This window comes from Azospirillum oleiclasticum (assembly GCF_013423485.1).
Lineage (GTDB): Bacteria > Pseudomonadota > Alphaproteobacteria > Azospirillales > Azospirillaceae > Azospirillum > Azospirillum oleiclasticum.
On record NZ_JABFFR010000027.1, the window covers coordinates 1 to 220,817 of the forward strand.

General features: G+C 69.1%; 226 protein-coding genes, 1 tRNA gene, 1 other RNA gene and 3 pseudogenes (1 of these 231 running past the window's edge). 142 read left to right on the plus strand and 89 right to left on the minus strand.

Annotated elements, in window-relative coordinates; all coding sequences use genetic code 11:
- From HL658_RS37315 to HL658_RS24075, 6 genes and pseudogenes are all read right to left on the minus strand, one after another.
- A pseudogene (locus HL658_RS37315) lies at positions 1-102 on the minus strand (electron transfer flavoprotein subunit beta/FixA family protein); the annotation flags it as partial.
- 169 nt (positions 103-271) lie between these two features.
- Positions 272-994, minus strand: a complete 723-nt coding sequence (locus tag HL658_RS24055; protein WP_180283674.1) for an aspartate/glutamate racemase family protein — start codon at positions 992-994, stop codon at positions 272-274.
- Positions 995-1,001: 7 nt separating this feature from the next.
- Positions 1,002-1,847 carry an ABC transporter permease gene (locus tag HL658_RS24060; protein ID WP_180283675.1) on the minus strand — a complete coding sequence of 282 codons (846 nt, stop codon included), beginning with the start codon at positions 1,845-1,847 and terminating at the stop codon, positions 1,002-1,004.
- A gap of 4 nt (positions 1,848-1,851) precedes the next feature.
- Positions 1,852-2,766 carry an ABC transporter permease gene (locus HL658_RS24065; protein WP_180283676.1) on the minus strand — a complete coding sequence of 305 codons (915 nt, stop codon included), beginning with the start codon at positions 2,764-2,766 and terminating at the stop codon, positions 1,852-1,854.
- A gap of 56 nt (positions 2,767-2,822) precedes the next feature.
- Entirely contained in the window at positions 2,823-4,127 is a 1,305-nt protein-coding gene (locus HL658_RS24070; protein WP_180283677.1) for an ABC transporter substrate-binding protein, read from the minus strand.
- A gap of 59 nt (positions 4,128-4,186) precedes the next feature.
- The gene (locus tag HL658_RS24075; RefSeq protein ID WP_180283678.1) at positions 4,187-5,209 is read right to left on the minus strand and encodes an ABC transporter ATP-binding protein; all 1,023 of its coding nucleotides are present in this window, start codon (positions 5,207-5,209) and stop codon (positions 4,187-4,189) included.
- A gap of 258 nt (positions 5,210-5,467) precedes the next feature.
- Between HL658_RS24075 and HL658_RS24080 the strand changes: the two genes are divergently transcribed.
- Positions 5,468-6,223, plus strand: a complete 756-nt coding sequence (locus HL658_RS24080) for a GntR family transcriptional regulator (RefSeq protein WP_180283679.1) — start codon at positions 5,468-5,470, stop codon at positions 6,221-6,223.
- Between the two features lie 25 nt (positions 6,224-6,248).
- On the opposite strand, the gene HL658_RS24085 is transcribed toward HL658_RS24080, so the two are convergent.
- Entirely contained in the window at positions 6,249-8,324 is a 2,076-nt protein-coding gene (locus HL658_RS24085) for a methyl-accepting chemotaxis protein (protein ID WP_180287672.1), read from the minus strand.
- A gap of 334 nt (positions 8,325-8,658) precedes the next feature.
- Positions 8,659-10,101 carry a GH1 family beta-glucosidase gene (locus tag HL658_RS24090; protein ID WP_180283681.1) on the minus strand — a complete coding sequence of 481 codons (1,443 nt, stop codon included), beginning with the start codon at positions 10,099-10,101 and terminating at the stop codon, positions 8,659-8,661.
- 147 nt (positions 10,102-10,248) lie between these two features.
- Here HL658_RS24090 and HL658_RS24095 point away from each other — a divergent pair, with 147 nt between their 5' ends.
- Positions 10,249-10,443 (plus strand): twin transmembrane helix small protein, encoded by a 195-nt coding sequence (locus tag HL658_RS24095; protein WP_180283682.1) that lies wholly within the window; start codon positions 10,249-10,251, stop codon positions 10,441-10,443.
- An 11-nt stretch (positions 10,444-10,454) separates the two neighbouring features.
- Positions 10,455-11,024, plus strand: a complete 570-nt coding sequence (locus HL658_RS24100; protein WP_180283683.1) for a cob(I)yrinic acid a,c-diamide adenosyltransferase — start codon at positions 10,455-10,457, stop codon at positions 11,022-11,024.
- 15 nt (positions 11,025-11,039) lie between these two features.
- Here HL658_RS24100 and HL658_RS24105 read toward each other — a convergent pair whose 3' ends face one another.
- Entirely contained in the window at positions 11,040-11,663 is a 624-nt protein-coding gene (locus tag HL658_RS24105) for an FMN-binding negative transcriptional regulator (protein WP_180283684.1), read from the minus strand.
- A gap of 31 nt (positions 11,664-11,694) precedes the next feature.
- Positions 11,695-12,306, minus strand: a complete 612-nt coding sequence (locus HL658_RS24110) for a LysE/ArgO family amino acid transporter (RefSeq protein ID WP_246337835.1) — start codon at positions 12,304-12,306, stop codon at positions 11,695-11,697.
- Between the two features lie 97 nt (positions 12,307-12,403).
- Between HL658_RS24110 and HL658_RS24115 the strand changes: the two genes are divergently transcribed.
- Complete coding sequence (locus HL658_RS24115; RefSeq protein ID WP_180283685.1) at positions 12,404-13,288, plus strand: LysR family transcriptional regulator ArgP; 885 nt, start codon at positions 12,404-12,406, stop codon at positions 13,286-13,288.
- 117 nt (positions 13,289-13,405) lie between these two features.
- Here the strand turns inward: HL658_RS24115 and HL658_RS24120 are convergent, their stop codons facing one another.
- Together HL658_RS24120 and HL658_RS24125 are read right to left on the minus strand one after the other, a co-directional pair.
- Complete coding sequence (locus tag HL658_RS24120) at positions 13,406-14,125, minus strand: FadR/GntR family transcriptional regulator (RefSeq protein ID WP_180283686.1); 720 nt, start codon at positions 14,123-14,125, stop codon at positions 13,406-13,408.
- A gap of 302 nt (positions 14,126-14,427) precedes the next feature.
- A complete protein-coding gene (locus tag HL658_RS24125) occupies positions 14,428-15,126 on the minus strand; it encodes a GntR family transcriptional regulator (RefSeq protein WP_180283687.1) in 699 nt (232 codons plus the stop codon).
- Positions 15,127-15,260: 134 nt separating this feature from the next.
- Between HL658_RS24125 and HL658_RS24130 the strand changes: the two genes are divergently transcribed.
- Positions 15,261-15,509, plus strand: coding sequence for a hypothetical protein (locus HL658_RS24130; RefSeq protein ID WP_180283879.1), 249 nt, complete (start codon positions 15,261-15,263; stop codon positions 15,507-15,509).
- Between the two features lie 3 nt (positions 15,510-15,512).
- On the opposite strand, the gene HL658_RS24135 is transcribed toward HL658_RS24130, so the two are convergent.
- From HL658_RS24135 to purC, 4 genes are all read right to left on the minus strand, one after another.
- A complete protein-coding gene (locus HL658_RS24135) occupies positions 15,513-15,926 on the minus strand; it encodes a bacteriohemerythrin (protein ID WP_180283688.1) in 414 nt (137 codons plus the stop codon).
- An 84-nt stretch (positions 15,927-16,010) separates the two neighbouring features.
- Complete coding sequence (locus tag HL658_RS24140; protein WP_180283689.1) at positions 16,011-16,652, minus strand: DNA glycosylase family protein; 642 nt, start codon at positions 16,650-16,652, stop codon at positions 16,011-16,013.
- A complete protein-coding gene (gene purS / locus HL658_RS24145; RefSeq protein ID WP_180283690.1) occupies positions 16,649-16,891 on the minus strand; it encodes a phosphoribosylformylglycinamidine synthase subunit PurS in 243 nt (80 codons plus the stop codon). Before purS ends, HL658_RS24140 begins: the two co-directional genes overlap by 4 nt.
- Before the next feature lie 38 nt (positions 16,892-16,929).
- A complete protein-coding gene (gene purC, locus HL658_RS24150; protein ID WP_180283691.1) occupies positions 16,930-17,694 on the minus strand; it encodes a phosphoribosylaminoimidazolesuccinocarboxamide synthase in 765 nt (254 codons plus the stop codon).
- Between the two features lie 231 nt (positions 17,695-17,925).
- On the opposite strand from purC, the gene HL658_RS24155 reads away from it, so the two are divergent.
- Complete coding sequence (locus tag HL658_RS24155; RefSeq protein ID WP_180283692.1) at positions 17,926-19,386, plus strand: ATP-binding protein; 1,461 nt, start codon at positions 17,926-17,928, stop codon at positions 19,384-19,386.
- Between the two features lie 20 nt (positions 19,387-19,406).
- Here the strand turns inward: HL658_RS24155 and HL658_RS24160 are convergent, their stop codons facing one another.
- Complete coding sequence (locus HL658_RS24160; RefSeq protein ID WP_180283693.1) at positions 19,407-20,168, minus strand: NRDE family protein; 762 nt, start codon at positions 20,166-20,168, stop codon at positions 19,407-19,409.
- 172 nt (positions 20,169-20,340) lie between these two features.
- On the opposite strand from HL658_RS24160, the gene HL658_RS24165 reads away from it, so the two are divergent.
- The 4 genes from HL658_RS24165 (at position 20,341) to HL658_RS24180 (ending at position 23,124) form a co-directional block, all read left to right on the plus strand.
- Complete coding sequence (locus tag HL658_RS24165) at positions 20,341-20,661, plus strand: DUF1476 domain-containing protein (protein WP_180283694.1); 321 nt, start codon at positions 20,341-20,343, stop codon at positions 20,659-20,661.
- 115 nt (positions 20,662-20,776) lie between these two features.
- Positions 20,777-21,877, plus strand: coding sequence for an AAA family ATPase (locus HL658_RS24170; protein ID WP_180283695.1), 1,101 nt, complete (start codon positions 20,777-20,779; stop codon positions 21,875-21,877).
- On the plus strand, positions 21,874-22,482 hold the full coding sequence (locus tag HL658_RS24175; RefSeq protein WP_180283696.1) for a DUF4276 family protein: 609 nt from the start codon (positions 21,874-21,876) through the stop codon (positions 22,480-22,482). Before HL658_RS24170 ends, HL658_RS24175 begins: the two co-directional genes overlap by 4 nt.
- Positions 22,483-22,632: 150 nt before the next feature.
- Positions 22,633-23,124 carry an Hsp20/alpha crystallin family protein gene (locus HL658_RS24180; RefSeq protein WP_211109834.1) on the plus strand — a complete coding sequence of 164 codons (492 nt, stop codon included), beginning with the start codon at positions 22,633-22,635 and terminating at the stop codon, positions 23,122-23,124.
- Between the two features lie 823 nt (positions 23,125-23,947).
- Here HL658_RS24180 and purB read toward each other — a convergent pair.
- The 8 genes from purB to HL658_RS24220 form a co-directional block, all read right to left on the minus strand.
- Complete coding sequence (gene purB, locus HL658_RS24185; protein WP_180283697.1) at positions 23,948-25,246, minus strand: adenylosuccinate lyase; 1,299 nt, start codon at positions 25,244-25,246, stop codon at positions 23,948-23,950.
- An 87-nt stretch (positions 25,247-25,333) separates the two neighbouring features.
- The gene (locus HL658_RS24190) at positions 25,334-26,401 is read right to left on the minus strand and encodes a zinc-binding metallopeptidase family protein (protein WP_180283698.1); all 1,068 of its coding nucleotides are present in this window, start codon (positions 26,399-26,401) and stop codon (positions 25,334-25,336) included.
- A 103-nt stretch (positions 26,402-26,504) separates the two neighbouring features.
- Positions 26,505-27,206: an ABC transporter ATP-binding protein gene (locus HL658_RS24195; RefSeq protein WP_180283699.1), complete on the minus strand. Its 702-nt coding sequence runs from the start codon at positions 27,204-27,206 to the stop codon at positions 26,505-26,507.
- Positions 27,206-27,982 carry an ABC transporter ATP-binding protein gene (locus HL658_RS24200; RefSeq protein WP_246337836.1) on the minus strand — a complete coding sequence of 259 codons (777 nt, stop codon included), beginning with the start codon at positions 27,980-27,982 and terminating at the stop codon, positions 27,206-27,208. The genes HL658_RS24195 and HL658_RS24200 overlap by 1 nt, the downstream gene beginning before the upstream one ends.
- Positions 27,958-28,947: a branched-chain amino acid ABC transporter permease gene (locus HL658_RS24205; RefSeq protein ID WP_180283701.1), complete on the minus strand. Its 990-nt coding sequence runs from the start codon at positions 28,945-28,947 to the stop codon at positions 27,958-27,960. Before HL658_RS24205 ends, HL658_RS24200 begins: the two co-directional genes overlap by 25 nt.
- Before the next feature lie 6 nt (positions 28,948-28,953).
- Complete coding sequence (locus HL658_RS24210; protein ID WP_180283702.1) at positions 28,954-29,868, minus strand: branched-chain amino acid ABC transporter permease; 915 nt, start codon at positions 29,866-29,868, stop codon at positions 28,954-28,956.
- Between the two features lie 24 nt (positions 29,869-29,892).
- Entirely contained in the window at positions 29,893-31,071 is a 1,179-nt protein-coding gene (locus HL658_RS24215; RefSeq protein ID WP_180283703.1) for an ABC transporter substrate-binding protein, read from the minus strand.
- Positions 31,072-31,119: 48 nt separating this feature from the next.
- Positions 31,120-31,899, minus strand: a complete 780-nt coding sequence (locus tag HL658_RS24220) for a hypothetical protein (protein WP_246337837.1) — start codon at positions 31,897-31,899, stop codon at positions 31,120-31,122.
- Between the two features lie 281 nt (positions 31,900-32,180).
- Between HL658_RS24220 and HL658_RS24225 the strand changes: the two genes are divergently transcribed.
- Both HL658_RS24225 and HL658_RS24230 read left to right on the plus strand, forming a co-directional pair.
- The gene (locus HL658_RS24225) at positions 32,181-33,236 is read left to right on the plus strand and encodes a glycosyltransferase family 2 protein (protein ID WP_180283704.1); all 1,056 of its coding nucleotides are present in this window, start codon (positions 32,181-32,183) and stop codon (positions 33,234-33,236) included.
- An 86-nt stretch (positions 33,237-33,322) separates the two neighbouring features.
- On the plus strand, positions 33,323-34,702 hold the full coding sequence (locus HL658_RS24230) for a hypothetical protein (RefSeq protein WP_180283705.1): 1,380 nt from the start codon (positions 33,323-33,325) through the stop codon (positions 34,700-34,702).
- A gap of 13 nt (positions 34,703-34,715) precedes the next feature.
- Here the strand turns inward: HL658_RS24230 and HL658_RS24235 are convergent, their stop codons facing one another.
- Positions 34,716-35,114: a nuclear transport factor 2 family protein gene (locus tag HL658_RS24235; RefSeq protein ID WP_180283706.1), complete on the minus strand. Its 399-nt coding sequence runs from the start codon at positions 35,112-35,114 to the stop codon at positions 34,716-34,718.
- 267 nt (positions 35,115-35,381) lie between these two features.
- Between HL658_RS24235 and HL658_RS24240 the strand changes: the two genes are divergently transcribed.
- Positions 35,382-36,704 carry a nitrilase-related carbon-nitrogen hydrolase gene (locus tag HL658_RS24240; RefSeq protein WP_180283707.1) on the plus strand — a complete coding sequence of 441 codons (1,323 nt, stop codon included), beginning with the start codon at positions 35,382-35,384 and terminating at the stop codon, positions 36,702-36,704.
- Between the two features lie 393 nt (positions 36,705-37,097).
- Here HL658_RS24240 and ipdC read toward each other — a convergent pair whose 3' ends face one another.
- Together ipdC and HL658_RS24250 are read right to left on the minus strand one after the other, a co-directional pair.
- Positions 37,098-38,729, minus strand: a complete 1,632-nt coding sequence (ipdC, locus tag HL658_RS24245) for an indolepyruvate/phenylpyruvate decarboxylase (protein ID WP_180283708.1) — start codon at positions 38,727-38,729, stop codon at positions 37,098-37,100.
- A 118-nt stretch (positions 38,730-38,847) separates the two neighbouring features.
- Positions 38,848-40,188, minus strand: coding sequence for a ferredoxin reductase family protein (locus tag HL658_RS24250; protein ID WP_180283709.1), 1,341 nt, complete (start codon positions 40,186-40,188; stop codon positions 38,848-38,850).
- Positions 40,189-40,446: 258 nt separating this feature from the next.
- On the opposite strand from HL658_RS24250, the gene HL658_RS24255 reads away from it, so the two are divergent.
- The 4 genes from HL658_RS24255 to cysS all read left to right on the plus strand — a co-directional run bounded on the left by HL658_RS24255 (position 40,447) and on the right by cysS (position 45,028).
- A complete protein-coding gene (locus HL658_RS24255; RefSeq protein ID WP_180283710.1) occupies positions 40,447-40,875 on the plus strand; it encodes a YciI family protein in 429 nt (142 codons plus the stop codon).
- 63 nt (positions 40,876-40,938) lie between these two features.
- A complete protein-coding gene (locus HL658_RS24260; protein WP_180283711.1) occupies positions 40,939-42,225 on the plus strand; it encodes a DUF6596 domain-containing protein in 1,287 nt (428 codons plus the stop codon).
- Between the two features lie 72 nt (positions 42,226-42,297).
- Positions 42,298-43,641 (plus strand): glutamate--tRNA ligase, encoded by a 1,344-nt coding sequence (gene gltX / locus HL658_RS24265; protein ID WP_180283712.1) that lies wholly within the window; start codon positions 42,298-42,300, stop codon positions 43,639-43,641.
- 16 nt (positions 43,642-43,657) lie between these two features.
- Positions 43,658-45,028, plus strand: coding sequence for a cysteine--tRNA ligase (gene cysS / locus HL658_RS24270; RefSeq protein ID WP_180283713.1), 1,371 nt, complete (start codon positions 43,658-43,660; stop codon positions 45,026-45,028).
- Positions 45,029-45,037: 9 nt separating this feature from the next.
- Here the strand turns inward: cysS and HL658_RS24275 are convergent, their stop codons facing one another.
- Positions 45,038-45,439 carry a hypothetical protein gene (locus HL658_RS24275; RefSeq protein WP_180283714.1) on the minus strand — a complete coding sequence of 134 codons (402 nt, stop codon included), beginning with the start codon at positions 45,437-45,439 and terminating at the stop codon, positions 45,038-45,040.
- 151 nt (positions 45,440-45,590) lie between these two features.
- On the opposite strand from HL658_RS24275, the gene cimA reads away from it, so the two are divergent.
- On the plus strand, positions 45,591-47,198 hold the full coding sequence (cimA, locus tag HL658_RS24280) for a citramalate synthase (protein WP_180283715.1): 1,608 nt from the start codon (positions 45,591-45,593) through the stop codon (positions 47,196-47,198).
- Positions 47,199-47,232: 34 nt separating this feature from the next.
- Positions 47,233-48,003 (plus strand): RNA methyltransferase, encoded by a 771-nt coding sequence (locus HL658_RS24285; RefSeq protein ID WP_180283716.1) that lies wholly within the window; start codon positions 47,233-47,235, stop codon positions 48,001-48,003.
- 143 nt (positions 48,004-48,146) lie between these two features.
- Here the strand turns inward: HL658_RS24285 and HL658_RS24290 are convergent, their stop codons facing one another.
- Positions 48,147-48,362, minus strand: coding sequence for a hypothetical protein (locus HL658_RS24290; protein ID WP_180283717.1), 216 nt, complete (start codon positions 48,360-48,362; stop codon positions 48,147-48,149).
- A 283-nt stretch (positions 48,363-48,645) separates the two neighbouring features.
- On the opposite strand from HL658_RS24290, the gene HL658_RS24295 reads away from it, so the two are divergent.
- Both HL658_RS24295 and HL658_RS24300 read left to right on the plus strand, forming a co-directional pair.
- Positions 48,646-50,292 carry a methyl-accepting chemotaxis protein gene (locus HL658_RS24295; RefSeq protein ID WP_211109843.1) on the plus strand — a complete coding sequence of 549 codons (1,647 nt, stop codon included), beginning with the start codon at positions 48,646-48,648 and terminating at the stop codon, positions 50,290-50,292.
- A 135-nt stretch (positions 50,293-50,427) separates the two neighbouring features.
- The gene (locus HL658_RS24300; protein ID WP_180283719.1) at positions 50,428-51,597 is read left to right on the plus strand and encodes a zinc-dependent alcohol dehydrogenase; all 1,170 of its coding nucleotides are present in this window, start codon (positions 50,428-50,430) and stop codon (positions 51,595-51,597) included.
- A 10-nt stretch (positions 51,598-51,607) separates the two neighbouring features.
- On the opposite strand, the gene HL658_RS24305 is transcribed toward HL658_RS24300, so the two are convergent.
- Together HL658_RS24305 and arsC are read right to left on the minus strand one after the other, a co-directional pair.
- Complete coding sequence (locus tag HL658_RS24305) at positions 51,608-51,997, minus strand: hypothetical protein (RefSeq protein WP_180283720.1); 390 nt, start codon at positions 51,995-51,997, stop codon at positions 51,608-51,610.
- 173 nt (positions 51,998-52,170) lie between these two features.
- Positions 52,171-52,515, minus strand: a complete 345-nt coding sequence (arsC, locus tag HL658_RS24310) for an arsenate reductase (glutaredoxin) (protein ID WP_180283721.1) — start codon at positions 52,513-52,515, stop codon at positions 52,171-52,173.
- 121 nt (positions 52,516-52,636) lie between these two features.
- On the opposite strand from arsC, the gene serA reads away from it, so the two are divergent.
- Complete coding sequence (gene serA, locus HL658_RS24315) at positions 52,637-53,875, plus strand: phosphoglycerate dehydrogenase (RefSeq protein WP_180283722.1); 1,239 nt, start codon at positions 52,637-52,639, stop codon at positions 53,873-53,875.
- 81 nt (positions 53,876-53,956) lie between these two features.
- Positions 53,957-54,682, plus strand: a complete 726-nt coding sequence (locus HL658_RS24320; protein ID WP_180283723.1) for a hypothetical protein — start codon at positions 53,957-53,959, stop codon at positions 54,680-54,682.
- 48 nt (positions 54,683-54,730) lie between these two features.
- On the opposite strand, the gene HL658_RS24325 is transcribed toward HL658_RS24320, so the two are convergent.
- Positions 54,731-56,092 (minus strand): globin-coupled sensor protein, encoded by a 1,362-nt coding sequence (locus HL658_RS24325; protein ID WP_180283724.1) that lies wholly within the window; start codon positions 56,090-56,092, stop codon positions 54,731-54,733.
- 309 nt (positions 56,093-56,401) lie between these two features.
- Here HL658_RS24325 and mobA point away from each other — a divergent pair, with 309 nt between their 5' ends.
- Both mobA and HL658_RS24335 read left to right on the plus strand, forming a co-directional pair.
- Complete coding sequence (gene mobA / locus HL658_RS24330) at positions 56,402-57,025, plus strand: molybdenum cofactor guanylyltransferase MobA (protein WP_425485365.1); 624 nt, start codon at positions 56,402-56,404, stop codon at positions 57,023-57,025.
- 81 nt (positions 57,026-57,106) lie between these two features.
- Positions 57,107-57,487, plus strand: coding sequence for a hypothetical protein (locus HL658_RS24335; RefSeq protein ID WP_180283726.1), 381 nt, complete (start codon positions 57,107-57,109; stop codon positions 57,485-57,487).
- Here the strand turns inward: HL658_RS24335 and HL658_RS24340 are convergent.
- Complete coding sequence (locus HL658_RS24340; RefSeq protein ID WP_180283727.1) at positions 57,484-57,762, minus strand: hypothetical protein; 279 nt, start codon at positions 57,760-57,762, stop codon at positions 57,484-57,486. The two genes, HL658_RS24335 and HL658_RS24340, sit on opposite strands and share 4 nt — an antisense overlap.
- Positions 57,763-57,850: 88 nt before the next feature.
- Between HL658_RS24340 and HL658_RS24345 the strand changes: the two genes are divergently transcribed.
- Entirely contained in the window at positions 57,851-58,513 is a 663-nt protein-coding gene (locus HL658_RS24345) for a class II aldolase/adducin family protein (RefSeq protein WP_180283728.1), read from the plus strand.
- A 2-nt stretch (positions 58,514-58,515) separates the two neighbouring features.
- On the opposite strand, the gene HL658_RS24350 is transcribed toward HL658_RS24345, so the two are convergent.
- From HL658_RS24350 to HL658_RS24390, 9 genes are all read right to left on the minus strand, one after another.
- The gene (locus tag HL658_RS24350) at positions 58,516-59,160 is read right to left on the minus strand and encodes a DUF6134 family protein (RefSeq protein ID WP_180283729.1); all 645 of its coding nucleotides are present in this window, start codon (positions 59,158-59,160) and stop codon (positions 58,516-58,518) included.
- Positions 59,161-59,287: 127 nt separating this feature from the next.
- The gene (locus HL658_RS37320) at positions 59,288-61,351 is read right to left on the minus strand and encodes an ATP-binding protein (protein WP_180283730.1); all 2,064 of its coding nucleotides are present in this window, start codon (positions 61,349-61,351) and stop codon (positions 59,288-59,290) included.
- A gap of 221 nt (positions 61,352-61,572) precedes the next feature.
- Positions 61,573-62,055: a F0F1 ATP synthase subunit B family protein gene (locus HL658_RS24360; protein WP_180283731.1), complete on the minus strand. Its 483-nt coding sequence runs from the start codon at positions 62,053-62,055 to the stop codon at positions 61,573-61,575.
- Positions 62,055-62,690, minus strand: coding sequence for a F0F1 ATP synthase subunit B family protein (locus tag HL658_RS24365; protein ID WP_180283732.1), 636 nt, complete (start codon positions 62,688-62,690; stop codon positions 62,055-62,057). The genes HL658_RS24360 and HL658_RS24365 overlap by 1 nt, the downstream gene beginning before the upstream one ends.
- Before the next feature lie 150 nt (positions 62,691-62,840).
- Positions 62,841-63,065 carry an ATP synthase subunit C family protein gene (locus tag HL658_RS24370; protein ID WP_180283733.1) on the minus strand — a complete coding sequence of 75 codons (225 nt, stop codon included), beginning with the start codon at positions 63,063-63,065 and terminating at the stop codon, positions 62,841-62,843.
- 67 nt (positions 63,066-63,132) lie between these two features.
- Positions 63,133-63,876, minus strand: coding sequence for a F0F1 ATP synthase subunit A (locus tag HL658_RS24375; protein ID WP_180283734.1), 744 nt, complete (start codon positions 63,874-63,876; stop codon positions 63,133-63,135).
- 13 nt (positions 63,877-63,889) lie between these two features.
- Entirely contained in the window at positions 63,890-64,261 is a 372-nt protein-coding gene (locus HL658_RS24380; RefSeq protein ID WP_180283735.1) for an AtpZ/AtpI family protein, read from the minus strand.
- A 184-nt stretch (positions 64,262-64,445) separates the two neighbouring features.
- A complete protein-coding gene (locus tag HL658_RS24385) occupies positions 64,446-65,051 on the minus strand; it encodes an SCO family protein (RefSeq protein ID WP_180283736.1) in 606 nt (201 codons plus the stop codon).
- 90 nt (positions 65,052-65,141) lie between these two features.
- Entirely contained in the window at positions 65,142-65,894 is a 753-nt protein-coding gene (locus HL658_RS24390; protein ID WP_180283737.1) for a PhoH family protein, read from the minus strand.
- Positions 65,895-66,255: 361 nt separating this feature from the next.
- On the opposite strand from HL658_RS24390, the gene HL658_RS24395 reads away from it, so the two are divergent.
- From HL658_RS24395 to HL658_RS24420, 6 genes are all read left to right on the plus strand, one after another.
- Positions 66,256-66,498 carry an SHOCT domain-containing protein gene (locus HL658_RS24395; RefSeq protein WP_180283738.1) on the plus strand — a complete coding sequence of 81 codons (243 nt, stop codon included), beginning with the start codon at positions 66,256-66,258 and terminating at the stop codon, positions 66,496-66,498.
- Positions 66,499-66,798: 300 nt separating this feature from the next.
- Positions 66,799-67,542: a septum site-determining protein MinC gene (minC, locus tag HL658_RS24400; RefSeq protein ID WP_180283739.1), complete on the plus strand. Its 744-nt coding sequence runs from the start codon at positions 66,799-66,801 to the stop codon at positions 67,540-67,542.
- 62 nt (positions 67,543-67,604) lie between these two features.
- Positions 67,605-68,420 carry a septum site-determining protein MinD gene (gene minD / locus HL658_RS24405; protein WP_180283740.1) on the plus strand — a complete coding sequence of 272 codons (816 nt, stop codon included), beginning with the start codon at positions 67,605-67,607 and terminating at the stop codon, positions 68,418-68,420.
- Positions 68,417-68,779, plus strand: coding sequence for a cell division topological specificity factor MinE (gene minE, locus HL658_RS24410; RefSeq protein ID WP_180283741.1), 363 nt, complete (start codon positions 68,417-68,419; stop codon positions 68,777-68,779). Before minD ends, minE begins: the two co-directional genes overlap by 4 nt.
- A 136-nt stretch (positions 68,780-68,915) precedes the next feature.
- Positions 68,916-70,280 carry a CRTAC1 family protein gene (locus HL658_RS24415; RefSeq protein ID WP_180283742.1) on the plus strand — a complete coding sequence of 455 codons (1,365 nt, stop codon included), beginning with the start codon at positions 68,916-68,918 and terminating at the stop codon, positions 70,278-70,280.
- Between the two features lie 264 nt (positions 70,281-70,544).
- Positions 70,545-71,573, plus strand: coding sequence for a methyl-accepting chemotaxis protein (locus tag HL658_RS24420; protein ID WP_180283743.1), 1,029 nt, complete (start codon positions 70,545-70,547; stop codon positions 71,571-71,573).
- Between the two features lie 46 nt (positions 71,574-71,619).
- Here the strand turns inward: HL658_RS24420 and HL658_RS24425 are convergent, their stop codons facing one another.
- From HL658_RS24425 to petA, 4 genes are all read right to left on the minus strand, one after another.
- Entirely contained in the window at positions 71,620-72,177 is a 558-nt protein-coding gene (locus tag HL658_RS24425; protein ID WP_180283744.1) for a DUF924 family protein, read from the minus strand.
- 141 nt (positions 72,178-72,318) lie between these two features.
- Positions 72,319-73,083 (minus strand): cytochrome c1, encoded by a 765-nt coding sequence (locus HL658_RS24430; RefSeq protein WP_180283745.1) that lies wholly within the window; start codon positions 73,081-73,083, stop codon positions 72,319-72,321.
- Entirely contained in the window at positions 73,083-74,351 is a 1,269-nt protein-coding gene (locus tag HL658_RS24435; RefSeq protein WP_180283746.1) for a cytochrome b, read from the minus strand. The genes HL658_RS24430 and HL658_RS24435 overlap by 1 nt, the downstream gene beginning before the upstream one ends.
- Positions 74,352-74,378: 27 nt before the next feature.
- Positions 74,379-74,948, minus strand: a complete 570-nt coding sequence (gene petA, locus HL658_RS24440) for a ubiquinol-cytochrome c reductase iron-sulfur subunit (protein WP_180283747.1) — start codon at positions 74,946-74,948, stop codon at positions 74,379-74,381.
- Between the two features lie 244 nt (positions 74,949-75,192).
- On the opposite strand from petA, the gene HL658_RS24445 reads away from it, so the two are divergent.
- The 3 genes from HL658_RS24445 to HL658_RS24455 are packed head-to-tail and all read left to right on the plus strand — an operon-like array spanning position 75,193 to position 77,113.
- Positions 75,193-75,717 carry a tRNA (cytidine(34)-2'-O)-methyltransferase gene (locus HL658_RS24445; RefSeq protein ID WP_246337838.1) on the plus strand — a complete coding sequence of 175 codons (525 nt, stop codon included), beginning with the start codon at positions 75,193-75,195 and terminating at the stop codon, positions 75,715-75,717.
- Complete coding sequence (hemF, locus tag HL658_RS24450; protein WP_180283748.1) at positions 75,714-76,586, plus strand: oxygen-dependent coproporphyrinogen oxidase; 873 nt, start codon at positions 75,714-75,716, stop codon at positions 76,584-76,586. The genes HL658_RS24445 and hemF overlap by 4 nt, the downstream gene beginning before the upstream one ends.
- Positions 76,583-77,113, plus strand: a complete 531-nt coding sequence (locus tag HL658_RS24455) for a hypothetical protein (protein ID WP_180283749.1) — start codon at positions 76,583-76,585, stop codon at positions 77,111-77,113. The genes hemF and HL658_RS24455 overlap by 4 nt, the downstream gene beginning before the upstream one ends.
- A gap of 15 nt (positions 77,114-77,128) precedes the next feature.
- Here HL658_RS24455 and HL658_RS24460 read toward each other — a convergent pair whose 3' ends face one another.
- Positions 77,129-77,707: a YqaA family protein gene (locus HL658_RS24460; protein WP_180283750.1), complete on the minus strand. Its 579-nt coding sequence runs from the start codon at positions 77,705-77,707 to the stop codon at positions 77,129-77,131.
- A 200-nt stretch (positions 77,708-77,907) separates the two neighbouring features.
- On the opposite strand from HL658_RS24460, the gene rnpB reads away from it, so the two are divergent.
- From rnpB to ftsZ, 18 genes are all read left to right on the plus strand, one after another.
- An RNA gene (gene rnpB, locus HL658_RS24465) (RNase P RNA component class A) lies at positions 77,908-78,332 on the plus strand.
- A 524-nt stretch (positions 78,333-78,856) separates the two neighbouring features.
- Positions 78,857-79,348, plus strand: a complete 492-nt coding sequence (locus tag HL658_RS24470; RefSeq protein ID WP_180283751.1) for a division/cell wall cluster transcriptional repressor MraZ — start codon at positions 78,857-78,859, stop codon at positions 79,346-79,348.
- Complete coding sequence (gene rsmH, locus HL658_RS24475) at positions 79,345-80,313, plus strand: 16S rRNA (cytosine(1402)-N(4))-methyltransferase RsmH (RefSeq protein ID WP_180283752.1); 969 nt, start codon at positions 79,345-79,347, stop codon at positions 80,311-80,313. Before HL658_RS24470 ends, rsmH begins: the two co-directional genes overlap by 4 nt.
- Positions 80,313-80,984, plus strand: a complete 672-nt coding sequence (ftsL, locus tag HL658_RS24480; RefSeq protein WP_180283753.1) for a cell division protein FtsL — start codon at positions 80,313-80,315, stop codon at positions 80,982-80,984. Before rsmH ends, ftsL begins: the two co-directional genes overlap by 1 nt.
- Complete coding sequence (locus tag HL658_RS24485; RefSeq protein WP_180283754.1) at positions 80,981-82,777, plus strand: peptidoglycan D,D-transpeptidase FtsI family protein; 1,797 nt, start codon at positions 80,981-80,983, stop codon at positions 82,775-82,777. Before ftsL ends, HL658_RS24485 begins: the two co-directional genes overlap by 4 nt.
- A complete protein-coding gene (locus tag HL658_RS24490) occupies positions 82,746-84,197 on the plus strand; it encodes a UDP-N-acetylmuramoyl-L-alanyl-D-glutamate--2,6-diaminopimelate ligase (protein ID WP_180283755.1) in 1,452 nt (483 codons plus the stop codon). The genes HL658_RS24485 and HL658_RS24490 overlap by 32 nt, the downstream gene beginning before the upstream one ends.
- A complete protein-coding gene (locus tag HL658_RS24495; RefSeq protein ID WP_180283756.1) occupies positions 84,194-85,696 on the plus strand; it encodes a UDP-N-acetylmuramoylalanyl-D-glutamyl-2,6-diaminopimelate--D-alanyl-D-alanine ligase in 1,503 nt (500 codons plus the stop codon). The genes HL658_RS24490 and HL658_RS24495 overlap by 4 nt, the downstream gene beginning before the upstream one ends.
- 10 nt (positions 85,697-85,706) lie before the next feature.
- Positions 85,707-86,792, plus strand: coding sequence for a phospho-N-acetylmuramoyl-pentapeptide-transferase (mraY, locus tag HL658_RS24500; protein ID WP_180283757.1), 1,086 nt, complete (start codon positions 85,707-85,709; stop codon positions 86,790-86,792).
- Between the two features lie 7 nt (positions 86,793-86,799).
- Complete coding sequence (gene murD, locus HL658_RS24505) at positions 86,800-88,194, plus strand: UDP-N-acetylmuramoyl-L-alanine--D-glutamate ligase (RefSeq protein WP_180283758.1); 1,395 nt, start codon at positions 86,800-86,802, stop codon at positions 88,192-88,194.
- A complete protein-coding gene (ftsW, locus tag HL658_RS24510; protein WP_180283759.1) occupies positions 88,191-89,312 on the plus strand; it encodes a putative lipid II flippase FtsW in 1,122 nt (373 codons plus the stop codon). Before murD ends, ftsW begins: the two co-directional genes overlap by 4 nt.
- Before the next feature lie 5 nt (positions 89,313-89,317).
- Entirely contained in the window at positions 89,318-90,460 is a 1,143-nt protein-coding gene (gene murG / locus HL658_RS24515; RefSeq protein ID WP_180283760.1) for an undecaprenyldiphospho-muramoylpentapeptide beta-N-acetylglucosaminyltransferase, read from the plus strand.
- Positions 90,457-90,711 carry a hypothetical protein gene (locus tag HL658_RS24520; RefSeq protein ID WP_180283761.1) on the plus strand — a complete coding sequence of 85 codons (255 nt, stop codon included), beginning with the start codon at positions 90,457-90,459 and terminating at the stop codon, positions 90,709-90,711. Before murG ends, HL658_RS24520 begins: the two co-directional genes overlap by 4 nt.
- Positions 90,712-90,716: 5 nt before the next feature.
- Complete coding sequence (gene murC / locus HL658_RS24525; protein WP_180283762.1) at positions 90,717-92,150, plus strand: UDP-N-acetylmuramate--L-alanine ligase; 1,434 nt, start codon at positions 90,717-90,719, stop codon at positions 92,148-92,150.
- Positions 92,147-93,082, plus strand: coding sequence for a UDP-N-acetylmuramate dehydrogenase (murB, locus tag HL658_RS24530; RefSeq protein WP_180283763.1), 936 nt, complete (start codon positions 92,147-92,149; stop codon positions 93,080-93,082). Before murC ends, murB begins: the two co-directional genes overlap by 4 nt.
- Entirely contained in the window at positions 93,079-93,999 is a 921-nt protein-coding gene (locus HL658_RS24535) for a D-alanine--D-alanine ligase (protein WP_180283764.1), read from the plus strand. The genes murB and HL658_RS24535 overlap by 4 nt, the downstream gene beginning before the upstream one ends.
- Positions 93,996-94,919, plus strand: coding sequence for a cell division protein FtsQ/DivIB (locus HL658_RS24540; RefSeq protein ID WP_180283765.1), 924 nt, complete (start codon positions 93,996-93,998; stop codon positions 94,917-94,919). Before HL658_RS24535 ends, HL658_RS24540 begins: the two co-directional genes overlap by 4 nt.
- A gap of 28 nt (positions 94,920-94,947) precedes the next feature.
- A complete protein-coding gene (ftsA, locus tag HL658_RS24545; protein ID WP_180283766.1) occupies positions 94,948-96,216 on the plus strand; it encodes a cell division protein FtsA in 1,269 nt (422 codons plus the stop codon).
- Between the two features lie 94 nt (positions 96,217-96,310).
- Positions 96,311-98,092 (plus strand): cell division protein FtsZ, encoded by a 1,782-nt coding sequence (ftsZ, locus tag HL658_RS24550; protein ID WP_180283767.1) that lies wholly within the window; start codon positions 96,311-96,313, stop codon positions 98,090-98,092.
- Between the two features lie 104 nt (positions 98,093-98,196).
- Here the strand turns inward: ftsZ and HL658_RS24555 are convergent, their stop codons facing one another.
- Entirely contained in the window at positions 98,197-99,558 is a 1,362-nt protein-coding gene (locus tag HL658_RS24555) for a flagellar hook protein FlgE (protein ID WP_180283768.1), read from the minus strand.
- A gap of 243 nt (positions 99,559-99,801) precedes the next feature.
- Here HL658_RS24555 and HL658_RS24560 point away from each other — a divergent pair, with 243 nt between their 5' ends.
- Positions 99,802-101,241: a cryptochrome/photolyase family protein gene (locus HL658_RS24560; RefSeq protein ID WP_180283769.1), complete on the plus strand. Its 1,440-nt coding sequence runs from the start codon at positions 99,802-99,804 to the stop codon at positions 101,239-101,241.
- A gap of 88 nt (positions 101,242-101,329) precedes the next feature.
- Positions 101,330-101,818: a GNAT family N-acetyltransferase gene (locus HL658_RS24565; RefSeq protein WP_180283770.1), complete on the plus strand. Its 489-nt coding sequence runs from the start codon at positions 101,330-101,332 to the stop codon at positions 101,816-101,818.
- Between the two features lie 15 nt (positions 101,819-101,833).
- Here HL658_RS24565 and HL658_RS24570 read toward each other — a convergent pair whose 3' ends face one another.
- The 3 genes from HL658_RS24570 to argE form a co-directional block, all read right to left on the minus strand.
- The gene (locus tag HL658_RS24570) at positions 101,834-102,709 is read right to left on the minus strand and encodes a VOC family protein (RefSeq protein WP_180283771.1); all 876 of its coding nucleotides are present in this window, start codon (positions 102,707-102,709) and stop codon (positions 101,834-101,836) included.
- 61 nt (positions 102,710-102,770) lie between these two features.
- Positions 102,771-103,094 (minus strand): hypothetical protein, encoded by a 324-nt coding sequence (locus HL658_RS24575; RefSeq protein ID WP_180283772.1) that lies wholly within the window; start codon positions 103,092-103,094, stop codon positions 102,771-102,773.
- Between the two features lie 102 nt (positions 103,095-103,196).
- On the minus strand, positions 103,197-104,369 hold the full coding sequence (gene argE / locus HL658_RS24580; protein ID WP_180283773.1) for an acetylornithine deacetylase: 1,173 nt from the start codon (positions 104,367-104,369) through the stop codon (positions 103,197-103,199).
- A gap of 159 nt (positions 104,370-104,528) precedes the next feature.
- Here argE and HL658_RS24585 point away from each other — a divergent pair, with 159 nt between their 5' ends.
- The 3 genes from HL658_RS24585 (at position 104,529) to HL658_RS24595 (ending at position 106,593) form a co-directional block, all read left to right on the plus strand.
- Positions 104,529-105,737, plus strand: a complete 1,209-nt coding sequence (locus HL658_RS24585) for an NnrS family protein (RefSeq protein WP_180283774.1) — start codon at positions 104,529-104,531, stop codon at positions 105,735-105,737.
- A 63-nt stretch (positions 105,738-105,800) separates the two neighbouring features.
- Positions 105,801-106,184: a DUF2237 family protein gene (locus HL658_RS24590; protein ID WP_211109836.1), complete on the plus strand. Its 384-nt coding sequence runs from the start codon at positions 105,801-105,803 to the stop codon at positions 106,182-106,184.
- A 199-nt stretch (positions 106,185-106,383) separates the two neighbouring features.
- Positions 106,384-106,593, plus strand: coding sequence for a cold-shock protein (locus HL658_RS24595; RefSeq protein WP_180283775.1), 210 nt, complete (start codon positions 106,384-106,386; stop codon positions 106,591-106,593).
- A 95-nt stretch (positions 106,594-106,688) separates the two neighbouring features.
- Here HL658_RS24595 and HL658_RS24600 read toward each other — a convergent pair whose 3' ends face one another.
- From HL658_RS24600 to HL658_RS24620, 5 genes are all read right to left on the minus strand, one after another.
- Positions 106,689-107,048 carry a DUF3659 domain-containing protein gene (locus HL658_RS24600; protein WP_180283776.1) on the minus strand — a complete coding sequence of 120 codons (360 nt, stop codon included), beginning with the start codon at positions 107,046-107,048 and terminating at the stop codon, positions 106,689-106,691.
- Positions 107,049-107,068: 20 nt separating this feature from the next.
- On the minus strand, positions 107,069-107,404 hold the full coding sequence (locus tag HL658_RS24605; RefSeq protein ID WP_180283777.1) for a hypothetical protein: 336 nt from the start codon (positions 107,402-107,404) through the stop codon (positions 107,069-107,071).
- Positions 107,404-107,670 carry a hypothetical protein gene (locus HL658_RS24610; RefSeq protein WP_180283778.1) on the minus strand — a complete coding sequence of 89 codons (267 nt, stop codon included), beginning with the start codon at positions 107,668-107,670 and terminating at the stop codon, positions 107,404-107,406. Before HL658_RS24610 ends, HL658_RS24605 begins: the two co-directional genes overlap by 1 nt.
- A 572-nt stretch (positions 107,671-108,242) precedes the next feature.
- Positions 108,243-108,818 carry a peptidoglycan L,D-endopeptidase MepK gene (mepK, locus tag HL658_RS24615; protein ID WP_180283779.1) on the minus strand — a complete coding sequence of 192 codons (576 nt, stop codon included), beginning with the start codon at positions 108,816-108,818 and terminating at the stop codon, positions 108,243-108,245.
- Between the two features lie 214 nt (positions 108,819-109,032).
- Positions 109,033-110,751, minus strand: coding sequence for a L,D-transpeptidase family protein (locus tag HL658_RS24620; protein ID WP_180283780.1), 1,719 nt, complete (start codon positions 110,749-110,751; stop codon positions 109,033-109,035).
- A gap of 202 nt (positions 110,752-110,953) precedes the next feature.
- Here HL658_RS24620 and HL658_RS24625 point away from each other — a divergent pair, with 202 nt between their 5' ends.
- On the plus strand, positions 110,954-112,273 hold the full coding sequence (locus HL658_RS24625) for a pentapeptide repeat-containing protein (protein WP_343055313.1): 1,320 nt from the start codon (positions 110,954-110,956) through the stop codon (positions 112,271-112,273).
- 3 nt (positions 112,274-112,276) lie between these two features.
- On the opposite strand, the gene HL658_RS24630 is transcribed toward HL658_RS24625, so the two are convergent.
- On the minus strand, positions 112,277-113,023 hold the full coding sequence (locus tag HL658_RS24630; RefSeq protein ID WP_343055314.1) for a DUF599 domain-containing protein: 747 nt from the start codon (positions 113,021-113,023) through the stop codon (positions 112,277-112,279).
- 179 nt (positions 113,024-113,202) lie between these two features.
- Here HL658_RS24630 and HL658_RS24635 point away from each other — a divergent pair, with 179 nt between their 5' ends.
- Positions 113,203-113,994 (plus strand): MlaA family lipoprotein, encoded by a 792-nt coding sequence (locus HL658_RS24635; protein ID WP_180283782.1) that lies wholly within the window; start codon positions 113,203-113,205, stop codon positions 113,992-113,994.
- On the opposite strand, the gene HL658_RS24640 is transcribed toward HL658_RS24635, so the two are convergent.
- Both HL658_RS24640 and fumC read right to left on the minus strand, forming a co-directional pair.
- Complete coding sequence (locus HL658_RS24640; RefSeq protein WP_180283783.1) at positions 113,937-114,179, minus strand: ribbon-helix-helix domain-containing protein; 243 nt, start codon at positions 114,177-114,179, stop codon at positions 113,937-113,939. The two genes, HL658_RS24635 and HL658_RS24640, sit on opposite strands and share 58 nt — an antisense overlap.
- 143 nt (positions 114,180-114,322) lie before the next feature.
- Positions 114,323-115,723, minus strand: coding sequence for a class II fumarate hydratase (gene fumC / locus HL658_RS24645; protein WP_180283784.1), 1,401 nt, complete (start codon positions 115,721-115,723; stop codon positions 114,323-114,325).
- 248 nt (positions 115,724-115,971) lie between these two features.
- Here fumC and HL658_RS24650 point away from each other — a divergent pair, with 248 nt between their 5' ends.
- Both HL658_RS24650 and HL658_RS24655 read left to right on the plus strand, forming a co-directional pair.
- Positions 115,972-116,259, plus strand: a complete 288-nt coding sequence (locus HL658_RS24650) for a hypothetical protein (protein WP_180283785.1) — start codon at positions 115,972-115,974, stop codon at positions 116,257-116,259.
- 188 nt (positions 116,260-116,447) lie between these two features.
- Positions 116,448-116,663 carry a hypothetical protein gene (locus HL658_RS24655; protein WP_180283786.1) on the plus strand — a complete coding sequence of 72 codons (216 nt, stop codon included), beginning with the start codon at positions 116,448-116,450 and terminating at the stop codon, positions 116,661-116,663.
- Positions 116,664-116,716: 53 nt separating this feature from the next.
- Here HL658_RS24655 and HL658_RS24660 read toward each other — a convergent pair whose 3' ends face one another.
- The 9 genes from HL658_RS24660 to HL658_RS24700 form a co-directional block, all read right to left on the minus strand.
- Positions 116,717-117,421: a glutathione binding-like protein gene (locus HL658_RS24660; protein ID WP_180283787.1), complete on the minus strand. Its 705-nt coding sequence runs from the start codon at positions 117,419-117,421 to the stop codon at positions 116,717-116,719.
- Between the two features lie 121 nt (positions 117,422-117,542).
- Entirely contained in the window at positions 117,543-118,343 is an 801-nt protein-coding gene (locus HL658_RS24665; RefSeq protein ID WP_180283788.1) for a MetQ/NlpA family ABC transporter substrate-binding protein, read from the minus strand.
- A gap of 13 nt (positions 118,344-118,356) precedes the next feature.
- Entirely contained in the window at positions 118,357-119,025 is a 669-nt protein-coding gene (locus tag HL658_RS24670) for a methionine ABC transporter permease (RefSeq protein ID WP_180283789.1), read from the minus strand.
- Positions 118,991-120,055, minus strand: coding sequence for a methionine ABC transporter ATP-binding protein (locus tag HL658_RS24675; protein ID WP_180283790.1), 1,065 nt, complete (start codon positions 120,053-120,055; stop codon positions 118,991-118,993). The genes HL658_RS24670 and HL658_RS24675 overlap by 35 nt, the downstream gene beginning before the upstream one ends.
- Positions 120,056-120,090: 35 nt before the next feature.
- The gene (locus tag HL658_RS24680) at positions 120,091-120,291 is read right to left on the minus strand and encodes a hypothetical protein (RefSeq protein ID WP_180283791.1); all 201 of its coding nucleotides are present in this window, start codon (positions 120,289-120,291) and stop codon (positions 120,091-120,093) included.
- 430 nt (positions 120,292-120,721) lie between these two features.
- A complete protein-coding gene (gene amaB / locus HL658_RS24685; RefSeq protein ID WP_211109837.1) occupies positions 120,722-122,230 on the minus strand; it encodes an L-piperidine-6-carboxylate dehydrogenase in 1,509 nt (502 codons plus the stop codon).
- A gap of 108 nt (positions 122,231-122,338) precedes the next feature.
- Positions 122,339-122,710 carry a VOC family protein gene (locus tag HL658_RS24690; protein ID WP_180283793.1) on the minus strand — a complete coding sequence of 124 codons (372 nt, stop codon included), beginning with the start codon at positions 122,708-122,710 and terminating at the stop codon, positions 122,339-122,341.
- 21 nt (positions 122,711-122,731) lie between these two features.
- Positions 122,732-123,160, minus strand: a complete 429-nt coding sequence (locus HL658_RS24695) for a hypothetical protein (protein WP_180283794.1) — start codon at positions 123,158-123,160, stop codon at positions 122,732-122,734.
- 108 nt (positions 123,161-123,268) lie between these two features.
- Entirely contained in the window at positions 123,269-123,781 is a 513-nt protein-coding gene (locus HL658_RS24700) for a YciE/YciF ferroxidase family protein (RefSeq protein WP_180283795.1), read from the minus strand.
- A gap of 127 nt (positions 123,782-123,908) precedes the next feature.
- Here HL658_RS24700 and HL658_RS24705 point away from each other — a divergent pair, with 127 nt between their 5' ends.
- Both HL658_RS24705 and HL658_RS24710 read left to right on the plus strand, forming a co-directional pair.
- On the plus strand, positions 123,909-124,115 hold the full coding sequence (locus HL658_RS24705; protein ID WP_180283796.1) for a DUF6898 family protein: 207 nt from the start codon (positions 123,909-123,911) through the stop codon (positions 124,113-124,115).
- Between the two features lie 281 nt (positions 124,116-124,396).
- Complete coding sequence (locus HL658_RS24710) at positions 124,397-124,693, plus strand: hypothetical protein (RefSeq protein WP_180283797.1); 297 nt, start codon at positions 124,397-124,399, stop codon at positions 124,691-124,693.
- A gap of 189 nt (positions 124,694-124,882) precedes the next feature.
- On the opposite strand, the gene HL658_RS24715 is transcribed toward HL658_RS24710, so the two are convergent.
- Entirely contained in the window at positions 124,883-125,326 is a 444-nt protein-coding gene (locus HL658_RS24715; RefSeq protein ID WP_180283798.1) for a Ros/MucR family transcriptional regulator, read from the minus strand.
- Positions 125,327-125,842: 516 nt separating this feature from the next.
- On the opposite strand from HL658_RS24715, the gene rpiB reads away from it, so the two are divergent.
- The 12 genes from rpiB to HL658_RS24775 all read left to right on the plus strand — a co-directional run bounded on the left by rpiB (position 125,843) and on the right by HL658_RS24775 (position 136,463).
- Positions 125,843-126,280 carry a ribose 5-phosphate isomerase B gene (rpiB, locus tag HL658_RS24720; protein ID WP_180283799.1) on the plus strand — a complete coding sequence of 146 codons (438 nt, stop codon included), beginning with the start codon at positions 125,843-125,845 and terminating at the stop codon, positions 126,278-126,280.
- 42 nt (positions 126,281-126,322) lie between these two features.
- A complete protein-coding gene (glyA, locus tag HL658_RS24725) occupies positions 126,323-127,630 on the plus strand; it encodes a serine hydroxymethyltransferase (RefSeq protein ID WP_180283800.1) in 1,308 nt (435 codons plus the stop codon).
- A gap of 19 nt (positions 127,631-127,649) precedes the next feature.
- Complete coding sequence (gene nrdR / locus HL658_RS24730) at positions 127,650-128,114, plus strand: transcriptional regulator NrdR (protein WP_180283801.1); 465 nt, start codon at positions 127,650-127,652, stop codon at positions 128,112-128,114.
- A gap of 97 nt (positions 128,115-128,211) precedes the next feature.
- Positions 128,212-128,481 (plus strand): hypothetical protein, encoded by a 270-nt coding sequence (locus HL658_RS24735; RefSeq protein ID WP_180283802.1) that lies wholly within the window; start codon positions 128,212-128,214, stop codon positions 128,479-128,481.
- Between the two features lie 38 nt (positions 128,482-128,519).
- Complete coding sequence (gene ribD / locus HL658_RS24740) at positions 128,520-129,602, plus strand: bifunctional diaminohydroxyphosphoribosylaminopyrimidine deaminase/5-amino-6-(5-phosphoribosylamino)uracil reductase RibD (protein ID WP_180283803.1); 1,083 nt, start codon at positions 128,520-128,522, stop codon at positions 129,600-129,602.
- Between the two features lie 92 nt (positions 129,603-129,694).
- Positions 129,695-130,282 (plus strand): riboflavin synthase, encoded by a 588-nt coding sequence (locus tag HL658_RS24745; protein ID WP_180283804.1) that lies wholly within the window; start codon positions 129,695-129,697, stop codon positions 130,280-130,282.
- Entirely contained in the window at positions 130,279-131,421 is a 1,143-nt protein-coding gene (gene ribB, locus HL658_RS24750; protein WP_180283805.1) for a 3,4-dihydroxy-2-butanone-4-phosphate synthase, read from the plus strand. The genes HL658_RS24745 and ribB overlap by 4 nt, the downstream gene beginning before the upstream one ends.
- Entirely contained in the window at positions 131,418-131,882 is a 465-nt protein-coding gene (locus tag HL658_RS24755; RefSeq protein ID WP_180283806.1) for a 6,7-dimethyl-8-ribityllumazine synthase, read from the plus strand. Before ribB ends, HL658_RS24755 begins: the two co-directional genes overlap by 4 nt.
- Before the next feature lie 35 nt (positions 131,883-131,917).
- Positions 131,918-132,490 carry a transcription antitermination factor NusB gene (gene nusB / locus HL658_RS24760; RefSeq protein ID WP_180283807.1) on the plus strand — a complete coding sequence of 191 codons (573 nt, stop codon included), beginning with the start codon at positions 131,918-131,920 and terminating at the stop codon, positions 132,488-132,490.
- Positions 132,465-133,493 (plus strand): thiamine-phosphate kinase, encoded by a 1,029-nt coding sequence (thiL, locus tag HL658_RS24765; RefSeq protein WP_343055318.1) that lies wholly within the window; start codon positions 132,465-132,467, stop codon positions 133,491-133,493. The genes nusB and thiL overlap by 26 nt, the downstream gene beginning before the upstream one ends.
- A gap of 81 nt (positions 133,494-133,574) precedes the next feature.
- Entirely contained in the window at positions 133,575-134,024 is a 450-nt protein-coding gene (locus tag HL658_RS24770) for a hypothetical protein (protein ID WP_180283809.1), read from the plus strand.
- A 306-nt stretch (positions 134,025-134,330) separates the two neighbouring features.
- The gene (locus tag HL658_RS24775; RefSeq protein WP_180283810.1) at positions 134,331-136,463 is read left to right on the plus strand and encodes a sodium-translocating pyrophosphatase; all 2,133 of its coding nucleotides are present in this window, start codon (positions 134,331-134,333) and stop codon (positions 136,461-136,463) included.
- Positions 136,464-136,556: 93 nt separating this feature from the next.
- Here HL658_RS24775 and HL658_RS24780 read toward each other — a convergent pair whose 3' ends face one another.
- Positions 136,557-137,060 (minus strand): outer membrane protein assembly factor BamE, encoded by a 504-nt coding sequence (locus tag HL658_RS24780; protein ID WP_180283811.1) that lies wholly within the window; start codon positions 137,058-137,060, stop codon positions 136,557-136,559.
- A 128-nt stretch (positions 137,061-137,188) separates the two neighbouring features.
- Here HL658_RS24780 and HL658_RS24785 point away from each other — a divergent pair, with 128 nt between their 5' ends.
- From HL658_RS24785 to HL658_RS24820, 8 genes are all read left to right on the plus strand, one after another.
- Complete coding sequence (locus tag HL658_RS24785; RefSeq protein WP_343055319.1) at positions 137,189-137,767, plus strand: ubiquinol-cytochrome C chaperone family protein; 579 nt, start codon at positions 137,189-137,191, stop codon at positions 137,765-137,767.
- Between the two features lie 25 nt (positions 137,768-137,792).
- Positions 137,793-138,377 (plus strand): YceD family protein, encoded by a 585-nt coding sequence (locus HL658_RS24790; protein ID WP_180283812.1) that lies wholly within the window; start codon positions 137,793-137,795, stop codon positions 138,375-138,377.
- Positions 138,378-138,488: 111 nt separating this feature from the next.
- Positions 138,489-138,671, plus strand: a complete 183-nt coding sequence (gene rpmF / locus HL658_RS24795; RefSeq protein ID WP_180283813.1) for a 50S ribosomal protein L32 — start codon at positions 138,489-138,491, stop codon at positions 138,669-138,671.
- Positions 138,672-138,726: 55 nt separating this feature from the next.
- On the plus strand, positions 138,727-139,779 hold the full coding sequence (plsX, locus tag HL658_RS24800; RefSeq protein WP_180283814.1) for a phosphate acyltransferase PlsX: 1,053 nt from the start codon (positions 138,727-138,729) through the stop codon (positions 139,777-139,779).
- A 3-nt stretch (positions 139,780-139,782) separates the two neighbouring features.
- Positions 139,783-140,757, plus strand: coding sequence for a beta-ketoacyl-ACP synthase III (locus HL658_RS24805; RefSeq protein WP_180283815.1), 975 nt, complete (start codon positions 139,783-139,785; stop codon positions 140,755-140,757).
- 169 nt (positions 140,758-140,926) lie between these two features.
- Positions 140,927-141,259, plus strand: a complete 333-nt coding sequence (locus HL658_RS24810) for an integration host factor subunit alpha (protein ID WP_180283816.1) — start codon at positions 140,927-140,929, stop codon at positions 141,257-141,259.
- Between the two features lie 29 nt (positions 141,260-141,288).
- Entirely contained in the window at positions 141,289-141,771 is a 483-nt protein-coding gene (locus HL658_RS24815) for a MerR family transcriptional regulator (RefSeq protein ID WP_180283817.1), read from the plus strand.
- A 60-nt stretch (positions 141,772-141,831) separates the two neighbouring features.
- Positions 141,832-141,908, plus strand: a tRNA-Pro gene (locus tag HL658_RS24820).
- A gap of 127 nt (positions 141,909-142,035) precedes the next feature.
- Here HL658_RS24820 and HL658_RS24825 read toward each other — a convergent pair.
- The 4 genes and pseudogenes from HL658_RS24825 to HL658_RS24840 form a co-directional block, all read right to left on the minus strand.
- Complete coding sequence (locus HL658_RS24825) at positions 142,036-142,704, minus strand: class I SAM-dependent methyltransferase (protein ID WP_343055320.1); 669 nt, start codon at positions 142,702-142,704, stop codon at positions 142,036-142,038.
- Between the two features lie 12 nt (positions 142,705-142,716).
- Complete coding sequence (locus HL658_RS24830) at positions 142,717-143,613, minus strand: NAD(P)/FAD-dependent oxidoreductase (RefSeq protein WP_180283819.1); 897 nt, start codon at positions 143,611-143,613, stop codon at positions 142,717-142,719.
- On the minus strand, positions 143,603-144,067 hold the full coding sequence (locus HL658_RS24835; RefSeq protein WP_180283820.1) for an Rrf2 family transcriptional regulator: 465 nt from the start codon (positions 144,065-144,067) through the stop codon (positions 143,603-143,605). The genes HL658_RS24830 and HL658_RS24835 overlap by 11 nt, the downstream gene beginning before the upstream one ends.
- 261 nt (positions 144,068-144,328) lie before the next feature.
- Positions 144,329-144,634, minus strand: a pseudogene (locus HL658_RS24840) (TonB-dependent receptor domain-containing protein); the annotation flags it as partial.
- A gap of 28 nt (positions 144,635-144,662) precedes the next feature.
- Here HL658_RS24840 and HL658_RS38090 point away from each other — a divergent pair.
- The 3 genes from HL658_RS38090 (at position 144,663) to HL658_RS24855 (ending at position 147,099) form a co-directional block, all read left to right on the plus strand.
- Positions 144,663-145,094 (plus strand): helix-turn-helix domain-containing protein, encoded by a 432-nt coding sequence (locus HL658_RS38090; RefSeq protein WP_180283822.1) that lies wholly within the window; start codon positions 144,663-144,665, stop codon positions 145,092-145,094.
- A 281-nt stretch (positions 145,095-145,375) separates the two neighbouring features.
- Positions 145,376-146,371: a dicarboxylate transporter/tellurite-resistance protein TehA gene (gene tehA / locus HL658_RS24850; protein ID WP_211109838.1), complete on the plus strand. Its 996-nt coding sequence runs from the start codon at positions 145,376-145,378 to the stop codon at positions 146,369-146,371.
- A 152-nt stretch (positions 146,372-146,523) separates the two neighbouring features.
- Positions 146,524-147,099, plus strand: a complete 576-nt coding sequence (locus tag HL658_RS24855) for a TetR/AcrR family transcriptional regulator (RefSeq protein ID WP_180283824.1) — start codon at positions 146,524-146,526, stop codon at positions 147,097-147,099.
- Positions 147,100-147,101: 2 nt separating this feature from the next.
- Here the strand turns inward: HL658_RS24855 and HL658_RS24860 are convergent, their stop codons facing one another.
- The 3 genes from HL658_RS24860 to HL658_RS24870 all read right to left on the minus strand — a co-directional run bounded on the left by HL658_RS24860 (position 147,102) and on the right by HL658_RS24870 (position 151,249).
- The gene (locus tag HL658_RS24860; RefSeq protein WP_180283825.1) at positions 147,102-148,343 is read right to left on the minus strand and encodes a multidrug effflux MFS transporter; all 1,242 of its coding nucleotides are present in this window, start codon (positions 148,341-148,343) and stop codon (positions 147,102-147,104) included.
- 19 nt (positions 148,344-148,362) lie between these two features.
- The gene (locus tag HL658_RS24865) at positions 148,363-149,595 is read right to left on the minus strand and encodes an acetyl-CoA C-acyltransferase (protein ID WP_180283826.1); all 1,233 of its coding nucleotides are present in this window, start codon (positions 149,593-149,595) and stop codon (positions 148,363-148,365) included.
- A 274-nt stretch (positions 149,596-149,869) separates the two neighbouring features.
- Positions 149,870-151,249: an FAD-containing oxidoreductase gene (locus HL658_RS24870; protein ID WP_180283827.1), complete on the minus strand. Its 1,380-nt coding sequence runs from the start codon at positions 151,247-151,249 to the stop codon at positions 149,870-149,872.
- 303 nt (positions 151,250-151,552) lie between these two features.
- Here HL658_RS24870 and HL658_RS24875 point away from each other — a divergent pair, with 303 nt between their 5' ends.
- Positions 151,553-152,326 (plus strand): enoyl-CoA hydratase/isomerase family protein, encoded by a 774-nt coding sequence (locus HL658_RS24875; protein ID WP_211109839.1) that lies wholly within the window; start codon positions 151,553-151,555, stop codon positions 152,324-152,326.
- On the opposite strand, the gene HL658_RS24880 is transcribed toward HL658_RS24875, so the two are convergent.
- Entirely contained in the window at positions 152,313-153,275 is a 963-nt protein-coding gene (locus tag HL658_RS24880; RefSeq protein WP_180283828.1) for a LysR family transcriptional regulator, read from the minus strand. The two genes, HL658_RS24875 and HL658_RS24880, sit on opposite strands and share 14 nt — an antisense overlap.
- A gap of 111 nt (positions 153,276-153,386) precedes the next feature.
- Here HL658_RS24880 and HL658_RS24885 point away from each other — a divergent pair, with 111 nt between their 5' ends.
- The 14 genes from HL658_RS24885 (at position 153,387) to HL658_RS24950 (ending at position 167,784) form a co-directional block, all read left to right on the plus strand.
- Positions 153,387-154,583 (plus strand): lipid-transfer protein, encoded by a 1,197-nt coding sequence (locus HL658_RS24885; RefSeq protein WP_180283829.1) that lies wholly within the window; start codon positions 153,387-153,389, stop codon positions 154,581-154,583.
- Between the two features lie 28 nt (positions 154,584-154,611).
- Positions 154,612-155,112 carry an FAS1-like dehydratase domain-containing protein gene (locus HL658_RS24890; protein WP_180283830.1) on the plus strand — a complete coding sequence of 167 codons (501 nt, stop codon included), beginning with the start codon at positions 154,612-154,614 and terminating at the stop codon, positions 155,110-155,112.
- Positions 155,113-155,126: 14 nt separating this feature from the next.
- On the plus strand, positions 155,127-155,540 hold the full coding sequence (locus tag HL658_RS24895; protein ID WP_180283831.1) for a MaoC/PaaZ C-terminal domain-containing protein: 414 nt from the start codon (positions 155,127-155,129) through the stop codon (positions 155,538-155,540).
- 11 nt (positions 155,541-155,551) lie between these two features.
- Positions 155,552-156,700, plus strand: a complete 1,149-nt coding sequence (locus HL658_RS24900) for an acyl-CoA dehydrogenase family protein (protein ID WP_180283832.1) — start codon at positions 155,552-155,554, stop codon at positions 156,698-156,700.
- Positions 156,701-156,708: 8 nt separating this feature from the next.
- Complete coding sequence (locus HL658_RS24905) at positions 156,709-157,539, plus strand: SDR family NAD(P)-dependent oxidoreductase (protein ID WP_246337841.1); 831 nt, start codon at positions 156,709-156,711, stop codon at positions 157,537-157,539.
- A 30-nt stretch (positions 157,540-157,569) separates the two neighbouring features.
- Complete coding sequence (locus HL658_RS24910; RefSeq protein WP_211109840.1) at positions 157,570-158,442, plus strand: branched-chain amino acid ABC transporter permease; 873 nt, start codon at positions 157,570-157,572, stop codon at positions 158,440-158,442.
- 3 nt (positions 158,443-158,445) lie between these two features.
- A complete protein-coding gene (locus HL658_RS24915; protein ID WP_180283833.1) occupies positions 158,446-159,522 on the plus strand; it encodes a branched-chain amino acid ABC transporter permease in 1,077 nt (358 codons plus the stop codon).
- A complete protein-coding gene (locus tag HL658_RS24920) occupies positions 159,519-160,283 on the plus strand; it encodes an ABC transporter ATP-binding protein (RefSeq protein ID WP_180283834.1) in 765 nt (254 codons plus the stop codon). Before HL658_RS24915 ends, HL658_RS24920 begins: the two co-directional genes overlap by 4 nt.
- The gene (locus HL658_RS24925) at positions 160,280-161,053 is read left to right on the plus strand and encodes an ABC transporter ATP-binding protein (protein WP_180283835.1); all 774 of its coding nucleotides are present in this window, start codon (positions 160,280-160,282) and stop codon (positions 161,051-161,053) included. Before HL658_RS24920 ends, HL658_RS24925 begins: the two co-directional genes overlap by 4 nt.
- Before the next feature lie 2 nt (positions 161,054-161,055).
- Positions 161,056-162,888, plus strand: coding sequence for an AMP-dependent synthetase/ligase (locus tag HL658_RS24930; protein ID WP_180283836.1), 1,833 nt, complete (start codon positions 161,056-161,058; stop codon positions 162,886-162,888).
- 43 nt (positions 162,889-162,931) lie between these two features.
- Positions 162,932-164,107, plus strand: a complete 1,176-nt coding sequence (locus tag HL658_RS24935) for an ABC transporter substrate-binding protein (RefSeq protein ID WP_180283837.1) — start codon at positions 162,932-162,934, stop codon at positions 164,105-164,107.
- Positions 164,108-164,166: 59 nt separating this feature from the next.
- Positions 164,167-165,261 carry a CaiB/BaiF CoA transferase family protein gene (locus HL658_RS24940; protein WP_180283838.1) on the plus strand — a complete coding sequence of 365 codons (1,095 nt, stop codon included), beginning with the start codon at positions 164,167-164,169 and terminating at the stop codon, positions 165,259-165,261.
- Positions 165,258-166,220, plus strand: coding sequence for an NAD(P)H-dependent flavin oxidoreductase (locus HL658_RS24945; protein WP_180283839.1), 963 nt, complete (start codon positions 165,258-165,260; stop codon positions 166,218-166,220). Before HL658_RS24940 ends, HL658_RS24945 begins: the two co-directional genes overlap by 4 nt.
- 148 nt (positions 166,221-166,368) lie before the next feature.
- Positions 166,369-167,784, plus strand: a complete 1,416-nt coding sequence (locus HL658_RS24950) for a class I adenylate-forming enzyme family protein (RefSeq protein WP_180283840.1) — start codon at positions 166,369-166,371, stop codon at positions 167,782-167,784.
- On the opposite strand, the gene HL658_RS24955 is transcribed toward HL658_RS24950, so the two are convergent.
- Positions 167,781-168,497 carry a TetR/AcrR family transcriptional regulator gene (locus HL658_RS24955; protein WP_180283841.1) on the minus strand — a complete coding sequence of 239 codons (717 nt, stop codon included), beginning with the start codon at positions 168,495-168,497 and terminating at the stop codon, positions 167,781-167,783. The genes HL658_RS24950 and HL658_RS24955 overlap by 4 nt on opposite strands.
- A gap of 220 nt (positions 168,498-168,717) precedes the next feature.
- Here HL658_RS24955 and HL658_RS24960 point away from each other — a divergent pair, with 220 nt between their 5' ends.
- A complete protein-coding gene (locus HL658_RS24960) occupies positions 168,718-169,194 on the plus strand; it encodes an enoyl-CoA hydratase/isomerase family protein (RefSeq protein WP_180283842.1) in 477 nt (158 codons plus the stop codon).
- Between the two features lie 273 nt (positions 169,195-169,467).
- Here the strand turns inward: HL658_RS24960 and HL658_RS24965 are convergent.
- Positions 169,468-169,623, minus strand: a pseudogene (locus tag HL658_RS24965) (transposase); the annotation flags it as partial.
- Between the two features lie 266 nt (positions 169,624-169,889).
- Here HL658_RS24965 and HL658_RS24970 point away from each other — a divergent pair.
- From HL658_RS24970 to HL658_RS25055, 18 genes are all read left to right on the plus strand, one after another.
- Positions 169,890-170,501 (plus strand): zinc-binding metallopeptidase family protein, encoded by a 612-nt coding sequence (locus tag HL658_RS24970; RefSeq protein ID WP_180283844.1) that lies wholly within the window; start codon positions 169,890-169,892, stop codon positions 170,499-170,501.
- On the plus strand, positions 170,498-171,718 hold the full coding sequence (locus tag HL658_RS24975; RefSeq protein WP_180283845.1) for an alpha-hydroxy acid oxidase: 1,221 nt from the start codon (positions 170,498-170,500) through the stop codon (positions 171,716-171,718). Before HL658_RS24970 ends, HL658_RS24975 begins: the two co-directional genes overlap by 4 nt.
- 152 nt (positions 171,719-171,870) lie before the next feature.
- Entirely contained in the window at positions 171,871-173,031 is a 1,161-nt protein-coding gene (locus HL658_RS24980) for an ABC transporter substrate-binding protein (RefSeq protein WP_180283846.1), read from the plus strand.
- Positions 173,032-173,121: 90 nt separating this feature from the next.
- Positions 173,122-174,162, plus strand: coding sequence for a branched-chain amino acid ABC transporter permease (locus HL658_RS24985; RefSeq protein ID WP_180283847.1), 1,041 nt, complete (start codon positions 173,122-173,124; stop codon positions 174,160-174,162).
- Positions 174,155-175,915, plus strand: coding sequence for a branched-chain amino acid ABC transporter ATP-binding protein/permease (locus tag HL658_RS24990; protein ID WP_180283848.1), 1,761 nt, complete (start codon positions 174,155-174,157; stop codon positions 175,913-175,915). The genes HL658_RS24985 and HL658_RS24990 overlap by 8 nt, the downstream gene beginning before the upstream one ends.
- Entirely contained in the window at positions 175,915-176,781 is an 867-nt protein-coding gene (locus tag HL658_RS24995; RefSeq protein WP_180283849.1) for an ATP-binding cassette domain-containing protein, read from the plus strand. Before HL658_RS24990 ends, HL658_RS24995 begins: the two co-directional genes overlap by 1 nt.
- A gap of 74 nt (positions 176,782-176,855) precedes the next feature.
- The gene (locus tag HL658_RS25000) at positions 176,856-177,464 is read left to right on the plus strand and encodes a TetR/AcrR family transcriptional regulator (RefSeq protein WP_180283850.1); all 609 of its coding nucleotides are present in this window, start codon (positions 176,856-176,858) and stop codon (positions 177,462-177,464) included.
- A gap of 159 nt (positions 177,465-177,623) precedes the next feature.
- Complete coding sequence (locus tag HL658_RS25005) at positions 177,624-178,718, plus strand: hypothetical protein (RefSeq protein WP_246337843.1); 1,095 nt, start codon at positions 177,624-177,626, stop codon at positions 178,716-178,718.
- Between the two features lie 81 nt (positions 178,719-178,799).
- The gene (locus tag HL658_RS25010) at positions 178,800-179,255 is read left to right on the plus strand and encodes a MaoC/PaaZ C-terminal domain-containing protein (RefSeq protein WP_180283851.1); all 456 of its coding nucleotides are present in this window, start codon (positions 178,800-178,802) and stop codon (positions 179,253-179,255) included.
- Positions 179,256-179,257: 2 nt separating this feature from the next.
- On the plus strand, positions 179,258-180,025 hold the full coding sequence (locus HL658_RS25015) for an enoyl-CoA hydratase/isomerase family protein (RefSeq protein WP_180283852.1): 768 nt from the start codon (positions 179,258-179,260) through the stop codon (positions 180,023-180,025).
- 5 nt (positions 180,026-180,030) lie between these two features.
- Positions 180,031-180,417 (plus strand): Zn-ribbon domain-containing OB-fold protein, encoded by a 387-nt coding sequence (locus tag HL658_RS25020; RefSeq protein WP_180283853.1) that lies wholly within the window; start codon positions 180,031-180,033, stop codon positions 180,415-180,417.
- The gene (locus HL658_RS25025; RefSeq protein WP_180283854.1) at positions 180,414-181,568 is read left to right on the plus strand and encodes an acetyl-CoA acetyltransferase; all 1,155 of its coding nucleotides are present in this window, start codon (positions 180,414-180,416) and stop codon (positions 181,566-181,568) included. Before HL658_RS25020 ends, HL658_RS25025 begins: the two co-directional genes overlap by 4 nt.
- 23 nt (positions 181,569-181,591) lie before the next feature.
- Positions 181,592-183,265, plus strand: coding sequence for a phenylacetic acid degradation protein PaaN (paaN, locus tag HL658_RS25030; RefSeq protein WP_211109841.1), 1,674 nt, complete (start codon positions 181,592-181,594; stop codon positions 183,263-183,265).
- A gap of 69 nt (positions 183,266-183,334) precedes the next feature.
- Positions 183,335-184,672 carry a phenylacetate--CoA ligase family protein gene (locus tag HL658_RS25035; protein WP_180283855.1) on the plus strand — a complete coding sequence of 446 codons (1,338 nt, stop codon included), beginning with the start codon at positions 183,335-183,337 and terminating at the stop codon, positions 184,670-184,672.
- Between the two features lie 3 nt (positions 184,673-184,675).
- The gene (locus HL658_RS25040; RefSeq protein WP_180283856.1) at positions 184,676-185,686 is read left to right on the plus strand and encodes a CaiB/BaiF CoA transferase family protein; all 1,011 of its coding nucleotides are present in this window, start codon (positions 184,676-184,678) and stop codon (positions 185,684-185,686) included.
- Entirely contained in the window at positions 185,683-186,885 is a 1,203-nt protein-coding gene (locus tag HL658_RS25045) for a CaiB/BaiF CoA transferase family protein (RefSeq protein ID WP_180283857.1), read from the plus strand. Before HL658_RS25040 ends, HL658_RS25045 begins: the two co-directional genes overlap by 4 nt.
- A gap of 61 nt (positions 186,886-186,946) precedes the next feature.
- Entirely contained in the window at positions 186,947-188,014 is a 1,068-nt protein-coding gene (locus HL658_RS25050) for a 2Fe-2S iron-sulfur cluster binding domain-containing protein (protein WP_180283858.1), read from the plus strand.
- 33 nt (positions 188,015-188,047) lie between these two features.
- Entirely contained in the window at positions 188,048-189,448 is a 1,401-nt protein-coding gene (locus HL658_RS25055; protein WP_180283859.1) for an FAD-linked oxidase C-terminal domain-containing protein, read from the plus strand.
- Positions 189,449-189,661: 213 nt separating this feature from the next.
- On the opposite strand, the gene HL658_RS25060 is transcribed toward HL658_RS25055, so the two are convergent.
- Entirely contained in the window at positions 189,662-190,012 is a 351-nt protein-coding gene (locus HL658_RS25060) for a YciI family protein (protein WP_180283860.1), read from the minus strand.
- A 294-nt stretch (positions 190,013-190,306) separates the two neighbouring features.
- Between HL658_RS25060 and HL658_RS25065 the strand changes: the two genes are divergently transcribed.
- Complete coding sequence (locus HL658_RS25065) at positions 190,307-193,783, plus strand: indolepyruvate ferredoxin oxidoreductase family protein (protein ID WP_180283861.1); 3,477 nt, start codon at positions 190,307-190,309, stop codon at positions 193,781-193,783.
- Positions 193,784-193,830: 47 nt separating this feature from the next.
- On the opposite strand, the gene HL658_RS25070 is transcribed toward HL658_RS25065, so the two are convergent.
- The 7 genes from HL658_RS25070 to HL658_RS25100 all read right to left on the minus strand — a co-directional run bounded on the left by HL658_RS25070 (position 193,831) and on the right by HL658_RS25100 (position 200,517).
- A complete protein-coding gene (locus HL658_RS25070) occupies positions 193,831-194,103 on the minus strand; it encodes a hypothetical protein (RefSeq protein ID WP_180283862.1) in 273 nt (90 codons plus the stop codon).
- Positions 194,104-194,349: 246 nt separating this feature from the next.
- Positions 194,350-194,919 carry a MarR family winged helix-turn-helix transcriptional regulator gene (locus HL658_RS25075; protein ID WP_180283863.1) on the minus strand — a complete coding sequence of 190 codons (570 nt, stop codon included), beginning with the start codon at positions 194,917-194,919 and terminating at the stop codon, positions 194,350-194,352.
- Between the two features lie 97 nt (positions 194,920-195,016).
- Positions 195,017-196,180, minus strand: a complete 1,164-nt coding sequence (locus HL658_RS25080; protein ID WP_180283864.1) for a homogentisate 1,2-dioxygenase — start codon at positions 196,178-196,180, stop codon at positions 195,017-195,019.
- 28 nt (positions 196,181-196,208) lie between these two features.
- Positions 196,209-197,429: an alpha-hydroxy acid oxidase gene (locus HL658_RS25085; protein ID WP_180283865.1), complete on the minus strand. Its 1,221-nt coding sequence runs from the start codon at positions 197,427-197,429 to the stop codon at positions 196,209-196,211.
- On the minus strand, positions 197,426-198,433 hold the full coding sequence (locus HL658_RS25090; RefSeq protein ID WP_180283866.1) for a fumarylacetoacetate hydrolase family protein: 1,008 nt from the start codon (positions 198,431-198,433) through the stop codon (positions 197,426-197,428). The genes HL658_RS25085 and HL658_RS25090 overlap by 4 nt, the downstream gene beginning before the upstream one ends.
- A gap of 13 nt (positions 198,434-198,446) precedes the next feature.
- Entirely contained in the window at positions 198,447-199,553 is a 1,107-nt protein-coding gene (hppD, locus tag HL658_RS25095; RefSeq protein WP_180283867.1) for a 4-hydroxyphenylpyruvate dioxygenase, read from the minus strand.
- Between the two features lie 49 nt (positions 199,554-199,602).
- On the minus strand, positions 199,603-200,517 hold the full coding sequence (locus HL658_RS25100) for a succinylglutamate desuccinylase/aspartoacylase family protein (protein WP_180283868.1): 915 nt from the start codon (positions 200,515-200,517) through the stop codon (positions 199,603-199,605).
- Between the two features lie 124 nt (positions 200,518-200,641).
- On the opposite strand from HL658_RS25100, the gene HL658_RS25105 reads away from it, so the two are divergent.
- The 20 genes from HL658_RS25105 to HL658_RS25200 all read left to right on the plus strand — a co-directional run.
- Positions 200,642-201,655: a TRAP transporter substrate-binding protein gene (locus HL658_RS25105; RefSeq protein WP_180283869.1), complete on the plus strand. Its 1,014-nt coding sequence runs from the start codon at positions 200,642-200,644 to the stop codon at positions 201,653-201,655.
- Between the two features lie 42 nt (positions 201,656-201,697).
- Entirely contained in the window at positions 201,698-202,198 is a 501-nt protein-coding gene (locus HL658_RS25110) for a TRAP transporter small permease (protein WP_180283870.1), read from the plus strand.
- Complete coding sequence (locus tag HL658_RS25115) at positions 202,195-203,493, plus strand: TRAP transporter large permease (RefSeq protein ID WP_180283871.1); 1,299 nt, start codon at positions 202,195-202,197, stop codon at positions 203,491-203,493. Before HL658_RS25110 ends, HL658_RS25115 begins: the two co-directional genes overlap by 4 nt.
- A 97-nt stretch (positions 203,494-203,590) precedes the next feature.
- Entirely contained in the window at positions 203,591-204,241 is a 651-nt protein-coding gene (locus HL658_RS25120) for a hypothetical protein (RefSeq protein ID WP_180283872.1), read from the plus strand.
- 129 nt (positions 204,242-204,370) lie between these two features.
- The gene (locus HL658_RS25125) at positions 204,371-204,874 is read left to right on the plus strand and encodes a winged helix-turn-helix domain-containing protein (RefSeq protein WP_180283873.1); all 504 of its coding nucleotides are present in this window, start codon (positions 204,371-204,373) and stop codon (positions 204,872-204,874) included.
- Positions 204,871-205,380 carry an IS630 family transposase gene (locus HL658_RS25130; RefSeq protein ID WP_180283874.1) on the plus strand — a complete coding sequence of 170 codons (510 nt, stop codon included), beginning with the start codon at positions 204,871-204,873 and terminating at the stop codon, positions 205,378-205,380. Before HL658_RS25125 ends, HL658_RS25130 begins: the two co-directional genes overlap by 4 nt.
- A 319-nt stretch (positions 205,381-205,699) precedes the next feature.
- Positions 205,700-206,317, plus strand: a complete 618-nt coding sequence (locus HL658_RS25135; protein WP_180283891.1) for an FAD-dependent oxidoreductase — start codon at positions 205,700-205,702, stop codon at positions 206,315-206,317.
- A gap of 119 nt (positions 206,318-206,436) precedes the next feature.
- Positions 206,437-207,882 (plus strand): phenylacetate--CoA ligase family protein, encoded by a 1,446-nt coding sequence (locus HL658_RS38095; RefSeq protein ID WP_180283892.1) that lies wholly within the window; start codon positions 206,437-206,439, stop codon positions 207,880-207,882.
- A 60-nt stretch (positions 207,883-207,942) separates the two neighbouring features.
- Entirely contained in the window at positions 207,943-209,154 is a 1,212-nt protein-coding gene (locus tag HL658_RS25145; RefSeq protein WP_180283893.1) for an ABC transporter substrate-binding protein, read from the plus strand.
- 88 nt (positions 209,155-209,242) lie between these two features.
- Complete coding sequence (locus tag HL658_RS25150; RefSeq protein ID WP_180283894.1) at positions 209,243-210,109, plus strand: branched-chain amino acid ABC transporter permease; 867 nt, start codon at positions 209,243-209,245, stop codon at positions 210,107-210,109.
- A gap of 5 nt (positions 210,110-210,114) precedes the next feature.
- Entirely contained in the window at positions 210,115-211,119 is a 1,005-nt protein-coding gene (locus HL658_RS25155) for a branched-chain amino acid ABC transporter permease (protein WP_180283895.1), read from the plus strand.
- Positions 211,116-211,874 (plus strand): ABC transporter ATP-binding protein, encoded by a 759-nt coding sequence (locus tag HL658_RS25160; RefSeq protein ID WP_180283896.1) that lies wholly within the window; start codon positions 211,116-211,118, stop codon positions 211,872-211,874. Before HL658_RS25155 ends, HL658_RS25160 begins: the two co-directional genes overlap by 4 nt.
- Before the next feature lie 3 nt (positions 211,875-211,877).
- Entirely contained in the window at positions 211,878-212,573 is a 696-nt protein-coding gene (locus tag HL658_RS25165; RefSeq protein ID WP_180283897.1) for an ABC transporter ATP-binding protein, read from the plus strand.
- Positions 212,574-212,708: 135 nt separating this feature from the next.
- Positions 212,709-213,893, plus strand: a complete 1,185-nt coding sequence (locus tag HL658_RS25170) for an acetyl-CoA C-acyltransferase (RefSeq protein ID WP_180283898.1) — start codon at positions 212,709-212,711, stop codon at positions 213,891-213,893.
- Entirely contained in the window at positions 213,890-214,744 is an 855-nt protein-coding gene (locus HL658_RS25175) for an alpha/beta hydrolase (RefSeq protein ID WP_180283899.1), read from the plus strand. Before HL658_RS25170 ends, HL658_RS25175 begins: the two co-directional genes overlap by 4 nt.
- A 165-nt stretch (positions 214,745-214,909) precedes the next feature.
- Positions 214,910-215,581 carry a TetR/AcrR family transcriptional regulator gene (locus HL658_RS25180; protein WP_180283900.1) on the plus strand — a complete coding sequence of 224 codons (672 nt, stop codon included), beginning with the start codon at positions 214,910-214,912 and terminating at the stop codon, positions 215,579-215,581.
- A 517-nt stretch (positions 215,582-216,098) separates the two neighbouring features.
- Positions 216,099-217,235: an NADH:flavin oxidoreductase/NADH oxidase gene (locus HL658_RS25185; RefSeq protein WP_180283901.1), complete on the plus strand. Its 1,137-nt coding sequence runs from the start codon at positions 216,099-216,101 to the stop codon at positions 217,233-217,235.
- A gap of 35 nt (positions 217,236-217,270) precedes the next feature.
- The gene (locus HL658_RS25190) at positions 217,271-217,693 is read left to right on the plus strand and encodes a VOC family protein (protein WP_180283902.1); all 423 of its coding nucleotides are present in this window, start codon (positions 217,271-217,273) and stop codon (positions 217,691-217,693) included.
- A 197-nt stretch (positions 217,694-217,890) separates the two neighbouring features.
- Complete coding sequence (locus HL658_RS25195; protein WP_211109842.1) at positions 217,891-219,846, plus strand: alpha-ketoacid dehydrogenase subunit alpha/beta; 1,956 nt, start codon at positions 217,891-217,893, stop codon at positions 219,844-219,846.
- Between the two features lie 4 nt (positions 219,847-219,850).
- Positions 219,851-220,817, plus strand: the 5' portion of a protein-coding gene (locus HL658_RS25200; protein ID WP_180283903.1) for a pyruvate dehydrogenase complex dihydrolipoamide acetyltransferase. It continues 359 nt past the right edge of the window; 967 of the gene's 1,326 nt are visible here — the first part of the coding sequence; the start codon lies at positions 219,851-219,853; its stop codon lies off the right edge, out of view.

Sequence of the window (220,817 nt, forward strand, 5' to 3'; positions counted from 1 at the left end):
CGACATCTTCACGTTCGCGGTCTCGACACCCGAGCCGTCCGCCTTCACGCGGACCTTCACGTTGTAGTCGACCACGCGCTTCACAGCGACCAGGACCTTCATGGCAGACCCTTGCTGGCGTTCACACCGCCGTCCGCCGGCCCACCGCCAGCCGAACGGCACGCACACCGGGCGTTGCACCCCGTGACATCGCGCGGACCATAGGATTTGCCGGGAAAGCTGTCAATGTCGCCCCCGTCGCAGGGGGGGGCGGCCGGGCGCCGAGGCGGCGCTACTTCGGCGCCGGGAAGGCGTAGCCGCCGCGCTTGGCGGTGGTCAGCCCCAACGCCGCCAACCCCTCCACCAGCTTGACCGCGGCGGTGACGCCGTCGATCACCGGCACGCCGAACTCGGCCGTGTAGTCGCGGGCGAGGTCGGCCATGCCGGCGCAGCCCAGCACGATGGCCTCCGCCCCGTCCTCCTCCAGCGCGCGGGCGATCTCCGCCCCGACACGGCGGCGGGCGTCGGATCCCGGCTCCTCCAGCGCCAGCACCGGCACCGCGGCGGCGCGCACGCGGCAGCGCCCCGCGACACCATAACGCTGCGCCAGATGCTCGATCGCCGGCACGGAGCGCGACGTGGTGGTGACGATCGAGAAGCGGCCGGCGACCAGCGTCGCCATGCGCACGGCGGCCTCGCACACCCCGACCACCGGCTTGGCCGTCAGGGCGCGGGCGGCGTCCAGCCCCGGATCGTCGAAGCAGGCGATGACGGTGCCGGCGACATCGCCGTGCACTCCCGGCCCGCCCGCCCCCGGCCCGGCGTACCGGTCGATGGTGGCGAGCAGGCCGGGCAGGCACAGCGCCTCGTCCACATAGCCCTCGATGCTGGCCGGCGTGTCGGGCGGGTTGACGGCCAGGATCTCGGTGCCGGGTGCCGCCACCAATTGCGCCGCCCGCCCGATCTTGGCGGTCATGGAGGCGGTGGAGTTGGGGTTGACGACGAGGATTCGCATGGCGGTCTCACACACCCTTGCCGGCGTCGGAGCCGTGGCGGGAGCGCCGACGGCCGATGAGCAGCACGCCGCCGACCGCCAGCCCGATCACCACGAAGGAGAAGACGGTCGTCACCGTGCCCAGCGCGTACAACACCGGGGTCGTGACGTTGGTGGTCATGCCGTAGATTTCCAGCGGCAACGTGTTGAAGGAGCCGGCGGTCATCAGCGTGCGCGCGAACTCGTCGTAGGAGAGCGTGAAGCCGAACAACGCGATGCCGATCAGGCTGGGCAGGATGATCGGCACCACCACATGCCGCACCGTCTGCCAGGGCGTGGCGCCGAGGTCGCGGGCCGCCTCCTCAAAGGCGCGGTTGAAGCGGTTGAACACGGCGAACATGATCAGCAGCCCGAAGGGCAGCGTCCAGGTGAGGTGGGCGCCGAGAGCGGAGCTGTACCAGTTCGGCTCGATGCCCGCGATGTTGAACATCAGCCCGATGCCCAGGCTGACCAGCACCGACGGCACGATCAGGCTGGCCACGGTCAGGTAGAACAGCGCCTTGCTGCCGGGGAAGGGCCGGCGGAAGGCGAAGCCGGCGGCCAGCGACACCACAACCGTGATGCCCATGACGATGAAGCCCAGCAGGATCGAGCGGGTGAAGGACCCGCCGAAGTCGCCCACCGCCTGCCGCTCGAACAGGTTGCCGAACCAGTGCAGCGACACCCCGTTCATCGGGAAGGTCAGCCCGCCGTTCGGCCCCTGGAAGGACAGGATGCCGATGGTCACGATGGGGCCGTACAGGAACAGCACGAACAGCCCGAAGAAGGCCGCCAGCAGGTAGAAGGAGACGGGTCGCCGCTCGCCGGTCTTCATGGCCTCACAGCTCCTTGCGGATATCGACGACGCGCAGCATGGCGGCCACCATCAGCAGCACCACCAGCAGCAGGATGACGGCGTTGGCGGCGGCGGCGGGGTATTGCAGCAGCGAGATCTCGTTGGCCATCATCAGCCCGACCGACGCGCTCTGCCCGCCGCTCATCAGCCGCACGGTGATGAAGTCGCCCATCACCTGCGTCACCACGAAGATCGAGCCGATGGCGATGCCGGGCTTGGTCAGCGGCAGGATGACGGAGGTCAGGATCTGGAACCCGTTGGCCCCGGCGTCGCGCGCCGCCTCCACCAGCGAGCGGTCGATGCGCATCATGGTGTTGAAGATCGGCACCACCATGAACAGCGTGTAGAGGTGGACGTAGGCCAGCACGACGGAAAAGTCGGAGAACAGCAGGAACTCCAGCGGCGCGTCGATCACCCCCATCGACAGCAGCGAGGAGTTCAGGAGCCCGTTGCGGCCGAGGAACGGGATCCACGAGATCATGCGGATGATGTTCGACGTCCAGAACGGGATGGTGCAGACCAGGAACAGCACCATCTGCCAGGTCACCGAGCGCACGTGGAAGGCCAGGAACCAGGCCACCGTGAAGCCGATCAGCAGCGTCAGCGTCCAGGTCAGCGCCACGTATTTCAGCGTGTTCAGGTAGATGCGCCAGGTCACGGTGGAGCCGAACAGCTCCTCGTAGTTGGTCAGCACGAAATCCGGGATGATGCGGACGCTGTCGTAGTCCCAGAAGCTGACCGTCACGATGGCGGCGATGGGCAGCACCAGGAAGACCGTCAGGATGACGGCGAGCGGCGCCACCTGGAGCCAGGACACCCACCATCCCGTCCCGCCCCGGCGGCGCCGGGCGGCGGGCTTGGCGGCGGGGGCCGCGGCGGTGTCGGCGGTCGCGGTCATCGGCGGGTCCTCCGTCGTTTGAAAGCCCTCTCCCCACCGGGGAGAGGGTTGTTTCGTCAGGCGGCGATGAACTCGTTCCACTTGCGGACCATGTACCGGTCCTCGTCCATCACGGCGTTCCAGCAGGCGACGCGGCCCATGCGGTCGGCGAAGGAGCCGCCGTCGCGCACGGCGCCGGCCTTCTCCATCACCTTGCCGTCGGGGTTCTTGATGTCCTCGGCGGCCGGCTTGCCCTCCATCCAGAAGGCCCATTCCGCCGGGCTCATGTGCTCCTTGGCGGTGTCGAGCACGGCCGAGTAGTAGCCCTGGCGGTTCAGGTAGGCGCCGACCCAGCCCGACAGGTACCAGTTGATGTATTCGTAGGCGGCCTCCAGCTCCAGCCCGCTCAGGTGCTTGGCGAGGCCCAGCCCGCCGCCCCAGGCGCGGTAGCCCTCGGCCAGCGGCTGGTAGACGCAGGGGATGCCCTTCGCCCGCACGGCGGCCACCGCCGGCGACCACATGGACTGGATGATCACCTCGCCCGAGGCCATCAGGTTGACGCTCTCGTCGAAGGTCTTCCAGAAGGCGCGGAACTGCCCGGCCTTCTTGGCGTCGGTCATGATCTTGAGGGTCTTGTCGATCTCCTCCTTGGTCATGTTGCCCTTGTCGCCGTACTTGATCTCACCCATGGACTCGCAGACCATCGCCGCGTCCATGATGCCGATCGACGGGATGTTCAGGATCGACGCCTTGCCCTTGAAGGCGGGGTCCAGCAGATCCTTCCAGTTGGCGATCGGGCGTCCCACCAGATCCGGGCGGATGCCCAGCGTGTCGGCGTTGTAGATGGTGGGGATCAGGGTCATCCACTGGGTGGTTTCCTTGGCGAACTTGGTCGAGTCCTTGCCCTCGACGAAGCCCACCGTGTGCGGGGCGGTGCCCTGGGCGATCTTGCTGTCGGGCGTCAGCTTGCCGCTGACGAAGATCGGGACGATCTTGTTGAAGTTCTTGATCTTGCTGACATCCATCGGCTGCATCACGCCGGCCGGGAAGACCTTCTTGCAGATCCAGTATTCGATGTCGGCGATGTCGTAGGATTTCGGCTGGGTGACCGCCCGCTGCGCCACCGCGTCGCTGTCCAGCGCCGTCATCTGCAAGGTGAAGCCCAGGTCCTCCTTCACCTTCTCCGCCACGGCGTTCAGGTTCGACACGCCGGTGCCGAACTGGCGCAGCGTGACGTTCTTGATGTTCTGCGCCCAGATGGTCGGGAAGCCGGTGATGGCGCCGCTGCCCACCGCGGCGCCGGCCACGGCGGCCGTCCCCTTCAGCAGGGTGCGGCGGGAGACGCCCGCGGTCTTTGTGGTGGTGGGACCGGTGGTCTTCATCGTGCAAGCGCTCCTGTTCAGGGGTGGGTTTGTCGTTGCGTCACACCGCCAGGCGCGGTTCAGCCGGCCAGCCGGTGGACGTCGGCGGTCTTCCAGGCCGCCAGCACGCGGTCGCCGACATTCACCGGCGCCGCGTAGAATCGGGTCTCGTCGAGGACGACGGCGAAATCGTCCGCCGCCGGCAGCTCCAGCCTCAGATGCACGGCTGCGCCGTGATACTCCATCGAGCGCACCACCCCCTCCATCGTCATGGAATCGGGAGTCATGGATTTCGCCGGTGCGGCGGCGCTGGCGAGCTGCACGCGGTCGGCGCGCACCGCGAAGGGGCCGGCCTCGTGCCGCTCCACCACGTTGTGGCCGCCGATGAAGCGGGCGACGAAGGCGGTGCGCGGGCGGTTGAAGACCTCGCGCGGGCTGTCCGCCTGCTCGATGCGGCCGTCGCTCATCACCACGATCAGGTCGGCCAGCGCCATCGCCTCGCTCTGGCTGTGGGTGACGTGGATGAAGGTGATGCCGATCTCGCGCTGCAGGCGGCGCAGCTCCTCGCGCATGCGGTCGCGCAGGAAGGGGTCGAGCGCCGACAGCGGCTCGTCCAGCAGCAGCACCGCGGGGTGGGTGATCAGCGCGCGCGCCAGCGCCACCCGCTGCTGCTGCCCGCCGGAGAGCTGGGCCGGCATGCGGGCGGCGTAGGCGCCCATATGCACCGTCTCCAGCATGGCCTGCGCCTTCGCCCGCCGCTCCTCCCGGCCCACGCCGCGCATCTTGAGGCTGAAGGCGACGTTGTCGGTGCAGTCCAGGTGCGGGAACAGGGCGTAGCTCTGGAACATCATGGCGGTGCCGCGCTTGGCCGGCGGCACGTCGTTGACCACGGTGCCGCCGATCATCAGGTCGCCGTCGGAGATCGTCTCGTGCCCGGCGATCATGCGCAGGGTGGAGGTCTTGCCGCAGCCGCTGGGGCCGAGCAGGCAGCAATAGCTGCCGGACGGTATGCGCAGGTCGATGCTGTCGACCGCTCGCACGGCGCCGTAGAGCTTGCTGACCTTCACCAGCTCGACCGAGCTGTCCGCCCGTTCCTGCTCCATGGCCCCGCCCTGCTGGATTGTTCACAATCACTGTGAGCAATGCACGGTGCGTGCCAACGCGGACCCGTGCGCCGCCGCGGCCCGACCCGGCCGGCGACGCTCAAAAATGCAGCCGCCTGCCTGAATTCGAGCCGATTGTGCAAGGATAAGGCAAAGTCACGACCTGCACAAGCGATGGACAACCGCCGGTCATACGGCGCTGGCAATGTGGACCGCCGCGCGTTAGGATTGTCCACAATCCACGCAGCGAGCCGCGCCATGCGCCGCACCACCACACTCCGCGCGACCGCCCCGGCACAGCGCGCCTCCGCGACCCGGCCCCCCGCGTCGCGGGCGGCGACGGCCGAGCGGCAGATCTTCGACACCATCGCGGAGGCCATCGCCGGCCGCCGCCTGCCCCCCGGCACCAAGCTGACGGAGGAGCAGCTCGCCTCGACCTTCGGCGTCAGCCGGGCGCGCATCCGCCGCGTGCTGCTGCTGCTGTCGCAGGAGCGCATCGTCACGCTGAAGCCCAACCGCGGCGCCTATGTCGCCCGTCCCACCCCGCAGGAGGCGCGCGAGGTGTTCGCCGCCCGCCGCCTGATCGAGGACGACATGGCCGCCCGCTTCGCCGCCCTGCCGCCCGCCGCCCGCGCCGCCGCCGCCCGCCGCCTCACCGCCCATGTGGAGCGCGAGCGGGCCGCCGCCGCGGCCGGTGACCGCAGCGCCTCGATCCGCCTGTCGGGGGAGTTCCACCAGCTCGTCGGCACGCTGGCCGGCAACGCCGTGCTGGCCGAGCTGCTGGAGCCGCTGATCGCCCGCTCCTCGCTCGCCATCGCCGCCTACCAGCCGCCGAGTGCCGAGGACTGCGCCCCCGACGAGCACGCCGCCATCATCACCGCGCTCCAGGACGGCGACGCCGCACTCGCCCGCCGCCTGATGGCCGAGCATCTGGAGGAGGTCGAGCACAAGCTGGTGCTCGACGGCGACGCAGAACCGGCGATCGATCTGAAACGGGTGCTGCTGGGGGCGTAAAGCCCCCTCGCAGGACGCCGGCGGCTCACACCGCCCGCAGGTTTCCGAGGAAATCGCCGACCTGGTGGCGCAGGCCGCCGACCTCGCCGACCATGCGCTCGACGCGGTCGAGCACCTCGTCGGCGGCGCGGCCGGTGTCCTGGCTGGCCCCGGCCACGGCGCCGATGGTGCTGGTCACCTGCTGCGTGCCCTGGGCGGCGCGCTGGACGTTGCGGGCGATCTCCTGGGTGGCGGCGCCCTGCTGCTGCACGGCGGCGGCGATGGCGGTCGCCATCTCGTCGATGCCGGCGATGGAGCGGGTGATGCCGCGGATCGCCTCCACCGCGTCGCCGGTGGTGTTCTGGATGGCGGCGACCTGCTGGGCGATCTCCTCCGTCGCCTTGCCGGTCTGGTTGGCGAGGTTCTTGACCTCCTGCGCCACCACGGCAAAGCCCTTGCCGGCCTCGCCCGCCCGCGCCGCCTCGATCGTGGCGTTCAAGGCCAGCAGGTTGGTCTGGCTGGCGATGGAGCTGATCAGCTTCACCACCTCGCCGATGCGCTGGGCCGACTCGCTGAGCGCCTCGACGGTGGCGTTGGTCTTGCGGGCCTGGTCCACGGCGTCGCGCGCGGTGATGGCGCTGGACTGCACGCGCTCGGAGATCTCGCCGATGGAGGCGGTGAGTTCTTCGGTGGCGGCGGCGACGGTCTGCACGTTGGCGGTCGCCTGCTCGGCCGCCGCGGCCACGGCACCGGCCTCGGTGCTGGCGCCGCTGGCCAGGGTGCGCATGCGGGTGGCGGTGTCGCGCAGCGACTGCGCCGCCTCGCCCAGCGCGCCCAGCGCCCGGTCGGCGGTGCTGTCGAAGCCGCGGCACAGGCTTTCCATCCGCCCGGCGCGCTCCAGCTCGGCGGTGCGGCGGGCCTCCTGCTCGGCGGACAGCCGGCGGGCCTCCGCCGCACCCTGGCGCAGCGACTCCAGGGCGCCGGCCAGCCGGCCCAGCTCGTCGTCGTTGGCCAGCCGGTCCACCGGGGTGGCGTAGTCGCCGTCCGCCAGCCGCCCGACGGCGCCGAGGAGCTGGCCGACCGGGCGGCTGAAGCGGCGGCGGATGGTCAGCACGCCGACGGCCGCGGCGGCCAGCAGCACCGCCAGCAGCACCGCGTTCATGATCAGCGTCCGCGTCTCCTCCGCGACCAGCGCACCGGCGCGCTCGACCGCCTCGTCCAGCGAGCGCAGGCCGATGGCGATGATCGGGTCGAAGGGCGCGCGGCACAGGGTGTTCCAGTCGGCCGGGGGCATCAGCGGCTTGCCGCTGCCGTCGAAGCGCGCGATGGTCTCCTCGATGCGGACCAGCGCGTTGTCGTAGACGGCGCGGGCCTCCTTCGCCAGACGCAGCACCTCCGGGCTGACGCCGGGTCGCGTCAGCATCTCGTCCATCCCCGTCCACCCCGCCTGCGCCCCGCCGCGCAGCGTGTTCAGGTTGGCGTTCTGCTTGGCGTCGAGCGGCTGCGAGGCCAGCACCTGCGGGCGCAGCATCAGGCATTGCAGTCCGTAGCGGTCGCGCACCTGCCAGGCGAAGCGCCGGATCTGCGCCAGCTCGCCGATTTCCGGGTCGGCCATGCGCACCATGTTGGTCACCGTCGCGAAGACGGTGGAGATGGCGTCGATCAGCTCGCCGAAACCGCTGTCCCAGGCGGCGGTGCGCCGGATCTCGCGCTGGGCGCGGGGTTTGGCCGCCTCGTCGTAGAGGATCGAATAGCTGGCGTTCACCGTGTCCCAGCGGCGCTGGAGGTCGGCGCGCAGCCGGTCGCTGCCGGGCAGCGGAACGCTGGCGATGGTGGCGAAGGTGGCGGCCACCGTCTCCTGCGCCTGCCGTTGCAGCGCTTCCAGGCCGGGCCGGGCGTCGTCCTTGGTCACCAGGATGGTCTGAGACTCGCCACGGTGGATGCGGATGGTCATCAGGCCACGGAACAGGGTGCGGTCGGCCTCGGTGTAGGCCAGCGTCACCACCCCCTCCTGCCGGCGCGACCAGCTTTCCCACAGGCGCGCCGCTGATTCCACCAAGAGTCCGAAGACCGCGATTCCGAAGACCGTAAGGAAAAGCGTACTGACCGACCGCCCGAACATGACTTCATCCCCCGATGCATGAATCGACGTCCCATTCGGGTTCGTCGATCACTTGACGGTAACAGTCGTTCCTGCCGGGACATAGATCGTTCGGTGTATGGTCGCGATTTGCAGGATTTCGTCACGAGCTGGTGGATTTGCGGATAACGTTCGGACAGCATCGAACCGCTGCCGGGAAAGAATATTATAGTATGCGGCCAGAGGTGAGATCGCTTCGCGGTGTCACCGCCAGAGGTTTGGTCAATCCGTCCACCCTTCCATCGTCGCGCGCGCCCCGCCGCCGGGCGGACGGCGGGTGTTGACCCGACTCGGACGGCAGCCGCCCCGGCCGTGGTCAGAGCGCGGCCACCGCGTTGCGGCGGATGGTGTCGGCGAACCAGTGGTAGCTGGCCTTCGGCGTCCGTTTCATCGTCTCGCGGTCGACGGCCACCAGCCCGAAGCGGCGATGGTAGCCCTCGGCCCATTCGAAGTTGTCGAGCAGTGTCCAGACGAACCAGCCCTTCAGGTTGACGCCGTCCTTGATGGCGGCGTGCCCGGCCAGCAGATGGTCGCGGATGAAGCGGATGCGCTCGGCGTCCTCCGCCTTCCCCTCCGGCCCGACCCAGTCGTAGAAGGCGGCGCCGTTCTCGGTGACATAGACCGGCGGGTTGCCATAGCGGTCGCGCAGCTCGCGGAGCTGGTGCAGCAGCCCGTCGGGTTGGATCGGCCATTCCATGCCGGTGCGCGGCGTGCCCTCCGGCGGGCCGCCGAAATTGGTGCCGAACAGCCCGCCGGGATCGCGGCGCTGGTACATCGGGCTGTAGTAGTTGAGGCCGAGGAAGTTGATGGGCTGCTTCATCACCGCGAGATCGCCGGGCTTGACCACCGCCTCGAAATCGGCCTCCAGCGCCACCGGGTAGCCGCCCTTCAGCAGCGGGTCGATGCAGGAGCGGTTCCACAGCGCGTCCCACAGCCGGGCCGCCGCCTCGCTCGACTCGCGTTCCGATTCCGGCCCTGCCGCGGGGTGCACGGGCTGGAGCGTCAGCACGGTGCCGAGCTGCCAGCCCTTGCGCGCCGACGCCCGCAACGCTTGGAGCGCGCGGCCCTGGGCGAGGTTCTGGTGGTGCAGGGCGGCGATGCAGGTCTCACGCCCCGTCAGGCCGGGCGCGTGGGCGCCGACCCCATGGCCGAAGAAGGCGACCACCGACGGCTCGTTCAGCATGGCCCAATGGTTGACCCGGTCGCCCAGACGCCCGGCGACGATCAGCGCGTATTCGGCGAACCAGTCGGCGATCGCCCGGTTGGTCCAGCCGCCCTTGTCCTGCAACGCCTGCGGCAGGTCCCAATGATAGAGACAGGCCCAGGGCTGGATGCCGCGCGCCAGCAGCGCGTCGGTCAGCCGGTCGTAGAAGTCGAGCCCGCGGGCGTTCACCGGCCCCACCCCCTGCGGCAGCACCCGCGGCCACGCCACCGAGAAGCGGTAGCCGCGCATCCCGGCGCGGGCCATCAGCGCCACATCCTCCAGATAGCGGTGGTAGTGGTCGCAGGCGACGTCGCCGGTGTCGCCGTTCACCACCTTGCCCGGCGTGTGGCTGAAGCTGTCCCACACGCTGGGACCGCGCCCGTCCACCGTCACCGCTCCCTCGATCTGGTAGGAGGAGGTGGAGCAGCCCCACAGGAAATCCGGCGGGAAGCTTGCGGCATCCTGCGCCAGGGCCGGGCGGACGAGGCCCATGCCGACGGAACTCGCGGTCGCCGCCGTGGCCGCCGCCGATTTCAGGAAGGTCCGCCGTTCCATGCTCCGCCTCTCGCTGTTCATACCGTGGTTGCCGCACGATCTGAGGCCGGGCGGCGCCCGGCGCAAGGGGGACCGGCGCCACGGGAATGGCACGCGTGCGCGACTCACGCCCTGTCCATCCGGCAGGGGCGTGCTATATGTCGGGGCATGAGCGGATTCTTCGTGGTTCTGATGGCCCTGGCGATGCTGGCGGTGCTGGCCTCGCTCTTCCTGGGGCTCTTCTTCATGGCGCGCGGCGGTGCGGCCGATGCGCGCAATTCCAACCGGATGATGCGGTGGCGGGTGACGCTCCAGGGCATCGCCCTGGTGCTGTTCCTGCTCGCCGTCATGTCCGGCGCCTGAGGTCGGATGTCATGGTGAAGCTCACCCGCATCTACACCCGCGGCGGCGACCAGGGGCAGACCTCGCTCGGCAACGGCGCGCGCGTCCCCAAGCACGACCTGCGCGTCGCCGCCTATGGCACGGTGGACGAGGCGAACGCGATCCTCGGCATCGCCCGGCTGCACAGCGCCGGCGATCCCGACACCGACGCCATGCTCGGCCGCATCCAGAACGACCTGTTCGACCTCGGCGCCGACCTCTGCACGCCGGAGGAGGAGAACCCGAAATACCCGCCGCTGCGCATCGTCCACGCGCAGGTCGACCGGCTCGAACGCGAGATCGACGCGCTGAACGCGGAGCTGGAACCGCTGAACAGCTTCATCCTGCCCGGCGGCTCGCCGCTCGCCGCCCACCTCCACCACGCCCGCACCGTGGCGCGCCGCGCCGAGCGGCTGATGACCGAGCTGGCGGGGCACGAGCCGGTGGGGGCGCCGGCGCTGAAATACATCAACCGCCTGTCCGACCACCTGTTCGTCCTGTCCCGCCACGTCAACGGTCGCGGCACCGCCGACGTGTTGTGGGTGCCGGGCGCGAACCGGTAGGGCAGGGACCCGCCCTCACTCCGGGATCAGCACAGCCGCGGCGCGGTCGCCGGGATCGGCGCTCGCGGCGAGCCCCAACTTCACCCCGGCCCGGTCCTCCGGCTTGCGGTTCTGGCTCATCTTGCGTTTGGCGTCGATGCGGGCGATGGGCAGGCGCACGCCCACGATGCCGCGGAGCTGCGCCCGGATGAAGTCGGGCGGCGCATCGGCGACCGCCCAGGGCTCGGCGCGGCTACCCTCGTGCCGGTCGGTCAGGCGGGTGACGACCTCCAGCAGCCGGTCGGCGTCCTCGAAGAACTCCACCGGCCCATAGGCGTGCACCGCCACATAGTTCCAGGTCGGCACGACCTTGCCGTCCACCCGCTTGCTCTCGTACCAGGACGGGCTGACATAGGCGTCCGGCCCCATGAAGATGGCCAGCGCGTCCCCCGCCGGCGGTGCGCGCCATTGCGGGTTGGCCTTCGCCACATGCCCGTACAGCGTGCCCAGCTCACCCTCGTCGGGAGCCAGCAGCATGGGCAAAGGCGTGCAGATCAGACCCTCCGCGGTGGCCGTCACCAGACTGGCGAGGCCGGCTGCCCGCATCGTCGCGTGGATCGCGTCGCGGTCGGACTCGCGGAACGCCGGGGGTACGTACATGCGGAGCTCCTGGCTGGTGGGGGCGTGGCGATCAGGCTAGCAGCGTCGTGGCGATCGTGCACATGACGATGGCGATGACCAGCTCCAACGCCCGCCACGCGCCGGGCCGCGCGAAGACCGGCCGCAGCAGCCGGGCGCCGTAGCCCAGCGCGAAGAAGAAGACGAAGGACGCGGTCATGGCGCCCGCCGCGAAGGCCCCTTCGGCCCCGGCGAACTGGGTGGAGACCGAGCCGATCAGCACCACCGTGTCCAGATAGACGTGCGGGTTCAGCCAGGTCAGCGCCAGACAGGTGGCCAGCGTCGGGCCGAGGTGGGAAGGGGCGGCATCCGCCGGCACCAGCGCCCCGTCGGCGCGGAACGCCGCATGCAGGCTGCGCAGGCCGTAGACGTACAGGAAGGCGGCGCCGCCGTAGCGCGTCGCCGTCTCCAGCCAGGGCAGCCGGTCCGCCGCCTGGGCGAAGCCGCCGACTCCCGCCAGGATCAGCGCGGCGTCGGACAGCGCGCAGGCCAGGCAGACGGCCATCACATGCTCCCCCCGCAACCCCTGCCGCAGCACGAAGGCGTTCTGCGCGCCGATGGCGACGATCAGGCTGAGCCCCAGCAGGAAGCCGGGCAGGAAAGCGGGCAGGGTGGCTGAGAGCATGGCGAGGGGCATTCCGGTGGTGGGCGCCCTTCCGTTAGCACGGCGATCCGGATTACGATCGTTAATGTTTCTTTGGTTGATTAAGGAACGCTAAGTAATGCTGGATTACGCCCTGCTGTCCGCCCTGGCCGCCGTCGTCCGCAGCGGCAGTTTCGAGCGTGCGGCGCGGCAGCTCAACGTCACCCCCTCGGCCGTGTCGCAGCGGGTGAAGCTGCTGGAGGAGCGGCTGGGGACGGTGCTCGTGGTGCGCGGGGCCCCCTGCACCGGCACGCCGGCGGGCCTGCGCCTGTGCCAGCACGCGGAGCGGGTGGCGCTGCTGGAGAGCGAACTGCGCGACGAGCTTCCCGGCCTGCCGCCCGATGGCGCGCCGGTGACGGTGCGCGTCGCGGTCAACGCCGACAGCCTCGCCACCTGGTTCGTCGCGGCGATGGCGGGGACGGAGGGCTGCCTGTTCGACCTCGTCCTCGACGACGAGGAGCACAGCGCCGACTGGCTGCGCCGGGGCGAGGTGCTGGCCGCGGTGTCCGCCGCCGCCGGACCGGTCCAGGGCTGCGACAGCACGCCCCTCGGCGCGCTGCGCTACGTCGCGACCGCCAGCCCCGGCTTCCTGAACCGGTATTTTCCCGACGGCGTGGACGCGGCCTCGCTCGGCCGCGCCCCACGGCTGACCTTCAACAGCAAGGACCGGCTGCAGGCGCAATGGACCCGGCAGGTCTTCGGGGCGGAGATCGCCTCGCCCACCCACTGGCTGCCGTCCACCCAGGCCTTCGTCGACGCCTCGCTCGCCGGGCTCGGCTGGGGGATGAATCCGGCGATGCTGGTCGCCGCCCACCTGCGCGACGGGCGGCTCGTCGCCCTCGTCCCCGACCGCCCGCTGGACGTGCCGCTGGTCTGGCAGCGCAGCCGCATCGCCAGCCGCAGCCTCGCCGACCTCACCCGCGCCGTGCTCGCGACCGCAAGGGCGACGCTGCACCAGCCTTGAGGGATCTGGTTGGGCCGTTGAGGCCCCGCGCCCACATGGGCGCGAAGGCAAGCGGCCGGATGGCCGCGCCCGCCGTCTGAGGGGCCATGGATCGCTTGCGATCCATGGCATGTGACATCACGACGCGAACATGCCGTCGCGCACCGCCAGCATGTGCCGCCGCATCGCCTCCCGCGCGGCGGCGGTGTCGCGCGCCTTCAGCGCGGCGACGACCGCGCGGTGGTCGGCCTCGTAGACGGCGCGGCGTTCCGGCGTCAGGCCGCGTTCCTTCAGCCGGCCCCATTCCGGGCGGGAGCGGATCTGGTTGACGACCGCGACGATGCCGTCCAGCAGCTCGTTGCGGCAGGCGGCGACGATCGCCTGATGCAGCGCCCCGTCCCACAGGTCGAACTCCGCGGCACCGGCCGCCGCCTCGCCGCCGGCCAGGCAGCGCTCGAACTCCGCCAGGTCGTGCGCGGTGGCGCGGGTGCAGGCGTATTCGGCCACCGACGGCTCCAGCAGGATGCGGACCTCCATCACCTGCGCCGGGCTGGCGTTGTCGAACACGCCGGGCAGGGACAGGCCGTTCGGGTCGCCGCCATTGACCAGGAAGGTGCCGCGCCCGACCCCGCGGGCGATCACCCCCTCCGCCTCCAGCATGTCGAGCGCGCGCCGCACGGTGTTGCGGGCCAGCCCCAGCGAGCGGGCGAGGTCCCGCTCGGTCGGCAGCCGCGCCCCCGACTGCCAGGACCCGTCGGCGATGCCGCGGCGGAGATGGTCGTAGGCGAGCTGGGCCTTGCCCATGCCGTCCATGGGCACCGGCGCGCGCCCACCGCGCAGCGGTCCGATCTGCACCATGCCGCGTCTTCCCCCTTATCGAAGGACCCCCTTGTCGAAGGGCCCCTTTGCGTGCCGCCCCTGTCCTGCACCGGTTCCCCCGGCGCGTCCTTGGTTCAACGAATACGCCCGCACGCATCTGTTGACAAGACGGACAATCAGTGACATTGATGAATTGAGGAACCGCTCACAGGACCATAAGGTTCAACAAGAACCCGTCCTTCGGCACCGTTCGCGTCTGGGGAGGAACAAGCGCGCGGGGTGGGTGTACGCGCCGTCACCGGCGGCGTACGCCTGCCCCGCGTTGCTGTGCTTCCGCGGGGTTAGGGAATCTCCGCCGGCTGACGGGCGGCCACCTCGGCGCTGGCCTCGCTGACCAGCAGCACGTGGGAGCGCATGGCGCGGGCGGCGGTGTCGCCGTCGCCGGCCAGGATGGCGCGCACCACCACGTCGTGCTCGGCCCAGGAGCCGGCCAGCCGGCCCAGCACCGTGAACTGCGCGCGGCGGAAGGCGGAGACGCGGCGGCGGGCGGCCAGCACCGTCTCCTCCAGCTCGCGGTTGTGCGAGCCGCGGTAGAGGGCGGCGTGGAACTGCCGGTTGGCCGCCTCGTAGCTGTCGCGGTCGCCGGAGCGGACGAAGCCCGCGGCGTCGCGGTGCAGCACCTCCAGCGCGTTGCGCTCGCGCGTGGTCATGCGCCCGGCCGACAGGCGGGCGCAGACGGCCTCCAGCTCGGCCATCACCTCGAACATCTCGGCCAGCCGCTCGCCGCTGATGGTGGCGACGACGGCGCCGCGGTTGGGCCGCCGCTCGACCAGCCCGGTGGCGGCGAGCAGTTGCAGCGCTTCCCGCACAGGGGTGCGGGAGACCTTGAAGCGCTGCGCCAGCTCCTGCTCCTCCAGCCGGATGCCGGGGAACAGCCGCCCGTCCACGATGTCGTCGGCCAGCCGCTGCGCCAGCTCGTCGGCACGCGAGCCGCGCGCCTGCCTGCCGACCGCCCCGTTCCGCGCGCCACGTGCCGCCATGCCCGGTCCTGGTTTCCGAATGGGTTGCATGGAACGATGCATACATCGTTCCGGTGCCGCATCAAGCAGGAAATGGGTTCCATGCCCGCCGCCGCACCCTATCTTAAACCGCCTGTGGTGACGGGGGTGTGGCGATGCGGTGGGTGGTGATGTTCCTCGGCCTGTGCAGCGGGCTGGTGGCGGTGGCGGCGCTGACCTTGTGGGCGTTCGAGGGCTTCGCCACCTGGAACCTCAGCGTCATGGGGGTGGTGGCGCTGGTGGCGGGCTCGGCGCTCACGGCGCTGCTCGCCATCGGGCTGATGGCGCTGGTGTTCCACAGCCACCGCAGCGGCCACGACGAGGCCGCCGCCCACGACGACCCCTTCGCCGGCCCGCGGCCCTGATCGCTACGCCCGCGCCGGCGCCGGCTTGACCGCGTATTCGCCGAAGCGGGTGTCCTCGCGCAGGATGTGCTTGGACAGCCAGCCCGCGCAGAACTCGAACACCTCCTCGCCGCCGATGGCGTCGCGTTCGAGCTGGAAGCGGCGGCGGTAGGATTCCACCTGCTCGGTCAGGCTGTCGTGCAGCGCCTTGTGCGCGGTGTAGGTGGGGTAGGCGCGCTCGCGCATCTCCGCCTCCTCGGCGGCGAAATGGCGCTTGGTGTAGTCGATCAGCTCGTCGAGGATGGATTCCACGATGGCCGGGTCGCGGCGGTTGTCCTCGTCCGCCAGCTTGTTGACGATGGCGACCAGGACGCGATGGTCCTCGTCCAGCGCGTCGATGCCGACGCTCATCCACTTGGACCATTGGATGGGTTGCATGGCTTCCCCCCGAAGCGTGCCGGCCGTGGGGTCCGGCCGGATTGTCTTGTCGGGAACCGTTGTGGCACCCGCCCGCCCCGGCGGTCAAACGCGCGGACGCCGCTGCGACACTGTGCGCGGGGCAACGCGCGCCGCCTCCTGCAACGCCACATAATGGTGCCAGATCAGCCGGGCGGCGAGGCTGCGGTGCGGCCGCCACGCCTCACCCGCCTCGATCAGCCGGGCCCGCGTCGGCGGCTCGGCCCAGCCCTTCAGCCGTTGCAGGCCGAGCTTGATGGCGAGGTCGTCCACCGGCCACAGGTCGGGCCGCCCCAGCGCCATCATCAGGTAGATCTCGGCGGTCCAGCGCCCGATGCCCTTCAGCCGGCAGAGTGCGGCGATCGCCTCCTCGTCGGGCAGGGCGTGCACCGCCGCCACGTCGAAGCGTCCGGACGCCACCGCCTCGGCCATGCCGCGCACATAGCCGATCTTCTGGCGCGAGAAGCCGCAGGCCCGCAACGTCTCGTCGGGCAGGGCCAGCAGCCCCTCCGGCGTCACCGGATCGAGCAGCTCCAGCAGCTTCGCCCACAACGTCTCGGCGACGCGGGTGGACAGCTGCTGCTCCATGACGATGCGCACCAGACCGGGAAAGCCCGCCGGCCGCGTGAAATCACGCAAATCCGGCCCGCCGACGCGGATGCATTCGGCGAAGACCGGGTCCAGCGAACAGAGATGCGTAACGCTCACGCCACCAGTTCGATGGCGTAATCCTCGATCACCGTGTTGGCGAGCAGGCGGTTGCACATGGCTTCCACCTCCTGGCGGGCGGCGGCCTCGTCGGCGGCCGTCAGGTCCAGCTCGATGACCTTGCCGGCGCGCACATTCTCCACGCCGCCGAAGCCCAGCGTGTGCAGCGCGTGCTCGATGGCCTTGCCCTGGGGATCGAGGACGCCGCGCTTCAGGGTGACGTGGACCTTGGCCTTCATCTCGTCGGGTTCCGTGTTATGGGTGCGATGGGGAGCGGTTACTGGACGGCCTTGGGCGGCTTCACGTCGCCGGGTCCGCCCTCGGGCAGGATGCCGAGCCGGCGGGCCACCTCCTGGTAGGCCTCCTCGACCTTGCCCAGATCCTCGCGGAAGCGGTCCTTGTCCAGCTTCTCGTTGGTCTTGATGTCCCACAGCCGGCAGTTGTCGGGGCTGATCTCGTCGGCGATGACGATGCGCATGTCCTCGTTCTCCCACAGCCGGCCGAACTCCAGCGTGAAGTCCACCAGCTTCAGCCCGATGCCGAGGAAGAGGCCCGACAGATAGTCGTTCACGCGCAGCGCCAGCGCCACCATGTCGTCCAGGTCCTGCGGGGCGGCCCAGCCGAAGGCGGTGATGTGCTCCTCCGTCACCAGCGGGTCGCCCAGCTCGTCGGACTTGTAGTAGTACTCGACGATGGAGCGGGGCAGGGCGGTGCCCTCGGCCAGCCCGAAGCGCTTGGCGAAGTCGCCGGCCGCGACGTTGCGCACCACCAGCTCGATCGGGATGATCTCGACCTCGCGGATGAGCTGCTCGCGCATGTTGAGCCGCCGCACGAAATGCGTGGGCACCCCGATCTCCGACAGCCGGCTCATCAGATACTCGGAGATGCGGTTGTTCAGCACGCCCTTGCCGGTGATGACGCCCTGCTTGCTGTTGTTGAACGCGCTCGTGTCGTCCTTGAAGTACTGGACGAGCGTGCCGGGTTCCGGCCCTTCGAACAGGACCTTCGCCTTGCCCTCGTAGATGCGCCGGCGTCGTGTCATGGGGTGGTGGTCCAAACTCGTACGGGACCGGACCCGATGCGGGGCCGATCCCTGGGATAACGAGCACAAGGATATAGCAAGCCGCCCTGTGGAACACAATGCGCGGGGCGTCGCCTGCGGACGCCGCCGGAGCGCGTCACAAAGTGGCACGGAATTGCGCTTTTCGATCGATCGCTTGTACGGGAGTGCAAAGTTAGATAAAGTCCGCTTTCATTAACCGGCGAGGACCCCATGCTCGAAATCACGCAGGAGGAGGTGGTCGGCAGCCTTGCCGCCGAGAATCCCTGGTGGGACGAGGGCAAGGCCGAGGACCGCTACACGCGCCTGCCACGGCGCGGCTATTTCCGCATGTTCTTCGAGCTGATCGTGCAGACCGCTTTGAATCGTGCCGTGGTTCTGATGGGACCGCGGCGGGTCGGCAAGACGGTGATGATGCAGCACGCCGTCCAAGGGCTGATCGACCGTGGCGTGCCGGCCCGCTCGATCCTGTACGTGTCCATCGACGCGCCGACCTACACCGGCATGCATCTGGAAAAGTTCCTGCACCTGTTCTTCGAGCGCAACGGTGTGGGCCGCGCCGACGAGACCTATGTGCTCTTCGACGAGGTGCAGTACCTGAAGGACTGGCAGGTCCACCTGAAGTCGCTGGTCGACCGCTACCCCAACACCCGCTTCGTCGCGTCGGGCTCCGCCGCCGCGGCGCTGAAGCGCGCGTCGAACGAGTCCGGCGCCGGCCGCTTCACCGACTTCCTGCTACCGCCGCTGACCTTCGTGGAATACCTAAATTTCATCGGAGTTGAGAACGAGCTTATCACTCAGAATTATGATGGTGAATACGAACTCCGCACATCCGGCAGCATTGAGCTTCTTAATGCAGAGTTCGTCAACTATATCAATTATGGCGGCTATCCAGAGGCGGTTCTGTCCGACGTGGCTCGTGGTAATCCATCGCGCTTCATCAAAAGCGATATCATAGACAAGGTTCTGCTGCGCGACTTGCCCAGCCTCTACGGTATTTCCGACATTCAGGAACTCAACAAGCTCTTCACCAGTGTCGCCTACAACACCGGCAACGCCGTCAGTCTGGAGAAGCTGTCACAGTCGTCGGGCGTCTCGAAGCCGACGATCAGCCGTTACCTCGATTACCTCGAAGCGGCGTTCCTGATCACGCGGTTGCGCCGGATTGATGAAAAGGGAGGCACCTTCGCGCGGGAGCGTGAGTTCAAGGTCTATCTTACCAATCCGTCGATGAGGGCCGCGCTGTTCCAACCGGTGACCGCCGACAGTGAAATAATGGGGCAATTGGTCGAGACCGCGATTGTGGGACAGTGGCTCCACTCTCCGTTTTTCAACGAACTTGCCTACGCCCGCTGGAAGCGGAGTAAGCGGTCGAAGGAACATCAGGACTCTTACTGTGAGGTCGATCTGGTCCGTTGGATCGACGGATCGAATCGACCGTTCGAATGCACTGAAATAAAATGGTCTGACCGCTTCGTTGAGCGTCCAGAACAATTGGAGGGTTTGCTGGAGTTTTGCCGGAAAAACTCGGTGATATTGAAGATTGAAGCAACCACTCGATCAAGGTCGGCAATAACATCTGTTTCTGATATCACGATTCAGCAAATGCCTTCTGCTCTCAAGTGTTATACGATCGGGCGTGAAGCGCTCGACTTCAGAGAGCTGATTTCCTGAGTGCAGGCGAATCCCGCCCCTCACCCCATCTCCACCACCCCCCACCCAACCTCCGACGGCCGCCCGGCGGCGAAGTGCCAGAGCGGGTCGAGCTCCGGATGCTCGACGCCGGGCAGGGCCAGCAGGCTGCCGCACACGGTGCCGAAGCCGTTGGGCATCCGGAAGTCCATGGCGCCGCCCTCGCCGCGGGCACCCTGCCAGTCGCGGCTGGCCAGGGCCGCCGGCCAGCCGCCCCAGTCGGCACGATCCGGATCGGGTGGGACGGCGCCGCGGAAGTCCGGCAGGTGGCGGGTGATGCGGGCGTCGGCCGGGTCGTCCAGGTCGAAGGCGGTGACCATGTGCACGCCGTCGGGGATCTCCACCACCTCCGGCCGGTGGCGCGGGGTGTCGCCGCGGTTCATCAGCAGCCAGGCGTCGCGGTTGTCGGCGACCACCAGGTTGAAGCTGCGGTAGGCGCGGGTGTCGAGCTGGGCCAGAGCCAGCACCGCGTCGGCGGCGTCGGCGTGGTCCAGCGCCTCCAGCACCAGCTCGCCGCGCGAGCGCTTGCCCGCCTGCGGCCCCAACGTGCCGTGGCGGTTGAGCACGCAGGCCATCACCCCGTCGTCGTTCAGCCCGAACCAGGTGCCGCCGGCCAGCACGTCCAGCCCCGCCACCACGTTCGGCCGGTCCGGCCAATGGCGTGCCGGCGGCTGCCAGGGCCGGTCGGTCATCTCGTCGCGGTTGGCGCCGACGATCAGCGGCCAGCGGTGGTCGGGGCGGCGGAGCAGGACGACGCTGCACATGGGCTTGACGATTCTCGCTTTGTTATGAAATGCATCGCTGTGGCGGCACGCCGCTTTTCGACCGATGCGGCGGCGCGCCGCAGCCGGGTCCGGATCGGCGGTGGCGCCGGTCCGGGCTTACGCTGTATAACGCCGTCCGGGAGCGCAAAACCACCAAGGAGTCCGGTTGTCCATGACCACCTTCGACGAGCGCGAGCGGGCTTTCGAGAACAAGTTCCAGCACGATCAGGACCTTCTGTTCCGCATCCGTGCCCGGCGCGACAAGCTGGCTGGCCTTTGGGCGGCTGACCTCCTCGGACTGAAGGGTGCCGAGGCCGACGCCTACGCCCGCCAGATCCTGGACGCGGACTTCGGCACCGCCGGCCCGCACGACATCCGCACCCGCCTGATCGCCGACCTCCAGGCCCGCAATGTCGACATCTCCGACCACCGGGTCGACAAGGAACTGGACCACATCCTCACCGTCGCCCGCGAACAGGTGATGGCGGAGTAAACCGGGCCGAAGCGTCGCTCATGAATGGCCGCAGCCGCCATTCATGAGCGGCCGTGTGCCCCAGCCTTACGCTGCGCGCGTTGATGCCCTATCATGACACGAGGAGGGCCGTGCGATGGCGTTGAAACTCGATCGGATGGTTCTGCAGGGATTCAAGTCGATCCGATCCATGGATCTTGCCTTCGGCGAACTCAACCTGCTCATCGGCCCGAACGGCGCCGGAAAATCCAACCTGATCGGCTTCTTCCGGTTCATGCACAATGTCCTCAACAAGGACATGCAGTTCCATGTGAGCCGACAGGGGGGTGCCGAGCGACTCCTGCATTTCGGCTCGAAAATTACTGATAGCATATTTACGGAATTTGACTTTGGGCCGTTCTCGTACAGCTTCTCCCTGGTGCCATCGTTGAATGGCGACTTGGTGTTCGAATGGGAAACTTGCTCGGAAAGGTCCCCCGATCCGCAATCGGCTGAGCCGCTTTGGATCCACACGCTGGTACGCGGAGGCGCCAAAGAGTCGGGCCTTCCACGTCCTGGCAATCTTGGCGACGATGCCCCGGATCATGTGCTGCTCACCATGAGCGGGTGGATCGTCTACCACTTCCACGACACGGGCGATACCGCTGCGGTCAAGAAACCTTGCAACATTCACGACAACGCTTGGCTCCATCCCGATGCCGGCAACCTCGCGGCATTCCTCCATCTCATCCGGCAGGAGGACGTGGCGGCCTACGCTGACATCGTGGAAACGGTGCGGCGCATCGCCCCCTTCTTCCACGACTTCGTTCTCGAGCCGGATCGGCTGGCGCCCGACCAGATCCGGCTGCGCTGGAAGCACCGGGGCACGGACGCCTACTTCGACGCCAACGACCTGTCGGACGGCACCCTCCGCTTCATCGCCCTGGCGACGCTGCTGCTCCAGCCCGATCCCGCTCCGTCCATCCTGATCGACGAACCGGAACTCGGCCTTCATCCCCACGCGATCGAGCTGCTGGGTGGGATGATGCGGTCGGCGTCCACGCGCACCCAGATCATCGCCTCCACCCAGTCGGTCACCCTGGCAAACCAGATCCCCTGGCGTGACCTCATCATCGTGGACCGCGTGGACGAGGCGTCGGTGTTCCGGCGCCTGACGGAGGCCGAGGTCGAACCGTGGCTCGACGCGTATGGTCCGGGCGACCTCTGGCGGAAGAACCTCATCGGGGGAACGCCGTGACGATCCGGCTGGTTCTGTCGGTCGAAGGGGCGACGGAGCGGGCCTTCGTCCAATCCGTGCTGGCTCCGCACCTTCAGGCGCACGGCCTGTACACCACCCCGGTGTCGCTCGATGGAAACGTCTCGCTGGACCGGCTCCGCCACGAGCTGCCGCGGCTCGCGCCGGCCTTCGACGCGATCAGCACCATGTACGACTTCCACGGCTTCAAGCGTCGGGGCGACCGGTCGCCGTCGCAACTGGAGGACGCCATCCGTTCGATCTGTCCGACCATCATCCCCTACATCCAGGTGCATGACTTCGAGGCTCTTCTGTTCAGCCATCCGGACATCACGGCGGCGGCTCTGCGCGATTCCGGCCGGGCGCAGGAACTCCACGCGATACGCTCCCGCTACGCATCGCCGGAAGAGATCGACAGCCGGCCGGAGTGCTTTCCGAAGGCCAGACTGCACCGGCTCTTTCCCCGCTACGATCCCGTGCTGCACGGCCCATCGATTGCGGAGCGCATCACGCTCGCCACGCTGCGGGCGGAATGCCCCCGCTTCCACGCCTGGGTCGCTCGCCTGGAATCCCTCGGGGCGGTTGAGCGGAGGGAACCTTCACCGTAAACGTCCAGTATACACCAAATCGCGATGAAGCGGGAGCGGTGGTTGTACCGCTCCCGTCTTTGATCCTTGTCAACCCTCGCCGAAGCCGAGGCGCGCTACAATGCGCCCATGGCACCGCGGAGGTGCGGTGCGCTCTTTCGGGAGGGTGCCATGAACCTGACATCGCTGAATCCCTTCCGCGCCGGTGGGCGCGGCGTGCGGCGGGTGGAGGAGGATCCTTTCACCGGGCTGCGGCGGCAGATGGACCGGATGATCGACGACATGACGCGGAGCTGGGGCGTGCCCGCCGCCGCCCGCGCCACGGACCTGCCGGATCCGGCCTTCGACGTGGCGGAGAACGACGAGGCGCTGACCGTCAAGGCCGATCTGCCGGGTGTGGACGAGAAGGACGTCGAGGTGGTGCTCGACGGGTCGCTGCTGACCATCCGCGGCGAGAAGCGGTCGGAGCGGGACGAGGAGAAGGACCAGTACCACTTGGTCGAACGGAGCCACGGTTCCTTCACCCGCTCCTTCCGGCTGCCCTTCGACCCGGCGGACGGCGTCCGCGCCGCCTTCGACAAGGGCGTCCTCACCGTGACCCTGCCGAAACCGCCGGAGGCTCGCAGCGCGGCCCGCCGGATCGAGATCGGCAAGCCCTCGTAGACCCGCGAGAGCGGGGACGGACGGCGGATCCCGTGGGGGCAGGCGCCGCCCCTGCCTCCGGGCTCCGCCGCACCGCTCTTGCGAATTTTTATTCCTTCATATAGGATCAAAAACCCCTTACCTGGCACCGGGAGGCCCGCCGATGCCCGTCGCTCCCGGCATGCGCCGCGGTCCCAAGGCGGTGCCGCGCGACCGGTCGCAGGGGCTGGCCGCGCTGGGCTTCTACCAGAGCTTCACGCGGATCGCCTTCCTCACCAACGACCCGCGGGTGGCCTGCGCGGAAGCCGGCCACGCCAAGCGCGGCCGGCGCCTGCCCGATACGGGGCCGGACGCCATCCCCGGCCCGCCCGCCATCCGCGCCTGGGAGGGGCGGCTCGTCCCGCGCTCGCGCACGCCTGACCGGGTGTGGGCGCGGGCCGCCCGCGCGCTCGCCGCCGGCTACACGCCGCGGCAGGTGTCGGACTCGCTCGGCATCGGGCCGGACGCGCTGCGCAACGCCTGGAAGGAGGCGGACGACTTCCGGTATCGGACCTACTGGGAATACCACGCGATGATCGCCGAGGCTCGCGCTCGGCTGCGGCGCAACAACGCCTATGTCATGCCGGCGGCGCTGGTGCCGGACTGGCAGAAGGCGATGTGGGCGCGGATGGAGGCGGCGGCGTTGTCGCGCCCGGCCCCGTGCGACACCCCTGTCGCACGTTCGCACACAGACAAACCGCCGCAACCCCCTGAAGCGTCGGCAAAATCCCCCTTCACCCGCCGTGCGACACTCCGCGACGGCGCCAAAAAGCGTCGCACGATGTCGCACGGGGATGCGCCGGTCTCAGCCCTCGCCGAAGACGCGGCGGAAGATCGTGTCCACATGCTTGGTGTGGTAGGCCATGTTGAACATGGGGGCCAGCTCGTCGCGGCTGATGTGCTGCACGACGTCATGATCGGCGGCCAGCAGGTCGAGGAAGCTGCCGCCGTGCCGCCAGACCTGCATGGCGTTGCGCTGCACCGCCAGATAGGCGTTCTCCCGGCTCATGCCGGCCTGGGTGAGGGCGAGCAGCACCCGCTGGGAAAAGACCAGCCCGCCGAGATCGTCCAGGTTCTTCTGCATCCGCTCGGGATAGACGACCAGCTTCTCGATCATGCCGGTGGCGCGGGCGAGCGCGAAGTCCAGCGTGACGGTGGCGTCGGGGCCGATCATGCGCTCGACCGAGCTGTGGGAGATGTCCCGCTCGTGCCACAGCGCCACATTCTCCATCGCCGGCACGACATAGCCGCGGACGATGCGGGCGAGGCCGGTGAGGTTCTCCGACAGCACGGGGTTGCGCTTGTGCGGCATGGCGCTCGACCCCTTCTGGCCGGGGTGGAAGTATTCCTCCGCCTCGCGCACCTCGGTGCGCTGGAGATGGCGGATCTCCACCGCCAGATTCTCCAGCGACGAGGCGATAACGCCCAGCACGGCGAAGAACTGGGCGTGCCGGTCGCGCGGGATCACCTGGGTGGAATGCGGCTCCACCGTCAGACCCAGCTTGGCCGCGACATGCGCCTCCACATGCGGGTCGATGTTGGCGAAGGTTCCGACGGCGCCGGAGATGGCGCAGGTCGCCACCTCGTCGCGCGCCGCCACCAGCCGGGCGCGGGCGCGGGCGAAGGCGGCGTAATGGCCGGCCAGCTTCAGCCCGAAGGTGGTCGGCTCGGCGTGGATGCCGTGGCTGCGGCCGATGGTCACGGTGTGTTTGTGCTCGTAGGCGCGGCGCTTCAGCGCGGCCAGCAGCCCGTCGAGATCCTGGATCAGCAGGTCGCCCGCCTGTTTGAGCTGGACGGCCAGGCAGGTGTCGAGCACGTCCGACGAGGTCATGCCCTGGTGCACGAAGCGGGCCTCATGCCCGACATGCTCGGCCAGATTGGTCAGGAAGGCGATGACGTCGTGCCGGGTCTCCCGCTCGATCTCGTCGATGCGCTCCACCTCCCACTTGCCGCGCTCCCACACGGCCTCGGCGGCGTGCTTGGGGATGACGCCCAGCTCGGCCTGCGCGTCGCAGGCGTGCGCCTCGATCTCGAACCAGATGCGGAACCGGTTCTCCGGCTCCCAGATTCGGGCCATCTCGGGGCGGGTGTAGCGGGGGATCATGGCGGGTCTCCGGACTGTCGCGGCGCAAACGCGCCGGACCTTAGCCGCGCCGGCCCGCCCTGGCTAGATCCCGTGTCGCAGCGCCGCTCAGCCGCCCCCCTTGCGCACGAGATCATGGACGTAGGCCAGCTTCCCGATGGCCGTCGGCGACAGCACGAAGGGGTAGAGGTCGGGCTGGCCCATGCTGCGGTTCAGGCTGTTGACGGCGTAGGTCAGGGGCAGCCAGGTGTCGATCAGGTCGTCCATGTCGCGGACCCGGTGCGGGTCCGCATCGACCTCGGCCTGCAGCTCGTGCCCCAGGCGGATGCGCGGGCGCACCTTCAGCCCGAAGGCGCGGGCCGTCTCCAGCGTGTCGATGATGTGCAGGTAATGCGCCCAGGTCTCCGCCCAGTCCTCCCACGGGTGGGCGGTGGCGTAGGCGCTGACGAAGCTGTTCTGCCAGTCGGCGGGCGGGCCCTGGTCGTAGTGGCGCTTCAGCGCCTCGCCGTAATCCTCCCGCTCGTCGCCGAAGAGCGCGCGGAAGGAGTCGATGGCGGCGGTGTCGCGCACCAGCCGGTCCCAGAAATAATGACCGACCTCGTGGCGGAAGTGGCCGAGCAGCGTGCGGTAGGGCTCACCCATCGCCGTGCGACGCTTTTCGCGTTCGGCGTCGTCGGCCTCGGCCACGTTGATGGTGATCAGTCCCTCGGCGTGGCCGGTCAGCACGGGCACCGGGTTGCCGTCCGCGTCCACCCCGTCCGTCAGGAAGTCGAAGCACAGCCCGCCGTCGTCGTGCAGGGCGCAGGCCTTCGGGCGCAGACCCAGCCGCAGCAGGGAATAGAACAGGTGGTGCTTGGCCATCTCCAGCCGGCGCCAGCGGGCCAGATTCTCCTCGTCCGACAGGTCGGGGATGGTGCGGTTGTGCTCGCAGGCGGCGCAGTAGGTCTCGCCACTGTCGGCCGGCACCATCCAGTTGCAGGCGTCGTGCGCGGCGTTGGCGCAGAAGACGTACGGCGTGCCCGGATCGGCCAGCGCCCGCCAATGGTCGCCGTCCGGCTCCAGCGCCGACAGGGTGCCGCGGTCGGGCAGGTAGCCGAGCCGCCGTCCGCAGCTTTCGCACAGCGTGTTCTCGAAATAGAGCGGTTGTCCGCAATGCTGGCATTCGAAGAGCTTCATGGTCGGCCTCGTCCGGTCTGGGGCGCGCGCGTGCTGCCCTGCATGAACGGTGGCGGGCCGGCACCGGCCCGGTCGCTCCTCGAAAAATTCCGGCTGACGAGGGTCACACGCCGAGATACCGGTGCTGCAGCTCCGGTTGGGCGGCGAGCTCGGCGGAGCGGCCGGTCCACACCAGCCGGCCCTTCTCGATCACATGGTGCCGGTCGGCCAGATCCATCAGCGCCGACAGGTTCTTATCCACCACCAGGATGGCCTGCCCCTCGGCCTTCAGCCCGGCCAGACAGCGCCAGATCTCCGCGCGCACCAGCGGGGCCAGACCCTCGGTCGCCTCGTCCAGGATCAGCAGGGCGGGGTTGGTCAGCAGCGCGCGGCCCACCGCCAGCATCTGCTGCTCGCCGCCGGACAGCGTGCGGGCAACCGCGTTCCGCCGCTCCAGCAGCTTGGGGAACAGCGCGTACACCCGCTCCGCGGTCCAGGGCGGGCGGCGGTCCAGCCGGTTGGCCGCGGTGGCGATCAGGTTCTCGTGCACGGTCAGGGTCGGGAAGACCTGCCGCCCCTCCGGCACCAGCGCGATGCCGGCCCGCGCGATGCGGTGCGGCGGCAGCCCCGCCAGCTCCCGCCCGCCGAATTCCACCCGGCCGGCGGCGGGGGGGAGCAGGCCGAGGATGCTGCGGATGGTGGTGGTCTTGCCCATGCCATTGCGGCCGAGCAGCGTCGCCACCTCGCCGGCGCCCACGGCGAGTTCCATGCCGAACAGCGCCTGGCTGCGGCCGTAGAAGGCGGTCAGGCCGGTCACCCGCAGCATCACGCGGCCTCCCCACCCAGATACGCCTCGCGCACCGCCGGGTCCGAGCGGATCGCCGCGGGAGTCCCGGTGGCGAGCGCCCGACCGCGGACCAGCACGGTGATGCGGTCGGCGAGCGCGAACACCGCGTCCATGTCATGCTCGACCAGCAGGATGGTGACCGTGCCCTTCAACGACCGCAGCAGCTCCACCATCCGCGCGGACTCCTCCGGCCCGCAGCCGGCCATCGGCTCGTCGAGCAGCAGCAGGGCGGGATCCCCCGCCAGCGCCATGGCGAGCTCGAGCTGCCGCGCCTCCCCATGGGCGAGATCGGACGCGTACACGTCCGCCCGCGCCGACAGGCCGACCCGCTCCAATACGGCGCGCGCCGGATCGCCCAGCCGCCGGTCCCGCCCCGCGTCCCTCCAGAAGCGGAAGCTGTGCCCGGCGTGCGCCTGGACCGCCATCGCCACATTGTCCAGCACGCTGAAACTCGGGAACAGCGAGGTGATCTGGAAGGAGCGGGCCAGCCCCATGGCCGCCCGCCGGTGGGCGGGCAGCCGGGTGACGTCCCGGTCCCGGAAGCGTACGCTGCCGGCGTCCGGCCGCAGCTCCCCGGAAAGCTGGCCGATCAGCGTGGTCTTGCCGGCTCCGTTCGGCCCGATCAGCGCGTGCAGCTCCCCGGCCGTGACCGCCAGCGACAGCCCGTCGGTGGCCGCAAGCCCGCCGAAACGCTTGACCAGATCCCGGACCTCCAGGGCCGCCGGCGCGCTCATCGCCGCGACCCCGCGATCCATCCCCACAGCCCCCGCCGCGCGTACAGCACCAGAAGCAGGAGCACGGGACCGAGCACGATCTTCCAATGCTCGCCCAGTCCGGGCTTGGCGAGGTTCATCAGCTCCGGCACGAACTCCTCCAGCAGCAGCAGGGCCGCGGCCCCCACCACCGGGCCGGCCAGCGTGCCCATGCCGCCCAGCACGACCATCACGATCAGGTCGCCCGACCGGCTCCAATGCAGGTACTGCGGCCCGACGAACAGGGTGGCGTTGGCCAGCAGCGCCCCGGCCAGACCGGCGATGGCTGCCGCGATCACGAAGGCCGCTAGCTTGTACCGGGTCACCGGAAAGCCCAGCGCCCGCATGCGCCGCTCGTTGTCCTTGGCGCCGCGGAGCACCCGTCCGAACCGCGAACGCACCATCCGGTGCGCCGCGACCAGCACGGCCACGAGTATGCCCAATGTCACGTAATAGAAGACGGTGTTGTCGGCCAGCGCCGGGCTGTCCGGCAGCTCGTTGCGGTTCCACAGCGCGACGCCGTCATCCCCGCCATAGGCCTTCAGCCCGGTCATCAGGTAGAACAGCATCTGCGCGAAGGCGAGGGTGATCATGATGAAGGGCACACCCGTCGTGCGCAGCGAGATCAGGCCGATCGGCACCGCCGCCAGCGCCGCCACGGCAGCCGCCAGCGGCCAGACGATCAGCGCGTTCTGCGTCGCCGTCAGGCCGAGGATCGGGGTGTATTCGGACGCGTGCACGAACAGCACCCCCACGACATACGCCCCGACCCCGACGAAGGCCGCATGACCGAAGCTGACCATCCCCCCGTAGCCGAGGATCAGGTCCAGGCTGACCGCGGCCAGCGCGAAAACCAGGATGCGGGTCCCCAGCCGCACGTAGAAGGGCTCGCCCATCCAGGCGGCCACCACCGGCAGCAGCAGCCCGACCGCGAGCATCACAAGAAGGGCGAAGCGAGGGCGCGTCATCCGTCCTCACCCCGCCGGAAACAGGCCGCGCGGGCGGATCGCCAGCACCAGGGCCATCAGCACATAGATCGCCATGGACGCCGCCGCCCCGCCGGCGCCGTTCGCCGCGGCCGGATCCAGGAAAAGCCGGAACAGGGCTGGCAAGGTGGCGCGGCCCAGCGTGTCCACCATGCCCACCAGCAACGCCCCGGCCAGCGCGCCGCGGACCGAGCCGATACCGCCGATCACGATCACCACGAAGGTGAGGATCAGGATCTGCTCCCCCATCCCCACCTGCACCGCCAGCACCGGCCCGGCCATGGCCCCGGCCAGGCCCGCCAATCCCGCGCCCAGCGCGAACACGAGGCTGAACAGCAGCCGTACGTCCACCCCCAGCGCCATGACCATCTCGCGGTTGGTGGCCCCGGCGCGGATCAGCATGCCAACCCGCGTCCGCGCGATGAGCAGCCAGAGCAGCAGCGCCACCGCGACACCGACGCCGAGAATGGCGAGGCGGATCGCCGGGTATTGCAGCCCGAACAGGTTGACCGTGCCCGCCAGCGCCGCCGGCGGGTTCAGGAAGATCGGCACCGGCCCCCAGATGATCCGCGCCAACTCGTTGAAGAAGAGGATCAGGCCGAAGGTCGCCAGCACCTGATCCAGGTGATCACGCCGGTAGAAGCTGCGCAGCGCCGTCCACTCCACCGCCAGCCCGACCAGGGCGGTCAGCGCCACGGCCGCCAGCAGGGCCAGGAGGAAGTGGTCGAAGACGCCGACGAAGGCCGCCGTCAGATAGGCGCCCACCATGTAAAAGGACCCGTGCGCCAGGTTGATCAGGTCCATGATCCCGAACACCAGCGTCAGGCCGGCGGCCATCAGGAAGAGCATGACGCCGAACTGCAACCCGTTCAGCGCCTGCTCGGCGATCAGCAAGGTATCCATGTCCGGGTGTCTGGCATCCCGGCCTCACTTCATCGCGCAGTCCTTGGCGAAAGCGTCGGCGTGGTTGGTGAAGGCGGTGCCGACGGTCTTGTTTGTCACCGTCCCGTCCGCTCCCTTCACCACCTCGCGCAGATACACGTTCTGGATGGGGTAGTGGTTGTTGTTGAAGCGGAAACCCTCGCCGCGCACGCTGTCGAACTTGGCGGTCTTGAAGGCGGCGCGCAGCGCATCCTTGTCGTCCAGCTTGCCGCCGGTGGCCTTGATGGCGGCATCGATCAGCAACGCGGCGTCGTAGCCCTGGCTGGCGTACATGGACGGCAGGCGGTTGTGCTTCGCCTTGAAGTCGGCCACGAAGCGCTTGTTCGCGGCGCTGTCCATGTCCGGGCTCCACTGCGCGCTGTTGCGCACGCCGAGGGCGGCGTCGCCCACCGCGGCCAGGATGTCCTGATCGAAGGAGAACCCGGGACCGAACAGGGGCACGTTGCCCTTCAGACCGGCCTGATCGAACTGCTTGATGAAGTTGATGCCCATCCCGCCGGGGTAGAACACATACACGGCGTCGGGCTGCGCGGCCTTGATCTGGGCCAGTTCGGCGGCGTAGTCGAGCTGGCCGACCTGGGTGTACACCTCCCCGGCCACGCCGCCCTTGTAGTAGCGGCGGAAACCGGCCAGCGCGTCCTTGCCCGCCGGATAGTTCGGGGCCATCAGATAGACCTTCTTGAACCCGCGCTCCTGCACGTGCTGGCCGACCGCCTCGTGGATGGTGTCGTTCTGCCAAGCCACGTTGAAGAAGTACGGGTTGCACTGGGCACCGGCGAGCTGCGACGGGCCGGCGTTGGGGCTGATGAAGAAGGTCTTGGCGTTCGCCAGCGTCGGCATCATGGCGAGCGCCAGGTTCGACCACACCACACCGGTCACCAGATCCACCCGGTCACGCTCGACCATGCGGTTGGTCAGGCCGACCGCCACGTCCGGCTTCTGCTGGTCGTCGGCCTCCACCACCTCGGTCTTCAGGCCGCCGAGCGAGCCGCCGAGATGCTGCAGCGCGAGTTGGAACCCGTCCCGGATGTCGATGCCCAGACCGGCGCCCGGCCCGGACAGGGTGGTGATCATGCCGATCTTCAGCGATCCGTCGGCGCCAAGCGCCGGCCCGGCGAACAGGGCCAGAGCCGATGCGGCGGCGATCAGGGTGCGGGCGGTCATCTCGTGCTGCCTCCGTGTCTTATCGTTGGTGCGGGGTGAAACCGTTGGTCATGCCGCCCGGCGCCGGCGCCGGCGTTCGTCGGCCCAGGTGCGGACGGTGGCCGGGCGCCCGTCGGCGTCGATCAGCCCGGCGGTGTGGAGCGTCTCCACATGGTCGATGAAGAAGCGGGTGGTGGTCGGCCGCTCCCATCCTTCCATCCAGTTCTGTTCCAGAAACGCCAGGATCGCGGGGTGGCCGAGTTCGGCCTCCCAAAGAATGCCGAGCAGCGACGTCTGCTGCTCCTCGTGCATGCATTGTTCGAAGGTCAAGGCTTGCTGGCCGCGCGCTTCCGCACGCAGGGTGGTTTCGGGTCCGGGGCCCAGTCCGTATTCGAGCAGGCCGCGCCGTTCAGGAGCAGCGCAGAGCCAATGAGCCACCTCGTGGACGATGACCGTCGCCTCGACGTCGGTGCGGATGACCGACCCGTCCCACATGAAGCTGGCACTCGGCTTCTCGTCGAGCGTGCCGATGCCGTGGGCATGGGCGAGCGCCACACCGTCGGCGCGCTGGGCCGGTGTGTCGACGCCATGCCGGACCGGCCACGTGTCGGCGATGCGGCGGAACGCGCCGAGCGCCGTCGCGTGGCCGGACAACGCGGCGGCGAAACCGGCAATGGCGGTTGGCAGATCGGCAGCGGGTATCGGAGTCAGGATCATGGCCGCGGGCGTGGGAATGGCTTGCGCGCCCTTATTGCCCGACGAACGGCAACCGCCGCAAGGGGAGTGCCGGTGGCCGGCGCGTTTTTCCGGAACGCCGGGAGTCCCGGCGCGGAGTCCGGTGGCCGGCATGGCTACCGGCGTCGAACCGCCGCAGGCGTCCTGCGGGCGGGATGCACACGGGCACCCCGATTTCGGGGAATAATCCTCGGGCGGCGCTGTTCGCCGTACCGATGGGTCGGTATCGGATTTCGGAGTCCTGCACTGTGCGCGCAGAGGCAATCCGAATGTTTGGGTAGCAAGCATTTTGCTCCGGTGCCGGCGCCATGGTATATGCCTTATGGGTGGATGGCCAGCCGGGGCCTCGCCCGCCACGAGTCCCGGCCGAGTCCGAACCGATACCGACACCCACGATGCTCCTCACCGATCCCTCCTCCGGCGCAGGTCTCAAGGAAGCGGCGGCGCCGCGCACTCTGCCGCCCGGCCAAGGCGCCGGCCGACCCTGCCTGTCGATCGTGATTCCCTTCTACAACGAAGGCGAGAACGTCGATGCCTTGTTCGAACGCCTCACCCCCACGCTCGATCGGCTGGGCATGGCATGGGAAGTCGTGTGCGTCAATGACGGCAGCCGCGACAACACGCTCGATCGACTGATCGCCGCCCATGGCCGCGAACCCCGCATCAAGGTCGTCGAACTTTCGCGCAATTTCGGCAAGGAACTGGCACTGTCCGCGGGGCTTCGCCACACCACCGGCGATGCGATCGTTCCGATGGACGCGGACCTCCAGCACCCACCGGAGCTGCTCCCCGATCTGATCGCGCGATGGCGCGAAGGCTTCGACGTCGTGGTCGCCGTGCGCCACGCCCGGATCGGGCAGAGCTTCCGGCACCGGCTGTTTGCCAGGGCCTTCTACTGGGTCTTCGACAACCTGTCCGAAGTGCGGCTGCCGCGCGAGGCCGGTGATTTCCGGCTGATGGACCGCAAGGTCGTGGATGTGATCAACCGGATGCCGGAGCGCACGCGCTTCATGAAGGGCATCTTCGCCTGGGTCGGTTTCCGCCAGACCAGCATCCCCTATCTGCAGGGCGAAAGGGTCGGCGGTGAGGCGAAATGGGGGTTCGTGAAGCTCCTGCGTCTGGCTTTCGACGGGCTGACCGCCTTTTCCACATTTCCGCTGCGGGTGTGGAGCATCGTCGGGATGGTGGTGTCCGGCGTCGCTTTCGTTTACATCGTCATTCGGCTGCTGCGGACCCTGCTCTTCGGTATCGACGTTCCCGGATATGAATCGCTGCTCGTGACCATCCTGTTCCTGGGTGGGATTCAGCTGATCACGCTGGGGATCATCGGCGACTACCTTGGCCGGGTGTTCAATGAGGTGAAGGGCCGGCCGCTCTTCATCGTGCGCTCGGTTCATGGTTTCGACGATCAAAAGGTGTCGGCCGAACGGTCGGAGGCGGGGGGGGAATGACGAGCGAAGCGGTTGTCATCGACGCCGGCGGACGTTCCGGCGCTGGGCTTTCTTTTGAGTTCCCGTGGCGCGAAACCGCGCTGTCCGTGGCTTCGGTCGCGATGGCCGCCGTCCTTCTGGCGCTTCCGGCGCTGTGGAACGGCTATCCGCTGCTGTATTGGGACAGCGCCGACTACATCGCCATGCCCTTCACCGGCGATGTGCCGGTGTTCCGCACCGTCTCCTACACCATGATGACGGTCTTCGGCGTGATGGCCGGAACGCTGTGGGCGGTGGTGGCGGTGCAGAGCCTTCTGCTGGCGTGGCTGCTGCATGAGATCGTCGATGCCTTCGCGCCGTGGCGGGCCCGCATCGCCTTGGTTCCCCTGGTGCTTCCGGTCTCCCTGTTGACGGCGCTTCCCTGGTTCGCCGGGCAGATCATGGCGGATGCCTTCACCGGGGTGCTGGTCCTCGGCATGGCGGCGCTCGCCTTCGGGCCGGCGTGGATGGGCCGGTCACGGCGTGTGGCGATGGCCATGGTCCTGGTCCTGGCGACCGGGGTCCACACCTCCCACATCGCGATCGGCGGCGGCCTTGTCGTGGTGTTCCTGGCTTTGCGGTGGCTGGCGGTGCTGCCCGGCTGGCGTTGGGCTTCGGCGCGGGTGGGGCTGCCGATCCTCGTGGTGGTCGGCGGGGCGGTGTTGGCCGCCATGGCCAACTGGTCCCTGACCGGACGCGTCTTCATCAGCCAGTCCACCGGCAATCTTCTGCTCGCACGCATTGTCCAGGACGGCATCGCGAAGAAGTACCTGGACATCGTCTGCCCCCAAGGCGTGACGCTGCGGCTCTGCCCCTACCGCGACCGGCTGCCGAAGACGGCCAACGCGTTCCTGTGGTTCCCCGGCACCTTCTACCGGATCGGTGGTTGGGCGCCGGAGGTGCAGGAGGAGTCGAACCGCATCGTGTCCGAGTCGCTGCGCCTGCTGCCGTGGGAGCATGTCAAGGCCGCCGCGGTTCTGACCTGGGATCAGCTTCTGATGGTGAGGACCGGTGACGGCGTCATCAAGCTGGACACCATCCACGCTGACGACAAGGTCGAGACCAATCCGTTCATGCCGAAGGTCATCGGTCGGCATTACCCGCAAGACATGGCCGATTACTGGGCGAGCGAACAGAGACGTGGCATCGACTTCACCGTCATCAACCGCATCCAGGTGCCGTTGGCCTTCGCCGGGTACCTCCTGGCGCCGGCCGTCCTGGTTTGGGCCTTCCGCCGGCGTGACCGGCTGGCGGCGGGGCTGGCCCTGACCGTGGTGCTGGGCATCCTCGGCAATGCCTTCGTCTGCGGTGCGCTGTCCAACCCGAACGACCGGTATCAGGCCCGCATCGCCTGGACCGCCCTGCTGGCGGCGGGGATCGGGGCGGCCCGGCTGCGGCGGCCGGAGACCGGGGCCGACAGCCGGACCATGATCCAAATGCAGCCCTAGGCTGGCGAGCGGATCAGTGGAGGCGGCGCTTCGGCTCCGCCTCCGGGCGGGGGGCGAGGGGGCTCGCCTGGTGGTGGGCGAGGCGCCATTCGCCGTCCTCGCGCACGAAGAGGTTGGCGGCGGCGAGCACGGCGCTGCCGTTCAGCACCTCCTCGCACAGCACCAGAGCGGTGTCGCGGTAAAGGCTCACCCGTTCCGCCCGCGCAACGATCGGCGTCGCAGGCCCGGACCGCATCAGGTCGCGCCAGCTCGTCATCACGTCGGCGCGCCCGAACAGGGCCTGCCAGCCGGGGTGGATGCAGCTCACCGGCAGGCTGTCCGCCCACAGCTCGTCCATGGCCTCGAAGTCGTGCTCGGCGAAGGCCCGGTAGAAGTTGCGGTTGAGGCGGAGGATGTCGTCGGGGTCGGCCATACGTTAACGCTCTGGTTGCGAATCGGGCGTGGACCGGTGATCCGCCCGCACGCCCCGGACATCTAGGGGGTACTCCGCCGGACGGGCAAGCGATCTCCGGAAGACCATGCCCCCGGCACGCACGATCACCGGCGTGTGTGTCCGGAAGGCGTCACCACTTTCGACGGACATAGGGTCGCGGCACCCTTTCGGTGTTCTCCGCCGCGTGCCATATGCAATCGGAACGACCATCACGGGGCCCCCGCTATCCGGGGACGAGGACCGCCCATGACGACCGACCGCATTTCCATCGCGCTGGCCCAGCTCGATTGCGCCGAGGGCGCCGTCACCGCCAACCTCGACCGCGTGCGCACCGCCCGCGCCGAGGCCGCGGCGCGCGGGGCCGACCTCGTGCTCTGCCCGGAATGGACGGCGTCCGGCCCGCCGCCCGATGGCGGCTTCGCCCCCGCTTTGCTCGACGCGGTCGAGGAGGGTGTACGCGCGCTCGCGGCGGAGACGGCGGACGGCGGCCCGGCCCTGCTGATCGGCGCCCCCTGGCGGCAAGACGGGCGCACGCACGGCGGCCTCGTCCTGCTGGACGGCGGTGCGGTCGCCACCCTGCGCTTCCGCCACCACCGGCCGGAGGGTGCCCCCTTTGTCGCCGGGCCGGTGCCGGGGCCGATGAGCGTACGCGGCGTACGGCTGGGCGTCATGGCCGGCGCCGATCTGGAATCCCTCGACGTGGCGGAGACGCTGGCCGAGAGCGGCGCCGAGATCCTGGCCGTGCTGGACGCCGAGCCCTTCGCGCCCGGCGGCCATGACCGCCGCGTGCAGGCCGCGGTGGTGCGGGTGATCGAGTGCGGGTTGCCGCTGGTCCGCGTCAACCCGGCGGGCGGGCAGGGCCGACGGGTGTTCGAGGGCGCCTCCTTCGCCATCGGCGCCGACCGCTCGCTGCGCGTCCAGGCCACTGCCTTCGAGGAGCATCTGGTCCTGACCCGCTGGGAGCGGGACGACGACGCGTGGATCTGCGCCGAGGGCGAACGCATCGCCCCGACGGAAGGGGCGGAGGCGCTGTACCGTGCGCTGACCCTGCGGCTGGCCGGCCACGCCAACAAGAACGGCTTCGCCGGTGCGGTCGTGCCGCTGAATGGCGGGTTGGACGGCGCGCTGTCCGCCGCCCTGGCGGTGGACGCGCTGGGGGCGGAGCGGGTGCGCGTTCTGCTGCTGCCGGGTCCCGACAGCGCGGCGGATCGCCTGGACGACGCGGTGGAGACGGCGGAGCTGCTGGGCTGCCGCTGCGATCGCGTCGCCATCGAGCCGGCGCTGCGTGCCTTCGACAGCATGCTGGCCCCGATCATCGCTGGCGGGGATGCGGACGCGCTGGACACCGGCCTTCGGGCGCGGGTGCGCGCGGTGACACTCGCCACCCTGGCCGAGGGCATGGCCGCCCTGGCCGTCACACCCGCCGACCCGCCGCCGGGCGGCTTCGCGGCGTTCGCCGGGGTGGACGCGGCGGCGGTGCGGGATCTCGTGCGCTGGCGCAACGCCCACAGCGCGCCGGGGCTGCGCGGGCCGGCCGGGCGGGTGGTGCCGGCCAGGGTTGGCGGATAGGCGGGAGCGGGTGAGTGGTCGCGCAGCGCCCCCCTCCCGACCTCCCCCCGCTGGGCCGGGGAGGAGAAAAGTCCTCCCCGGCCCAGCGGCTACGGCATGCACAGTTCTGGCGATGCCGAGTGACCGACCCTCCCTCGCCCCCGGCGGGGGAGGGTGGCGTCCGAAGTACGCCGGGTGGGGGCTGGGTCTTGCACGAATCCAGCGCCCATCCGTTGCAGAACTGGGGCGACGGCTTTATCGAGAACACCTAGCCCCCACCCTCCCAGCCTTCGGCCGGGCCCCTCCCTCAACCGCCGGAGGCGAGGGAGGGGTAGTTTTGCCGCGCTTGGATCGATCTGTGCATGCCGTAGCGCCCGGCGGGGGAGGGTTTGGGTGGGGGGCCTCCGCATCACCTCATCCCCCCGGCTGCGGCGTGTGCGTGCGTTTCGTTCCGGCCACGAAACGGGCGAGCGTGTCGGACAGGACGCCGCGCGGGATCATCGCCTCGATGAGCTGGAAGCGGCCGCGGGTGGCGTGTGCCTTCGCCAAGGCGTCGCGCAGCGCGCCCCGCGTGGTCACCCGCACCCCGTCGCCGCCCATCGCCGCGGCCATCTCGGCGAAGCGCCAATCGTCTAGATCGTTGAAGCCGCTTTCCGGTTGGAAGGTGCGCAGCATCTCCCAACTGGTGTTGTTGAAGACCACGACGATGGGGTCGAGCCCCAGCTTCCGGCAATTGCCCAGCTCCCACCCCGTCATCTGGAAGGCGCCGTCGCCCACCACGATCAGCATGCGCCGCCCGGTCACCGCCTGCGCCCCCATCCCGGCCGGCACGCCGAAGCCCATGCCGGCGTAGACGCCGGGGGCCATCAGCCCGTCGTCCAGCATGTCCATGGCGGTGAACAGGCAATCGCCGATGTCCGAGGCGATGGGCATCGGCCCGCTCATGCGGGCGAGGTCGTTGACCGCGCGGGCGATGTCCATGGGGTGGATGGGGCCGTCGTCGGGGTTCAGCCCGGTCGGCGCCTCCTGCCCGCGGTTGGTCCCGGTGCGGGTCGAGACCGGCAGCCGGGCGAGCAGCGCGTCGACCAGCCGGTCCAGCGGAATATCGGCGTAGCTGTGGTAACCCAGCGTGACCCGGCGGTCGGCCGCGTGGATGCTGCGGCGCATGTCGATCTTCTCCTTGGAGATGGAGAAGTTGGTGTCGCAGAGGATGGCCCCCAGCATGAACAGCCCGTCGGACTCCTCCACCAGCCGGGTGATCTCCGGATCGCCGGCCACGCCGAGATAGGTGCCGAGCGGCGGGGTGGGTGCGGCCGACAGCAGCCCGCGCCCCATGAAGGTGGTCACCACCGGCACGCCCAGCCGCTGGGCCAGTTCCGCCACCTTGCTCTCAAGCCCATGGCGCCGCACCTCCGCGCAGACCATCAGCACGGGGGCCTTGGCGGCCTTCAGGCGGGCCAGCACCTCCTCGGCCGCCGCGGCGACGGCGGCGTCGTCCACCGCCAGCACGGGATCGGCCCCGACCGCCGACACCTCCGCCGACACCATGTCGCGCGGAAGCTCCAGATAGACCGGCTGCGACCACGCCTTGCAGGCGCCCAGCACGCGCGCGATCTCCGCCGGTGCGGTCGCCGGATCGTCCAGCCGGGCCTGGGCGCAGGTGATCTCCTGATAGATGCGGAACTGGCTGTCCAGCGTCTTGCCCTGATGATGGATCATCAGGCCCGACGCCCCCTCGTGCCGCCCCGGCGCGCCGGAGACGACCACCACCGGCGACTTCTCCACGAAGGCCGCGGCGATGGGGTTGACCATGTTCAGCGCCCCGGCGCCGTAGGTGACCGCCGCCACCCCCAGCGTTGACCCGATCCGCGCCGCCCCGTCCGCCGCGAAGCCCACCGCCGGCTCATGGCTGAGCGTGTGCAGCGGCAGGATTCTGGTTTCCTCCATCACCTTGAAAAACGGCAGCGCGAAATCCCCCGGAATCCCGAACACCGCCCCGGCCCCGCGCTCCTTCAGCGCGTGCAGCAACGCCTCCGCCAGTCTCATGACCGTCTTCCCTGTCGTTCGTGGCCCTTGCGGCCTCCCTGACCGGAAGATGGCGCGTTCGGACGACGGACGCCAGCGTGCGTCGGCGGCCCGAATCGGTTGCCGCCCCGGCCGGGGCTCATCGCATGGCGAAGAGTTCCTGATGGAAGCGCTGGTCCACTGGCATGCCGCGCACCGCCAAGTCCCGCCGCAGCGCCTGCCCGAAGCCCGCCGGGCCGCAGAACCAGACGCTGGTGTCACGCCATTCCGGAACCGTCTTGCGGATCCGCTCCCCGTCCAGGCGGCCGTCGCGGCCATCGACGAGGACATGCAGGCGCACGCCCGCCGCCGCCGCGTCAGCCGTGAGCCTGGCGATCGCTTCCTCGTCGTAGTCGCGGGTCGTGTGGAAGAAATCGACGGTCTGCGGCAACCGCCCAGGGTCCGCCGCCAAGTGCTTCATGCGGGCGATGAAGGGCGTCACGCCAATGCCGCCGCCCACCCAGATCTGGTGCGCGCAGGTGTCGTCGAAGGTGAAGCAGCCGTATGGGCCTTCGACCATCACCGCCTGACCGACCCGCAGCTTCTCCCGCAGGCATCGGGTGTGGTCACCCAGTTCCTTGACCACGAACGTGATGTGGCGGTCGGTGTCGTTCCAGGCGGAGGCGATGGTGTAGGGATGGGCTCCCTCCGCGACGTCCGAGGTGACGAAGGCGAACTGGCCCGCCTTGTGCCCCGGCCAGCCCCGCGGCACCTCGATCGTCACTTTGAGCGCGTGCACGCCGGGATAGTAATGGAAGGCGCTGATCGTGCCCGGAACCCGCCGGTCGGCGGCGACGCGGCGCAACAGCACCACGATGGCTGCCCAGGTGCCTCCGGCGAGCAACAGCGCCGTCACCCAGCCGATCGGCGTGCTCCAGTAGGCGAACTTGATCAGCACGACGGTATGGAGCACCAGCACCAGGTAGGCCACCGCCAGCAGGCGGTGCGTCTTGATGAACAGCCGGTAGGGAAAGCGATTGAGCAGCGCCAGCGCGACCAGCAGCACGGCTGCGTAAAAGGCCCACTCGCCGACCCATTCGGCGATGCCGCGCAGGCTCTGGAACTGCTGCTCGACGAGGTTCTCCAGGACGGGCCGCGGCCCCCGTTGCGGCCGGTCCAGCCACCCCCATCCAACCGCCCATTTCGTTCCCTGCGCCCAGAGCCAATGGATGATTGCGAAGACGAGGAAGGCGATGCCCAGCCACTTGTGCAGGCGGTACATCTTGTCCAGACCCCCGAACCACGCCTCGGGCCAGCGGGGGCGCAGCGCCAGGATCATCCCCACGCTCATGCAGCCCATGGCGATCAGGCCGCTGTATTGGACCATGTTGGCGCGGAATGGAAAATAGCCGGTCCATGGGAACACCGGGGACTCGGCCGTGAGCCACAGCAGGGTCAGCAGCGCCAGCAGTCCCCACAAGGAAATCCTGATCGTCCGCATGGCGACCTTCTCCGTGCTGCGCCGCCGATGAAGCGGTCCCGTATGAACTCCGTTCCGGACGGGGCGGTGGGCAAGCTGATCGCCGGGCCGGTGTGAGGTCGATCGGGTCGTCCGCGGGCGCAATTCAGCGATCACCATCGCCGCAACGAATCACGTCCCTGGAAAAAAATCGTCTCGCCCCTGTCGATTTCCATGGGGCAACTTCGTCGCAGGGACAGGGAGGCCGATGGGGTCTCCGTTACAGGAAGGGATTGGACCATGCGAGTGATGGTGTTCGTGAAGGCGACGGCTGACAGCGAGGCCGGTGTCATGCCCTCCACCGAGCTGCTGATCGAGATGGGGAAGTTCAACGAGGAGCTGATCAAAGCCGGGGTGATGCTGGCCGGGGACGGGCTGAAGCCGACGAGGCAGGCCAAGCGGGTGGCCTTCGACGGGGCGTCGCGCACCGTCATCGACGGGCCCTTCGCCGAGACGCGCGAGCTGGTCGCCGGCTACTGGATGTGGGAGGTGAAGGACATGGACGAGGCGGTGGAATGGGTGAAGCGCTGCCCGAACCCCATGCCCGGCCCCAGCGAGATCGAGATCCGTCCCCTCTATGAAATGTCCGATTTCGCCGAGATCATGACGCCGGAGGCCGAGGCCCTGCATGGCGGCAACGCCGCCGCGATGGGGCGGGCGGACGGGTAGGGGAGGGCCGGCCGTCGCCGCCGCGGCTTGCCAGGGCGGGGGCTGAGTCCCTAACCTGGGGCCGTGGCGGCGACGGACACTCACACGGACACTCACCCGGACACCCACCGGGCCATCGAGACGGTCTTCCGGATCGAGCGGGCCCGGCTCATCGGCGGGCTGGCGCGGCTGCTGCGCGACGTCGGGCTGGCGGAGGAGCTGGCGCAGGACGCGCTGGTCGCAGCACTTGAGGACTGGCCGCGCGGTGGGGTGCCGCGCAACCCCGGCGCCTGGCTGATGGCGGCGGCCAAGCGCCGCGCCATCGACCGGCTGCGCCGTGACGCCATGCTGGAGCGCAAGCACGCCGAGATCGGCCGCGACCTGGAGGACGGGCGGGGCGACGCCGCGGCGCGGATCGAGGCGGCGCTGGACGACGATCTGGGCGACGAACTGCTGGGGCTGATCTTCGCCGCCTGCCACCCCGTGCTGTCGCGCGAGGCGCGGGTGGCGCTGACTCTGCGGCTGGTCGGCGGGCTGACCACCGACGAGATCGCCCGCGCCTTCCTGGCGGCGGAGCCCACCATCGCGCAGCGCATCGTCCGCGCGAAGAAGACGCTGGGCGGGGCGGGGATCGCCTTCGCGGTGCCGCGCGGGGCGGAGCGGATGCCGCGGCTCGCCTCCGTCCTGGAGGTCATCTATCTGATCTTTACCGAGGGCTACGCCGCCACGGCGGGGGAGGATCTGACCCGCCCCGACCTCTGCGCCGAGGCGCGGCGGCTTGGCCGCATCCTCGCCGGCGCCCTGCCGGAGGAGCCGGAGGTGTTCGGGCTGCTCGCCCTGATGGAGCTCCAGGCTTCGCGGCTGGCGGCGCGGGTGGGGGCCGACGGGGTGCCGGTGGCGCTGCCCGACCAGGACCGCGGGCGCTGGGACTGGTCGATGATCCGCCGCGGCCTCGACGCGCTGACGCGGGCGGAGGCTCTGGGCGGGGCGGAGGGGGCGTACGCGCTCCAGGCCGCACTCGCCGCCTGCCACGCCCGCGCGCGGCGGGCGGAGGACACGGACTGGGCGCGGATCGCCGGGCTGTACGACCGGCTGGCGGTGGTGATGCCGTCGCCGGTGGTGGAGCTGAACCGCGCGGTGGCGCACAGCATGGCCTTCGGACCGGAGGTCGGGCTGGCGCTGCTGGCACCTCTGGAGGAGGAGCCGGTGCTGCGCGGCTACGCCCCGCTGCCGGCGGCCAAGGGGGATTTCCTGCTGCGCGCCGGGCGGGCGGATGAGGCTCGAGCGGCCTTCGAGCGCGCGGCGGAGCTCAGCCGCAACGGGCCGGAGCGGGCCTTCCTGCTGGCGCGTGCGGCGGCCTGCGGCGGGTGAGCGCGGGGGTTCACGGGCGGCGGCCCGCGTGCTATCGCTGCCGGCCCCAGCCACCAGCCCCGTGCCGCCGCCATGTCCGTCGCCGTCCGTTTCGCGCCGTCCCCCACCGGGTTGCTGCATGTGGGAAACCTGCGGCTGGCGCTGGTCAACTGGCTGTTCGCGCGCAACGCCGGCGGGTCCTTCCTGCTGCGCCTGGACGACACCGACGAGGAGCGGTCGCGGCCGGAATACGCCGAGGCCATCGAGCGCGACCTTGCCTGGATGGGCCTGACCTGGGACCGCTTCGCGCGGGAGAGCGACCGCTACGGCCGGTACGACGAGGCGGCGGCGATGCTGCGCGCGGCCGGGCGGCTCTACCCCTGCTACGAGACGGCGGAGGAGCTGGGGCTGCGGCGCGCCAGCCAGGTGTCGCAGGGGCGCCCGCCGCTCTACGACCGCGCCGCCCTGCGCCTGACCGACGCCGACCGCGCGCGGCTGGAGGTGGAGGGGCGGCGGCCCCACTGGCGCTTCCTGCTGGAGCACCGGCCGGTGGAGTGGGACGATCTGGTGCGCGGGCACCAGCGCTTCGCCGGGGCCGACCTGTCCGACCCCGTGCTGATCCGCGAGGACGGGCGGCCGCTCTACACGCTGACCAGCGTGGTGGACGACGCCGACTTCGCGATCAGCCACGTTATCCGCGGCGAGGACCATGTCGCCAACACCGCCGTGCAGATCCAGATCTGGCAGGCGCTGGGAGCCGACGTGCCGGGCTTCGCCCATCTGCCGCTGCTGACCGACGCGGGCGGGCAGGGGCTGTCCAAACGGCTGGGGAGCCTGAGCATCGGCAGTTTGCGCGACGACGACGGGGTGGAGCCGATGGCGCTCGCCAGCCTGCTCGCCAAGCTCGGCACGTCCGACGCCATCGAGCCGCGGGCGACGCTGGACGCGCTGGTGGCGGAGTTCGACATGGGCAAGGTGTCGCGCGCCACGCCGAAGTTCGATCCGGAGGATCTGAAGCGGCTGAACGCCAAGCTCCTGCACCTGACGCCCTTCGACGCGGTGCGCGGGCGGCTGGAGGCGATGGGGCTGGCCGGGGTGGATGCGGGGTTCTGGGAGGCCGTGCGGCCCAACCTCGCGCGGCTGTCGGAGGTCGCCGACTGGTGGGCGGTGACGCACGCGCCGGTGGCCCCGGTGGTGGAGGATGCGGGGTTCCTGGCCGAGGCGGCGGGGCTGCTGCCCGACGAGCCGTGGGACGCCGGCACCTGGGGCGCCTGGACCGCGGCGGTCAAGGCGCGCACGGGCCGCAAGGGCAAGGAGCTGTTCCTGCCCCTGCGCAAGGCCTTGACCGGCCTGGAGCATGGACCGGAACTGAAGCTTCTGCTACCCCTGATCGGCCGGGCCCGCGCGCTGAAGCGGCTGGCCGGCGAAACCGCCTGATAAGGAGACCATTGTCGTGCCGCTCGACCTCACCAACACGCTGACACGCCGAAAGGAGCGGTTCGAGCCGCTGGACCCCGGTCATGTCGGCATGTACGTGTGTGGTCCCACCGTGTACGACACGGCGCACATCGGCAACGCCCGGCCGGTGGTGGTGTTCGACGTGCTGTACCGGCTGCTGAAGCGGCTGTACCCGAAGGTCACCTACGTCCGCAACATCACCGATGTGGACGACAAGATCATCGACCGCTCCCGCGCCAGCGGCGAGCCGATCGAGGCGCTGACCCGCCGCACCACCGACCTCTACCACGCCGACATGGACGCGCTGAACGCGCTGCGCCCCGACGTGGAGCCGCGCGCCACCCACCACATCGGCCACATGGTGGCGCTGATCGGCGTGCTGGTCGAGCGCGGCCACGCCTACGCCGCGGAAGGGCATGTGCTGTTCAGCGTGCCGTCCATGGCGGAGTACGGCCAGCTCTCCCGCCGCAGCCAGGACGAGCTGATCGCCGGCGCGCGCGTGGAGGTCGCCCCCTACAAGCGCGACCCGTCCGACTTCGTGCTGTGGAAGCCGAGCCGGGAGGGCGAGCCGGGCTGGGACAGCCCCTGGGGCCGCGGCCGGCCGGGCTGGCACATCGAGTGCTCGGCCATGGCCAAGGAGCATCTGGGCGTCACCTTCGACATCCATGGCGGCGGGCTGGACCTGATCTTCCCCCACCACGAGAACGAGATCGCGCAGAGCCGCTGCGCCCACCACGGCGACCCGCTCGCCCGCTATTGGGTGCACAACGGCTTCGTGACCGTGGAGGGGGAGAAGATGTCGAAGTCGCTCGGCAACTTCTTCACCGTGAACGAGCTGCTGGACGAGCATCCGGGAGAAGCCATTCGCCTGACCCTGCTGTCCGCCCATTACCGCCAACCGCTCGACTTCACCAAGGACGGGTTGCGGCAATCCAAGCTGGCGCTCGACCGCTGGTACCAGGCGCTGCGCGGCGACCCGGCTCCGGTCGACGCGGAACTGCCCTTCGAGGTTCTGGCGGCGCTGGAGGACGACCTGAACACGCCGCTCGCCATCAGCCACCTGCACGAGCTGGCGACCGCCGCCAACAAGGCGGAAGGGGCGGCCAAGGCGGCGGCCAAGGGCGCGCTGCTCGCCGCCGGGCGTGAGCTGGGACTGCTGGAGCAGGAGCCGGAGGCGTGGTTCCGCTGGGCGCCCAAGGCGGCCGGTGCGCTGTCCGACGAGGCCATCGAGCAGGCCATTGCCGACCGTCAGGCCGCCCGCAAGGCCAAGAACTTCGCCGAGGCCGACCGCATCCGCAAGGAGCTGGCCGAGCAGGGCGTCACGCTGGAGGACGGGCCGAAGGGAACCACCTGGAAGCGGGGGTGAGAGCCCCCGCTACGCCTTGTCGTCCCGCCGCCCGGCCAGAATGCCGAACAGCAGCTCGAACTTGCGGTTCAGCTCCGTGTGGTTCTCGTTCATGACGTCGAGCATCCGGTCGTACTTGGCCTCGAGCCGCTCATGGCCGGCCTTGAGGCCGGACACGTCGGTTTCGAGACGGGCCTGTCCGTCTTTCAGATCGGACACGTCGGCCTTCAGCTCGGTCTGCCCGGCTTCAAGCCTTGCCTGCCCGTCCTTCAGCTCGTGCACGTCGCCTTTCAGCTCGCGCACGTCGCCTTTCAGGTCGGCGATGTCGCCTTCCATGCGGGTCTGGCTGTGGATCACGCGGTCGAGCTTGACGGCGATGTGTTCGACCTGGGTGGCCAGTTCGGTGGTGCGGTCGGGGTGGCGGTCGGGCATGCGGGCTCCACACGTATGAGTGGATCGTAGCGCAGCGGCTTCGCTGTGTCCAATGACCCGTCCGGCAGGAATCGGTTGAGATGCTGGCGCCGCTGCGTCATTGTTGCCGTCTTTTCGGCCAAGGGGCCGTTTCAGCGGGCGATACCGAGCGATGACCGGCGAGCGGATCTATCTGTACGACACCACCCTGCGCGACGGGGCGCAGACCCAGGACGTCGATTTCTCGGTCGCCGACAAGATCGCCATTGCCCAGGATCTGGACCGTCTCGGCATCGATTACATCGAGGGCGGCTGGCCCGGGGCCAACCCGACCGACGACCGCTTCTTCGGGTCCGACGCGCCGACGCTCGCCCGCGCCACCTTCACCGCCTTCGGCATGACGCGGCGGCCGGGGCGGAGTGCGGCCAACGATCCAGGCCTCGCGGGGCTGTTCAACGCGCGCTGCTCGGCCGTCTGCATGGTCGGCAAGACCTGGGACTTCCATGTGGACGTAGCGCTCGCCATCCCGCGGGAGGAGAATCTGGAGCTGATCCGCGACAGCGTCGCCGCCGCCAAGGCGGCCAAAGGCGAGGCGCTGTTCGACGCGGAGCATTTCTTCGACGGCTACAAGCGCAACCCCGGTTACGCCGCGTCCTGCGTGCGCGCCGCCTATGAGGCCGGTGCCCGCTGGGTCGTGCTGTGCGACACCAATGGCGGCACCCTGCCGCACGAGATCGAGGAGATCGTGCACGCGGTGGTGCACGAGCACGGCATCCCCGGCGACCGGCTGGGCATCCACTGCCACAACGACACCGAGAACGCCGTCGCCAACTCGCTGGCCGCGGTGCGTGCCGGTGCGCGGATGATCCAGGGCACTCTGAACGGGCTGGGCGAGCGCTGCGGCAACGCCAATCTGGTGGCGCTGATCCCGACGCTGATGCTGAAGATGGGTTTCCGCACCGGCGTCCGGGCGGAGGATCTGGGGTTGCTGACCGAGGTCAGCCGGGCGCTGGACGAGCGGCTCAACCGGGCGCCCAACCGGCACGCGGCCTATGTCGGCGCCTCGGCCTTCGCGCACAAGGGCGGGCTGCATGTGTCGGCGGTGGAGAAGGACCCCGCCTGCTACGAGCACATCGCGCCGGAGACGGTGGGCAACCGCCGGCAGATCGTGGTCTCCGACCAGGCCGGCCGCTCGAACATCCTGGCCCGCCTGCGCGAGATGGGGCTGGACATCGACCCGGCCGACGCGCGGCTGCCCCGTCTGGTGGATCTGGTGAAACAGCGGGACACCGCCGGCTACGCCTACGACACGGCGGAGGCGAGCTTCGAGCTGCTGGCCCGGCGGGAGCTCGGCAAGGTCCCCGCCTTCTTCGAGCTGAAGCGCTTCCACGTCACCGACGAGCGCCGCTACAACGCCAAGGGCGAGTTGGTGGTGGAGTCCGAGGCGGTGGTGCGCGTCAAGATCGGCGACCAGGTGCGGCACGAGGTGGCGGACGGCAACGGCCCGGTGCACGCGCTCGACCAAGCCATGCGCAAGGCGCTGGAATCCACCTACCCGCTGATCCGCGGGGTGAAGCTGGTCGATTACCGCGTGCGCATCCTGGCGGCGACCGCCGGCACGGCGGCCATGCCGCGGGTGCTGATCCGCAGCCGCAATGGCGACGGGTCGGAGTGGTCGACGTTGGGCGTGTCCACCAACATCATCGAGGCGTCCACCGAGGCGCTGGTGGACAGCTACACCTTCAAGCTGCTGCGCGACGGCGTGGCGCCGCGGGGCTGAGCATCCGCGGGCGGGAAGACGGGAAGGGCAGGGCATGACCTCCGGCAAGGATCCGAACCGGCCGTCCATCCTGGGCGGGCCGACCATCGTGCTCGTGGAGCCCCAGCTCGGCGAGAACATTGGCGCCTGTGCCCGCGCCATGCTGAACTGCGGCCTGACCGAGCTGCGGCTGGTCCGCCCGCGCGACGGCTGGCCGAACGAGAAGGCGCAGGCGGCGGCGTCGGGGGCCGACCTGGTGCTGGACGGCGTCCGGCTGTTCGACAGCACGGCCGACGCGGTGGCCGACCTGGAGGTGGTGTTCGCCACCACCGTGCGCACCCGCGGCATGATCCAGGAGTTCGTCACCCCACGACTTGCGGCGGAGCGGATGCGCGCGCACTACGCCGCCGGCCACAAGGTCGGCGTGCTGTTCGGGCCGGAGCGGACGGGCCTCGTCAACGACGACCTGACGCTGGCGGAAACGCTGATCACGGTGCCGCTCAACCCGTCCTTCTCCTCCCTCAACCTCGCCCAGGCGGTGCTGCTGATCGGCTACGAGTGGTTCCAGACCGGCGATGTCCCGCCGGCGGAGCTGCTGCACACCGGCCAGACGCGCCCGGCCACCAAGGCGGAGCTGGTGAATTTCTTCGAGCATGTGGAAGGCGCGCTCGACCGTACGGGATTCTTCACCTCTCCGGAGAAGCGCCCGTCGATGGTGCGGACCCTGCGCAACGCCTTCGAGCGGATGCGGATGACCGAGCAGGAGGTCCGCACCTTCCACGGCGTGATCGCCGCGCTGACGGGCAAGCGCAAGGGCGATCCGTAAGGTCCGGGCGGGGCAGGCGCATGCACCGGAGCGGATTCCGGGCTCCTTCATCCCTGGCCCGGCGGGGGATCACGGCCGTCGCCACAACGTCCTGAAAGGCCTGGAGCCCCGCTTTTCCGACGATGAAATCCAAGCGTGTCGAATCATGTCGGGTTGACTGTCGAACGATTGTCGAGAGCCTGTTTGACGATCGCATGATCGCCGCGCGCAACCCAGGATCCGTCATCCCTGCGGGGGCGGGGATCCAGCTTTTTCAGCCACTTTTCGCAACGGCCCGGCTTCTTTGCCGTGCCGTGGATGATGATGGAGCGGGCAGCACTCCTGTGAATGCGCCGTTTCCAAGCGAATGCCGAGATCATCGAGAAATCGGGATGGAACGATTCTTGTTCAGTGAAGAAATAATATGACAAATCTGAGAAATTTAAATATATGCGCCTGTGATCGGGTTTATTGGTAAAGAAAATCGCCTTTCGAGTAGAATATATTGAATTGCCTTTTTTGAATCACGGGGATTCTGCGCGACTCGCAGCGGACCGATGCCTTATCGTCTCGTTTCCAGCCATCGTGGGCTGGGCAAAAATGAGGTAGGGACGGGTCATGGGTCAGATTTTGAACAGGCTGTCCATCAGGACAAAGATCGGGATGTCCTTCGTGGGGGTTCTGATCATCGTCGCCGCCATGGGCATCTACATCAACGCCAACATATCCACCGTCCGCGAAACCAGCGCCTGGAACACGCACACCTACCAGGTTCTTGACGGCATCGATTCCGTGGTGGCCGGCATGGTCGGGCAGGAGACCGGTCTGCGTGGCTATCTGGTGGCGGGCAAGAGCGAGTTTCTCGATCCCTACCACGCCGGCGCCAAGCAGGCGGGGGAGGGGTTGTCGGCCATCAAGAGGCTGACGGCCGACAACCCGGCCCAGCAGCGGCGCGTGGACGAGCTCAAGGCGGCCATCGGGCGCTGGCAGAAGGATGTGGCCGAGCGGGAGATCGCCCTGATGGGCAACCCGGCGACGGTCCAGCAGGCGCGCGACATGGAGGCCGGCGGCGCCGGCAAGGCGGCGTTCGACGAGCTGCGCCGGATCGCGGCCGAGTTCCGCAAGGTGGAAAGCGACCTGCTGGCGGGCCGGTCGGCCGCGGAGACGGCGGCGCTGACCGACGCGTCGATGGGAACCTGGATCGGCATGGGGCTCGCGCTTACGGTGTCGGCCTTGCTGGGCTTCCTGCTGGCGCGCGGCATCAGCGTTCCGGTGCAGCGGATCACCGAGGTGATGACCCGGCTCGCGGGTGGCGACCGGGTGGTCGAGGTGCCCTCCCGCGATCGCGGCGACGAGATCGGCCGGATGGCGGCCGCGGTCCAGGTGTTCAAGGAGAACGCCGTCGAGATGGAGCGGCTCCGCGTCGAGCAGGAGGCTCTCAAGGCCAAGGCCGAGGAGGAGCGCCGGTCGGCGATGCTGCGGCTTGCCAACTCCTTCGAGTCGAGCGTGAAGGGGGTCGTCGAGACCGTCGCCACGGCCGCGACCGAGATGCAGGGTGCGGCAACCTCGATGTCCGCCACGGCCGAGGAAGCGAGCCGACAGGCCATGGTGGTCGCATCGGCGTCCGAGCAGGCGTCGGCCAACGTCCAGACGGTGGCGACGGCGACCGAGGAGCTTTCGGCGTCGATCCAGGAGATCGGCCGGCAGGTGTCCAGCTCGACCCAGATCGCCAGCCAGGCCGTGCAGGAGGCCAAGCGCACCGCCGACATGATGGCCGGCCTGGTCGCGGCCGCCCAGCAGATCGGCGATGTCGTCGGGCTGATCAACTCGATCGCCGGGCAGACCAACCTGCTGGCGCTCAACGCGACCATCGAGGCGGCACGGGCGGGCGACGCCGGCAAAGGCTTCGCCGTCGTCGCGTCGGAGGTGAAGGCGCTGGCCAACCAGACCGCCAAGGCGACCGACGACATCCAGGCGAAGGTCGGCGAAATCCAGGCCGCGACCGGCGGAGCCAAAACCGCGGTCGAGAGCATCGAGGGCACCATCCGGCACCTCAACGAGATCTCCGCGGCCATCGCCGCCGCCGTGGAGCAGCAGGGGGCGGCGACGCGCGACATCTCGTCGAACGTTCAGCAGGCCGCCCGTGGGACGCAGGAGGTCAATTCCAACATCGCCGGTGTGAACCAGGCGGCGGCGGACACCGGGTCCGCGGCGACCCAGGTGCTGGGCTCCGCGAACGGGCTGTCCAAAGGCGCGGCGACGCTCCGTCATGAGGTCGAGGCGTTCATCTCCACCATCCGCGCCGCGTGATGGAGAGCGGCCGGGGCGCTCCCGCGGGCGCCCCGGTGCCTCCCGCCCCCCACTGAGCGGAAGACCAGCTCCGGAACCGGATCCGGAACGCCGCGGTTCTCTTCCCGACGCGATCGACGCTGGGGGAGAACGGCTATGAAGGCCCTGTGCTGGCACGGCAAGAAGGACATCCGGTACGACACCGTTCCCGACCCGACGATCGAGGATGCGGGCGACGCGATCATCCGGGTGACGAGTTGCGCCATTTGCGGCTCGGACCTGCATCTCTACGACGGATTCATGCCGGGCATGGAATCGGGCGATGTGATGGGCCACGAGACCATGGGCGAAGTGGTCGAGGTCGGGCGCGGCGTCACGAACCTGAAGAAGGGCGACCGGGTCGTCATCCCCTTCACCATCATCTGCGGCGAGTGCGACCAGTGCCGGCGCGGCAACTTCTCCGTCTGCGAGCGCACGAACCGCAATAAGAGCGTCGCGGACAAACTGTTCGGCCATACCACCGCGGGGCTGTTCGGCTACACCCACCTGACCGGCGGTTACGCGGGCGGGCAGGCGGAATATCTGCGGGTTCCCTTTGCCGACCACACCCACATCAAGGTGCCCGAGGGGCTGAGCGACGAGCAGCTGCTGTTCCTCAGCGACATCTTCCCCACCGGCTGGCAGGCGGCGGCCCAGTGCGACATCCAGCCGACCGACACGGTGGCCATCTGGGGCTGCGGCCCGGTCGGGCAGATGACGATCCGCAGCGCCGTGCTGCTGGGCGCCCGCCAGGTGATCGCCATCGACCGGGTGCCGGAACGGCTGACCATGGCCGAGGCGGGCGGGGCCACCGTCATCAATTTCGAGACCGAAAGCGTCGTGGAGCGTCTGGCCGAGCTGACCGGCGGCATGGGGCCGGAGAAGTGCATCGACGCCGTTGGGATGGAGGCGCACGCCACCGCCACCCTCGATTCCCTGTACGACCGCGCCAAGCAGGCGGTGATGCTGGAAACCGACCGCCCGCATGTGCTGCGCGAGATGATCTACGTCTGCCGCCCCGCCGGCACTCTGTCGATCCCCGGCGTCTATGGCGGGTTGGTGGACAAGATCCCGTTCGGGGCGTCGATGAACAAGGGGCTGACCTGGCGCATGGGGCAGACCCATGTGAACCGCTGGACCGACGATCTGCTGAAGCGGATCGAGCGGGGGCAGATCGATCCATCCTTCGTGATCACCCACACCGTGCCGCTCCAGGAGGGTCCCGGCATGTACAAGACCTTCCGCGACAAGCAGGACGGCTGCGTGAAGGTGGTGCTGAAGCCCTGAGCGCCGCGGGTCAGACCGAGACGCTGCTGACCAGCGAGCCGGCGGGGGCGCCGGATTCGGCGCGGCGGTAGGCGGCGATGGCGGTGTCCCACGGCTCGATGGTCAGGCCGCTGCCCAGCATCTCCTGATGGATGGCCTGTGCCATGAAGGCGGTGCTGGGCCCGGCCGTGGGGGTGGCGGCGGAGCCGGTGACCGGACGATCGGCGTTGCGGCCGGCATGGCCGCCGTCGGACGCGGTGCCGTCCGCTTCGCCCGAGCGGCCGCGGGCGGCGGCACCGGCGCTGCCGCGCGCACCTTGCAGCGCCTCGTCCGTGGCCTCGACTTCGGGGCGGGAGCGGCGCTGTTCCTGGCCGGGAATCGGGCGGACGGGGGTGACGGGCAGGGCGTCGCTGGTCAGCAACTTCCGAATCACCGCCAACCCGGACTGGGTCGGCGGGGATGAGGGAGGCGGAAGGGCGGCGATGCTCGACACGGGCGTGGCGGAACGTTGAGAGGTTCAGCGATCCTGTCCAGCTTGCCGGGCAACGATGACCGGAATCTTAATTACGCAGGCCGCGACGGAACCCTGCGATTTCACAGGATCTCCAGCACCGATTCCGGTGGGCGGCCGACACGCGCGTGATCGCCGGCGACCACGATCGGCCGCTCGATGATGATGGGGTTGGCGACCATGGCGGCGATCAGGGCGTCGTCGGGCAGGTCGGGGGAGACGCCGGCCTCCGCCGCCTCCTTGGCGCGCAGGATGTCGCCCGGCCGCTTGCCCAGCTTGGCGAGGATGGCGGCGAGCCCTGCGGCGGTCGGCGGGGTCTTCAGATACTCGATCACGACGGGCTCGAGTCCGCGCTGGCGCAGCAGTTCCAGGGTCTGGCGCGATTTGCCGCAGCGCGGGTTGTGATAGATGGTGACGGTCCCGGCCATGACGATCCTCCCGCTTCGTTGCGTGTCTGGCATACCGCACCGCCGAAGGCCGTGACAATGGTCCGTCACGGCGCTACTTTGCGCCGCGTTCGAACGCCCACCACCAACACGGGTGCCCGCCGTGAGCAAAGTCTCCAAGCCCAGGGAAAACATCCAGGTACTCCTGCTCGAGGGTATCCACGACAACGCGGAACGGGAATTCAAGGAGCGCGGCTACAGCAGCGTGACCCGCCTTCCCCACGCGCTGGACGAGGACGAGCTGGTCGAGCGGATCGGCCAGGTCCACATCCTCGGCATCCGGTCGCGCACCCAGCTCACGGCGCGCGCGCTGGAAGCGGCGCAGCGGCTGTTCTGCGTCGGCTGCTTCTCGATCGGCACCAACCAGGTGGATCTCGCCGCGGCGCGCGACCGCGGCATCCCGGTGTTCAACGCCCCCTATTCCAACACCCGTTCGGTGGCGGAACTGGCGATCGGCGAGATCATCATGCTGATGCGCGGCATCCCCGACAAGTCGCGGGACGTGCACGCCGGCGGCTGGTCGAAGTCGGCCAAGGACAGCTACGAGATCCGCGGCAAGACGCTGGGCATCGTCGGCTACGGCCACATCGGCACGCAGGTGTCGGTGCTGGCCGAGGCGATGGGCATGCAGGTGCGCTTCTACGACGTGGTGAAGAAGCTGGCGCTCGGCAACGCCCGGCCCTGCAACTCGCTGGAGGGGCTGCTGGAGGTCTCCGACGTCGTCACCATGCATGTGCCGGAGACGCCGCAGACCAAGGGCATGATGGGTGCGGCGCAGTTCGCCGCCATGAAGAAGAAGAGCTTCTTCCTGAACCTTGCCCGCGGCACGGTGGTGGATGTGGGCGCCCTGGCCGACGCGCTGCGCAGCGGCCGTCTGCTGGGAGCGGCGGTGGACGTGTTCCCGGAGGAGCCCGGCAGCGACAAGGAGGAGTTCGTGAGCCCGCTGCGCGGTCTGCCGAACGTCATCCTGACCCCGCACATCGGTGGCTCCACCGGCGAGGCGCAGGCCAACATCGGCACCGAGGTGTCGCAGAAGCTGACCGAGTATTCCGACAACGGCTCGACCCTGGGGGCGGTGAACTTCCCGCAGGTGGCGCTCCCCGTGCGTCCCGGCTCCACCCGTTTCCTGCACGTGCACCACAACACGCCGGGCGTGCTGAACGGCATCTTCAAGATCCTGGAGTCCCACAACCTGAAGGTCGCGGGCCAATATCTGCAGACCGATCCGAAGCTCGGCTATGTCGTCGTCGATGTGGAGGGGCACCATGAGAACGACGATCTGCGGGCGCAGCTGCGGGCGGTCGGCGGCACGCTGAAGATGCGTTTCCTCTACCCGTCCTGACCGGTCCGGCGGGCGCCGGCGACAGCGCCCGGTACCCCACTTGCCCTGGCGCGGGGGATCGCCGACATTCCGGGTATGCCCATGCGTCGTAGACCCGCCTGCACCTTTGCCCTGCCGCTGCTCGCGGCCGGTGCGCTGTGGCTATCGACGGCTCCGGCCCTGGCCGGCGTGGTCTGCCCGGCCTTCGATCCGCCGCGGGTGAAGGTCACGCCGCAGATCGCCCCCCTCCTCCGCGACCACACGCGCACCATCGCCGAACTGGCGACCATTCCCGGCCGCGCGCCGGGACCGGCCGGGCGGTCCAACGGCCACATCCTGGGGCTGGCGCACGCGCGCTACGGCGAGGAGTCGCAGTTCCGGGCCATGTTCCGGTCGCTCGCCAACGGCGACGTGTGCGGTGCCCCCGCCACGTTGGCGGTCACCTTCGGCTTCCAGGAGCGCCGCCTCTTCGTGGCGCGCGAACTCCCGCGGGAAAGCTGCATCCACGGCGAGGTCCTGAGGCACGAGATGAAGCACATCGCCGTGGACGAGATGCTGCTGAAGGAGTTCATCCCGCGCATCCAGCAGCGGCTGGAAGCGGTGGTGCAGCGCGTCGGCACGGTGCGGCGGCGCACCCAGGAACAGGCCATGGCCGCCATCCGCCAGCCCATCGACGCGGCCTTGAAACTGGCGATGCAGGAGTTCACGCGCGAGCGCGACCGCCGTCAGCGGCAGGTGGACAGCGCGGAGGAGTACGCCCGGGTCACCCGGAGCTGCGGCGGCGAACTGACGCGCTATCTGCCGAAGGCTGGCAAGCCGCGTATGTAGGGCGGCGCCTGCACCGGACGCCGCACCGGATCCGGCGCCGCCCTCGTCTCAGGCGGCGCGCACCGTGGACAGGAAGGCGCCGACCTCGTGGCGCAGGCGGGATGCCTCGTCGGTCAGGGTGCCGGCGGCACCCAGCACCTGGGTGGCGGCAGCCCCGGTCTCGGTCGCCGCCCGGTTGACCTCGCCGATCACGGCGGTGACGGACTGGGTGCCGTGCGCGGCCTGCTGGATGCTGCCGGCGATCTCGCGGGTGGAGGCCGACTGCTCCTCGACGGCGGCGGCGATGCCCGACGCGATCTCGTCCATGCGGCCAATGGTGCGGCCGATCTCCTGGATGGCGCCGACCGCACCGGAGCTGGACTGCTGGATCTCCGCCACCTTGGCCTGGATCTCCTCGGTGGCCTTGGCGGTCTGGTTGGCGAGCTGCTTCACCTCGCTGGCGACGACCGCGAAGCCCTTGCCGGCCTCCCCGGCGCGCGCGGCTTCGATGGTGGCGTTCAGCGCCAGCAGGTTGGTCTGACCGGCGATGGAGTTGATGAGGTTCACCACATCGCCCACCTGCCGCGCCGCGGCCGCCAGTGCCTCCATCATGCCGTTGGTGGCGGAGGCCTGCCGCACCGCCTCGCCAGCGATCGCGGAGGAGAGATGCACCTGCCGGCCGATTTCCAGGATCGAGGCGTTCAGCTCCTCCGTCGCCGCGGCCACGGTGCTGACGCTGGCCGACGCCTCCTCCGCCGACGAGGCGACGGACATCGCCTGCTGCGAGGTCTGCTGCGCGGTGGCGGACAGGGCGGACGCCGCCGCCTTCATGTCGCCGGCCGAACTCGCCACCGCCTCCACCACGCCCTTCACGCTGCGCTCGAACTGGTCGGCGAGGCGGGTCATGGCGGCCTGCCTGGCGGTCCGCTCGGACAGGGTGTAGGTCTCCAGCAGCACCTCCAGGTCGAACCAAGCCATGCTGTCCAGGGCTTGCCTCAGGGCATCCCGCTCCTCCCGCTCGCGGCGTCCGGAGCCGAAGAAGCCGCCGGTCCGCGGCGAGTCCAGCCCCAATTCGCGGGCGATGGCGCGCGACACCGTGTGGTGGCAGACGGCCACGGCGTAGGCGGGAACCCCGTTCTCGTAGAAGGCTATGGCGAGCCGCCGCGCCGAGTCTTCGAATCCCTCATGCACCTGCCCCGACACCACCCGCACCCAATGCTCCACGCGCACCTTGTGGACATTGGGATTTCGGAGCGCCGCCTGGATCTCCGGCCAAGCCGCGAACAGCCCGTGCCAGGTCTCCAGCAGCGCGGGCAGCTTCCGTTCGGCCCAGTCGCGATGCCGGCCCAGCCGGCGAACAAGCGCATCGTCGATCCCGAAAACGGCAAGGCGTGAGCGGTGATGATCGCTGTCGGTTCGGGTATTCGTCATGATCGGCGCTTTCCTCGGCGTGCGTGGGCTGGTCAGGCGGGCGGCGTCCGGTCCGTTGGTGGCGGGCGGGACGATATAACAGCTTGAAATACGTGTTTGCGGGCTAATTAGATTGCCTATGATGCGAAAACTTTATGCCAATGCAATGCGGAATAGAGGCCTGCATACCTGGGTATGATAGCCGATCTTCCTCAACCGAAAGTCATAAATGCCTATGACGGTGCGGCCTGTGACAGCCTATTGCCGAGGCTCCGCGTACCAGTCACTCTGAGGGTCATGAACCCACAGCCGGACGTCACAGGGGCCAGCGTGCGCGGAATTGTCGCGGGCGTGCTGCTGGCCGGCGGCCTGTCGCGCCGCATGGGCGGCGGGGACAAGTGCCTGCGCCGGCTCGGCGGCAGCACGATTCTGGAGCGCATCCTGGCGACGGTGCGGCCGCAGGTCGGGCCTCTCGTGCTCAACGCCAATGGCGACCCGGCGCGCTTCGCCGCGTACGGCCTGCCGGTCGTGCCGGATGTGGTGGAGGGCTTCGCGGGGCCGCTGGCCGGCGTGCTGACGGGGTTGGAATGGGCGGCGGAACAGGCGCCAGGCTGCCGCTGGGTGGCGAGCGTCGCCACCGACTCGCCCTTCCTGCCGCCGGATCTGGTGGACCGGCTGCTGCGCGCGGTGGAGACGGACGGGGCCGACATCGCCTGCGCGCGGTCGGCCGGTCGGGACCATCCGGTGTTCGGCCTGTGGCCCGTGGCGCTGGCCGCCGACCTGCGACGGGCGCTGGTGGAGGAGGGCGTGCGCAAAGTCGCCGCCTGGGCCGGCCGTCACCGGCTGGCCGTCGCCGATTTCCCGGCCAAGCCGGTCGACCCCTTTTTCAACACCAACCGGCCGGAGGATCTGGAGGAGGCCCGGCGGATGGTCGCAGCCGGGCTGGTCGCGTGATCACGCGGTTGCGTGCCGGCACAGCCGGTGGCATGCAGCGCTGAACGCGCCGGTGGCGCCGCAGGGCAGGGAGGGACGGCGATGGACGACGAGGGCAAGGAGACGCCGGCGGCGCGCGCGCTGACCGAGGGGGAGCTGTCCGGGGCCAGCGTGGAGGCGCTGATCGTCCGCTACCACGACGCCCGCCGCAACGCCGCCCTGGCCCGCGCCCGCGCCGACTACCAGGACGCCAACAACGCCCACCGCGAGGCGGTGCAGCACGAGCGGCTGGTCGCCGCCGGCGACAAGATGCCGCAGGCCGAACGCAAGGCCATCGTCGAGTCCAACCCCGAGGTTCTGAAGGGCCGGCAGCAGAGCATCGTCCGCGCCAAGGAAGCCGCCCTGTGGAGCGCCGAGGCCGAGGCGCTGCGCCTCTACATCCTGGCGCGCGGGCGGATGGCCGGTGGCGAGGATGCCGGTTAGGAACCGAGGCGCGTCCAGCGCCGCCGCGCCCGCCGCAGCACAGCCGCCAGCATCGCCGCGGTGAGGACGGCCAACCCGGCCACCAGCATCAGCAGCCCGACCGTGAAGGCGGGCGGCATCTCGCCGATCACCCGGCCTTCGGCATCCAACCGCTCGACCGGGACGAGGAGCACCAGGATCGTGCCGGCAAGGCCGATCGCGGCGAGGCCGGCTCCGGCGAAGCCCAGCCAGCCGATGACGCCGATCCGCCGACGATGGGACCGTCCCCGTGCCACCGCGAGCCTCCCGCGACCTTTGTCGCGCGGAGTGTAGCCGCTCCGGCCCAGGCTTGACAGCGGGGGCGGGGCGTGGCTCGTTCGGCGCATGACGACCGCCGACGACCTCCCCCTCCGCCGCGCTATCATCGACACCTGCCTCGCCATGAACCGGTCGGGCGTGAACCAGGGGGCGTCCGGCAACCTGTCGGTCCGCCACGGCGACGGGCTGCTGATCACCCCGTCCGGCCTGCCCTACGACGAGACGGAGCCGGAGGACATCGTCGCCATGGGCTTCGATGGGGCGTGGTCGGCGCGCGAGGGGCGGCGGCCCTCCTCGGAATGGCGCTTCCACCGCGACATCCTGCAGGCGCGGACCGACGTGGATGTGGTGCTGCACGCGCACCCCACCTTCGCCACCGCTCTGGCGGTGCACGGGCGCGGCATCCCCGCCTTCCACTACATGGTGGCTCTCGCCGGGGGCGATTCGATCCGCTGCGCCCCCTACGCCACCTTCGGCACGCAGGAACTGAGCGACCACGCGCTGGCGGCGCTCGACGGGCGGATGGCCTGTCTGCTCGGCCATCACGGCATGATCGTGCTGGGCCGCAACCCGAAAGCGGCGCTGGCCTTGGCGGTCGAGGTCGAGACGCTCGCCCGGCAATACACCTACGCCCTGTTGCTGGGCGATCCGCCCCTGCTGCCCGCCGACGAGATCGGGCGGGTGGCGGAGAAGATGCGGCGGATGAAGTACGGCCAGTCGCCGGACTGAGACTATTTCAACGCGTAGGTGATGTCGTAGCCGCTGCGGCGGAAGCGCGTCATCAGGAGGGTGCCGTCGTCGGCGTACCAGAGGTCGCGCTCGACGTCGCCGTCGATGCGGTGGTGCTGGGCGTCGGTCTTGCGGCCGGCGGCCTCCACGGTCTCGCGGCCGACGGGTCGCGCCGCCACCCGGTAGCGGCTGCCGTCGATGACGGAGAGCAGCAACGGATGCTTCAGCACCGCCGGCGTCCACAGGGTGAGGGGCAAGGCGTCGGCGGGAAGGTCGGCGTCCTTACCGTCCGCGGTCAGTCGGAATCCGGCACCGGCCCGGCGGAGCTCCAGCCTGTGGGGCGTGCCATCATCGTCGGTGCTGGTCGTGACCGAGACCAGCGTGCCGCCCTCCCACAGCTCTTCGCGCTTGTGGTCGTAGCGGAAGGTGATGAACAGCATCGTCACCCGGGTGCTCGCCTCGACCGTCACACGGGTGCGGGGTCCCTGACGCTCGATCGTGACGGTTTCCGTGCCGATCGGGTCGTCGCCCATCAGGATGCGGTAGGTGAGGGTGCGGCTGTCGCCGGCGGCCAGGGCGGGGGTGGCCGGCAGCAGCGACAACAGGGCAAGGGCGAGGGCGGCGCAACAGGCGCGCGTTCTGGTCATGCGTTCCTCCCGGTTCCGCGGCGGCTCTCGTGGCCGCTCGTTCGGTGCGATGGGGCGGAAGCGTAGTGTTTGATGACGTTTACGTCAACGTCAATGACTCGACCACATGAGCGCGCCCATGTCAGGGTCACGCGGCGGGCAGCGTCTCCATCACCGTCAGCAGGGGCCGGCCGGCGGGCTGGTCAAGGGCGTCGATGCGCAGGCGGCGACGCCCGTCATCCTCCCGATAGACGGCCGGCAGCAGCACCGTGACACGGGTTCCGCGGCCGGGGGTGCTGGCCAGCTCGATCGCGCCACCGAGCATGGCGCAGTAATGCGCCACAAGGGTGAGGCCGAGCCCGGCGCCGCCCTTGCGGGCGCCGTTCACCGTGCTGCCCTTCACGAAGGGCTGGAAGAAGCGTTGCGCCTGCTCCGGCGGGAATCCGGCACCGGTGTCGGCGACGGCGAAGCGCAGCCAGGAGCGGCCGTCGCGCTCCAGGCGCTCCGCCGACAGGACGACACGGCCGCCGCTGGTGTGTTTGCAGGCGTTGTCGAGCAGGTTCAGGAGCACCTGCCGAACCTTGCCGAAATCCGACTGCATGCCGCCCAGGCCGGGGGAGGCGGCGACTTCCAGCTCGTTGCCGTGCAGGTCGGCCAGCGGCATCAGCCGCTCGCGCACCTCGGTGGTCAGCCGGCCGACGTCGAAGTCCTGCAGGCAGATGTCCATGGTGCCGGCCTCGATCTTCGCGTAGTCGAGGATCGAATCGACGAGGCCGACGAGCTGCTCGCTCGACCACTGGATCATGTCCACGTCGTTGGCGAGCTCGCCGACGCCGAGCCGGTGCAGCTCGCTCATCAGCGACTGGCTGTGGTGGACGATGTCGGTGAGCGGGCCGTGCAGCTCGTGGCCCATGTTGACGAGGAAATCGGTCTTGGCGCCGTTGGCGGCCTCGGCCCGCTCCCTCTCGTCGATCAGCTCCTGCTGAAAGGCGTCGGCCTCCCGCCGGAGCCGGTCCAGGTCCGCCTCGGCGAGCGCGCGCCTCTGTTCCTGCTCCTCCGCGACCGCGCGCAGGGCGAGCACCGACCGCGAGAGGTCGCCCAGCTCGTCGCCGCGCACCAGGGCGGGCAGGGCGACGCCGCTGCCGCCCGCGGCCAGCGAGGTGACCGCCGTCGCCATCGCCCGCATCGGCCGGCTGACGCTGCGCACCACGTACCAGACCGTCAGCAGCCCGACCAGCACCACCACACCGCCGATCCACAGCGCGATGCGCAGGTAATCGGCGCTGCCGGCCGCCAGCCCGTCGCGCAGGGCCGCCGCGTCGGCGTCGGCCCGATGGCGCAGCGCGGCGCCATGCTCGGCCAGCGCCGCGGCGTTGGGCAGAAGCGCGTCGGCGCGCACGGAATCCTCCGCCACCAGCAGCTCCTCCACGCGGTCGAGCGTGGCCGCGGTCGCGGTCAGCAGCCCGTCCACCTCGGTGATCAGCTTCTGCGTGCCGGGCACCCACAGGTAGCGGTTCATCTCCACCAGCCGGCCGCGCGCGGCGGCAAGCTGGCCGCGCATGCGCTCACCCTCCACGGCGTCGCGCCGCTCGACGAAGCGCACGAGGTGATCCTGCATCAGCGTGACCGCGATGGCGGCGTCGCCGGCCAGCGTCGCGGAATCGATGCCGCCGGAGGCCTTCAGCGCGCCCAGCCGGTCGCGGATGGTCTGCACCTGCGGTTCGAGCTGCCCCGAGAGCAGGGCGGTGCGCTCGCGGCGCAGGTCGAGGATGCGGCCGACGCCCGTCCAGTAGGCGCCGAGCGCAGCGCGGGCGCCTTCCACGTCGCGTCGGTCGTCGGCGTCGGTGGCCTCCGCGCCAAGCCGCTCCAGCGCACGCTCCAGCCCGTCGCGGGCGTCCTGCGCCGCGCCGAGGCTGTCGGGGTCGCCCTCGGCCAGATGGTCGCGCACCGCGACCTCCAGCCCGCGCAAGGCGACGTCGATCTCCGCCGCGCTCTGCGACAGGTCGGCCGTGCGGGAGAAGGAACCGACATCGCGGCTGACCCCGTAGAGCGTCGCCACCCCGGTCAGGGCCAGCACCAGCACCATCGCCAGGGCGAGCAGGAAGCCGAGCGCGATCCGGGCGGTGACGGACAGGTCGTTGAGCCGCGCGCGCAAGCCGCGCGCGCCGGACTTGGGGCCATCCAGCCGGGGCAAGGCGCCGTCCACCGTCACACCGTCTCCCGTACGCGCGTCCTCGCGCGTGGCTTGCCACCGGACCGTTCCGGTTCCGGTCAGATCCCTCGCCCGCCAAGACGGGCCCCGCCTGGACTGGATACGTCGAACGGGTGTGGCGATTGTACCCCGCCCGGCCCCCATCCGGAAACAAAGAAAAACCCCGGCGCGGGTGCACCGGGGCTGTTCCTGTCGGGGGACCTTGCGGGAACCGTCCCTAGTCAGTGCAGCGCCTTCGGCAGGTCGGCGATGGCCTGGTCTACCAGAGCCTGCTGGCGCGCCTCGTCCATGCCCTCGGTCAGCAGACGCCGGCTGGCGGCGACCGCCAGATCGACGGTCAGGTTGCGGACCTCGGCGAGCGCCGTCGCCTCGGCCTGGGCGATGCGGTCCATGGCCTGCTGCTCGCGGCGCTTCAGCGACGCCTCGAGATCGGCCTCGGCCTGCTTGCGCAGGCGCTCGGCTTCCTCGCGGGCGCGGGCGACGATCTCCTCCGCGTCCTTCAGAGCGTCGCGCTGCTTGCGCTGGTAGGTGGCCAGCGTGCTCTGCGCGTCCTCGCGCAGGCGCTGCGCCTCGTCCAGCTCCTGGCGGATGCGCTCGGCGCGGCTGTCCAGCATGCCGGTTCCCATCGCCCACACCTTGCGGCCGACCAGGGCCACGAAGATGACGAAGGAGACAAGGACCCAGAATTCGGCGGTGTAGAACATCAGCCGCGCTCCTCCATCACGGCGGCCACGGCCGCCTCGGCCTTGGCCGGATCGCTGTCGACACCGGCGAGTCGGGCGGCGACGTCGCGGGCGATGTCCGCCGCGGCGGAGCGGACGTTGGCGACCGCGTCCTGCTTGGCGGCGAGGATGCGGGCCTCGGCCTGGCGCAGCCGCTCGGCGACGTCGGCGGCCAGCTGCTGCTGCCGGGCGCTGTTCGCCGCATCGATCTCCGCCGACGCGCGGCCGATCTCGGCCTGCGCCTTGGTGCGGGCCTCGGCGAGCGACTTCTCGACGCCGGCCATCACCGTCTCGGCCTCGTCCTTGAGGGCGCCGGCCTTGCCGAGGTCGCGGGAGATGCGTTCCTGACGCTCCTCCAGCACCTCCGCGACGCGCGGCAGGGCCTTCTTGGAGAGCAGCCAGTAGAGCGTGATGAAGGTGACGGCGAGCCAGAAGATCTGGGTCGGGAAGGTCGCCGGATTGAGCTGAGGCAGCCCGCCGCCGCCATGCTCGGCGCCGTGCGGCGCTTCGGCGGTCGCCGCGAGCGCGCTGCCGGCGGTCACGGTGAGAGACGCGAGCGCAACGCCCGCGATGCCCGACCACCGGTGAGGCCGCACCAGGGCCAATAGGTTCGGCATGATCGGTCCCCCAAAGGCATAAGAAAACGGCGCCGTCACCCGACCACCCTTTGGAAAAGCCGGCTCCGTGCTGGACACGGGGTACCGGCTTCCGCCGGTGGTCGAGGACCGGCGCCGAATCGCAAACCGCGTATCGCGTCCGCGTCGGCCTTAGGCGAACAGGATCAGGAACGCGATCAGGAGCGCGAAGAGCGCCACCGCTTCCGTCAGCGCGAAGCCCAGGATGCCGATCGGGAAAACCTTCGGCTGGACGGCCGGGTTGCGGGCGACCGAGCTGATCAGGTTGGCGAAGATGTTGCCGATGCCCAGACCGACACCGGCCAGGGCGACCACCGCGAGACCGGCGCCGATGTACTTTGCGGCTTCAGCTTCCATGATACTCTTCCTCTTCTTTCGATGATCGGTTTGTGAAGGGACGGGTGACGACGGGTCGCGGACGCTCTCAGTGCAGTTCGAGCGCGTCGCGGATGTAGAGGCAGGTCAGGATCGAGAACACATAGGCCTGCAGGAACGCAACCAGGAACTCGAAGCCGGTCAGCGCGACGTTGAGCGCCAGCGGCACCAGTCCGACCGCGAAGCCGAGCGCGCCCAGCGCCGAACCCATGAGCACCGTGAAGCCGGCGAACACCTTCAGCATCGTGTGGCCCGCCATCATATTGGCGAACAGTCGGATGGAGAGGCTGACCGGGCGCATCAGGTAGGAGATCACCTCGATCGGGATCAGGATCGGGGCGAGGAACATGGGCACGCCGTGCGGCATGAAGAAGGTGAAGAAGTGCATCCCGTGCTTCACCAGGGCCAGGATGGTCACGAACACGAACACGGCGAAGGCCAGCGTGAAGGTGACGATGATGTGGCTGGTGAAGGTGAAGGTGTAGGGGATCATCCCGATCAGGTTCCCGAACAGCACGAACATGAAGATCGCGAACACGAACGGGAAGTAGGGACGGGCGTCATGCCCCGCGTTGTCGCGCACGAGGTTGGCGACGAACTCGTAGAACATCTCGGCCATCGACTGCAGCCGGCCGGGGACCAGCGCGCGGCGCTTCATCCCCTGGACCAGCAGCGCGTAGATCAGGCCGGCGGCCACCGCCATGAACAGCGACGAGTTGCTGAACGACACGTCGTAGCCGGCGATGACGATTTGGAGGATGGGATTGATCTGGAACTGGTGCAGCGGATCCAAGGTCGTTCCTCGCTCACAGTGCGTCGCCGCCGTCGGGGCGCCGGGGTTCGTTCTTATTGACCCGACCGTAGCCGGGGGCGAAGCCGAGCCCGGAAACGGCCCGGTAGACATTCAGTACCCCCGCCGCGGCGCCCAGGAAGAACATCCCGATCAGGCCCCAGGGCGAGGTGCCGAGCCAGCGGTCGATCAGATACCCACCGCCGACGCCAACGATCATGGCAGCCACCAACTCCGCCCCGATGCGAAAGGCCACCCCGATCGGACCCTGGTTGGCCCGGTCGAGACGGGAGCCCTTGCCCGCGCTGCGGGCGAGTTCTCCCCCGCGCGCCTTTCTCAGCCGGGCTTCGAGCTCATCCAACGAATGAGGGGGCTTGTCCTCGGTCATACCGCTTCGGGTTCCCCGTCGGCTCGCCGCCACGCGAAAGCGGCGAGACCATACGGGCGGGGCTCTACCCTGTCAAGCGGCAAAACCTCTCGCCCAAGTGCTTGAATATGCTGGAATTCCAGCGTTGTCGCCGCGGTTGGCGGGGGCTGCGTCGCTTGGTCCCGCCGGCCGCGCATCGGGTTGGTCAGCCGGCCAAACGTTTTTTCAGGTCGTCGGCGATCGCCTCCGGCTTGGTCCCGGCGGGGTAGACGCCGCGGAACGAGCCGTCCGGACCCATCAGGTAGATGAAGGACGAATGGTCCATGGTGTAGTTCTCCGGACCTGCGTCCTTCACCGGCACCTTGGCGTAATAGACGCGGTAGGCCTTCGCCACCGCGGCCACCTGCTCGGGCGTACCGGTCAGCCCGACCAGCCGTGGGTGGAACAGGCCCACATAGCCGGCCAGGTGTGGCACCGTGTCGCGCTCCGGATCGACCGAGACGAAGAGCGGCTGCACCTTGTCCGCCGCCGGGCCCATGGCGTCGAGCGCCTGGCTGATCACCGACAGCTCGGTGGGGCAGACGTCCGGGCAGTAGGTGTAGCCGAAATAGATCAGCTCCCAGCGGCCGCGGTAGGTGGTGTCGGTGACCGTCTGGCCGGTGTGGTCGGTCAGGGTGAAGGGACCGCCCACCGCCGCACTGCCGGCGGAGGTCATGGTTTCGGCCATCCTCACCTGGTACCAGGCGATGCCCGCCGCGATGGCGAGCCCCGCGACCGAGGCGAGGGCGATGCGGATGATGCGCGCTTTCATGCCGCAGTAGTGGGGGGTCGGGCGCGCGCGGTCAAGGGGGCGGAACGTCGATGCCGGGACGGGCGCCGTCCCGGCATCGACGCGGTGCGGCTACAGCACCGTCAGCATGCTGGCCACCAGCGGGTGGCGGACGATGTCGCGGTCGGTCAGGCGGACGACGGCGATGCCGTCCACCGCCTCCAGCCGCCGGGCGATGTCGGCGAGGCCGGAGAGGTTGTCGAGCAGGTCGGTCTGGTCCGGGTCGCCGGTCAGCACCATGGTGGAATGCCAGCCGAGCCGGGTCAGCAGCATCTTGATCTGCGCGTAGGTGCAGTTCTGCGCCTCGTCGATGACCACGAAGGCGTTGTTGAGGGTGCGACCGCGCATGAAGCCGACGGGGGCGATCTCGATGGTGCCCTCCGCCATCAGCGCGCGCAGCCGCTTGCCGCCGAGCCGGTCGGCCAACGCGTCGTAGAGCGGGCGCAGGAAGGGCGCCATCTTCTCGTGCATGTCGCCGGGCAGATAGCCGATGCTCTCCCCCGCCTCGACCGCCGGGCGGGACAGCACGATGCGGTCGACGCGGCCGGCCTCCAGCGCCTCCACGGCCGAGGAGATGGCGAGGTAGGTCTTGCCGGTGCCCGCCGGCCCCAGAGCCACCACCATGTTGTGGTCGGCGATCGCCTCCATCAGCGTCTGCTGGTTGGGGCTCTGCGGCTTGACCTTCCGGACATAGCTCTGGTCGCGGCGGTCGTCCCCGCCCAGCGGATCCCAGCCGGCGGGATTGCCGGAGCGGGGGAACAGCGGGTGGACCTTGCCGTCCGGAACGGACGCGACGGCGCTGCCCTTGGGCTGGCGTTTGGCCATATCGCTCTCCTCATGAAATGGGGATGGGCGCTGGTCACCGGGCACAAAAAAACCTCCCGCAGGGGGAGGTTCGTGACGATCCGCGATGTCGGGAGCGGGCCGGCGTGCCGGTGCGGGGGAGCCATCCGTTGCCGGCCGCCGCGCGGGCGGGTCGGTGAGACGGGGGAAGACGGACTCAGCGTTCACGCCGGACCTCGCCGCGGGATGGACCTCGTGACACTTAACATAAGCGGTCAACCCCGGCCCGTCAGCCGGAATTGCGGTCGCCAAAAAAGATTAATACAAGATGTTGTGGCTTTGCCGCAGTGGGAGCCGCAGTGGGGGGCCGCAGTGGGGGGCCGCAACGACGATGGAGGCGGGCATGGCGAAGAGGTTCACCACGGTGTGGGGGGACGGTGCCCGGCCACCGGTGCGCGGCGTGGCGACGCGCCCGGCGGCGGCCGGCGCCGAGACCGACGCGGAGAGCGGCAGCGGCGACGACACGCTGCGCCAGTCGCTGCGGGCGCTGCGCGCCATGCGCGACCGCGGGCTGATGAGCGAGGAGGAGTACGAGCGCCACCGCGCGGACACCGTGGCGCGCGCCGGACGGCCGCAGCCGGGCTGAATTCCCTTTGCTCCATTCGTGCGGTTTCGGTACTATTTCTTGTGGGAGCGCTGCGATTCCGGCGCAAGACTTTGGAGGTACACCGTCCGATCAGGGCGGGATACCCATGACGGACGGATCCCGCCCGGCGCGGCATTCCGGACCATGGATATCACCCCGCCGGCCGTGCGAAGCTCTTGAACGGATCGGCGGCACCCTCTAGAAGGCGCACGGAGTCGGTTCGCCGCGGGAAGGCAGGGGGTTGGCCGTTCGGCCCGGCGGCAGGGCAGGCGATCGGCAGGAACAGTCAAGGTGGTGGCGGTGAACAGCGCCAGTCAGGTCGCCGAACGGGACGTGCCGTTCCAGTTGCGTGGGAACTCCTTCACCATGATGGTGCTGAAGGTGCTGGACCCCGCGTCTCCCAGCTTCTTCCCCCTGCTCGGCGGCAAGGTCCGCCAGGCGCCCAACTTCTTCCGGCACGCGCCCGTCGTGCTCGATTTCGAGGAGCTGGCCGGGCTTGAGGGCGGCTTCGACGTCGCCGCTTTCGCCCAGGGCGTGCGCGAGCACCATCTGCTCCCGGTCGGCTTCCAGGGCGGATCGCCCGCCGTGCAGCAGGCGGCACTCGCCGCCGGGCTGGTGCCGATGCCGGCCGGCCGCGCCGCCAAGCTGGAGGTGGCCCGCCCCGACGCGCGCAGCGCCGCCCCGCAGCCGGCGGCCCCGCCGCCCGAGCCGGCCTTCCGCCCGGCCCTGATGATCACCGAACCGATCCGCTCCGGTCAGCAGATCTATGCGGAGAAAACCGACCTGATCGTCACCGCCGCCGTCGGGCACGGGGCGGAGGTGCTGGCCGACGGCAACATCCACATCTACGGCCCGCTGCGCGGCCGGGCGCTGGCCGGCGTCTCGGGCGACGGCGCCGCGCGCATCTTCTGCCAGAGCCTGGAGGCGGAGCTGGTGTCGATCTCCGGCCTCTACCAGGTCAGCGAGGACATCGACAAGGCGGTGGTGAAGAAGGCGGTGCAGATCCGCCTGAAGGACGGGTATCTGCAGATCGAGGCCATGTGACGGGCCACGGTCGGGCGTGTGCTGCGGTGTCGGGGAAACTCTAGGATAGTGGGAGACGCTCTTTGAGCAAGATCATCGTCATGACCTCCGGCAAGGGCGGCGTCGGCAAGACCACGTCGTCCGCCGCCTTTGCCACCGGGCTGGCCCTGCGCGGCTTCAAGACGGTGGTGATCGACTTCGACGTCGGCCTGCGCAACCTGGACCTCGTGATGGGCTGCGAGCGCCGGGTGGTGTTCGACTTCATCAACGTCATCAACGGTGAAGCGAAGCTGAACCAGGCGCTGATCAAGGACAAGCGGGTGGAGAACCTCTACATCCTCCCGACCTCGCAGACGCGTGACAAGGACGCGCTGACCAAAGACGGGGTGGACCGCATCCTGAAGGAGCTGGTCAAGGAGTTCGACTACGTCATCTGCGACAGCCCGGCGGGGATCGAGAAGGGCGCCCTGATGGCGCTGTACTTCGCCGATCACGCCATCATCGTGACCAACCCCGAAGTGTCGTCGGTGCGCGACAGCGACCGCATCCTGGGCGTGCTCAACGCCAAGTCGCGCCGCGCCGAGCAGGGGATGGAGCCGGTGACCCAGCAGCTCCTCCTCACCCGCTACGACCCGGAGCGGGTGGAGAAGGGCGAGATGCTGAAGGTAGATGACGTGCTGGAGATCCTGTCGATCAACCTGCTCGGCGTCATCCCGGAAAGCCAGGCGGTGCTGCGAGCCTCGAACATCGGCATGCCGGTCATCCTCGACGAGAAGTCCAACGCCGGCCAGGCCTATCTGGACGCGGTCGGGCGCTTCCTCGGTGAGGATGTCGAGCACCGCTTCGTGAAGCCCGAGAAGAAGGGGCTGTTCAACCGGCTCCTGCGGAGGAGCGCATGAGCATCTTCAACTTCTTCCGCTCCTCGGCCAAGACTCCGGCGACCCAGGCCAAGGAACGTCTGCAGATCGTCATGGCGCACGAGCGCGTCGGACGCTCCGGGCCGGATTATCTGCCGATGCTCCAGCAGGAGCTGCTCGCGGTCATCGCCAAATATGTGGACATCGACCAGAACAAGGTCGAGGTGAAGCTGGACCGCGGCGGCGACTGTTCGACCCTGGAGGTCAACATCGAGCTGCCGCAGCCCGACCAGGAGCGCAAGCCCGACGGCAAACCGGCCAACGCGGAATCCAAGCCGCCGCTGAAGCAGGCGGCGGCCGGCGGTGCCGCCCTGACCAAGGGCGGCATCAAGCGCCGCTGACCGGCCCGTGCGGCGACGTGCCCGGCGGTGTGGCCGGAGCCCGCCCCCTCCGGCCGGGTTTACGCCCGACCGCGCAGGCGGTATCTGTTGGTGAGCGCGCCGGGCGGTTTTTCGCGCGCCGACAGGGGGGCAGGGCATGTTTCTCGACAGCCAGGACCGGATCGCTGACAACCGGCCGCGCACGTCCAACGGCATCGCGGTCACCGACGTTGACGGTGACGGCGTGGCGGAGGTTGTGGTCACCGGCTTCGCCGAGCCCAACCTCGTCCTGAAATGGGACGGGGAGCGGCTGGTCGACACCGCCGATGCCGTGCTGGCCGATCCCGCCGGCTGCGCGCTGGGGGTGGCCGCCGCCGATGTGGACGGCGATGGGCGGGAAGAGATCTACATCCTGAACTCCGAACGCGCGTCCGGTCCGAAGGACGCCGGCGACCGGCTGTTCGCCGGCTTCGGCGACCGCTGGCTCGACCTGCTGGCGCAGGCGGAGAACGCCGCCGTGGCAAATGCCTCCGCGGGGCGATCGGTGGCGGTCATCGACCGGCTGGGCACCGGGCGCTACGGGATCGTGGTGGCGAGCGACGGAGCGCCGTTCCGCCTGTACGAGCTGAGCCGCCGCGGCCGCGTCAGCGACGTGGCGGAGGAGGCGGGGATCGACAGCTACGCCGCCGGGCGCGGGCTGGTCTGCCTGCCGCTGCTGTCCGACCGGATGGACATCTTCGCCTGCAACGAGGCCGGCCCCAACTTCCTGTTCCGCAACCTCGGCGACGGCACCTTCGAGGAAATCGCCGAGGAGCGCGGGGTGACGGACTCGCGGCAGTCCGGGCGCGGCGTGGTGGCGCTGGACGCCGACGGCGACGGGCAGTTCGACCTGCTGGTGGCCAACTGGGAGGGCTCGCAGCGGCTGTTCCTCCATCGCACCGGCGCCTTCGCCGATGCCGCCAATGCCGAACTGTCCATGCCCGTCCGCGTCGGCACCGTGATCGCCGCCGATTTCGACAATGACGGGTACGAGGAGCTGTTCTTCAACATCCAGGGCGACCGCAACCGCCTGTTCGCGTGGCGCCACGAGGAATGGCAGGAGATCGATCCCGGCGACGCCGCCCTGCCGAAGGGGTTCGGCACCGGGGCTGCGGTGGCCGACCTGGACGGCGACGGGCGGCTGGAACTGATCGTCGGCCATGGCGGGCCGCACCCGCAGCCGCTGGCGCTGTTCCGCCCGGTGCCGAATGGCAACCAGTGGCTGCGGGTGCAGCCGTTGACGGCGCACGCGGCGCCGGCCCGCGGCGCCATCGTCACCTGCACGGCCGGCAGGCGCCGGCAGATGCGGGCGGTTTGCGCCGGCTCCGGCTATCTCTGCCAGATGGAGCCGGTCGCCCATTTCGGTCTCGGCGACCTGCGCCAGGTGGAGCAGGTGGAGGTGCGCTGGCCGGACGGCGCCGTGGCGGTGATCGAGCAGCCGCCGATCGGCCGCCTGCTGACGGTCCAGCACCCGCCGGAGTGAGCCGGGCGACTCGATTCGCTTTCAAACTTTGCCTTGAATTTGGTTGAAAGTTGCGTGCATACACGCTCCGGATCGGCTGTGAGCGGAGATGCACACTTGTTCATCCCTGGCTGCCTTCAACCTGCGCAGCGTTGATCAAGAAATAAACGATCATTGGTGCGAATGAAAAAAAGTTCGTTTTCCTTTGAATCCTCCCGCATTGCACGCAAGATGTTACCAACGTGCAACATGGCACGCGGTGCAACGCCGCACGCGGAGGGATACATGAGCATTGCAGGGAACGAGCTGTTCGACCTGTCGCGGCAGGTGCTCGATGTGGCGTCGAAGAAGGTGTCGCTGATCGAGGACATCACACGGCGCACCAAGATGCTGGCCATGAACGCCCTGATCGAGGCGGCCCGCGCGGGTGATGCGGGGCGTGGGTTTGCGGTGGTGGCGAACGAGGTGTCGGAGATCTCGCGCCAGGTGAACTCGATCACCAAGGAGCTTCGGACGGAGATCGCGACCAGGGTCGATCACCTGACCTCCACCGGCAGCGCCATGGTGCAGGAGATGCACGGCAAGCGGCTGGCCGACCTCGCGCTCAACATGATCGAGATCATCGACCGCAACCTGTACGAGCGGTCCTGCGATGTGCGCTGGTGGGCGACCGACAGCGCCATGGTCGATTGCGCCACCGATCCCACGCCCGAGAACCGGCAGCAGGCCAGCTACCGGCTGGGCGTGATCCTGGAGTCCTACACGGTCTATCTTGACCTGTGGGTCGCCAATCTGGCGGGCGAGGTGATCGCCACCGGCCGTCCCAGCCGTTATCCCAGCGCGGTGGGCGCCCGGGTGATCGACGAGCCGTGGTTCCGTCAGGCGCTCGCCACCCGCAACGGCGGCGAGTTCACGGTGGGTGACGTGGCGCGCAATCGGCTTCTGGACGACCGCGTGGTCGGCACCTACGCCACGGCGATCCGCCGCGACGGGCGCGCGGACGGCGAGCCGATCGGCGTGCTGGGCATTTTCTTCGACTGGGAGCCGCAGGCCGCCGCGGTGGTCGAGGGGGTGCGGCTGGAGGACGGGGAGCGCAGCCGCAGCCGATGCCTGCTGATCGACGCACGGCACCGCGTGATCGCCTCCTCCGACGGCCGCGGTATCCTGACGGAGAGCGTGCCACTGCGCACCAGCGGCCAGAAAATGGGCTATTATACCGATCCGGAGGGCCGCATGATCGGCTTCTCCCTCACCCCCGGCTACGAGACCTACAAGGGCATGGGCTGGTACGGCGTGATCGTGCAGGAGAAGTGACAAGGGGGCGGTGCCGGCGTGGTGGCGCCGGCACCGCCTACGCCCGTCAGAAGGACGAGTTCGGTTCCTTCAGGAAGGCCAGCTCCGCCGCCGTGCTGTCGCGCCCCAGGATGGCGTTGCGGTGGGGGAAGCGGCCGAAACGCTCGATGATCTCCAGATGGCGGTCGGCGGACGCCACCGCACCATCGATGCCGCAGCGTTCCCGCACCAGCCGGACGCACAGCCGCTGGCTGTCCACATCCTCGTGATGCATGAAGGGCAGGTAGAGGAACATCCGCTCCTCCGCCGTGCAGTCGATGTCGAAGCCGGAGCGCAGCGCGTGCGCCGCCACCGTGCGGGCTTGCGGGTCGGTGGCGAAGGCCCGCGGGCTGCCGCGGAAGGCGTTGCGCGGCACCTGGTCCAGCAGGATGCACAGGGCCAGACAGCCGTCCACATCCTCCATCCATGGATCGAAGCCGCCGGCCGCCGCCGTCTCGTGATGCGGCAGCAGCGTTTCCCGCACCAGCCGGTCGAAGCTGTCGGACGGTTCGAACCAGTAGGGCTTCATCGCCTCGTCGAACCAGAAATCGACGATCTCGTCGATCAGTCCGTCGGCCTTGTCCATCCCGCGTCTCCGTGGCTTGGCATGCTGCGCTGCGGCAAGCATACGCCGGAACCCGCGCAAAAAAAACGGGGCGCCGCGAGGCGCCCCGTCCGGTGTCGATCGGTCGCGGCCGGAGCCGTGCCCGGTGTCAGTGCCCGGTGGTCAGTGCTTGACGCTGCTCCAGAGCTGACGCTTGGTGGCGTACATCAGGCCGGCCAGGACGATCAGGAACAGGATCACCTTCACGCCCATCTGCTTGCGGGCGTCCATGTGCGGCTCCGCGACGAAGGTCAGGAAGGTCGCCACGTCGTGCGCCTGCTGCTCCACCGTCGCCTTGGTGCCGTCGGCGAAGGTCACGCCGTCCGGGTTCAGGATGTTGGGCATGCCCACCTGATGGCCCGGGAAGTACTCGTTGTAGTACATGCCGTCCATCACCGTCACGCCGTCGGGCGGCTCGCGGAAGCCGGTGAGGAAGGCGTAGAGGTAATCCTCGCCACCCTTGCGGGCCTTCGCCATCAGCGACAGGTCCGGCGGCAGGGCGCCGTTGTTGGACGCGCGGGCCGCCTGGTCGTTGGCGAAGGGGCTGGGGAAGCGGTCGGCCGGAATGGCCGGACGCATGAACATCTCGCCCGCGTCGTTCGGGCCGGCCTGGACCTCGTAGCCGGCGGCGATCGCCTTGAGCTGCTCCTCGTTGTAGCCGATGCCCGACAGCGTGCGGATCGGGACCAGCTTCATCGAATGGCAGGCGGCGCAGACCTCCTTGTAGACCTGGAAGCCGCGCTGGGCCGACGCTTGGTCGATGGTGCCGAAGATGCCGCTGTGCGGCCAGTCCTGGGTCGGGATGTGCACGCCTTCCGACGCGTGGGCGGCACCGGCCAGCCCGAGGGCGACGGCGGCCGAGAGGAGGACGGTCTTGAGCGCGCGCATTATGCCTTCTCCATCGGCTTGGCGTGGGCTCCGGCGGCGACGCGCCCACCACCCTTCAGAACCGGCTCGCTGATGCTGACGGGCAGCGGCAGCGGGCGCTCCATCTTGCCCAGCACCGGCAGCAGGACCAGGAAGTGGAAGAAGTAGTAGAAGGTGCCGATGCGGGCGATCAGCAGCCACGCACCCTCCGCCGGCTGGGCGCCGGCATAGCCCAGCACCAGCACGCAGAGCACCAGCACCCAGAAGAACTGGCGGTAGATCGGCCGGAACTTGCAGGAGCGCACGCGCGAGGTGTCGAGCCAGGGCAGCACGAAGAGCACCGCGATGGCGCCGAACATGGCCAGAACGCCGCCCAGCTTGTCGGGAATGGCGCGCAGGATGGCGTAGAAGGGCAGGAAGTACCACTCCGGCACGATGTGCGCCGGGGTCACCAGCGGGTTCGCCGGGATGTAGTTGTCGGGGTGGCCGAGATAGTTCGGCGCGAAGAACACGAAGGCCGCGTAGAGGATCAGGAAGACGACGATGGCGAAGCCGTCCTTGACCGTGACGTAGGGGTTGAACGGCACGGTGTCCTGCGGACCCTTGGCGTCGATGCCCAGCGGGTTGTTCGAGCCGGAGATGTGCAGCGCCGCCACGTGGAGGATGACGACCGCGAAGATCACGAAGGGCAGCAGGAAGTGCAGCGCGAAGAAGCGGTTCAGCGTGGGGTTGTCGACCGAGAAGCCGCCCCACAGCCAGGTCACGATCGGGTCGCCGACGATCGGGAAGGCCGAGAACAGGTTGGTGATGACGGTCGCACCCCAGAAGCTCATCTGGCCCCAGGGCAGCACGTAGCCCATGAAGGCGGTCGCCATCATCAGCAGCAGGATGACCACGCCCAGGATCCACAGGATCTCGCGCGGGGCCTTGTAGGAGCCGTAGTAGAGACCGCGGAACAGGTGGATGAACACGACGATGAAGAACATCGACGCGCCGTTCGCGTGCACATAGCGCAGCAGCCAGCCGAAATTCACGTCGCGCATGATGCGCTCGACGGATTCGAAGGCCATGTGCGTGTTGGCGGTGTACTGCATCGCGAGGAACAGGCCCGTCGCGATCATGATGACCAGCATCATCCCGGCCATCGCCCCGAACGCCCACAGATAGTTGACGTTCTTGGGCATCGGGTATTCGTTGTATTCATGGTTCAGCATCGTGAAGATCGGCAGGCGGCTGTCGATCCAGGTCACGACGGGGTTGCTGAACTTCGGCGTGTGAGCCTGAGCCATTCGTGGTCTCCCAACTCCTTCAGCGGCTTAGCCGAGGCGGATGGCGGTGTCGCCGGTGAAGGCGTATTGCGGGACCGGAAGGTTGGCCGGAGCCGGCCCCTTGCGGATGCGTCCCGACGTGTCGTAGTGCGAGCCGTGGCACGGGCAGAAATACCCGTCGTAGTCGCCCTTCGGGTCGGTCGGCTTCTGCCCCAGCGGGACACAGCCGAGATGCGTACAGATGCCGATGACGACGAGCCATTCCGGCTTGGTGACGCGGGCGCTGTCCGGCTGCGGGTCGCGCAGGTCGCCGAGGTTCACCTCCTTCGCCTCCGTGATCTCCTTCTCGGTGCGGTGCCGGATGAAGACCGGCTTGCCGCGCCAGGTCACGGTGATCGCCTGACCGACCGCGACCGGCGCCAGGTCGACGTCGATCGAGGCCAGCGCCAGCGTGTCCGCGGCCGGGTTCATGCTGTCGATGAAGGGCCAGGCGGCGGCGGCCACACCGACGGCACCCACGGCTCCGGTGGCGAGGTAGAGGAAATCACGGCGCGTCGTCCCCTCGCCGTCGGGAGCCCCGTGGGCGCCCACGCCGGACGGATGCGTGGTTTCAGCCATTAGCGTCTTTCTCCTCAAGGCAGGCACGCGAGCTGCCTCGGCGCGCCGGAATGATGCGTTCGACCTTCGAGTTCAAGCACGACCGGGGGCGCCCGCGCGGTGCCCGCGCCCGGCGACCCGGATTCGGCCGGAATGGGTGAGCCCGACCACGGAGGTGCGGTATACCGTCGCGCATGGCGCTTGAAAAGGCCTTGTCTTCGGACATGATGTCGCGCGCTGCAACGCAACATGATGGCGCTCTCATATGGCTGGTCATTCCGTCGGTTCCGCGTTGCGTCTGGTCCTGTTCGAACCGGAGATTCCACAGAACGCCGGGACCATGATGCGGCTTGCCGCGGCCCTCGGCGTCGCCATGGATCTGATCGAACCCTGCGGTTTCATCCTTGACGACCGCAGGTTGCGGCGCGCCGGCATGGACTACCTGGACCAGCTCGCCCTGACCCGCCACAGCTCCTGGGAGGCCTACCGCAACGGTTCGCGGAGCGGACGACTCGTGCTGCTGACGGCTCGGGCCGCCGTCCCCTATACCGCCTTCCGCTTCGCGCCCGACGACCGCATCCTGGTCGGGCGCGAGAGCGACGGCGTTCCCGACGCGGTGTTCGGGGCCGCCGACGCGCGCCTCGTGATTCCGCTGGTGCCGCCCGCCCGTTCCCTTAATGTTGCGCTCGCCGCCGCAATGGTCCTGGGGGAAGCTCTGCGACAGACCGTCGCACCCCCCGACACCGCATCCCACCACACCGTCCCGCCGTCACCGGAGCCGATGCGATGACCACCGTTCCCCCCGCCTCCCGCCAGGCCGAAGCCGCCGCGTGGTTCGCCCTGCTGCGCGACCGCATCTGCGCGACGTTCGAGCGGCTGGAGGACGAGCTGACCGGTACCGAGCACGCCGCCATGCCCCCCGGCCGCTTCGAGCGCAAGGAGTGGCAGCGCACCGACCACGCCGGGATGCCTGGCGGCGGCGGGGTCATGTCGATCATGCGGGGCCGGGTGTTCGAGAAGGTGGGGGTGAACATCTCCACCGTGCACGGCACCTTCAGCCCGGAATTCCGCGCCAACATCTCCGGTGCGGCGGAGGACGGGCGCTTCTGGGCGGCGGGGATCAGTCTGGTGGCGCACATGCGCTCGCCGCTGGTGCCGGCCACCCACATGAACACCCGCCACATCGTCACCAGCCAGGGTTGGTTCGGCGGCGGCGCCGACCTCACCCCCATGGTGCCGGACGAGGCGGACACCGCCGCCTTCCATGGTGCCCTGAAGGCCGCCTGCGACCGCCACGATCCCGCCTACTACCCGCGCTACAAGGAATGGTGCGACCGCTACTTCTTCCTGCCGCACCGGGGGGAGACGCGGGGCGTGGGCGGCATCTTCTTCGACAATCTGGACACCGGCGACTGGGACCGCGATTTCGCCTTCACCCGCGACGTCGGGCTGGCGTTCCTGGATGTCTATCCGGAGATCGTCCGCCGCCGCATGAACGAGCCCTGGACGGCGGAGCAGCGCGAGCACCAGCTCGTCCGCCGCGGCCGCTATGTGGAGTTCAACCTGCTGTATGACCGCGGCACGACCTTCGGGCTGAAGACCGGCGGCAACACCGAGGCCATCCTGATGAGCCTGCCGCCCGAGGTGAAGTGGCCGTGAACCGGCGCAGCCGCATCGCGCGCGGGATCGCCGTCGCCGCCGTGCTGGCGGTGTCGGCGCTCTGCCTGGGCATGTCGGCGCTGTTGGGCTGGATCACCGTCGCCGCCCCGCGCGTGACCGTCGCGGGCATGGTGCTGGAGAAGGGGCTGGAATACGCCTCCTCCGGCCGTGCCGGCGGCTGGCGGCTGCTGCTCACCGTGGAGGGGCAGCCCTATGTCTTCACCCGCCAGGTCGGCTGGTTCGACAGCAACGAGGCGATGGTGGAGGCGGTGGCGACCGGCCGTCCGGCCACACTCACCGTCATCGGCCCCGAGATGGAGGACGAGGACGCCTATGATCCCGACGACCGCCGCGTTCCCATCGTGTCGCTGGTGCAGGACGGGGCGACGGTGTTCGGCGCGCTGCCCATGCTGGGACCGCGAGTGTTCGGGCTGCTGATCCTCGTCGTCATCGGGCTCGGCGCGGGGCTCGCCGGGCTGGCGCTGATGCGGCGCCCGCGAGACGTCGGGCCGGCCCCGTCGCCCTGACCCGACTCCGGTCGCTCAGATCAGCTTGATCACCAGGAAGCCGCCGATCAGCGCCACGGCGAACAGGCTGGTGACCAGCGTCAGGCGCTTCTCGATGAAGATGCGGATCGGCTCGCCGAACCAGTAGAGCAGGGCGGCCACCAGGAAGAAGCGCATGGAGCGCGAGATCAGCGAGGCCCCGATGAACACCCAGATGTCCAGATGCGCCACGCCCGCGGTGATGGTCAGCAGCTTGTAGGGGATCGGCGTCATCCCCTTGATGATCAGGATCTCGGCGCCGTACTGGATGAAGGTGTCGCGCAGCGCCGCGAACTGTGCCTCCAGATGGTAGAGGTCGATGACCCAGCGGCCGATCGTCTCGTACAGGAAGAAGCCGATCATGTAGCCGGCGATGCCGCCGACCACCGAGGCCGCGGTGCAGATCGCCGCGATGCGCCACGCCGCCTGGCGGTTGGCGAGGATCATCGGGATCATCAGCAGGTCGGGCGGGATGGGGAAGAAGGAACTCTCCGCGAAGGAGACGCCCGCCAGCCATCGGGTGGCGTGGCGCGAGGCCGCCTTGGCCATGGTCCAGTCGTACAAACGCTTCAGCATGACGGCCGCCGCTTTCCCAAGTCGATGGTGGAGCCGCCCTTGTAAGCGCGGACACGGCCGAGCGCCAGATGCGACTCGGGAGGAAGGCCGTGAAAGCCCGGCGACGCCCCGTCGCGCCCGGCCGCCGGGACGGAGTTACCCACAGGCGGCGAAAACGGGCGTTGCGTCGGCCGCCGATCCCCAATACATAAGGCGCCGCGTCAGATGGCCGGATGGCCGCCTTCGGCTCCGGCCGGGGGAGGAAAGTCCGGGCTCCACGGAAACACGGTGCCGGTTAACGGCCGGCGGGGGCGACCCCAGGGAAAGTGCCACAGAAAGCAAACCGCCGCGGTCCTTCGGGCCCGCGGTAAGGGTGAAAGGGTGCGGTAAGAGCGCACCGCGCCCCCGGCGACGGGGGCGGCACGGTAAACCCCACCGGGAGCAAGACCGAATAGGGACGGCACGGTCCAGACCACCCACGGGGGTTCTTCCCATGGGACGGCGTGGGCCAGGCGTGTTTCCGCGCCGCTGTTCGGGTTGGTCGCGCGAGGCGTCCGGCAACGGGCGTCCCAGATGAATGGCCATCGCCCGGCACCGGGCGACCGGTGCCGGGACACAGAACCCGGCTTACAGGCCATCTGACGCTTCAACACACCCCCGTACCGCGCTCCCCATTCGATCGGGCGGCCCACAGGGCTTCGTCCCCGTTATCCCCAGCCTTGTCCACAGCCGGTGGATAGCTGTGGGGCAACATCCCATCCCATCCCATGCTATGATGGCTGTAACGGGACAGGTTCGGCCGCGGCATCAGAGTCCTGATTCGGACCGATTGCGACATTTGTAGGCATTAATAAACGGCACATTTTAGGAACATTCCGATCGACTCGTATACGAATGCTTTGGTCTCTACCGGAATCTCTCCAAAAAGGCGTATGCTTTCGCATATCACGACACCTTATTGCCGTCGCTGTGCCTAAAGGGCGAAAACTCTTGACAGCCCTATCTGAATACTAGGGCCCCCGTTGACGCCCGGCTCTGTCCCATGCTATCCCATGTCAGCCCAGTAACGAACGGGACCGCACCTTTCGGGGTGGGGTTGGTCGGGCGGGCAAATGGGGGTCGGCGGCCGCTTCGGCGGCCGTCATAACTGGGCAAGGGGTTTGGAAACGGATGGCCGTTTTCCTGTCCACGCACGTCAACAAGGTTGACAGGAAGGGGCGCGTCTCGATCCCGGCGCAGTTCCGCCAGTCCCTTGCCAAGACGTCGGCCCCCAACGCGCTCTATGTCTGGCCGTCCCTGAACCATCCGGCGCTGGAGGGTGCGGATCAGGACTACATCGACATCCTGTCGGACAGCCTGGAGTCGCCCGACCTCGACGCCGAAGAGCGCGAGATGATCGAAACTTTTATCTTCGGGAAGATGGTGCCGCTGACGATCGACAACGAAGGCCGCGTCGGGCTTCCCAAGGATCTGGCCGAGATCGCCGGGGTCGGCGACGAGGCCGCCTTCATCGGCCGCCGCAAGACCTTCCAGATCTGGGAGCCGTCGGCGCTGAAGGCGCACGAGGACGCGCTGCGCGAGCAGGTCGTGAAGAAGGACATCTCGCTCAGCCAGATCGTCGCCAAGGCGCAGCGCGGCGCGCGGGCGGGAGAGGGCGCATGACCGGCTCCTCCCACATCCCCGTCCTGCTGGCCGAGGTGGTCGCGGCGCTGGCCCCGCGCGACGGCGGCGTCTATGTGGACGGCACCTTCGGCGCCGGCGGCTACGCCTGCGCCATCCTGGACGCGGCCGATTGCCGCGTGTGGGGCATCGACCGCGATCCGGCGGCGGTGGCGCGCGGGCGCGACCTCGCCGGCCGCTACCCCGGCCGGCTGGAGGTGGTGGAAGGCCGCTTCGGCGACATGCAGGGGCTGCTGGCCGAGCACGGCGTGACGGCGGCGGACGGGGTGGCGCTCGACCTCGGCGTCTCCTCCCCGCAGATCGACGAGGCGGAGCGCGGCTTCTCCTTCCGATTCGACGGCCCGCTCGACATGCGGATGGGACGGGATGGGACGACCGCCGCCGATCTGGTCAACGGCGCCGGCGAATCGGAACTGGCCGACATCGTCCACCATCTGGGGGAGGAGCGGTTCGCCCGCCGGGTCGCCCGCGCCATCGTGGCGGCGCGCGCCGAGGCGCCCATCCTGCGCACCGGCCGGCTGGCCGAGATCGTGCGGTCGGCGGTGCCCAAGTCGCGCGACGGCATCGACCCCGCGACCCGCACCTTCCAGGCGCTGCGCATGCACGTGAACGACGAGATGGGGGAGATCGCCCGCGGCCTCGCCGCGGCGGAGCGGCTGCTGGCACCGGGCGGGCGGCTGGCCGTCGTCTCCTTCCACTCGCTGGAGGACCGGGCGGTGAAGGGCTTCCTGCGGGAACGCTCGGAGCCGCCGCCGGCCCCGTCCCGCCATCTGCCGGCCGCCGTCACCCCGGCGCGCCCGCCGTCACTCCGCCTGCTGCACCGCAAGCCGGTCGCCCCCGGGCCTGCGGAGCAGCACAACAACCCCCGCGCGCGCTCCGCAAGGCTGCGCGCCGCCGAACGCACGACGGCGCCGGCCTTCCCGGCGCCCGGAAAGGAAGCCGCCTGATGAACGGGAAACACGCGCTGATCTGGCTTGGCCTGGCGGCGGTCGCCGGTGCCGTCCTGTTCGAGACGAGCTACGAGGTTCAGGAGATGGAGGAGCAGCTGGCCTCCCTGAACCGGCAAATCGTGCACGAGCAGGAGGCCATCCAGGTCCTGCGCGCGGAGTGGAGCTTCCTGAACGACCCGACGCGGCTGGAGAATCTCGCCCGCTCCCACACCGACCTGCGCCCGGCGGAGGCGCGGCAGTTCCTGGCGCTCGACGTGGTGCCGTTCCGTCCCACCCCCATGGTGACCGAGCCGCTGCCGGCGGCGCCGGCCCCGCACAGCATTCCCAACGTCGCCTCCCAGCCGAAGCCCGGCCGGGTGCCGCCGTCGGCCGTGCCGACGCTGGCCTCCACCGGCGGTGGCGCTCCGGCCGTCCTGACGCCCGCCGTCATCACCGCTCCGGCGGCGGCTCCGGCGGGCGTGGGCCGGGAGACCGGCGCCACGGTCGCGGTGGCCAAGCCGCCGGCTGCCGTCAAGCCGTCGCAGGGCGCGCGCCCGTCCCCGTCCCGCCCGGCGGAGACGATGCCGGCCCGGGTCGCCGGCGGTGGGGCGACTCGCTCGACCCCGACCATTCCGGTCGCCAACGACGCGATGGGGGTGCTGATCGCCCGGCTGGGAGGCAACCAATGACCGACGGCACGCTGTCCGGATACGAGCTGCGCGCGGATGGCCCGCCGCCGTCCGCCGTCCGTCCGCGCACCACCCTGTCGGTGGCGCTGGAGCAGACGCGCAATCGGCTGATGGTGACCGCCGCCATGGTGGCGCTGGCCTTCACCGCCATCTCGGCCAAGCTGGTGGACGCCACCGTGCTGCGCCACGTGTCGGAGCCGAAGCAGGCGCTCGTCGCCGAGGTCGGCACCCTGCCGGTGGCGCGCGCCGACATCACCGACCGCAACGGCAACCTGCTGGCGACCTCGCTGGCCACCGCGTCGCTCTACGCCGATCCCAAGCTGGTGATCGATCCCAAGGAGGCCGCGCGCAAGCTGGTCGCGGTGCTGCCCGAGCTCGACCTGAAGGACCTGACCGAGAAGCTGTCGAGCGGCAAACGCTTCATCTGGATCAAGCGCAACCTGACGCCGAAGCAGCATTTCCAGGTCTTCCGCCTGGGCATCCCCGGCGTCTATTTCGAGCGGGAGGAGCGGCGCTTCTACCCCACCTCCAACCTCACCTCGCACGTGGTGGGTTTCACCGGTGTGGACAACAACGGTCTGGCCGGGATGGAGCAGGGGGCCGACAAGCGGCTGCGCACCGACCCGCGCCCGCTCCAGCTCTCGCTCGACCTGCGGCTGCAGCACATCCTGCGCAAGGAGCTGGCCGCCGCGACGGAGGAATTCCGGGCGCTGGGTGCCGCCGGCATGATCTACGACGTGCGCAACGGCGAGGTCCTGGCGATGGTCTCGCTGCCCGACTTCGATCCGCACGACCCGACCGGGCTGGACGAGAACACGCTGTTCAACCGCAACACGCTGGGCGTGTACGAGATGGGCAGCACCTTCAAGATCTTCAACTCGGCGATGGCGCTCGACTCGGGGAAGGTGCGTCTGGCCGACAGCTTCGACGCCTCCCATTCCATCCAGATCGGCCGCTTCACCATCAGCGACTACCACGGGAAGAACCGTTGGCTGACGGTGCCGGAGATCTTCCAGTACTCCTCCAACATCGGCTCGGTGCGCATGGCGCTGCAGGTCGGGGTGCAGGCCCAGAAGGCGTTCATGACCAAGATGGGCTTCATGCGGCCGACCGCCATCGAGCTGCCGGAGAACGGCTGGCCGCTCGTGCCCAACCCGTGGCGCGAGATCAACGCGATGACGATCTCCTTCGGGCACGGCATCTCGGTCAGCCCCATGCACACGATCGCGGCGGCTGCCGGGATGATCAACGGTGGGATCATACACCCGCCGACGATCCTCAAACGCGACCCCGATGCCGAGGTTCCCGGCGAGCGGGTCATTTCCGACCAGACGTCCCGGATGATGCGGAAGCTGTTCCGGCTGGTGGTCACCGACGGTTCCGCGAAGTCGGCGGAGGTCAAAGGCTATGTGGTCGGCGGCAAGACCGGCACGGCCGACAAGCAGAAGGGGCGCAGCTACAGCACGAACGCCCGGCTGTCGTCCTTCGTCGGCGCCTTCCCCATGCACGACCCGCGCTACATCGTGTTCGTCATGGTGGACGAGCCGAAGGCGACCGCGAAGACCTTCGGCTATGCCACCGGCGGCTGGGTCGCCGCTCCGGCGGTCAGCCGTGTGATCCGCCAGATCGGCCCGCTGCTCAACGTGCCGGTGTACGACGAGACGCTGCCCGAAATCCGCAACGCCGTGGATCTCAACCCGCCCGCACCCGCCGCCCCGATTCCGACCAAGGCCGCCGCCGCCAGCACGAAGGGAAGCACCGTTGCGTCTGTCCCGACTCTCCGGCCGAACTGACGCGCCTTCGGGCGACGTCGAGGTGACCGGGCTCACCGCGGACAGCCGCGCGGTGGGGCCCGGTTTCCTGTTCGCGGCCCTGCCGGGCAGCCGCGCCGACGGGCGTGCCTACATCATGGATGCGGTCGCCAAGGGGGCGGTGGCGATCCTGGCCCCCCGCGGCACGGCGCTGCCGGACGGGACCGCCGGCGTGACCCTGATCGAGGACGACGAGCCGCGGCACGCCTTCGCGCGCATGGCCGCCGCCTTCCACGGCCGGCAGCCGGAGACGGTGGTCGCCGTCACCGGGACCAACGGCAAGACCTCCACCGTGCAGTTCGTCCGCCAGATTTGGGCCGCGCTCGGCCACAAGGCCGCCAGCCTCGGCACGCTGGGGCTGATCGGGCCGGGGGTGGACCGCTACGGCTCCATGACCACGCCGGACCCGGTGGCGCTGCACCGCGACCTCGCCGCGCTGGCGGATGCCGGCATCGACCATCTGGCGATGGAGGCGTCGAGCCACGGCCTCGACCAGTTCCGGCTGGACGGGGTGCGGCTGGCCGCGGCGGGATTCACCAACCTGACGCGCGACCATCTCGACTACCACGGCAGCATGGAGGCCTATCTGGCGGCCAAGGCCGCGCTGTTCGGCCGGGTGCTGCCGGCCGGCGCCACGGCCGTGCTGAACGCCGATTCGGACGCCTTCGCCACCCTTGCCGCGATTTGTTCCAGCCGCGCAACGACCGTTCTCGGCTATGGTCTGACCGGCCGCGAGCTGGCGGTGCGGGCGGTGGAGCCACTGGCCCACGGGCAACGCCTGCACCTCACCGTTCTCGGCCGTGATCTCATCGTGGAGCTGCCGCTGGTGGGGCGTTTCCAGGCTTGGAACGCGCTCTGCGCGCTCGGCCTCGTCATCGCCTCGGGTGGCGACCGGGACCGGGCGCTCGACGCGCTGGCCGGGCTGGAGGGCGTGCCGGGGCGGCTTCAGCACGTCGCCACCCGCGCCAACCGCGCCGCCATTTATGTGGATTACGCCCACACGCCCGACGCGCTGGAGACGGTGCTTCGGGCGCTGCGACCGCACGCGGCCCGGCAGCTGGTCTGCGTGTTCGGCTGCGGCGGCGACCGCGACCGCGGCAAGCGGCCGGTGATGGGGGAGCTGGCCGGCCGGCTGGCCGACCGCGCCATCGTCACCGACGACAACCCGCGCACCGAGGATCCGGCTTTCGTGCGCGGCGAGGTGCTGGCCGGCAGCGCCCGGCTGGAGGAGATCGGCGACCGGCGGCAGGCCATCCGTACGGCGGTGGCCGGGCTGCAGGCCGGCGACGTGCTGGTGATCGCCGGCAAGGGACATGAGCAGGGACAGACCGTCGGGACCGAGGTCAGGCCGTTCGACGACGCCACCGAGGCCCGGGCCGCCGTAGCGGAGGTTGGGGAATGAGCGAGGGAGTGGGGACGCCTGTGCCGGGAACGACCGTGCTGTGGACCGCCGCCGATGCGGCCGCCGCCACGGGCGGCCGGGCCACTGGAGCGACGGAAGGCACGTGGACGGCGACCGGCGTGTCGATCGACAGCCGGACGGTGGCGCAGGGCGACCTGTTCGTGGCGATCCGCGGGCCGAACTTCGACGGGCACGGCTTCGTCGCCGACGCGCTGGCGAAGGGCGCCGCCGCGGCGCTGGTCGATCACGCCCCCGACGGGCTTCCCGCGGGGGCGCCTCTGCTGCTCGTGTCGGGTGATACGCTGGACGCCTTGGGCGCCCTCGGTCAGGCGGCGCGGGCACGGGCGGCGGCGCGGGTGATCGGGGTCACCGGTTCGGTCGGCAAGACCGGCACCAAGGAGGCGCTGCGCCATGTGCTGTCGGGTCAGGCGCCGACCTTCGCCACCGAAGGCTCGCTGAACAACCATTGGGGCGTGCCGCTCAGCCTCGCCCGGCTGCCGGCCGGCGCCGCCTACGGCGTGTTCGAGCTGGGCATGAACCACGCGGGCGAGCTGGGGCCGCTGTCGCGGCAGGTGCGGCCCGACGTCGCCGTGATCACCACGGTGGAGGCGGCGCATCTGGAGTTCTTCGCGTCGGTGGAGGCCATCGCCGACGCCAAGGCCGAGATCTTCGAGGGCGTGTCGCCGCAGGGCGTTGCCGTTCTGAACCGCGACAACCCGCATTTCGGGCGCCTCGCCAAGGCCGCCAAGGCCCAGGGCATCGGCCGCGTCTGGAGCTTCGGCAGCCAGGATGGCGCCGACGCGCGGCTGGTCGACTGCTCCCTGCACGCCACCTGCTCGGCCGTCACCGCGGTGATCAAGGGCGAGCGGCTGCAATACTGCCTGTCGCTGCCGGGGCGGCACTGGGTGATGAACAGCTTGGCCGTGCTGCTGGCCGCGGGTGCCGCGGGTGCCGACCTCGCCACCGCGGCGCGCGCCCTGTCGTCGCTCCAGCCGGTGAAGGGGCGCGGGGTGCGTCAGCGCATCCAGCTCAGCCCCGTTCGCGGGGCCGGCGCCTTCTCCCTGGTGGACGAGAGCTACAACGCCAGCCCGGCCGCCATGACCGCCGCCTTCGAGGTGCTGGGCAAGCTCGACCCCGGCGCCGGCGGGCGGCGCGTGGCTGTCCTGGGCGACATGCGCGAGCTGGGCGCCCGCGCCGACCAGCTCCACGCCGCGCTGGCCGAGCCGCTGCGCAAGGCGGGGGTGGACACCGTGCATTGCTGCGGTCCGCACATGCGCGCGCTCTACGACAAACTGCCGCCGGCCATGCGCGGCCACTGGACCGAGGCGAGCGCCGAGCTGGCCCCGCTGGTGGCGGACGCCGTGCACGGCGGCGACGTGGTTCTGGTGAAGGGGTCGGCGGGGTCGCGCATGGCCCTGGTGGTGCAGGCGCTGGCGGCGCTCGATCATCCGCGCGACGGGGTGGCGCCAGCCGCCCTGGTCAACGGCAAGCGGGGCTGAGGCGACGGCGATGCTGTACAACCTGCTCTTCCCCCTGGCCGACGTCTTCAGCCCGTTCAACCTGTTCCGGTATCTCACCTTCCGGACCGGCGGGGCGGTGATCACCGCGCTCGTCATCTCCTTCGTCTTCTTCCCGCGTCTGATCGCCTGGCTGAAGAGCAAGCAGGGGGAGGGGCAGCCGATCCGAACCGACGGCCCCGAGACCCACCTGAAGAAGAAGGGCACGCCCACCATGGGCGGGCTGATGATCCTGATCGCCGTCACCATCAGCACCGTGTTGTGGGTGGACCTGACCAACGCCTACACCTGGATCGTGCTGGGCGTGACCATCGGCTACGGGCTGATCGGCTTCCAGGACGACTATCTGAAGCTGACCAAGCGCAACCCCAAGGGCATGTCGGGCAAGGCGAAGCTGATCGGGCAGGTCGGCCTCGGCGTCGCCGCCGCCATCGCCGTGGTGCTGGTGGCGCAGCCGACGCTGGCGACCGGGCTGGCGGTGCCCTTCGTGAAGGATTTCGTGATCGAGCTGGGCTGGTTCTTCGTGCCGGTGGCGGCCTTCGTCATCGTCGGCGCGTCGAACGCGGTGAACCTGACCGACGGGCTGGACGGTCTCGCCATCGTGCCGGCGATGATCGCGGCCGGTTGCTTCGGCCTGATCGCCTATCTGTCGGGCAACGCCATCTTCGCCAACTACCTGCAGATCCACCATGTGCCGGGCTCGGGCGAGCTGGCGGTGTTCTGCGGGGCGCTGGCCGGGGCGGGGCTGGGCTTCCTGTGGTTCAACGCGCCGCCGGCCATGGTGTTCATGGGCGACACCGGCTCGCTGTCCATCGGCGGGGCGCTGGGCGCCATCTCCGTCGTCACCAAGCACGAGATCGTGCTGGCGATCATCGGCGGGCTGTTCGTGCTGGAGACGGTGTCGGTGATCGTGCAGGTCACCTCCTTCCGGCTGACCGGCAAGCGGGTGTTCCGCATGGCGCCGCTGCACCATCACTTCGAGAAGAAGGGCTGGGCGGAGCCGACGGTGGTCATCCGCTTCTGGATCATCGCCTCCATCCTGGCCCTCATCGGCCTCTCCACCCTGAAGCTGCGGTGAGGCCGGGATGATCGACCTCTCCTTCCTGCAAGGCCGTGCGGTGGCGGTGATGGGGCTCGGCAAGTCCGGCCTCGCCACCGCCGACGCGCTTTTGCGCGCGGGCTCCGACGTCCGCGTGTGGGACGACAACGCGGCCAAGCGTGGGGAGGCGGAGGCCGCCGGCTTCCGCGTCGTGGACCCGCTGGCCGCCGACCTGTCGGGGCTGGCGGCCCTCGTCTGGTCCCCCGGCATCCCGCACAGCTTTCCCAAGCCGCACCCCGCCGCGGTCCGCGCACGCGCCGCCGGGATCGAGCCGCTGTGCGACGTCGATCTGCTGGGCCGCGCCGAGCCGGACGCCGCCTTCATCGGCATCACCGGCACCAACGGCAAGTCCACCACCACCAGCCTGATCGCCCACGTCATGCAGGCCGCCGGCCGGCGCTCGGCCGTCGGCGGCAACCTGGGCACGCCGGTGCTGACGCTGCCGCCGATGGGCGAGGGCGGCACCTATGTGCTGGAGATGTCGAGCTACCAGCTCGAACTGACGCGCTCCATCGTCTTCGGCGTGGCGGTGCTGCTCAACATCACGCCGGACCATCTGGACCGGCACGGCGGCATGGACGGCTACATCGCCGCCAAGCGCCTGATCTTCCGCGGCCAGACGGGGGCTGATACGGCTGTCGTCGGGGTGGATGACGCGCACTGCCGCGCCATCGCCGACGGGCTGTCCGCCGCCGGCGGTCCGCGGGTGTGGCGGATCAGCGCCGAGGGGCCGGTCGCGGGCGGCGTCTACGCCGACGGCGGCTGGCTGGTGGACGACACCGAGGGCCGGGCGGAGCGGGTGGTGGAGCTCGCCACCCTGCCGACGCTGCTCGGCCGGCACAATTGGCAGAACGCCGCCGCGGCCTTCGCCGCCTGCAAGGCGGCGGGCGTGCCGGCGGCGGTGATCGCCGCGGCCATGGGAACCTTCCCCGGCCTTGCCCACCGGCAGCAGACGGTGGCGACGCTGCGCGGCGTGCGCTTCGTCAACGACAGCAAGGCCACCAACGCCGACGCGGCGGAGAAGGCGCTGGCGACCTACGCGCCGGTCTACTGGATCCTCGGCGGGCAGGCCAAGGACACCGGGCTCGCCGGGCTGGAGCCGCTGATGCCGCGCGTCCGCCGCGCCTTCCTGATCGGCGAGGCGAGCGAGCGTTTCGCCACCTGGCTGGAGGCCAACGGCGTGGCGCATGAGCGCTGCGGCACGCTGGACGTGGCGGTGCGCCGCGCCGCCGGGGCGGCGTGGGACGACGCGCTGCCCGGTGCGGCGGTGCTGCTGGCCCCGGCCTGCGCGTCCTTCGACCAGTTCGCCAATTTCGAGAAGCGCGGCGAGGCCTTCGCCGCGCTGGTCAACGAGCTTCCACAGGGAGGGGCGGCCGCATGATCACCTTCGACCGCACCGACCAGTCCGTCTTCGGCCGCTGGTGGTGGACCGTCGACCGCTGGCAGCTCGTGGCGCTCGCCATCCTGATGGCGATGGGCACGGTGCTGATCACCGCGGCCAGCCCGCCGGTGGCCGAGCGCATCGGCATCGACGACACCTTCTACTTCGTCGAGCGCCACCTGCTGATGCTGGTCCCGGCGTCGATCATCATGATGTCGGTGTCGCTGCTGTCGCCCCGCGGGGTCGCGCGCACCGCCGTCGTCGTCTATCTGGTGGCGCTGGCGCTGGTGGCGGCGACGCTGGTGGTGGGCGTGGAGATCAAGGGCGCGCGGCGCTGGATCCACATCCCCGGCCTGTCCCTCCAGCCGTCGGAGTTCGTGAAGCCGGCCTTCGCGGTGGTGGCGGCGTGGCTCTTCTCGCTGTCGCGCACCACGCCGGGCTTTCCCGGCAGCTTCGTGTCGATGGTGCTCTACGGCGGCACGGTGGGATTGCTGCTGATGCAGCCGGACCTGGGCATGGCCTTCGTGCTGTCGGCCGTGTGGTTCACCCAGTTCTTCCTGGCCGGGCTGAACGTGCTGCTGGTGGTGGCGCTGGGGGTGCTGGGGGTGGCCGGCCTTGTGATGGCCTATTTCACCTTCCCGCACGTGACCAGCCGCATCGACCGTTTCCTCGACCCGCAGGCCGGCGACACCTATCAGGTCAGCCGCTCGCTGGAAGCCTTCGCCAACGGCGGGCTGATGGGCACCGGGCCGGGGCAGGGGACGGTGAAGTTCTCGCTTCCCGACGCGCACGCCGACTTCATCTTCGCGGTGGCGGGGGAGGAGCTGGGGCTGGTCGCCTGCCTGCTGATCGTGATCACCTTCGGCTTCATCGTGCTGCGCGGCTTCGCACGGGTGTTCAACGAGAACAACTACTTCGTGATCCTCGCCACGGCCGGGCTGCTGGTGCAGTTCGGTCTGCAGTCGATGATCAACATGGGCTCGTCCCTGCATCTGATGCCGACCAAGGGCATGACGCTGCCCTTCATCAGCTACGGCGGCTCGTCGCTGCTGGCGCTGGGCTTCGGCATGGGCATGGTGCTGGCGCTGACCCGCAAGCGCTTCGGGCCGGGGGACTGACGGCCATGGCGCGCGACCTCCCCATCTTCCTTCTCGCGGCCGGCGGCACGGGCGGGCACATGTTCCCGGCCGAGGCGCTGGCGCGCGCGCTGCTGGGGCGGGGGGCGCATGTGGAGCTGGTGACCGACCGCCGCGGCCACGCCTTCGGCGACCAGTTGCCGGAGGTGCCGGTGCACCGCGTGCACGCGGCCGCCCCCGGCGCCGGCTTCCTGGGCAAGCTGAAGGCCGGGCTGGTGATGGGGCGCGGTCTGCTCCAGTCCGGCGCGCTGATCCGCCATCTGCGGCCCGACGCGGTGGTCGGCTTCGGCGGCTACCCGTCGGTGCCGGCGGTCTACGCCGCGGCGCAGGCCAAGGTGCCGGTGCTGCTGCACGAGCAGAACGCCGTGCTCGGCCGTGCCAACCGGCTGCTGGTGCCGGGTGCCGCGCGCATCGCCACCGCCTTCCCGGAGGTGTCCGGGGTGAAGCCGGCCCACCGCGCCAAGATCATCCGCACCGGCAACCCGGTGCGCCCGCCCATTGCCGCCCAGCGCCACGCCGCCTACCAGCCGCCCGCCGCCGACGGTCCCGTCCGCCTGCTGGTGATGGGCGGCAGCCAGGGGGCGCGGGTGTTCAGCGAGGTGGTGCCCGCCGCACTCGCCCGCCTGCCGGAGTCCTTGCGCGCCCGCATCCACCTGTCGCAGCAGTGCCGGCCGGAGGATCTGGAGGAGGCGCGGGCCGCCTACGCCGGCATCGGGCTGGGGTCGGTCGACCTGCAGAGCTTCTTCCGCGACGTGCCGGAGCGCATGGCCGGCTGCCATCTGGCGATCACCCGGTCCGGCGCGTCGACGGTGGCGGAACTCACCTGCATCGGCCGGCCGGCGATTCTGGTGCCGTACCCCCACGCCATGGACGATCACCAGACCGCCAACGCGCGCGCGGTGGTTGACGCCGGAGCGGGGTGGCTGGTGCCGCAACCTGCCTTTGTGGCGGATGCCCTTGCAGACCGGTTGACGGACCTGCTGGTACACCCCGATAACCTTGCCGTCGCCGCGGCGGCGGCGCACGCCTGGGGCATGGACGACGCCGCCGGCCGGCTGGCCGACGCCGTGTACGCACTCGCCGACATCCCGACCGAACCACCCACCGACGCCACGGAGGCCGCGGAATGAACAAGGGTCTGCGCAATCTCACGCGCCGCACCGCGCGCCCGCTCCACGCCTGGCCGGCCCGGCCGACCCGCGCCGAGGACGCCTGGAGCCGCCGGCCCGACTGCCCGCTGATCCCGCGGGAGGCGGCGGCCTACGGCTTCCTGCGCGACCGGCTGCACGTGGTCACCGGCGCCGTCGCCCTGCCGCCGGCGCTGTCGGACAACGCCGTCGACGCCACCCTCTGCCTGATGCTGCGGCGGGGGAGGGAGTAACCGCCATGCGCGCCCTTCCGCTCACCATCGGCACCATCCACTTCGTCGGCATCGGCGGCATCGGCATGTCGGGCATCGCCGAGGTGCTGAAGAATCTCGGCTACACCGTGCAGGGGTCGGACCTCGCGGAGAGCGCCAACGTCAAGCGCCTGCGCACGCTGGGCATCCATGTGGAGATCGGGCACCGGGCGGAGAATCTGGGCTCCGCCGCGGTCGTGGTCATCTCGTCGGCGGTGAAGAAGGACAACCCGGAGGTGGTGGCCGCGCGCGGCGCGCTGATCCCCGTGGTGCGCCGGGCCGAGATGCTGGGCGAGCTGATGCGGCTGAAGTGGTCCATCGCCATCGGCGGCACCCACGGCAAGACGACGACCACCTCGATCGTCGGCAACCTGCTGGAGCATGCCGGGCTCGACCCCACCGTGATCAACGGCGGCATCATCAACGCCTATGGCACCAACACCCGGCTCGGCTCCGGCGACTGGATGGTGGTGGAGGCGGACGAGAGCGACGGCACCTTCGTGAAGCTGCCGGCCTGCATCGCCGTGGTCACCAACATGGACCCCGAGCATCTGGACTTCTACGGCACCTTCGACAACGCGCGGGCCGCCTTCGACAGCTTCGTCCAGAACATCCCCTTCTACGGTTTCGCGGCACTCTGCATCGACCATCCGGAGGTGCAGGCGATGATCCCGCGGGTGTCCGACCGCCGCATCATCACCTACGGCTTCTCGCCGCAGGCCGACGTGCGCGCCGTGAACGTGGAGCTGGGGCCGGAGGGGGCACGCTACGACGTGCTGCTGTCCGACCGCGCCACGGGCGAGAGCGCCACCATCACCGGCGTGACGCTGCCCATGTTCGGGCCGCACAACGTGCTGAACTCCCTGGCCGCCTTCGCGGTCGGGCACGAGATGGGCATCCCGGCCGAGGCGATGCGGGAGTCCATGGCGAAGTTCCAGGGCGTCAAGCGCCGCTTCACCCGCACCGGCGTGTCGGGCGGCGTGACGGTGATCGACGATTACGGCCACCACCCGGTGGAGATCGCCGCCGTGCTGCGCGCCGCCCGCACCGCCGGCAAGGGCCGCACCATCGCGGTGGTGCAGCCGCACCGCTACTCCCGCCTCGCCAACCTGTTCGAGGAGTTCTGCACCTGCTTCAACGACGCCGACGCCGTGGTGGTGGCCGACGTCTACGCGGCGGGCGAGACCCCGGTCGAGGGCATCAGCCGCGACGCGCTGGTGGAGGGGCTGCGCATGCACGGTCACCGCCACGTGGTGGCGCTGCACGGGCCGGACGAGCTGCCGCGGCTCGTCCGCGAGATGGCGCAGCCCGGCGACTTCGTGGTCTGCCTGGGGGCCGGCAACATCACCCAGTGGGCCAACGCCCTGCCGGCCGAGTTGGACCGGCTGCGCGCGGCCGAGCCGCAGGGGGTGGGCGGATGACGGCCCTTTCCGCCATGACCGAGCCCCACCTCATCGACGTGATGCCGCGGGTGCGCGGCCGGCTCACCGCCGACGCGCCGCTGGCGCCGGTGACGTGGTTCCGCGTCGGCGGCCCGGCGGAGGTGATGTTCCGCCCGGCCGATGCCGAGGATCTGGCGGTCTTCCTCGACGCGCTGCCCGACGAGGTGCCGGTGACGGTGATCGGCGTCGCCTCCAACCTGCTGGTGCGCGACGGCGGGGTGCCGGGCGTGGTGATCCGGCTCGGCCGCGGCTTCGCCGACATCGACGCGGCGGGCACCGACGTCACGGCGGGTGCGGCGGCGCTCGACCTCAACGTCGCCGCCGTCGCGCGTGACGCCGGCATCGGTGGGCTGGAGTTCCTGTCGGGCATCCCCGGCACCATCGGCGGCGCCCTGCGCATGAACGGCGGCGCCTATGGCCGCGAGATGCGGGACGTGCTGATCGCCGCCCAGGGGGTGGACCGGCGCGGCGCGCGGCTGACCTTTACCGCCGCCGAGATGGGCTTCACCTACCGCCACAGCGCGGTGCCCGACGATGTGATCTTCACCGGCGCGCTGCTGCGCGGCACCCGCGAGGATCCCGCCGTCATCGGCGCCCGCATGGACGACATCGCCGCGAAGCGCGCCGATACCCAGCCGGTGCGCGCCCGCACCGGCGGCAGCACCTTCAAGAATCCCCCCGGCCGCAAGGCGTGGGAGCTGATCGACGCCGCCGGCTGCCGCGGCCTGACCGTGGGTGTGGCGCAGGTGTCGGAGAAGCACTGCAACTTCCTGCTGAACCTCGGCGGCGCCACGGCGGCCGACCTGGAGACGCTGGGCGAGGAGGTGCGCCGCCGCGTCTTCGACCGCTTCGGCATCATGCTGGAGTGGGAGATCAAGCGGATCGGCCTGGCCAAGGGGGACGCGCGATGAGTGCACAGCGCCACAGGCATGTCGCCGTCCTGATGGGCGGCTGGTCGGCGGAGCGGGAGGTGTCGCTGGTCAGCGGCGCCGGGGTCGCCCGCGCGCTGGAGGAGGAGGGCTACACGGTCACCGCGGTGGACGTTCAGCGCGACCTCGCCGGCCTGATGCAGGCCCTGTCCGATCCCCGCCCCGATGTGGTCTTCAACGCGCTGCACGGCCGCGGCGGCGAGGACGGCACCATCCAGGGCGTGCTGGAGTTCCTGGGCATCCCCTACACCCATTCCGGGGTGCTGGCGTCCGCCGTCGCCATGGACAAGGCGATGACCAAGCGCGTGCTCGCCGGCGTCGGCATCCGCTCGCCGCAGGGGCGCGTGCTGCACCGCGGCGAGCTGGCGGACGGGCACCCGATGGAGCCGCCCTACATCGTCAAGCCGGTGGACGAGGGCTCGACCGTCGGTGTCACCTTGGTGCGCGAGGGGCAGAACGCCCCGGTGGGCGAGGGCTGGACCTTCGGCGAGCGGGCGCTGGTGGAGGAGTTCATCCCCGGCCGCGAGCTGACCGTCGGGGTGATGGGCGGCAAGGCGCTGACGGTGACGGAGATCGTCTTCCACGCCACCGTCTACGACTACACCGCCAAATACACCGCCGGCCACGCCGAGCACGTCATCCCCGCCGCCATCCCCCCGGTGGTGTTCGAGGAGGCCAAGCGCGTGGCCGAGCTGGCGCACGGGACGCTGGGCTGCCGCGGCGTGTCGCGCAGCGACTTCCGCTGGGACGACCGCAAGCCCGGAACCGAGGGGCTGTACTTCCTGGAGATCAACAACCAGCCGGGCATGACCCCGCTGTCGCTGGTGCCGGAACAGGCGGCGCACCTCGGCATCGGCTACGGCACGCTGGTGGCCTGGATGGTGGAGCACGCCGGATGACCGCAGCGCCGACCGCCTCCCGACGCAAGATGGACACCCCGCCGCCGCCCAAGGCGATGGCGGACTCCGCCCAGCGCGGCAACCGCCGCCGCGCCTGGCCGCGCTGGGCGCGTCCGGCGATCAAGCTCGCCGTGGTGGTGCTGCCGCTGGCGATCGGCGGGCTGGCCGTGTGGAACGCGGTGCGGTCGGACACGCTGACCGGCTTCGGCAACTCGATCGCCGTCCTGCTGCAGGACAAGGCGGCCGCCTTCGGCTTCGCGCTGGGCGACGTGATGGTGGAGGGGCGGACCGAGACCGACCGTGCCTCCGTGCTGGGCGCGCTCGGGGTGGAGCGGGGCGACCCGATCTTCGCCATCGACCTCGACGACGCCAAGGCGCGGCTGGAGCAGCTTCCCTGGGTCTCCGCCGCGGCGGTCGAGCGGCGCCTGCCGGACATCCTGTATGTCCGGCTGAGCGAGCGGCAGCCGATGGCGATCTGGCAGCACGAGCGGCGCTTCACCGTGATCGACCGCGATGGCCGCCCGCTGGCCGACGCCACCGAGCTGGCGCGGCGCGGCAACATGCGGATCGAGACGCTGCCCCAGGTGGTGGGCGCCAACGCCCCGCAGCAGGTGCCCAAGCTGCTGGCCGCGCTGGAGCGGGTGCCGTCGCTGCTGCCGCGGGTGGCGGCGGCGGTGTGGGTCAGCGACCGCCGCTGGGACCTGAAGCTGAACAACGGGGTGATGGTGAAGCTGCCGGAATCCGGCATGCAGACCGCCCTCCAGCAGCTCGCCGAACTCGACCACAGCGGGCGCGTCCTCGACCGCGACATCGTGGCGGTCGATCTGCGTCAGCCCGACCGTATGGTGCTGCAGACGTCCTCCACCGCCGTTCTTCCCGGCGCGGAAGAGGACAAGAAGAAGCCGGGGAAGAAGATATGAGCGTCAACGCGGCCGGGGGGTGCTGACGATGGGCTTCAATGGCGTGAAGAAGCCGAAACGACCGACGCGCGGCGGGACCATCGCCGCGCTGGACGTCGGATCGACGAAGGTCTGCTGCCTGATCGCGCGGGTCGACGACCCGGGCAACCTGCGCGTGGTCGGCGTCGGGCACGGGCTGGCGTCCGGCGTGCGCGCCGGCGCCATCGTCGATATGGAGGCGGCGGAGACCTCCATCGGCGCCGCGGTCCACGCGGCCGAGCAGCAGGCGGGGGAGACGATCCGCGACGTGGTCGTCAACATCTCCGGCGGCTACCCGGTCAGCCACATGTTCAACGCCGAGGTCTCGGTCCCCGGCCAGGAGGTCAACGACGCCGACGTGCGGCGCGCCATGGCGAGCGCGCGCGCCCTGCAGATCGGCCCCGAATCGTCCCTGGTCCACGCCATCCCCACCGGCTTCTCGCTGGACGGCAACCGCGGCATCCGCGATCCCAAGGGCATGTACGGCGACCGGCTGGGCGTGCAGGTGCACGTCATCACCGCGTCCGCCGGCGCCGTCCGCAACCTGCACACCTGCGTCGCCCGCTGTCACCTGGACATCGAGAGCGTGGTCGTCAGCCCCTACGCCTCGGCCCTGTCCTGCCTGGTGGAGGACGAGATGGAGCTGGGGGTCGCCTGCATCGACATGGGCGGCGGCACCACCACCATCTCCGTCTTCTTCGAGGGCAACATGGTGTGGACCGCCTGCCTGCCGATCGGCGGCGGCCACGTCACCAACGACATCGCCCGCGGCCTGACCACCCCGGTCGTCCACGCCGAGCGCATGAAGACGCTGCACGGCAGCGCCATGGCCAGCGCGTCGGACGAGCGCGAGATGATCGACGTGCCGCAGGTGGGCGAGGAGGAGCGCGGCCAGGGCAACCACGTGCCCAAGTCGCTGCTCGTCCGCATCATCCAGCCCCGGCTGGAGGAGATCTTCGAGCTGGTGCGCTCGCACCTGGAGCAGTCCGGCTTCGGCAAGCTGGCCGGCCGCCGCGTCGTGCTGACCGGCGGGGCCAGCCAGTTGCCGAGCACGCGGGAACTGGCCCAGCTCATCCTCGACAAGCAGGTCCGCATCGGCCGCCCGACGCGGATCGCCGGGTTGGGCGACGCCCGGTCCGGTCCGGCCTTCGCCACGGCCGCGGGCCTGCTCATCCATGCCGTCCGTCATCCCACCGAACTTCCGGTATCCGGCTTCGAGGCCGTGAGCGCCGGGGGCCTGTGGGGGCGGGTCGGTCTGTGGCTCAGGGAAAACCTGTAGCCGCGCCCAGGAACGCCCACCGGGCGGTGGCGACGCCGCCCGCACTGCGCACGAACCCGACGGAACGGAACCAAGGAAGGTTGTGGAGGCCCACATGATCAATGTCAGCATCCCGCAGATCGAGCCCGAGCTGAAGCCGCGCATCACCGTGTTCGGCGTTGGCGGCGCCGGCGGCAACGCCGTGAACAACATGATCAAGTCGAATTTGGAAGGCGTGGAGTTCGTCGTCGGCAACACCGACGCGCAGGCGCTGAAGGGCAGCCTCTGCGAGAAGCGCATCCAGCTCGGCACCAACGTCACCCGCGGTCTCGGCGCCGGCTCCAAGCCGGACGTGGGCCGCGCCGCGGCGGAGGAGCAGATCGAGGAGATCGCGGCGCATCTGGACGGCGCCAACATGGTGTTCATCACCGCCGGCATGGGCGGCGGCACCGGCACCGGTGCCGCCCCGGTGATCGCGCGGGCGGCGCGCGAGCGCGGGCTGCTGACCGTGGGCGTGGTGACCAAGCCCTTCCACTTCGAGGGCGCGCACCGCATGCGGCTGGCCGAGAACGGCATCGCAGAGCTGCAGCAGTATGTCGACACCCTGATCATCATCCCCAACCAGAACCTGTTCCGCATCGCCAACGAGAAGACGACCTTCGCGGACGCCTTCAAGATGGCCGACGACGTGCTGCATTCCGGCGTGCGCGGCGTCACCGACCTGATGGTCATGCCCGGCCTGATCAACCTGGACTTCGCCGACATCCGCTCGGTGATGACCGAGATGGGCAAGGCGATGATGGGCACCGGCGAGGCCGGCGGCGAGCGCCGCGCCATCGAGGCGGCCGAGGCGGCCATCTCGAACCCGCTGCTGGACGACGTGTCGATGAAGGGGGCGCGCGGCGTCCTCATCAACATCACCGGCGGCTACGACATGACCCTGTTCGAGGTGGACGAGGCGGCCAACCGCATCCGCGACGAGGTCGATCCCGACGCCAACATCATCTTCGGCTCGACCTTCGACAGCACCCTGGAAGGCACGATGCGTGTGTCGGTCGTGGCGACCGGCATCGACGCCGCCGCCATGGCGCACCCGCGCCCGGCGGCGGCCCAGCCGGTCAACCTGTCGCTGGTCAGCGACCGCTCCAAGCGTCCGGGCGCCGTCCCCGGCCTGCACGCCGCGGCCCCGGCCCGTCCGCTGCACGACCACGCCCCGGTGCCGTCCCCGGCGGTCGCCGCCCCGGCGATGTCGGCGACCACCGCTGCGGCGCTCAAGAGCCAGCCGGTGATCACGTCCTCCGCCGCCCCGCGCATGGACGCCCACTACGAGACGCAGCACCACCAGGCCCAGCCGGCCCCGCAGCCGGTGCAGGCCGAGCCGCAGCACGTTCCGCAGGCCGCCCCGCAGTCCTACGCCGCGCCGCAGACGCACGGCTACGAGCAGCCGGTGCAGCACCAGCACGCCGCCCAGCCGAAGCCGGCCGCCGGCCCGCTGCACGGCGAGCGCCGTGACGGCCACTTCATCGCCCCGACTCCGGCCGACCCCGGCCCGCGCCAGCCGCTGTCGGCCGGCCCGGTCCCGACCGCCGGTCACGACGGCCCGGAGGCCGCCGCCAAGAAGCGCATGTCGCTGTTCGGTCTGGTCACCGGCCTCGCCCGCCGTGGGCACGAGACCGCCGAGCCGCCCAAGCCCGCCCAGCCGGCGCACCACCACGCCCCCCAGCACGCCCCGGCCCAGCACAACCCGGCCCAGCACGCGCACGCCCCGGTGCCCCAGGCCCCGGCGCAGCCGCAGCGCCAGCCCATGATGGGCATGGAGGGCGGCCAGCCGAAGATGACCGCGGCGGACGAGGAGCAGCTCGACATCCCCGCATTCCTGCGTCGTCAGGCCAACTGAGGCTCCGGTTCCGTCACAGCCTTCCGTCGGTCGGCACCCCCTCCTCCGGACCGGAGGAGGGGGTGTTCGTTTTTTGGCCCGGTTCGCGACCGCCGTGGCCGTCATCACACCTTCAGGCCCATCGCCGTCTGCGTCATCTCGTCGGCGGTGCTGATGATCTTGGTGTTGGCGGAATAGGTGCGCTGGGCGACGATCAGGGTGGTGAACTGGTCGGCGATGTCGGTGTTCGACTGCTCGATGGCGCCGGTGGCCAGCGCCGCCCCCACCGTCATCGGCGTCTCGCCCTCGGGCGAGGCCTCGCTGCCGAAGGTCTTGAGCCGCAGCTCGCCGCTGTTCTCCGTCACCCGGAAGGCGGTGCCGCTGACCGATTCCAGGTCGGTCGGGTTGATCACCACGCCGTTGGGAACCTGGTAGAAGTCGCGGTACTCGCCGTTGCCGTAGGTGGCCCGCACATAGCCGTCGCTGGTGATCTCCACATCGCGGTAGGTGCCGGCGGCGATGCCGTCCTGGCCGCTGGACATGCCGGTCAGCGGCACGTCGGGCACGCTGCGGATGCCGGCCAGCGACCCGTACTGGCCGATGTTCAGGGCCACGTTGTTGAAGTTCGACCCCAGCGCCAGGGCGAAGGTGACATCCTCGCCGTCGGTGCCGCCGGTGAGCGTGCCGTCGGGCCCGAAGGTGATGCCGCCGAGCAGGCCGGTGGCGGCGGTGCGCAGCACGGCGCTGCCGTCGTCGTAGACGGCGCCGTCCTCGTACACCTCCCAGTTGGCGGAGCCGTCGGCGTTGTCCGCGGTCTTCTTGAAGGTCAGGGAGACGGCGGCGTAGCGGCCCTCGTTGTCCACCGCGCGGATGGTCGTCGGGATGCCCTTGAACGGATCGTCGCCGTCCGAGCTCGCCGACGCCGGCAGGTTGCCGGCGACCGACAGGGTGGTCGATCCCTGGTAATAGCTGCGCATCTCATCGACCGACACCAGCTCCAGGTCGTTGACCGAGGTGCCGTCGGCGATGGTGTTGCCGGAGCTGTCGAGCTTGAAGCCCATCAGCGCCCGGCCGGTGCTGTTCACCAGATTGCCGTACTGGTCTTCGGAGAAGTCGCCGGCGCGGGTCAGCTCGGGAATGCGGTTGTTCGCGGTGAGCTGGGCGGAGGTCAGGGCCGGGTCGCCGGTCGCCTGGTCGATCTCCTGGACCAGGAAGAAGCCGTTGCCGATGATGGCGGCGTTGGTCGATTGCCCCGTCTGCTCGATCGATCCGGTGCTGTCGGTGCGCAACCGCTCGCCCGGACGCACGCCGGCGCCATCCAGCCGGTTGCTGAACCGGTCGGTGACCACGAAGTCCGAGAACTGTGCCTCCGACCGCTTGTAGCCCGTCGTCCGGGCGTTGGCGATGTTGTCGGAGATCACGTTCAGGGCATGGCTCTGGGCGGTGGCCCCGAGGACGCCGTTGGACAGGATCCGGTTGATCGACATGCTGCTCCTCCGCGCCTTATGCGCCGCGATGATCGACCATCCGGAAAGCACGTCGCGTGCCAGTTCATAACATATTGATTTGACGCGATCTTTCGCGACGGAGCGGACGCGGCGCCATGGTCGGCCCGCGGCAATTCCGTCAGCACCCGGCAGGAAAGTGCCGGTCGCCTTTGCCGTCCGCCCCCGCCGATCCATCTCATCCGGCAGTTCCGTCCCTGTCGTCCACGGCCCCTTTGGAGCCCCATGCCCGCACCCGTCATCGTCTGGTTCCGCCAGGATCTGCGCCTCGCCGACAACCCCGCCCTGAGTCTCGCCGCCGCCAGCGGCGCGCCGGTGATCCCGCTCTTCGTGCTGGAGGAGGGCGGGCGCCCACTCGGCGGCGCGTCGCGCTGGTGGCTGCACCACGCGCTGGCGCGCCTGGCGGGCTCCCTGGCGGCGCTGGGCTCGCCGCTGGTGCTGCGCCGCGGCGAGCCGGCGGCGGTGCTCGACGCGCTGATCGCGGAGACGGGGGCGGACACGGTGCTGTGGAACCGCCGCTACGAGCCGGACGCGGTGGCGGTCGACAGCGCCATCAAGGCGGGCCTGCGGGAGCGCGGGCTGACGGTGCGCAGCCACAACGCCGCCCTTCTGTTCGAGCCGTGGGAGATCCGCAACAAGTCCGGCGACCCCTTCCGCGTCTTCACCCCCTTCTGGCGCGCCTGCCTCGGCGCCCCGCCGCCGCCCCGGCCGCTGCCCGCCCCGGTGTCGCTGACGTCCCCGGCCAAGCCGGTGACGGGCGATGCGCTGGACGGCTGGGGCCTGCCGCCGACCAAACCCGACTGGGCCGGCGGCCTGCGCGAGGCCTGGGTGCCGGGGGAGGCAGCGGCGCGTGAGGGTCTGCTGGATTTCCTCGACGGGCCCGTGGCGACCTATGGCGGCGACCGCGACCGGCCGGGGATCGACGGCACGTCGCGCCTGTCGCCGCATCTTCGTTTCGGGGAGATCGGGCCGCGGCAGGTCTGGCACGCCGCCCGCCACGCCGCCGACGCCCGGCCGGGTGCGGCACCGGGGGTAGACGCCTTCCTGCGCGAGATCGGCTGGCGGGAGTTCTCGGTGCATCTGCTGCACGCCAACCCCGGCCTGCCCGACACGCCGCTCGACCCGCGCTTCGCCGCCTTTCCCTGGACCGACGACGCGGCGGCGGCCGGGGCGTGGCGGCGCGGACGCACCGGCTACCCCATCGTCGATGCCGGCATGCGCCAGCTCTGGGAGACCGGCTGGATGCACAACCGCGTGCGCATGATCGCCGCCAGCTTCCTGATCAAGGATCTGCTCCAGCCCTGGCAGACGGGGGAGGCGTGGTTCTGGGACACGCTGGTGGACGCCGACGCCGCCAACAACGCCGCCGGCTGGCAATGGGTGGCCGGTTGCGGGGCGGACGCCGCCCCCTTCTTCCGCGTCTTCAACCCGATCCTGCAGGGCGAGAAGTTCGACCCCGACGGCGCCTATGTCCGCCGCTTCGTGCCGGAGCTGGCAAAGCTGCCCGACGCCTGGATCCACAAGCCCTGGCAGGCGCCCCCGGCGGTGCTGTGCGCGGCCGGTGTGACGATCGGGCGCGACTACCCGGCTCCCATCATCGACCACGCCCTGGCGCGCGACCGCGCGCTGGCCGCCTTCAAGGCGGTGAAGGGGGAGGGCGGGTGAGGGCGGCGTCACGGGCGCCGCCGCGTTCCGACGTTTCGGCCGACTGCGGTCCTGACGTATGGTCGCGCTGTCCATCAATGGAGTGTCCATGCCCGCCGACACCGTCACCGTCCGCCCGGCCGTCGAGGCCGACGCCCCCGTCATCCCCGCCTTCATCCGCGAGCTGGCGGTCTTCGAGAACGAGCCCGACGCGGTGAAGGCGACCGAGGCCGATCTGCGGCGCGACGGCTGGGGCGAGCGCCCCGTCTTCGAGGCGATGATCGCCGAGCTGGACGGCGCGCCCGTGGGCTTCGCCCTGACCTTCCGCAACTATTCGACCTGGGAGGGCCGGCACGGGATTTTCGTGGAGGATCTGTATGTGCGGCCGGAGGCGCGGCGGCACGGCGTCGGGCGCCGCCTGCTGGCCGCGGTGGCCCGTCGGGCGGTGGAGCAGGGCTGCCGGCGGATGGACCTGAACGTGCTGGACTGGAACCCGGCCCGCGGCTTCTACGCCGCGCTGGGCTTCCGGCACCTGGAGGAATGGCTGCCCTACCGCCTGACCGGCGACGCGCTGGGCGTGCTGGCGGCGGCGGAGTGACGGCCCGCCGGGCCCTTACGGAATCAGCCCGGTCAGGTCGAAGCTGACGGCGAAGGCCAGCATGACCCCGCAGGCGTGGGTGGAGTTCACCCGCAGCACGCCGTTGCCGCCCACCACCGGGAACTTGCTGCGCTGGAGCGCCTGCTGCGCGGTGGCGGTGTCGGTGACCCGGATCACCACCCCGGCCAGGAACGGCCGCGGCCGTTGCGCCAGCGGATCGGCGCTCCAGCCCCAGGCGATGGCGGCGGGCGGGGCGACCACCACCTGCGCCGTCCCGGCCTTGACCAGCCGCACCGGACCCACCGCCTCGACGGCCGCGTGGAACAGCCGGGCGTAGAGGGACGCGGTGCCGTCCGGATCGTCGGAGGCGACGACCAGCGCGGCGATCCCCAGCGCCCCGTTGTCGTGCTTCAGGTAGTCCGGCCGCCACACCGTGTCGCGCGTGTGGTGCTCGCACAGGAAGGCGCCGGCGCCGGGGATGGTCCCGGGGGGCAGCGGCGTGACGGTGAAGCGCGCGGTCCCCACCCCCTCCACCGGCCGGCCGAACTCGATGGGGTCGCGCGGCGCGAAGCCGTCCAGCGACAGCCGGGCGTGGGCGTCGCGCGCGTCCTCCGTCTTCAGGGCGACCGAGGCCAACCCTTCGCGCACGCGAAGGAAATCGGCGGTGCCGGCGGTGAAGGGGTGCTCGCCCTCCAGCGCCATCAGCTCCAGATAGTCGCCGTCGGCGAACATGATGGTGTGGTTGGCGGATTTCAGCTCGCTGTGGTGGCCGCGCGGGGTGGGAAGGAAGCCCAACCGGCTGTAGGCGTCGCGCGCCTGATCCAGGTCGCGCACCGCGATCACCAGATGGTCGATGCCGCCGATGCCGTTGCCGCCGTCCTTGCCAGCCATGATGCGCGCTCTCCGCCCGTTCCCCGCAGGGCGCGCACGATGCCACGAAACCGCGCGGGAATCACGCCGTTCGCGGCCGGCCCTTGTGGTTCTGCCGGTGGTCGATGCGGTCCATCAGCTCGGTCACCTCCAGCGCGTCGTCGAGCCGCCCGAGCATCGCCAGATTGCGGCCGTAGGTGGCGAGCGCCCCCAGCACCGCCCGCTCGTCGGTGACGCCGGGGATCGGCTGGCCGCTGCCATCGACGATCAGCACGCCCAGAGCGGCCAGCGCCTCGGCCACGTCATTGATGGCGCCGTCGAGCGAGCCTTCGTCCTCCTCATCGGCGGCCTTCAGCAGCGGCTCCAGCACGTCCTCCAGCGGGACGCCCTCGGTGGGCCATGTCATGCCTTGAACTCCCCTGGCACCGTGCGAGACCTCCGTCATCGGCGGTTTCCTGGAGAACAGGCCGCCGGGGCGTCTGTTGCACGCGGCCCGGCCGCCCGTGCGTCAGATGCCGTGGCGGGCGGCCTGGAGCAACCGGTCGAGGAAGGCTTCGGCCTTCGCCAGCTCCGCCACCTCCAGATACTCGTCGGGCTTGTGGGCCTGTTCGATGCTGCCGGGACCGCAGACCACGGCGGGGATGCCGGCCATGGTGCCGAACAGCCCGGCCTCGGTCCCGAACGCCACCTTGCCGTGCGCGTTCTGCCCGGCCAGCCGCTTCGCCAGGGTCGTCACCGGGTGGTCGGGCGGGGTGTCGAGGCCGGGGGCGGAGGACAGCTCCTCCCACGAGAAGCCGGTCGCCGGCTGCACCGCCTTCATCTCCGGCTCGAGCACCTCGTGGGCGAAGCGCTTCAACTCGGCCAGCATCGGCTCGGGCGGGTGCTCGGCCAGATGCCGGAACTCGAAATCGAAGAAGCATTCGAACGGCACGATGTTCAGCGCCGTGCCGCCGGCGATGACGCCGGTGTGCACCGTGCTGTACGGCACGTCGTAGGCGTTGTCGAACGGCCCCTGCTCGGCGAAGCGCCGCCCCATGCGGCGCAGGTAGGACACCAGCTCCGCCGCGTACTCCACCGCGTTCACCCCCTGCGGGGCGAGGGAGGAGTGGCAGGCGTGGCCGTGCACGTGGCAGCGCAGCGACAGCTTGCCCTTGTGCCCGAGCATGACCTGCATGTTGGTGGGCTCGCCGACGATGCACAGCGCCGGCCGCACCGGCATCGCCGTCAGCCGCTCCAAGAGCCCGCGCACGCCGATGCAGCCGACCTCCTCGTCGTAGGAGAAGGCGTAGTGGATGGGGGTGGCCAACTCCGCCTCCAGGAAGGCCGGGGCCATGGCCAGCGCCGCCGCCACGAAGCCCTTCATATCGGCCGTGCCGCGGCCGTAGAGCCGGCCGTCGCGCTCGACCAGCGTGAAGGGGTCGGTCGCCCAGTCCTGGTCATCCACCGGCACCACGTCGGTGTGGCCGGACAGGCAGACGCCGCCGCGGTCGGTCGGGCCGATGGTGGCGTAGAGGTTGGCCTTGCCGCCGTCGGCGTCGTGGATGAGCGTGCTGTCCACGCCCAGCGCCTTCAGATGGTCGCGGATGTGGTGGATGAGGTCGAGGTTGGAGTTGCGGCTGGTCGTGTCGAACGCGATCAGGTCGCGCAACAGCGTATGGCTCTTCAGGTCACTCGCCCGCATCGACACTCTCCACCGTCCCCCGTTTTCGGCAATCCCCTGATATGGGGTCGCCTTCCGCGACGCACCATGGTGCCACGCCATGCTGCGCTTGACGATGGTCAAGGAGGGTGGCGGCGGTCGGCCTAGGGTACGCCCGGACCCCGCGATGGAGACGCGCCCATGACCACCCGCACACTCAGCTCCTCTGGCTGGCTCGGCACGCCCATGCTGCTTGGCTACGGCTTCCGCCCCTTCTTCCTGCTGGCCGGCCTGTCCGCCCCGGCGCTGGTGCTGGTCTGGCTGGCGGTGCTCGCCACCGGCGGCTGGCCGGACACGGCGGTGCCGGCCCTGTCCTGGCACGGGCACGAGATGCTGTTCGGTTTCGTGATGGCGGCGGTCGCCGGCTTCCTGCTGACCGCGGTGCCGAGCTGGACCGGCTCGCCGGCGCTGAAGGGCGCGGGGCTCGGCGCGCTGGTGGCGCTGTGGCTGGCCGGCCGGGTGGTTGTGGCGCCGTGGAGCGGCGTGCCGCCGGCCGTCGCCGCGGTCATCGACCTCGCCTTCCTGCCGGCGCTGGGTGTGGCGCTGGCCCTGCCGCTGGTGCGCGCGGGCAAGATCGCCAACACCGCCTTCCTGGTGCTGCTGGGCCTGCTCACCGCCGCCAACCTGCTGTTCCATCTGGAGTGGCTGGGTCGTCTCGCCGACGGCGCGCGGCTGGGGCTGGCGCTGGGGATCGGGGTGGTGCTGATGATGGTCACGGTGATCGGCGGTCGCATCCTGCCCGCCTTCACCCGCAACGCGCTGAAGGCCCGCGGCGTGACGGCCGAGGTGACGACCCGCCGCTGCGTGGAGCGGCTGACGCTGCTGTCCACCGTGGCGATGATCCCGGTGGACCTGATCCTGCCCGGCAGTCTGTTGGCGGGCGCGGTGGCGCTGGTCGCCGCGGTGGCGCACGCGCGACGGCTGGCGGGCTGGCAGACGCGGCACACCCTGGGGCAACCGATCCTGTGGATTCTGCACGCCGGCTACGCCTGGGTGCCGCTGGCGCTCGCTCTCAAGGCCGCGCACGGGCTGGCCGGGCTGGTGGATGCGACGGCGTGGCTGCACGCGCTGACCGCCGGCGGCTTCGCCACCCTGATCCTGGCGGTGATGAGCCGCGCAGCGCTCGGCCACACCGGCCGACCCGTCGTGGCGACGCGGGTGACGGTCGCGTCCTACGCGCTGCTGCTGCTGGCTGCCACCCTGCGCACGCTGGCGCCGGAGCTGCCGGGTGGTGCCTACACGCCGGCGCTGCACGCGGCGGGGCTCGCCTGGGTGGCGAGTTTCGCCGCCTTCCTGTGGGTCTACGCCCCCATCCTCACCCGCCCGCGGGCCGACGGGCAGCCGGGCTGAACCTTGTCCGGCGCGCGCCCCCTCCCATCTTGTGGATGCACCGGACGGGAGGGGGAGACTGGCATGGACATGACGCGCAACCGCGGCCGCAACGTCTACGGCGAGCCGCTGGAGGATTGCTCCTTCGACCCGCTGACCGGCTTCTTCCGCGACGGCTGTTGCGGCACCGGGCCGGAGGATGTCGGCCAGCACACCGTCTGCGCCGTGATGACGGCGGAATTCCTGGCCTTCTCCAAGGAACGCGGCAACGACCTCAGCACCCCGGTGCCGCAATTCGGCTTTCCCGGCCTGAAGCCCGGCGACCAGTGGTGCCTGTGCGCCGGCCGCTGGCTGGAGGCGGCGGAGGCCGGCCGGGCCCCCCAGGTGCGCCTGCGCGCCACCCACGAGCAGACCCTGACCATCGTGCCGATGGAGCTGCTGCGGCGCCACGCGGTGGATCTGAACTGAGCGTGCCCTCGTGGCAATTCCGCGCCGGGAGCAATCTTTCGCTTGCATGTCGGGGGGAACAGGCCCATATCCGGCAAATCGAAGTTGCTCTGGGTTACGTGTTCTCCAGCCCTGTTCCGCAGGTCCGGGTTACTTCCCGAAGTGATTTGATGCCGCGGCACATGTTGTGTGGCGGCAACGCCAGAACGGGGACTGACCCATGGCCATCGGTACTGTCAAGTGGTTCAACACCATGAAGGGTTTTGGCTTCATCCAGCCGGAAGACGGCTCGGCTGATGTCTTCGTCCACATTTCCGCCGTCGAGCGCTCGGGCATCGGCAACCTGAACGAGGGCCAGAAGCTCTCGTTCGAGGCCGTGCGCGACCCGCGCCGCGGCAAGGTGTCGGCCGAGAACCTGCGCGCTCTCTGAGCGCTGCATCGGTTTGCGGGAAAGGGCGGCTTCGGCCGCCCTTTTTTGTTGCGCGCTGTTTGATGCTCGGCGTCCGCTGTCCGGATCCGGCGCGCTCAGTCGGAGCTCTCGCGGGTGCGCTGCAGGGTGCCCTGGCGGCGCCCGGCGTCGTCGCGGATGACCAGTTCCCCCTTGCTGAAGCCCGGCTCGACGCGTCCGACGGTGTGGCCGTCCTGATCGACCAGCGTGTAGCCGCCGTTGCCGTCCTCGGTGATCCGGCCGACCACCCGGCCGTTCCGGTCACGCACCGTGCCATCGGCCGCGACGTGGTTGCCCGGATTGAAGAGGTTGCCGGTGTAGCGTTCGGCCGCCGCTGCCGGCCCCGCGGTCGACAGCCCCGCGGCCGACAGGGCGAGCGCCACGGCGGCGGCGGCCAGCGTGGCGCGGAGGCGTCGTTGGATGGTCCTGTGCAACATTCGTGGCTCGTCTGTCGTCGTCAGTCCGGATTTTCCGCAGCGGCCAGGCGGCTGCGCGCCTCCTTGAGCCACAGGTCGCGGATCGGGCGGCCCCGTCCGGACCAGGGGACGTTGGTGGCGTTGTCCGCCTCGTAGAGGCTCTGGGCCAGGGCCTCCACCACCGCCCGCCCGGCGATCTGGCTTTCGCGGACGACGCGCTCCCGGCCGTCCTCCAGCCCCTTCACGCGGTACTGGTGCTCGCTGCCCTCGCGCGGCAGGAGCCGCTCGACGCGGAGGTCGCCGGACGGCGCGCCGCGCTTCACTTCCCAGCCGCAGAAATGCACGACCTGGCCGACGTGGTATTTCTGGCCGTCCATCACCGGTCACCAAGCTGGTCGGCGGTGTGATCGGCGGCCTTGGGGGCCTTCGCCTTGGTGGTCTTGCGGCCACCGGTGGCGCGGCGCGGCGCCTCGGCCTCCTTGCGCTCCCGGCGGGTGGTGAGCTCCGCCCGGATGGCGGGCAGCACGGCCGCCGCCTCCTTCTGCTGCTTCGCGGTGCCGGTCTGGGCCAGGCGCTCGGCGTTGGCGCCGAGCACACCCAGAGCGTCGTCGGCCATGGCGGGCAGCTTGTCGATGAGGGTCATGTCGGTGTCGCTTTCTGTAGGGGTCGGGCCGCGCGCCGCCGTCTTCCGGATGGGCGCAGGCGGCGATGCGCGTTTCCGCCAGCCGTCCGACCAGCTTCCGGCGGACGGGCTGCCGGGCGGGTGGGGGTTGGCCGCCCGCGGCGTGCCGCAGAGGGCGGCGAGTTCGCCGCTTCGAAACGCGACGCGGCTCCATCGATCGACCGGACCAGGAACCGCTTTTGCGCGAGGCATGCCGCCTCCGTCATCAATGGAAAAATCGCCCGTTCGGACAGGATGACGTCGACTTCAACCCATGAAATCGTCAATCAAACATACCGACAAATCTATCACAGAAACATCTGTGGGGCGAGTTTATTAAGTTTTATTTTTTCCGGGCGGTTTCAAGTCCGCTGAAGGTCATGGCGGTGCGACCGTCTTTTTGACATTTTTTTGATGGTTGGGGCTGTGCGAGCCCTCATCGGCCCGACGCGAGGGCCTGGAAAACGAAAAAGGCGCCGGACCCCCGTCGGGCCCGGCGCCTGCCGATGCGTTGCGCGGTGGTCCGGGTTGGTGCCCGGTCCGCCGTCAAGGGGTCACCACTGCCGCACCGGCCCGGTGTCGACATGGACGAACTCGCTCTCCGGGTAATAGCCGACGCCGCCCGCGCGCAGGCTGAGCGCCGCGCGGCGGAGCTGTTTCAGCGGGCGCCCGGGCAGCCGCAGGTCGATGGCGCGGCCCTGCATGTGGAAGCTGTTCTGCGCCACGCCATCGCTGGTTTCGCGCAGCATGGCGTTGGTTTCCGGCGAGCGGTAGCCGGACACGATGTGGACCGGCCCGCGGGACCCCATCATGCGGTTGATCTGGAAGAGGATGTCGAGGACGCGCGGATCGATCGCGTGGATCTCGTTGTTGCGGTGGTCGCGCAGCAGGCGGTTGATCGCCCGCAGGCCCTCGCGCGAGTAGCGCCCCTTCACCCAATAATCGACCTTCAGCGACTCGCCCGTGTGCAGGTTCTGCATGGCGAGCTGGCGCGCCGGCGCCTTGATCATCGCCATCGCGTCCACCGGCGACAGCACCGACGCCGCCACCGCCGCCCCGATGCCCAGCCGCAGGAAGTCGCGCCGGCCCGGCGCCGATGCGGGTTCGGTCCTAGCCTCAAGGTCCGTCATTGTCGTTCCCTATTTGCCCCGAACGCCTTCGATTTGGGCGCGTTTCAAGCGTGTCTTGGGAACGGTTAAGCGATTTTTGGGGCCTGTGTGTCAAGCAATCAATGGTTAACGAACCCAAGCCATTGACGCGGTTCGGCTTTGGCCGTGTTACGGAACGGTAACCCGGAGCGTCGCGGCGACCGGCCGGACGCCGTGCGCGGCGAATCACCCCCGCTCACCCCCGCGCCAGCGTGATCCGCGGCACCGACAGGCCACGGCGTGCGATCGCCTCCAGCAGCTCGCTGTCGCGGCCATAGACGTCGTCGCGGAACTGCAGCAGCCCGGCCTCGTCCACCCAGGCCGTCTTGTAGAGCAGGTGCACCGCCACCGGGCGGCGCACCGTGACCGTCTTCGTCTCGCGCCTGTCGAGATACTGCTGGCGCTTCTCCGCCGGCCAGTCGGGGTCGCCGGCCAGCACGAAGGCCGCGAGTGCCTTGGGATCGCCGACCCGCACGCAGCCGGAGGAGAAGGCGCGCACCGTCTGCCCGAACTTCTCGCGGCCGGGCGTGTCGTGCAGATAAACGTCGAAGCCGTTGGGTATGTTGAACTTCATCTGCCCCAGCGCGTTCTCTGGGCCGGGGTCCTGGCGCAGCTTCAGCCGGCCGATGCCGGTGCCGACCGCCTTCCAGTTGATGCGGCGGGAGTCCAGCGGGGCCGCACCGGCCGCCCAGCTCGAATAGACGGTGAAGCCCTTCTCGGCCAGATAGCCGGGGTTCTTCAGCAGCTTGGGCAGATAGTCCTCGCGCGCCAGACTCACCGGCACGGTCCAGGTGGGGTTGAGAACGACGGAGGTGATGGTGCTGGAGAAGATCGGCGTCCGCCGCAGCTTGGTGCCGACGATCACCCGCATGTCCTGCACAACCCGCCCGTTCTCCACGGCCTGGAGCCGGTAGTCGGGGACGTTGACCGCCACGTGCCGCTCGCCGAGGTCGGCGGGAAACCAGCGGGCACGCTCCATGTTCGCCACGACCTGGGCGATGCGGTCGGTGACCGGCACGTTCAGCGTGGCGACGGTGGAGGTGCCGACGATCCCGTCCACCTCCAGCCCGTGGCGGGCCTGGAACCGCTCCACCCCCTGCCGCAGCGTGGCGTCGTAGAGGTCGGAGGCGGAGGCCGCCCCCGTCATGTCGCCGCTGGCGGCGAGACGCTGGCGCAGCGCCCGCACCGCCGGATCCCTCATGCCCGGTTCCAGCTTCGCCGCGCGCGGGGCCGGCACCCGCGGCCAGCCGCCCGCGGCGTCCGCCGCCCGCAGCGCCGCCAGCGCCGCCTTCAGGCCGGCGTGGTCACCCTGCGGCGGGGCCAGCGCCTCCAGCGCTGCGGCGGGATCGGCGGCGGCGGCAACCGCGTTGCCGATCGCCACCGGGTCCATCGCCGGCGGGGTCACCGCGAAGTCGACGCTGACCGACCGTGGCGCGATGCGCCCGGCGCGCCGATGCGTGGCAAGGGCGATCACCCCGTCGGTCAGAAGCAGTTCCAGCTCGACCGGCGTCGTCTCATCACTGTGGGCGTCGAGACTATGGGCGTCGAGCCGCCGGGCGATCGGCCCGGCGTGGTAGTCGTCCGCCGCCAGCCCGTCCAGCCCGGCCGCTTGCAGCGCCGCCAGCGCCTTGCGGCCGGCGTCCCGCACCGACCCGTCGTCACCCAGCCACAGCGGGCGGAACCCGCGCTGGGCGTAGAAGCGGCGGAGCATCGGCAGATCCACCGGGCGCCCGGCCACCGTGCGCCGCTCCTCCACCAGCCGCCGCGCCAGCGCCACGTCGGGAGCGATCACGCGAATCGTCGCGGCGGCGTCCACGGTGGGCGTGGCGGGCGGGTCCACGGGCAGTGTCCCGGCAGCCGCACCCCAGACCGGGGCGAGGGCGAACGCAAGGATCAGTCGCGCGAGAGGGGTCATGCTGGCCTCGAATGTCGCGGATCAATATTTTACGGCGTTGACGCTGTCCAGGATGTGTTCCTGAAATGCCGCAGCTCGTGACAAACTCGCAACAACTCGCACGAAGGGGTTAGCACAGTCGATCGAGGCACCCATTCAGGCTTCGGTAACACATGTTCGCGCATACTCACTTTTGCTTGTTACAACTTGAAAACAAATTGCCGTGTCGACCTCACACAACCCCATCGCGTTCCCGTCAGCGCCTGTCCGGCCGGATCAGCTGGGCGATGTGCTCGACCGGCATGTGCGTTGGGTGAAGGGGCTTCCCGGCGGCATGCGCGCCAATCTGGCGCTCGCCGACCTGGAAGGGGTGGACTTGGCACACCGCGACCTGCGCGCCGCGACGCTCAGCGGCGCCCGCCTTGGCCGCTGCCGGCTGCACGCGACCAACCTCGCCGGTGCCGACCTGTTCTGCACCGACCTGCGCGACGCCGACATCAGCCGCGCCAACCTGACCCAGACCGATCTGCGCGGCGCCCGCCTGCGCGCCGCCGACTTCACGGAGGCGAACCTGCGCGGGGCCGACCTCGGCCCCGGCACGCCGGAGGATGGCAGCCGCGCCCGCGCGCTCGCCGGCAACCGCCCCGACGACGCCACCGCCCGCACCCGCCAGGACATGCGGGAGGCGCTGCTGGCCGTGCTGCACGCGGGCGCCGACACGCCGGTCGCCGAGGGGGTGCGCACCGACCTGACCGGCGCCGTTCTGCGCAAGGCGGTGCTGACCCAGGCCGACCTCAGCGGCAGCATCCTGCAGAACGCCGACCTGTCGATGGCGGTGCTGATCAACGCCAACCTGACGGGCGCGCGGCTGAACGGCGCCAACCTGACCGGGGCGACGCTGACCGGTGCGGTGATGGCCGGGGCCGATCTGGTCGGCGCGCGGCTCGCCGAGGTGGACCTCAGCCAGATCGACCTCAGCGGCGCGCTGACGGCGCGCCCCCTGGATACGCTGGGCTCGGCCATCCAGCGCGCCATCTACGATCACGAGCGCTGGATCGAGAGCTTCGGCAGCCGCGGTACGCGGGCGGAGCTGGACGGCATGGACCTGACCCGCGCCGACCTGCGCGGCGTCAACCTCAGCGCCGCGTCCCTGCGCGGCATCCTGCTGACCGACGCGGCGCTGTGCGGCGCGCGCTTCATCATGGCCGACCTGTCCGGCGCCGATCTGGAGAACGCCAACCTGATCGGTGCGGACCTGTCGGGCGCCAACCTCAGCTACGCCAAGCTGTCCGGCGCCGACCTGACCCGCGTCCGCCTCGGCCCGGCCGAGATCAAGGACCCCTCGGGCAAGCCCACCGGCCGCTCCTGGGCCGCCAACCTCACGGGTGCCGACCTGCGCCGCGCCGCTCTGGTGGGGTCCTGCCTGGTGCAGGCGAACCTGTCCGAGGCCATCCTGGAACAGGCGGCGCTGGACGGGGCGGACATGACCGGCGCCCGGCTGGGCCGCCACGCCAACGGCCGCCTGCCGCCGCGGCGGCGCTGACGGCTATCGGCCGTCCGGCCCCCACGGTTTCGGCAGCTCTTCCAGCAAATCCGTCTGCCGGGAGATCAGCCGTTCCGAGCGGGAGAAGCCCTGCCGGCGCACCAGCACCACGAGCACCCCCGCGGTCGCCAGGATCAGGGCAACCGGCCCGATCATCCAGGCCAGCGCCGCCAGTGCGAAGTAATAGCCGCGCAAGCCACCGTTGAAGGCGAGGATCGCCAGCGTCAGCGACCCGGAAATGGTCTCGCTGGTCACCCGCCGGATCTCGCCCTCCACCGGCGGCATCGGGGCCGAGCCGATCAGCGCGATGGTGTAGTTGAACTGCCGCAGCGACCAGGTGAATTTGAAGAAGATGTAGATGAAGATGGCGACGAGCAGCGCCATCTTCACCTCGAAGAAGTCGCGCGATGTCTTCGCCATGATCGACAGGTGCGAGATGATCTCGTGCGCGGTGTCGATGGCGCCGAAGGAGCCGATCAGGCCGGCGAGGATCAGCATGGTGGTGCTGGCGAAGAAGGTGGCGCTGCTCATCGTGTGGCCGACGAGCTGGCTGTCCATGATGCGGTTGTCGCGCTCCAGCATGCGGTCGATCCAGTGCCGGCGGATCACCACCAGATGCTGGTTGATGCCGCGCCGGCCGCGCAGGACCTGATCCTGGATCAGTGTGTAGACCCCCCACAGCCCCGCGAACCAGCAGAGCGCGAACAGATCCAGCGGTGTGGCATCGGGCGCGATCAGGTCGGTCGGCACGGGTCGGTGTCCAAGGGGTCGGTGTCCAGGGGTGGGGGTGGTCGCCATCCGGTGTAATGCGCCGGCCGGATGGCTGTCCAGACGCCGCCGCATCTTCCGCACCGCAACGAGACGAGGGTGGCGCCGGTGGGGTCCATGCTACACTCCGCCGCAGCCCCCAACCGCGCGGGAGTTGTCGCGTGCCCCGGTCGTTCCTTGCCGTGCTCCTGCTCCTGCTGCCGCTCCAGACGCTCGCCCCCGCCACGGCGCGCGCCGAATCACAGGCGGAGGCGCCCCCCGGAACACCATGGTTCGACACCTACAGCCGGATCATGTTCAGCCTCAACCAAGCGGTCTATGGAGCGCTGGAGCGCAAGGCGGATCCCGGCAACAACGAGGCCGCCGCCGCGCCACCACCGGCCTGGCTGACGGGTGTCGGCAACATGGCGGCCAATCTCGTGAACGAGCCGATGTCGGTGGTCTCCGCCCTGGTGGCGGGGGAGCCGCAGGCGGCCGCCGCGGCGGCCGGGCGCTTCGCGGTCAACAGCACGGTCGGGCTGCTCGGCTGGTACGACGTGGCCAGGGGCTGGGGGCTGGAGCCCTACCACACCGACCTCGGCCTCGCGCTGTGCGCGCACGGGGTGGGGGAGGGGCCGTATCTGGTGCTGCCCTTCATCGGGCCGCGCACGCTGCGCGACGGCATCACCGATGTGGTGGTCACCAACGTCCTTCTCTATTCGATGTTCGCGCCGCTGTTGCCGGCCAATTCCGGCTGGCAGACCATCGTGATGGTGGAATCGATCGAGATCGTGGCCGACATGGCGGCGACGCGCCAGATCGACACCCGCGCCAAGGCGCTGGCCTTCGACGATTACGACGCCATGCGCGACCGCTACCTGACCCAGCGCCGCGCCCGCTGCGCCGCCCTGACCGGTCAGTCGTCGGAGCCGTCGCCGGCACCGCCCTCGGGACCGGTGGCGGCGGCGCGGTAGGCGTTCAGGATGTGGACGCGGATGGCGCTCGACAGGTTGCCGCTGCGCGTCGCGTCGATCGCCTCGATCAGCGCGTTGACGGACAGGTTGCGCCGCCGCGCCACCTCCTTCAGCGCGTCCCAGAACTCCTCCTCCAGCGACACGCTGGTGGGATGACCGGAGATCAGCACCGAACGCTTCTTCATGGAACGACCCCCCTCGGCCGCCCCGCTGGTCCGGTCGCGAGCGCCTGCCCGGTCCCCCCTGGACCGGGTCAGGGCCGGCGACCGCCGGGGATTGTCATGCCGGACACCCTTGCCATCACCACCACTGTCGCCAGTTTAGCCGTTCATCGCGGCCCGGTCATGTCCTCCGGTCGGACCCACTGGTCGAACTGTTCCGCCGTCAGCAGCCCCAGCGCGACGCCGGCTTCCTTCAGCGTGGTGCCCTCCTTGTGCGCCTTCTTGGCGATCCTGGCGGCGTTGTCGTAGCCGATGTGCGGGTTGAGCGCGGTGACCAGCATCAGGCTCTCCCGCATGAGCTGGCCGATGCGCTCGCGGTTGGCTTCGATGCCGACGACGCAGTTGTCGGTGAAGCTGACGGCCGCGTCGGCCAGCAGCCGGATGGACTGCAGCACGTTGTAAATGATCACCGGCTTGAAGACGTTCAGCTCGAAATGGCCGGTGGCGCCGGCGACGGTGACGGTGGTCTGGTTGCCCATCACCTGGGCGGCGACCATGGTCAGCGCCTCCGACTGGGTCGGGTTGACCTTGCCCGGCATAATGGAGGAGCCCGGCTCGTTCTCCGGCAGCGACAGCTCCCCGATGCCCGAACGCGGGCCGGAGCCCAGCAGGCGGATGTCGTTGGCGATCTTCATCAGCGACACGGCGACGGTGTTGAGCGAGCCGTGCGCCTCCACCAGCGCGTCGTGGGCGGCCAGCGCCTCGAACTTGTTCTCGGCCGTGACGAAGGGCAGGCCGGTGATGCGCGCCACCTCCGCCGCGAAGGCTTCGGCGAAGCGCGGCCGTGCATTCAGCCCGGTGCCGACCGCGGTGCCGCCCTGGGCGAGTGCCAGGAGCCGGGGCAGGGCGGCCTTCACCCGCTCGACCCCGTAGCGCACCTGTGTGGCGTAGCCGGAGAACTCCTGGCCCAGCGTCAGCGGCGTGGCGTCCTGGAGATGGGTCCGGCCGATCTTGACGATTCCGTCGAACTCCGCCGCCTTGGCCGCCAGGGCCGCGTGCAGTTGCTCCAGCGCCGGGATCAAGTGATGGTGGATCTGCTCGGCGGCGGCGATGTGCATCGCGGTGGGGAAGCTGTCGTTCGACGACTGCCCCATGTTCACATGGTCGTTGGGGTGGACCGGGGTCTTGCTGCCCATGGTGCCGCCCAGCCGCTCGATGGCGCGGTTGGCGATCACCTCGTTGGCGTTCATGTTGGTCTGGGTGCCCGATCCGGTCTGCCAGACGACCAGCGGGAAATGGTCGGCCAGCGTGCCGTCCAGCACCTCGTCCGCGGCGGTCGCGATGGCGTCGCCGAGGCGGCGGTCGAGCGCGCCCAGCGCCATGTTCGCCAGCGCGGCGGCCTTCTTCTGGATGCCCAGCGCGCGGACCATGGCGGCGGGCATGCGTTCCCCGCCGATGCGGAAATTCTGCAGCGAGCGCTGGGTCTGCGCCCCCCAGTAGCGGTCGGCGGGAACCTCGATCGGGCCGAAACTGTCGGTTTCCGTGCGAACGTCCGGCTTGCCGGTCATGATGTCCTCTCGCTGTGGGCGGATCGGTATCTTCACCGACTGTTCGTCAAACCCGCCGCCGGGGCAAGGGGTGTCGGCGGCGATTCCGGGGGACGGGCGCGACCGCCAGGCCGGGAAAACCCGTCCTGCTGCATCGTGTTCTTCAAAAGTTCTTGATTTGCCGGACGGACGATGCCAGCTTGAACCGGAACACATCAAGAACCAATTCTTCCCATTCTCCATTCCACCCCGCCTGAACGGAGGACGCGATGGACAGCCGCCTGGATCACCTCTGGACCGACAGCGACCCGCACTGGACCTCCTCCGCGGCGGAGGAGACGGTGCGCGCACCCATCGCGCGCGGGCGGGTGGGGGAGATGCTGACGCGCGGCTGGCGACTGTCCGGCTCCGGCGACGAAAGCGTGGTGTGGATGGAGGGACCTTCCCCCGACGGCCGGCCGCAACCACTGGCCAACCCCGTCGCGGCCCTGATGGCACGCGCCTGGGATCGGGCGGCCACCGCCGACGCCGAGCGGCCGTACAGCGTCGCCGCCTGACCGGGAGTACAGGTTTTTCTACCCCCTCGGTATACCTCGATAGATAAAAATCCGCCGCTGGGGGTAGTTCCCAAGATAAGGCTCTGTAGAGGGTGCCGTTAGTAAGTCATTAACTCCGCTCCTGTCAAATAACCTCATCAAGACGCACCACCCAGCCCCGCCACCGGGCAAGACGAAAGGGTCGAACGATGAGCGTTATCGCCAAGATGCAGAACATCAACGCGGCTTCCCTGGCGCACATCAGCCTGCTCGACGATTTCATCAAGTTGACGCAGGAGAAGGTCGTCGGTCACGCGGACCCGTTCGTTCGCGAAAGCCTGGGCGAGCTGCTGGACTCCTTGCGGCACGAGCGCCAGGGCTATGTGACCCTGCTCGGTTCTTCCCCGATGGGAAAGGCGGCCTGATACGCCGCCCGGGGGTGGGAAACGTCGGGTCCGGGCGGACCCGACGTTGACGCTCAACCCTTCGGCGCGGTCGCCGCGGTCTGTCCGAACAGGATCTTCTTGCTCTCCTCGTTCACCGTCGGCTGGGTGTTCACCGCCTTGCCCTTCTCATAGGCGCGGACGGTCGCCGGGCGCTCCGCGATGGCGGTGAACCAGCGCTTCAGGTTCGGGAAGTCATCAAGGTTCTGCTGCTGGCGCTCGTGCGGCACGATCCAGGGATAGCAGGCCATGTCGGCGATGGAGTAGTCGTCGCCGTTGATGAAGGCCCGTCCCTCCAGCCGCTTGTTCAGCACGCCGTAGAGCCGGTTCGTTTCCTTGACGTAACGTTCCATGGCGTAGGGGATTCGTTCCGGGGCGTACTGGACGAAATGATGGTTCTGCCCGGCCATCGGCCCGAGGCCGCCCATCTGCCAGAACAGCCATTCCAGCACCGTCTTGCGGCCGCGCAGGTCGCCGGGCATGAATTTGCCGGTCTTCTCGGCCAGATAGACGAGGATGGCACCGGATTCGAAGACCGACACCGGCTCGCCGCCGTCCGCGGGGGCGCGATCGATGATGGCGGGCATACGGTTGTTGGGCGCGATGGCCAGGAATTCGGGCCGGAACTGCTCGCCGGCGGAGATGTTGACCGGCTTGATCTCGTAATCGAGACCGGCTTCCTCCAGGAACAGCGTGATCTTGTGGCCGTTCGGTGTCGGCCAGTAATGCAGTTCGATCATCGCGACGCTCTCCTTGCTTCGGACATCGCCGCAATGTCGTATGCCCGGCCCCCCGCGTCCAGGGCATGGCGGCGGCATGAGCCGCATGCGCCGGACGCAGGGTGACGTGGCACGGGAGCTGTTACCAGGCCGGAACCACGGCGTTCTTGAACTTCTCCAGCACGAAGCGCTTCACTTCGTCGGAGTGGTAGGCGCCGACCAGCGTGGCCACCCACGGCTGGTCCTTGTCCTTGCCGCGCACCGCGATGATGTTGGCGTAGGGGCTGTCGGCGTCCTCGCGGGCGATGGCGTCCTTCACCGGGTCGAGACCGGATTCCAGCGCGTAGTTGGTGTTGACCGCGGCGGCGTCCACGTCGTCCAGCGAGCGCGGGAGCTGGGCGGCGTCCAGCTCGACGATGCGCAGCTTCTTCGGATTCTCCACGATGTCGAGCGGCGACGCCTTCAGCCCGGCGCCCTGCTTCAGCTTGAGCAGGCCGCGCGCCTGGAGCAGCAGCAGCACGCGCCCGCCGTTGGTGGGGTCGTTGGGGATGGCGAAGGAGGCGCCGGGCTTCAGCTCCTCCAGGCTTTTCACCTTCTTGGAATAGATGCCGATGGGGAAGACCACGGTCTTGGCGACGCTGACGAGGTCGAAGCCGCGGTCGCGCACCTGGTTGTCCAGATAGGGCTGGTGCTGGAAGGAGTTGGCGTTCAGCTCGCCCTGCGCCAGCGCCTGGTTCGGCACCACGTAGTCGGAGAATTCCAGCACGCGGATGTCCAGCCCCTGCTTGGCGGCGATGGGCTTCACCTGTTCCAGGATCTGGGCGTGCGGGCCGGGCGTCACGCCGATGGTGATGGTCTCCGCCCCAGCAGGCAAGGCGGCCGGCAGGGTGGCGAGGAGGGCGGCGGCGCCCGCCAGGGCGCCGAGCAGACGGGTGCGAAGCATGATCGGGTGTTCCTTACGAGGTCGGGTTGCGTTTGTTGACGCGGCGCGCGATGCGGTCGCCGGTGGACTGCACGAGCTGGACCAGCACGACCAGCACGATCACCACCGCCAGCATCACCTCCGGCAGGAATCGCTGGTAGCCGTAGCGGATGCCGAGGTCGCCGAGACCCCCGCCGCCGACGGCACCCACCATCGCCGAGTAGCCGATCAGGCTGACCACGGCGAGCGTCAGGCCGAGCGCTATGGCCGGCAGCGCCTCTGGCAGCAGCACCTTCACGATGATCTGGAATGGGGTGGCGCCCATGGCCTGGGCCGCCTCGATCAGGCCGCGGTCCACCTCGCGCACCGCACCCTCGACGATGCGGGCGATGAAGGGAATGGCGGCCACGGTCAGCGGCACGATCGCCGCCGCCGTGCCGATGGAGGTGCCGGCGACCAGCCGGGTGAAGGGGATGATGGCCACCACCAGGATGATGAAGGGGGTGGAGCGGGTGACGTTGACCACCACCCCGGCCACCCGGTTGAAGGCCAGGTTCTGCAGCAGCTCGCCGCGACCGGTGACGGCCAGCAGCACGCCGAGCGGCAGCCCGGCCAGCGTGCCGAGCGCGCCGGAGACCGCCACCATGTGCAGCGTCTCCAGCGTCGCCTTAACCAGCAGCGCGTAGACTTCCGGGGAGAGCATGGCCGATCACCTCGACGCCGAGATTGTTGACGCGCAGCAGGCTGATGGCGGCCTCGATGGCGGTGGTCGTGCCCACCGCCTCCACCACCAGCGTGCCGAAGGGGGAACCCTGGATCTCGTCCACCTGGCCGTGCCAGATGTTGAGGTCCAGGTTGAACTTGCGGCTGAGCATGCTGATCACCGGCGAGGTCGCGCGGTCGCCGGTGAAGGTGATGCGCAGCACCGGGTTGGCGTCGGGCGCCGGGACCGGCGACAGCCGGTGCCGCAGGCTGTCCGGCAGGCCGCGGTTGACCACCGGATCGACGAAGCCGCGGGTGGTGGCGTGGACGGGGTGGGCGAACACGTCGAACACCGCCCCCTTCTCCACGATCCGGCCGCCGTCCAGCACCGCGATCCTGTGGCCGATCTCCTTGATCACCGCGATCTCGTGCGTGATCAGCACGATGGTCAGGGAGAGCCGGCGGTTGATGTCGGCCAGCAGTTCCAGGATCTGGCCGGTGGTTTCCGGATCGAGCGCCGAGGTCGCCTCGTCCGACAGCAGCACCTTCGGCCCGTTGGCGAGCGCGCGGGCGATGCCGACGCGCTGCTTCTGGCCGCCCGACAGCTCCGCCGGGTAACGGTCGCGCTTGTCGGTCAGCCCGACCAGCTCCAGCAGCGGGTCCACCGCCTGCCGGATCGCCGCCTTCCTCACACCCGCCAGCTCCAGCGGCAGCGCCACATTGTCGTAGACGGTGCGCGAGGAGAGCAGGTTGAAATGCTGGAAGATCATGCCGATCGACCGGCGCGCCGCCCGCAGCTCGGCGGCGGGCAGGGCGGTGAGTTCGACGCCGTCCACCAGCACCCGGCCGGCGGTCGGTGTCTCCAGCAGGTTGATGGTGCGCAGCAGGGTGGATTTGCCCGCCCCCGACCGGCCGATGATGCCGAAGATCTCGCCGCGCCCGACCGTCAGGTCGATGCCGGAGAGTGCGGGCACCGGCGCGCCGCCGCCGCGCGCCGGATAGGTCTTCTCGATGGATTGAAGCTTGATCATGCCGCTGTCCTTCCGCGGGACTTCGATGCCGCGGTCTATGCCCGCCGGTGGTCGCGCCGCGCGGCGAACACGCGGGCCGCCGCCCGTTCGGCCTGGCCGACGCGGCGGAAGACCTGGCGGTCGAGATCGCGGAAGCTGTGGTCCGACGCGAAGAAGGTGAAGTCGCCGTCATGGCCGACGACGATGCCGGCCGACCGGCCGTGCACCTCGATGGCGAACGCCTGGGATTGGGTCATGGCTGTGCCCTCGCACGGCCCGTCCGTGACGGGCCGTCGTCTGAAAAACCGGAACGCGGGTGGGGAGGTTGCGCGGGAAGGGCCGCGTCAACAGCTCCGGCACATTCGCCGGGTCCGGACTTTCCGTGGGGCGGGGGCGGTGCGGGTGGTGATGGTCATCCGGTCACTCCTCGAAAGGGAACCACGACCGGGGATCGTGGCGCTTTAGCGTTTGGTGACGCGGCGCAAGCTGCTGCCCTCAAATTGCCGCGGGACTCCCGGCTTCCGGGCCGTCCGAGGGCCATCTAAGCCGTGTACGGGGCTTTCGTCAAGTGCGTTGATGGATGGATTTGTGAAATGATATTTTGCACATATTGAAATTGTTGAATATGGGAAACGCTGGGACGCCTGCTCGAAAACCCTCTCCCGCCGGGCGGGAGAGGGTCCCCCCTCAGCCCGCCACGTCGAAGCGGATGCCCTGGGCCAGCGGCAGCGAGCCGGAGTAGTTCACGGTCGCCGTCTGCCGGCGCATGTAGGCCTTCCAGGAATCGGAGCCGGATTCGCGACCGCCGCCGGTCTCCTTCTCGCCGCCGAAGGCGCCGCCGATCTCCGCACCGCTGGGGCCGATGTTGACGTTGGCAATGCCGCAGTCGCTGCCGGCGGCGGACAGGAACCGCTCCGCCTCCCGCAGGTCGTTGGTGAAGATGCAGGAGGACAGCCCCTGCGGCACCGCGTTCTGCAGCGCGACGGCCTCGTCCAGATCCCGGTAGGTCAGGGTGTAGAGGATGGGGGCGAAGGTCTCCTCCCGGACGCACGCCGTCTGTCCTCGCATCTCGGCGATCGCGGGGCGCACGTAATACGCGTCCGGCCAGCGCTCGGCCAGCACACGCTCGCCGCCGGTGACCGTGCCGCCCTGCACCCGCGCGGCGTCCAGCGCCCGCTGCATCGCCTCATAGGCGCCGCGGTCGATCAGGGGGCCGAGCAGGTTTCCCTCCTCCAGCGGGTTGCCGATGGTGACCTGGGCGTAGGCGGCCTTCAGCCGCGGCAGCAGCCGGTCATACACGTCGACGTGCACGATCAGCCGGCGCAGGGTGGTGCAGCGCTGGCCGGCGGTGCCGACGGCGGCGAACAGGATGGCGCGCACGGCGAGGTCGAGATCGGCCGCCGGGGTGACGATCATGGCGTTGTTGCCGCCCAGCTCCAGGATGCTGCGGCCGAAACGGGCGGCCACGCGCGGCGCCACCTCCCGCCCCATGCGGGTGGAGCCGGTGGCCGACACCAGGGGCACGCGCGGATCGTCCACCAGCGCCTCGCCGGCCGCGCGGTCGCCGATCACCACCTCCAGCAGCCCCTCCGGCGCATCGGCGCCGAAACGCTCCACGGCGCGGCGGAACAGGGTGCGGCAGGCGAGTGCCGTGAGCGGCGTCTTCTCCGACGGCTTCCACACCACGGGGTTGCCGCAGACCAGCGCCAGCGCCGCGTTCCACGACCACACCGCGACCGGGAAGTTGAAGGCGCTGATCACCCCCACCACCCCCAGCGGGTGCCACGTCTCCATCATCCGGTGTCCCGGCCGTTCCGACGCGATGGTCAGGCCGTAGAGCTGGCGCGACAGGCCGACCGCGAAGTCGCAGATGTCGATCATCTCCTGCACTTCGCCATAGCCTTCCTGGATCGACTTGCCGCATTCCAGCGTGACCAGCCGGCCCAGCGCCTGCTTGTTGGCGCGCAGCTCCTCGCCCAGCAGGCGGATCAGCTCGCCGCGGCGCGGTGCCGGCACCGTGCGCCAGTGCAGGAACGCCTCGTGCGCGCGGCCGATCCTGGCGGCGACCGCCGCGGAATCATCCAGGGGCACGCGGCCGAGCGGGGCGCCGTCGATGGGCGAGCGGACGGCGAGCGGGCCATCGGCGATGTCCGCGGGGTCCAGCAAGTCCGTGATGTCCCGGCTGTCGATCGTCATGTCCCGTCCTCCATTCCTTACCTGGCATCCCATGCCTGGGTTATCTGTCGCCATTGGTGGCGCGAAGCGGGGGGCGGGCGCAAGCGCGTTTCCGGCGGGCCGCCCCGGCTACCGGGGCGCGTTTCCGCCTTTCACGGTCGGGCTGCCAAAGCTGAGCAGGTAGCCGTTGGGGTCGCGGATGGCGAATTCCGTCATGCCGTAGGGCATGTCTTCCGGCCCCCACTCGGCCGTGCAGGACCCGCGGATGGCGTCCCACACCGCCAGCGCGTCATCGACCCGGATGTACTGCGTGGCGGTGGCCTGCGGCTCGCCCAGATGATCGTTGCTCATGAACATGATGGAGACCGCGTCGCGGGCGAGATGGCACCACCGGTCCCCATCCGCGCCGACGCACCGGAAGCCCAACACCGTCTCGTACCAGTGGCGAGTCCGCGCCATGTCCGTGGTGTGGAGCATCGGGACCAGGGAGGTGAAGCGCATGGATCCCATTCCGGCCGGGCTTCAGGGCCAGGCGGACTGGCGGGCGGTGGGGGTGATGAGGACGCGGGTCACCTTGTCCTTGCCGACGACCGCCTCCCCCGCCTCGTCCAGCCTTTTGCGCAGCGCCGCGGCGTTGGCGATGTTGCCGCGGATGATCCAGCCGGCGGAAATGGCGTTGTAGAGCTCGCCAAGGATCGCGTCCTGCAGCTTGGGCGTGTTTCCCTGCGCGGTCAACAGCGCCGCGGCATCCGCCAGCTCCAGCGTCACCTCCATCTGGGCGTATTTTTCGACCCGCCCGTCCGGCGTCAGCACCGGCAGCATCAGCGGCTTGATGCGGATCGACGGCGGCAGGTTGGTCGGCCCGGCCTCCTCCGCGCCGGCCCTTCCCGGCACGGCCGCCAGGGTCAGCAGGGCCGACAAGGCGGCGACGACGCACAACGAAAGGGGCATGGCACGATCCGGGAAAGAAGAACGGCCCCGTTCTATCCCGCTCGTGCCATGCCCCGCAACCTTCGACGGAGATGACCGTGGCGCCGCGCCGTGGCGGCGCCGCCCGGATCACGCCGCCTTCTTGCCGCCGGCCTGGATCGCCTTCTTGTTGACGTCGTTGATGGCGAGATCGTTCAGCTTCTTGTCGGTGGTCTTCTCCTCCTCCAGCGTCTCCTGGAGAAGCTGCGCCACCTCCTTCAGGCCGCAGGCGGTGGCGTAGGCCTGCAACGTTCCGTAGCTGGCGATCTCGTAATGCTCGACCTTCTGGGCCGCGGCGAGCAGGGCCGCGTCCTGGACCTCGGGGGCGAGCCCCATCTCCAGGATCTGCTGCGCCTCGTCGAGGAGCCCCTCCATCGCCTCGCAGCGCTTGCCGCGGGTGCGGGTGTCCATATGCTCGAAAACCTTCTCGAGCCGCTCGATCTGACCCTTGGTCTCCTCCACATGCTGCTGCATGGCCTGGCGCAGCGTTTCGTTGCTGACCGCCTTCGCCAGCTTGGGAAGCGACCTCGCGATCTGCTTCTCGGCGTGGTAGATGTCGCGCAGTTCCTCGATGAGCAGGTCCTGCATCGTCTTGGCTGCCATGGCGGTGGTCTCCTTGCTTGGAAGCGGTGGGGATGGAAACGGTGGCATCGTGGTGCGCCGTCATGAACAGGGCGCGGTGCCGACGGTTCCGCCGGTTCCGGAATGGCTGCCACGAAGGGGGGGAGCGATGAGCGGGAAGGATCCGGAAGTCCTCTTGGAATTCCAGAGGATCGGAAGCTACATGAAGGCGGTCGCCATCGACGCGGCGACGGGCACGGAGGTGTCGGTCGTGGGGCCCGCCACGGGAAGCCGCGAGCTGCTGACCCGCACCGCGGTGGCCAAGTTGCGTTACGTGCTGGAGCGCAACCGCAACGCCCCCGGAGCGAAGCGCTGAAGACGCGCATAAGAAACGCGCCCGCCGGACCAGCCGGGGGCGCGTTGAAGTCGTTGGCTTCTGCTGATGGTGAGCAACGGCATTTGCCGTCGAGTCCGGACTGGTCCGGATCTACGGCGAACTGCTCGGGGTCACCCTAGGGGGTTTTTCGGCGAAGGGCACTGGTGCATGCGACGTAACGCCTGTAGAAGGTGTCTCGACGTTCGAACGGGGCCGCCCGCCGGCCCGTCGCCCAGAAGGCCGCTCTTGCGGCCCGTCGCACAGATAGGGAGAGTTTGCCGATGCGCCCCATGTTGGCCGCGATTGCCCTGCTCTGGACCCCGGTCGTGCTCGCTCCGGGTGCCCTGGCGCAGGCGCTTTGCGTCAAGCCCGGCGTGCCGGTGTGCATGGACGACACCACCACTTTCGTGAGCGCTGACCGCATGACCGCCTGCCAGCAGGAGGTCCGCGAATACATCGACCGCACCATGGACTACCTGCGCTGCCTGAACGAGGAGAACGCGACGACGGGCCGCGAGTTGTCCCAGAATGTCGAGCGCTTCAATTGCCGGCTGTCGGGCACCCGCAATTGCGGGTGATGCCCGTTTTGCTGGTAAGACAGCGCATCGGCGCGGCGCCGGCCTGAACAGCGCTGCGCCGGCAGCGTCCCGTACCTTGGTTGGCCGTCGCCACGCGCATGGAATCGAAAGGGCCGGCCCCAGGGATATGGCCGGCCCTTTCTCGTTGGTACCGTTCGACGTCGCTTCGCTCCGTCCGCCGCTTTCCGGTCAGCCGACCTTGCGCCGCGTCTGACGGCCCGAGCTGCGGCCAAGCCCGATTCGCTTGGCGAATTCCGACCGCTGCGCCGCGTAGTTGGGCGCCACCATGGGGTAATCCGGCGGCAGGCCCCAACGTGTCCGGTACTCGTCCGGAGACATGTTGTAGGTCGAACGAAGATGGCGCTTCAGCATCTTCAGCTTCTTGCCGTCCTCCAAGCAAACGATGAACTCGGGCGTCACCGACTTGCGAATCGGAACCGCCGGTTTCAACGGCTCGGCCGGCGTCTCGCGAGGCTGGTTGTTGAGGCCGGTCAGCGACGTGTACACGGTATTGATCACATCGGGAATCTGCTGAGCCGGGAGCACGTTCTTGCTGACATACGCCGAAACGATCTCCGCAGTCATACGGAGCAGCGCATTGTCGGGAGAATCGGTACGGAGCGGGTCGCTCATTGCCTTGCGTCCTGGGTATTCATTTTGAGCACTGCAACCAAGTTGCACACAGTGCTTTTGCTGTCAATAAAAAACCGTCACAGTGCAAATATGTTGTCTGCCCGAGTTCAGAACTGGTCGCGAGTGCGCAAGTAGGTTGGCGCTGAAATGGGATTCAGGCGGCGACCTGTGTCGCGGCAATTGCGCGGCACTAGTGCGCCCGACAAGGCTTTAGGACGGCTTGCCGTTGCGGGAACTCACCGACTCACTGGACTAAGCCGAATCGCTTAAGTCGTTAAGCCGGGCAGTACCGCGGCAATGAGCGGTGGTGAAAATGGGCGCTTTCTCGCGTCCGTTGGGCGCGGGCGGCCCGAATCCAACTTGTGGTCCTTGCGGTGGTGTGCCGCTGGTGATGCATGCCGATATCTGGTAGGTTCCCGGCCGAGGCCGCCGAATCGGCGGGGTTGTGGCGTTTCACCCGCCCGGCGGCCGGCCGGTGCAGGGACCGGGAGTTGCCGAAGTCGGGAGTTGTCGAAGATGAGCGCAGGTACCGTGGCAATCGCCTCGGATCACGCCGGGTACGAGATGAAGGCGCAGATCGGCGCGTGGCTGGCGTCCGAGGGGTTCGGGGTCCTCGACCTCGGGACGGACGGGCCGGCCTCGGTCGATTACCCGGATTTCGCCTCGGCCGTCGCCGCGGCGATCCGCGACGGGCGGGCGGAACGCGGCGTCCTGATCTGCGGCACCGGCATCGGCATCTGCATCGCCGCCAACCGGCACGCCGGCATCCGCGCCGCACTCTGCCACGACGTGACCGGCGCGCGCCTGTCGCGCGAGCACAACGACGCCAACGTCATCGCGCTCGGCGCCCGGGTCACCGGGATCGAGGTTGCCAAGGACTCCGTCGCCACCTTCCTGAAGACCGCGTTCGAGGGCGGTGAACGGCATTCGCGCCGCGTCGCCAAGATCGGCTGACGGAACCCGCACATCATCGAACGCGCACGAGGAAACCATCCGATGACCAGCAGCACCGCCGCGTCCTCCGACGTCAGCCGCTTCTTCTCCGCCTCGATCGCCGAGAGCGACCCCGAACTCGCCCGCGCCATGCGCGACGAGCTGCTCCGCCAGCAGGACCAGATCGAACTGATCGCGTCGGAGAATGTGGTCTCCACCGCGGTGCTGGAGGCGCAGGGCTCCGTCCTCACCAACAAGTACGCCGAGGGCTATCCCGGCAAGCGCTACTATGGCGGCTGCGAGTTCGTGGACATCGCCGAGACGCTGGCGATCCAGCGGGCCTGCGCCCTGTTCGACTGCCGCTTCGCCAACGTGCAGCCGAACTCGGGCAGCCAGGCGAACCAGGCGGTGTTGCTGGCGCTGCTGCAGCCGGGCGACACGGTGCTCGGCATGTCGCTGGCGGCCGGCGGCCACCTGACCCATGGCGCGCCGCCCAACCTGTCCGGCAAGTGGTTCAAGGCCGTGCAGTACGGCGTGCGCCGCGACGACCACCGCATCGACTTCGAGGAGGTCGAGCGCCTCGCCCGCGAGCACAAGCCGAAGCTGATCATCGCCGGCGGCTCCGCCTACCCGCGCGAGATCGACTACGCCCGCTTCCGCGCCATCGCCGACGAGGTGGGGGCGTACTTCATGGTCGACATGGCGCATTTCGCCGGTCTGGTCGCCGGCGGCGCCTACCCGAATCCGCTGCCGGTCGCCGACGTGGTCACCACCACCACCCACAAGACGCTGCGCGGCCCGCGCGGCGGCATGGTGCTGACCAACAACGAGGAGATCGCCAAGAAGATCAACTCGGCGGTGTTCCCCGGCCTGCAGGGCGGCCCGCTGATGCACGTCATCGCCGGCAAGGCGGTCGCCTTCGCCGAGGCGCTGCGGCCGGAGTTCAAGGCCTACGCCCGGCAGGTGGTGGACAACGCCCGGGCGCTGTCGGCCGTGCTGGTGCAGGGCGGGCTCGACATCGTGTCGGGCGGCACCGACAGCCACATCGTGCTGGTCGACCTGAGGCCCAAGAACCTCACCGGCAAGGCGGCCGAGGCCAGCCTGGAGCACGCCGGCATGACCTGCAACAAGAACGGCGTCCCCTTCGACCCGCAGAAGCCCATGATCACCTCGGGTGTGCGGCTGGGCAGTCCGGCGGCCACCACCCGCGGCTTCGGCGTGGCGGAGTTCCAGGAGGTCGGCCGGCTGATCGTGGAGACGCTGGACGGGCTGGCCGCCAGCAACTCCGGCGACAACGCCGCGGTCGAGCAGTCCGTGCGCGAGCGCGTGCGCACCCTGTGCCGCCGCTTCCCCATCTACCCGACGCTCTGAGACAGGGGACGCCCGGCCGATGCGCTGCCCGTTCTGCGGACACGAGGACACCCAGGTCAAGGACTCCCGCCCGACCGAGGACAATTCGGCGATCCGCCGGCGGCGTTTCTGCCCCGGCTGCGGTGCCCGCTTCACCACCTTCGAGCGCGTGCAGCTGCGCGAGCTGACGGTGGTGAAGAGCACCGGCCAGCGCGAGCCCTTCGACCGCGAGAAGCTGCTGCGGTCGATGCGCATCGCCCTGCGCAAGCGCCCGATCGACGCCGATCGCATCGACCGGGTGGTGAACAGCCTGGTGCGCCAGCTCGAAAGTTCCGGCGAGAGCGAGATTCCGTCCAAGCAGATCGGCGAGATGGTGATGCAGACCCTGCAGAACCTCGACCCGGTCGCCTACATCCGCTACGCGTCGGTCTACAAGGACTTCCGCGAAGCCGCCAACTTCACCGACTTCGTCGGCCAACTGGCGCCGGAGTCGTCGGGATCCTGATGGACCGGGCAGCGCCATTCCGCCTGCGATCGTGTGCGCCGCGCGGGTTGCGGCGCATGCCGATGCAAGGCATGATGGTGGACGGTGGAGGTGCCGGATGGACAACGACGATCTCAAGCCGCTTCTGCTCACCTTGATCGGCAAGATCGACGGGTTGATCGGCGATGTGGGCGGGTTGAAGGCGGATGTGGCCGAGTTGAAGACGGATGTGCGCCAACTCAAGGCGGATATGGCCGTCGTGAAACCGGCCGTGGCGCGTCTTGAAACCGCCCAGGCCGTGACCTCCGCCCGTCTGGACGAGCAGCGTTCCGTGCTCGCCGCCCTGATACCCACCCGGATCGCCGCGGTCCCTCCGGCGGCGGAATGACGGCGACCGGTCCCGGCGCGGTCGACGACCTCCGACACATGCGCGCCGCCCTGGCGCTGGCGTCCCGCGGGTTGGGCACCACTTGGCCCAACCCGGCGGTCGGTTGCGTGCTGGTGCACGACGGTGTGGTGGTCGGCCGCGGCTTCACCCAGCCCGGTGGGCGGCCGCACGCCGAGACGGTGGCCCTCGCCGCCGCCGGTGCGGAGGCCCGCGGCGCCACCGCCTACGTCTCGCTGGAGCCGTGCAGCCATCACGGCAGGACGCCTCCCTGTGCCGACGCGCTCGTGGAGGCCGGCGTTGCCCGGGTGGTGGTGGCCTGCGAGGACCCGGACCCGCGGGTGTCCGGCCGTGGTGTGGCGCGGCTGCGCGCCGCCGGCATTCCCGTGACCACCGGTGTCTGCGCCGCCGAGGCGTGGCGCCTGAACCAGGGCTTCTTCAACCGCATCCTGCACGACCGGCCGCTTTTCACGCTCAAGCTCGCCACCACGCTGGACGGCCGGATCGCCGTCCACACCGGCGAGTCGAAATGGATCACGGGCGAAACGGCCCGCGCCTGGGGCCATGCGTTGCGTGCCCGGAACGATGCGATCATGGTTGGGATCCGCACCGCCCTGGCCGACGACCCGGAACTGACCTGCCGCCTGCCGGGTCTGGCCCACCGCTCGCCGGTGCGGGTCGTGGTGGACAGCCGTCTGCGCCTGCCGCTCACCGGCCGTCTGGTGGCCGGGGCCAAGGCGCAGCCGACCTGGATCGTCACCCGGAACGATCACGACCGGCAGCGGGGCGCGGCGCTGGTGGATTGCGGCGTCGAACTGATCCCGGTGGCGCCCGACGCCGCCGGCCTGCCGGACATCGTGCTGGCGGCCGGCGAACTGGCGCGGCGCGGCGTCACCCGCGTGCTGGTGGAGGGTGGGGCGACGCTGCACGCGTCGCTGCTGCGCGCCGGGCTGGCCGACCGGCTGGAATGGTTCCGGGCGGCCGGCGTGATCGGTGGCGACGGTGTGGCCGCGGTCGCCGGATTCGGCGTTGACCGGCTGGACCTGATGGTCCGCTTCGAACGCGAGGCGGTGCGGCTGGCCGGCGGCGATCTGGTGGAGAGCTACGCGCGCCGCGACACATAGCCGCGCGCTGCAACCCACGTGTGCGGCCGGCGGTCCCCGGCTGCGCGCGTGGCGTCTTCCGCGCCGCGCAAAACCTGCTACAGTCCGCCGCCATGTTCACCGGGATCATCACCGACATCGGGCGTGTCCGTGCCGTCGAGCGGCAGGGCGACACCCGCTTCACCATCGCCACCGCCTTCGCCATGGAGACGGTGCCCATCGGCGCGTCCATCGCCAACAACGGCGTGTGCCTTACCGTGGTCGAGAAGGGGGAGGGCTGGTTCGCCGTCCAGGCGTCGGCCGAAACCCTGTCGAAGACCACGCTGGGCGACTGGGCCGAGGGGACCCGGGTCAACCTGGAACGCTCGCTGAAGCTTGGCGATGAGCTGGGCGGGCACCTCGTCTACGGCCATGTGGACGGTGTCGCGGTGCTGGCGGCCGTGCGTCCGGAGGGCGATTCGCTGCGCCTGACCTTCGAGGCGCCGGACGCGCTCGCCCGCTACGTGGCGCCCAAGGGATCGGTGGCGCTGGACGGCGTGTCGCTCACCGTCAACGAGGTGGACGGCAACCGTTTCGGCATCAACATCATCCCGCACACCCAGACCGCGACCACCTTTGGCGATCTGCGGCCGGGCGACCGGGTGAACATGGAAGCGGACATGCTCGCGCGCTACGTGGCGCGGCTGGTGGGGCGGGAATGACGTCGGAATACCACAGCTATCTGTCATCGCCGGAAGAGATCATCGCGGAGGCGCGCGCCGGTCGCATGTTCATCCTCGTCGATGACGAGGACCGGGAGAACGAGGGCGACCTCGTCATCCCCGCCGAGGCGGCGACGCCGGAGGCGATCAACTTCATGGCCCGTTACGGCCGCGGATTGATCTGCCTCGCCATGGACAGCGCGCGCATCGAGAAGCTGCGGCTGCCGCTGATGGCGCAACAGAACGCGTCCCGCCACCAGACCGCCTTCACCGTCTCCATCGAGGCGCGGGAGGGGGTGACCACCGGCATCTCCGCCGCCGACCGCGCCCGCACCATCGCGGTGGCGATCGATCCGGACTCCGGCCCGCAGGACATCGCCACCCCCGGCCATGTCTTCCCGCTGCTGGCGCGCGACGGCGGCGTGCTGGTGCGCGCCGGCCATACGGAGGCCGCGGTCGACATCGCCCGGCTGTCCGGCCACCGGCCGGCCGGCGTGATCTGCGAGATCATGAACGACGACGGCACCATGGCCCGCCTGCCGGATCTGGTGAAGTTCGCGCAGTTCCACGGGTTGAAGGTGGGCACCATTGCCGACCTGATCGCCCACCGCCGCCGCACCGAGACGGTGGTGGAGCGGCGTCTCGCCGCGACGCTCGACAGCCGCCACGGCGGACTGTTCCAGACCTATGTCTACGTCAACAGCGTGACAGGGGCCGAGCATGTGGCGCTGGTGCGCGGCGACATCTCCGGCGACGACCCGGTGCTGGTGCGCATGCACGCCCTGTCGGTGCTGGACGATGTGCTGGGCGACCGTGGCGCCGGCCGCGACGGCGAGCTGCACGCGGTGATGGACCTGATCGCCCGCGAGGGGCGCGGCGTCATCGTCGTGCTGCGGGAGGCCCAGCCGGCCAACCTGACCGCCACGCTGAAGGCGCGGGCCGAGGGCCGGCCGCTGGCGCCGACGCCGGAGCTGCGCGATTACGGTGTCGGCGCGCAGATCCTGCTGGATCTGGGCGTGCGGAGCATGGTTCTGCTGTCGAACCGGAAGAAGGCCATCATCGGGTTGGAGGGGTACGGGCTGACCGTGGTCGGCCACCGCCCGCTTCCCCAGTCCGCGGAGTCGGAGAGGAGCGCATGAGCGACACGCCCCACATCATGATCGTCGAGGCGCGCTTCTACGACGACCTCGCCGACGAGCTGGCCCGCGGCGCCGTGCAGGCGCTGGAGAAGGCGGGCGCCACCCACCACCGCGTGTCGGTGCCGGGCTGTCTGGAGATTCCGGCGGCCATCCTCTACGCCGTGCGGTCGATGGATTACTTCACCGCCCGCAAGCGCTTCGACGGCTATGTCGCGCTGGGCTGCGTGATCCGCGGCGAGACGACCCATTACGACATCGTCTGCAACGAGAGCGCGCGCGGCCTCCAGGATCTGGCGCTGCGCTACGCCCTGGCCGTCGGCAACGGCATCCTGACCGTGGAGAACCGCGAGCAGGCCTGGGCCCGCGCGTCGGTCGCCCACAAGGACAAGGGCGGCTTCGCGGCGCGCGCCTGCCTTGACATGATCGAGCTGAAGCGCCAATTCCGCCTCTACCCGCGGTAAACCCGTCCCGTAAAAGCCCGGCAGCAAACCCTATCATGAGCAACGACGACTCGGGCGCCCGCGCCAAATCCAAGCGCGGCCCCCGGAAGAGCGGCGGCGGTTCCGCTAAGGCGCGCCGCAAGGCCGCCCGCCTTGCCGCCGTCCAGGCCCTCTACCAGATCGACCTCAACGGCGTCGACCCCGCCGGGAAGGGGGTGGAGACGGTGCTGGGCGAGTTCGTGAAGCACCGGCTGGGCGAGGATGTGGACGGTGTCGCCTTCGTGGCCGCCGAGCCGCAGCTCTTTTCCGACATCGTGCGCGGCGCCAGCTACCGGCGCGAGGACGTCGATCGCATCGTGTCGGCGGCGCTGGACTCCCGCTTCCCGCTGGAGCGGCTGGAGATGCTGCTGCGCGCCATCCTGCGCGCCGGCGCCTACGAGCTGCTGGCCCACGCCGACCTGCACCCGCGCATCCTGATCAGCGAGTATGTGGACGTCGCCCACGCCTTCTTCGCCGGGCGCGAGCCGGGCATGGTGAACGGCGTGCTCGACCATGTCGCCCGCGTCCTGCGGCCCGACGAGCTGGCGCGGCCGGACCCCTCCCGTGACGACGACAAGCCCGCCGGCTGAGCCGGCCGGGGCCGGCCCGTCCGGTTCCGGCGAATTCGGCCGGATCGCCCGCTTCTTCAAGCCGCTGGCCGCCGGTTTCGCGGGGTCGTTGGGGCTCGCCAACGACGCCGCCGTGTTCGGCGTGCCGGAGGGGCAGGAGTTGGTGGTCACCATGGACGCCATGGTCGCCGGCATCCATTTTCTGCCCGACGACCCGCCGGCGGACATTGCTGCCAAGCTGTTGCGGGTCAACCTGTCCGACCTCGCGGCCATGGCGGCGGAGCCGCTGGCCTACACGCTCGCCACCGCTCTTCCGAAGTCGCTGGGCGACGATTGGCTGGCCGCCTTCACCGCCGGTCTGGCCGCGGATCAGGCTCGTTTCGGAATCGGTTTGGCCGGTGGCGACTCGGTGTCCACCAGCGGGCCGGTCACGCTGTCGCTGACCGCCTTCGGGCTGGTGCCGCGTGGTCGGGCGCTGCCGCGCAAGGCGGCCCACAATGACGACTGTCTTTTCGTAACCGGAACGATCGGCGACGCGGCGCTTGGCCTGGCGGTGGCGCTCGGCACGCTGGCGCCGGATGGCGCGGAGTCGCGCGTGCATCTGCTGGACCGGCTGCGCCGGCCGGAGCCGCGGCTGGCGGTGGGGCGGGGCCTGCGCGGTCTGGCGACGGCCTGCATCGACGTGTCCGACGGGCTGGTCGCCGACCTCGCCCACGTCGCCGAGGAGACCGGCTGCGCCGCGCTGCTGGAATCCGCCGCGGTGCCGATGTCGGACGCGGTGCGGAGCGCCATCGGCAAGGACCCGGCGCTCCTCGTCACCGCCCTGACCGGCGGCGACGATTACGAGCTGCTGTTCACCGCCCCGGAGTCGGCACGGCCGGATCTGGCCCGACTCGCCGCCGACACCGGCGTTCCCATCACCGAAATCGGCCGCCTGACCCCGGGTGCGGCGGGGGAGGTGACGGTGCTGGATGCGGCTGGAAACGCGATGGCGCTGGAGCGCCGGGGCTGGGTGCATTTCTGAGACGGGTCGGGCGCTTAACCCTCCGGTAAGCGCGGCCGGCGCATGGTGGCCGCCGTTTTCGACGCGTGTGCGGGGTGCCCCATGAAGGCTCTGATCGTGCTGGCGATCGGCCTGCTGCTCCTGGGCGGGGCGGGTTATGGGGGCTGGACGCTGTACAACGAATACATCGTGAAGAAGCAGGAGGAGCAGCCGCCGAAGCCGCCGCCGAAGCCGCCCAGCGCCTTCGTGCGCGTGAACCCGGTGGTGGTGCCGGTGATCGGCGCCCAGCGGGTGGAGCAGTTCGTCACCGTCGTGGTCACGCTGGAGGTCAACGCCGACCAGCAGCCGATGGCGCAGGCGAATCTGCCGCGCATCAGCGACGCCTTCCTGCGCACGCTCTATGGGGCCGCCGACGACCGCTCGATCCTGCAGGGCAACATCGTCAACATCCCGGCGGTCAAAGCCAAGCTGCAGGAGGCCGCAGGCAAGGTGCTGGGGGCCGACATCGTCCAGAACGTGCTGGTCCAGGTGGTGGTCCAAAGAAATCTTTGATCGTCCGCGCGAGCGATCCTGTCGCGTCGGGACTTGACATGCGGTGCCCCTCCGTTCCGGTGGCGGCGCCGTTGCACGATCAATACTGCCGGTCGCCCGATCCTTCTCTTGACGTGCGGAATCGCCGCGGAGGGGCGCAATGGTGCGGCCAATTCGCCGCGCTCGGCCGCGGCGGCGACGGTTGCAATGCGCCGGACCGTTGGGCATGCTCAACGGGAAAAAGCGGGATGCAAAGGGCCGCAATCCTCAAAATCCGCGGTGCACAAAAAGCCTCCCGTACCATAATGAAATGTGTTGGGGGAACCGATGGCAGTTGCTTTCATCGTTGTCATCGCTTGCGGCCTTCTGGCCCTCGGCTACAGCTGGTGGGCGGGCAAGGAGGTCATGGCGGCCAACGCCGGCTCGGCGCGGATGCAGGAGATCGCGGCCGCCGTCCAGGAGGGTGCGCGGGCCTATCTGAACCGTCAGTACACCACCATCGCCATCGTCGGCGTCGTCGTCCTGATCATCCTCGGCGCGATCCTCGGGCTTCCCGTGGCGATCGGCTTCCTGATCGGCGCGGTGCTGTCGGGCGTGGCCGGCTATCTCGGCATGAACGTCTCGGTGCGGGCCAACGTCCGCACGGCGCAGGCGGCGACCGAGGGTCTGGGCAAGGCGCTGGACATCGCGTTCAAGTCGGGCGCCATCACCGGCATGCTGGTGGTGGGGCTGGGCCTGCTTGGCGTCAGCATCTATTACGGCATCCTGTCGATGATCTACAACGTGCGCGACCCCGAGGAGGTGCGGCACGTTCTGGAAGCGCTGGTCGCCCTGTCCTTCGGCGCCTCGCTGATCTCGATCTTCGCGCGTCTGGGCGGCGGCATCTTCACCAAGGGTGCGGACGTCGGCGCCGACCTCGTCGGCAAGGTCGAGGCCGGGATCCCGGAGGATGATCCCCGCAACCCGGCGGTCATCGCCGACAACGTGGGCGACAACGTCGGCGACTGTGCCGGCATGGCCGCCGACCTGTTCGAGACCTACGCCGTCACCATCGTCGCCACCATGCTGCTGGCCGCCATCTTCTTCATGGGCGGCGGTATCCCGGATGCGGAATCGGCCGTCAACGTGCCGAAGCTGCTGATCTACCCGCTGGTCATCGGCGGCGTCTGCATCGCCGGCTCGGTCGCCGGCACCTTCTTCGTCAAGCTCGGGTCCTCCAACAACATCATGATGGCCCTGTACAAGGGATTCATCGCGTCGGCGGTCATCTCGCTGGTGCTGATCTTCCTGGTCACCCTGATCATGTTCGGCTTCGGCAAGCCGATGACGATGATCGACCGGGCCGGCGGCATCACCGGTCTTAACCTGTTCGTCTGCTCGCTGGTCGGGTTGGGCGTCACCGGTCTGCTGGTGTGGATCACCGAATACTACACCTCCACCGCCTTCCGCCCGGTGCGCAGCGTCGCCAAGGCGTCGGAGACCGGGCACGGCACCAACGTCATCCAGGGCCTTGCCGTCTCCATGGAATCGACGGCCCTGCCGGTCATCGTGATCTGCGCCGGCATCATCATCGCCCACAGCCAGGCCGGCGTGTTCGGCATCGGCATCGCCGCCACGACGATGCTGGCGCTGGCCGGCATGGTGGTGGCGCTCGACGCCTACGGCCCGGTGACCGACAACGCCGGCGGCATCGCCGAGATGGCCGACATGCCGAAGGAGATCCGCGTCACCACCGACGCGCTGGACGCGGTCGGCAACACCACCAAGGCGGTCACCAAGGGCTACGCCATCGGCTCGGCCGGCCTCGCAGCACTGGTGCTGTTCGCCGCCTACATCCAGGACCTCAAGCACTATTTCCCGAACGTGCCGGTGGAGTTCCGCCTGCAGGATCCGTTCGTGGTGGTCGGCCTGCTGATCGGCGGCCTGCTGCCCTACCTGTTCGGCGCCATGGGCATGACCGCGGTCGGCCGCGCCGCCGGCTCGGTCGTGGTCGAGGTGCGGCGCCAGTTCCGCGAGATCAAGGGCATCATGGAAGGCACGGCGAAGCCGGATTACGGCCGCGCGGTGGACATGCTGACCCGCGCCGCGATCCGCGAGATGATCATCCCGTCGATGCTGCCGGTCTTCGCACCCGTCGTGCTCTACTTCGTGATCAACGCCATCGCCGGTCAGGCGGCGGCCTTCTCGGCGCTGGGCGCCATGCTGCTTGGCACCATCGTGACCGGCATCTTCGTCGCCATCTCCATGACGTCCGGCGGCGGCGCCTGGGACAACGCCAAGAAGTACATCGAGGAGGGCAACCACGGCGGCAAGGGGTCCGACGCCCACAAGGCGGCGGTCACCGGCGACACCGTCGGCGACCCGTACAAGGACACCGCCGGCCCGGCGGTCAACCCGATGATCAAGATCACCAACATCGTGGCGCTGCTGCTGCTGGCCATCCTGCACCAGCTCGGCTGAACGCCGCATCCCTGAACGCGAAAGCCCCGGAGCGGTCCGCCGCTCCGGGGCTTTTTGTTTTGCGACGACCGAACCGCGGCGCCGGTGAGGTCATTACGGGATGCGCGAGCCGCCGGTCGGGGCGCCGGGGCCGGTCATGCCGCCGGTCTTGGAGCCGAAGCGGCCGACGTTGCCGATGAGCTGTTCCAGAAACCCCAGCTCGCGGCCGGAGGTCGGGGTGGCGCGGTCCACCATATCCACCTCCTGGCCCTGGCTGGCGTCCAGCGTCTTCAGGTTGGAGACGACACCCTGCGGGTCGAACTGCACCACCACGACACGGCGCTCCACCACCTCCGGCTGGAAGAAGGCGGTCTTCTCCGTCTTCTGCCCGATGTAGTACCAGACCGACTGGTCGAAGGTGCCGACATGGCTGGGCGTGCCGAGCAGGCCGGCCACATCCTCCTGCCGGCTGGCGCCGGGCTTGATCTCGGCGAGGCGCTCCGGGTCGGCCATGTTGCCGCGGGTCGCCACGATGGGTGCGCAGGCGGTTCCGGCAAGGGCCAGCAGGCCCAGGGCGGTCAGGGCGGAAAGGCTCGGTCGGTTCCTCGATCGGGTCATGGCGCTCGGCTTGCGAAGCTGCGGGGCTTGCGGTCGAAAGCCGCTTGACGGCGGCGGTCCCATGCCCCAAATGCCGGGACAATCGCACCGCGCGGTTTTCCCTGTCAACGAAACTCCGGAATCGATAAGTGGTTAGCCTGCTGGACCGGCTGTTCGGGCGTCGCCGCGGCGACGAACGCGCCGACATGGCCTTCTACGCGGCCGTCGTGACGCAGGCCCGGCAGCCCGGCTTCTACGCCGACCTCCGCGTGCCCGACACGCTGGACGGCCGTTTCGAGCTGATCGCGCTGCACGTTTTCCTGGTCATGCGCCGGCTGAAGGGGCAGGGGGCGACGGCGGACCAGCGGGCGCGCCGCCTCTACGAGGTGATGATCGACGAGTTCGACACCTCGCTGCGCGAGATGGGGGCCGGCGACACCGGCATCGGCCGCCGCGTCAAGACCATGCTGCGCGGCATGCATGGTCGTATCATCGCCTACGACAAGGCGCTGGCCGACCCCGACCCGCGCCATCTGGAGGTGGCGCTGGACAACAACCTCTACGGCACGGTGCGCGCGGTCGATCCGGCCCATCTGGCGGCGATGGCCGGCTACGCACGGGCGACGGCCGCGGCGCTGGAGGCGCTGCCGGTGGAGCGGATCGTCGACGGGGAGCTGCGCTTCGTGCCGGTGCCGGCCGGTGCGATGACCGGTGTGTCCGGCTGTTGACGGGTTTGGAAAAGGAGCACCGAGCATGATGGAGAGCGCGGAGGCGCGGGCGCCGGAATTCTCCCGCGTCGTGATCGCCGACAAGGTCCAGCACCGCGGGATGGTGGAGGAGATCGCACCGACGGAGGCCGAGCGCCTCGCCCTGGCCGAACGCTTCGAGCTGGAGGCGATCGGCGCCTTCACCGCCACGGTGCGGCTGCGCCGGGTGCATGGCGGCAGGATGATCCGGGTGGACGGCCATCTGGAGGCGGACGTGGTGCAGACCTGCGTGGTCACGTTGGAGTCGGTGCCGGCCCATGTGTCGGAGGATTTCGGCGCCATCTTCGCCCCGCCCGAGCTGGTGCCCGACGACGACGAGGTCGAGTTCGACATGGTCAGCATCGAGGAGGACCAGCCCGAACCGATGGTCAACGGCCGCATCGACATCGGCGAGCTGGCCGCCCAGCACCTGTCGCTGGCGCTCGATCCCTACCCGCGCGCACCCGGCGTGGAATACGACCCCGTGGCCGAACACGAGGAGGGCGGCGACGAGGCCGGCCCGGCGGACGGGGCCGAGGGTGGAGAGCGCAAGCCCAATCCCTTCGCCGCGCTGGCGAAACTCAAAAGCTAGGGGGCGGACATGATCGGGCTTGCCCTGGCCCCCCCGTTGGTTTATTGAAAGCGGCTCGCGTCGGGCGGCCCCGTTTGGGCCGCCTTTTACAATGATCGAGAGTGTACGGATATGGCCGTTCCGAAGAAGAAGACCTCCAAGTCGCGGCGCAACATGCGGCGTTCGCACCACGCGCTGAGCACCTCGGCGTACAACGAGTGCCAGAACTGCGGCGAGCTGAAGCGCCCGCACCACGTCTGCGGCGCCTGCGGTCACTACGACCAGCGCGAAGTGGTGGAAACGGCTGCGGCCTGACGGTCCCGGCCCGCGCCGGACACGCAAGTTCCCCAACCCTGGGAGTCCGCACTCGGTGAGCCAGCGTCTGACCATCGCCCTCGACGCCATGGGCGGCGATCACGCCCCCGACATGGTGATCGCGGGGGCGGAGATCGCCCGCGAGCGACATCCCGACGTGCAGTATCTGGTGTTCGGTGACGCCGCGCGGATCGAGCCGCTGGTGGCCAAGCGCCCGGCGCTGAAGGCGGTCGTGCAGGTGCACCACACCACCGAGGCGGTGGCCGGTGACGCCAAGCCGTCGGTGGCGCTGCGCGCGGGTCGGCAGTCGAGCATGCGGCTGGCGATCGATGCGGTGGCGGACGGGCGGGCGGCCTGCGTGGTGTCGGCCGGCAACACCGGCGCGCTGATGGCGATGGCGAAGTTCGTGCTGAAGACGCTGCCCGGCATCGACCGGCCGGCGATCGCCTCGTTCTTCCCCACGCTGCGCGGCGAGAGCATCATGCTCGACCTGGGGGCCAACACCGAATGCTCGGCCGAGAATCTGGTCGAGTTCGCGGTGATGGGCTCGGTCTTCGCGCGTCAGGTGCTGGGCGTCTCCGAACCGACGGTGGCACTTCTGAACATCGGGTCGGAGGATGTGAAGGGCAACGACACCGTGCGGGCTGCCGCGGCGCGCCTGCGCGAGACGACGCTGCCCGGCCGTTTCCACGGTTTCGTGGAGGGCAACGACATCGCCCAGGGCACGGTGGACGTGATCGTCACCGACGGCTTCACCGGCAACGTCGCGCTGAAGACGGCGGAGGGCACCGCCAAGCTCTACGCCGAGTCCCTCAAGCGGACCTTCGAGTCGTCGGTGATGGCGCGGATCGGCTATCTGCTGGCGCGCTCCGCCTTCAAGAAGCTGCGCATGCGGATGGACCCCCGGCGCTACAACGGTGCCATGTTCCTCGGCCTGCGCGGTGTCTGCGTGAAGAGCCACGGCGGCACCGACGCCTATGGTTTCGCCAACGCCGTCGGCGTGGCGGTCAATCTCGCGGTGAACGGCTTCAACGAGCGGATCAAGGAAGAGATGCAGCGTCTGGGGCCCGCCACACCCCTTCCCGACACCAAGGCGGCGGCCGTCTGATCCATGTCCCGGCGTTCTCGAATCATCGGCTGCGGGGCCTATCTCCCGTCCAACGCGGTCAGCAACCAGGAGTTGGCGCGGCGCGTCGACACCTCCGACGAGTGGATCGTCCAGCGCACCGGCATCCGCAACCGCCATCTGGCGGCCGAGGGCGAGCTGACCTCCGACCTCGCGGTCGCGGCGGCGCGCCGGGCTCTGGAGCATGCCGGGATCGAGGCGTCGGCCATCGACTGCATCGTGCTGGCGACCACCACCCCCGACAACACCTTCCCCGCCACGGCGGTGAAGGTGCAGGCGGCGCTCGGCATGACGACGGGCTTCGCGTTCGACGTGCAGGCGGTGTGCGCCGGCTTCATCTTCGCGCTGTCGGTCGCCGACAACTTCATCCGGTCGGGTCAGGCGACGCGCGCTCTGGTCATCGGCGCGGAGACCTTCTCCCGCCTGCTCGACTGGGAGGACCGCAGCACCTGCGTGCTGTTCGGTGACGGCGCCGGGGCGGTGGTGCTGGAGGCGTTCGACGGCACCGGTGCGGCCGGCGAGCGGGGGGTTCTGTCCACCCATCTGCATTCCGACGGGCGCCAGTACGATCTGCTCTATGTGGACGGCGGCCCGTCCTCCACCCGCAGCACCGGCCATGTCCGCATGTCCGGCCAGGAGGTGTTCCGGCACGCCGTCACCCGCCTGTCGGAGGTGGTGGAGGAGGCGCTGGTCGCCAACAAGCTGGAGCCGTCGGCCATCGACTGGCTGGTGCCGCATCAGGCCAACCAGCGCATCATCGACGGCATCGCCCGCAAGCTGCGGTTGCCGGCGGACAAGGTGGTGCTGACGGTCGACCACCACGGCAACACCTCGGCCGCCTCGATCCCGCTGGCGCTGGCCGAGGCGGTGGGCGACGGCCGCATCAAGCGCGGCGACCTGATCCTGATGGAAGGGATCGGCGGCGGCCTGACCTGGGGATCGGCGCTGGTGCGCTGGTGATGCCCGCGGGGCATCCCGCGAGCTTTTGAGCCGCGGGGCATCCCGCAAGCTTTTGAGCCGCGGGGCATCCCGCAAGCTTTTGAGCCGCGGGGCACCCCGCAAGCTTTTGAATTGACGGAATAATCACGCGGGATTACGGTTCTTCCCCGGGGAATCGGGGGAGGCGCCGATGTCGCAGAACACCGTCACGCGCGCGCAATTGAGCGAAGCCGTCTATCAGGAAGTCGGGTTGTCGCGCAACGAATCGGCCGATCTCGTCGAAACCGTGCTCAACGAAATCTCCGACGCGCTCGCCCGCGGCGAGATGGTCAAGATTTCGTCCTTCGGCAGCTTCCAGGTGCGCCAGAAGGGCCAACGGGTGGGGCGCAACCCCAAGACGGGGGAGGAGGTGCCGATCCTGCCCCGCCGGGTGCTGGTCTTCCGCGCCAGCCACGTTCTGAAGCACCGCATCAACGAGGGTCTGGCCGAGGCGGACGCCGCCCGGTTGAAGGCCGCGTCCTGACCCGCGCCGGCTGACGGGGGCGGCGGAGCATGAGGGCGCAGGGTCCCGTCAAATCCGCCTCGGCCTTCCGCACCATCAGCGAGGTTTCCGCCGAGCTGGACGTGCCGCAGCATGTGCTGCGCTTCTGGGAGACCCGATTCCCACAGATCCGCCCGCTCAAACGCGGCGGCGGCCGGCGCTATTACCGACCGGAGGATGTCGAGCTCCTGCGCCGAATCCAGAGCCTGCTCTACAAGGAGGGCTACACGATTCGCGGCGTGCAGCGCCTGCTGCGCGAAAGCCGCGGCGCGCCTCACCCGGAACCCGCGTACCGGCCCGAGCCTGTGGAGCCGGATGCGGCCTGCCCGGATGTGGTCCATCCGGATGCGGTGGAGGCGCCCGACATGCCGCAAGAGGACGGTGCCGACCTCGATCCCGAACCTCTGGAGCTTCCCCCCGACGTACGCCGGGAGCTGGTCACCGTGCTCGACGAACTTCGTGCGATCAGGGCGCTTTTGGGCCGGGATCGGTAGTTGCGTTGCACCAGCGACCCCGCTATAGTCCCGGCCCACCCGCGGTTCCGGCAACACGGACGGAGCGTAGCGCAGCCTGGTAGCGCATCAGACTGGGGGTCTGGGGGTCGCAGGTTCGAATCCTGTCGCTCCGACCAATCGCGGAACCGGGTGGAAGGCCTCGAAGCGATGAGCTTCGAGGCCTTTTTTGTGGCGGGGCGGTGTTCTCTTGCGCGACCAGCGTGGCTTGCGGCTGCCGCGATCTCCCGGCATCGCGAGACCGCGCTACGCCGCGGCGACCCATCCGCGGAACGAGAGAGCGGCGTAGAAGAGGGCGACCTCGGAAAAGCCGGCCTGCCGGAGGACCGCTTCGTCCTCCTCGACCGACAGGATGGGCAGCCGCTCGGCCATGCTTGCGGCCGCGGCGGCGGCCTGTGCGCTGTTGGTGGTCGCCTCGCCGGCGAAAGCCGCCGATCGCGCCAGCCAGCGAATCGGCTCGCTGCCCGTCGGATGGCTGTGGTGCGCGACGATGAGCGGTGCCTGCGGCCTCAGCCGCCGGTGGATCTCCCGCAGGGTGCGCAGCCGCTCGTCCTTCGTCAGGAAGTGCAGGGTGAGCAGGCAGGTCGCGCCGTCGAACGGCCCGGGCGGGGCGTCGTCGACATGGCCCCGTAGCAACGCGACGCGCGCTTGCAACGGCCCCAGGACGCGGCGCGCCAGGTCGAGCATCGCGGCCGACGGATCCACGCCGACGAAGCGCCAGCCCGCCTGCGCCCCGGCGAACGCCGTCAGTTCGAGACCCCCGCCCGCGCCAACGACGAGGATGGTCGCCGTCTCCGGCGCGCGCTCCGCCAGCAGAAGCACCGCCATGCGGTGAAGGTCCGCGAAACCGGGCACCTTGCGTGGCGTGCTCTGCGCATAATTGGCGACCATCGCCGGATCGTCGAAGGGCTGCACCGGATCCATCCCTCAGCCGAACACCAGCGCGCGGTGGGCCGATGTCCCCGCGGTGACGCCGTCGGCGACCGCCCAGCTCACGCTGTGCGGCGCGCGCGCGATGTCGCCGGCGGCGTAGAGTCCGGGCACGGTCGTCATCCGGTCGGCGTCCGTCCGGATCATCGGTCCGAGCGGACCCTCGTCGATCGCGGCGCCGAGCTGCTCCGCGATCGGGCTCGACAGGCAGGACCGCGGGGCCACGTAGAGGGCTTCGACCGGCCGCTCGCGCCCGTCCTCGAACGCCACGGCGGACAGGGCATGGCCCTCGCCGACCAGCCGGCTCAGCGTGCCCGGCTCCACCGCCACGCCGCGCCCGGCGAGTGCCGCCGCGCTCCCGGGATCGAGCTCCGCGCCGTTCAGGAACAGGGTCGTCGGCCCCCATTCGGCGACGAGACACGCCTGGTGCACGGACATCGGTGCGCGGTAGAGCACGCCCAGCGACCGGCCGCTGAATTCGAAGCCATGGCAGTAGGGGCAATGGAGGACCGTCCTGCCCCAGCGTTCCGCGAGGCCCGGAATGCGCTCCAACTGATCGCGCAGCCCGAACGCGAGGATGAGCTTGCGCGCCGACATCGCCTCCCCACCGCCCGACAGGGTTACGGAGAAGCCATCCCCGTCGCACCGGGCCGCGATCGCTTCCCCCTCGATCAGGCGGGCGGTGGGATAGGCGGCGAGCTGGTCGCGCGCCTTGGCAAGGATGGACCGCGGGTCGCTGCCGTCGAAGCCGAGAAAGCCGTGCGAGGCGTTGGCGAAGCGGTTGCGCGGCCGGCGCGCGTCGATGACGCACACGCTCCGCCGCGCGCGGGCAAGGTAGGTCGCGGCTGCCAGCCCCGCGAAGGCGCCCCCGACAACGACGGCATCATGCTGCATGGTTGCTCTCCAGTGTGGGCGATCCGCCGCGTTCGGCGAGGCGGGCGTGGAAGTCGGCGCTCAACGCGGCGAGGGAGATTTCGCCGAACCGGCGGAGAAGCAGAGCCTCCGCCTCGTCGAAGGCCTCGCCGAGCGCGGCGTTGACGGCCTGCTCGACCAGACAGCCGGGGGCGTCCGTACGATGGCCCATCGCCAGAAGCTCGGGCCGGCCGAGCGCGTCGTGAATGTCGCGGAGCGTGACCGCGGCGAGGTCGCAGGCGATGGTCCAGCCGCCGCCGTGGCCCTTTTCGGATCGGACATAGCCCCGGTCGCGGAGGCCCGCCATGATCCGGCGGATCACCACGGGATTCGTGTCCATGGCGCGGGCCAGCGCTTCCGATGTGCTCGGACCCGGTTGCTCCGCCATGTGCAGCAGGACGTGAAGCACGCCCGACAGTCGGCTGTCCCTTCTCATGAAACTTCATATGTTGCATGACTGACCGGGTGTCAAGAGTCACGAGGCGGTGACCGGTCCGCTGACGCGGATGTTGCGGCTCGCCTCCACCGGTCCGCTGACGGAGGAGCGCAGGAGCGCGGTGGAGGCCCCCCCCCGACACCGTCGTCGTGGTCGGCGGCTCCGGGACCACCCACGGACGACGCGCCGCAGGGCCGCCTCGTCCATGCGCCGGAGGCAGCCCGGCCGGCCGATCCTGCCGGCGCCCGTGCCCGATCGGGATCAGAAGCTCATGGTGACGGCCAGTTCCACCGAGCGCGGCCGGCCGAGCACCCAGCTGTTGGTACCGCCCGTCACCGCGTAGACCTCGTCGAACAGGTTGATCCCGCGCAGGCTGATCCGGGTGGTCTCCGTCGGGCGGAAATCGAGCCCGGCGTTCACCACGGTGTCGGCGGGACGGACGCTGGTGTTGGCGGCGTCGGTCTTCCCCACATACTGCACACCGGCCCGCACTTCCCAATCCGGCCGGAAGGCCCAGCTCAGCCACGCGTTGGCGACGCGCTCCGGAACCCCGGTCGGCACGTTGCCGGCGTAATCGACTCGCCATCTCGTCGGGGTGGCTGGTCAACACGACGACGCGGCCCTCGATCGCCAGGGCCGGCGCCCCGACGCACAGCATGGCCTCCACCGAAAGGGCGGGCCATGGGCAACCATCCACCGTGTCCTGCCCTACGTCCGGACGAATCTGCAAGGACCTCACGGTCGAGGAACTCGCCGGGGTCGCCCATCTCAGCCCCGTCAGTTCAGCCGGCTTTTCCGCCAGGAGACAGGCCGCTCTCCCGCCAAGGCCGCCGAGGCTTTGCGGATCGAGGCGGCGAGGGCAATGCCGGAGGAGCGGCGCGGCTCCCCGGAGGGTGTCGCCGGCGAAACCGGATCAGCCGACCGCGGCCGTATGCGCCGGGCTTTCATGCGCGCCTTCGGCGAGCCCCCCAAGTGGTTCAAGGACGTTGCGCAGGACCGCCCGGTCCTGACCGGCGACGCCGGCTGAATTCTTCACCGCCGAGGCCACGACCCCCCAACCAATCGTGACAGGAAACGACGCCATGAGCGGCGGATTCGTCAAGACGTCCGATCCGGCCTGCGCATGGTCCGGCTCGCTGTGTCGTGGAGGTCCCGGATGCGATTTCGGATGAGGTTGCCACCGCGACCGCCGCCCGCCTATCCTTTCGTTCAGCGGGCTTTGTCTCGCCCCCGCCACGCGACCGCGGGTCCGGACCGACGGCACCGGGCCTGGAATTCCCCCTCCGTGAGAGGACTGCGATGATCGCCATGAAACCCAGGATCCCCATCGTCCCGGCCTCCTTCTTCGGCATGGTTCTCGGCCTCGTCGGTTTTGGCGGCAGCTGGCGGGTGGCGCACGAGGTCTGGGGCCTGCCCGCCATTGTCGGCGAGACGCTGATGCTCGCGGGCGGCGGCGTCTGGGCGATCCTGATCGTGCTGTTCGTGGCCAAGTGGCTGGTCGCCGCGGACGAGGCGCGCGCGGAGGCGGGTCACCCCGTGCAGTGCTGCTTCATCGGGCTGGCCGGCGTCGCGACGATGCTCGTCGCGATCGCCGTCCACCCCTACACGCCGCCGGTGGCCCTGGCCCTGTTCACCGTCGGCTCCGCCTTCACCCTCGGCTTCGCCCTTTGGCGCACCGGGGGGCTTTGGCAAGGCGGTCGCGATCCGGCGGCGGCAACGCCCGTCCTCTACCTTCCCACGGTGGCGGGGTCCTATGTCACCGCGATCGCCTGCGCCACGCTGGGATTCCCGGAGTGGGGCAAGCTCGCCTTCGGCGCCGGCGTCCTGTCCTGGCTCGCCATCGAGTCGGTCCTTGTGCACCGGCTGTACACGGCGCCGGCGATGCCGGTGCCGCTCAGGCCGACGCTCGGCATCCAGCTCGCCCCGCCGACGGTCGGTGCAGCCGCCTATGCGAGTGTGACCTCCGGTCCGCCGGACCTCGTCGTCTACGGTCTGATCGGTTACGGACTGATGCAGATTCTGATCCTGGCCCGGCTGTCGCGCTGGATCTTCGCCGGGGGAGTCGCCGCCTCGGCCTGGAGCTTCAGCTTCGGCCTGACGGCGCTTGCCACCGCGATGGTGAAGCTGGCCGGCCGCTCCGATGGCGGACCGATCGCCGTGCTGGCCCCGCCGGTCTTCGCACTGGTCACCGCGGCGCTGGCCCTGCTGATGGCGAGGACCATCTGGCTGCTGGCGACCGGGCGCCTGCTGCCGGCCGCACCCGCCGCTCCACCCGCGGTCACGCCGCCCCCCGTCCACGCGTGAGGTCCGAATGAGGAGGGAGTGCGGTGGTCAGGCCGTTACCCTCCCGGATGCCGTTGCGCTCGCCGGCGGTTTCTCCGTGCGGGTCGATCATGCCCGTACCCGATTGCGTATGATCATCATATAATCGGGTCGAGCATCGACGGAGACTGGCCATGCGGGTGAGCAAACAGCAGGCGGCGGAGAACCGTCGGCGGATCGTGGAGACGGCCGGCGCGCTGTTCCGCGAGCGCGGCTTCAACGGCATCGGCGTGGCCGACCTGATGAAGGAGGCCGGGCTGACGCATGGCGGCTTCTACGGCCATTTCGCCTCCAAGGACGATCTGGCCGCGGAGGCGTTCGCCAAGGCCATGGCGGTGTCGATGGAACAGTGGGAGAGGGTGGTCGAGGAAGCGCCGGGCACGGGGCTCGCCACGGTCGCCGGCCGCTACCTGTCGGCGGCGCACCGTGACAATCCCGCCGCCGGCTGCGCCATCGCCGCGCTCGGCGTGGATGCGGGTCGCCAGTCGGGGACGGTCCGCCGGGCCTTCACCAGCGGACTCCGCCCCCTGATCGACCTCCTCGCCCGGCTGGTTCCAGGCCGGTCCAAGGCGGCGCAGCGGGAAAAGGCGCTGGCGACGCTGTCGGGGCTGGTCGGGGCCTTGGTCCTGGCCCGTGCGGTCGATGATCCGGCGCTGTCCGACGAGATCCTGGCCGCCGCCAGGACCGCCTTCGGCGCCGCGCCGGAGTGACGTCAGCGCGCCGGGGATGCGCGCAGGCCGAGGAACGCCAGCAAGGAGAGGGCCGCGGCGCCGGCCATGGTGATGGCGAGCGCACCCACGGGTGGCTGCGGCAGGGCGGTGGCGAGTGCGGCGCCGGCCGCCGCGCAGACCATCTGGAGGAACCCCAGCAGCGCCGACGCGAGTCCCGCCTGCCGCCCGAAGGGATGCAGCGCGATCGCCGTGCCCAGCGGGTTGACGAGGCCCATGCCGAACAGGAACACCGCGATGGCGACCGTGAAGAGCGTGAGGTCCGCCGTGCCGCCCCCGCCCAGAAGGATCACCCCGCCGGCCAGGCACAGCAGGATCCCGGCCGTCGCCACACGGGGTGCCGTCCACCGGTGGGCAAGCCGCGGGGCGAGCAGCCCGGCGCCGAACACCACGAAGACCGTGGCCGCGAAGAACAGCCCGAGCTGCAGGGGCGAGAAGCCCAGAGCGGTCATCAGGATCGCCGGGGCGGCGCCGAAGAAGGCGTAGAGCCCGCCGATCACGAGGCTGACCGAGAGCGCCGGCAGGATGAAGCGCCGGTCGGTCAGCAGCCGGCCGTAGGCGGACCCGACCGCCGACGGTGTCCAGGCCGACCGCCGGTCGGGGGGATGCGTCTCACCCGTGCCAAGCGCGTAGAAGGCGGCGAGCAGCGCCGCCATCACGCCGACCAGCACGAAGGCCGCCCGCCAGCCGAACAGCGCGTCGAGCGCGCCGCCCAGCAGCGGCGAGAAGCCGGGCGCCGCGGCCATGGCGACCATGGTCAGCGCCAGCACCCGCGCCAGCGCCTCGCCGTCGAAGAGATCCCGCGCGATGGCGCGCGACAGCACCGACGCCGCGCAGACGCCCAGCGCCTGCACCACCCGCCCCAGGATGAGGACCGTCATGCTGTCCGCCGACGCGCAGACCGCGCTGCCGATCAGGAAGACGGCCAGCCCGCCCAGCACCGGAAGACGGCGGCCGAAGCGGTCGGACAAGGGTCCGACCACGAGCTGCCCCACAGCGAAGGCCATGAAGAAGCTGGAGAGCGTCAGGCCGAGGTCGCGCGCGTTGACGCCCAGGCTGGCGCCGATCGAGGAGAAGGAGGGAAGGATGATCGTGGTGGAGAGCGTGCCGATGGCGGCGAGACCGGCCAGCAGCGCCAGCACCCCGGCGGTGAGCCGGCGTCCGCCGACGGCGTCGACGCCGGAGTCCGCGGTCTGTTCCATGGTGGACAAGGCGGTGTTCCTCATCGGATCGGGCGGGCGGGGGTCACGGCCGTTCGACGGCGATGGCGGTCGCCTCGCCGCCGCCGATGCACAGTGAGGCAATGCCGCGGCTCAGCCCCCGCGCCGCCAGGGCGTGGAGCAGCGTGACGATCAGCCGGGCGCCGGTGGCGCCGATCGGATGGCCGAGCGCGCAGGCCCCGCCGTTGACGTTGAGGCGCTCGCGCGGAATGGCGAGGTCGCGCTGGGCGGCCATGGCGACCACCGCGAAGGCCTCGTTGATCTCGAACAGGTCGACGTCGCCGACCGACCAGCCGACCTTGTCCAGCAGCTTGCGGATCGCCGGGATCGGGGCGGTGGTGAACCAGGCCGGGTCCTGGCTGTGGGTGGCATGCCCGCGGATCACCGCCAGAACGGGCAGCCCCTCGCGCTCGGCGATGGAGCGGCGGGTGAGGACCAGAGCCGCGGCGCCGTCGGCGTTGGCCGACGAGCTGGCGGCGGTGATCGTGCCGTCCCGGCGGAAGGCCGGCTTCAGGCCGGCGATCTTCTCCGGCGAGACCTTCAGCGGGTTCTCGTCGCGATCGACCAGCCGTTCCCCGCCCTTCGCGGCGATGGGGACGGGGGCGATCTCCGCCGTGAAGGCGCCACCCTCCACCGCACCGCGGGCGCGGATCAGCGTCTCGATGGCGTAGGCGTCCTGCTCCGCGCGGCTGAAACCGTAGGCCTGGGCGGTCGCCTCGCCGAAATCGCCCATGGGCCGGCCACCCTCGTAGGCGTCCTCCAGCCCGTCGAGCATGAGATGGTCGAGCAGGCGGTCGTGCCCGATCCGGTAACCGCCGCGCGCCTTGGCGAGCAGATACGGAGCGTTCGACATGGATTCCATGCCGCCGGCAACCACCATCTCCGCCGAGCCGGCCAGGATCAGGTCATGGGCCAGCATGGTCGCCTTCATGCCCGAACCGCAAACCTTGTTGACGGTGGTGGCGCCGGTGTGGTCCGGCAGCCCGGCGCCGCGGGCCGCCTGCCGGGCCGGCGCCTGGCCCTGCCCGGCGGGGAGGACGCAACCCAGCAGAACCTCGTCGATGCGGCCGGGATCGACACCGGCCCGGTCGAGCACCGCCTTGACGGCATGGGCGCCCAGCGCCGCGGCGGGCAGTGTCGCGAGGTCACCCTGGAAGCGGCCCAGCGGCGTTCGCGCGGCGGACACGATGACGACGGGATCGGTGTGGGCGGGATCGGCGTGGGCGGGATCGGCGTGGACGGGATCGTGAGCGGACATGGACGATGGCTCCGGCAAGGGGCGCCGCCGCACGCCGAGCGGGCTCGACGTTAAATGACGGACATCATCAAAAACAATGATGACGACCATCATGAAATGTCAAAGGGAATCCCGCGCAGGATGGGAGCGTCGGGTGGATCGCAGCCTTGCGAGAGGGTTCTGCCAGGTTCCGCCCACCGCCCCGTCGGCGACCGGGAAGCCGTCGTGTCGAGCGCCGTGCGGCCGTTGGCGATGAGGATCTCGTCAGCCCCGGCATCTGCACGTCGACGATCCATCACGTCAGCGGCCTCAGTTCGCCGAGCAGGGTCGGGATCAGCTCCGACACCGTCGGGTGGATGTGCACGGAGCGCTGCAGGGTGGGGTAGGGCGCCTTGGCCTGCATGGTGGCGAGCACGGCGTGGATCGCCTCGTCGCCGCCGGGGCCGAGGATGGCCGCGCCCAGGATCTCCTGCGTGTCGGCGTCCACCGTAATCTTCATGAAGCCCTGCTCCTCGCCCTTCTCGACCGCCCGGCCCACCCGCGTCATCGGGCGCATGCCGGTCAGCGCCCGCCGTCCGGACCGCCGCACCTCCTCGTTGGTCAGGCCGACCCGCCCCAGCGGGGGATCGACGTAGAGGGCGTAGGCCGGAATACGGTCGGTGACGCGGCGCGGGTCGCCGTCGAGGATGTTCGCCGCGACGATCTCGAAGTCGTTGTAGGCGGTGTGGGTGAAGGCGCCGCGGCCATTGCAGTCGCCCAGCGCCCAGATACCAGGGACGCTGGTGCGGAGCTGGTCATCGACGGTGATGTAGCCGCGCGCATCGGTCACCACGCCGGCCCGGTCGAGGGCGAGGTCGTCGGTGTTGGGACGGCGCCCGACCGCCAGCAGGACGTGGCTGCCCGCGACCTCCGGTGCGCCGGCGGTGCAGTCGACGGCGACCGCCACCCCGTCGCCCTGCGGGGCGAAGCGGATGCACTCGGCCGACAGGCGGATCGACACGCCCTCGCGTTCCAGGATGTCGCGGATGCCGTCGGACACGTCCGGGTCCTCGCGCGGGATCAGCCGCGGCCCCCGTTCGACGACGGTCACTTCGCTGCCGAAGCGGCGGTACATCTGCGCGAACTCCAGCCCGATGTAGCTGCCGCCGACGACCACCAGGTGGCGCGGCAGCGTGTCGAGGTCGAGGATCGTGCCGCTGGTCAGGGGCCGGATCCTGTCCACGCCCGGCAGATCCGGCACCGCCGCGCGTCCGCCGACGTTGATGAAGATGCGCCCGGCGGTCAGACGGTCGTCGCCGACCCGGATCGTGTCCGCGGATTCGAACCGCGCATGGCCTTGGAAGACGGTGCAGCCCGTCATGCCCCGCAGCCAGCGCTCCACGTTCGTGCGGGAGCGGCCGGACACGGCGTCCTTGCGCGCCTTCACCCGGGCCATGTCCACCCGCACCGGGCCGTCCAGCACCACGCCGTACTCCGCCGCGCGGCGCGCCATCCGGGCGACGCGGGCGCTGGCGACCAGCGTCTTGGTGGGAATGCAGCCGGTGTTGACGCAGGTGCCGCCGAAGCGGTGGCGCTCGACGAGCGCCACGCTCATGCCGGCGGCCGTCAGGCGCCCGGCCAGGGGCGGCCCGGCCTGGCCGGACCCGATGACGATGGCGTCGAACCGGGTGCTCATGGATCTCGCTCCCCCCACGATGGTGTCGCCCCGAAGGCTAACCGTCGCCGCCGGGATCCGGCAACCATACGAAGGTTTGCGGCACCCCGGCCCGCCTTGCAGGACGCGACGGTGACCTGTTCATTCGCCCGGCCGCAGGTTCGGGCCGGCGCGCGCCGTTTTCATCCTTCCGGCGGAGGATCGGAGGCCCTGCCGACCAGGCGTGCCCTGCCTCCTTGCCCGTCACCCCTTGTCCCGCGGCGGCAGCGCGTGTATGAACTGCGATCCATAAATCACTTATGGCAACGACAAGGGAGGCAAGCCGTGGCACTGGTCGACGCCGAGCTGCGGGACAACGTGGCCGTGATCCGCCTGAACGATCCGGCGCGGATGAACGCGCTGTCCGACGCGCTGGTCGAGGGGCTGGTTTCGGCACTCTCCGCCGCAGCGGGCGATCCGGCGGTCCGCTGCATCGTCATCACGGGCACTGGAAACGCCTTCTGTGCCGGCGGCGACCTCGACGTCATCGTCATGAGCGATCCGAACATGGTGCGCGACTATCTGCGGCGCATGCAGGCGTGGGCAGCGTCGCTGGGCGCGATCGAGAAGCCGCTGATCGGCGCCGTCAACGGAGCGGCCGTTGGTGCCGGTCTGTCGCTGGCGCTCCTCGCCGACATCGTCGTCGCCAGCCGACAGGCCAGGTTCCAGGCCGCCTTTCCCCGGCTGGGGGCGGTGCCGGACCTCGGCCTTGCCTACACGCTGCCGCGGGCGGTTGGTCATCCGGTCGCGAACGACCTTCTTCTCACCAACCGGACCCTGACGGCGGAGGAGGCCCTGGCGCTTGGGCTGGTCAGCCGCGTGTTCGACGCGGACTCCTTCGACCGGTCCGTTCTCGAGATCGCCGGCCAGCTTGCCAAGGGGCCGACCCGCGCGCTGGGCCTGACGAAGCGCCTGCTCGCACAGGGAATGACGGGCTCCCTCCACTCCCTGCTGGAGATCGAGGCGGCCACCCAGGCCCTGGCGTTCGCCACCGACGATTTCTCCGCGGGCGTCGCCGCCTTCAAGGAGCGGCGCCAGCCGCGTTTCACCGGGGCGTGACGGCCGGCCCCGCCTCCGGCCGGCACGGTGTTCCGGAACTCGCGCGGGGCTCGTAGCCGATCGGGGGGTGGGCCTGGATGGCGGCCATGAAGTGTTTCATCGGTCGCGTTGGCAGCCATTCCTTGCGCGACGCGGCGGCGATCGGCATCGGTTCCCCCAGGTCGTAGGGAATGGTGGTGAACCGGGCCTTGAAGGTGCGGCTCTGCGCGTAGCCGGCGCTGACCACGCCGATGGTGTCCGTCGTGCCGACGATCTCCGTCACCATCGGGAAGTTCTCCAGGATATGGACCCTGAGCGACGGCGGCGCCTGCTCCGACGGCACCAGGGCGAGGATCCGGTCGACATAGGCGCCGCTGAGATCGGGGATGATGATCGGGTATCGGTTGATTTCGTCGGCGCGGGGCTTCTCCAGGCGGGTCAGCGGATGAACCTTCCGTACGAACAGCCGTCCATTGAGCATGCCCAACGGTTCGCACGTGAAACCGCTCTCGGCCGATAGGCGGTCGAGCGGTCCCAGGCAAATGTCGAGATCGCCCTGGCGAAGCATCTGGATGCCCCGTTCCACCGGAACACCATGCAGCTGGACCCGGTAGTCCGGGTATTTCCGGATCAACGACCGCACCGCCCGGTTCAGCAGCCCTTCCAGGGATGATGGCGCGATCCCGACCCGCAGCAGCGCCTCGCGCTGCTGGCGTCTGGCCTGCGCGTCCTCGATCAGCTGGTCCATGTCGGCCAGGATGCGCGCGGCGCGGGCTATGAAGGCGCTGCCCATCTCGGTCGTCGACACGCCGCGGGCGTGCCGGGTGAACAGGGCATAACCGATCTCGCGCTCGACGTCCGCCACGCTCTTCGTCACCGCCGACTGGGTGACGTTCATCATCTCCGACGCCTTGGTGATCGAGCCGGTCCGCTCCACGGCGATGACGTGGCGGAGCTTGCTGAGATTCATGACGAGGCATTCCTGAATGGAATATTACAGGACTAACTTGCATTGGCTTTATGGCGGAGGCAATGCCAAAATCGTTTGCATCACGAACGGAACATTGGGGTGGAGACCGCCATGGCAGGTGCCCGAAACACAGCTCCGATTGTCGCCGGCGTCGGCATGATCCCCTTCGCCAAACCCGGCGCGTCCGAGAGCTATGACGTCATGGGGGCGCTCGCCGCCAGCCAGGCACTGATCGATGCGGGGCTGGACTTTGCGGATGTCCGTCAGGCCTACGCCGGTTACGTCTACGGCGACAGCGCCTGCGGGCAGAAGGCGCTGTACCGGGTCGGCATGACCGGTATCCCCGTGGTCAACGTCAACAACAACTGCTCCACCGGCTCCACCGCCCTCTTCCTGGCGCGGCAGGCGATCGAACACGGCATCGCCGACTGCGTGCTGGCGCTCGGCTTCGAGCAGATGAAGCCGGGCGCCATCGCCAGCGTCTTCGACGACCGTCCCAGCCCCTTCGACGCGTTCGATGCCACCTGCGATGCGCTGGTCGGCCATGCGGAGGTGCCGCTCGCGCTGCGTTATTTCGGCGGCGCCGGCAAGGCGCACAACGACCGCCACGGCTCGACGCTGGAGGATTTCGCGCGCATCCGCGCCAAGGCCAGCCGGCATGCGGCGAACAACCCGCTGGCGCTGTTCCGCAAGCAGGTCACCGCCGAGGAGGTGATGGCCTCTCCCGTCCTGTGGCCGGGAGTCATGCACCGCCTGATGGCCTGTCCGCCGACCTGTGGTGCGGCGGCGGCGGTGCTGGTGTCGCCGGATTTCGCGGCACGGCGTGGCATCGACGGGCGGGTGCGGATCGCCGCCCAGGCGATGACCACCGACACCCCCAGCACATTCGACAGCCGGGACATGATGCGGCTCGTCGGTTACGACATGACCGCCGCCGCGGCCCGGCAGGTCTACGAGGCGGCCGGAACAGGGCCCGGTGACCTGGACGTCGTGGAACTGCACGACTGCTTCGCCCAGAACGAACTGATCACCTACGAGGGGCTCGGCCTGTGCCCGGAGGGTGGGGCGTCGAAGTTCATCGCCGACGGCGACAACAGCTATGGCGGCCGGGTGGTGACCAACCCGTCGGGCGGGCTGCTGTCGAAGGGGCATCCGCTGGGCGCCACCGGGCTGGCGCAATGTTTCGAGCTGACCCACCAGCTCCGCGGCACCGCCGGCCCACGGCAGGTGGAGGGGGCACGGACGGCGCTCCAGCACAATCTCGGTCTGGGTGGCGCCTGCGTGGTGACGCTCTACCAGACGGCCTGACCGGAACAGATGGAGGGGAGGAGACGGAATGGTGCCTGATGCGACGGTGCAAGGCAATCCCAGGGGTATTTTCGACCGCTCCACGCGGGGCGCCCGAACCGAGGCCGTGGACTTCGAGGTCGAGGCCGGCCGGGTGATCTTCTTCGCCGAAACCGTGGGGGAGACCGACCCGATCCACCTCGACCGGGAGGCGGCCCGCGCCGCCGGCTACCCCGACGTCGTCGCCCCGGCCACCTTCGCCATCGTGATCGACCTGGAAGCCGGGCGGCTGATCGAGAAGCGCGGCGGCATGGGCGGGCTTACCCTGATCAACAGCGATTTCCGGCGGCTCCTGCATGGGGAGGAACGCTACGACTACGGTGGCCTGGTCTTCGCGGGTGACGTGCTGACGGTCCAGACCGACGTGGTCGGTTTCGAGGACAAGAAGGGCGGGGCGCTGGAGTTCGCCCACCTGCGCACGCTGATCAGCCACCCCGTGCGTGGCCCGCTGGTGACGATCACGCGCAGCGTCCTGCACCGGCTGGGCTGAGGGAGAAACCAGGAATGACCGATCTTGCGAACGCCGGCCCCGGCGACGCGCTTGCCCCCGTGCTGTTCGGCCCGATCACGCGGACGACGCTGGCGCTCTATGCCGGCGCCTCGGGTGACCACAACCCGGCCCACATCGACATCGACTTCGCCAGGAAGGCCGGGCTGGAGGACGTCTTCGCCCATGGCATGCTGTCGATGGCCGAACTCGCCCGCGTCGTCACCCGGTGGGCCGGGCTGGGGCGTGTCGAAAGCCTGTCCACCCGCTTCCTCGCCATCACACCGGTGGGCGCCACCGTGACCTGCCGCGGCGAGGTGGTGGAGCGCTTCGAGAGGAATGGTGAACCGCGCCTGCGGGTGGCGCTGACCGCGGAGATCGACGGCGGCGTCAGGACGCTGGCCGGCGAAGCGGTCCTCCGGGTGGCATGAGGGAGGGACGGATGCTCGAATTCCAATGGATGACCGAGGAACACCGCGCCTTCGCCGCGAGCGTGCGCCGTTTCCTGGCCGAGGAGTATGAACCCAACCGGGCCGCCTGGACCAAGGCCGGCCAGATCCCGCACGCCTTCTGGGAGAAGGCCGGCGCGCTCGGCATCCTCGGTGCCACCATCCCGGAGGAGTTCGGCGGCTCCGGCCTGCCGCTGTCCTTCGATCTGGTGACCTTCCTGGAGCAGGCGCGCATCGGCGACATGGGCTGGGGAACCTTCGTCCACAGCATCGTCGTCCACTACGTCAACGCCTACGGCACGCGCGAGCAGAAGGCCGGCTGGCTGCCGAAGCTGGCGTCGGGCGAGTGGGTCGGCGCCATCGCGATGACCGAGCCCGGCACCGGGTCCGACCTCAAGGCGGTGCGGACCACCGCGAAGCCGGACGGCAACGGGTACATCATCAACGGCTCGAAGACCTTCATCACCAACGGCCTGACCGCCGACTTCATCCTGGTGGTGGCGAAGACCGATCCGGCGGCCGGAACGCGGGGCATCTCGCTGATCGGGGTGGAGACCGCCGAGGCGGCCGGCTTCCGCCGCGGTCGCAACCTCGACAAGATCGGGATGAAAAGGCAGGACACCTCGGAGCTGTTCTTCGACGAGGTGCGCGTGCCGCGGACCAATCTGTTGGGGACGGAGGAAGGGCAGGGCTTCTACCAGTTGATGAAGCAGCTCGTGTGGGAGCGGCTGCTGATCTCCTACTGCGCGATCGGCAACGCCCAATGCGCGCTGGACGATACGCTGGCCTATGTGCGCGAGCGGAAGGCCTTCGGGCAGCGCATCATGGATTTCCAGAACACCCGCTTCAGGCTGGCCGAAGCCAAGACGGAGATCGAAATCTTCGCCGCCTTCCTGGACCGGCTGACGGTCGAGCTGGAGGAGGGCCGGCTGACCGCCGAACGGGCCGCCATGGCGAAGTACTGGGGCACCGAAATGCTCGGCCGCATCGCCGACAACTGCCTGCAACTGCATGGCGGCTACGGTTACATGAACGAATACCGCATCGCCGAAATCTACGCCGATGCGCGCGTCCAGCGCATCTTCGCCGGAACCAACGAGATCATGCGCGAAGTGATCGCGCGGTCCCTCGACATCGAATGAGACGGGCAATGACCATGGGCAAGATTGCAGGAAAGACCGCCTACGTCACCGGGTCGGGCCGTGGGATCGGCCGGGCGCTGGCGCTGAAACTCGCCTCGGAAGGTGCGCGGGTGGTGGTCAACGACCTCGATGCCGATCCCGCCGACGAGGTCGTCGCGGCGATCCGTGCCCGCGGGGGCGAGGCGGTGGCGGTGGCCGGCAGCGTGAGCGCCGACGGGTTCGCCGAGCGTTTCATCGGCACCGGGCTGGAGACCTTCGGCGGTATCGACATCATCGTCAACAACGCCGGCTACACCTGGGATTCGCTGATCGGCAGGATGACCGACGAACAGTTCGACGCGATGATGGACGTCCACGTCAAGGCACCCTTCCGCATCCTGCGCGCCGCCGCCGATCCGATCCGCAGGATGGCGAAGGCGGAGGCCGAGGCGGGCCACGAGGTGTTCCGCAAGGTCGTCAACATCTCCTCCGTGGCCGGGGTCGGCGGCAACGTGGGGCAGGCCAACTACGCCTCGGCCAAATCGGCGGTGCTGGGCCTGACCAAGTCGCTGGCCAAGGAATGGGGGCGGCTGAAGGTCAACGTCAACTGCGTCGCCTTCGGTTTCATCGAGACGCGCCTGACCGAGGCGTCGGAGGAGAAGAAGCAGATCGTCGTCGGCGGCAACCGCATCGATGTCGGACTGCCGCCCAAGGTGGCGCAGGGGTTCGCGGCGATGATCCCGCTCGGCCGCGCCGGCACGCCCGAGGAGGCGGCGGACGGCGTCTATCTCTTCTGCACGCCGGAATCCAACTACATCACCGGCCAGGTCGTGATCGTGGGGGGAGGGTTCGCGCTCTGAACGGCCACACCCGGTGGGAGGAGGGGTGACATGGAAATGTCCGATGTCGCGCAGCTCTCGCTGATCGGCGTCTCGCAGGGCTGCGGGTATGCGCTGGTCGCTCTCGGCTTTGTCTTCATCTATCGCGCGACGGAGATCGTCAATTTCGCCCATGGCGAGCTGATGATGTTGGGGGCGTTCACGGTCCTGACCTTTGCGGAGCTCCTCGGTCTGGGCTTCTGGCTCGGCGCGGCGCTCGGAATCCTGTCGCTGGGCGTCTTCGGTTATCTGCTGGACGCGGTGGTGATGCGCCGCGTCATCGGCGAATCCCAGGCCAGCGTCTTCATCCTGACGGTGGCCCTCGGCCTGATGCTGAAGGCCCTGGCCGGCATGATCTGGGGCTACGGCGCGCGCAGCCTGCCGTCTCCGTTCCAGACCGACGTTCATTTCGGCGGCATCGTCATCGGGCTCGACCGGATCGCGGTGATCCTGGCGACCGTGCTGATCTGCGGCCTTCTCTGGCTGTTCTTCAGCCGCACCAGGTTGGGCCTGGCGATCCAGGCGGCCTCGCAGAACCAGCTTGCCGCCTATTACAGCCGCATCCCGGTCAAACGGCTGGTGTCGCTGGTCTGGGCGATCGCCGCCATGGTCGCGGCGGTCGCCGGTCTGATGATGGCGCCCGTGACCCAGGTCGATACCGAGATGAGCCTGTTCGGCATCAAGGCGTTCGCCGGGGCCGTGGTGGGTGGCTTCGGCTCGATCCCGGGCGCGCTCATGGGCTGCCTGATCATCGGGGTGGCCGAGCCGTTCCTCGACTACGCGTTCCCGCCGCTCAAGGGTGTCTACGCCTACATCCTCATGCTCGCCGTGCTGTTCGTCCGTCCCGAGGGGCTGATCCCGCAAACCTACCAGAAGAAGGTCTGACCCATGCGGGTTCTGTTCAAGACCAGCTACGACCAGGACATCGACCTTCTGGTCCTGCCGGGTGAGCGGATGCGGGTGGGTGCGTTGATCGCGCTGGCGATCCTCGCTCCGCTTCTGCTCTCCTCCTACTACCTGTCGGAGCTGGCGATCTTCTTCAGCTTCGCGCTGGCCGGGATCGGGTTGATGGTGCTGACCGGCTTTTCCGGGCAGGTGTCCTTCGGCCACGCGGCCTTTGTCGGGATCGGCGCCTACGTGCACGCGGTCCTGGTCGCGCGCGGCGTGCCGTTCCCTCTGGCCCTGGCCGCGGCCGGCCTGCTCGCGGGCGGCGTCGGCGCCGCGCTCGGGCGGGCGGTCAGCGCCATGCACGGCTTCTATCTGGCGATCGCCACGCTGGCCTTTTCCATCGTGATGGAAACGGTGATCGGCGCCATGGAGCCGGTGACCGGCGGACACATGGGCATGCCGGTGCCGGGGATCGCCCTGTTCGGGGTGGCGCTGGAGGAGGCGTGGCAGCAGCACTACCTGTACCTGGCCGTGCTGCTGTTCTTCGTCTGGGGCGTCGCGAACCTCATGCGGGCCCCCACCGGACGCGCCATGATCGCGGTGCGCGATTCCGAGACCTCGGCCCGCAGCCTCGGGATCGACGTTCGCAGCGCCAAGATGACCGCGTTCTTCGTCAGCGCGCTGATAGCGGGCGTGGCGGGCGGCCTCTTGGCGCATCAGCTGCAATACCTCTCGCCGGAAACCTTCGGTGTCGGCATGTCCCTGAAGCTCATGCTGATGATCGTGGTCGGCGGGCTCGGATCGATCAGCGGCGCCATCTTCGGTGCGGTCTTCGTCTCGTTCCTGCCCAACGCCATCGACGCGCTGCGCGCGCTCATGCCCGACGGGCTGGTCAGCCAAGCCGGGCTGGAATCCTTCATCTTCGGCGCCTTCATCGCCGCCTTCATCATCTTCGAGCCCGACGGGCTCCACGGCCGTTGGCGCAAGCTGCGGCTCTTCCTGGAAACCTATCCCTACTACAAGCGCGCCACCTTCATCCGGCAGAAGCGCTATCTGAAGACGGGTCGATTCCGATGAGCACCCTCACAGTGGACGGGCTGACCGTCGCCTTCGGCGGGATCAAGGCCCTGGACGAGGTTTCCTTTCACGTCGAACCGGGCGAGGTCTTCGCCATCATCGGCCCGAACGGCGCGGGGAAGAGCACGATCTTCAACGCGATCAGCCGGATCTATACGGCGAGGGCCGGATCGATCCGGTTCCACGGCAGGGAGATCCTGGAGCTGCCGCCGCACGAGGTGGTCCGCCTCGGCATCGCCCGCACCTTCCAGAACATCGAACTGTTCGAGAAGGCGACCGTGCTGCAGAACCTGCTGGTCGGCCGGCATTCGCGGGTCCGTCGCAGCGCTTGGCGGGAGTTCCTCTTCCTGCCCGGCGTGCGCCGCGGCGAACGGGCCGCGCGCCGCAAGGTGGAGGAGATCCTCGACCTTCTGGACATGCAGCACCTGCGCGACGCGCTGGTCTGCGACCTGCCCTATGGCGCCCGCAAGAACGTCGAGCTGGCCCGCGCGCTGTGCGCCGAGCCCGAGCTCCTGCTGCTGGACGAGCCGGCCTCCGGCCTCAATCCCGAGGAGACGGCCGACATGTCCTTCTGGCTCAAGGACATCAAGGAGGAGTTGGGGGTCACCATCGTGATGGTGGAGCACGACATGAACCTTGTCGGCCGCATCGCCAACCGCGTGATGGCGCTGGCCGGCGGCCGGGTGCTGTCGGTCGGCAGCGTCGAGGAGGTTCAGTCCAACGAGCGGGTGCAGACCGCCTATCTGGGGGCTGCGGCATGAGCGATCCCCTTCTGGAAACCCGCAATCTGGAGACCTTCTACGGCCCGATCATGGCGATCGCCGGCGTCAGCCTGAAGGTCGCCGAGGGGAGCATCGTCACCGTGCTGGGTGCCAACGGCGCCGGGAAGACGACGCTCCTGAAGACCATCTCGGGCGCCATCGACTGCCGCAAGGGGCAGGTGCTGTTCGGCGGCGAGCCGATCCAGAACCGCGACCCGGACGAGGTCGCGCGCCGCGGCATCGGCCATGTGCCCGAAGGGCGCGAGGTGTTCCCCTTCCTCTCAGTCGGCGAGAATTTGACCCTGGGGGCCTGGGGCCGCTCCGACCGGGCCGGCATCGCGCGCGATCTGGAGACGGTCTACGGCTATTTCCCCGACCTGCGGACCAAGCATCGCGACATGGCGGGCTTCCTGTCCGGCGGCCAGCAGCAGATGCTGGCGATCGGGCGCGCGTTCATGGGCAACCCGAAGCTGATGATCCTGGACGAGCCGTCGCTCGGCCTGTCGCCCCTTCTGACCCGGACCATCTTCGCGATCATCCGGCGCATCAACCGCGAACAGGGCGTGACCGTCCTGCTGGTGGAGCAGAACGCCCGCGCCGCGTTGGAGGTGGCCGATCACGGATACGTCATGGAGGTCGGCCGCGTGGTGATGGAGGCGCCGTGCGCGGTCCTGATGGAGAGCGAGGACGTCAAGGAATTCTACCTCGGCAAGGCGGAAACCGGCGTCAGGGGCGACCGACGCTGGAAGAAGCGCAAGACCTGGAGGTGAGCATGGCGAAGGTTGTGGTGAAGGACGGCGTGGTCACGGTCGATGGCCAGGATACGGTCGCCAAGCTCTTCCGTGACCGCGTCGGACGCTGGGGCGACCGCATCGCCATGCGCGAGAAGACCTTCGGCATCTGGGAGAGTCTGACGTGGCGGGACTTCGACCACAGCGCCCGGCGTCTGGCCGGCGGGCTGGTGGCGCTGGGGTTGAAGCGCGGCGACGTGGTGGCGATCCTGTCGGAAACCAACAAGGAATGGGTCTTCGCCGATATGGCGGTGCATCTCGCCGGCGGCATCGTCAACGGGATCTATCCCACCTACAAGGCGGACCAGGTCAAACACCTGCTGGCGGACAGCGGCGCCCGGTTCCTGTTCGTCGAGAACGAGGAGCAGCTCGACAAGTACCTGGAGGGGCGCGACCGGCTGCCGCTGGTCGAGAAGGTGTTCGTCTTCGACTGGAAGGGGCTGCGGGGATTCGAGGACCCTGAGGTGGTGCCGCTCGACCACCTCAGCGACCTGGGGGCCGGCTGGCTGGCCAACAACCCGGCGGTGCTGGACGCGATCGTGGACGAGGGCCGCTGCGCCGACACGGCGGTGCTGGTCTACACGTCCGGCACCACCGGACAGCCGAAGGGCGCGCGGATTCCCAACGCCTATCTGATGTTCACGGTGGGCATCGCTCCCGACCACTATCCCGTCGGTCCCGACGACGAACTGCTGACCTATCTGCCGCTGTGCCATGCGGCGGAACGCATGCTCTCCCTGTGCATGTCGCTGGGGCACGGCCCGCGGCTCAACTTCGCCGAAAATTCGGAAACCGTGTTCCAGAACATCCAGGAGCTGTCGCCGACCCTGCTGTTCGCGGTGCCGCGCATCTGGGAGAAATTCTATTCCCGTGTCTCCACCCTGGTGTCGGAGGCGACCTGGATCGGGCAGTTGGGCTACAGGACGGCCCTGACGATCGGCAGGAGGCGGGCGGAGCATCTCATCGCCGGACGGACGCCGCCCGTCGGCCTGCGGGTCGGTTTCGCGCTGGCCGACCTGCTGGTGTTCCGCAACATCAAGATGCTGCTGGGTCTGGACCGTGCGCGCTTCATGCTGTCGGGCGCGGCGCCGATTTCAGCCGATCTGCTGAAATGGTATCTGGCGCTCGGCCTGCCGATCGCCGAGGTCTACGGGCAGACGGAAACGGGCGTCGCCACCTTCTCCGATCGAGGCCGCTTCAAACCGGGCACGGTGGGGCGCCCCGTGCCCGGGGTGGAGGTGCGAACCGATGCCCATGGTGAAATCCTGGTGCGGTCGCCCGGCGTCTTCAGCGGCTACCACAACATGGCGGAGGCCACCGCCGCCACGCTGGTCGATGGCTGGGTGCGCACAGGCGATGTCGGCGTGATCGAAGGGGACGGGATGCTGCGCATCACCGACCGGATCAAGGACATCATCATCACGGCGGGCGGCAAGAACGTGACCCCGTCGCTGATCGAGAATCAGCTGAAGTTCTCGCCCTACATTTCCGACGCGATCGTCATCGGCGACCGGCGCAAGTACCTGACCTGCCTGATCATGATCGACCAGGAGAATGTCGAGCATTACGCGCAGAGCAACGCCATCCCGTTCACCGACTACCGGTCACTGTGCGCGCGCCCCGAGGTGAAGACCCTGATCGAGGGGGAGATCCTCCGGGTGAACCAGCAGTTCTCGTCGGTCGAGCAGATCAAGAAATTCCGCCTCATCGACATCCTGCTCACCCCGGAAGATGAAGAATTGACTCCGACGATGAAGCTGAAGCGAGGCTTCGTCGAGAAGAAATACGCGGGGATGATCGAGCAGATGTACTGATGCGAAAGCCATGATTTCACACCGATACGAAGGGGAGGACGCGATGAAGGTTTCCGAACGGCTGATGGTCATCATGGCTGTTGCGGGTGTTGCCGTGATGGGGACGGGAACGGCGGCGGCGGACCCGCAGCGCGGCGTCCGGCCGGACAAGGTTGTTCTCGGCTCGCACACGGACCTGTCGGGGCCGCTGGCCATCTGGGGGGCCCCCGCGACCAACGGCGCGCGCCTGCGGATCGAGGAGGCGAATGCGGCCGGCGGCGTGCATGGCCGCAAGATCGAGTTCCTCGTCGAGGACACCGCCTATCAGGTGCCGCAGGCGGTGCGCGCAACGAACAAGCTCGTCTCCCGCGACGGCATCTTCGCGATGCTGCTGGGCGCCGGCACCTCGCAGAGCCTGGCGAGCATGGAAATCACCGACAAGGCCGGCATTCCGTCGCTCTTCCCGCTGACCGGCGCGCGGTCCATGGCGGAACCGCTTCATCCCCTGCACTTCACCTATTTCGTCAGCTACTACGACCAGGCCGCCGGCGGCCTGAAATACTTCCGGAAGACGCAGGACGTGCAGACGGTCTGCCTGCAGACCCACGCCAGCGACTATGGTGAGGAGATCACCAGGGGTGTGACGGACGCCGCCAGGGAGCTCGGGATGAAGCTCCTGATGGTGGGCACGCACAAGCCGACCGAGACCGACTTCGCCGGTGCCGCCACCGCGATCAAGAACGCCGGATGCGATCTCGCCTATCTCGGCACCACGACCAAGGACACGATCGCGCTCCACACCACCCTGCGCAAGCTGGGCTTCAAGGGCACGACCGTCGGCAACATGGTGTCCTACGTGCCGATCGTGGCGCAGGCCGGCGGCATGGACGGGTACTACGCCGTCACCCCCGCCATGATCCTCGACCCCAAGGACGGGGAGCCGGTAAAGAAGCGGTTCTTCGACGCCTATCGGGCGAAGTACAACGAGGCGCCCTCCCTGCAGTCGCAGGTCGGCTACGTATCGGCCGATCTGGCCATCAAGGCGATGGAGGCCGCCGGACGCGACCTCACCGTGCAACGGTTGACGGCCGCGCTGGAGGCTGTCCGGAACTACCGGGATCATTTCGGCGGCACGACGATCTCCTTCGGCCCTGACAAGCATTTCGGTGGCGACAGTCTTCTCCTGATGCAGGTGAAGGGGGCGGACTGGGCAATGGTTCAGGACAACCTTCCCTATTGAATGCGGCACGAAGCGGGGACGAGGCGGCCCCTTTCGAACGGGCAGGGGAGGGGATCGGGATGCTTGAGGGAATCCGTATCATCGAGATCGAGGGGCTGGGACCGGGGCCTTTTGCCGGAATGATGTTGGCCGATCTGGGCGCCGATATGATCGTCGTCCACCGGAAGACCGCGGACCCGGTACCGGGGAAGGCGGAACGCAACCTGCTCGACCGCGGCAAACGGTCGATCGCGCTCGATCTCAAGGACGCCGGGGACGTGGCGGTCCTCAAGCGGCTGATCGCGGGTGCGCACGGCCTGATCGAGGGATTCCGGCCGGGCGTGATGGAGCGGCTCGGCCTCGGGCCGACGGAGCTGCTGGCGGTGCAGCCGCGGCTGGTCTATGGCCGCATGACCGGCTGGGGACAGAGCGGGCCGCGGTCGCAGCAGGCCGGGCACGATTTGAACTACATCGCGCTTTCGGGGGCGGCGTGGTTCGCTTCGCCGGCCGGCCAGCCGCCCTTTCCCCCGCCGACGCTGGTCGGCGACATCGGCGGCGGCGCCCTCTATCTGGTCGCCGGCCTGCTGGCTGGAATCCTGCGTGCGCACCGGAGCGGGACGGGAACCGTGGTGGACGCCGCCATCGTGGACGGCTCCGCCCATATGATGAACCTGCTCATGTCCCTGCGCCCCGCCGGTCCCCGGGCGTCCGACCGAGGCCATGGGCTGCTGGACGGACCGCACTGGAGCCGCTGCTATGCCTGCACCGACGGCGGCTGGATCTCGGTGCAGTGCCTGGAGCCGAAGTTCTACGCCGTCTTCCTCGAAAAACTCGGCCTGCGCGACGACCCCGGATTCGCCCGACAGTTCGTCCCGGAGGCATGGCCGGTGCTTGCCGGCCGGCTATCCGGAATCTTCGCGGCGCAGCCACTCGCCTGTTGGGTGGAACTGTTCGCCGGCAGCGACGCCTGCGTCGCGCCGGTGCTGTCGCCGGAGCAAGCCGCCGAGGACCCGCACCTGGCTGCCCGCGGCACCTGGGTTGCGGCCGAGGGAGGCCTCCAGGCCGGCGCCGCCCCGCGCTTCGACGGCCGGCTGCCCGACACGCCACGGGCGAGCCCGTCCCGCGGCGAGCACACGGCGGCCATCCTGGCGGAACTGGGCGCACGGCCGGTATGAGCGGCGGCCTTTTCGACCGGTGCCGGCTGCCGGTCATCGGGGCCCCGATGTTCATGGTTTCCCGGCCGGCGCTGGTGATCGCGCAATGCCGCGCCGGGATCATCGGCGCCTTCCCGGCTCTGAACGCCCGCAGCACCGGCCAGCTCGACGGGTGGCTGCACGAGATCCGGGCGGCGCTGGGGCAGGGCGACGCCCCCTTCGCGGTGAACCAGATCCTGCACCGCTCCAACGACCGTGCCGCGGCCGATCTGGAGGTGATCGTCCGTCACGAGGTGCCGGTCGTCATCACCTCCCTGTCCAATCCGGCTCCTGTGGTGGAGGCGGTCCACCGCTATGGCGGAACCGTCCTGCACGACGTCATCGACACGCGCCATGCCCGCAAGGCGCTGGACGACGGGGTCGATGGACTGGTGGCGCTCTGCGCCGGGGCCGGCGGCAACACAGGCCGCCACAACCCATTCGCTTTGGTGGCCGGAATCCGGGAGTTCCATTCCGGCCTGCTCGGTCTGGCGGGCGGCATTTCGACCGGGCAGGGCATTGCCGCGGCCTGCGCGCTGGGAGCGGACTTCGCCTACATGGGAACGCGGTTCATCGCCAGTTCGGAAGCCGACGCCCCGAAGGCTTACAAGGATGCGGTCGTCGCGGCAGGCATCGACGACGTGGTGTGCACCCGGGCCGTCACCGGTGTCCCGGCCAGCTTTCTGAAGGCGAGCCTGGCCGCTGCCGGACTGGACGCCGACCGTCTTCCCGGAGCGGACGGAAACATGGATTTCGGTGCCGGGGGAGCCGGCAAGGCTTGGCGCGACATCTGGTCCGCCGGGCAGAGCGTCGCCGGCGTCCGCGGCGTTGCCACGGCGGCGGCCATCGTCGACGAGCTGGAAACGGGGTTCCACGAGGGGCGGCGCCGGCTGTCCGGCGCGATCAAGAGGCCGCGATGCACATTCACGGCGGAGGGCTGATCGACCTTCCCGACACCGGGGCATGCGCGAGCGGACTGTTGCGAACGGTCTTGCATTGGTTTTGTGGCAGGGGGGGAATGCGCGGGATCGCGTGCGGGGCCGACGGAAAGCCAATCCGGCGGAGGTGACGGAGCATACGACGATCGATATGCTCCACAAGCGGGTGGAGCTGTGGTCGGACTGGGTTGCATTGGTTGGACGGTCCTGCAACCGTGACGAGGTGCGGTTGACCTATGCCGACTTGTACCGGCGGGTCGACAGGCTGGCCGACGGCCTGCGCCGCCTCGGCGTGCGATCCGGGGACCGCGTCGGCATCCTGATGGACAACCGATCCGGCTGCGAGGCCATGGTCGGCGTGCTGGCGATCCATCGCCTGCGGTGTGTGTTCGTTCCGCTCAACGCCCGCTACGCGCCCGCCGAAGTCGCCTACGCGATCGACAAGGCGGAATGCACCGCCGTGATTGCCGCGTCCGACCGGATCGCCAAGCTGAAGACGGTGCGGCAGAACCTGCCGACGCTGAAGCACGTTGTCGCGCTGGACGATGCCGACGGGCTCGGCCCCACCTACGCCGAGGTCATCGAGGCCGGCGATCCGGTCGCCTCCGCCTGGCCGAAGGTCACGCCCGACGACGTGGTGCAGAGCTTCTTTCCGTGCTTCGTCACCGCCGGTCCCCGCTGCCTCGTCCTGCCGTCCTGGTGGGCGGGGGGCACGTCGGTGATGGGCCCGTCGATGGCGGTGGAGGACGTGCTGGCGCGGCTGCGACGCGAGCGTTCGACCATCTATTACGCCGTTCCGTCCTTCTTCATCTTTCTGCTCGAAGCCTTCGACCGCGGCCGGCACGACCTGTCGAGCGTCCGCCAGTTCGTCTACGGCGGCGCCGCGATGTCGCGGGAGGTGATCGGAAAGCTGGCCCAGGCGTTTCCCCGCATCCGCCTGATGCAGACATACGGATCGACGGAGCTGGGGCCGTCCGGCACCGTCCTCGATCCGGAACATCCCCTGACCAGGCTTGGTTCGATCGGGCGCCCGATGCCGTCGGTCGAGGTCGCCCTTGTCGACGAGACGGGGAAGCCCGTTCCGACCGGTGACGTCGGGGAAATCGCCATCAAGGCGCCTTGCGTCCTGGAGCGTTGCTACAAGGATCCGGAAAACACGGCCGCGGCCTTCCGCGACGGCTGGCTCCTGAGCGGAGACCTTGGCAGGGCCGACGACGACGGGTTCCTCTACCATGTCGACCGGAAGAAGGACATGATCATCCGGGGCGGCCACAACATCGGCCCGATGGAGATCGAGAACGTGCTCTTCCAGCATCCCGGCGTGGCGGAGGCCGCCGCCGTGGCGGTCCCCCACCCGCGGCTCGGCGAGGACATCCATGTCTTCGTGGTCTGCCGCACCGGCGCCAGCCCGACCGACGAGGAACTCGCCGCCTTCTGCCGCGAGCGGCTGGCGGACGACAAGGTTCCGCGACGGATCACCTTCGTGGACGCGCTGCCCCGCAACCCCATGGGAAAGGTGCTGAAGACGACGCTGCGCCAGATGGCGGTCGAAACATCCGACGGCTAGCTGGGGTCCCCCGGCACCGCCGGATTGCCGGCGGGCCATTTCGCGGCTTCGCCCTTCAGGCCGAACGAGATGAACTTGCGATAGGTTTCCACCGCCTTGGGCAGGGCCTCGCTGATGTTGCCGCTGCGGGCGACATACTGGGCGTACACATAGTCACGGGCGGAAATCATGAGGTAGGCCAGCGTGTCCAGTTCGCTCTCGTCGTAACCGGGCAGCTCTCCGTTCTCCCAGCTCCGCCGCAGCGCCTTGCGGAAATGCCGCATGATGTTGTCGATGTGCGTGCGGTAGGCCGCCGGGGCGTGCACCTCCGCCTCGTGCAGCAGGCGGAAGAACCAGGGATGGTCCTTGGCGAACTCGAAGAAGGCGTGCAGGCCCCGCTGCTCGAGTTCCAGGAAGTCCCTGGCCCCCTTCACGGAGCCGCGGAGATGTTCGAGCACTTCGAGCCCCTTGGCAGGGAGCAGCTCGTCGAACAGCTCCTGCCGGCTTTCGAAATGGCGGTAGAAGGTGCCATGGGCCAGCCCGGCGCGCTCGGTGATGCGTGAGATCGACGCCTCGGCGTAGCCGTACTCGCCGATCACCTCGGCCGCCGCCTGCATGAGCGCGTTGCGGTTCTGCTCGACCTGTTCGGCACGTGTCGGCTTCGTCCGGGGATTGCGGGCACGTCTCCTGGCCAGGGACGCCTCCCGCGGTTCCGTCGGCTCCACATTCGCCATGCACGCACCGTTCGGTTGCTCGGATCGGTCATGTTCATCCCCAACACAAAGCGCCCCCTCCGTCAACCCGGGGATCGCGCCGCGGCGGGTGATGGACCGGTCCGGGCGCATGCCGGACACACAGTAAATGAATAGTGATTCTTAAGTCACTATTCTTGACGCGGCATGGCGGGCGCCGTAGGGTGCCGCTGTCCTTCAGCGGCGTCGGAGCGGACCGCGGATGAAGCCTGACGCCTACACGTCCATCGAATGGAGCTACCGCGGGCGGGTCCTCCACCTCACCATGAACCGACCCCACCGGCTGAACGCTGTGGATGCCGGCCTCCACACCGAGCTGGCGCAGGTCTTCGTCGACGCCGCCGCCGATCCCGGCTGCGACGTGATCGTCCTCACCGGGGCCGGACGCGCCTTCTGCGCGGGGGGTGACCTCGACTGGCAGCAGCGCGCGATCGACGATCCCGCATCCTTCGACAGGACTGTGGTCGAGGCGAGGCGGATCATCTTCTCCCTCCTCGATTGCGAGAAGCCGATCATCGCCAAGGTCAATGGCCCGGCCGTCGGGCTCGGCTGCACGCCGGCCCTGTTCTGCGACGTCATCTTCGCCGCGGAGGACGCGCGGATCGCCGACCCGCATGTCGGTGTCGGCATGGTCGTCGGCGACGGCGGGGCGGTGATCGTGAGCGGGTCAGGTCCCTAAACGTGGTGTGGGAGGCGTGGGGAACCGGCTCGTCGAAGCGCCCTTCGTCGCAGGCGTCGGCTGGCCGGTTGTCCACGCGGGGCGACCGTCCCCGATCGGGTCGGTGTCGGTGCCTCGGTAGAGTCTGGTCGCCACACCTGCGACCTCGGTGGGCGTGGCATCACCGCGACCGGAGAGCGGCCGGACATGGTTGTAGTCCTGCTTCGAGGCGCCCAGGACAACCGGGCGTGAGACAGCGCACCTTTCTGGCGAGCAGCGTCTTCAGCCGCCGAGCTCGGAGACCTGCAGCACGCCTTGCCCGGCTCTCCCTATGGAGATGGTCGCTTCGCCGATCCCATGCCGGCGGCAAACATCCGCCGTCTTTTGACCGGCCTCCTGCTCGTTCAGGATGCCGATGAGCCGATCCTCGCTGAACCGGCTGCGTCCCATGCGTCCGTCTTCTCTCGATGACGGACTCCACCGATTGCTGGAGGAGTTTTCCGGGCTCGGGTCAGTGGCTTCCGGCCCGATTGCCCGAGGGACGGTGCCGGGCGCAGCGCTCATCTTGACATAGTCCGACTGGTCGGTCAATTATTGGTCGGGGTGAGCCGGACCGGCGAGCCGAGAGCGTGGTCGTGCCGGGCGGCGCCCGCGCGCAGGGGAAAACCAACGTTGGGAATCACGCAGCACCGCACCTTCGCTGGTGCGTCGGAAGCGTGGAAGTCTTCAAAATCGGGGAGGGATTTTTCCGTATGCAATCTTCAGCGAGCGGATCCGCTCGGGTACCGATCACACCGGCGCCGCCGGACGATGCGTGGAGCCGGGATCAAGCGGAAACCCCGGGCCGGAACGGGCCGAGCAAGGCGGCGATCGACCGGATCGATCGCCTGACCGCCTTCGACACCACCAGCCGCAACACCAATCTCGCATCGATCGACCATGTCCGGGAACGCCTTCCCGGACATGGCTTTCTGTGCCGCATGACGTGTGACGGGTCCGGCGCCAAGGCGAACCTCCTTGCCAGCCTTCCCGCCGACGATGGGCGGCTGAGCGGCGGCCTGTGCCTGTCCGGTCACGTGGATCCCGTGCCGGTCGATGGACTGGAATGGGCCAGCGATCTTGGCGCTCCGGCGCTCGTCGACGACATGGTGGCGCACGACATCGTTCCCGAAGGCTGCATTGTCGGCGAACCGACCATGATGCGGGTCGTCTGTGCCCACAAGGGCGCCAATGGGGAACGCTGCCGGGTCGGTGGGCCGGCGCGCGACCCCGCAATGGCGTCGCCGTCGGTGGTCGCGCCGGCCAACCGGAAAGAGCAACGGACATGACACACTCGGCGGACCCGCAATCCATCGCCGATTACCGGGAGGCCGCGCGCCGTCGGCTGCCCAGGATGATCTTCGATTTCTTCGATGGTGGCGCCGACGGCGAGAACACGCTCGCCCACAACCGCGCCGCACTCGACGCCCGCCTCCTCCTGGGCTCCGCCCCTGTCGATGTCGGCCGGCGCAGTCAGAAGACGACACTGTTCGGACGAACCTTCGAGATGCCGTTGATCATCGGCCCGACCGGTCTCGCCGCCGCGGCCTGGCCGAAGGGGGATGTGGCCCTGGCGCGTGCGGCGGGTCGGGCCGGCATTCCGTTCGTCATGAGCACCGCCGGCACCTGCACGCAGGACGAGGTCGCCGCCGCGGGCGACGGCGCCAAGTGGATGCAACTGTACCTCTTCAGGAACCGTGACCTTTCCACCCGCATCGTCGACCGGGCGGAAGAGCTCGGTTTCGAAGCGCTCGAGGTGACGGTCGACAACGCGGTCGCGGGAAAACGGCTGCGCGACGCCCGCAACGGCTTCACGCTTCCCTTCCGCTGGACGCCGGCGAAACTGGCGAGTCTCATGCTGCACCCCGGCTGGGCTCTCCGGATGGCCCGTGCGGGCGAGCCGCGGCTGGAGGTGATGGCCGCCGGCCTCGGCCCGCAGCGGACCGAGACGATCGCCGAACTGATGCAGAGTCAGCTCGACCCCTCCGTGTGCTGGGATGACATCGCCCGGCTGCGCGACCGCTGGAAGAAGCCGCTCGTCGTCAAGGGCGTGCTCGATCCCGCCCATGTCGCCCGTGCGCTCTCGATCGGCGTCGACGGGCTGGTGATCTCCAATCATGGCGGCCGGCAGCTCGATGGCGCCGTCGCGCCCATCGACGTCCTGCCGGAGTTCGTGGACGAGGCCCGTGGGCGCCTCACGTTGCTTGTCGACAGCGGCTTCCGCTCCGGCTCCGACATCGCGCGGGCGCTGGCGCTCGGCGCGCATGCGGTGCAGATCGGGCGTGCCACCCTCTACGCTCTGGCGGCCGGCGGCGAGGCCGCGGTCCTCCACGCGCTGGGCCTGCTCAAGGCCGAACTCGATGTGGTCCAGGCACTGACGGGCGCAGCCGGCATCGGCGATTTCCATCCCGGTATGGTCCGCGCTCCGGCTTCCCTTCCGGGCGCCGTGCGCAGCACCGCCGGCAGCGCCCTCCATCCATCCGGTTCTCTCGCCCTCCACCCATGAGAGGAAACGTCCGGGTACGGATCGGCGGGCCGTTCAACAATTGACCGTCCAGACGGTCTATAATATGCTGTCGTCAGCTCACGGTGCCCCGATCGCGTGCGGGCACCGGCCGACGATCAATCCAACAAGCAACAGGGATGGAGGCTGACCCAATGAACAGGCGCAACAAATCCGCATGCGCGGCCGTGCTGATGGGACTGTCGTGTCTGGCCGCCGGTTCGGCCCAGGCCGACATCACCGTCGGCGTCATCATATCGGCGACCGGGCCGGCCGCGTCGGTGGGGGTCACCCAGCAGCGCACAGTCCCGCTCCTGCCGAAGGAAATCGGCGGGGAGCGGGTGAACTACATCGTGCTCGACGACGCCTCGGACACCACCACGACCGTCAAGCAGGCGAAGAAGCTGATCAGCGACGACAAGGTGGACGTCCTTCTCGGGCCGAGCCTGACGCCGAATTCATTGGCCCTGATCGACCAGATGGCGGAGACCGGAACCCCGATGATCAGCCTCGCCGGCTCGGGAGCCATCGTGGAACCGGTGGACGACAAGCGGCGGTGGGTGTTCAAGACACCGCAGAGCGACGGGCAGATGGCGCGGGCCATCATCCAGCACATGACCTCCCAGGGCATCCGGTCGGTTGGTTTCATCAGCTTCAACGACGCCTACGGGGAAGGCTGGGCGGCATCCTTCCGTTCGCTGGCCGAGCAGGTCGGGATAAAGATCGTCGCATCCGAGCGCTACCAGCGCACCGACACCAGCGTCACCGGACAGACGCTCAAGCTCATCAGCGCCAATCCCGACGCCGTTTTCATCGCGGCGTCCGGCACACCGGCGGTGTTGCCGCAGGCGACGCTGGTCGAGCGCGGCTTCCGCAAGCCCATCTACCAGACGCATGGCGTGGCGAACAACGATTTCCTCAGGGTCGGAGGCAAGAACGTCGAGGGAACGCTGTTGCCCGGCGGGCCGGTGCTGGTCGCCGAACAGTTGCCGGACTCCCACCCGGCCAAGGCGCCGTCGCTGGAGTTCATCCGGCTGTACGAAGCGCTCCCGAACGCCGGGATGCGGTCCACCTTCGCGGCCTATCTGTGGGACGCGTCGCTGATCCTCAAGGCCGCGGTTCCGGAAGCGCTCAAGACGGCCAAGCCCGGCGCGCCGGCGTTCCGGGCGGCTCTGCGCGACGCGATCGAGGGCGTCAAGGACGTCGTCGCCACCAACGGCGTCTATTCCATGTCGGCGAGCGATCATCTCGGTCTCGACTCCCGAAGCCGCGTCATGATCCGCATCGAGAACGGTGGGTGGCGCCTCGTCCCGTAGCGTCGAACCCCGCGACCGATTGCCCGACGCGAAACCTGGGAGCGTGGCCGATCGACCCGCCGCGCTCCCCTCATCGACATGGGCCCGATCATGGATCTCACGATCTTCGGCTTCCTGGTGCAGGACGGCCTTACCACCGGCGCGGTCTACATCCTGCTCGCCGTCTCTCTGGTCATGGTGTTCACCGTCACGCGCATCGTCCTGGTGCCGCAGGGCGAGTTCGTCGCCTTCGCCACCCTGACCCTGGCGGGGCTCGAACGGGGTGATGCGCCGGGGCTCGCCTGGCTTCTGGTGGCGGCGGGCGTCCTGGCGTTCGTCATGGACCTGTCCGCCGCGCGCCGGCGCGGATCACGCCGCGGCATCGCCGCGGCCGCGGTTCTGTTCCTGGCGGTGCCGGCGGTGCTTGCCGCCGTCGCGTTGTACGGGATCGGCGCGTCCACGCCGCTGGCGGCGAAGATCGCCGTCACCTGCGCCATGGTCGTGGCACTCGGGCCGATCCTCTACCGCGTCGCCTTCCAGCCCATGGCGGCCGCGAGCCCGCTCTACCTGCTGATCGCGGCGATCGCGCTGCACTTCGTTCTCGTCGGCGCGGGCCTCTACCTGTTCGGGCCGGAGGGGGTGCGCACCTCCCCACTCCTCGACGGGAGCACGGAGGTCCTGTCCATGCCGGTGAGCGTGCAGACCCTGCTGATCCTCGCCGCCAGCCTTGGCCTCAACCTCGCCCTGTTCGCCTTCTTCGGTTTCACGCTCCAGGGGAAGGCGCTGCGGGCGACGGCGGTGAACCGGCGCGGCGCCGAGCTCGTCGGCGTCAGCGCGGACTACGCCGGGCAGTTGACCTTCGCCCTGGCCGCAGCCATCGGGGCGCTCTCGGGCGTCCTCATCGGGCCGGTGACGACGATCTACTACGATTCCGGCTTTCTGCTCGGGCTCAAAGGTTTCGTGGGGGCGATCATCGGCGGCTTGGCCGCCTATCCGGCGGCGGCCGTGGGGGCCCTGCTCGTCGGGCTGCTGGAAGCCTTCTCGTCCTTCTGGGCCAGCGCCTACAAGGAGGTGATCGTCTTCACCCTGATCGTGCCGGTGCTGCTCTGGCGCTCGCTTGCCCACGTCGCAGTGGAAGAAGACCATGACTGACCGGTTGCGCGGCCCGCTGCCCTGGCTGATCGTCGCGGCGCTGTTGCCGCTGGTGCTCGGCCCCTATCACGTCGCCCTCTTCGGCTACATCTTCATCGCGGCGCTGGTGACGCTCGGCATCGTCCTGCTGACCGGTGTGACGGGGCTGATCTCGTTCGGTCAGGCGGCGTTCGTCGGCATCGGCGCCTACACCACGGCGTACCTCACGACGACCCTGGCGATGTCCCCGTGGCTCACGCTGCCGGTCGCGGTGGTGCTGACGGCCGGGGCGGCGGCGGTCATCGGCGCGGTGACGTTGCGCATGAGCGGCCACTTTCTTGCGATCGCATCGCTGGCGTGGGGGATCAGCATCTACTTCCTGGTCGGCAACCTTCCGTACTTCGGCGGGTTCAACGGCCTCTCCGGCATTCCCGCGCTGACGCTGTTCGGCATCGACCTGCGCGGCGAGACCGCCATGTACTACGTCATCCTATCCTTCCTGGCAGCCAGCATCTGGGCCGTGCTGAACCTGCTCGACTCGCGCGTCGGGCGGGCGATCCGCTCCATCCGCCACGGCGCGGCGCTGGCCGAGAGCGTCGGGGCCGATCCGGCCCGGCTGAAGATCGCCGTCTTCGTCATCGCGGCCGCCCTGGCGGCGCTTGCCGGGTGGCTGTACGCCCATCATCAGCGCTTCGTGAATCCGACGCCCTTCGGCATCCACATGGGCATCGAGTATCTGTTCATGGCGGTCATCGGCGGGGTGTCCAGCGTGTGGGGGGCCGTCATCGGCGCGCTGGTCGTCACCTTGATGAAGCAGGCTCTCGAAGATCTCCTGCCCAGCCTTCTCGGCCAGTCCGGCAATTTCGAGATCGTCGTGTTCGGCGTGCTGATGCTGCTCGTCCTGCAGCACGCGCGGCAGGGGTTGTGGCCATGGCTGATCGAGCGGACCGGCGTGCGTCGCGCGCCGTCGCGCGTCGCCGCGGATCCGATGCCCGCCATCCGCGCCAAACCGGAGCCGGGAGAGGCGATCCTCCGGATCGACCGGGTGCGCAAGTCCTTCGGCGGCCTCGCCGCGGTCGATGAGCTGTCCTTCCGGGCCGAGGCGGGGCGCGTCCTCGGGCTGCTCGGCCCGAACGGCGCCGGCAAGAGCACGATGTTCAACCTCATCAGCGGGGTGCTTCCGGTGTCGTCCGGCGAGATCCGCTTTCTCGACCGCCGCATCGACCGGGAGCGCAGCCGCGTCCTCGCGGCGCAGGGGATGGCGCGGACCTTCCAGCACGTCAAGCTGGTGCCGTCGATGACGGTGCTGGAAAACGCGGCACTCGGCGCGCATCTGCGCGGCCGGCACGGGCTGCTGCGGGCCGCGCTCCGCCTCGACCGGGCCGAGGAGGCGCGCCTGCTGGCGGAAGCCGCCTACCAGCTGGAGCGCGTCGGCCTGTTCGCGCAACGCGACGAACTGGCGGGCAACCTGCCGCTCGGGCAACAGCGCATTCTCGAAATCGCCCGTGCGCTGGCGAGCGATCCCGTCCTGCTGCTGCTGGACGAGCCGGCCGCCGGCCTCCGCTACAAGGAGAAGCAGGCGCTGGCCCGACTTCTCATGCGCCTGCGCGACGACGGGGTCACGGTGCTTCTGGTGGAGCACGACATGGATTTCATCCTGGGCATCGCCGATCGGCTGGTCGTCATGCACTACGGCCGGAAGCTCGCCGACGGGGCGCCGCGCGAGGTCCAGGCCAACGCGGACGTGCAACTCGCTTATCTGGGAGCCGATTGATGGTGGAGGTTGTCCTTGCCAGGACCGAGGCTTTGCGCGTGTGCTACGGCCGGGTGGCGGCGCTGCACGACGTGTCCGTCACCATCCGGGAGGGACAGATCGTCACGGTCGTCGGTGCGAACGGAGCGGGGAAGACAACCCTTCTCTGCGCGCTGATGGGGCTGCTGCCACACACGGGGCGGATCGAGTTTCCACAATGGCCGACGGCCGCGCTGACGGTCGGGGAGCGCATCCGCGCCGGCGTGTGCCTGGTGCCGGAGACGCGCGACCTCTTCGGCACCATGCCGGTGGAGGACAACCTGCGTCTCGGCGGGTTCAGCCGTCGCCGGGACAAGGCCTACTCGGCCAGCCGCACGCTGGAGGAGGTCTACACCCTTTTCCCCCGCCTGAAGGAGCGGCGGCGGCAGTCCGCCAACACCCTGTCGGGCGGCGAGCGGCAGATGCTGGCGCTCGGACGGGCGCTCATGGCCAAGCCCAAGCTGCTGATGCTGGACGAGCCGAGCCTCGGTCTTGCCCCCCTCGTCACCAAGGAGATCATCGCGGCCATCGCCGGCCTGCGGGACCGCAACGTCTCGATCCTGCTGATCGAGCAGAACGCGCGCGCCGCCCTGGCCGTCGCCGACTACGCCTATGTGATGGAGACCGGGACCGTCACGCTCGAAGGTCCGGCGGATGCCGTCGCCCGCGATCAGCGCGTCGTCGAGTCCTACCTGGGTGCGCGCCGGAGGGAGGACCCGGCCGTCGCGCCGGCCCCGCAGGACCGGCCCGCGGCCGAGGAACGGACGGCCACGACGAGCAGCATCGGAGACCGCCGGTTTGCCGCCCCCGTCAGGCAGGGGCGTGCGGGGCAAGGCTCCGTCGCGTAGGGCTTGACAGGGTGTCCTCAGTGGCGCGATATGCCGACCGATCGGTCGAATTTTTGCGACGGGAGTATTCGCCGGTGGCTCGGACACGCGCTGTTGACTTCGAGGACAAACATCAACTGATCTTGGACGCCGCTGCGGATCTGTTCGCCAGCAAAGGCTTCGCGAACACCTCGATCCTTGAAGTCGCGGCGGCCTGCAACGCTTCAAAATCATGGCTCTATCATTATCACAAGTCCAAGGAAGCGATCCTTTTCGCTATTCTGTCCACGCACATCCGGACGATCCTCGATCGTGCCGGCGACGTTCTGGACGAGTCCGACCCACCGGAAACCCGGTTCCGGAAGTTCCTGCACGAGGTGATGGACATCTACGCCGAAGCGCGCAGCAAGCACGTCGTGCTGCTGAACGACATCGGCAACCTGCCGGAGGATCAGCAGGACGAGATCCGCGGGTTGGAGCGCCGGATGGTGGATCACCTCATCCGCCTGCTGCGCGACCTCAACCCCGAGCTGCTCCGTGGCAAGCAGGAGCAGAAGGTCTACGCGATGCTGTTCTACGGGATGGTGAACTGGACCTACACCTGGTTCGACGAGAAGGGGCCGCTGTCGCCCCGCCAGCTGGCCGACCGCATCGGCGACCTTTTCCTGAAAGGCTTCATCGCGTTGCCCGACGACGCGCGCTGACCGCCGCCCTCCGGCACGGGCCCCGTTCCCGCCGGTCGGGAGCGGGGCTTTTTCTGAACAAATAATTTGACCGACCGGACGGTCTTTAATATGATGGGCCCACGAACAACGACGCCGGCCCGCGGAGCGGGGAACGGCAGACACCACAAGGACGAGGACATGGACGGAATTGCCGATCACAAAATTGAGCAGGCGTCCGGCGCTTTGACGGTGCCGCCCGGGAATCCGACCGAGGAGCCCGATGCGGAAGCGATCCTGTTCGACGGCCGCGAGCCGCCCCCGTTTCCCGAGCTGAACATCTTCCCGCTCAGCTGGCGCATGGAGACGCCCAAGCTGAACGAGCTCTACGAATCCTCGCGTGATCCGGGCTGGAATCCCTCGCGGCTGCCGTGGCACACGCTGAAGGCCGAAGACTTCACGCTCGACCAGCGCTACGCGCTCGCCTACTGGTGGGGGCTGCTGTCCACGTTCGACGGGTCCGGTCCGGTCGTCTTCGCGCGCACCATGATCCACACCTTCGAGACGCACGAGGAGGATCCCGTGCGCAAGTGCTTCTTCTCGATCACGCGCGACGAGATGCACCACGAGGAGGTCTGCGGGCGCGCCATCCAGACCCTGACGCCGGGCGGGCCGCTCGGCTACACGCCGGAGACGGCGTTGGGCAGGGTCGCCCAGAACAACGTGCAGTGGATGTACCACAACGGTGCGCGGTACTGGGACGGCTTCAAGAACGCCGTGCACCGCTACCCGCTGCCGATCCTGTTCACCTCCTTCCTGATGGGGGAGGTCGCGTCGGCGACGCTGTTCAACGGCATGTACAAGGCCACCACGATCCCCGTGTTCAAGGAGGCCTTCCGCTGCATCGGCCAGGACGAGGCGCGGCACATGGGCATCTGCATCGCCGTGCTGGAACGCATCCTGCCGGAGCTGACCGCCGAGCAGCGCGCGATGATCACCAAGCAGATCCGGGCCGGCTTCGTGTTCCTCTCGGCCGTGCTGCACGAACCGCCGGGCGACTTCTGGGAGCTTCCGCCGACCTTCCTCGACGCCAACCGGCGCCTGGAGGAGGTGGCGCGCTCCGCCGGACTGGGCATCCTGACGCTGGATCAGCGCAAGGAGAACTGGCGCAACGCGGTCCTGAAGATGAAGGGACTGCTGGAGCCGCACGGCATCGTCTTCCCGGCCCTGCCGGAGGTCGGCATCGACGGTGAGACCGTGGCCTTCGATCCCGAGGACATCATCCCGGTGTTCTGACCGCTCTCCCTGACCTGGCCGGGAGCGGTGCTCCCGGCGCCTTTTGCCAACGGTTTGCAAGAACAAGAGAGGGAGGGCGGGGTGCGGAATTTCCTCGAGAAGCATTTCGACGAGCTGGAGATCGGCGAGACCTTCGTCTCGCGGGGGCGGACGATCACGGAGGCCGACGTCGTCAACTGGGCCGCCCTGAGTGGCGACTGGTACGTGCTGCACACCGATGCCCACTACGCCGCCCGGACCCGCTTCGGGCAGCGGGTCGTGCATGGGCTCCTCGTCCAGGCGGTCACGACGGGGCTCGGCGTGCCGCCGGATGCGCCGGCGATCATCGCCAATTACGGAACGGACAGCCTGCGCTTCGTCGCGCCGACCTTCATCGGCGACACCATCCACCTGGAATCCGCCGTGCTGGAGAAGACGGTCAAGCGCGAGGGCCGCGACGGGGTGGCGAAACTGCGCTGGAACGCGGTCAACCAGAACGGGACGACCGTCATGGTCAGCGACCTGCAAATCCTGATGGCCTGCGCGGGGGGACGGTGACGATGGACGGGATCATCCGGCTCCAACGGGACGGCGCCGTCGCGACGGTGACCCTGAACCGGCCCGAGACCAGGAACAGCCTGCGCCTACGCGAGATCGGAGCGCTCGCCGAGGTCCTGTCGGCGATCCCCGGCAGCGGCGCGCGCAGCCTGATCCTGCGCGGGGAGGGCGGGGCCTTCTGCGCCGGTCGCGACCTCAAGGAGACGGATCCGGACAACGACGACACGCAGGCCATCCTGCGCGATGTCATCAACCCCGTGTTCCTCCGGATCCGGGATCTGCCGATCCCCACCATCGCCGCGGTCCGTGGGCCGGCGCTCGGCCTCGGGCTGGGGTTGGCGCTGTCCTGCGACGTCACCTACGTGGCGGAGGACGCCGTCCTCGGCAGCCCGTTCCGCAACATCGGCGCGATCCTTGATTCCGGCGGCCATCATTTCCTCGCCGAACGCATCGGTCCGCACCGCGCCATGGAAATGATCGTCAGCGGTCGTCTGATCCCGGGGCGCGAGGCTGCGGCGCTGGGCATCGTCAACCGCGCCTTCGGTGCGCTCGATCTCGACGCCGCGGCGGCCGAATTCGCACGATCGGCGGCGGCCGGTCCCACGCGGGCGTTCGGCTACTCGAAGCTCATCCTGCGCACGGCGCGGACGCTGGAGGAGACTCTGGAACTCGAAGCCCGCTACCAGGCCGACGCGCTGCGCACGGCCGACGCCCGCGAGGGGATCCGCGCCTTCCAGGAAAAGCGCAAGCCGACCTTCACGGGAGCCTGACGCCGATGGACGAGAGCGGCCAGCCACCGCGTTCGCCGCGGCAGCGCTTCCTGGACCATTGCGCGCGGGGCGAGCTCGCCTTCCAGCGTGATCCGGAGAGCGGTGCTGCGTTCTTCTACCCCCGCGCCGTCGCCCCCGGCAGCGGTGGGGAGAGCCCGCCCTGGGATGTCTCCGCCGGGCTGGGCACCGTGTACAGCACCACCTGCATCCGCACCCGCGGTGGCGACCACAACGTCGCGCTGATCGATTTGGACGAGGGATTCCGCATCCTGAGCCGTGTCGAGACGCCCGCTCCCGATGCCGTACGCATCGGTCAACGGGTGCGGGTCCGGATGCGTACGGACGGGGATGAGCCCTATCCCGTGTTCGACCTCCTGGAGGATGGAGCATGAGCGCCGCCCTGCGCGGATCCGTGGCCGTCGTCGGCGTCGGCGAGGCCGGCATCCCGGTCATGCCCGACGGCTCCACCCCGGTGGACGCGATGGCGCTGGCCGCGGCGCGGGCGGTCGCCGACGCCGGCCTGACGCTGCGGGATGTCGACGGGGTGTTCGCCGCCGGCCTTCAACTCTTCATGCCGACGCTGAGCCTGTCGGAATATCTCGGCCTGACGCCGCGCTATTCGGATTCCACGCAGGTCGGGGGCGGCGCCTTCATCGCCCACCTCAACCACGCCCTGGGGGCGTTGGCGGCGGGACTGTGCGATGTCGCGCTGATCGCGTACGGCAGCACCCAGCGCTCCGGCGGGGCCGGCTTCGTCACGCATTCCGAACCGAATCCGTACGAGCGTCCCTACCGCCTGCCGGGTCCGGTCGCCGCGTACGCCATGATGGCGGCCCGCCACATGCACCGGTTCGGCACCACGCCGGAACAGCTCGCGGCCGTGGCCGTCGCCGCCCGTGCGTGGGCGCGTCTGACACCGGGTGCGGCCGAACGCGGGCCGCTCGGCATCGCGGATGTGCTGGCGGCGCGTCGCGTCGCCGACCCGCTGGGGGTGCGCGACTGCTGCCTCGTCACCGACGGCGGGGGAGCCGTCGTGCTCGTGCGGGCGGATCGCGCGCACGACCGGCCGCGTCCCCCGGTGTATGTGCTGGGGGTGGGGGAGGCGGTCAGCCACCGCTCGATCGCGCAGATGCCGGAGCTGACGGTCACGGCGGCGACCCGGTCGGGCGAGCGGGCCTTCACCATGGCCGGCCTGGGACCGGTCGATGTGGATGTGCTGCAGCTCTACGACGCCTTCACCATCAACCCCATCCTGTTCCTCGAGGATCTCGGCTTCTGCCGCAAGGGCGAGGGCGGACCGTTCGTCGCCGACGGCCGCATCGCGCCGGGCGGCGCCCTGCCGGTCAACACCAACGGCGGCGGCCTCTCCTACGCCCACCCCGGCATGTACGGGATCTTCACCATCATCGAAACGGTGCGCCAACTGCGTGGCGAGGCCGGCGAGCGGCAGGTCCCGAACGCCGAGATCGGGCTGGCCCATGCCCCCGGTGGCTTCATGTCGAGCCAGTCCACCGCCATCCTCGGAACGGCCGCGGCCGTGTGAGCGCCCTGCGAAAGGACAGACCCATGGACATGGCGCAGACCCTGTTCGATACGCACAAGCCCCTGCTCGACGAGGCGATTGCCGCCATCGGGAGCCGGGGTTACTGGAGCGCGTTTCCCGAGATGCCCAGCGGCCGGATTTACGGCGAGACGGCCAAGGCCGACGGGCTGGCGGCCTGCAACGCGCGCCTGCACCGCCGCTTCGTTCTCGATCTTCCCGGCGTGCGCGGCTGGGTCGGCGCCGAGCGCTCGCCCTACGGCTTTGACCTCGGCGTCAGCTATCCGGACTGCGACCTGGACGAGCTCTTCGCGGCGATCCGGTGCGCGACCCCGGCGTGGGTCGCGGCGGGCCCGGAACGCCGCGCTGGGGTGTGCGTGGAGATCCTGCGGCGGCTGAACCGCCGGAGCTTCGAGATCGCCCACGCCAGCATGCACACCTCCGGCCAGCCGTTCCTGATGGCGTTCCAGGCTGCCGGGCCGCACGCCCAGGACCGTGCGCTGGAAGCAATCGCCTACGCCTACCGGGAGATGGCGCGGATCCCCGGCCGCGTGCGCTGGGAAAAGCCGCAGGCGAAGGGCGCCACGCTGGCGATCGACAAGACCTTCCGGATCATCCCCGCGGGCGTGGGGGTGGTCGTCGGCTGCGCCACCTTCCCGGTCTGGAACGGCTATCCGGGGCTGTTCGCCAGTCTGGTCACGGGCAACCCGGTGGTGGTGAAGCCGCACCCCCAGGGCATCCTGCCGCTGGCCATGACCGTGGAGACCGCGCGGCAGGTGCTGCGGGACTCGGGGTTCGACCCGAACCTCGTCACGCTGGTCGCCGACACGCCGTCCGCTCCCCGGACGCTCGAACTGGTGCGGCGGCCCGAGGTGGCGCTGGTCGACTTCACCGGCGGGCCGGCTTTCGGATCCTGGCTCGAAACCAATCTGCCGCACGCGACGGTCTTCACGGAGAAGGCCGGCGTCAACATCGCGCTCATCGAGTCCACCGACGACCCGCAGGGGATGATCCGCAACCTTGCCACCTCCCTGTGCCTCTACTCCGGCCAGATGTGCACGACACCGCAGAACCTGCTGGTGCCGGCGTCCGGCATCCGCACGCCGGAGGGGATCATGCCGGTCGCCGACTTCACGGCGGCGCTGGACACGGCCATCCGGACGCTGACGGCGGATCCGGCCGGGGCGGTGGAACTGCTGGGGGCCATACAGAGCGACGCCATCCTGGCCCGTGTGGAGGAGGCGGCGCTGGATCCCCGTGCGCTCATCCGCCCGCGCGCGATCGGGCATCCGCGTCACCCCGACGCCCGCGTCCGCACCCCGGCGCTGCTCGCGGCGACGGCCGACGACGCGCTGATCCGGCAGGAGCTGTTCGGCCCGGTGTCCGTTCTGGTCGCCACCGATGGCGCCTCTGCCGCCATCGACCTCGCGGCGGAGCTGACCGGTGCCGTCGGCGCCATCACGTGGCTGGCGCACAGCACGGACCCGGCGACGGTCGAACGGATCGAGGACGCCGCGGCGGCGGTCGGGGCGAGCGTCGCCTTCAATCTCACCGGACCGGTGCTGGTGAACCAGTCGGCCGCCTTCAGCGACTATCACGTCAGCGGCGCCAACCCGGCGGGCAACGCGACGATCACCGACACCGCCTTCGTCGCCGCACGCTTCCGTGTTGCCCAGACCCGGCGACCGGCGCGAGGCTGAGTTCCGCATGAACCGAACGGCACGAGTGCCCCCAAGAGGCACCGGCCGATGCGACTGGGAGAGGAAACGATGAACAGCGTTGATCAGAATGGCCTGGACTTCCAGGACCGCGACGGTGTGCTGGCGGCCCAAAGCCGCAAGCTGGCGGCGCTCGGCCGGCGGCTCGGCCGGGATCCCGCATGGCGCGCCCATTTCGCGAAGGCCGGGATGGCGCCGGAGGATCTGGCCGACCCGGCGGCACTGGCCCACGCGCCCACGCTTGAGAAGAGCGACCTGCGCGCGCAGTATCCCTACCCGTTTCTCACCGTTCCGCTGGCGGAGGTGGCGCGCTTCTGCGCGACCTCCGGCACCACCGGGCTGCCGGTGCTGTTCGGCTACACCCGGCAGGACATGATGGAGCTGGTCCCGCGCCAGCTCGGGCGGATCTTCCGCACCGTCGGGATCCTGCCGGGGGACGCGGTCTATCAGGGCTACGGCTACGGCATGTGGATCGGCGGCGTGGCGATGGACGCGGCGCTGATGGACTACGGCGCGACCAACTTCGGCATCGGGCCGGGCCGCGGCGAGCTGGTGGTGGAGTGGCTGCGCGACCACGGCTATGTCGCCTGCACCATGTCCCCGCTGTGGCTGATGACGCTGGCGCGCATCGCGCAGGAGAAGGGCATCGACCCACGCCGGGATTGGAAGCTGCGCATCGGCGTGTTCGGCGGCCAGTCGGTCTCGCGCCAGTTCCGCGACGAGATCGAAGCGGCCATGCCCGACGGATTCCTGGCCCACAACATCTATGGAACGACCGAGGCCGGCGGCCCGGTGGTGGCGATCTCCTGCCCGCATTCGCACGGAACGGACGAGATGCACCTGATCAACGAGGACAGCATCCTCACCGAGATCGTCGATCCGGTGACCCTCAAACCGGTCGGGCCGGGCGAGGTGGGTGAGATCGTGGTGACGACGCTCGACAAGCAGGCCTCACCCGTGGTGCGCTGGCGGACGCGCGATCTCGTCCGCCTCTCCGACCATCCTCACGACTGCCCCTGCGGCCGCCATGGGCTGCCGCTGATCGGCCGAATCATCGGCCGCTCCGACGACATGCTGAAGGTGCGCGGCGTGATGGTCTTCCCCTCGCAGGTGGAGGACATCATCGCCGCCGTCCCCGGCACGGTGAAGGAGGCTTGGCACATCTATGTAGACCGCAGGGAGGGCGACCTCGACGGGCTGACGGTGGCCGTCGAACGCCAGGCGGGCGTCGATGTGGAGCCCGCCGCGCTGGAGGACCGGATCGCGGCGAGCGTGCGGGCGCGGCTGGGCATCCGCTGCAAGGTCGAATGCCAGGAGGAGGGCACGCTGCCGCGGTACGAGGCCAAGGCCGTGCGTGTCCACGTGCGCGCCGCGGCACCGGTGGGCTGAGCAATGGCTGGTCCTCTCACCGGTCTTCGCGTGCTCGACCTGACGACGTTGTTGCCCGGGCCGTACGCGACGCTGCTGCTGGCCGAGGCGGGCGCGGAGGTCGTCAAGGTCGAGCCGCCCGCGGGCGATCCGATCCTGGCCTTGCCGGCCGGCCCCGGCGTGGCCGCTGCGGCGCACACCCTGCTCAACGCGGGAAAGCGCATCCTTCGCCTCGACCTCAGGGACGCCGGTTCGGCCGACGTCCTGCGGCGGGAGGTGGAGGCGGCCGACGTGCTCGTCGAGCAGTTCCGTCCGGGCGTCATGGACCGGCTGGGATTCGGGTACCGAACGGTGCGGCGCTGGAACCCGGGCCTGATCTACTGTTCGATCACCGGGTACGGCCAGTCGGGACCGGACGCGGCGAAGGCCGGGCACGACCTCAACTTCCTGGCGGAAGCCGGCCTCCTCGACGCGGACGCGGAGGGGGTGGCGGAGCCGCCGCCGGTGCTGGCCGCCGACATCGGCGGCGGAGCGCTCCCGGCCGTCGTCAACATTCTGCTGGCGCTGCTGGAGCGACGGACGACCGGCCGCGGCCGTCATCTGGACATCGCCATGGCCCGCACCGTCCGGTGCTTCGCCTTCCCCCATCTTCCCGCCGTCGCGGCGACGGGACGGCTGCGGACCGGCGAGGCGGGCGGGCTGCTCGGCGGGTCGCCGCGCTACGCGGTCTACCCGACCGCCGACGGTCGGCGGCTCGCCGTCGCCGCGCTGGAACCGAAATTCTGGACGAGGTTCTGCTCGCTCATCGGCCTGCCGGACGAACTGTGCGACGACGCTGTCGATCCGGCCGCGACGCGTGCCGCGATCGCCGGGCGTCTGGCGCAGCGGAGCGCCGGCGAATGGCTGTCCGTCTTCGCCGGCCACGACGTCTGCGTCTCCCTGGTGTCGCGCCCGGAGGAGTCGCTGCGCGGCGTGACCCGTTATCCCACACCCTTGGACCCGGCCCTCACGGCGTCGGCGGAGGAGATCGCATGACGAACGCCGGAGCGCTGGCCGGCCTGCGGGTGGTCGACCTGTCCCGCGTGCTCGGCGGCCCCTATTGCACCCAGGTCCTGGGCGACCATGGGGCCGACGTCGTCAAGGTCGAACCGCCGCAGGGCGACGAGACGCGGGGCTGGGGGCCGCCGTTCCGGGACGGCACCGCCTCCTACTTCCTCGGCGTGAACCGCAACAAGCGGTGCATGGCCCTGGACCTGACGAGGCCGGCGGGGCGGGAGGTCCTGATGCGCCTGCTCGGCTCCGCCGACGTCCTGGTCGAGAACTTCAAGGTCGGGACGCTGGAGAAATGGGGCATCGGCTATCGCGAGGTGCTGGCCGGGCGCTTCCCCCGCCTGATCCACTGCCGCGTCTCGGGATTCGGCGGGGACGGCCCGCTCGGCGGTTTCGCCGGCTACGACGCGGTGGCGCAGGCCATGTCCGGTCTGATGAGCGTGAACGGGGAGGCGGAGGGCGAACCGGTTCGGGTCGGCATTCCCGTCGTGGACCTTGCGACCGGTATGAACGCGGTGATCGCCATCCTGCTGGCACTCCAGGAGCGTCAGCGCTCGGGGCGGGGGCAATCCGTCGAGGCGACGCTGTTCGACAGCGCTCTGGCGCTCGCCCATCCGCACACCGCGAACTGGTTCCTGTCCGGCCGGACGCCGCAGCGGACGGGCAGCGCGCATCCCAACATCAGCCCCTACGACCTCTTTCCGACGCGGACCCGCCCGGTCTTCGTGGCGATCGGCAACGACCGCCAGTTCGCGCGCTTTTGCGCCGAGGTCGGCCGTCCGGATCTCCCCGCGGATCCCCGCTTCGCGCGCAACGCGGATCGCGTCGCCCACCGCACCGCGCTGCGCGAGGCGCTGGTCGCGGCGCTGGCGGAGCGTGACGGACAGGCGCTCGCCATGACCCTGCTCGAACAGGGGATCCCCTGCGGCCCCCTGCTGGACGTCGCCGAGGCGCTGTCACTGCCGCACACCGTCGAGCGCGGAACGGTCATCGGCATCGGCGACTACCGGGGCGTCGCCAACCCGTCGGCGCTGGAGCGGACGCCAGCCAGCTACCGGACGGCGCCGGCGGCCTTCGGTGCCGACACCGCCGCGGTGCTGGAGGAACTCGGCTACGACGCCGACGCCGTCGAGGCGCTGTGCACCGGCGGAGTCGCATACCGGGCCGACAAACCCACGCGCTGAATAATTGACCGTATGGACGGTCTATTATATGGTCGTCCGTGGACGGTCGAACGAGGACGGTATGGACAGCAGCCGCATCACCATCGCGAACACGGGCATCCAGTTCTCCTGCGCCCGGCACGAGACGATCCTGGACGCAGCCCTGCGCCAGGGCGTGACGCTTCCCCACAACTGCCGGGGCGGTGCCTGCGGACGGTGCAAGGCCGATGTGGTCGCGGGGCAGGTCGAGCACGGCTGGGTCATGAGCTTCGCCATCACCGATGAGGAGAAGGAGGCGGGGCAATGCCTGGTCTGCGTGTCGAAGCCCGGAAGCCCGGAGGTGGTGGTCTCCATGCACAACCACGCGGCCGCCGAGGAGCGGCCACCGATCGTGCCGGTCACCACGCAGGCCACGGTCGTCGCCTCCACACCCGTCACCGCCCAGGTGCGGGAGATCGTGCTGGCACTCGATCCGGGCTGCGGTTTCCGCTTCCGTGCGGGCATGCACGTCGAGCTCGGGGAGGAGGCCGGGGATCTCGGCCGTCCCTACTCGATCGCCACCGCGCCGGACGGCAGCGGCGCGGCACCCCTCGGCCTGATCGTGGTTCACGTGGCCCTCCAGCCCGGCGGGGTCACCAGCGCCTGGCTGCACGGTCACGCCCGCGTCGGCACACGCCTGACCATGCGTGGCCCGTACGGCGACTTCGGCTTTGCGGACGCCGCGGCGGAAGGCCTGGTCCTGCTTGCCGGCGGAACCGGACTGGCCCCGTTGCTGTCCATCGCCGGGGAGGCGCTGCGCGGCGGCTATGCCGCGCCCGTGGAGCTGGGGCTGTCGGTGCGAACGGCGGCCGATGTGTTCGGCGTGCGCGAGCTGGAGGCGCTGGCCCGCGCCCATGACAATTTCCACTATTGGGTGACGCTGACCCGGCACCAGGGGCCGGCTCGTCCGGAGCCCTGGCGCACCGGCCGGATCCCGGACCTGCTGTCCGCGCACGCCGCCGATCTGCGCGGCCGGCAGTTCCTGATCGCCGGCCCGCCCGGTTTCGTCGGCGCCTGCGAAGCCGCGCTCGCGGCGATCGGCGTGCCGGCGGGTCGGATCGCCGCGGAATCCTACACGGCGCGCTTGGCGCCCCTGCGGGCCGCGGGCTGACAACAACGACTGATCTTCGGGAGGGGGTTGACCATGTCGCACGGCGTGGCGCACGCGGGTGCGCTCGAACTCTGCATCGACGAGCTGCACCGGCTGCTGCCCGGACGGGTGTCGACCGCCATGGCGGTCCGGATGCACCACGGAACCGACGTCTCCTTCCACGCACCCCATCCTCCGGATGCGGTGGTCTTTCCCCATGGAACCGACGAGGTGTCCGGCGTGGCGGCGTGCTGCGCGCGCCACGGCGTTCCCATGATCCCGTTCGGCACCGGCACCTCGTGCGAAGGGCACATCGCGGCGCTACACGGCGGCGTGTGCATCGACCTGTCCGAAATGCGGGAGATCCTGCGGGTCGGTGTCGAGGATCTGGACGTCACCGTGCAAGCCGGTGTGACGCGCAAGCAGCTCAACGAGCACCTGCGCGACACCGGCCTGTTCTTCCCGATCGACCCGGGTGCCGACGCCTCGCTGGGCGGCATGACGGTGACGCGGGCCAGCGGCACCAACGCCGTGCGGTACGGCACCATGCGCGAGAACGTGCTGGGCCTGACGGTGGTGCTGGCCGACGGGCGCGTCATCCGGACCGGTGGACGCGCGCGCAAGTCGGCGGCCGGCTACGACCTGACACGGCTGTTCGTCGGTTCGGAAGGAACGCTTGGCATCGTCACCGAGGTGACCTTGCGCCTCTACGGCATTCCCGAGGCGATCTCCGCCGCCGTCTGCCCGTTCCCCACGCTCGCGGGCGCCGTCGATACGGCCATCGCGGTGATCCAGGCGCAGATCCCGGTCGCCCGCATGGAGCTTCTCGACGAGCTGCAGATGCGGGCGACCAACCTGTACTCCAGGCTCGACCACCCGGTGCTCCCGACCCTTTTCTTCGAGTTCCACGGCTCCGAGGCGGCGGTGGCGGAGCAGGTGGCGGCGGTGCAGGCCATCGCGGCCGACAACGGCGAAACCGATTTCCGTTGGGCATCAAAGCCGGAGGAGCGCACCCGCCTGTGGCAGGCGCGGCACGACGCGTGGTGGGCGGCGCTGGCGCTGCGGCCGGGGGCCAAGGGGTGGCCGACGGACGTCTGCGTGCCGATCTCCCGGCTTGCCGAATGCATCGCGGGGACCCGGCGCGACATCGACGAGGCCGGGCTGCTGGCGCCGATACTGGGTCATGTCGGGGACGGCAACTTCCATCTCTGCTACATCCTCGACCCCGACGATCCCGACGAGATGGCGCGGGTGCGCTCCGTGAACGCGCGGATGATCGCGCGGGCGCTTGCCATGGGCGGCACCTGCACCGGGGAACACGGGATCGGCTACGGCAAGCTCGACGAGCTGAGGGCCGAGCACGGGGACGCCGTGGATGTGATGGCCGCCATCAAGCGGGCGCTCGATCCCCGCGCCCTGATGAACCCCGGCAAGGTCGTCGGACGGCTGTCCTGAGCGACGCCGCGGAAAACCGAAGGTTCCATCAGCCATGAGCGCAGCCCTTCCGCCGCACTCTCCGGTGACGGGGCCGTCACGATCATCCGGATCGACAACCCGCCCGTGAACGCCCTGTCGCACGCTGTGCGGGCCGGGTTGCTCGATGCGCTCCGGGAGGCCGTCGGCGACCCGAAGGCGGGCGCCGGCCCCTCGACCTCGGCGCCCGCCCCGTCATGACGCGGGCGGGGAGGGGCGCCCGACCCGTTCCCTGGCAAGCTCCTGCAGGAGAAATCCCGGAGACGCCTCCGGAACCATCTGGCGGATGGCGGTCACCGTCACCGTCTGGAAAAGCCCGCTCCGGCAGTAGGGCTCCTCCGCCAGGAAGGCGTCCACGTCGCGGCGGGTCGGCTGGTCGATGACGAAGAGGCTGCCGATGCTGAGCGAGCCGTCGTCGGTGACCAGCGGCCCGCCGTAGCGCAGGGACTCTGCGGCCGCGATCATATAATCCAGATGGTCGGCGCGGGTGGCGGCACGAAGCGCCGCCGAGCCCGGCTTGTCGATGCAGACGACGGAAAAGAGCATTGGACCTCCTCATACCCGTTCGATGATCAGCGCGATGCCTTGGCCGACCCCGGCGTAGCGGCCGATGGGTGTGCGGATGGTGTCGCACAGGTAGGCTTCCGTCATGGGCGTCGTCCTCCGGGAGCGTTCCAGGATATCGGGCTGTGCACCACACGGCGGGTGCGGCGTGACGGTGGCCATCTTGACATAGTCCGACTGGTCGGTCAATTATTGCGGGTGGGGCGAGCCGGAACCGGAATGCCGCGGGACGGGCCATGTCGAACGGGGCCCGCGTGCAAGGGAGAGGAAAGAACTATGGCGTTGGCGACTGTCGCTCTCGACGACCGCTATCGGCTGGAAAAAGGCCGCGTGTACCTGAACGGAACCCAGGCGCTGGTCCGCCTGCTCGTCGCCCAGAAGCTGCGCGACCAGGCGGCGGGGCTGGACACCGGCGGGTTCGTGTCGGGGTACCGGGGATCCCCGCTCGGCGGCTTCGATCGCGAGCTGTGGAGCGCGCGTACGGTGCTGAACGGGCACGGCATCCATTTCTGGCCCGGCGTGAACGAGGATCTGGCGGCCACCGCCGTCTGGGGCACGCAGCAGACCGGGCTGACCGGCGACGGTGCCCGCGACGGCGTGTTCGGCATGTGGTACGGCAAGGGCGCCGGTCTCGACCGCTGCGGCGACGTGATGCGCCACGCGCACGGCGCCGGAACCGCCCCGCGGGGGGGTGTGCTGGCGGTCGTCGGCGACGACCACGCCCAAAAATCCTCCACCCATCCCTACAACGCCGAACCGACCTTCGCCGATCTGATGATGCCGGTGCTCGCCCCGGCCGACGTGGGCGAGGTGCTGGGCTACGGGCTGCTCGGCTGGGCCATGTCGCGCTATTCCGGGTGCTGGGTCGGGCTGAAGACCATGGCGGAGATGCTCGACTGCTCGACATCGCTCGACGCGGACCTGCACGCGCTGGCCATCCGCCAGCCGGAGGACTTCTCGCTGCCGGACCGGGCGGTGCACATCCGCTGGCCCGATCCCTGGCCGGATCAGGAGGCCCGGCTGGTGCGCTACAAGCTGGAGGCGGCGATGGCCTTCGCGCGCGCCAACGGCATCGACCGCGTGGTGGCCGACAGCGGCAACCCGAGGCTGGGCATCGTCACCACCGGCAAGTCGTATCACGACCTCCGCCAGGCGCTCGCCGACCTCGGGATCCCGCCGGAGGAGGCCGGCGCCGCCGGATTGCGGATCTACAAGGTCGGCATGCCGTGGCCGCTGGAGCCGCAAGGGCTGCTCCGCTTCGCCGAGGGACTCGACGAGATCCTGGTGGTGGAGGAGAAGCGCGGCGTCGTCGAAAGCCAGCTCAAGGAACTCCTCTATGGCCGGCCCGGCGCTCCGAAGGTGACCGGCAAGCGGGCGGAGGACGGCTCCTGGCAGTTCCCCTGGATCGGCGAACTGTCGCCGGACCGGATCGCCCGCGTCCTCGCCGCCCGCATGGCCCCGTTCCACACCGGTGATGCGGCGCGGCGGCGCCTCGCCGTGCTGGACCAGCAGGAGAAGTTGCTGGCCAAGGCACGGCCGGTGGTGGCACGGCCGCCGTACTTCTGCTCCGGCTGTCCGCACAACAGCTCCACCAAGGTGCCGCAGGGCAGCCGTGCCATCGCCGGGGTCGGCTGCCACTATATGGCCGTCGGCATGGACCGCAACACGGCCACCTTCCCGCAGATGGGAGGGGAGGGGGTGGCCTGGATCGGCCAGGCGCCGTTCAGCAGGACCAGCCACACCTTCGTCAATCTCGGCGAAGGCACCTACTTCCATTCCGGCTCGCTCGCCGTCCGGGCCTGCGTGGCGGCGGGCGTCAACATCACCTTCAAGCTTCTCTTCAACGATGCCGTGGCGATGACCGGCGGCCAGCCCGTGGATGGCACGCTGACGGTGCCGCAACTGGCCGCGCAGTTGCGTGCCGAGGGCGTCGGCGAGATCGTGGTCGTGTCCGACGAGCCGGAGAAATACCCGGTCGGAGCGGGCTTCCCCCGCGGCGTCGGCATCGAGCACCGGGATCGCCTGGACGAGGTCCAGCGCCGGCTGCGGGACCGTCCTGGCGTCACGGCGCTGATCTACGACCAGACCTGCGCCGCGGAGAAGCGCCGGCGCCGCAAGCGCGGCACCATGCCGGATCCGGCGAAGCGCGTGTTCATCAACGACCTCGTGTGCGAGGGGTGTGGCGACTGCTCGAAAACGTCCAACTGCCTGTCGGTGACGCCGCTGGAAACGGAGTTCGGCCGCAAGCGCACGATCGACCAGTCGGGCTGCAACAAGGACCTCTCCTGCGTCGGGGGCTTCTGCCCGAGCTTCGTGACGGTGGAAGGCGGCACGCTGAAACGCCCGAAGCGGGTCGATCCCGGCGCACGGCCATTGCCGGTTCCGGACCTGCCGCCACTGGACCGGCCCTACAACCTGTTCATCACCGGGGTCGGCGGCACCGGGGTGGTGACCATCGGCGCCCTGCTCGGCATGGCCGCGCATCTGGAAGGCAAGGCCTGCGCGATCCTCGACCAGATGGGGATGGCGCAGAAGGGCGGCGCCGTGGTGACCCACGTGCGCATCGCCGCGGATCCGGCGGCCATCCAGGCGGTCCGTGTGCCGACCGCCGGTGCCGACCTGCTGCTGGGCTGCGACCTCGTGGTGGCGCTGCACGACGGGACGGTGGCGAAGATGGCCCCCGGCCGCGGGCATGCGATCCTGAACACGCACGAGACCATCACCGGCGACTTCCCCCGCGATCCGGATGCCGCGATCCCGACCGGCGCCATGGTCGAGGCGCTCCGCGACATGCTGGGCAGGGAGAGCGTGGATGCGTTCGACGCCACGGCGCTGGCGACGCGGCTGATGGGCGATTCGATCGCGACGAACCTCTTCATGCTCGGCTACGCGTATCAGAAGGGCCGCATTCCCGTGTCGGCGGAGGCGATCCTGCGGGCCATCGAACTGAACGGGGTGGCGGTGAAGGCCAACCTGGACACCTTCACCTGGGGCCGCCGCGCGGCACTCGACCGCAGCGGGCTGGAGGGCATGGCGCCTGCGGCGGACTCCCCCGTCCCGGACAGCCTGCGCCTGTCGGAAACGCTGGAGGAGGTGATCGCACGCCGCGCCGGTTTCCTCACGGACTATCAGGACGCCGCATACGCGGATCGCTACCGGACCTTCGTCCAGCGGGTCGGACAGGCGGAACAGGCGCGCACGCCCGGCCGTCGTGAGCTGACCGACGCCGTGGCCCGCAACCTGTTCAAGCTGATGGCCTACAAGGACGAGTACGAGGTCGCCCGCCTCTATGCGGAGACGCGGTTCATGGAGGGGGTGCGCGAGCGCTTCGACGGCCGGACGCGCCTGCGCTTCCATCTGGCCCCCCCGTTGCTGGCCGCGCGCGATCCGTCAACCGGCCATCTGCGGAAGACGGCGTACGGGCCCTGGTTGCTGACCGCGTTCCGCCTGCTGGCCCGTCTGCGCCGTCTGCGCGGAACACCCCTCGATCCGTTCGGCCGCACGGCCGAGCGGCGGATGGAGCGGCGCATGATCGAGCTGTACCGCACCACCGTTGCCGACCTGCTCGCTGACCTGACGGACGCCAACCACGCCCTGGCGGTGAGCATCGCCCGGTTGCCGGAGGGCGTGCGTGGCTTCGGCCATGTCAAGGAGGCGAACATGGCCGCCGTCGAAGCCAGGCGGGCCGAACTGCTGGCCGCGTGGCGCCAGCCGTCATCCGTCGGTCCGGTGGCCCATCAAGCCGCGGAGTGACCGACCGCTCCGGCGGCGCGGTGAGCAGGCGCCGCCGGACATGGGTGTCAGGCTCTGTCGCCGACCAGCGCGCCGGCCGACGCGGCTTCCATCTCCGCAAGCACGTCGGCGTTTGGACAAAAGGTGGAGTACTGCACCGGGGCGCTGCCGGCGGCCAGCGCGGTGCGGCAGCGGGACAACGCGGGGCAGTGCGGGCAGACCCTTTCGACGTCCTGCATGGCGCCCCAATAGGCCGGACCAAGCCGCTCGGTATCGATTCCGATCGCGGACATCAGACGGCGGGCAGGGGAGGTTGGTGTCTCGGCGGTCTGGCTGCGCATGGCTCGCTCCAAATAATAGTCCGTATAGTCGGATTATGATTGGGAGCGCCGCTCACTCGCACTGATTCAGATCAATTGCACGCGCCGACGACCTGGTGAAGGCGATGGGCACGACCCCACGCTGGAACCGTGGCACCAGACCAACCACCCGACCCAACACCTCTCTTCAGCTTGGAGGAGCACCCCACTCAGCACCGGCTGGGACGATCCCGCTGCAAACAAGCTCCAAGCTGACCAACTTCCGGATCATCGGACCGATGTCTCTTGCGCAGTGTCTTTCGTCTCCTCCGCTGCGCCTTCCATGTCATCACCGCCACGGCCAAACACCTGATGAGCCCGCTCGACCACCTTGCGGGTGAGAGCACGCAGACAATTCAACTCCTCCGCCGTCAACGGGCTTAGCAACGTCCGCTCGATCTCGATCGCGTACGGGACGATCTCACCATAGACGTCCCTGCCACGAGGACTGAGGCGCAGCACCACCTTGCGCCGGTCGGCGGAGTCGACCCGGCGGCTGATCAGGCCGAGGGAGGCCAGGTGGTTGATCGCCCGGGTCACCTGCACCTGATCCATGGCCGTATGTTCGGCGACCTGCTTGGCCGACAGGGGCGCGTGCAGGCCGAGCACAGCCATCACCCGCCACCCGGACACGGTCAGGCCGAAGCGGGTCCTGTAGATGTCTTCCAGAAACAGGCTGACTTCGTTCGAGACGTAAGAGAACTGATAGGGGAGCCAGTCGTCGAGATGGAGGATCGCCGGACCCTGCCCATCGCCGGTTTCACCGATGCCCCGCGACGACGCGTTTGACCTGCTCAAGTCCCCTCCAGCCATTCCGCGGTCGGGCCTGCCGGCCGCCCCGCCCCCAGATTAGCAAACCAATTCCCCGCGAACGAGCGCCGTCGAGCGGCAACGCTCACTCCGAAGCCGGCTTCGCTGGCGCCGCCCGCTCGGTGGACTTCCAGCTGTCGGCGTAGCCGGCGAATTCGACCGCCTCCATGCCCGGCCCCGGGTCCAAAGCGTCGCGGGTGTCCAGCATCACCGCATACTCGTTGGTGCCCGGACTCTTCGGTTGGTACATCGCCTTCAGCGCCTGCGGGTGCGGACCATGGGTGAAGCCGCAGGGGTGCCACGTCACCATTCCCGGATGAATGTTGTCGCGCGAGAAGAAATCCCCATCGTGATAGAACACCACCTCGTCGAAATCGTCGTTGTTGTGGAAGAACGGCACCTTGATGGCGGCGGGATCGGTCTCGAAGGGGCGGGGCACGAAGCTGCAGATGACGAAGCGGTTGCCGACCCATGTGGTATGGGCCGACGGCGGCAGATGGTAGCGGTGCGAACTCAGCGGCCGGATGTCGCGCAGGTTCAGCCGCACCGGTGCCAGGTCGCCGTGCCAGCCGACCGCGTCCAGCGGGTTGAACGGATAGACCACGCTGGACAGCACAGCGCGGCGGCGGATCAGCACCAGCCATTCCCGTTCGTCCTGCTGGGCCTTGAACGCCTCGTCGATGGCGGGGGTGTCGAGAATCGCCTCGTCATACAGCGCATGGCGACCGACCAGGCCGCGGTCGGGTGCCTTGATGGCCCCGTTGGTCGCCTCGAACAGCAGCAACGACATCGGACCGGTGGTGTCGATGCGCCACATGGTGGAACGGGGCAGCAGAACGTAGTCGCCGGCCCCGATCCGCAAATGGCCATAGTCGCAGTAGAGATCGCCGGCGCCGCCATGGACGAACAGCAGCTCGTCGCCGTCGGCGTTGCGCACCAGATGATCCATCGCGGTGTCCAACCGCCAGAACCGCATCCGCACATGCGCGTTCTCCAGCACCGTCGGGGCATCCCAGACGGTGGGGCCGAACTCCACGATGCGGGTCAGGTCGAACGCGCGCGGGCGCAGCGGCCCGCCCCACCTGGACCAGCCGGTCGGGGGATGGCGGTGGTACATCATGGTGGCCGGGCCGAAAAAACCCTCGCGGCCGAGTTCCCGTTCAAAGGTGCCGGCCGGCAGGTCGGCATGGGCCTGCCGGGAGGCGCGGCCCTCGATGCGCGGGAAGCTGATGTCGTGCGAACTGGCCATCGGTTTCGTCTTTCCGGGCAAGGGTGGGTCAGGTTCCGGCGGCAGCAAAGGGGTGCGCCGGAACGGATCGGGTTTCGGTCGATGCGGGGATCGGGGCCGGTGCGTTGGCGATGACATGCTCCGGCCCGAGGGCGGCGAGGTCCGTGCAGCCCAGCAGGGCCATCGCCCGGTCCACCTCGCGCCGCAGGAGGTCGAGCACATGGCGGGACCCCGCCTCACCCGCTGCGGCGACCCCGTACAGGGTCGGACGGCCCATCAGAACGCCGTCGGCCCCCAGTGCCAACGCCTTCATGATGTCGGTGCCGCGGCGGAAGCCGCTGTCGCACAGCACGGTCAATCGGCCGCTGGCCGCGTCCAGGATGCGTGGCAGCATGAAAAGCGGCGGGACGGCCGCTCCCAGCTGCCGCCCGCCGTGGCTGGAGACCAGGACGCCATCGGCGCCGACCGCCAGAGCGCGGTCGACGTCGGCCGGCGACAGCAGCCCCTTCACCACCAGCGGACCCCGCCAGAGCCGGCGCACCTCGCGCACGTCGTCCCAGGTGACCGAGGGGTCGAGCTGGGCTTCCATGAAGGCGAGCAGGGAGGTGGACCCGGAGCGCGCCGCCGCCTCCGCCATGTTGCGCGGCTGCGGCGCGCCGTGCCGGGCGATCTGCGCGAGCCAGGAGACCCGCCGCGCCGTGTCGAGGATGCCGGCGAGCGCCGGCCGGTAGGGAAGCGAGAACCGGTTGGCGAGGTCGCGTTCCCGATTGCCGCCCACCGGGCAGTCGAGGGTGACCACCAGCGTCTCGAAACCGGCCGCCGCCGCCCGTTCCGCCAGACGGCGCGAGATCGCGCGGTCGCGCAGGATGTAGAGCTGGAACCAGTGCGGGCGGCCCGCGGCGTCCCCGATCTCCTCGATGGCGACGCTCGACACCGTGCTGAGTGTGAAGGGCACGTCGGCGGCCTCGGCCCCCCGCATCAGGGCGACCTCCGCCTCCGGCCACGCCAGTCCGGCCAGCCCGGTCGGTCCGATTCCGAAGGGCGAGGCGAAGCGACGGCCGAACAGGGTGCGTGACTGGTCGCGTCCGCCGACGCCGACAGCGACCCGCGGCACCAGGGCGAAGGCGTCGAACTGGTTGCGGTTGCCACGCATTGCCGCTTCGTCGTCGGCACCGCCGTCGATGAAGTCGAAGACGGCGCGCGGCAGCCGTCGTTTCGCCAGCGCGCGGACGTCCTCCACGTTCCGGCAGCGACCGATAGGGGCGGTCATCGGGCGACCTCCGCCGCAGCCGGGAGCAGCATCACCCGCTGGTCGATGGCGCCGAAGACGCACCGTCCGGCCTCGTCCAGCATCTCGATCTCGACCCGGTCGCCGGGCTTCAGATAGGGGGTGCGGATACCGCCTTCCTCCAAGAGTTCGATGGTCCGCCGCTCGGCGAGGCAGCAGACCCCGGCGGTCCGGTCGCGGTTCGACACGGTGCCGGAACCGACGATGGTCCCGGCACCGAGCCGGCGCGTCTTGGCCGCATGGGCGATCAGAGCCGGAAAGTCGAAGGTCAGGTCGGTCCCCGCATCGGGGCGGCCGACCTCCGCCCCGTTCAGCCGGACGATCAGCGGCAGCGACAGCTTGGCGCCATCCCAGGCGGAACCCAGCTCGTCGGGCGTGACGAAGACCGGGGCGAAGGCGCTGGACGGCTTCCCGTGGATAAAGCCGAAGCCCTTCTTCAGCTCCGCCGGGATCAGGCCGCGCAGGGACACGTCGTTGACGAGGCCGACCAGCAGGATCGACGCCGCCGCGCGGTCCCGTCCGGCACCAAGCGGGCAGTCGCCGGTGACGACCACCACCTCCGCCTCGAAATCGGCGCCCCAGCCCTCCGGGTCGGCGATCGCGATCGGGTCGGTCGGGGCGAGGAAACTGTCGCTCGCCCCCTGGTACATGATCGGGTCGTGGTACATGTCCGGCGGCAGGTCCGCCCCACGGGCCCGCCGCACCAGCTCCACGTGGTTCATGTAGCCGCTGGCGTCGAGCCATTGATACGCCCGCGGCAGCGGCGCCATCAGCCGTTCGGTCTGGAGAGGGAAGGCTCCGTCGGCCTTGCCCGACGCCAACCGGTCCGACAGGGCTTCCAGCGTGGGGCGGTGGCGGTCCCAGTCATCCAGCGCGTCCTGCAGGCGGCGCAAGCCCCCGCCAGCCATCACCGCGGACCCGAGATCGCGATCGACGACGATCAGCCGCCCGTCGCGGCTGCCGTCCTTCAGAGTTGCGAGCTTCATCGCCGGGCCGCCGTCACGAAGCCACGACGCCGCGTTTCATCTGGTCGCGCTCGATGGCCTCGAACAACGCCTTGGCGTTGTTGTCACCGAAGCCATCGTTGTCGCGCCGTTCGATGAACTCGAAGAAGATCGGCCCGATCAGGTTCTTGGAAAAGATCTGCAGCAGGATGGTCCAGGCGCCCTCCTCCCGCTCACCGTCCATCAGGATTCCGTTGGCCTTCAGACGGGCGAGATCCTGGCCATGGCCGGGCATGCGCGCATCGACGCCGTCGTAATAGCTGTCGGGGATGTCCATCATCGGGATGCCGGCGCCGGCGATGCGTTCGATGCTGCCATTGAGATCGCCGCTGAGGAAGGCGAGATGCTGCACCCCCTCCCCCTTGTAGACGTCGATGTATTCCTGGATCTGAGACTTGGGATCGGTCGGTTCGTTCACCGGGATGCAGATGCGCCCACAGGGGCTCTTCATCGCGCGGGTACGGAAACCGGTCTTCTGCCCTTTGGTGTTGAGGTAGAAGACGTCGCGGAAGTTGAAGGCGTCGCGGTAGAACTCCGTCCAGCGGTCCATGTTGCCGGCCGCGACGTTGTGCGTGAGGTGATCGATCTCCAGGAAGCCGACCCCGGGGACGTCGGGCAGGCTGTCGCCTTCCAGCGGAATGAACTCCTGCTCCTTGATCCGCCGTTCGGTCTCCTCGTCCACCAGATAGAGCAGGCTGCCGCCGATGCCGGTCATGGCGACCGCCTCCACCGCCGTGGCCCCGCGCTCGCCCCGGTAGGGCTCCGCGCCGCCGGCTTCGGCCCGCGCCTTGGCCAGCGCCACGTCGGCGACCCGGAAGGACAGTGCGGAGATGCAGGGGCCGTGCCGTCCGGCGAAGGCGGTGCCGTGGGTCGCCGGATCGTCGTTCAGCAGTATGTCGATGCCGCCCTGCCGCCACAGCGCCACCGACTGGGTCCGGTGGCGGGCGACCGGGCGGAAGCCCAGCCGCCCCAGCAGATCGGCGACCGGACGGATATCGGCGGCGCTGAACTCGATGAACGGGATGCCGTTGGTGCCGACGGGGTTGTCGTGGACCTGGCCGGGGGCCGTCCGATCCGACGCCCTCTCGATGGGAACGCCCATGAAAAACTCCTCTGCGTTGATCGGCTGGATGGTTCCAAAGGAAACGTCTTTATGCGGGCGACCGCTGATCCTGCGGGGTGTCCCGGCCCGTCCAGCGGCCATCCCCGACCTTGCGCCGGACCAGGGTCAGCGCCTCGTCGCCCGGCTTCACCGCCGGCCGGGTCAGCAGGATGCGGCAGTCCTCGTCCGCGACCATGGGATGCGTCCCGTCATACCCGTAGGTTTCCCCCCGCCGCAGCGGGTGGAAGCCGCCGAAGGACGCGGCCGGCCGGAACGGTCCGTGCCGGAGCCTGACCTCGTCCACGAACTCGTAGGTGCCGGCGCCTTCCCGCCCAAAGGGCGGAACGGTGGGAATCGGCGTTGGCGCGTCGATCATGCCATGGGTGCGCAGTGCGGTGACGACCAGGGCCAGGGCCACCGCATCGGCGTCCGCGGAGCCGTGGCGCCCGCACTCGGCGACGACGATGGCGGTATCCGGAGGCAGCAGCGCGGTTTCGAACAGCGCCGGACCGCGGTTGACGGGCGGCGGTGCGATCACCGTCCGCGGCACGACGTCGGCAAGTGCGTCGGCCAGATGTTCGGACGCGGGCCGCAGGGCCGACCGCATCAGAAAAGGTACGTCCTGGTGCGGCAGGGAATGGAGGTCGAGGATCGCGTCGGCCTCCCGCAGCAGCGGCAGCACCGCGCGGGCGCGGACGGCTTCCGGCCTGTCCGCGGCGATCCCCGCCTCGCACCAGAGGCGGTTCATGTCGGTGCCCAGATGACGCCGCGGTCCGCCGACAGCGGTGTGGGCCGGCCGATTCATCACCGGAACGATCAGCCGCCCTTTGCCGGGGGCGATCCGCCCGGCAGCCACCGCGTCGGCCACAGCCAGACCGCAGGTTTCGTCGCCGTGCAGCAGCACGGTGACCGCCAGGGTCGGGCCGGGATGTCCCGTCCGGATGTCGATCACATCCTCGATCATCGCCTCGCCCCTCCACAATTCGTTTGTCGTGCTGATACTTTCAAACAGAAAAAGAATACGTTTGCAATTGTTTTTTTCGCATGCTAACGATGGGGCGTTCCAACACGAAGCGGGGGAGGAGACCATGCGCCGTACACTGACCGGCATGATCGTGGGCGCCGCACTGGCGCTGGGTGCGCTGCCGGCCTGCGCGGAGACCGTGCTGCGATTCAACAACATCCTGCCGGCGACCCACGGCCAGGTGGTCGATGTGTTCAAGCCCTGGGCGGAGGCTGTCGCCAAGGCGACGGAGGGCCGCGTCACGGTGTCGATTTTGCCGACCAGCCTCGCCGCACCGCCGCGGATGTTCGATCTGGTGGAAAGCGGCGGGGCCGACATCGCCTGGGGGGTGCCGTCCTACAACACGGGCCGCTTCACCCTCACCAAAGCCATCGACCTGCCGTTCCTCGGCGACAGCGCGGAGGCCCTGTCGGTCGCTTACTGGACAGTCCATCAGGACATGTTCGCGGCCGCGGACGAGTTCAAAGGCGTCAAGGTGCTGACGGTCTATGCCACCGGTCCCGGCACCATCTACACCCGCGATGCCCCGCCGGAGACGCTGGACGGCTTCAAGGGCAAGAAATTCCGCACCGGCGGTCGCACCGTGCAGGAGGTTGCCCGGCTGCTGGGTGCCGCCGCCGTGACGTCCCCGTCGGGGGAGGTGCACGAGATGATCTCGCGCAACATCGTCGATGGTGCCTTCTTCACGAACGAGGCGTACGCGTCCTACAAGCTGAACGGGGTGGTGAAGGGCCAGTTCGTGATCCCCAAGGGCGCCTACAACGCCGCGGTCTACATCATCATGAACCAGAAGGCATGGGATGGCCTGTCCAGGCGGGACCAGGACGCCATCATGGCCGTGTCGGGCGAAGCGTTGGCCCGGATGGGTGGCAAGGCTTGGGACAAGGCCGACGCCAGCGCGGTCGCGCTGATGGAGAAGCAGGGGGTCCGGCGCGTCGTCGCCGGCGGCGCGATGCTGGACGAGATCCGCAAGCGGCTCGCGCCGCTCGACGACGCCTGGATCGAGGAAGCCAAGCAGAAGGGCGTCGATGGCCGCAAGGCGCTCGACCGCCTTCGCGAATTGGCCGGCGGGAAGTAGTTCCGTCGCCTCTCCACTGCCAGCCTGATGACGGAGCCTTCGATGGCATCACCCGCCCGCGCGGACCGGCCTCTGGCGGTCCGTGTCGTGGACCGTCTCTTCCAGACGGTCTGCGCCACCAGCATCCTCGCGATCACTGTCGTCATGTGTTGGGACGTGACATCCCGCTACCTGCTGTCGAAGCCGCTGCCCTGGAGCCAGGAGGTCATCCAGGTACTGATGGCGGTCCTGTTCTTCGCCGGCCTGCCGCTGGCCACCCTGCGGCGCGAGCATATCGTGGTGGACATACTCTCGGAACGGCTGACCGGCACCGCCGCCCGCGTCGCGGGCACGGTTTCCGGCCTGGTCCTCGGCGCCTATCTGCTGGTGCTGGGCTGGTACAGCACCGGGTTCGCCGCAAAGCTGATGGGCTATGGGGACAGCACGCCATGGCTGGGCCTTCCCTGGCACCCGGTGGCCTGGGGGGCGGCGATCGCCTTCGCCGCGGCGGCTGTCGCGTCGCTCGCCTGGATCCTGGCCGGCTTGCGGAGGGTGGCGCGATGATCACGGCCGTCCTCTCCTTCGCCGCGGTCTTCATCCTGCTGGGCATCGGCGTACCGCTCGCCGCGGCGCTGGGTGGCGTCGGCTTCGTGGGTCTCACCCTGATCATCGGGTTGGGGGCTGCCGGGTCGATGGTCGCCCAGACCGCCTTCGATACCGCCAACAGCTACACGCTGTCGGTGCTGCCGCTGTTTCTGTTCATGGCGAACCTGATCGCCCGTGCCGGCATCGCATCGGCCCTCTACGACGCCTCCAACGCCTTGCTCGGCCGGGTGCGCGGCGGGTTGGCGATGGCGACCATCATGGGCTGTGCCGGATTCGGCACCGTTTGCGGGTCGAGCCTCGCCACCGCGGCGACCATGGGTTCGGTCGCACTGCCGGAAATGAAGCGTTATGGCTACGACGACGGTCTCGCCACCGCCTCGATCGCCGCCGGCGGTACGCTGGGAATCCTGATCCCGCCCAGCATCATCCTGGTCATCTACGGCATGATGACGGAGCAGAGCATCGGCGACCTGTTCCTTGCCGGCATCCTGCCGGGCCTGTTGGGCGCCGTCCTCTACATCGTCGCGATCGCCGTGACGGTGCGGCTGCGGCCGGCCTTGGCGCCGCGCACGGATCCGGCGGGCCTGCCTTCGCGCCGTGCCGCCCTTCTCGGCGTCTGGCCGGTGGCGGTGCTGTTCACGGTGGTGATCGGCGGGCTCTATCTCGGCGTCTTCAGCGCCACGGAGGCGGCGGGGATCGGTGCCGCCGGTGCGCTGCTGATCGGCGTGGCACGGCGCAGCCTGTCTCCGGCCGCCATCTTCGCCGCGGCGCTGGATGCGGCGGTGATGACCGCGACCCTGCTGTTCGTGCTGATCGGCGCCCTGTTGTTCTCCAACGTCGTGGTGTTCTCGGGCTTCTCGGCGCAGCTCGCTCAATTCATCCAGTCGCTGGATGTGGCGCCGATCCTGGTCATCGTGGCGATCGTCATGATCTACCTGGTCCTGGGCTGCATCTTCGACAGCCTTGCCATGATGCTGCTGACGGTGCCGCTGTTCGCCCCGATCGTCGCGGGTTTCGGCTACGACCTCGTCTGGTTCGGGATCGTCGTGGTGGTGTCGATCGAGTTCGGCATGATCTCCCCGCCGATCGGCATGAATCTCTTCATCATCCGATCGCTCAACCCCACGGTCGCGCTTGGCACCATCTACCGGGGAATCGTGCCATTCCTGGTGGCGGACGTGGTCAGGCTGATGCTGCTGATCCTGGTGCCGGCGATCGCGCTGATCGTGCCTTTGACCATGCGCGTGGGATGAACCGGCATCGGGTGGCCGAAACACCCTCGAAGCCGGCTGGGCGCATTCGCCGTTCGGCCGTATCGAAGGCGTCGATCTGGAGGCGCAGATCGTCGCTGTGACGCGGAAGGTGCTGCGGAATGCCGGGGTCGCCGGCACCGATGTGGACGGTATCTGGCTCGGCAAGCTGAACGGCGGATTCGTGCCGGATGCTTTCTGCTCGTCGCCGGTGCTGCAGGCGGATGACGACGTGCGCTGGAAGCCGGCGACGCGGGTGGAAAACGCCTGCGCGTCCGGAGCCGCCGCGCTGTCGTATGGCACAACTGTCCTGTCAGCCGCTCAGCCGGCCGGCATGGATCGCGATCACGCCGCGCCCTGCCGAAGGAACTCCGCGACAATTTGCTCGCCGAAGGCGCATTTCTTCAACGTCTTCGACCGACGCCGGGTCGGGCTTTCCGGGGCGCTGGAAGGGGGGCGGATGTCCGGCTTCGATCGGCAATCGAGCGATGCGGCGATGGAGGCGCTTTCCCGTATGGCGGGCGATCCCCACGGCAACTGGTGGCGTGACCTGCTGTCCCTGTGGGCGCCGGGCGGGCACGATGGCGAGCTGCGGCTGGCCATCCGCGATGGCTGCCTGACCTCTGCTCCTGCGGCCAGTCGGTGGCGCGCGTGGCCTTCAGCCAGAACGGCGAGCCGGCGCCGAGCGTTCACGCCAAACACGCCACCGGCAATCCCATTGGTCCGCAGAGTTATACCGGCGAACGGATGAACTGACTCGGCTTCGGTTGGGGATTCCCTCTGCTGCCGGATCGTGATTCGATGCCCCAAGCCGAATGGTGTTTGGGGGGGAGCCGATGTCTGGAGGGCTGACGGTCTCACGGTTTTGACGGCGGCGGAGTTGCGGGTATGGGCACGGCGCTGCGGGAACGGGCGGGCTGCGGCGCGGGCGTACGCGATCGCCCACGCGCTGGAAGGGATGAGCCGGGCGGAGGCGGCACGGCTGGCGGGAATGGAGCGCCAGGCGCTGCGGGATGCGGTAATGCGTTACAACACCGAAGGCACGGACGGGCTGTTCGACCGGCCGAAGGGGCATCGGGCGGAGGTGTTGAGCGAGGGTGAGCAGGCCGCCCTGGCCGCGGTCATCTACGCCGGCCCCGATCCTGCGGTGGACGGGGTCTGCACCTGGACGCGCGAAGCGTTGGCGCTGTGGATCTCGCGGCGCTTCGGCAAGGCGCTGCACCCCCACAGCCTGAGCCGTATCCTGCGTCGGATGGGACTGTCGCGGCAGAAGGCACGCCCGGTCCTCCCGCGCACCGACGCCAAAGCGCAGGAGCGCTTCGAAAAAAGGGGCTCCGCGCGGCGCTGGATGCCGCAGCGGCGGCCCATGCCGGCAAGCGGGTGACACTCTGGTTCCAAGACGAGGCGAGGGTTGGGCAGAAGGGGCGCCTGTGTCACCGCTGGTGGACGAAAGGCCAGCGCCCGCCCGGCCGGTGCGACCAGCGCTACGAGTGGGCCTCTATCGACGCGGCGGTGCGACCGGACACCGGCGATGCCTTCGCTTTGGTCATGCCGACCGTCTCCACCCGCATCATGGCCCTGTTCCTGGAGCGCTTCGCCGCCACTTTGGCGCCGGACGAGCACACCGACCTGGTGCTCGACGGCGCCGGTTGGCACGCCACCGCAAGGCTGCGCGTGCCCGAAAACGTCACCCTCGTCACCTTGCCACCCTACAGCCCGCAACTGAACCCGGTGGAGCGCGTCTGGTTGTTCCTGCGCGAGCGCTTCCTGTCGCTGCAAGTCTTCGCCGATGCCGACGCCTGCTGCCATGCCTGGAACACTCTCGTCGCCGAACCGGGCCGCATCCGAAGCCTGTGCTCGCAGCCTTGGCTCCAATGGGTCACTTCATAGATTCGGCGGTATCAGGCCCGGCTCCCGCCGGGCGCCTCCAAGCGCCTGAGCTTCCCCAAGGCTTCCGACCCCGCGGCGCTACCGCCCCGCCCTGAGCGCCACATCCCGACCTCAATCACCAGCATGCGCGTCGCAATCGCCCGCACCCTGGCACAAACCCTCCAGAGATGCTGCCACCACAACCGCAGCTGATGACACAGTAGCAACAGGGGCTTGCCACGCCACCACCTCGGCCATTGACAGAATATGAAATATGAATCAGAATTCATATTTATTGAGGGCGGTCAATCGGCCTCTGTGGCCCAGGTAAGGTATGGAGATGTCATCCGAAGCACAGGTGCTGGCAATCGGTTCCGCCGCCGCCGGGATGGTGGCCGCCGTGGAAGCTGCCGAACTTGGCGCCAACACGCTGTTGCTCGGGAGCGAAGCGATCGTCGGGGGCAGCACCGCGCTGACCGGAGGCCATGTGAGGCTGTGCGAGACGGAATCGCAGCCGGGGTCGCGGCAGGAACTTCTCGAGGCCTTGTTGCAGTCGCATGCCGAAGACTGTCAGGAAGACCTCTCCCGCCTCTATGCCGAGACGGCGCCTGTGCCTTATCGGCGTCTGAAGGCGCTGGGCTGCAGGGAGGTTTCCGCGCCCACGCTCGATGCGCTCCTTGCCATTCTGCAGTGGGAATGCGGCGTTGATGCCGGACCGGCGGCCACGACGGTCGACCTCCACAACCGCGATGTGAGGGTAGGGGGCGACAGGCCTTCCGATCGCCGGACGATGGTCGGAGACGAGGGCGTGCCGCTGGCGATCGACGCATCGATGCGGGTCATCAATGCCTGTGGCGAGCCGACCGACCGGCTGTTCGCTGCGGGTGAGGTGACCGATGGTTCCCACGGAGCCGGCTGTATCGTCGGCCGAAACACCACGGCCAAGGCTCAGCCATGAATTATGAACGCCCACTCATTTTTTCATTGATCTTGTCGTCCGATCAATATACATTCTGTTCAACAAATTAAAAGTTGGAATGGGTGATCGTATCCCTTTCCGGGACCGAGAGAGGAACCGTGCAGAAATCAGATCAAGACGTGACGATTCCGCACTACTGGCGCTCCATTGACTGGGAGGAGTTGGTCCGTAATTTTCCACCTCCGCCCGATTATGCCCGCACCACGGGAAGATGGTCGGCCGAGCAGTTGCGCGATCACCAGAACCGTCTTTTTCTTGAGCGTATGGCCGATGGCTGGAGGACTCCTTTCTACCAGAAGCTCTGGGGTGCCGAAGGCATCGAACCTGGTGATATCCGCAGCCTCGACGACATTGCGAAGCTGCCCTCCTTCACGAGCGACGATCTCAAGCAGGCGTCCGCCGAATGCCCGCCATATGGCAGCCATGTGCCGTTCGGCAGCGAGAGGCTGGGGACCATGCCGCTCAAGGTGCAGACCAGCGGCGGCACCACTGGTCTGCCTCGCATCACGTTGTTCGACCCGATCGCGTGGGAAATCCAGGGCATCCAGACCGCCCGGGCGATGTTCGCCCAAGGTGCGCGTCCGGGAGACGTCGTCCAGGTCCTGTTCACAACCTCGCTCGCCAATGCCGGATGGTGTGCGCATCATGGCATCCACGCTTGGCTGGGCGGGGTATCGGTGACCACCGGTTCGGGCGTGGTGACGCCCAGCGAGCGTCAGCTCGAATTCGCCAAAGCGCTGGGGACGAACGGCTGGTTCGGCACCGCCGAGTATTTCGGGAGACTGGCCGAGGTCGCCGAGACGATCGGTTTCGACCTGCGGTCACTGCCGACCAAGTTCCTCTTCGGCCTGCTCGGCGTCGACACCGAGGGGACCGTGCGCAGCCGCCTGCAGGAGGCATGGGGTGCGCCATTCTACGACACCTGGGGATCCCACGAGATCGGCATGGTCGCCTTCGAATGCGATCGCCAGGACGGCAAGCACATTTCGGAGGACACCTGCTATCTCGAAATCGTCGATGCCGATGACGGGACCCCCGTGCCCTATGGTACGGAAGGCAATGTGGTAGCCACCAACCTTGCGCGCAGCGTTCCGCTGTTCATCCGGTACAACATGCGCGACCGGATGCGGATGAGTGACCGCAGTGAATGCGCATGCGGTCTGTGCACACGGAAGCTGTCGCTGTTCCTTGGCCGCAGCGACGAGATGGTCAAGCTGCGCGGGACCAGCGTCTATCCGATGGCCTGCCTCTCGGCGGTCAGCCGCGAGCCGCGCGCGACCAACGACTATGTCTGCGTCGTGTATTACGACGGCAGCGGGTTGGGACGCCGCGACGAGATGGTGATCCGGATAGAACGGAAGAGTCCGGACATCGATGCTGCGGCGCTCGCCGCCGACATGGAGGCCGCGTTCCGCAAGGACCTGGGTGTCAAGGTCGGCGTGCAGGTCTTCGAGGCTGGCGAGCTTACGCAATTCACGAAGGTAGGCGCCGAAGGCAAGGCGCGCAGGCTGATCGATCTCCGAAAGTCCGGAGGACGGCCATAGGAGCCGGAGGACGGCCATAGGAGCCGAAGAACGGCCGCAAGAGCCAATTGGGAGGAAATCTTGAAAAATCTGCTTCTCGGAACAGTCGGGATGGTCGGGACGCTTTTGTCGGGTTGTCTCGGCCTTGCACCTGCGATGGCGGCCGAGGCGACCGGCGAGCCGGTCGTCATCGGCGTCCTGGAGGATCGCTCCAGCTCGGGTGCCTTTTATTCGCAGGAATCGTCGAAGGCCCTGAAAGCCTTCGTCGCGGCGGTCAACCGGGGGGAGTTGCTTTACGCGGCCGAACAGTTCGGCGGCAGGCCGGGCATCATGGGCCGCCCGATCAAGCTCCTGTTCGAGGACGACCAGAGCAACCCGAACCTCTCCGCTGCGAAGGCGCGCCGGCTGGTCGAGCAGGGTGCGCGGATGCTGATCTTCATCTCCGGCTCGGCCGCGACGATCCAGGGCAAGGTCGTCTGCACCGAAGAGAAGATCTTTTGCATCGCCCCGACCAACGTCAACGACAAGATCGTTCAACCGCCGAACAACCAGTTCATCTTCACGGTGGCACCTCCGGCCGAACTCCAGGCGGAAACGCTGGTCAACGGCTTGAAGCGGGCCGGATACGGCAAAATCGGTTTCTTCAGTGAATCCACCGCGACATCCAAGCCGCTGCTCGACAGCTACGTCAAGAGGTTGACCGAGGACGGCTTCAAGGCGGCGTCGGTCGAGATCATGGAAGCGGGAGCCCGTGACGCCTCTCCCCAGCTTCTCCGTATCGCCGAAGCCAAGCCCGACGTTCTGCTCGACGTTACCGCCCATGCGCCGTCAACGGTGACGCTTTACCGGTCCTACAACCGGCTCAATCTTGAATTGCCCCGCTGGGCTACGAGCAGCGTCACCGCTCAGCCGCAAATCTGGGCGCAGGCAGGCGACAGCATTGATGGGCTGATCGTGGTCGACATGATCGATCCGACCAAACCCAGTTTGGTTGCCGTCCGCGATCTGTATCTCGCGGCCGTCGGAAAGGACCAGCCGTTCGTCTGGCTGCACGCCGCGGTCTGGGACGGCCTGATGATGACGAAACTGGCGGTCGAGAAGGCAAATTCCGTCGACGGTGCCGCAATGGTGGCAGCGATGGAGCAGATTGCCGACTTTCCGATGGCCCATGGTCAGCAGGGTTACACGGTTTCCTACAAAGGCAAACACAGCGGCGCCGGTTCAAAATCGACCAACATCGTCGTTTTCAAGGGCGGCAAGCCGGCCAAACTCTGGGAAACCTATCAGCCCTGAGGCAATCGCCTGGCTTCCGAGGCGCGGATGCGGGGACACATTTTGTCCCCGCATTCAAGACTCCGCGCAAAAACAGTGAGGCTCAGCCATGGAACTCCCGATTCTCATATCCGGTCTCGATGCCGGCGCGTTCTTCGCGCTCGTCGCTCTGGCCTATTACGTCTTTTTCCGATCGACCGGGCTGATCAATTTCGCGGTGGGCAGCTACGCGATGTTCAGCGGAATGACAGTGGCGTACCTCGTCAAGGAAGTCGGCGTCACGGCATGGGTCGCCGTGCCGGCCGCCATCGCGTCAGCCGTCGTTATCTCTGTGCTCGCCGACTATCTTATCATTCGGCCGATACTTCGACGGACGACGGAGGAATTTGCGCCGGTGATGGCGTTTGTGGCCGTGATGTTTGTCATCGAGCAGGTGGCCGGAATTCTCTTCGGGCATCGAGGGGTGACCGGCGATTATTATCTGTACGGTGTTTTCCGCATCAGCAATTTTTCATTGGACCACCAGAGCGTGTTCGCGTTTGCCGCTACCATTGCGGTGTTCGCCGGCGTCTGGTTCTGGCTCCGCTATGGCCGCTACGGCAGGATGCTGCGCGCCGCCGGCGACAATGAGCATGGCGCCCGCGCGTTGGGCTTGCCGCTCCCCATGATCCGCCTGGCGGCATTGTCGACCGGGGGTTTCCTGTGCGGCGTAGCCGGCATCCTGGTGGCCCCTGCCGTGGCTCTCGACATTGAAAGCCATTTGAGGTTCGCGACCGCCGGCTTCATCGCTTTTGTGCTCGGCGGTTCGAAGAGCGCCTGGGCCTGCCTCGCCGGTGGTCTCCTGTTGGGTCTCATCGAAGCGATCTCGGCGCGGTACCTCGGCGGCGCCTATCGGGACTATGTGCTTCTGCTGCTGGTCCTCACCGTCCTCACCTTGCGGCCACAGGGGCTGTTTCATCTTTCGGTCAGGAGCTAGCAACGATGTTGAAGCGTGGACTCCCGATCACTTGGGTAATCGCCCCGGCGAAGCCCGGATTCCCGATTACCTGGGAAATCGCCCTGACGGTGCTCGCGGCCAGCCTGTTCGTACTCTTCGGCATTCGCAGCGGACACACCATCGACATGGCCTTCCTGGCCCTGTGCTATGGCTTTCTGGCGCTCGGCATGTATGTGCCCTTCAATCTCTGCGGAAGCCTGTCGCTGGGTTACAATGCCTATTTCGCGGTCGGCGCCTATTCGGTGGCGATCCTGTCGAACACGGCGCCAGTGTGGATCTTGTTCAGCCTGCCGTTGGCGCTGGTTGTTTCCGCAGTGCTGGCTGGGATACTCGGATACCTCACGCGCAAGCTCTCGGGATTCCATCTCGCGCTGGCCACGCTGATGTTCGGGATCGCGACTCAGCGCTGGCTCGTCAACACGACCGATGTGACCGGAGGGGCCGCGGGATTGGGTGGCTTCGGCGCACCCGACATCTTCGGGATCGGAACGGGCCGGGAGCAGCTGCTGGTCGTTGCGACGGTTGTCATCTGGTTCATCGCTTTCGGTATTTCCCGCATTCGCGGCAGCGCGGTCGGCATTGCCTGGCGGGTCCAGCGGGAATCCTCGATCGCTGCCGAGGCCAGCGGCGTGCCCACGGTGCGGATGCGTCTGTTCGCCCTGATGATCGGTGCCGCAATCGCATCGATCGGCGGCATCGTGCTCGCCTTGGCGAACGGTTTCGTCGTGCCGGAATCCTTCCCGGTCTCGGTGGTGTTCCTCGTCCTGTTCATGCCGCTGCTGGGGGGGACGGGATCGCCATGGGGGGCGCTCATCGGTGCGGGGATCGTGGTGTTCCTCACCGTCGGCTTCACCGGCTTCGGCCTGCCCGGCGCCCTGACCTTCGCGCTGTTCACTCTGGCGGTCCTCATCATCGCCCCGAAGGGCATCCTGGGGATTGCCGGACAGCTGTTCGAACGCCTCCGTCTCTCGAAGGATGCCCGTCCATGAGCCCGCTCTTCACGGCCAGCGGAGTCAAGAAATCCTACGGCGGGCTGACGGTTCTGCGCGGCGTCGACCTCCATGTCGAGCCAGGGGAGATCCTCGGACTTGTCGGCGCGAATGGCGCGGGAAAGTCGACCTTCGTCGACATCATCACCGGAATCACGCCAGCCAACGAGGGGGAGATCCTGCTGGGCGGCACCAGGCTCGCAGGCTCTCCGTCGCAGCGCGCGAAGCTTGGCCTCGCCCGGACGTTCCAGCATCCGCAGCTGGCTTTCGAGATGTCGCTTCGCGAAAACATCGCCGTCGGCCGCAGCACCGGCCTGCTGTCGAACTGGACCAGGACCGTCACGGCGGCCGGACAGGGGCTCCTCGGCGGCTGCCGGGTGAATGTCCCGGCCATTGAAAAGATCGCGTCCGAGCTCGGTCTCAAGAATATCGACCGCCTGGCGCAAAAGGTTTCCTTCGGCGAGTTGCGGCTGGTGGAGGTCGCGCGCGCGCTGATGCAGTCTCCGCGCCTGCTGGTCCTGGACGAGCCGTTTTCGGGCGTCGGCGATTCCGGCACGTCGGGCATCATCTTCGCCATCAAGCGCGTCCGTGATTCCGGGTGTGCCGTCCTTCTGATCGACCACAACATCGACCTGCTGGTCGATACGGTCGACCGCATGGCGCTGCTGTCGCAAGGCCGCATCACCGTCGAGGGAAGCGTCGCCGAGTGCATGGGCAATGCCGAATTCCGCAGCACATACATTGGCGTGGGCTGAGCAATGACGACACTTTCGGTCTCTTCCCTTTCCGTGCGCTATGGCAGCGTCGTCGCCGTCTCCGACGCGAGCATCGCGTGCCCGGCCGGTTCGGTGACCGCGCTCGTCGGGCCGAACGGCGCCGGAAAAAGCAGCCTGTTCCTGGGCACGATCGGCGCCATCAAGGCGGTGGGCGGCGTCATAGAACTCGACGGCGAGGATGTATCCGCGCTCGACGCCAATGCACGGACGCGCAGGGGGCTGGTCCTGGTTCCGCAGGGCAGGCAGGTGTTCAGCCATCTGACGGTCCGCGAGAATCTGTGCGTCGTCGCCGACAGCATGCGCCTGCCGCAAGACCGGGTGGAGGAGGCGCTGGACCGTTTTCCGATCCTGCGCAGCCGGCAGAACCTCCCCGGCGGCGTCCTCAGCGGCGGCGAGCAGCAGATGCTTGCGTTGGCGCGCGCGATCATGGGACGGCCCAAGGTGCTGTTGCTCGACGAACCTCTGCTGGGGCTTGCGCCGCAGGTGATCGAGGCGGTTCTCCAGACCCTTCACGAACTTGCCGGCGCCGGCATGGCGGTGGTCGTGGCCGAGCCGTCGATCCGTTTGATCCGCAGCCAGATCACCCGCGGCTATGTGGTCCTGCGGGGGCGGGTGGTGGGCACCGCCGGCAGTGGCGACGAGCTGGCCGAGGAATATTCACGCCGCATGGGCATGTGATCACCCACACCACAGCAGCGAGCCGAACCTTCGATCCACCGATCCACCACACCCGCCGTGGCGGGGCTGGCGGGGGCTGGGCGAAGGATCGCACCGGGCTGCTCCATTACCTGACAAGATCCTATGGAGAGAATGATGAAGGACGCAGTCGTCGTATCAACCGCCCGGACGCCGATCGGGCGTGCCTACAAGGGCGCTTTCAACAACACGCATGGCGCGACATTGGGAGGCCATGTGGTGGCGGAAGCCGTGCAGCGTGCGGGGCTCGAGGGGGGGCAGGTCGAGGATGTCCTCATCGGATGCGCCATGCCCGAAGGCGCCACCGGATCCAACATCGCGCGTCAGATCGCGCTTCGCGCCGGCCTGCCGGTGAGCGTTCCCGGTGTGACGGTCAACCGCTTCTGCTCGTCGGGACTTCAAACGATCGCGATGGCGGCCGAGCGCATCCGCTCCGGCGGCGCCGATATCCTCGTCGCCGGTGGCGTGGAGTCGGTGTCACTGGTGCAGAATTCACACGCCAACCAGCACCGCCTGCAGGAAGAGTGGATCGTCGCGAACAAGCCGGAGCTCTACTGGTCGATGCTGCAGACCGCCGAGACGGTCGGTGAGCGGTACGGCGTCAGCCGGCTTGCGCAGGATGAATATTCGGTCGAGAGTCAGCGCCGCACGGCCGAAGCCCAACTGGCCGGCCGCTTCGATGCCGAGATCGTCCCGCTCACGACGGAAAAGCTGCTGTATGACAAGGAAGGAAATCTGACCGGCAGCGAAACCGTGACGCTTTCACGGGATGAAGGAAATCGTCCCGGAACGTCGTTGGAGAATCTCGCCAAGCTGAAGCCGGTGCTGCCGGAGGGCCGGCATGTGACCGCCGGGAATGCCAGCCAGTTCTCGGACGGCGCCTCGGCCTGCGTGGTCATGAGCGCATCGGAGGCCTCCCGGCGTGGCCTTCTGCCGCTCGGCCTGTTCCGTGGGATGTCCGTGGTCGGCTGCGAGCCCGACGAGATGGGGATCGGCCCGGTTCCGGCGGTGCGGGCGTTGTTGAAAGCGCAAGGGCTCAAGATCGACGACATCGGCCTGTGGGAATTGAACGAGGCGTTTGCGGTTCAGACCGTCTACTGCCGGGACGCGCTCGGCATCCCGCATGAGCGGCTCAACGTGGACGGCGGCGCAATTTCGGTGGGGCATCCCTATGGCATGAGCGGCGCCCGGCTGGCTGGCCATGCCTTGATCGAAGGTCGCCGCCGCAACGTCCGCTATGCCGTCGTCACCATGTGCATCGGCGGTGGGCAGGGTGCTGCCGCACTGTTCGAAATAACATGACCGGCCCTGCCACCCGGACCCTGTCGACGCGCTCGGGCCTGAAACTGAGCGCAACGGCTTGGAATGGCGACAGGGGCGGGATCATCCTGGCGCATGGCGGCGGGCAAACCCGCCATGCCTGGCGCCGTACGGGCATGAGGCTCGCCCGCCAGGGATATTCCGTTCTGGCCTACGATTTGCGCGGCCATGGAGAGAGTGACTGGGATGCGAACGGCGACTACTCGCTCTCGCGTTTCCGTGATGATCTCTGCGACGTGGCTTCGGTGTTCGATCGGCCGCCCATCGTGGTTGGAGCATCGCTCGGCGGGATATCCGCCATGCTGGCGGCAGGAGAAGCCGCCGCCGCGTTCGCCGCGGTGATTCTGGTGGACGTTGCGCCGCGCATCGAACGGGTCGGATCCGACAGAATTCTCGGGTTCATGCGCAGGCACATTCATCGGGGGTTCGATTCCGTTGCCGAAGCCGCAAGCGCTGTATCGGACTACGTGCCGAACCGACCCAAGCCGGTGAGCCATGCCGGGCTGGAAAAGTACCTGCGGAGTTCCGCCGACGGCCGGCTGCGCTGGCACTGGGATCCGCAGGTCCTGACCGAGCCCGATTCCATCGCCACAGTGCCGCTCGAACACGAAAGGCTGGCGGATGCGGCGAGGCGTATGACGATGCCGGTCATGCTCGTACGGGGCGGCCATAGCCACGTGGTCAGTCTCGACTCCGTCGCGGAATTCCTGACCCTTGTACCGCACGCAAGATACGAGACGCTGGCCGACGCCCATCACATGATCGTCGGTGATGAGAACGACTCTTTCACAGCGTCGCTTCTGGATTTCATCGGCTCGAATACCACGGCATGACATCGGGTTGGACTGGAGGGTGGCACGTTCTGCGCAAACACAATGGCGGTGTGAACGGCGAATCGTGGTTCAATTTGTTGACTCTTCCGCCGCCGGACGCGTAAAAAAGCCGGGGATTTTTCGCCTCCCCGGGCGGATCATCGGGCGTCTGACAGAGGTGAAGCGTTGCCGCGGGAAAAAAGACAGAAAAAGCTCAATCGTGCCGAAAAGGCTGATGAGAATAGGAAGGCCCTGTTCAAGGCGGCGGCTCACGTCGTTGGCAATTATGGCTATGCGAAGGCGAGCATCGGGCGGATCACGCAGGAGGCCAACCTCGCTCAAGGCACTTTCTATCTCTATTTCGAGTCCCGACAGGACCTGTTCGACCAGCTTCTCCCCGCGATAACCGATGAAATGATGGAGCACATCAAAAGTCGGCTGCACGGAGCGGCTGATTTTTTCGAGCTCGAGGAGCGCGGGGCAACCGCCTTCTTCGAGTTCATGACACAGGATAAGTGCTTTTTCCGGATTCTCTACGAGACGGACCTGGTGTCGCCGAAAGCGGCCCACTATCACTACAGTCTCGCCGCGCAGAAATATTCCGAGGTGCTGCGCCGGGCGCGGGCCGAGAAGCAGCTGCGCCCCCTTGAGGACTATGAAGAGGAAGTGCTCACCTACATGATGATTGCGGCACGAGCTTACCTCTATCAGCACATCATCGCGGCAAATCAGACCGATGGTGACGTGGTGAAGCGTGTCGTCAAGGCCTATATCAACATCCTGCGCAATGGAGTGGGGCCGCGTGTCGACGCCGGTGAACCGGGCAAGCGGATCAATGCCGGTCAGGGTGCTTCCTGACCCGCCGCTTCGCAATGCTTTGCCATCACCAAGGGCCTCCAGCTGTCCGCTGGATTTGTAAGACGCGCGTCGACGGGTGAGAGCGCGGTCCGACCCAATCCCGCGACCGGCCCGATGCGTTCATGCAAGACGACGACGCTGGCGATGCCGGCAAGGGCGCACCTTTCGACCGATCACAGTCTGACTCGTTAGCCTCGGCTCGCCAATCGCCCCGTTTTCCGGCGTCAAAAAATGAATAATGGCTCATATTTCATTTTTTGTTTGACAGACAGTTTGCCGTCTGTATAACCTGAAGTTGGTTCTATGGCAGGTAATGAAGAACTCGTTCTGACGACTTGGCAGCGGCGCTTCCAGGTGTTTGTCGGACAGCCATGAATTCCAACCAAACAATCGATCGCTGCGGGGTGGGTTTCGTGGCGACCGGACTGGTCGAATACGCGATTCACCATTCGGATGAGCAGGCATCACGGGCGCCGCCTGTTCCGATTGTTTCAAACATCAGGAGAGGACGCGAGGCATGGCATTCTTGTTTGAGCCGCTTGCGTTGCGCGGCCTGGCCCTCAACAACCGCATCATGATCTCGCCCATGTGCCAATACCAGGCAAGGGAAGGGATCATCTCAGGGCCATGGCACCGGACCCACGTCGGAATGATGGTGTTGAGCGGCGCCGGGTTGGCGGTCATGGAAGCGACGGCGGTCGAGGCGGCGGGACGCATCAGTCTGGGATGCATCGGCCTTTACAACGACCAGCAGGAGGCTGCCCTCGCCGGGCTCGTCGCCGATGTCAGGCGCTTCAGCAGCACGCCGCTGGGAATACAGCTTGGCCATGCCGGCAGGAAGGCATCCGCCTATCCCATACTCGACAATCGGGATGGGATGTTTCCGGCGGACCGGTCGAAGGGCGGCGGTCCCCTGCCGGTGGAGGCCGGGGCGTGGGCTCCCTATGGGCCGTCCCCGGTTCCGTTCGACACGCATTGGCAGACGCCGGACATGCTGGACGAAGAGGGAATGGGCCGCATCAAGCAGGCCTTCGCCGCCTCGACCTTGCGTGCGGATCGCTGCGGCTTCGACATGATCGAGATCCATGGCGCGCACGGTTATCTCCTGCACAGTTTTCTAAGCCGCGTCTCGAACAAGCGGGATGACGCCTATGGCGGCAGCCTGCAGAACCGGATGCGCTTTCCCCTCGAAGTGGTGGCGGCGGTGCGGGGGGCTCTCCCCGGAAACAAGCCGCTGGGCGTGCGGATCAACGGGTCGGACTGGTCTCCGGATGGAAATTCGATAGAGGACGCCGTCGCGTTCGCCGCGGAACTGAAGGGGATCGGCGTTGACTATGTCACCGTTTCCGGCGGCGGTGCCGCACCCAACGCAATCTATCCGCGGCAGGATCCCGGATACATGGTCCACCTCGCCGAAGCGGTGAAACGTGGAACGGGCATAACGACGGTGGCCGTCGGGACGATCACGTCGCCGGTGCAAGCCGACGAGATCATCCGGTCCGGCAAGGCCGACCTGGTGGCCATAGGGCGTGCGTTCATCGACCACCCGAAATGGGGCTGGCATGCCGCAAGAGAGCTCGGCGTGGATTGGCTGCCGACAGGTCTGCAAGCGCGTGTGGACCCGAAATACTGGCCGCTGAAGGCCATCGCGTAGAAAATCCTCGAACCTCGAAAATCAGGAAAGTCAAGATGATTACGAAGATCTATGGAGTGAACGTCGCCGTGGCCGATCTGGAAGCGGCGACCAGGAAATATGAAGCCTTCTTCAACGTCAAAGCCCGCCCGATCGGGGAGAAATTCTTCGCTGTTCCCGGGTTGGATGGCAATGAAATCAAGGTGGGTGATTTTTGCATCAACCTGATCGCGTCGAAGGAAGAGGGAACCTCGATTGCCAAGTTTGTCGAAAAGAAAGGGGAGGGACTGTTCCTGCTGTCGGTCGAGGTGGACAATTACGGCGAAGATGCCGCCGAGATGAAAGGCAAGGGGGTAAAATTCCTCATGGAAGAACCCATCGACGCAGCGATGGGTCTTGTGAACTTCGTCCACCCGAAATCGATGGCGGGCGTGCAGATTGAAGTGTTCCAGCCGAGCCGGGAGATGCTGGAACGATAAGTGAAGGGATTATCTCGTCACTCTCCCAGGCAAGACTGCCTCACATCATTGTCAGAAAATTCCCTTGGCCTTTGAGCGCCAAGCCGAAAGGTCGTTGCCTCATGTCATCGCGCAGCTTCGAGCACATCACCGGGGCGAAGTCGGTCTTGGAGGCTCCTGCCTCTCCTCTCCTGCGAGGAGGGGCAGGCCCGGAGACGATGCTTCGTCTCTTCGAGACAATGGTGCGTATCCGACGCTTCGAGGAAACGGCGGCCGACCTTTTCCTGTCGGGCAAGGTCAAGGGAACCGCGCACAGTTACGCCGGCCAGGAGGCGATCGCTGCCGGAGCCTCGCTCAATCTTGCGGCCGGAGATTATATCGGCAGCTATCACCGCGGTCATGGCCATTGCATTGCCAAGGGGGCGAGCACCGACCGCATGATGGCGGAGCTTCTGGGCCGCTCGACCGGTTATTGCGGCGGTCTTGGCGGGTCGATGCATGTGGCTGACCTCAGTCTGAACATCCTGGGTGCGAACGGCATCGTCGGGGCGACGATGCCGATCGGAACCGGCGCCGCCCTTGCCTCGAAACTTCGGGGAACGGATGCCGTGGTGGTTGCCTATTTCGGCGACGGGGCGGCCAACCAGGGTGTGTTCCACGAATCACTGAACCTCGCGGCCGTCTGGCGGCTGCCGATGATCTTCATCTGTGAAAACAATCACTATGCCCTCAACACGGCATTTTCCGAGACGACATCGGTCGACCGGATCGCCAGGCGGGCATCGAGCTACGGGTTGTCGGGGACGACGATCGACGGAAACGATGCGGTCGCGGTGTACGAGGCCGTCGGCGAAGCGGTCGAGCTTGCGAGAAACGGTGGTGGTCCGAGCCTGATCGAGGCGATGACATGGCGGTGGGGGCCCCACAGCATGCGCGACAATCTGCGCGAACCGCGGAGCGTCGAGGCCAGGAAATCGTGGGAAGAGCGGGATCCCATCGTACTGATGGAACGCCGTCTGACCGCCGAAGGCGAAGTCTGGCGTGATCGCGCGCAGGAAATCCGCGCCGCCGTCGAGGCCGAGATAACGGCGGCCGTCGCATTCGGCATGGCAAGTCCGGAACCCGAACCGGACATCCTGGCCGCCGCCGTTTATGCGCCCCATCTCTCCCACGCGGAGCCGACCGGGCGGGGAACGCGGGAGCTTACCTACACGCAGGCGCTGAACGAGGCGCTGGCGCAGGAGATGGACCGTGATCCTTCGGTCTTCCTCATGGGCGAGGACATCGCGGAAACCGGGGGAATCTTCCAGGTCACGAAGGGGCTTGTCGAACGCTTCGGCCGCGATCGGGTGCGTGATACGCCGATATCGGAAGCCGGCTTCTGCGGTACCGGCGTCGGCGCGGCCATAGCCGGGATGCGGCCGGTCGTCGAGGTTCAGATTTTCGATTTCGTCACGCAGATGATGGACATGATCGTCAATCAGGCTGCCAAGTACCGTTTCATGAACGGCGGAGTGCCGCAGGTACCGCTTGTCGTTCGCGGTCCGCAAGGAGGGGGCATCAGGCTCGCCGCCCAGCACAGCCAATCCCTCGAAGCCTGGTTTGCCCACGTCCCAGGCCTGGTCGTGGTCGCCCCTTCGACCCCCTTCGACGCCAAGGGGCTGCTGATTTCAGCCATTCGGGACAACAATCCGGTCATCTTTCTCGAGCATAAAAGGCTGTATGTGGACGGGCAAACCGCGCCGGTGCCAAAGGAAGCCTATGCCATCCCCATCGGCAGAGGCGACATCAAGCGGCGAGGGTCCGACGTCACGATCCTGGCGACACAGATGATGGTCAGCCGCGCCTTGGCGGCTGCGGTGCAGCTGGAACGCGACGGCATCAGCGCCGAGATCATCGACCCGAGAACATTGAAGCCTCTCGACGAGGAGATGATTCTTTCGTCGGTGCGGAAAACCAATCACCTGGTGGTTGTCCACGAGGGATGCACGGGCTGGGGATTTGGGGCGGAGGTGGCCGCCCTGGTCATGGAGAAGGCATTCGATTGGCTGGATGCCCCGGTTGCCCGCGTCGGCGCCCCGGATGTTCCCATTCCATTCAACCACAAGCTTGAGGCCTCGGTAATTCCGTCGACCGACCGGATCGTTGAGGCTGCACGCGCAGTGTTGAGATAGTCTGATGCCGATCAACATCGCTATGCCGGCGGTTTCGCCTTCCATGGAGGAGGGAACGCTGGCCAAATGGCTGGTCAAGGAAGGTGACCGCGTCGCCTCCGGCGATGTGATCGCCGAGATCGAGACCGACAAGACCACGGTGGAGATCGAGGCGACCGAAGCGGGTACGCTTGCCAAAATCCTGATCGAGGCGGGCACCGGAGGCGTCAAGGTCGATACTCCGATCGCGATCCTCCACGGCGACCGCGAGGATATCGGGGCTGCCGCTCCGGCGAAGGCGGGTGACGGCCGGCTTGACAAGCCGCGTGACCTGCCGGCCCCGGCCGATGCCAAGCCTGAGCCGCGGCCGTCGGCGACGCCGCGATCGAATGGTCGGCGCGTGCGGACCTCGCCATTGGCGCGGCGGGTGGCGAAGGATGCGGGAGTCGACATTGCGACGATCGAGGGCTCTGGGCCCTATGGCCGCATACTCAGACGGGACGTCGACGCGGCATTGGCCGTCGGCGCGCTGAAAAGGGCCGATGAGGGGAGGGCGGAGCCTGCGGCCAAACCGGCTGCGATGCCGGTCCGAACGTCGGCGGTGCCGGAGGACCGGATCCTCGGCCTGTTCGAGGAAGGCAGCTATGAGCTCAAGCCGCATGACAACCTGCGCAAGACCATTGCCCGGCGGCTGGTGGCGGCGAAGTCCTCGATCCCACATGTCTATCTGACGGCCGATTGCGAGCTCGACGCGCTGCTGGCACTGCGCCGGCAGCTCAATGCGGCCTCCCCGATGCGCGGGAGCGCTGCCGGCGAGGTGCCGAGCTACAAGCTGTCGGTCAACGATATGGTCATCAAGGCGATGGGGCTGGCCCTGGTGGCGGTTCCCGGTGCCAACGTTTCCTGGACCGACGCCGATATGGTCATGCACAGGCATGCCGACGTGGCCGTCGCCGTCGCCATCGACGGCGGGCTGGTGACCCCGATCATCC

What these genes read in the sequence shown, in the direction of transcription:
- HL658_RS24055 (WP_180283674.1), bottom strand. Translation starts at nt 994, where the DNA reads ATGCGAATCCTCGTCGTCAACCCCAACTCCACCGCCTCCATGACCGCC.
- HL658_RS24060 (WP_180283675.1), bottom strand. Translation starts at nt 1,847, where the DNA reads ATGAAGACCGGCGAGCGGCGACCCGTCTCCTTCTACCTGCTGGCGGCC.
- HL658_RS24065 (WP_180283676.1), bottom strand. Translation starts at nt 2,766, where the DNA reads ATGACCGCGACCGCCGACACCGCCGCGGCCCCCGCCGCCAAGCCCGCC.
- HL658_RS24070 (WP_180283677.1), bottom strand. Translation starts at nt 4,127, where the DNA reads ATGAAGACCACCGGTCCCACCACCACAAAGACCGCGGGCGTCTCCCGC.
- HL658_RS24075 (WP_180283678.1), bottom strand. Translation starts at nt 5,209, where the DNA reads ATGGAGCAGGAACGGGCGGACAGCTCGGTCGAGCTGGTGAAGGTCAGC.
- HL658_RS24080 (WP_180283679.1), top strand. Translation starts at nt 5,468, where the DNA reads ATGCGCCGCACCACCACACTCCGCGCGACCGCCCCGGCACAGCGCGCC.
- HL658_RS24085 (WP_180287672.1), bottom strand. Translation starts at nt 8,324, where the DNA reads ATGTTCGGGCGGTCGGTCAGTACGCTTTTCCTTACGGTCTTCGGAATC.
- HL658_RS24090 (WP_180283681.1), bottom strand. Translation starts at nt 10,101, where the DNA reads ATGGAACGGCGGACCTTCCTGAAATCGGCGGCGGCCACGGCGGCGACC.
- HL658_RS24095 (WP_180283682.1), top strand. Translation starts at nt 10,249, where the DNA reads ATGAGCGGATTCTTCGTGGTTCTGATGGCCCTGGCGATGCTGGCGGTG.
- HL658_RS24100 (WP_180283683.1), top strand. Translation starts at nt 10,455, where the DNA reads ATGGTGAAGCTCACCCGCATCTACACCCGCGGCGGCGACCAGGGGCAG.
- HL658_RS24105 (WP_180283684.1), bottom strand. Translation starts at nt 11,663, where the DNA reads ATGTACGTACCCCCGGCGTTCCGCGAGTCCGACCGCGACGCGATCCAC.
- HL658_RS24110 (WP_246337835.1), bottom strand. Translation starts at nt 12,306, where the DNA reads ATGCTCTCAGCCACCCTGCCCGCTTTCCTGCCCGGCTTCCTGCTGGGG.
- HL658_RS24115 (WP_180283685.1), top strand. Translation starts at nt 12,404, where the DNA reads ATGCTGGATTACGCCCTGCTGTCCGCCCTGGCCGCCGTCGTCCGCAGC.
- HL658_RS24120 (WP_180283686.1), bottom strand. Translation starts at nt 14,125, where the DNA reads ATGGTGCAGATCGGACCGCTGCGCGGTGGGCGCGCGCCGGTGCCCATG.
- HL658_RS24125 (WP_180283687.1), bottom strand. Translation starts at nt 15,126, where the DNA reads ATGGCGGCACGTGGCGCGCGGAACGGGGCGGTCGGCAGGCAGGCGCGC.
- HL658_RS24130 (WP_180283879.1), top strand. Translation starts at nt 15,261, where the DNA reads ATGCGGTGGGTGGTGATGTTCCTCGGCCTGTGCAGCGGGCTGGTGGCG.
- HL658_RS24135 (WP_180283688.1), bottom strand. Translation starts at nt 15,926, where the DNA reads ATGCAACCCATCCAATGGTCCAAGTGGATGAGCGTCGGCATCGACGCG.
- purS (WP_180283690.1), bottom strand. Translation starts at nt 16,891, where the DNA reads ATGAAGGCCAAGGTCCACGTCACCCTGAAGCGCGGCGTCCTCGATCCC.
- purC (WP_180283691.1), bottom strand. Translation starts at nt 17,694, where the DNA reads ATGACACGACGCCGGCGCATCTACGAGGGCAAGGCGAAGGTCCTGTTC.
- HL658_RS24155 (WP_180283692.1), top strand. Translation starts at nt 17,926, where the DNA reads ATGCTCGAAATCACGCAGGAGGAGGTGGTCGGCAGCCTTGCCGCCGAG.
- HL658_RS24160 (WP_180283693.1), bottom strand. Translation starts at nt 20,168, where the DNA reads ATGTGCAGCGTCGTCCTGCTCCGCCGCCCCGACCACCGCTGGCCGCTG.
- HL658_RS24165 (WP_180283694.1), top strand. Translation starts at nt 20,341, where the DNA reads ATGACCACCTTCGACGAGCGCGAGCGGGCTTTCGAGAACAAGTTCCAG.
- HL658_RS24170 (WP_180283695.1), top strand. Translation starts at nt 20,777, where the DNA reads ATGGCGTTGAAACTCGATCGGATGGTTCTGCAGGGATTCAAGTCGATC.
- HL658_RS24180 (WP_211109834.1), top strand. Translation starts at nt 22,633, where the DNA reads ATGAACCTGACATCGCTGAATCCCTTCCGCGCCGGTGGGCGCGGCGTG.
- purB (WP_180283697.1), bottom strand. Translation starts at nt 25,246, where the DNA reads ATGATCCCCCGCTACACCCGCCCCGAGATGGCCCGAATCTGGGAGCCG.
- HL658_RS24190 (WP_180283698.1), bottom strand. Translation starts at nt 26,401, where the DNA reads ATGAAGCTCTTCGAATGCCAGCATTGCGGACAACCGCTCTATTTCGAG.
- HL658_RS24195 (WP_180283699.1), bottom strand. Translation starts at nt 27,206, where the DNA reads ATGCTGCGGGTGACCGGCCTGACCGCCTTCTACGGCCGCAGCCAGGCG.
- HL658_RS24200 (WP_246337836.1), bottom strand. Translation starts at nt 27,982, where the DNA reads ATGGATCGCGGGGTCGCGGCGATGAGCGCGCCGGCGGCCCTGGAGGTC.
- HL658_RS24205 (WP_180283701.1), bottom strand. Translation starts at nt 28,947, where the DNA reads ATGACGCGCCCTCGCTTCGCCCTTCTTGTGATGCTCGCGGTCGGGCTG.
- HL658_RS24210 (WP_180283702.1), bottom strand. Translation starts at nt 29,868, where the DNA reads ATGGATACCTTGCTGATCGCCGAGCAGGCGCTGAACGGGTTGCAGTTC.
- HL658_RS24215 (WP_180283703.1), bottom strand. Translation starts at nt 31,071, where the DNA reads ATGACCGCCCGCACCCTGATCGCCGCCGCATCGGCTCTGGCCCTGTTC.
- HL658_RS24220 (WP_246337837.1), bottom strand. Translation starts at nt 31,899, where the DNA reads ATGCCGGCCACCGGACTCCGCGCCGGGACTCCCGGCGTTCCGGAAAAA.
- HL658_RS24225 (WP_180283704.1), top strand. Translation starts at nt 32,181, where the DNA reads ATGCTCCTCACCGATCCCTCCTCCGGCGCAGGTCTCAAGGAAGCGGCG.
- HL658_RS24235 (WP_180283706.1), bottom strand. Translation starts at nt 35,114, where the DNA reads ATGGCCGACCCCGACGACATCCTCCGCCTCAACCGCAACTTCTACCGG.
- HL658_RS24240 (WP_180283707.1), top strand. Translation starts at nt 35,382, where the DNA reads ATGACGACCGACCGCATTTCCATCGCGCTGGCCCAGCTCGATTGCGCC.
- ipdC (WP_180283708.1), bottom strand. Translation starts at nt 38,729, where the DNA reads ATGAGACTGGCGGAGGCGTTGCTGCACGCGCTGAAGGAGCGCGGGGCC.
- HL658_RS24250 (WP_180283709.1), bottom strand. Translation starts at nt 40,188, where the DNA reads ATGCGGACGATCAGGATTTCCTTGTGGGGACTGCTGGCGCTGCTGACC.
- HL658_RS24255 (WP_180283710.1), top strand. Translation starts at nt 40,447, where the DNA reads ATGCGAGTGATGGTGTTCGTGAAGGCGACGGCTGACAGCGAGGCCGGT.
- gltX (WP_180283712.1), top strand. Translation starts at nt 42,298, where the DNA reads ATGTCCGTCGCCGTCCGTTTCGCGCCGTCCCCCACCGGGTTGCTGCAT.
- HL658_RS24275 (WP_180283714.1), bottom strand. Translation starts at nt 45,439, where the DNA reads ATGCCCGACCGCCACCCCGACCGCACCACCGAACTGGCCACCCAGGTC.
- cimA (WP_180283715.1), top strand. Translation starts at nt 45,591, where the DNA reads ATGACCGGCGAGCGGATCTATCTGTACGACACCACCCTGCGCGACGGG.
- HL658_RS24285 (WP_180283716.1), top strand. Translation starts at nt 47,233, where the DNA reads ATGACCTCCGGCAAGGATCCGAACCGGCCGTCCATCCTGGGCGGGCCG.
- HL658_RS24290 (WP_180283717.1), bottom strand. Translation starts at nt 48,362, where the DNA reads ATGATCTCGGCATTCGCTTGGAAACGGCGCATTCACAGGAGTGCTGCC.
- HL658_RS24295 (WP_211109843.1), top strand. Translation starts at nt 48,646, where the DNA reads ATGTCCTTCGTGGGGGTTCTGATCATCGTCGCCGCCATGGGCATCTAC.
- HL658_RS24300 (WP_180283719.1), top strand. Translation starts at nt 50,428, where the DNA reads ATGAAGGCCCTGTGCTGGCACGGCAAGAAGGACATCCGGTACGACACC.
- arsC (WP_180283721.1), bottom strand. Translation starts at nt 52,515, where the DNA reads ATGGCCGGGACCGTCACCATCTATCACAACCCGCGCTGCGGCAAATCG.
- HL658_RS24320 (WP_180283723.1), top strand. Translation starts at nt 53,957, where the DNA reads ATGCGTCGTAGACCCGCCTGCACCTTTGCCCTGCCGCTGCTCGCGGCC.
- HL658_RS24325 (WP_180283724.1), bottom strand. Translation starts at nt 56,092, where the DNA reads ATGACGAATACCCGAACCGACAGCGATCATCACCGCTCACGCCTTGCC.
- HL658_RS24335 (WP_180283726.1), top strand. Translation starts at nt 57,107, where the DNA reads ATGGACGACGAGGGCAAGGAGACGCCGGCGGCGCGCGCGCTGACCGAG.
- HL658_RS24345 (WP_180283728.1), top strand. Translation starts at nt 57,851, where the DNA reads ATGACGACCGCCGACGACCTCCCCCTCCGCCGCGCTATCATCGACACC.
- HL658_RS24350 (WP_180283729.1), bottom strand. Translation starts at nt 59,160, where the DNA reads ATGACCAGAACGCGCGCCTGTTGCGCCGCCCTCGCCCTTGCCCTGTTG.
- HL658_RS24360 (WP_180283731.1), bottom strand. Translation starts at nt 62,055, where the DNA reads ATGTTCTACACCGCCGAATTCTGGGTCCTTGTCTCCTTCGTCATCTTC.
- HL658_RS24365 (WP_180283732.1), bottom strand. Translation starts at nt 62,690, where the DNA reads ATGCCGAACCTATTGGCCCTGGTGCGGCCTCACCGGTGGTCGGGCATC.
- HL658_RS24370 (WP_180283733.1), bottom strand. Translation starts at nt 63,065, where the DNA reads ATGGAAGCTGAAGCCGCAAAGTACATCGGCGCCGGTCTCGCGGTGGTC.
- HL658_RS24380 (WP_180283735.1), bottom strand. Translation starts at nt 64,261, where the DNA reads ATGACCGAGGACAAGCCCCCTCATTCGTTGGATGAGCTCGAAGCCCGG.
- HL658_RS24385 (WP_180283736.1), bottom strand. Translation starts at nt 65,051, where the DNA reads ATGAAAGCGCGCATCATCCGCATCGCCCTCGCCTCGGTCGCGGGGCTC.
- HL658_RS24390 (WP_180283737.1), bottom strand. Translation starts at nt 65,894, where the DNA reads ATGGCCAAACGCCAGCCCAAGGGCAGCGCCGTCGCGTCCGTTCCGGAC.
- HL658_RS24395 (WP_180283738.1), top strand. Translation starts at nt 66,256, where the DNA reads ATGGCGAAGAGGTTCACCACGGTGTGGGGGGACGGTGCCCGGCCACCG.
- minE (WP_180283741.1), top strand. Translation starts at nt 68,417, where the DNA reads ATGAGCATCTTCAACTTCTTCCGCTCCTCGGCCAAGACTCCGGCGACC.
- HL658_RS24415 (WP_180283742.1), top strand. Translation starts at nt 68,916, where the DNA reads ATGTTTCTCGACAGCCAGGACCGGATCGCTGACAACCGGCCGCGCACG.
- HL658_RS24420 (WP_180283743.1), top strand. Translation starts at nt 70,545, where the DNA reads ATGAGCATTGCAGGGAACGAGCTGTTCGACCTGTCGCGGCAGGTGCTC.
- HL658_RS24425 (WP_180283744.1), bottom strand. Translation starts at nt 72,177, where the DNA reads ATGGACAAGGCCGACGGACTGATCGACGAGATCGTCGATTTCTGGTTC.
- HL658_RS24430 (WP_180283745.1), bottom strand. Translation starts at nt 73,083, where the DNA reads ATGCGCGCGCTCAAGACCGTCCTCCTCTCGGCCGCCGTCGCCCTCGGG.
- HL658_RS24435 (WP_180283746.1), bottom strand. Translation starts at nt 74,351, where the DNA reads ATGGCTCAGGCTCACACGCCGAAGTTCAGCAACCCCGTCGTGACCTGG.
- petA (WP_180283747.1), bottom strand. Translation starts at nt 74,948, where the DNA reads ATGGCTGAAACCACGCATCCGTCCGGCGTGGGCGCCCACGGGGCTCCC.
- HL658_RS24445 (WP_246337838.1), top strand. Translation starts at nt 75,193, where the DNA reads ATGGCTGGTCATTCCGTCGGTTCCGCGTTGCGTCTGGTCCTGTTCGAA.
- hemF (WP_180283748.1), top strand. Translation starts at nt 75,714, where the DNA reads ATGACCACCGTTCCCCCCGCCTCCCGCCAGGCCGAAGCCGCCGCGTGG.
- HL658_RS24460 (WP_180283750.1), bottom strand. Translation starts at nt 77,707, where the DNA reads ATGCTGAAGCGTTTGTACGACTGGACCATGGCCAAGGCGGCCTCGCGC.
- HL658_RS24470 (WP_180283751.1), top strand. Translation starts at nt 78,857, where the DNA reads ATGGCCGTTTTCCTGTCCACGCACGTCAACAAGGTTGACAGGAAGGGG.
- rsmH (WP_180283752.1), top strand. Translation starts at nt 79,345, where the DNA reads ATGACCGGCTCCTCCCACATCCCCGTCCTGCTGGCCGAGGTGGTCGCG.
- ftsL (WP_180283753.1), top strand. Translation starts at nt 80,313, where the DNA reads ATGAACGGGAAACACGCGCTGATCTGGCTTGGCCTGGCGGCGGTCGCC.
- HL658_RS24485 (WP_180283754.1), top strand. Translation starts at nt 80,981, where the DNA reads ATGACCGACGGCACGCTGTCCGGATACGAGCTGCGCGCGGATGGCCCG.
- HL658_RS24495 (WP_180283756.1), top strand. Translation starts at nt 84,194, where the DNA reads ATGAGCGAGGGAGTGGGGACGCCTGTGCCGGGAACGACCGTGCTGTGG.
- mraY (WP_180283757.1), top strand. Translation starts at nt 85,707, where the DNA reads ATGCTGTACAACCTGCTCTTCCCCCTGGCCGACGTCTTCAGCCCGTTC.
- murD (WP_180283758.1), top strand. Translation starts at nt 86,800, where the DNA reads ATGATCGACCTCTCCTTCCTGCAAGGCCGTGCGGTGGCGGTGATGGGG.
- ftsW (WP_180283759.1), top strand. Translation starts at nt 88,191, where the DNA reads ATGATCACCTTCGACCGCACCGACCAGTCCGTCTTCGGCCGCTGGTGG.
- murG (WP_180283760.1), top strand. Translation starts at nt 89,318, where the DNA reads ATGGCGCGCGACCTCCCCATCTTCCTTCTCGCGGCCGGCGGCACGGGC.
- HL658_RS24520 (WP_180283761.1), top strand. Translation starts at nt 90,457, where the DNA reads ATGAACAAGGGTCTGCGCAATCTCACGCGCCGCACCGCGCGCCCGCTC.
- murC (WP_180283762.1), top strand. Translation starts at nt 90,717, where the DNA reads ATGCGCGCCCTTCCGCTCACCATCGGCACCATCCACTTCGTCGGCATC.
- murB (WP_180283763.1), top strand. Translation starts at nt 92,147, where the DNA reads ATGACGGCCCTTTCCGCCATGACCGAGCCCCACCTCATCGACGTGATG.
- HL658_RS24535 (WP_180283764.1), top strand. Translation starts at nt 93,079, where the DNA reads ATGAGTGCACAGCGCCACAGGCATGTCGCCGTCCTGATGGGCGGCTGG.
- HL658_RS24540 (WP_180283765.1), top strand. Translation starts at nt 93,996, where the DNA reads ATGACCGCAGCGCCGACCGCCTCCCGACGCAAGATGGACACCCCGCCG.
- ftsA (WP_180283766.1), top strand. Translation starts at nt 94,948, where the DNA reads ATGGGCTTCAATGGCGTGAAGAAGCCGAAACGACCGACGCGCGGCGGG.
- ftsZ (WP_180283767.1), top strand. Translation starts at nt 96,311, where the DNA reads ATGATCAATGTCAGCATCCCGCAGATCGAGCCCGAGCTGAAGCCGCGC.
- HL658_RS24555 (WP_180283768.1), bottom strand. Translation starts at nt 99,558, where the DNA reads ATGTCGATCAACCGGATCCTGTCCAACGGCGTCCTCGGGGCCACCGCC.
- HL658_RS24560 (WP_180283769.1), top strand. Translation starts at nt 99,802, where the DNA reads ATGCCCGCACCCGTCATCGTCTGGTTCCGCCAGGATCTGCGCCTCGCC.
- HL658_RS24565 (WP_180283770.1), top strand. Translation starts at nt 101,330, where the DNA reads ATGCCCGCCGACACCGTCACCGTCCGCCCGGCCGTCGAGGCCGACGCC.
- HL658_RS24570 (WP_180283771.1), bottom strand. Translation starts at nt 102,709, where the DNA reads ATGGCTGGCAAGGACGGCGGCAACGGCATCGGCGGCATCGACCATCTG.
- HL658_RS24575 (WP_180283772.1), bottom strand. Translation starts at nt 103,094, where the DNA reads ATGACATGGCCCACCGAGGGCGTCCCGCTGGAGGACGTGCTGGAGCCG.
- argE (WP_180283773.1), bottom strand. Translation starts at nt 104,369, where the DNA reads ATGCGGGCGAGTGACCTGAAGAGCCATACGCTGTTGCGCGACCTGATC.
- HL658_RS24585 (WP_180283774.1), top strand. Translation starts at nt 104,529, where the DNA reads ATGACCACCCGCACACTCAGCTCCTCTGGCTGGCTCGGCACGCCCATG.
- HL658_RS24590 (WP_211109836.1), top strand. Translation starts at nt 105,801, where the DNA reads ATGGACATGACGCGCAACCGCGGCCGCAACGTCTACGGCGAGCCGCTG.
- HL658_RS24595 (WP_180283775.1), top strand. Translation starts at nt 106,384, where the DNA reads ATGGCCATCGGTACTGTCAAGTGGTTCAACACCATGAAGGGTTTTGGC.
- HL658_RS24600 (WP_180283776.1), bottom strand. Translation starts at nt 107,048, where the DNA reads ATGTTGCACAGGACCATCCAACGACGCCTCCGCGCCACGCTGGCCGCC.
- HL658_RS24605 (WP_180283777.1), bottom strand. Translation starts at nt 107,404, where the DNA reads ATGGACGGCCAGAAATACCACGTCGGCCAGGTCGTGCATTTCTGCGGC.
- HL658_RS24610 (WP_180283778.1), bottom strand. Translation starts at nt 107,670, where the DNA reads ATGACCCTCATCGACAAGCTGCCCGCCATGGCCGACGACGCTCTGGGT.
- mepK (WP_180283779.1), bottom strand. Translation starts at nt 108,818, where the DNA reads ATGACGGACCTTGAGGCTAGGACCGAACCCGCATCGGCGCCGGGCCGG.
- HL658_RS24620 (WP_180283780.1), bottom strand. Translation starts at nt 110,751, where the DNA reads ATGACCCCTCTCGCGCGACTGATCCTTGCGTTCGCCCTCGCCCCGGTC.
- HL658_RS24640 (WP_180283783.1), bottom strand. Translation starts at nt 114,179, where the DNA reads ATGAAGAAGCGTTCGGTGCTGATCTCCGGTCATCCCACCAGCGTGTCG.
- fumC (WP_180283784.1), bottom strand. Translation starts at nt 115,723, where the DNA reads ATGACCGGCAAGCCGGACGTTCGCACGGAAACCGACAGTTTCGGCCCG.
- HL658_RS24650 (WP_180283785.1), top strand. Translation starts at nt 115,972, where the DNA reads ATGGACAGCCGCCTGGATCACCTCTGGACCGACAGCGACCCGCACTGG.
- HL658_RS24655 (WP_180283786.1), top strand. Translation starts at nt 116,448, where the DNA reads ATGAGCGTTATCGCCAAGATGCAGAACATCAACGCGGCTTCCCTGGCG.
- HL658_RS24660 (WP_180283787.1), bottom strand. Translation starts at nt 117,421, where the DNA reads ATGATCGAACTGCATTACTGGCCGACACCGAACGGCCACAAGATCACG.
- HL658_RS24665 (WP_180283788.1), bottom strand. Translation starts at nt 118,343, where the DNA reads ATGCTTCGCACCCGTCTGCTCGGCGCCCTGGCGGGCGCCGCCGCCCTC.
- HL658_RS24670 (WP_180283789.1), bottom strand. Translation starts at nt 119,025, where the DNA reads ATGCTCTCCCCGGAAGTCTACGCGCTGCTGGTTAAGGCGACGCTGGAG.
- HL658_RS24675 (WP_180283790.1), bottom strand. Translation starts at nt 120,055, where the DNA reads ATGATCAAGCTTCAATCCATCGAGAAGACCTATCCGGCGCGCGGCGGC.
- HL658_RS24680 (WP_180283791.1), bottom strand. Translation starts at nt 120,291, where the DNA reads ATGACCCAATCCCAGGCGTTCGCCATCGAGGTGCACGGCCGGTCGGCC.
- amaB (WP_211109837.1), bottom strand. Translation starts at nt 122,230, where the DNA reads ATGACGATCGACAGCCGGGACATCACGGACTTGCTGGACCCCGCGGAC.
- HL658_RS24690 (WP_180283793.1), bottom strand. Translation starts at nt 122,710, where the DNA reads ATGCGCTTCACCTCCCTGGTCCCGATGCTCCACACCACGGACATGGCG.
- HL658_RS24695 (WP_180283794.1), bottom strand. Translation starts at nt 123,160, where the DNA reads ATGCCCCTTTCGTTGTGCGTCGTCGCCGCCTTGTCGGCCCTGCTGACC.
- HL658_RS24700 (WP_180283795.1), bottom strand. Translation starts at nt 123,781, where the DNA reads ATGGCAGCCAAGACGATGCAGGACCTGCTCATCGAGGAACTGCGCGAC.
- HL658_RS24705 (WP_180283796.1), top strand. Translation starts at nt 123,909, where the DNA reads ATGAGCGGGAAGGATCCGGAAGTCCTCTTGGAATTCCAGAGGATCGGA.
- HL658_RS24710 (WP_180283797.1), top strand. Translation starts at nt 124,397, where the DNA reads ATGCGCCCCATGTTGGCCGCGATTGCCCTGCTCTGGACCCCGGTCGTG.
- HL658_RS24715 (WP_180283798.1), bottom strand. Translation starts at nt 125,326, where the DNA reads ATGAGCGACCCGCTCCGTACCGATTCTCCCGACAATGCGCTGCTCCGT.
- rpiB (WP_180283799.1), top strand. Translation starts at nt 125,843, where the DNA reads ATGAGCGCAGGTACCGTGGCAATCGCCTCGGATCACGCCGGGTACGAG.
- glyA (WP_180283800.1), top strand. Translation starts at nt 126,323, where the DNA reads ATGACCAGCAGCACCGCCGCGTCCTCCGACGTCAGCCGCTTCTTCTCC.
- nrdR (WP_180283801.1), top strand. Translation starts at nt 127,650, where the DNA reads ATGCGCTGCCCGTTCTGCGGACACGAGGACACCCAGGTCAAGGACTCC.
- HL658_RS24735 (WP_180283802.1), top strand. Translation starts at nt 128,212, where the DNA reads ATGGACAACGACGATCTCAAGCCGCTTCTGCTCACCTTGATCGGCAAG.
- ribD (WP_180283803.1), top strand. Translation starts at nt 128,520, where the DNA reads ATGCGCGCCGCCCTGGCGCTGGCGTCCCGCGGGTTGGGCACCACTTGG.
- HL658_RS24745 (WP_180283804.1), top strand. Translation starts at nt 129,695, where the DNA reads ATGTTCACCGGGATCATCACCGACATCGGGCGTGTCCGTGCCGTCGAG.
- ribB (WP_180283805.1), top strand. Translation starts at nt 130,279, where the DNA reads ATGACGTCGGAATACCACAGCTATCTGTCATCGCCGGAAGAGATCATC.
- HL658_RS24755 (WP_180283806.1), top strand. Translation starts at nt 131,418, where the DNA reads ATGAGCGACACGCCCCACATCATGATCGTCGAGGCGCGCTTCTACGAC.
- nusB (WP_180283807.1), top strand. Translation starts at nt 131,918, where the DNA reads ATGAGCAACGACGACTCGGGCGCCCGCGCCAAATCCAAGCGCGGCCCC.
- HL658_RS24770 (WP_180283809.1), top strand. Translation starts at nt 133,575, where the DNA reads ATGAAGGCTCTGATCGTGCTGGCGATCGGCCTGCTGCTCCTGGGCGGG.
- HL658_RS24775 (WP_180283810.1), top strand. Translation starts at nt 134,331, where the DNA reads ATGGCAGTTGCTTTCATCGTTGTCATCGCTTGCGGCCTTCTGGCCCTC.
- HL658_RS24780 (WP_180283811.1), bottom strand. Translation starts at nt 137,060, where the DNA reads ATGACCCGATCGAGGAACCGACCGAGCCTTTCCGCCCTGACCGCCCTG.
- HL658_RS24790 (WP_180283812.1), top strand. Translation starts at nt 137,793, where the DNA reads ATGATGGAGAGCGCGGAGGCGCGGGCGCCGGAATTCTCCCGCGTCGTG.
- rpmF (WP_180283813.1), top strand. Translation starts at nt 138,489, where the DNA reads ATGGCCGTTCCGAAGAAGAAGACCTCCAAGTCGCGGCGCAACATGCGG.
- HL658_RS24805 (WP_180283815.1), top strand. Translation starts at nt 139,783, where the DNA reads ATGTCCCGGCGTTCTCGAATCATCGGCTGCGGGGCCTATCTCCCGTCC.
- HL658_RS24810 (WP_180283816.1), top strand. Translation starts at nt 140,927, where the DNA reads ATGTCGCAGAACACCGTCACGCGCGCGCAATTGAGCGAAGCCGTCTAT.
- HL658_RS24815 (WP_180283817.1), top strand. Translation starts at nt 141,289, where the DNA reads ATGAGGGCGCAGGGTCCCGTCAAATCCGCCTCGGCCTTCCGCACCATC.
- HL658_RS24830 (WP_180283819.1), bottom strand. Translation starts at nt 143,613, where the DNA reads ATGCAGCATGATGCCGTCGTTGTCGGGGGCGCCTTCGCGGGGCTGGCA.
- HL658_RS24835 (WP_180283820.1), bottom strand. Translation starts at nt 144,067, where the DNA reads ATGAGAAGGGACAGCCGACTGTCGGGCGTGCTTCACGTCCTGCTGCAC.
- tehA (WP_211109838.1), top strand. Translation starts at nt 145,376, where the DNA reads ATGAAACCCAGGATCCCCATCGTCCCGGCCTCCTTCTTCGGCATGGTT.
- HL658_RS24855 (WP_180283824.1), top strand. Translation starts at nt 146,524, where the DNA reads ATGCGGGTGAGCAAACAGCAGGCGGCGGAGAACCGTCGGCGGATCGTG.
- HL658_RS24860 (WP_180283825.1), bottom strand. Translation starts at nt 148,343, where the DNA reads ATGAGGAACACCGCCTTGTCCACCATGGAACAGACCGCGGACTCCGGC.
- HL658_RS24865 (WP_180283826.1), bottom strand. Translation starts at nt 149,595, where the DNA reads ATGTCCGCTCACGATCCCGTCCACGCCGATCCCGCCCACGCCGATCCC.
- HL658_RS24870 (WP_180283827.1), bottom strand. Translation starts at nt 151,249, where the DNA reads ATGAGCACCCGGTTCGACGCCATCGTCATCGGGTCCGGCCAGGCCGGG.
- HL658_RS24880 (WP_180283828.1), bottom strand. Translation starts at nt 153,275, where the DNA reads ATGAATCTCAGCAAGCTCCGCCACGTCATCGCCGTGGAGCGGACCGGC.
- HL658_RS24885 (WP_180283829.1), top strand. Translation starts at nt 153,387, where the DNA reads ATGGCAGGTGCCCGAAACACAGCTCCGATTGTCGCCGGCGTCGGCATG.
- HL658_RS24890 (WP_180283830.1), top strand. Translation starts at nt 154,612, where the DNA reads ATGGTGCCTGATGCGACGGTGCAAGGCAATCCCAGGGGTATTTTCGAC.
- HL658_RS24895 (WP_180283831.1), top strand. Translation starts at nt 155,127, where the DNA reads ATGACCGATCTTGCGAACGCCGGCCCCGGCGACGCGCTTGCCCCCGTG.
- HL658_RS24900 (WP_180283832.1), top strand. Translation starts at nt 155,552, where the DNA reads ATGCTCGAATTCCAATGGATGACCGAGGAACACCGCGCCTTCGCCGCG.
- HL658_RS24905 (WP_246337841.1), top strand. Translation starts at nt 156,709, where the DNA reads ATGACCATGGGCAAGATTGCAGGAAAGACCGCCTACGTCACCGGGTCG.
- HL658_RS24910 (WP_211109840.1), top strand. Translation starts at nt 157,570, where the DNA reads ATGGAAATGTCCGATGTCGCGCAGCTCTCGCTGATCGGCGTCTCGCAG.
- HL658_RS24915 (WP_180283833.1), top strand. Translation starts at nt 158,446, where the DNA reads ATGCGGGTTCTGTTCAAGACCAGCTACGACCAGGACATCGACCTTCTG.
- HL658_RS24920 (WP_180283834.1), top strand. Translation starts at nt 159,519, where the DNA reads ATGAGCACCCTCACAGTGGACGGGCTGACCGTCGCCTTCGGCGGGATC.
- HL658_RS24925 (WP_180283835.1), top strand. Translation starts at nt 160,280, where the DNA reads ATGAGCGATCCCCTTCTGGAAACCCGCAATCTGGAGACCTTCTACGGC.
- HL658_RS24930 (WP_180283836.1), top strand. Translation starts at nt 161,056, where the DNA reads ATGGCGAAGGTTGTGGTGAAGGACGGCGTGGTCACGGTCGATGGCCAG.
- HL658_RS24935 (WP_180283837.1), top strand. Translation starts at nt 162,932, where the DNA reads ATGAAGGTTTCCGAACGGCTGATGGTCATCATGGCTGTTGCGGGTGTT.
- HL658_RS24940 (WP_180283838.1), top strand. Translation starts at nt 164,167, where the DNA reads ATGCTTGAGGGAATCCGTATCATCGAGATCGAGGGGCTGGGACCGGGG.
- HL658_RS24945 (WP_180283839.1), top strand. Translation starts at nt 165,258, where the DNA reads ATGAGCGGCGGCCTTTTCGACCGGTGCCGGCTGCCGGTCATCGGGGCC.
- HL658_RS24950 (WP_180283840.1), top strand. Translation starts at nt 166,369, where the DNA reads ATGCTCCACAAGCGGGTGGAGCTGTGGTCGGACTGGGTTGCATTGGTT.
- HL658_RS24955 (WP_180283841.1), bottom strand. Translation starts at nt 168,497, where the DNA reads ATGGCGAATGTGGAGCCGACGGAACCGCGGGAGGCGTCCCTGGCCAGG.
- HL658_RS24960 (WP_180283842.1), top strand. Translation starts at nt 168,718, where the DNA reads ATGAAGCCTGACGCCTACACGTCCATCGAATGGAGCTACCGCGGGCGG.
- HL658_RS24975 (WP_180283845.1), top strand. Translation starts at nt 170,498, where the DNA reads ATGACACACTCGGCGGACCCGCAATCCATCGCCGATTACCGGGAGGCC.
- HL658_RS24980 (WP_180283846.1), top strand. Translation starts at nt 171,871, where the DNA reads ATGAACAGGCGCAACAAATCCGCATGCGCGGCCGTGCTGATGGGACTG.
- HL658_RS24985 (WP_180283847.1), top strand. Translation starts at nt 173,122, where the DNA reads ATGGATCTCACGATCTTCGGCTTCCTGGTGCAGGACGGCCTTACCACC.
- HL658_RS24990 (WP_180283848.1), top strand. Translation starts at nt 174,155, where the DNA reads ATGACTGACCGGTTGCGCGGCCCGCTGCCCTGGCTGATCGTCGCGGCG.
- HL658_RS24995 (WP_180283849.1), top strand. Translation starts at nt 175,915, where the DNA reads ATGGTGGAGGTTGTCCTTGCCAGGACCGAGGCTTTGCGCGTGTGCTAC.
- HL658_RS25005 (WP_246337843.1), top strand. Translation starts at nt 177,624, where the DNA reads ATGGACGGAATTGCCGATCACAAAATTGAGCAGGCGTCCGGCGCTTTG.
- HL658_RS25015 (WP_180283852.1), top strand. Translation starts at nt 179,258, where the DNA reads ATGGACGGGATCATCCGGCTCCAACGGGACGGCGCCGTCGCGACGGTG.
- HL658_RS25020 (WP_180283853.1), top strand. Translation starts at nt 180,031, where the DNA reads ATGGACGAGAGCGGCCAGCCACCGCGTTCGCCGCGGCAGCGCTTCCTG.
- HL658_RS25025 (WP_180283854.1), top strand. Translation starts at nt 180,414, where the DNA reads ATGAGCGCCGCCCTGCGCGGATCCGTGGCCGTCGTCGGCGTCGGCGAG.
- paaN (WP_211109841.1), top strand. Translation starts at nt 181,592, where the DNA reads ATGGACATGGCGCAGACCCTGTTCGATACGCACAAGCCCCTGCTCGAC.
- HL658_RS25035 (WP_180283855.1), top strand. Translation starts at nt 183,335, where the DNA reads ATGAACAGCGTTGATCAGAATGGCCTGGACTTCCAGGACCGCGACGGT.
- HL658_RS25040 (WP_180283856.1), top strand. Translation starts at nt 184,676, where the DNA reads ATGGCTGGTCCTCTCACCGGTCTTCGCGTGCTCGACCTGACGACGTTG.
- HL658_RS25045 (WP_180283857.1), top strand. Translation starts at nt 185,683, where the DNA reads ATGACGAACGCCGGAGCGCTGGCCGGCCTGCGGGTGGTCGACCTGTCC.
- HL658_RS25050 (WP_180283858.1), top strand. Translation starts at nt 186,947, where the DNA reads ATGGACAGCAGCCGCATCACCATCGCGAACACGGGCATCCAGTTCTCC.
- HL658_RS25055 (WP_180283859.1), top strand. Translation starts at nt 188,048, where the DNA reads ATGTCGCACGGCGTGGCGCACGCGGGTGCGCTCGAACTCTGCATCGAC.
- HL658_RS25060 (WP_180283860.1), bottom strand. Translation starts at nt 190,012, where the DNA reads ATGCTCTTTTCCGTCGTCTGCATCGACAAGCCGGGCTCGGCGGCGCTT.
- HL658_RS25065 (WP_180283861.1), top strand. Translation starts at nt 190,307, where the DNA reads ATGGCGTTGGCGACTGTCGCTCTCGACGACCGCTATCGGCTGGAAAAA.
- HL658_RS25070 (WP_180283862.1), bottom strand. Translation starts at nt 194,103, where the DNA reads ATGCGCAGCCAGACCGCCGAGACACCAACCTCCCCTGCCCGCCGTCTG.
- HL658_RS25080 (WP_180283864.1), bottom strand. Translation starts at nt 196,180, where the DNA reads ATGGCCAGTTCGCACGACATCAGCTTCCCGCGCATCGAGGGCCGCGCC.
- HL658_RS25085 (WP_180283865.1), bottom strand. Translation starts at nt 197,429, where the DNA reads ATGACCGCCCCTATCGGTCGCTGCCGGAACGTGGAGGACGTCCGCGCG.
- HL658_RS25090 (WP_180283866.1), bottom strand. Translation starts at nt 198,433, where the DNA reads ATGAAGCTCGCAACTCTGAAGGACGGCAGCCGCGACGGGCGGCTGATC.
- hppD (WP_180283867.1), bottom strand. Translation starts at nt 199,553, where the DNA reads ATGGGCGTTCCCATCGAGAGGGCGTCGGATCGGACGGCCCCCGGCCAG.
- HL658_RS25100 (WP_180283868.1), bottom strand. Translation starts at nt 200,517, where the DNA reads ATGATCGAGGATGTGATCGACATCCGGACGGGACATCCCGGCCCGACC.
- HL658_RS25105 (WP_180283869.1), top strand. Translation starts at nt 200,642, where the DNA reads ATGCGCCGTACACTGACCGGCATGATCGTGGGCGCCGCACTGGCGCTG.
- HL658_RS25110 (WP_180283870.1), top strand. Translation starts at nt 201,698, where the DNA reads ATGGCATCACCCGCCCGCGCGGACCGGCCTCTGGCGGTCCGTGTCGTG.
- HL658_RS25115 (WP_180283871.1), top strand. Translation starts at nt 202,195, where the DNA reads ATGATCACGGCCGTCCTCTCCTTCGCCGCGGTCTTCATCCTGCTGGGC.
- HL658_RS25135 (WP_180283891.1), top strand. Translation starts at nt 205,700, where the DNA reads ATGTCATCCGAAGCACAGGTGCTGGCAATCGGTTCCGCCGCCGCCGGG.
- HL658_RS25150 (WP_180283894.1), top strand. Translation starts at nt 209,243, where the DNA reads ATGGAACTCCCGATTCTCATATCCGGTCTCGATGCCGGCGCGTTCTTC.
- HL658_RS25155 (WP_180283895.1), top strand. Translation starts at nt 210,115, where the DNA reads ATGTTGAAGCGTGGACTCCCGATCACTTGGGTAATCGCCCCGGCGAAG.
- HL658_RS25160 (WP_180283896.1), top strand. Translation starts at nt 211,116, where the DNA reads ATGAGCCCGCTCTTCACGGCCAGCGGAGTCAAGAAATCCTACGGCGGG.
- HL658_RS25165 (WP_180283897.1), top strand. Translation starts at nt 211,878, where the DNA reads ATGACGACACTTTCGGTCTCTTCCCTTTCCGTGCGCTATGGCAGCGTC.
- HL658_RS25170 (WP_180283898.1), top strand. Translation starts at nt 212,709, where the DNA reads ATGAAGGACGCAGTCGTCGTATCAACCGCCCGGACGCCGATCGGGCGT.
- HL658_RS25175 (WP_180283899.1), top strand. Translation starts at nt 213,890, where the DNA reads ATGACCGGCCCTGCCACCCGGACCCTGTCGACGCGCTCGGGCCTGAAA.
- HL658_RS25185 (WP_180283901.1), top strand. Translation starts at nt 216,099, where the DNA reads ATGGCATTCTTGTTTGAGCCGCTTGCGTTGCGCGGCCTGGCCCTCAAC.
- HL658_RS25190 (WP_180283902.1), top strand. Translation starts at nt 217,271, where the DNA reads ATGATTACGAAGATCTATGGAGTGAACGTCGCCGTGGCCGATCTGGAA.
- HL658_RS25195 (WP_211109842.1), top strand. Translation starts at nt 217,891, where the DNA reads ATGCTTCGTCTCTTCGAGACAATGGTGCGTATCCGACGCTTCGAGGAA.